Source organism: Larkinella soli, from assembly GCF_003703975.1.
Classification (GTDB): Bacteria; Bacteroidota; Bacteroidia; order Cytophagales; family Spirosomataceae; genus Larkinella; species Larkinella soli.
Genome location: NZ_QTJY01000004.1, coordinates 57672 through 288357, shown reverse-complemented (window position 1 = coordinate 288357; position 230686 = coordinate 57672). Strand labels below are relative to the sequence as shown.

The following is a 230686-nucleotide window of genomic DNA, read 5'->3' as shown; positions in this document are numbered from 1 at the left end:
CAGCCGGAAGCCATCCAGCAGCCGCTTTTCAGCTACCGGCTCGTCGGCCTGGACGACGAATGGTCGGAATTCGGGGCGGCTTCCGAAAAGGAATATACGAGCCTGGCCCCCGGAACCTATCGGTTTCAGGTCCGGGCGCTGTCCGGCGGGCCGGAATCCTCGCTGACGTTTGAAATCCGGCCGCCCTGGTACCGGAGTTCCTGGGCATTTCTGGGGTATTTCCTCTTCGGCTGCGGGGTAGTTGCTCTCAGCTTCTACGTACACCGGCGGCAGGTACATGCCCACCAGGTGCGGGTGCGGGAGCATCTGGAGCGACAGCTTCGGGAAGAGCAGGAACGGCACCGACAGCAGTTGATCCGGATGCAGAAGGAGAAGCTGGAGCAGGACGTGATCAGCAAGTCGGAAGAACTGGCGAATACGACCATGAGCCTGATCCACAAAAGCGACCTGCTCATGAAGCTGAAAGGGGAAGCCGAAAAGCTGAAAACCGAGGTCCAGCAGCGGCAGGGCATCGAACAGGCGACGAGTCACATCAATCATCTAATCAAACTCATCGACGCCAACATCTCCAGCCGGCAGGACTGGAAGGTGTTTGAGAAGAACTTCAATAAGGTCCACGAACAGTTTTTCAAGCAGCTGCTCGAACGTTACGACGGCCTGACGCCCGACGACCTGCGGCTGGCCGCCTACCTTCGCATGAACCTGTCGAGCAAGGAGGTGGCCAAACTGCTGAACATCACGGTACGTGGGGTAGAGCTGAAGCGGTACCGGCTCCGAAAGCGGCTCCACCTGCCTCCGGAGACGAACCTGACGGAGTTCATGATGACTTTCTGAAGCCGCACCGGCCAGAAATAAAAAAGGCTCCCCGATTTGGGGAGCCTTTCCGGTATGCGTCGGTCGGATTAGAACCGGAAGTGAGAGAACGCCTTGTTGGCTTCTGCCATACGGTGCGTATCATCCTTTTTCTTGACGGCTGCGCCTTCACCTTTAGATGCGGCAATGATTTCCGCAGCCAGACGGTCCACCATGGTTTTCTCACCACGTGACCGGGCATACTTGATCAGCCATTTCATGCCTACTGATACTTTACGATCAGGACGCACTTCCGTCGGAACCTGGAAGGTAGCACCACCTACACGGCGGCTTTTTACCTCGACTGAAGGCATGACGTTGTTCAGCGCCTTCTTCCACACTTCCAGACCGTTGTCGCTGGTTTTTTTCTCAACCAGGGCCAGGGCGTCGTAGAAGATGGAGTAGGAAAGGCTCTTCTTGCCTTCATACATGAGGTTATTCACGAATTTCGTTACCAGCGTCTCCTTGAATTTAGGATCGGGTAATACGTATCTCTTTTTAGGTTTTGCTTTTCTCATGATCTTCAGATGGTTAATCTTACTCTAAGCGAAGTTCATCGTCGGCTCCGCTCAGTCGCTAAGAGGTGTGATTATTTTTTACCTCCCTTTCCGCCCTTCGTCGGAGCAGCTACCTGACCCGGTTTCGGACGTTTCGCACCGTATTTCGAACGGGCTTGCTTACGGCCGTTTACCCCGGCGGTGTCGAGCGCACCGCGAACGATGTGGTAACGTACCCCCGGCAGGTCTTTCACCCGGCCACCGCGCACCAGCACGATCGAGTGTTCCTGCAGGTTGTGACCTTCACCCGGGATATAGGCGTTGACTTCCTTGCCGTGCGACAGACGCACACGGGCCACTTTACGCAAAGCCGAGTTCGGCTTTTTCGGGGTCGTCGTGTACACGCGAGTACAGACACCGCGACGCTGCGGGCAAGAGTCCAGTGCCGGTGACTTCGACTTGAAAGTCAGCTTCTCACGGCCCTTGCGTACTAATTGTTGTATCGTAGGCATTGTATAAGAATTGGTATTTCTACGGTCTTCCGGAAAATTCGGAGTGCAAAATTAGCGAAACACGTCCGAAAACCAAAAACTATCCCGAATTATTTTCGATATCCGTCTGTCCGTTACCGGCTTACGCTTCCCCGATCGGACCGCCGAACTGGGTCGGAAACCGGAAGGCTTCCTCGATCTGGTTAATGTCGCCGTAAGCCTCCTCGTATTTGCGGATGTTTTCCCGCAGGGCGGTCAGCAGGCGTTTGGCGTGGTCAGGCGTCAGGATGATCCGCGACTTGACTTTTGCCTTCGAGACCCCGGGCATCAGCCGGATAAAATCGATGATGAACTCGCTGTTGGAGTGGGCGATCATGGCCAGGTTGGCGTAGATGCCCTCAGCGATCTCCTCGGTCAGTTCGATATTGATCTGACCTTCCTGTTCGGGTTGTTGGTTTTCCATATCCTCTGCTTGGCTTTACTTTAAAAAACAGAGGTCAGGCTTTTGACCCGACCTCTGCGTTTTGACTGTTTCTGGAGTCGGCTTAAACCGTCTCCCGTCTTTTCGGCCGTGCGAACTTCTCGCGCGTTTCGACGTAAGACTCGTATTCTTCCTTCGAGGTGACGATGATGTTGTTGTACCGGCGCATCCCCGTCCCGGCCGGGATCAGGTGGCCGACCAGTACGTTCTCCTTCAGCCCTTCCAGATAATCGGCCTTACCGCGGATCGAAGCCTCGCTCAACACCTTGGTCGTTTCCTGGAACGAAGCCGCCGACAGGAAGCTTTCCGTACCCAGAGACGCCTGCGTAATCCCCTGCAGCGTGGGCTGCGAAACGGCCGGCATCGCGTCGCGTACCATAACCAGTTTCATATCCCGGCGCTTGAGGCTCGAGTTTTCGTCGCGCAGACGACGGACGGTGATGATCTGTCCGGCTTTCAGCGTCTCGGAATCGCCCGGATCGGTTACGACCTTCATGTTCATGATCTTGTCGTTTTCCTCCCGGAACGTCCACTTGTCGACGGACTGCATGTCGAGGAAGATGGTATCGCCGGCGTCGATGATCTCGACTTTCTGCATCATCTGGCGAACGATCGCTTCGATGTGCTTGTCGTTGATCTTCACACCCTGCAGACGGTAAACTTCCTGAATCTCGTTCACGAGGTACTCCTGAACGGCCGTCGGCCCTTTGATCGACAGAATATCCGACGGCGTAATGGCGCCATCCGACAGCGGATCGCCGGCCCGGACGAAGTCGTTGTCCTGAACCAGAATGTGTTTCGACAGCGGGACGAGGTATTTCTTCTTCGTGCCGTCTTTCGACTCGATATAGATTTCGCGGTTACCCCGCTTGATCGAACCGTAGGTCACCACACCGTCGATTTCGCTCACAACCGCCGGGTTCGACGGGTTACGAGCCTCGAACAGTTCGGTTACACGCGGCAGACCACCCGTAATGTCGCGGGTTTTACCGACGTTCCGCGGAATCTTGGCGACCGGCTGACCCGCCTGGATTGCCTGACCGGCCTTCACGACCAGACGGGCACCGACCGGCAGGTTGTACGCTTTTTCGTTCGTATCTTCCAGCAGTACGCTGGTTCCCTTGATCACGATGGCCGGGTTCTTGGTTTTGTCGCGGCTTTCGATGATCACCATTTCCTGGAAGCCCGTCTGTTCGTCGAACTCCTCCCGATAGGTGATCCCTTCTTCGATGGCTTCGAAGTCGACCGTACCCGTCAGTTCGGAAAGAATAACGGCGTTGTACGGATCCCAGGCACAGAGCTCGTCGCCCTTCTTCACCGCATCCCCTTCTTTCACCCGCAGGAAGGCACCGTACGGTACGTTGTTGCTGATGAGAATGAGGTTCGGGTTGGCCGGATCGACGATCTTGACCTCACCGGAGCGACCCATGACGACCGTAAGCGGGTTACCTTCGCTATCGGTCGATTCCACGGTACGCATTTCTTCGAACTGGACTACGCCGTCGAACTTGGCGCGGATCGACGCATCGACCGCGATGTTCGAGGCCGTACCACCCACGTGGAAGGTACGAAGGGTCAACTGCGTTCCCGGTTCACCAATCGACTGCGATGCGATGACACCGACAGCTTCTCCGATGTCGACCATCCGACCCGTCGCCAGGTTCCGTCCGTAGCACTTGGCACAGACGCCTTTCTTGGCTTCACAGGTCAGTACCGAACGGATTTCAACCGTTTCGATGCTGGTTTCGTCGATACCGGCTGCGATTTCCTCGTTGATCTCGGAACCGGCGGCCACGATCAGATTTTTCGTCAGCGGGTCATAGATGTCGTGGACGGTCACCCGGCCCAGAATCCGCTCGGACAGCGGTTCAACGATATCCTCGTTGTCTTTCAGGGCGGAGATCTGAATACCGCGGAGGGTACCGCAGTCTTCTTCCGTGACGATCACATCCTGGGCCACGTCGTGCAGACGGCGGGTCAGGTAACCGGCATCGGCCGTTTTCAGAGCCGTATCGGCAAGACCCTTCCGGGCACCGTGCGTCGAAATGAAGTATTCGAGTACGTCCAGACCTTCCTTAAAGTTCGAAAGAATCGGGTTTTCGATGATTTCACCGACCGAGCCCTGCAGGTTTTTCTGCGGTTTGGCCATCAGACCCCGCATCCCGCCCAGCTGACGAATCTGCTCGCGGGAACCCCGGGCACCGGAGTGCATCATCATGAAGATCGAGTTGAAGCCCTGCTGATCGGCTTCCAGCTGCTTCATCAGGGTCTCGGTGATCCGGCTGTTGACGCGGGTCCAGATGTCGATCACCTGGTTGTAGCGTTCGTTTTCCGTGATCAGACCCATCAGGTAGTTGTTCCAGACGCCTTCTACTTCCTGCTTGGCTTCTTCGATCAGTTTTTCTTTCGCTTCCGGAACCTTCACGTCGCTCAGACCGATCGACAGACCGCCTTTGAAGGCCATCTGGAAACCAAGCTCCTTGATATCATCGAGGAACTGAGCGGTTTTGGATACACCGGCGATCTTGAAGATGTAGGCAATGATCTGCTGCAGCTTTTTCTTCGTCAGCAGTTCGTTGATGAACCCTACCTCTTCCGGAACGGACTGGTTGAACAGCACGCGCCCGGCTACGGTTTCGAGAATTTTCGTTTCCAGCTCGCCCCGCTCGTTCCGCACTTTCGTCCGAACCTTGATATTGGCGTGCTTGGAGAGTTTACCTTCGTTGATCGCAATGATCACCTCCTCCGCACCGTAGAAGGTCATGCCTTCACCGATGATCGGATATTCCGGGGTGCTCTTACGGCCTTTGGTTACATAGTACAGACCCAACACCATGTCCTGAGACGGTACCGTAATCGGCGCCCCGTTGGCCGGGTTCAGGATATTGTGCGACGCCAGCATCAGCATGGAGGCTTCCAGGATGGCTTCCTGTCCGAGCGGAACGTGGACGGCCATCTGGTCACCGTCGAAGTCGGCGTTGAAGGCCGTACAGACGAGCGGGTGCAGCTGGATGGCTTTTCCTTCGATCAGCTTCGGCTGGAAAGCCTGGATACCGAGACGGTGAAGCGTCGGAGCACGGTTGAGGAGCACCGGGTGACCCTTCAGTACGTTTTCCAGAATATCCCAGATAATGGGGTCTTTCCGGTCGACGATCTTCTTGGCGGATTTTACCGTCTTGACGATACCCCGCTCGATCAGCTTGCGGATGATGAACGGCTTGAAGAGTTCGGCCGCCATATCTTTCGGCAGACCGCACTCGTGCAGTTTCAGCTCCGGACCAACCACGATGACCGAACGGCCGGAGTAGTCGACCCGCTTCCCGAGAAGGTTCTGGCGGAACCGGCCCTGCTTCCCTTTCAGCATATCCGAAAGGGACTTCAGTGCCCGGTTTCCTTCTGAACGAACGGCGTTCACCTTGCGGGAGTTGTCGAAGAGGGAGTCAACGGCTTCCTGCAGCATCCGTTTCTCATTCCGGAGAATCACTTCCGGCGCCTTGATCTCGATCAGACGCTTCAGACGGTTGTTCCGGATGATGACCCGGCGATACAGGTCGTTCAGGTCGGAGGTAGCGAAGCGGCCCCCGTCCAGAGGGACAAGCGGACGCAGTTCGGGCGGAATTACCGGCACCATGCGGATTACCATCCACTCCGGACGGTTCTCGACGCGGGTGTTGGCATCCCGGAACGCTTCCACGACTTTCAGACGCTTAAGGGCCTCGGCCTTCCGCTGCTGGGAAGAGTCCGTAGCGGCCGCGTGGCGCAGGTTATATGACAGTTCGTCGAGTCTCAGACGGGACAGCAGCAGTTCAAGCGCTTCGGCACCCATCTTGGCAATGAATTTCTGCGGATCGGAATCCGGCAGTATCTGGTTACCGCTCGGCAGTTTGTCGACGATATCCAGGTATTCATCTTCCGTCAGGAAGTCGAGCTCCTGAATGCCGTCTTCGCCCTTGATACCCGGCTGAACGACGACATACCGCTCGTAATAAATAATTTGATCGAGCTTCTTGGTAGAGAGGCCCAGCAGATAACCGATTTTATTGGGTAAGCTCCGGAAGTACCAGATGTGTGCTACCGGTACGACCAGTTCGATGTGGCCCATCCGTTCCCGGCGAACCTTTTTCTCCGTCACTTCTACTCCACAGCGATCACAGATAATGCCCTTGTAGCGGATACGTTTGTACTTACCACAATGACACTCCCAGTCCTTGACCGGGCCGAAGATCCGCTCACAGAACAACCCGCCCATTTCGGGCTTGTATGTCCGGTAGTTGATCGTCTCCGGCTGGGTCACTTCCCCGTACGAACTCTCCAGAATGGACTCGGGCGAGGCCAGACTAATCAGCACCCTGGAAAAGTCGCTGTTGAGCTTCTTATTCTTTTTGAATGACATTGGATGGAGTTTTATTGGGTGAAATTTTTGATCGGCAGCGGGCGGTTCGCAGAAAGGGGATGTCCCTTCTCTCTGCAAACCGCCTGTTACCATTTATTTAATCCATCGTTACTTCAAGAGCCAGACCGCGCAGCTCGTGCACCAATACGTTGAACGACTCCGGAATGTTCGGCTTCGGCAGGTTCTCGCCCTTGACGATTGCCTCGTACGCCTTGGCCCGGCCGACGACGTCATCTGATTTGACGGTCAGGATTTCCTGCAGGATGTGCGAAGCACCGAAGGCTTCGAGCGCCCACACCTCCATCTCGCCGAACCGCTGACCACCGAACTGTGCCTTTCCACCCAGCGGCTGCTGCGTAATGAGCGAGTAGGGACCGATCGAACGGGCGTGCATCTTGTCGTCGACAAGGTGGCCCAGTTTCAGCATGTAGATTACCCCGACGGTAACCGGCTGGTCGAAACGTTCTCCCGACAGACCGTCGTGGAGGTAGGTCCGACCCAGCGACGGCAGACCGGCTGCGTTCAGCTCGGCGATCACCTGGTCCTCGGTTGCTCCGTCGAAGATCGGCGTTGCGTACTTGCGGCCCAGTTTCAGACCGGCCCAGCCCAGTACCGTTTCGTAAATCTGACCGAGGTTCATCCGGGAAGGTACGCCGAGCGGGTTCAGAACGATGTCCACCGGCGTTCCATCTTCGAGGAACGGCATGTCTTCGTCCCGAACGATCCGGGCAACCACTCCTTTGTTACCGTGACGACCGGCCATCTTGTCACCTACCTTCAGCTTGCGCTTCTTGGCCACGTACACTTTCGCCAGTTTCACGATACCGGCCGGCAGTTCGTCACCGACCTCGAGCGTGAAGCGTTCCCGCTTGAAGCGCCCGGTGATTTCGTTCCGGCGGTTGTTATAGTTTTTCACCATCTGCGTCAGCAGCGTGTTCGTATGCGGATCGTCCGTCCAGCCTTCGATCATCAGATCGCCCAGCAGGTTGACTTCTTCCGCTACGGCGTAGCTGCTTTCGTCGCGGTAAGGGTTCTTGTCGGGGAAGAGGTTGTCCGTCATGTTCTTCCGGTTAAACTTCACCCCTTTGCTCATGATGCTGTCGCCGAACTTATGGTTGATGCCCTGGGAGGTTTTGCCTTCCAGCAGCGTCGACATCTTATTGATCATCTTCTCGCGAATACCGATCAGTTCCCGGCTGTAGCGCTTCATGAGCGCCTTGATCTCGTCCTTATGCTTCGAACGCTCGTCCTTGTTCGGACGGGAGAACAGTTTGGTGTCGATCACGACTCCTTTCAGCGACGGCGGTGCTTTCTTGGAAGCATCCTTCACGTCCCCGGCCTTGTCGCCAAAGATGGCGCGCAGCAGTTTCTCTTCCGGCGTCGGATCGCTCTCCCCTTTCGGCGTAATTTTACCGATCAGGATATCGCCTTCCTTCACTTCCGTACCGACGCGAACGATACCGTTCTCATCGAGGTTCTTCACCGTTTCTTCCGAAACGTTCGGAATTTCGGCGGTCAGTTCCTCTTCTCCGCGTTTGGTATCCCGTACTTCGAGTTCGAACTCTTCGATGTGGATCGAGGTGAAGATGTCTTCACGCACTACCCGCTCGGAGATGACGATGGCATCCTCGAAGTTATAACCCTGCCAGGGCATGAAAGCAACCTTCATGTTCCGTCCCAGCGCCAGCTCGCCCCCTTCGGTAGCGTAGCCTTCGCACAGCGGCTCCCCTTTTTTCACCTGCTGACCTTTCAGCACCATCGGCTTGAGGTTGATGCAGGTATCCTGGTTGGTCCGACGGAACTTGATCAGATTGTAGGTTTTCAGGTCATCGTCGAAGCTTACCAGACGCTGATCATCCGCCAGGTTATAGCGAACTACGATCTTGGTCGAGTCGACGAATTCAATGACCCCGTCTTCTTCGGCAATCACCAGCGCCCGCGAGTCGATGGCGACGCGTCCTTCCAGACCCGTACCGACGATCGGTGCCTGCGGCCGCAGCAGCGGAACCGCCTGCCGTTGCATGTTCGAGCCCATCAAAGCCCGGTTGGCATCATCGTGTTCCAGGAACGGAATCATCGAGGCAGCCACCGATACGATCTGGTTCGGAGCAATGTCCATGTAGGAGACGCTCGTCGGCTCCGACATCGGGAAGTCACCTTCAAAACGCGACTTGACCCGGTCGATGCTGAACGTACCGTCGGTCTGAATCTGGGCGTTGGCCTGAGCGATATAATGAGAATCCTCTTCCTCCGCCGTCAGGTACATCACCGGTTTCTCAACAGCCACCTTCCCGTTGTCGATGACACGGTACGGGGTTTCGATAAAGCCCATGCTGTTCACTTTCGCGTACACACAGAGCGACGAAATCAGACCGATATTCGGTCCTTCCGGCGTCTCGATCGTACACAGACGACCGTAGTGCGTATAGTGAACGTCACGAACTTCGAAACCGGCCCGTTCCCGGGAAAGACCGCCTGGCCCGAGGGCCGACATCCGACGCTTGTGCGTTACTTCGGCCAGCGGATTGGTCTGGTCCATGAACTGCGACAGCTGGTTCGTTCCGAAGAACGAGTTGATGACCGACGACAGGGTCCGGGCGTTGATGAGATCAACCGGTTTGAAATCTTCGTTATCGCGTACGTTCATCCGTTCCTTGATGGTCCGGGCCATCCGGGCCAGACCCACGCCGAACTGAGCGTATAACTGCTCACCCACCGTCCGGACGCGCCGGTTGCTCAGGTGGTCAATATCATCGACAACGGCTTTGGAGTTGATCAGACCGATCAGGTACTTCACGATGGAAACAATGTCTTCCGTCGTCAGAACCTTTGTATCGGCCGCCACCTCCAGACCCAGTTTCTTGTTGATCCGGTACCGGCCAACGTCCCCGAGGTCATAGCGTTTGTCGGAAAAGAACAGGCTCTGGATGATCTCGCGGGCCGTCTGCTCATCCGGCGCTTCCGTATTCCGGAGCTGGCGGTAGATCTGCTCGACGGCTTCCTTTTCGGAGTTCGAGCTGTCTTTCTGAAGCGTATTATAAATAATGTTGTAATCGGAGACGTTCATGTCCTCCTTGTGGAGGATGATGGACTTCTGTCCCGAATCCGTAATCGTATCGATATCGCTGGCGGAGATGACGGAATCCCGTTCCATCAACACCTCATTCCGGCTGATCGACACTACTTCACCGGTATCTTCATCTACGAAATCTTCCGTCCAGGTCCGAAGCACCCGGGCCGCCAGCCGGCGACCGACTACTTTCTTCAGGTTGGCCGGTGTAGCCGGAATCTCTTCCGACAAGCCAAACAGGTCAAGAATTTCCTTATCCGAACCAAAGCCGATGGCCCGCAGCAGCGTCGTCACCGGAAATTTCTTCTTCCGGTCGATGTACGCATACATAACGTTGTTCACGTCCGTCGAGAACTCGATCCAGGATCCCTTGAACGGAATGATCCGGGCCGAGTACAGCTTCGTTCCGTTGGTGTGTTTGCTCATCGAGAAAAACACGCCGGGTGAACGGTGGAGCTGTGAAACAATTACCCGTTCGGCTCCGTTTATGACGAAAGAACCTTTCTCCGTCATATACGGGATGTTGCCAAGGAACACTTCCTGCTCGATGGTTTCGAAATCTTCGTTGTCCGGGTCGTTGCAGGAAAGCCGTAATTTGGCTTTCAGAGGAACGGAATAGGTCAGGCCCCGATCGATACACTCGTCCACCGAGTATTTCGGCGGGTCAACTGAATAGTCAATAAACTCCAGCACGAAGTTTTCGCGGGAGTCGGAAATCGGAAAGTTTTCCTGGAAAACTTTAAACAGTCCCTCCTGCGAACGATTATCGGAAGGAGTGTCTAACTGAAAAAAATCTTGGAAAGATTGTATCTGAACATCCAAAAAATCCGGATATTCGATCACCGGTTTGATTTTCGCAAAGCTTATACGCGTGGTTTTGTTCGTAGCCAAGGCTTCGTTGCGTTTAGTTGAGTGATCGAGTGATAATGAGCGTCCTTGTTTACGTAAGTATATAACAGGGCGTAAACGGACAACGTAAAATAGAGGAAAATAGTTTAATTTTCCCTTTTGTATAGCGCAAAACTCCCCAAACAGGAAAAGACCTGACGTTAGCCAGGCCTGTTCCCGGGGGAGATTGTAGTTCCTGAGACAGGATTATTTAACTTCTACTTCTGCGCCGGCTTCTTCCAGTTGCTTTCTCAGCGCTTCCGCTTCATCTTTAGCAACGCCTTCTTTTACAGGCTTCGGTGCACCGTCAACCAGTTCTTTGGCCTCTTTCAGACCCAGACCGGTCAGGTCTTTCACCAGCTTCACAACTGCCAGTTTGCTGGCACCAGCGGCTTTCAGAATCACGTCGAAGGACGTTTTTTCGGGGGCTGCAGCGGCTTCTTCGCCGCCACCGCCACCACCAGCTACCATTACCGGAGCGGCAGCAGCCGGCTCGATGCCGTATTCATCTTTCAGAATAGCAGCCAGTTCGTTAACTTCTTTAACCGTCAGGTTGACAAGCTGCTCTGCGAACGCTTTCAAATCTGCCATTGTCGTATTCTTGATTAGATTGTTACAAAAATGATTTAAAACAGCGCGGGATTTTCCCGCATTTTCTTTCGTCGGAATAGGCATCCGGTTGAAACCGGTCAGGCCGCTTCGCGCTCCGACAGCGTTTTAAGGATACCGGCCAGTTTGTTGCCTCCGCTCTGAAGACCGGAGATAACGTTCTTGGCAGGGGATTGCAGCAGGCCGATGACGTCGCCGATCAGCTCCTGTTTGCTCTTCAGGGTCAGCAGCGTATCCAGCTGGTTGGCACCGATGAACAGGCTGTAATCGACGGAAGCCCCTTTCAGCTGCAGCTTGTCGTTGCCGGCTTCCTTGCGATAATCCTTGATCAGCTTCGCAGGAACTTTACCTGATTCGAGGTGAAACATTACCCCTGAAAAACCTTTCAGTACGGTCCCTTCAAATGAAGAGTAGTCGGTGTCGAGCGATTCGAGCGCTTTTTTGATCAGCGTGTTCTTTACGACCCGATATTCGATGCCTCTCTCGAAGCACATCCGGCGCAGTTTGTTGACCTCAGCAACGCTCATGCCGGACGCATCGGTAATGTAGAAGTAGGGAACTGACTTGAACTTTTCACTCAGTTCCTCAATAATGGCTCCTTTTTCTTCCCGTGTCATATTACAGTCCTGCTACGGTCGTTTTGTCAATTACCACACTCGGACTCATTGTACTTGACAAATGAATCGTCCTCACATACGTCCCTTTGGCCGAGGAGGGTTTCAGACGCAGCAGGGTAGCAATAATCTCCTGAGCGTTTTCGGCCAGCTTATCCGGCTCGAACGATACTTTACCGATGCTGGCGTGGATGATCCCGAACTTGTCGACCTTGAAGTCGATTTTCCCGGCTTTCACTTCACGCACGGCCTTCCCGACTTCCGGCGTTACCGTACCCGATTTCGGGTTCGGCATCAGACCGCGCGGACCCAGAACCCGACCCAGCTTACCGACTTTAGCCATGACGTTCGGCATCGTGATGATGACGTCGATATCCGTCCAGCCCTGTTCGATTTTAGTGATAAAGTCGTCCAGACCTACGTAGTCGGCACCGGCTTCGCGGGCTTCGGCTTCCTTATCCGGGGTGCAGAGTACCAGGACGCGAACGGTCTTACCCGTTCCGTGAGGCAGCGTAGCAACGCCACGAACCATCTGGTCTGCTTTCCGGGGATCGACACCCAGACGAACATCGATATCGACCGAAGCATCAAACTTCGTAAATGAGATAGTCTTTAAAATCTCGGCCGCCTGCGCTAATGAGTACTCTTTCGAAACTTCATATTTCGAAAGGGCATCTTTCTGCTTTTTCGTTAATTTTCCCATGATCTTCTCTGAATTTGGCTACCGTGATTAGTTTTCCCAGGGAGCTTTTCCTGATACCGTGATCCCCATTGAGCGGGCAGTACCAGCAACCATCTTCATCGCAGACTCGACGGTGAAGGCATTCAGGTCCGGCATTTTGGTTTCGGCAATCTGCCGAACTTCATCCCAGGTCACTGAGCCAACTTTGTTTCGGTTCGGCTGAGCCGAACCGCCTTTCAGTTTGGCAGCCTCCATCAACAGAATGGGAGCAGGCGGAGTTTTGATGACAAAGTCAAACGACTTGTCTTTGTAGTACGTAATCAGTACAGGAAGGATCATGCCTACCTTGTCCTGCGTCCGACCATTGAACTGCTTGCAGAATTCCATGATATTCAAACCCTTGGAACCCAGCGCCGGTCCGATCGGAGGAGACGGGTTGGCCTGGCCGCCCTTCACCTGCAATTTCACGTAGCCAGCTACTTCTTTTGCCATTGCTTTTGATTTGTTACGCTAAGCCCTGCAAATGACTCAGTCCGACCAGTGGGAAGCGTGTCGGAATCGTCTCGGGCATAGCCGTTTTAACTTTCCTTTTCTACTTGTGCGTAACTCAACTCGACAGGGGTATTTCTACCGAAGATCTTAACCACGACATTCAGCTTTTTCCGTTCGTCGAAGACTTCTTCGACGGTTCCGATAAAGCCGCTGAACGGGCCATCGACCACTTTCACCGATTCACCTTTCAGGAACGAAACCGTCGGGGTCGCTACTTCCTGGGCCACTTCATCGACTTTGCCCAGAATACGATTGACCTCCGTCTGGCGCAACGGCACCGGAATTTTGGTGGGGCCGTTGGAATTCCCTAAAAAGCCCAGTACGCCGGGCATACTGGTAATCAGGTGCATAACCTCTCCGTTTGACAGATCGGCCGATATTAGAATATAGCCCGGAAAGAAGGTTTTCTCACGAACCCGCTTCTTGCCGTTCCGCATCTCATATACCTTCTCGGAGGGAATCAGAATCTGAGGCACATAATCGCCCAAACCCTGTCTGGCAATCTCATTGTCCAGATACGATTTGACCTTTTTCTCCTGGCCGGAAACGGCCCGGATGACATACCATTTAATTCCGCTTTCCATCGTGAAATAATTTTGATTTACAATTGCTGACGTATGACTGTCTTCGCTACGGTCAGACCTCACACCACCCAACAATCATAAAACGGCATCAGAACGATTGGTAGAACAGATTCAATGCGTTCTCAAACAAGAAATCGATGCCTCCTACCAGCAGCGCAAAGATCAGGGACGCAATCAACACCAGCGTAGAACTGGACTGAAGGTCGCCGAACTTAGGCCATGTTACGTTATGCTGAACCTCCTCCCAGGAGTTTTTCAGAAATGAGGTTACCTTGTCCATTTGTGACGTGATTGGCACGGGTGGAGAGATTCGAACTCCCATCAACGGTTTTGGAGACCGCTATTCTACCCTTGAACTACACCCGTAAAAAACAGTCCGCTGCGGTAAGGTCCCGAAACGGACTGCAAAGTTACTAAATATTCAGAAAAAACAAGTGCATTCCCCGAAAGAAATGCACTTGGTATCACTGAGTTAGATTAGTCGAGGATTTCAGTAACCTGACCGGCGCCAACCGTACGGCCCCCTTCGCGGATAGCGAAACGAAGACCTTTTTCCATGGCGATCTTGTTGATCAGCTGAACTTCGATGGTGATGTTGTCGCCCGGCATAACCATTTCGACGTTGGCCGGCAGCGTGATTTCACCCGTAACGTCCGTCGTACGGAAGTAGAACTGCGGACGGTATTTGTTGAAGAACGGCGTGTGACGGCCCCCTTCTTCTTTCGACAGGACGTACACCTCAGCCTTGAACTTGGCGTGCGGAGTTACCGAACCCGGCTTACAGATTACCATGCCCCGACGAATGTCGGTTTTTTCAATACCACGGAGCAGCAGACCTACGTTGTCACCGGCTTCACCACGGTCCAGAATCTTCCGGAACATTTCAACACCCGTTACAACCGACTTCAGGTTCTCTGCACCCATGCCGAGGATTTCAACCTGCTCACCCGTATTGATGACACCACGCTCGATCCGGCCGGTAGCTACCGTACCACGACCCGTGATCGAGAACACGTCTTCGACCGGCATCAGGAACGGCAGATCCGTCTGACGCGGAGGAAGGGGGATGAAGCTGTCGACGTTCTCCATCAGTTCTTCGATGGTTTTCACCCACTTGGCGTCGCCGTTCAGACCACCCAGGGCAGAACCCTGAATGACCGGGATGTTATCACCGTCGAATTCGTAGAAGCTCAGCAGCTCACGGATTTCCATCTCGACGAGTTCGAGCAGTTCCGGATCGTCTACCATGTCCACTTTATTCATGAAGACCACCAGCTGAGGAACACCTACCTGGCGAGCCAGCAGGATGTGCTCGCGGGTTTGCGGCATCGGACCATCCGTAGCCGCAACGACCAGGATTGCACCGTCCATCTGAGCGGCACCCGTAACCATGTTCTTCACATAGTCAGCGTGGCCCGGGCAGTCGACGTGTGCATAGTGACGGTTTGCCGTCTGATATTCTACGTGTGAGGTATTGATCGTAATACCCCGCTCTCTTTCTTCGGGTGCGTTGTCGATTGACGAGAAATCGCGTTTTTCGGCCAGACCTTTTTCCGACAGCACTTTCGTGATCGCAGCCGTCAGGGTCGTTTTACCATGGTCAACGTGACCAATCGTACCAATATTGACGTGCGGCTTGGAACGGTCAAAATTTTCTTTAGCCATTGTTTGGAAAAGCTTAAAGTGAACTTGTTATTGGTTTTTTTAAAATTTGCCGTTTCAGAGCCGTTGACGGGATTTGAACCCGTGACCTCTTCCTTACCAAGGAAGTGCTCTACCACTGAGCTACAACGGCTTGTTCGTAATCAGCTAACATCGAAGGCCCGGCAACCAAAAAAACAGCTATCGTTTCGATAACTGTCGTTCGGAGTCCCTCTTTGTTGAGCGGGAGACGAGTCTCGAACCCGCGACCTGCAGCTTGGAAGGCTGCCGCTCTACCAACTGAGCTACTCCCGCAGTTTATGTTCAGGAGTGAGGGAGTTCGTGCGTCAATGAGTCGCTGTAAACAACCCCTGAACACCTGAACTCTGACACTCTTAAACGCAATTTTTGGTGGGGAGTGGAGGATTCGAACCTCCGAAGGCGTACGCCAGCAGATTTACAGTCTGATCCATTTGGCCACTCTGGAAACTCCCCTTTTAGCCTACGAGGGATGCTAAAAAGTACTTTTCAGCGTATGCCCTTGTTTATGGAGTTGCAAAATTACATGCTTTTTCCGCTATGTCAACAATTCACAAAAAATTTATTTGGTTCCCTTCAGGCTCCTCCAGCAAAAAACCGCTGCCGGGCTTTACCCGACAGCGGTTTTCGGCAAAAAGAGGATTTATAACCCTATCCCGAAGCTAAGTGCCCGGACGTCAGGGCCCTTCCCTTCTTTGAACATGGGATTCAGATCATACTTCACGAAGAAATTCGTCTTGACGATTCCGAGATGAACCACGGCTCCGTACCGGAAATCATTCAGATAAAAATTCGAGTGTCTGCGATCCTTGTCGCCGTCCAGCTCCTTGATCTTCGAATAGCTGTCGACGCGGTAACCGGCATAGGCACCGACGCCCAGATGGAAAATCTTGCGGCCGCTGCGATTATAGAAACTGACCCGGGGTACGAAAGGAATATTAACCGAACAGACCGTCAGCTTGCTTTTTTTCAATTCACGCCCGGCATCCGCAAACAAGATCCCGTTCGGTCCTTTCTGGGCGATAAGATCATTGTCGAACATGAAGTTGTTCCAGGATACTTCCAGGGAGTAGAAGAGCTTCAGAGATACGTAACGGCCCCGCACGACGGTCGGCAGCTGGCCGATCCCGAGGCTCACATACCGCGATCCCAGCGGCCGAAGGCTATAGGCTTCGGAGGGATAATTCGGCACCTGGCTCTGCTCGATCAGGGTATTGAGTCCGAGTCCGCCGGCTTCCAGACCGAAGTTCCAGTTTTCCCGGTTCCGGTGACGGTCACGATCCCGGTTTCGATTCGACCAGGAGTTGTCCTCATCGTCCGAGCGATCGGTTCGGTCGCCTTCGGATTCCTTGATGGTGACCGTCACCTCACCGTCTTTCCGGGTAACCACCAGAACCGTGTCCTGGAGGTAGCGCTGCACTTTGTTCTGGTCGATCACGATATAGGTTTCTCCGTTCCGGCTCGAATCCAGCTTCATCCCCATATCCCGGATGATTTTGTTGAGGTCGTAACCGGAAAGCTGCCGGATTCCTTCCTTATCGTCCGAATGAATAACCAGGCGGGTCTTGTTGCCGAAAAGAATTACCAGCGAGTCGGCTTTTACACTTTCGGGAGCGGCCCAGGCCAGGCTTCCGAACAGCAGCATCAGGGTAGTAAGCAGATACTTCATCGTCGATGTTATTTGTTGTCTACGTTTTTCTTGAAAGTGTTGTAACGAAGGTTATCGATAGAAGACGAGATCTTGTCCTTTCCTTCGTGAACCTTTTCCGACGCTTTCGCCAGGATCGTTCCGGGATTCACGCCGACTTCCTCCCACTCGACCGGCTCACCGGCTTTCAGATTGTTGAACTGGCGGAGTATACGGCCCAGTCGGATGCGTTTTTTCCGGGGCTGTTCTTCCAAAGAAGCTATTTCATGGACGGCTTCCATTCTTTCTTCCGTTTCAGCAGCGGCCGGTGTCGGCATGGGCAACTGCACGACCAGCGTTTTTTCAGGTTGCTTATCGATGACGGCGGCCACGACGGGCTGATCCGCTACCGGATTTTCGGGGCTGAGCTGCGAAGGCGTCCGGTCGGGAACAACAGCGGCAGCAACGGCTTCCGCTGCCGACGGTACGGCCGGGGCCGGCTGGTCTGTTCCTTTATTTCTAGCTGTTTCGCCTGCGCGCTCCGGCTTTCGATACGCCGGAACCGGTCCATCTTTGGCTTCGGCCTCTGAAAGCCGTGGTGCAGCCGGCGCGGGTTCGGTTATGGCCGGTACCGGTTTTCGGCCGGGCGCCTGCGCCACCGTTTTCTCCTGTGAGCCGGTAACTTCTGTTCCCAGGCCGGACCAGACCCACCAGCCCGCCAGTAGAACGACGGCGATCCCGGCTGCGGCAGCATACCACCACACGAAGGATCTTCTTTCTTTTTCCCGGCCCTGCATCCGGCGCTGGAGTTCGTTCCACGACGCCCGCTCCGGTTTGAGGCTATGGTCCCTGAGTCGGCTGGCGAACAGGTCGTCAACAGGATGTCGTTTCATAGTCTATGAAGTTTTTTTTTACGTCCGTCTGCGCCAGCATCCGTTGCAGGGTGGCCCGCGCCCGGTGCAGCTGAGATTTGGACGTACTTTCCGTTATTCCCAACAATTCGGCGATCTCGGCGTGGTTGTACCCTTCGACGGCATACAGGTTAAATACCGTCCGGTATCCTTCGGGTAATTGTTCCAGAAGCTTCAGCAGATCTTCCGCATGGAGACTCTGATCAGTCAGGGCGGTATCGGCTTCTTCCGGGGCCTCTTCCAGCGCCACTTCCATTCGCCACTGGCGGTTTCGCCGGAGATACATCAGTGACTCGTTGACCATGATCCGCCGTACCCACCCTTCGAAGCTACCCTCGTTTTTATACTGCCCTATTTTTTCAAAAACCCGCATAAAACCATCCATCAGGATCTCTTCGGCTTCGTACCGATTGGATACATAACGCACGCAGACGGCAAGCATTTTCGATGCATACCGCTCGTAGAACGCTTTCTGCGCCCGGGCATCAGCCTCCTGCAGTGCGCTCACCAGCTGCGCTTCCGTTATATACCCAAGTAATCGTCGAATCATGCAGGTTTCACCCTTTTCAAAGACAAGATGCAATCCGCTTCATGGCAGGTTGCACGGTCTTCTGAAATTAGTCAAAAAAAAGCCCGGCTTTGCGGGCCGGGCGGGGAAGTCACTATCATCATTACTTTCCGGGCTCGTAGTCGATGCCCGAAACATAATGGAGCCAGACCACGCGGGAAATCCTGAAATTGATGGGGGTAATTAATATGATGGCCGGGCAGATTACGGCCGCATACGTCCAGCCGCTCGGGTCATTGAAACCGTAAAAGAGCAGAAAGCCGAGCACCAGGGCCAGCCCGCCGGATAAGGCATAGCTGATGTACATGGCTCCCCAGAAGTACCCCGGTTCGATCTCAAACCGCAGCCCGCAGTGCGGGCAGTTTTCGTTCATATAGTCAAACCGGGTAATACTATAAAACGGGTACCTGAATATCTTTCCCTGTCTACATCTGGGACAGCGCCCGTCTAACACGGCTTGAGATTTCGAGACGTTTGTCATATTCTTTTCGGCTGCTCCGATACCACAAATAAGCAATCACCCCAACGAGCAGGTACGGTGTCGCCAGCAGGTATAAAATGCCGGTATTCAACCCGACGGCTACCTGATTCCGACCGTTACTCATCGTACTTTCCACAGACCCCCGGCACATGGCACACTGAGCCAGTGCATCTGCCGTCGTCCATACGGTTAGTATAACAACGGCGAGGAAACTCTTCCAGCTTTTCATGATCGTACGGTTTAATGCTGATAATAGGGAGCAATCATAAAATAAACGATCACCCCGGTAATACTGACATACAGCCAGATGGGATAAGCCCAGCGAACCACCCGGCGGTGCCGGTCATACTGGCCGCTCAGAGCGAAGTAAACGGCCCTCAATACGAACCAAACTACACCGATGGAAAGAGCAATATGGCTGACCAGGAGAAAGTAATACAACGGCCGCACCCAGCCCTGCCCGCCGAACGGCGTCGATTCATTAGAAAGATGATACAACACGTAACTGACCAGAAACACCGCACCGAGCGTAAACGCACTCAGCATGGCCGTCCGGTGAGCAGTGATGTTCTTTTGTCGGATGAAGTAAAGCCCTGCCAGCAGCAGGAGGGCGGTTGCGGAATTGATGACCGCATTCAGATGAGGCAGGTAGGTCGTCCATTCGCCCAGGTCCACTTTCCGGCGGATACCCAGCAGAACGGCGACGGCTACCGGTATGGCGACGGCCAGCGTATTGATCAGCCGATCATATTTTTTGCTTTGTTCTAATTGAAGGGTGTTCATACAAGAGTGGGTTTATGGCTTTGCATACACATCCCGCAAAACCCGGATTTCCAATATCAGTCGATCTACATCGGTTTTATCGGTTCCATTATAAAAGCCGCGGATATGGCCTTCCTTATCTATCAGTACCAACCCTTCGTACAGAGTAAAAGTTTCGCCCTTCCGGCCCGTCACCGGACGTTGTTTGATCCGGTAATACTGCTCTCCCACAAAGCTGGATTTCAGCGTATCCGGCTGGACCAGAAGCCATTTCCCGGCCTGGACTTCAAAGTTTCGGAAAATCGAGGAAGCAACATTGAGGCTGTCGGTATACGATAGAATAACCACATCCGGCATCGGGCCGAAAATGTCCTGAACCCGGTTGAGTTGCCCGGCTACCTTCAGGCAGATCGAATCGCAGTCCGGGCCGAAAAAGGAAGCTACGTAGATTTTTCCGGATAACGACCGGGTCGAAAACGGCCGCCGGTCGGATGAGAGCCCGGAGATGGGGGGCAGGGAATAGAAAACGGTATCCCGGTTTCGGTCCCACCAGCGCGAGTCTTTGGCCGGCCGGGTTTCCACTTCGCCCGTCCGGGGGTTAATCATCGGGAAATACGAAGGAAGCGAAAAGTGATTTTGCCCGAAAAATTTGAGAAACAAAAATATAAAAGCCGGAACCACCAACAAGAGCAGGAGGATTCCGGCTTTCAAAATACGCGTCATATTATCTCAGCATGAAGATGGATCCGCCTTCCATTAACAGGGCGACCAGCAGCCAGACTACAAAGATACAGGGCAAAACGATGGACCAGATCAGGGATTTGACCTCATGCTTCAGGTGCATGAATTCCCCGACGATGTAAAATGCCTTGACGATGGTCATACCGACGAAGATGGCCGTCTTCAGCGGACTTGCGTTCATGATAAAGGCAATCAAAAATTCGAAACCGGTAACGACGGAGAGAATAATAAAGGTTCTCCAGATCGCTTTGGTCTGCGGTTCGGGAATCTCATGATGCTCACTATCGTGGGGATGGGAGGTATGCTCAGCCATAGTAGTATCTCTCAGAGGTGTTAGACCAGATAAAAGAACGTGAAGACGAATACCCAGACCAGGTCGACGAAGTGCCAGTACAGACCAACTTTCTCGACCATTTCATAGTGCCCGCGACGATCATACAGACCGAAGGCCGTGCGGTAGAAGATCAGGACATTCAGAACGACTCCACTGAAAACGTGCGTACCGTGGAAGCCGGTGATGAAGAAGAACAGGTCGGCGAATGCCGGAGGTCCGTATTGGTTCTCGACCAGGTTCGCGCCGAAAACCGTGCGTTCAATCCATTGTCCGTTCACCAGTTCCTTGATCACCGTACCGTTTTCAGTACCATGGATAAAGTGCGACCACTCCCATGCCTGGCTCCCGAGGAAGGTAAGCCCGCCGAGAATGGTCCACAGCATGTATTTTTCGACGGCCCGGCGGTCCATCCGATGCCCGGCTTCGACGGCCAGAACCATGGTTACCGAAGAGAAGATCAGGATAAAGGTCATGATCCCGACGAATACCAGAGGCAATTCCATCCCATGGAGGAAGGGCACCGCTTCATATACCTTTTCCGGGATCGGCCAATACAGGTTTGAAAAATGAAATGCACCGTGAATTGCCGGATCATATGCCGGGTAACTGAACCGGATAAGTCCATAAGTTACCAGCAATGCGGAGAAGGTAAAGGTGTCTGAAATCAGGAAGAACCACATCATGAGCTTTCCGTAGCTCACTTTCATGGGTTCAACGCCCCCCATCCAGGATTTTTTGTCAAACACCGGTGCTTCGGTCGTTGCAGTAGCCGCCATGCTTTACGAAAAGTGAATTAATTAAAGTACAGTAAAAAGCCAAACAAATAAATCCACAGGACGTCAAGGAAATGCCAGTAGGTCATGCAGATCTCGACCTGTGTCAGGTTTTTGGCATGGATCTTCAGTCGAAAAGCTGCCCGTAAGGCAAAAAGCAGCACCATCAGACCGGTGATCAGGTGGAAGGCATGAAGGCCCGTGAACACGTACATGAATGAACCTGAAGGGTTTCCGACAAAGTACACGTTCTGGGCAACCAGATCCCTCCAGCCGACATATTGCATGACCAAAAAGACCAGACCGAACACAAAAGTAATAGAAATTGCTATTCTCAATGCCCCGAAATTATCTTTTTTTGCAGCCAGATAAGCCCAGTGCATCGATACGCTGCTCACCAGAAGTACAGCCGTGCTGTACCAGAAAACCACCGGCATTTCAAACTCCAGCCAGTTGCCCTCCGCTCTCCGGACCAGGTAAGCACTGGTCATGGAAGCAAACAACATAATAATACTGACCACGAACAACCAGAGGATAAACTTCCTCGGGTTCATCGACATGGTCTCCTCGGGTTCTTCGAACACCGGCAGACTTTTAACCACTTCGCTCATTTTATTGTTACACTTTGTCTATGAGAAAGGCGATCTGGACAATCGGCAGATACAAAAATGATCCGAACATTATTTGTAATGCTGCCCGGTCCGTACATCTCCTCATCAGGTAAAACGTCTGAGCCAGGAATAGGATTCCACAAACCATCGCTATCAGTGCCGAATTCATACCGGTCATTCCCAATTCATAGGGCAGCCAGCCAACCGGCAAAAGAAACAGGGTGTAGATCATGATCTGCAAAGCCGTATCGGCATCCTTCCCGCCGGCGGCAGGCAGTAACTTAAACCCGGCTTTCTTATAATCGTTATCCGCTACCCAGGCAATCGCCCAGAAATGCGGGAACTGCCAGAAAAACTGAATAGCAAACAAAATACCGGGCTCCAGACCGAAATGGTTGGTGGCCGCGATCCAGCCGATCATCGGCGGAAATGCGCCGGGCAAAGCTCCCACGAAAACGGCAATCGGCCCGACGCGTTTCAGCGGAGTATAAACGAAGCCGTACAGCAGCAGGGAAAGAACCGAGAGGGCCGCTGCCCGCAGATTGAAAAATACGATGAACAGATAACAGGCTACGATGAACAGCACCAGGGCAAAAACGGCGGCTTCTCCCGGACTGATACGGCCCGTCGGCAGCGGCCGGCTGGCCGTGCGTTTCATCAGCTTGTCGTAATCCTTTTCAATAATCTGATTGATGATATTGGCGGCACCGGTCATCGCCAGCGAGGCCATAAACAGAACTCCCAGCTTTAGCCAGTCGATCCGGTTCGCAGCCAGACTGTAGCCAAACATACCCGACAGGGCGACGAAGGCCGACAGACGAAATTTAAGCAGTTCCAGATATGATTTTCCTTTGAGGAAAACCGCACTCAGTCGAATGGATTCGGTTCTTGTCGATTGCATTCTAAACTTCCGAATAATGCGGCAGCTCCGCTGCCTGCTTTTGTAAAAGTTGGTCGGCGTTCATCAGGAGCAGGATCGTAAACTGCAGCCCGAGCATGCCGATGGCCAACGTAAGATGAATGGGTTGCGCAAAAGCCGGTACACCAAAGTAAGACAGTACAATGCCCGTCCCGATTTCGACAACCACGAACAGGACCAGGTATCCGGTCAGCGCGGACAACAGCCCCCGGCTGGTCACTGTCTTCTTCAGCGTATGGATGACCGCCAGATGCAGCCCTAAAATTACTAGTGAAAAAGAACGGTGAATATAAAACCGGAAGTCCAGACTGTCGATCCACCGGTAACGCTCGCTGTAACCGATTCTCTGAATAACCTCATCGATCGATTCCCGCACCTGTGTACCCAGGAGGACCTGGGCCAGAGAAAGAACCATGGTGAGAATCAGTAAGCGGCTTAGAGCGGTTTTGCTGCGCTGCAGTCGTTCTACCGTGATATGGCCCTGGTAGGACCGGGCCAAAACATATAATAAGGCAAAAACTACCAGAATGGCCAGCAACATATGGAGTGTTACCATATAAGGCGTCAGTTCCGTTGCGACTACCTTGGACCCCAGCCATCCGTTCAGGCCGATCAGAATAAAGGCGGCCACACTGCCCCAGAAAACACGCTTATCTTTCCGAAGGTAAGGAACGGCGGCAATCAGTGTAGCAAAAACCAGCAATCCGGAAAAAGCACCCAACAGACGGTTGACGTACTCGATCCAGGTTTTTACGGCATTGAATTCAATTTCTCCCTTGAGTTTAGCGCCGTAAATCTCCTGATAATTGGGCGGAAGCTGGGAGATGTCGGTAGGCGGCACCCAGTTGCCGAAGCATCTGGGCCAGTCCGGACAGCCCATTCCGGAGCCTGTACTTCGGACAATCCCCCCCGCCAGAATCAGCAGGTAAATCGTAAGGACCGTCAGAAGGGCAAGCTTCCGGAATAAGCGTTCGCGGTTATTAGTGAGGTTGTTTGAACTGGTCATTATAGTTCTGTGCCTCAATCTCTTTCTCCAGAGCGATCAGTGCATTTTCATGCGGCAGGTTCGATTCCGGAGTCTGAGAGTAAGGAACATTCTGCGGAATGAAGTCTTCCGCGGCTCCCGGCTTGCTGTAATCGTACGGCCAGCGGTAGACTGCCGGGATTTCGCCCGGCCAGTTGCCGTGACCCGGATGCAGCGGGGTCGTCCACTCCAGCGTGTTGGAACGCCAGGGGTTCAGCGGTGCCTTCCGGCCACGGAAGATACTGTAGACGAAGTTGTACAGGAACAGGAACTGAGCCCCGAAAGTCAGGATCGCGGCCAGGCTGACGAACGTGTTCAGATCACCGAAGGTCTGGAAGGCGTCATAACTAGTGAATGAATAGTAACGACGCGGAAAACCGGCGATACCAATATAGTGCATCGGGAAGAAGACCAGATAAATCCCGACAAACGTAAACCAGAAGTGGATCTGTCCGAGCGTGTTGTTCATCATCCGTCCGAAGAATTTCGGGAACCAGTGGTAGACACCGGCCAGGAAGCCGAAGGCCGAAGCCGCCCCCATCACAAGGTGGAAGTGAGCCACGACGAAGTACGTATCATGCAGCTGAATATCCAGGGCACTGTTACCCAGGATGATACCCGTCAAACCGCCGGAGATGAAGAACGATACCAGACCGATCGAGAACAGCATCGCCGGAGTAAAGACGATGTTTCCCCGCCAGAGCGTCGTGATGTAGTTGAACGCCTTTACGGCCGACGGTACGGCAATGATCAGCGTCAGGAACATGAAGATCGAGCCCAGGAAGGGGTTCATACCCGTCACGAACATATGGTGCGCCCACACGATAAACGCCAGGAACGCAATCCCGATCATCGACGCAATCATCGCCCGATAACCGAAAATCGGCTTGCGGGAATTGGTCGCGATCACTTCCGAGGTAATACCGAGGGCCGGCAGAAGAACGATATATACTTCCGGATGGCCCAGGAACCAGAACAGGTGCTGGAACAGGATTGGGCTACCTCCTACATTCGGGAGAGCCTCACCGCCGATATAAATTTCGGAAAGGTAAAAGCTGGTTCCCATGCTCCGGTCGAAGATCAGCAGCAGGGCCGCCGAAAGCAGGACCGGGAAGGAGATCAGACCCAGGACCGCCGTCAGGAAGAAAGCCCAGATCGGCAACGGCAGCTTACTGAACGACATCCCCCGCGTACGCAGGTTGATCACCGTCGTAATATAGTTGATACCGCCTAGCAACTGGGAAACGATGAACAGGGCCATACTGATCAGCCACATAGTCATCCCCAGACCGGAACCGGACACCGCCTGCGGCAAGGCGCTCAGAGGGGGATAAATTACCCAGCCGCCGGAAGCCGGACCTGTTTCGATAAACAGGGAAGCGAACATGATCACGCTGGACAGGAAGAAAAACCAGTAAGACAGCATGTTCAGGAATCCGGAGGCCATGTCGCGGGCGCCTACCTGCAGCGGAATCAGGAAGTTGGAGAAGGTTCCGCTGAGACCGGCCGTCAACACGAAGAATACCATGATGGTACCGTGCATCGTGACCAGCGCCAGATAAAACTCTTTATCCAGTTTTCCGGATGAATCGATCCAGTTTCCCAGGATAGGCCGGAGCCATTCCAGTTTCATATCGGGGAAACCTAACTGCAAGCGAAAAATAATGGACAGCGACGCACCGATAATTGCCCAGAAGATTCCCGAAAACATATATTGCTTCGCAATCGTCTTATGGTCCTCCGAGAAAATGTATTTCCTCAGGAAACTCTGCGGCTCATGGTGTTCGTGCTCTTCGACGTGAGCTGACGACGCTGCACTCGTTCCAACGGTTGCCATAGATTATTTTATAAGATTTCTTAGGTTAAAGAATTAACGTAATGATGCGGTCGATGCTCCGCCGGCGGCTTCTTCCGCCGGAGCGGACGTGCTGTCGGCCGGGGCTGAAGTCGCATCAGCCGGTACATATTTCGCCGCTTTCGCTCTCAGATTTTCCGGCACGCGGGCCAGATAGTCCGGGTTATTCGTAAGCCAGGGTTTTTGCTCCGAAACCCATTTCCGGAACGAATCCTCGTCCTCGACTACCAGGTTCATTTTCATGGAGAAGTGGCCCTGACCGCAGACTTCCGTACAGGCAATTTCATAACGGAAGCTTTGGTTGCCGGTCTCGTTGCGCATCTGTTCCGTCGTCTTATCGGGGATGAACCAGAAACGCGTCGGCATACCCGGCACGGCATCCATCTTCACCCGCATGTGGGGAATGAAGACGCTGTGCAGCACATCCTTGGCCCGGATTTTCAGCAGAATCGGTTTGCCGACCGGAATGTGCATTTCCGTAGCCGTAAAGTCATCGAATGACGCTTCATCGGCCAGGTCGATACCGAGACTGTTGTTGGCATCGATCAGCTTATAGTTATAGTTACCCAGCTTATTGTTGTCGACACCGGGGTAACGCAACTCCCAGTTGAACTGCTTTCCGACAATTTCAATCACAAGGGCATCGGTCGGGGCTTCCGACATGATGTCTCTCCAGGCTCTCCAGCCGGTAAATACGAGCAGCGCCATCACGACGGCCGGTATTACCGTCCAGATCAGTTCCAGTTTGTGGTTTTCAGGGTAGTACGTGGCCTTGTGGTCTTTGCGGTACTGATACCGGAATGCAAAGACGAACAGCAGGGCATTCGTGACGAAAAACGCAAGGGTAATGATGGCCATGACCAACCAGAACAGATTATCCGTCCGGCGTCCGTGCGGAGAGGACGCTTCCGGAAGGAAATAATCCGAGGCATGGATGAACGACCAGGCTGCCGCAATCGACCCAAAGATCAGGAAGGCGAGGAAAAGCATACCGTTAATCCGGTTGCTCATTCCGAGCGGCCGCACCTGCTGCTCATCGGATACTCCGCCACTGACGCCTTTTAAAACAGAGGTCAATCGCGTCAGCACCAGAATAGCCAGTATTAAAAATACTAACGACAAAAGTCCTACTACGTAAACCATATCAATCTGAGGTGAATAGTAATTACAAGTACTGGTTTCTAAATATCATGATGAAGTGATTCTTCCAGCATCGGATGATTCCGGGGAATCAGGTTCCCTTTCGTCAGCTGGGTAGAAACCGACCAGATGAAAGCGCACGCAAAAATCAGGATCATTCCGAATTCGATAGGACCGAAACCGCCGTGTTCACCCACAGCAGCGGGCATGATGTTTTCGTAGAAATCGAAATAATGTCCGATGATAATTCCCCAGCAGGCAATCTTCAGGACGATCGGAGTACGCTTGGCATCCCGCGTCATCAGAACCAGAAAGGGGAAAAAGAAGCACATGAAAAGGTTAACGAAGAACGGTGCCTGATAAATTCCGCCGTGGCCGGTAAACCGTTCCCGGTAATAGATGGTTTCCTCCGGCAGGTTAGCGTAATAAATCAGCATGAACTGCGCGAACCAGACGTATGCCCAGAAGATACTAAAGGCGAACATGAATTTACCAAGGTCGTGCAGGTGGCTGGCATTGACCGCTTTCAGATAGCCCTGTTCTTTCAGGGACACGACGACGAGCGTAATGATGGCCAGACCGGTTACGTGCCAGCTGGCCAGGGTATACCAGCCGAACATCGTACTGAACCAGTGGGTATCCATAGACATGACGAAGTCCCAGGCCGAAGTCGATGAAGTCACGGCAAAAATGACGAGGAATGCCGTTCCGAACTTAATGCTTTTCTCATAGTATTCGGTTCCGCCTTCTAAGTCTTCACGCAGGGAAAAGTTCCGCAGCAGTCGCCACAAACCGTACCAGGCCGCAAAGTAGATTACGAGCCGGATCAGGAAGAAGGGCGTGTTCAGAAAGCCCCGTTTCCCGGCAATGATCGGATCGTACTCGGGGCTGTTCTTATCGAAAAGCTCCGCGTGCGTCCAGTGGAACAGGTCATGGCCGGCCACGAAAAAAGTGATCAGCATCAGGATACCGGTTACCGGCAGAAAGGCAGGCAGGGCTTCGGGAACCCGCTTGAAAACGGCCGACCAGCCGGCCTGGGCCAGGTAATTATAGGCCAGCCAGAACATTCCGGTCACGGCTGCGCCGGTGAAATAGACGCTGTTCAGCCAGACATTGGCCCATAACCGGGTCGTCCACTTGTAAGCGTGGTGGCCTTCGGCGCTTTGCGCACCCCCATGAGCCGCTTCCACATGCTCATGGCTGCCGATGCCTTTCGCAGCCAGAAAAGCGCCCAGACCAACCAGAACTACCCCGGCGATAATACCGATGGTCAGCTTCCGTTTGCTTTCGGCCGTGAATTCGTATTGTTCTTCTACAGACGGTATTGAATGTATCGACGCCATTACTTTGTCAACTGATTTTCTGCAATGCTGAAATTATCCCTGCTGCAACTTCTGAACGTAGTGAACGATCTTCCAACGTTCTTCCGGAGTCATCTGTGAACCATGAGGCCACATCCGGCCCTTTCCGTGCGTAATCACGTGAAAAACGTGTCCATCGTTCATCGGCGGAAGGGAGGAATACACAGGGACCCCTTTGTACTGGGCCGCTACCAGACCATCGCCTTTACCGGTTTCGCCGTGGCAGTGCTGACAGTACCGGGCATAATATTCTTTTCCTTCCGTCAGGGTCCTGTCGTTCAGAGGAACGGGGTTCTTCAGTACACGCTCCGAAATAGCAATGCTATCGCCCGGGATGTTGTATACCATCAGGTCCCGAACGGCACTGTCTCCCTTTCCGAAAGAAGTATGGTAGTTCCGGCGGGATACGGTACCTTTTACCGGCTCCCAGAGGTTCGCACCGTACTTGTTATATGGGTTTTTAAATCCGTCCTGCTGTTTATACGGCTCATAACCAACCGGCTCATACATATTCGGTGCAAACTCGGTACCCGGATTATCATGGCCTCGCTTGCAAGCCGTTATGGTCAGTATGGCGGCTGCCATCACCAGAAGGGAGCGGTTCAGTCGCGTGAACTTCATGTATCGTTAGTCGAATTAAAATTGTTTCACATTAACTTCGGCAGCGCCGGACGTCCGCAGGACCGTGGCAATCTCCGTCTCGGACAGTTTGTTTTTGTTCAGGTCGATCGCCATCACAAACTTGTTGTCCGTGCTCCGCAGATCGAACATCAGCGGTTTGACCGTAGGCCCCAGGCCGTTCGATACCAGGAAGGTCCCGACCATTCCAAGCGCCGTAAACAGTACCGTGAATTCAAACATGACCGGAATGTACGCCGGCAGGGAGTAAGGGTCTTTTCCACCGATAATCATCGGCCAGTCATAGCCCATCGTGTAAACCGTCAGCGCAACCATGCACAGGAAGCCGGTCAGACCAAACAGGAAAGCGGCAATACCGATGCGGGTCCGGGGGTGGCCCAGCGCTACGTCCAGACCGTGAATCGGGAACGGGGAATACACTTCATGGATACGTACCCCGGCATTCTTCACTTCTTTGACAGCCTTCAGAACGACGTCGTCGTCGTCATAAATGCCTACCAGAAACTTTGCGTTATCGTTGTGTTGAACAGCCATTCTTGTCGTACAATTTTGAAATCGATCGATCAGGAAAACCGTCTGAATAAAAAACGTTTTGTTTAATCAGCCCGGTTTTGCCCTTCCCGGATTTTATTCAGCGTTTTTGTTGAAAGTGGGGTTAGCCACACGCTCTCCTTTCGCCACTCCGGAAACGGAAGCCGGCAGTTTTTCGGACGAGGAGCGGATGATGGCTTTCACCTCGAACATGTTGATTACCGGAAGGAACTTGGCAAACAGCAGGAAGAGCGTAAAGAACAACCCGAATGAGAAGATATAATCGCTGATATCAAAAATCGTCGGTGAGAACATGGCCCAGCTGGAGGGCAGGTAGTCGCGGTGCAGCGAGGTAACGATAATAACGAAGCGCTCGAACCACATACCGATATTCACAACCACGGAAAGAACGAAGGTCCAGACGATGCTCCTGCGGATTCTGCGTGACCAGAACAGCTGCGGAGAAATTACGTTACAGGTCATCATCGCCCAGTATGCCCACCAGTACGGACCGGTCATCCGGTTCAGGAACGCGTATCCTTCATATTCTACCCCGGAGTACCAGGCAATGAAGAACTCGGTAATATAGGCGACCCCTACGATAGAACCGGTCAGGGTGATGATCTTGTTCATCGACTCGATGTGCTCGAACGTGATGTAATCCTCAAGTTTGAAAACTACCCGCGTAATCAGCATCAGGTTCTGTACCATCGCAAAACCGGAGAAGATGGCACCGGCAACGAAGTAGGGAGGGAAGATCGTCGTGTGCCAGCCCGGAATGACGGAGGTGGCAAAGTCGAAGCTCACGATCGTGTGTACGGAAAGTACGAGGGGCGTGGAGATACCGGCCAGGATAAGGCTGATGTACTCGTACCGTGCCCAGGTCTTTGCACCGCCGTTCCAGCCGAGGGACAGCGTACCGTAGATATACCGTGACACTTTATTGGTGGCCCGGTCGCGGATCGTCGCCAGGTCAGGCACCAGACCCATGTACCAGAATACGAGCGAAACGGTGAAATACGTACTGATGGCAAATACGTCCCAGACTAGCGGAGAGTTGAAGTTTACCCACAACGAACCGAAGGTATTGGGAAGCGGCAGCGCCCAGTAAGCCAGCCACGGACGACCCATGTGCATCAGAATGAAGCTTGCCGCACAGAGAACGGCGAAGATCGTCATGGCTTCAGCCGCCCGGTTGATGGAAGTCCGGTATTTCATTCGGAACAGCAGCAGGATGGCCGAGATCAGCGTACCGGCGTGACCGATACCAACCCACCAAACGAAGTTGGTGATGTCCCAGGCCCAGCCGACGGTTTTGTTCAAACCCCAGACGCCGAGTCCCTCCCACCAGGTCCAGAAGACGCATGCCGTTCCGTAGATCAATACAATAAAGGAAATAGCGAAAGCAATCGTCCACTCGCGGGTCGGTTTTCCTTCGACCTGTCTGCAGATGTCTTCCGTCACGTCGGCGTACGTTTTACCCCCGGTTACCAGGGGGGTTCTCACGGATGATGTAACGTGCATTGGTTGTTAAGGTTGAATGCTATTGGTGAACTGACTTTCTGTACGCAATGCGAAGTGAAACTTACGCTTCTTCCTTCGATTCCTGATTCTTCTCCAGATGCGGCTCCTCGTCCTTGTTCCGGATTTTGGTCAGGTAAGTGATCTGCGGTCTTACGTTGATTTCCTCCAGCACCTGGAAGCCACGTCCCTCCTGCTCTTCCCGGCTGATCTTCGCTACCGTGCTTTCCGGGTCGTTCAGGTCACCGAAAATGATGGCATCGGTGGGGCAGGCCTGAGCACAGGCCGTCTGGATTTCATCCGGATAGGGTCTTCTGCGTTCTTTTTTCGCATTCAGTTTTCCTTCCTGAATCCGCTGTACGCAGAAAGAACACTTCTCGATAACCCCCCGTGAACGAACCGTGACATCCGGGTTGATGACCATCTTGCCCAGGTCGTTGTTGAAGTGGTAGTCGAAATTATCGTTGTTGAAATACTTGAACCAGTTGAAACGACGCACTTTGTACGGACAGTTGTTCGCACAGTAACGGGTCCCGATGCAGCGGTTGTAGGTCATCTGATTAAGACCTTCCGTACTATGGGAAGTCGCGATGACCGGGCAAACCGTTTCACAGGGCGCATTCGAACAATGCTGGCAGAGCATCGGCTGGAAGACGACCTCCGGGTTCTCGGAAGCGACCTCCAGACCCTTGTAATCTTCTTCCGGCGCATCGCTGCTGTAGTAGCGGTCGATCCGGATCCAGTGCATCTCGCGCCGGTTGATCACTTCCTGGCGACCGACCGTCGGAATATTATTTTCGGAGATACAACCCACCACACAGGCGTTACAGCCGATGCACGAGTTCAGGTCGATGACCATCCCCCAGGAGTGATTGGGTTTTCCGTAACCGTTCCAGAGGGTAATATCGGTGGGGCTCACCGGCCCTTCCGCCGTCTGAACTTTAGGCAGGAACCGACCGGCTTTCGAATCTTTCTGGTAAGAGGCCAGACGGGCTTCCTGAATGACCGCACGACGTCCCATAACCGTATGGTGGGTCTGCGTCTGGGCAATTTCCCGGTGACCGCCGGCTTTGGTAAGATTGACCGTCGCTCCGGAAAAGGCAACGGATCCCCCTACGACGGATGCCAGCGGATAAGCATTCTTTCCAACACCATCCGCCGACTTGCCGGCTTTTTCACGGCCGTAACCGATGGCAACCGCGACCACGTTCTCGGCCAGACCAGGCTGCACGACGACCGGAAGTTCGATGGCCGGCTTCCCGCTTACTTCAACGGAAACCAGGGAACCTTGTTCGACGCCCAGGTCTTTCGCCGTTTTATGTGATAGAACGGCATAATTGTCCCAGCAGGCTTTCGTCACCGGATCCGGCACTTCCTGCAGCCACGGGTTGTTGGCCTCGGCGCCCGTACCGATGCTCACTTTTTCATAAAGTGCCAGTTCGATGCCGGTGGCATTGGCCTTGTACCGCTGACCGATCCCGGTGGCGGCTGCGGCTACGTTACCGGCAAAAGCCGCTCCTGTAGCCGTCGGAGCCGTTTTGGGCTCAATGACGCCGTCGTGCAGGGACTGAATCCAGAACTGCTCGAAAGAAGCACCGCTTCCGGCCTGCGGGAAAATATTAGTCCGCCAGTAATTTTTGACGTAAGTTTCAAAGTTCGGGTTCAGCCCGGCCCACTTCAGCAGCGACGACTGCGCCTGACGGGTCTTGAAAATCAGGTTGATCGTGGGCTGGACGAGGCTGAAATAGCCAGTTTTCGGCTCCGCGTCGTTCCAGGACTCTAGATAGTGGGGAGACGGACAGATGAATTTACAGATAGACCCCGTCTCATCGGCCCGATCGCCGAAGGACACGGAAAGAGGCACGCGTGAAAGCGCGTCTCTCAACTCGGCCCCACGCGGGTGGTCATAAACCGGGTTGGCTGCGTAGAAGAAAACGCCCTGTACCTGACCGCCCTTCACTTCATTGATAAAGGCGTTCATGGCTTCGTCGTTCCCCTGGCGGGTATTCAGCGGACGACCCAGGTCGATGGTAGAGCCGTAGCTGCCCAGCAGGTTGTTCAGGGCATTGACGACTACCTGAACGTTGGCGTCGTTGGAGCCGGAGACCACCAGAGCAGCGCCCCGGGCAGCCACCAGGTCGTTGGCGGCCTTATCCAGGTTGGCCACGTTCAGCGACGGAACGCTGATCGCGGTGCCCCCTACCTTGGCCGCTACCTTATTATAGAGGTTGGCCACCACCAGACCCTCCTGAGAGGGCTTGATCGGCGTCCGATAATCGGCGTTGGCACCGGTCATCGTGAAAGGAGCCTCGAACTGGTAGTGCCGGGACATCGTCTTCTTACCGTTGCCGATAGACCCAATTTTCCGGGTCTTCCCGTACTGAACGGAAAATTCGAGCGGAGCCACCCAGGACCCCAGGAAGTCGGCACCGATACTGACAATGGTCCGGGCTTTACTGAAATCATACGACGGGACGACGGCTCTGCCGAAAGAAGCCTGGTTAGCCTTCACGATGCCGTATACCGAGTTGGCATCGTACTGAATATGACGGGCCGTCGGGTATTTCGCGATGAAATCAGCAATAACCGCCTTGGTAGACGGGCTGATAATCGTGGAAGAAACAATCCGGATGGCACCGCCCCGGCCGGCGATCGACTGAAGCTGATTCAGGATCTCGCGGTCGGCCGTTGCCCAGTCGATGTCCGCTTCTCCCCGCTTGGGTCCCTTCAGTTTGTCGATGTCGTACAGAGACAGAACGGAAGCCTGCACCCGGGAAGTAGTACCGCCCAGGGTTAGGGTAGAAGAAGCATTACCTTCAATTTTAATAGGGCGACCTTCCCGGGTTTTGACCAGGACGGGAGCAAAGTCGCCCCCCTCACTATACGTTGATGCGTAGTAGTCGGCAATCGAAGGGAATATGGTTTCCGGCTTATTGATGTAAGGGATGGCGCGATGCACCGGTGCATCGCAGGCCGCCAGTGAAACGGCCGCCATACCAAAACCCAGGACTTTCAGAAAATCCCGGCGGTCGGAGCCGATTCCGTCAACTATACTTTCAGATTCGGTGGTCTTATTCTCGGTACTGGCGTCTGAAAACTCCTTATACGCGTTTTTTACAAAAGATTCGTCGTTGCGTAGTTCTTCCAGCCCCCTCCAATACCGCTTATTTGTACTTTCCATACAGTCCTGATAGTTCGTTCAACTGTTTAATGGGTTCAACGTGATTAATAGTGGCATTTAGAGCATTCCAGACCACCGATATTTGCTACACGCAACGGTTGCTTGCTTTCTTTTCTGTGAAGGGCCACCAGCTTGTCGTAATAAGCATTGTCCTTCGTAGCAACTTCGGTCTTCCGGTGGCAGTCGATACACCAGCCCATCGTCAGTGACGAGCGCTGCTCTACCACTTCCATCTTCTCGATCTGACCATGGCAGGTCTGGCAATTGACCTGACCAACGTTGGTATGCTGCGCGTGGTTGAAGTAAGCCAGATCAGGCAGGTTATGTACACGAACCCATTCGATAGGGCGATCTTCCTCAATGGCTTTATAAATCTTTTGAATTTCCGGAGACTCTTTCTTGATCACCCCGTGGCAGTTCATACAGATATTAGCCGAAGGAATGGTTGCCGACTTCCCTTTATAAACTCCCGTATGGCAATACGCACAGTTGATCTGGTATTGACCGGCGTGAAGCTTGTGCGAGTAGGCGATCGGCTGCTTGGGAGCATATCCCTGTGAAATACCGACACTGTACAGGCCGTCGATGGTCTGTTTGGTAACGATGAAGACGAACAGCCAGAGGACGATCGAGCGGAGTGTGCTGTTACCGGCGGCCGCTTTGAGATTGGCCCCCAGGCGCTGCATGAAAGGAGTTGCCGGTGCGTCGGTGCCAGCCGTCGGGCTTACCGCCTTCGACAGGATGGTCACCAGAACCAGCAGAACGCCCAGAACCAGCAGCATGACGACCAGAAGACCCGCCAGTACGGCCGTGAACAGTCCGGACGGGCTTTCAGCCGTCGCACCACCGCCCTGAGCCGGCCCGTTGGCTACCTGTCCGCCCTGCTGGGTCGGTGCGGCCGCGGGCTTACCGGTTTCTTCTACATAGGCCAGAATGGACCGAATGTCGTCGTCCGACAAATTCGGAAAACTCTGCATGACGATCGGCTGAAACTTGTTATACAGGGCAACCGCATAAGGGTCGCCACTCGAAATAACGGCCTGGGGATTTTTGATCCATTTGATCAGCCAGGCTTCGTCCCGACGTTGCAGAATTCCTTTCAGACCCGGACCGACTACCTGTTCCTCCGTGACGGCGTGACACTGCTGACAATAGCTGGTATACAACTCTTTACCTTTTGCTGCATCACCGCCGGCAGCTCCTCCTGCAGCCGGAGCTGCCGCATCCTGAGCATGGGCCAGAAAGCCGTTAAAAAGAACTGCCAGTACAATTAGCCATGCACGGCTCGATCTTCGCAAGTACTTGTTAATCAATGAGAAACTATGAGAATCAGTATGCATACCTACTAATTATTTTCCATTAACACACAAAAGTAGTACAGGAACGGTTTTAATCAAACACTTGCGGTTTGATATTTTGACAGGCTTTTTTATTTATACTTCTTCTAATTACCTGTTTTTCTACCCGTTTTCTGCCCTTCTCAAAACCGGCTGTTCATCACGAATTGTTTAAAAAATAATGCCATCTGCCGGGCGATTCAGACCCCATGCAGATGGCATTATATATATAGGTATAAAACCGTAAAGGTCGAAAGTGACCCGGAGGTCCCGAGCGGATTCGAACCGCTGTAAAAGGTTTTGCAGACCTCTGCCTAGCCACTCGGCCACAGGACCGTTACTTGGTTTGAGGGTTGAGGAGTTTGAGTTTGGAGAGCCGGCCTTCGTAACCTGACCCCCTCGACTCTCGAACCCCTCAACCCTTAAACTTCTCGGAAACGTGCCGCAAACTTAATATAAAATTCATTGTCGGCGGCACGTCTCCTTAAAAATTTGCCTTATTCGCCTTTCTGGGCGCGGCCTTCCATTTGCTCTTTCAATGCAGCCAGGGCATCCAAGTCGCCGAGGGTAGCGCCACGCTCCGGCTCTTTGCCGGCGGCAGCGGGCTTCGGAGCGGCCTGTTTCTTCTCAGGCTTTCTCTCTTCACCTTTCTCCTGCCACGTTTTGTTGTGCGACAGCATGATGCGCTTCTCTTCTTTCGAGAACTCGAGCACTTTGAAGTCGAGCGTTTCGCCGACTTCTGCCCAGGAACCGTCTTCCTTCTGCAGCTGCTTCAGGGAAGCGAAGCCTTCGATGCCGTACGGCAGTTCGAGCGTAGCCACCTTGTCGTTTTTCGACAGGATCGTGCAGCGATGAACGGAACCCGGCGTGAAAACGCTTTCGAACGTATCCCAGGGGTTTTCTTCCAGTTGCTTATGACCCAGCGCCAGACGACGGTTTTCCACGTCCAGTTCCAGCACGACGACTTCCAGTTCTTCACCTACCTTGATGAAGTCGGACGGATGCTTGATTTTCTTCGTCCACGACAGGTCGGAGACGTGTACCAGACCGTCGATGCCTTCTTCCAGTTCCAGGAACAGACCGAAGTTGGTCAGGTTCCGGACGATGCCTTTGTGACGGGTGCCGACGGCGTATTTCGTCGTCAGTTCGGCCCGCGACCAGGGATCGGCCGTCAGTTGTTTGATACCCAGCGACATCTTGCGGTCGTTGCGGTCGAGCGTCAACACGACGGCTTCCACTTCGTCGCCCACTTTCAGGAAATCCTGAGGATTCCGCAGGTGCTGTGACCACGACATTTCGGAAACGTGGATTAGCCCTTCGACACCCGGCATGATTTCAAGGAACGCACCGTAGTCGGCAACATTGACGATCCGGCCACGAACTTTCGAACCGACCTGAATGTCCTGCGGCAGTGAATCCCAGGGGTGAGCCTGGAGCTGCTTCATGCCGAGGGAGATCCGCTTCTTGTCTTCGTCGAAGTCGAGAACCACGACGTTGACTTTCTGGTCGAGGTGCAGCAGTTCGGACGGATGGCTGATGCGGCCCCACGAGATGTCCGTGATGTGCAGCAGACCATCGACACCACCGAGGTCGATGAACACCCCGAAGTTGGTCATGTTTTTGATCACACCTTCCAGCACCTGACCTTTTTCGAGGTTGTTCAGGATCTGCTGACGCTGTGCTTCGAGATCTTTCTCGATCAGGACTTTGTGAGAAACGACTACGTTATCGTTGGCGTAGTTGATTTTCACCACTTTCACTTCCATCTTTTTGCCGACGAACACGTCGAAGTCACGGATCGGCTTCACGTCGATCTGCGACCCGGGCAGGAAGGCTTCAATGCTATAAATATCGACAATCAGACCCCCTTTGGTCCGGCGCTTCACGAAACCTTCGATAACGAGGTCTTCGTCGAGGGCGCGCTGGATTTTCTGCCAGGCCGTGATGACTTTGGCTTTCTTGCGCGACAGCACCAGCTGACCGTTGGGATCCTCCTGATTTTCTACGTATACTTCTACTTCATCGCCAATTTTCAGATCCGGCAGATCGCGAAACTCCGACGCCGGCACAAGGCCGTCTGATTTAAAACCGATGTTCAGAATAACTTCCCGGTCGGTAATGCCGACGACGGTTCCAGTAACTACTTCTTTTTCGTTTACCTGCGCCAGGGTATTGTCGTACAGCTCAGCCAGGCGGTTTCTTTCTTCCGCTGAATAGCCGCTACCGAAACCCCGGTTGTCTGCCTTGTCCCAATCAAAAGCCGGCAGTGTTTGCGTTTTGCTCATAAAATTTTGGTTGTGGCCCATTGTTACATCAGCCCCCGGGCCTTCCTGGCTGAATTTTAGTTCGTATTTGGAAACAGTCCTCCAAAAAAGGAGGTGCAAAAATAGTAATCTTTTTGAAAAAAAAGTTTGAAATCGATTAAAAATGCGAGAATTACCTGACAATAAAGGCAGAAAGACCGGGCCGAAGCCTGTCCGCTCCGATCCGGCCTTTCCGGTTTTTTTATTCAGAAATGTCAGGGATGATCAGTAGGCCTTTTCACGCTTCGCCAGGAAGGGCATCCAGCTCTCCTCCACCGATCCGGAGAAATCCCGCAGAAACACCAGGAAGGACGGTTTGAAGGGTTTCTGATGGAGCTTCATTCCGGATTCTTCCGGGGTCAGATCGCCTTTTTTGGAATTGCAGCGCTTGCAGGCCGTCACCAGATTGTCCCAGTTCGTCTTTCCGCCCCGCGACTTCGGAAGAACATGGTCGAGCGTCAGATCATCGTGGGTTCCGCAGTACTGGCAGCGATTGCCGTCCCGTTTGAAGATGTTCTGACGGTTCAGCATGACGCCCTTGTAGGGCAGGTGGACATAACGGTGAAGGCGGATAACGGTAGGAGACGGATATTCATCGTCCACGGTGCGTAGAACGTAGGTCTGAGATTCAGCAACGAGTTCCGCTTTGTTCAGGTAGACTAACAAGAACGCTTTCGGTACGGAACAGATGCTCAATGCGCTATAGTCTTGATTAAGCACCAGTACTTTCCTGCCCATAATGCTTGTCTGGCTCCTCTCTTTTTAAGCAAGTTAACTATAATTCATTATAAAAACGATACGTCCCGGCCAAGTTGTTTTATTTTTTTACAAATCTGAAAGCGAACGGCTTCCGGGCTTTTCGGTGCCTTATTGCTCCCGGCTCATTTCCCGCGAAACGTCCCTTTCCTTAATGGTTTCCCGCTTATCGTACAGCTTCTTCCCTTTGGCCAGCGCGATGTCCAGCTTGGCAAAACCGCGGTCGTTGATGAACAGCCGTGTCGGGATGATCGTCAGTCCCTGGTCGGTCAGCTTCGAAACCAGCCGCTTCAGCTCCCGTTTCTGCAGCAGAAGCTTCCGGTCGCGCAGGGGTTCGTGGTTGTTGTAGGTTCCTTCGGTATACTGCGAGATGTGCATCTGCCGGACGTACAATTCGTCGCCCATGAACAGACAATACGCGTCGCCCAGATTGACCTTTCCCTGCCGGACGGATTTTATCTCGGTGCCGGTCAGCATGATCCCGGCCGTGTAGGTTTCCAGAAAAAAGTATTCAAACGAGGCCCGACGGTTTTTGATGTCGACCTGTTTTGCAATTGCCTTGTCCGCCATATTCTGTTTCGACAATGATGAGCCGATACGCCCGGCCCACCGGTAGGTTTGGGCGTAAAATTACCAATTTGTGAACAGAAAACCCCGAAGGGCCCTTCGGGGTTCAGATCGAATCATCAACGGACAAAAAGAGATAAAACTGGAGAAGCCGGCATTTCACCATACCGATCGATCAGGCAGGCTATACGGACGAACCACAGCCTCAGATTCTTCCGCACATACCGGCTTACTCCAGAATAAGGTCACCCTTGTATATCTAAACAATTATTGTGCCGTACTGACAGGAACCATCCGACCGGGACAGGTCGGAAAATAAAAAGCCTTCCCCGAGGGCGGAGAAAGCTTTAACAGGAGCCGAAAAAGCCCTTATTTCTTCGTTTGTTTCTGTGTGTACTCCTTGTTCAGCCCTTCGATGATCTGCCGGGTGGCATCCAGCGAGCCGTCGGCAAAGAGAATTCCTCCGCCTTTGGTATAGCCCAGCACAAAATCGTATTTATTCTGCTTGTTCACCTTGCGGAGATAGTCCTGAATCTGGTTGTACAGTTCTTCGTTCTTTTTCTGCTCCTCCTCGGCCAGTTGCTGAACGACGCGATCCCGATAGGCTACCAGATCCTGCTGTTTTTTCTGCAGGGAGGCTTCCGTCGCCCGGGCCTGTTCCAGCGTCATCGTCTGGGCGCGCTGCTGGAAGAAAGCCACCTCGTTCTGGAGGGAACGGCCTTTGTTATTCAGTTCGTTGTCCAGCTGATATCGTTTACTTTCCAGTACTTTGCGGGTATCCTTGAAATATTCATATTTGGTCAGCAGGGAGTCGACATTGACAAAAACCATCTTGCGGGCAGGCGCAGCCGGGGTGGTAACGGCGGCAACGGGTTCAGGATTTTTCTTCTCAGAAAAGTGCAGGTAGTACAAAACAGCTACGGCAACCGCCAGAACGGCGTTTAAAATCAACGATGCGTTTTTCACAAGAAACAGTTAATTAATGGATTAAAGATTTTACAAAGTTACAATTTACGTTTCAGGTTTTACGAATTTGTTGAGAAAACCTGCCGCATTCCGCTTCCCGCTACTCCGGCAAAACCGCCGACAAGACCCCCGATCAGCAAGGTAACCAGCAACAGTAAAGCCGGGCTTGAGCTCTTGAAAAGCAGCTCGGCCATGCGGGCCGTCAGAAGGCCGTCGGTCCGGAGATGGATCAGCAGTGCATAGAGAAGCCAGACGAGGCCGATGCCGAGAAAGCCGCTCAGAAAGGCCCGTCCGCCGGATGGTTTCCGCCAGAAGCAGACGGTAAAAGCCACCACCGCAATTACCCACCAGGGCAGAAAAAGCTGTGCGATCGCACTGAGAAGCGCAATCATAAGAAACGGAATCATTTTGTCTCGGGCGTCAGTTTGAGGGTGGATTTCAGGCGGGGATGCGAGTCGGCTGCGGATTTCAGGTACAGCAACTCATACAATTCTCCCTTCCGCCAGGTGTCGATCATGTTCATATAGTAGGGACTGCCGGGATTGCCCGACTGCCCGCCGGGATAGACCCCGTAGGCCCGCACCGCCGGGCCGGTCTGGACCACCATCCGCCAGGAGGGTCCGGCCCGTCGACCGGCGGCATTGACGATGTTCGGCCCTCCGCCGATCTGCACGTTCAGCCGGCTGAAGGCGTCCAGGCCCGGAATCAGGTGCCGGATGCCGGTTCCCTTATGGCTTGCCCAGTGCCAGCGCGCTCCCACCGGACCGTACCTAGCGGCCAGCGAATCGACCGCGGCCCTGAAGCTACCGGTCACTATGTCGTCGATGGTTTCCTTCCGGTCGGGCGTCCGGACGTTGTCAAACCAGACGGATGCCGGTTCTTCCGTCAGCAACTGTAAGGTCCGGCTTATGTTGGGATGCCGCAGCGGACGGGAAGGATCGCTCAGTTCGTCCTGCCAGATGGCATCGTCCAGGAAGTCGATCCATTCCCCGAAAATCGTTGCACCGACGGAAGCCGTATCGTTCTGATAGTTCCAGCGCGAAAGCGTGGTCAGCGCCTGCGCCTGTACGGCCGTGAAGCCGTTTCTCCGAACCCGGGGTAGCAAGACCGGCAGAAACCGGGCCGCCCGAAGATTGTAGACGTCGTTCTGAAGCCGGCGTATGCTGTCGACCGTGGCCCGTTGCATGGCCGCCAGTGTCTGGTTGATCCGCATGGCCCGTTCCGGCGATTCGAACTCCCAGTTGAGGTAATAGGGATAACCCGGGTCGGTCGGAGACTGGTTGGCCGAGCTGACGAACCCCCGGGGCGGGTTTTTTACCCGGGGATTCTGGTCGGCCGGAACCCATCCCTGCCAGTCGTGAGCAGGGTTGGTTCCGTCGAGCAAAAACTTACCCTGATCCCGCCATTTCAGCGGAAAGCGACCGTTGGGCGAAATGGCAATATCTTTCCGAGCATTGGCAAAAACGAAATTCTGCGCCGGAGCCGAATAAAAAGCCAGCGCCTTCACATAGTCGTCATACGTGACGGCCCGGTTTAGAATATGGAACGTTTTCAGGGTGTTGTCTACCTCATGAGCTACCCAGCGGGCGGCATACCCGACCGGGATGTTGTTCCGGAAGGGCTTTTCGTCGGGCCGGTAAACTATCGGTCCATGATGCGTATACAGCACCGTATCCACCACGTCCGGCTTTCCCTTCACCCTGATGACCTCTACCCGGCGACGCACCGGTTTCCACTGGTTTCCGTGGAGGTATTCGGTTCTCCGCCCGTCGCGAAACCGGATTTTATAGAAGTCCAGCACGTCGGCGCCGACGTTGGTGACGCCCCAGGCCACGTCCCTGTTAAAGCCGATGATGACCGCCGGTGATCCGGGCAGCGATACACCGTATACGTTCATGGTCGGGCTGACCAGCTGAATCTGGTACCAGATCGACGGCAGCGTCAGATTCAGATGCGGATCGTTCGCCAGGATCGGGTAACCGCCGGCGGTTTTCTGCCCGCCGACCGCCCAGTTGTTACTGCCGACGCCGTGATCGTGGCCCGGCCAGTGCAGGCTCAGCAGGCTGTCGGGGCCGTTCAACGGCGGAGGGAGAGGAATGGTTGCCGGGCTGAAATCCCACTTCGTTCCGGCCGGAATGATCGGGTCTTCACGGAAGGGATAATCGGGAAAGAGGTTGGCCGTCACCGCCGGACCCAGCTTTTGCAGCACGTTCGTCATCAGCAGATCGTCGGCTCCGGCGGCCAGCGTCTGGGTCATCTGCTTCAGAAGCAGCGCCACTTTCAGCGGGGTCCAGGGTTCGGGTGAATAGCCCAATAGCTTATACTCCAGCGGATACGTTGACGGCCTTAACCGGTTGATCCAGGCGTTGATGCCGGCGGTATAGGCCTCCACCACTTCGCGGGAAACCGGGTCGGCCATCATGCCCCGCAGCGTCTGCTCGGCCCCGTAAACCATGCCCAGCCGACGATTATACCGGTCCAGTTCAAGGGCGCGGTCACCGATGAGTTCGGAGATGCGGCCGGCCGCGGCATGGGTCTGAAATTCCATCTGCCACAGACGATCGCGGGCCGTTACATAGCCCTGGGCGAAATAAACGTCATAATCGTTGCGGGCGAAAATATGCGGAACACCGAGTTCGTCGTACCGAACGACGATTTCCTCCCTGGCTCCCGGAATCGACAGTGTCTGCTCCGGTTCCATCCCCGGTTTTTCGGCGTTTTGCCAGAAGCCTTCGAACGGACTCAGCAACCGGCCGAAGGCGGGAACACTGCCCCATTGCCGATTCAAGGCAATGGTGAGTGCGATGGTAACTGCCCCAAACAGAAGGGCTTTCAATCGTCTCATAAAGTTAGGTGGATCGACCGGTTAGTGGCCCAAAAATAGAAATTAATCTTACTTTTATACCAGACCCCGTCCTGCTACCAATGCCCTGCGTTCATGCCGTTCTTCATCTACCTTCTTTGGACAGCCATAATGCCTTATCAGTCAGAGCCGTTTGACCTCCAGGGGCACCGGGGCTGCCGGGGATTGATGCCTGAAAATTCCATCCCGGCTTTTTTGAAAGCGCTCGATTCGGGGGTGACGACCCTGGAACTCGACGTGGTCGTCAGCAAAGACAGACAGGTGGTGGTTTCCCATGATCCGTACATCAGCGCCGTATTCTGCCTGACGCCCGACGGCCAACCGGTCGATAAAAAAATTCAGGCTCAACTGAACCTGTATCGGATGACTTACGAGCAGATCCGGCAATACGATTGCGGGTCGAGGAACCATGCCGCTTACCCGGAGCAGCAGAAACTAAAAACCGTCAAACCATTGCTTCGGGAAGTAATCACCCAAATGGAAGCCTACCGGGTGGAAAAGAACCTGCCGGCTTTTTCCTATAACATCGAGATCAAGAGTGAGCCGGATCAATACGGAATTTCTCAACCCGAACCGGCAGAATTCTCCGAACTCGTTTACCGGGTCGTCAGCGAACAACTTCCTCCCGAACGGGTTATTATGCAGAGTTTCGACTTTAACGTGTTGAAATACTGGAAGGAGCGGATCGATCAGGGTCACTACCGCAAGGTAAGGCTATCGGCTCTGGTGCTCGACCTGAAAAGCGTCGATTCTCATCTGAAACGCCTGGGATTTACACCAGACATCTACAGCCCGTACCATCGGTTACTGGGAAAAGGAACCATACGGCATCTCCATGAAAAAGGGATGAAAGTGATTCCCTGGACGGTGAACGATCCCGGCCGGATGAAACGACTCAGGGACTGGGGCGTTGACGGACTCATTACGGATTATCCCGACCGGGCCAAATACTTGTAAGTACACCAGATTTCGTTAAGTTTGACGTAGAATACGCAATGCTATGACCCTGCTGAACACGACTTTAAAATGGCTGTTAATGCGACGTATGCCCCGCATCGAGGCCGTGATGAAGCGCCCCGGCGAGGTGCAGCAGGGCATCTTTACCCATCTGATCCGGAAAGGCCGGGCCACGGAATGGGGCCGTTCTCACCATTACGATTCCATCCGGTCCGTCCGGGACTATCAGGAACGCGTACCGATTTCGTCTTACGAAGACCTTTATCCCTATATCGAGCGGGTGATGCGGGGAGAACAGAAACTCCTCTGGCCCTCCACCATTCACTGGTTCTCGAAATCGTCCGGCACCACCAACGCCCGCAGTAAATTCATTCCGGTTTCACAGGAAGCGCTGGACGAATGCCACTTTAAGGGCGGAAAGGACCTGATGGCGCTGTTTGTCGCCAACCGGCCGGAAACCAGAGTATTCGAGGGCAAGGGTCTGTCCATCGGCGGCAGCCTGCACGACAATCCGCACAGCAGGCAGGGTTTTGCCGGCGACGTCTCGGCGGTGGTCATGAAAAACCTACCGTCCTGGGCACAGTATATCCGGACCCCGCCCATCGATGTGGCGCTGATGAGCAAATGGGAGGACAAGATCGACCGCATGGCCGAAATTACCGCCCGCGAGAATGTTACCAGTATTCTGGGCGTTCCGACCTGGACGCTGGTTCTGCTGGAAAAAGTGCTGGGAATCACCGGAAAGCGCAATATTCTGGAAGTGTGGCCGAACTTCGAGGTGTTCATCCATGGCGCGGTCGCTTTTCAGCCTTACCGGGATTTATTCTCCCATCAGATTTTTCCGTCCTCCGGCATTTCCTACCTTGAAACCTACAATGCCTCGGAAGGCTTTTTCGCCATTCAGGACGACCTGAGCCGGGTAGGCGAAATGCTGGTAATGCTCGATTACGGTATTTTCTACGAGTTTGTGCCCGTCGAGGAGGCCGACAACCCGCATCCGAAAGCGCTGACTATCGGGGAAGTGGAACTGAATAAGAACTACGCGCTGGTGATCTCCACCAACGCCGGTTTGTGGCGGTATCGGGTGGGCGATACGGTCCGGTTTACCTCGCTCAATCCTTACCGTCTGAAGGTCAGCGGCCGGACGAAGCATTTTATCAATGCCTTCGGCGAGGAGGTCATTGTGGAGAATGCCGAAACCGCCATTACCAAAGCCTGTGAAGTCACCGGCGCCCGGGTCAGCGATTATACCGCCGGGCCGGTTTATATAAACAACGACACCCACGGCCGTCATGAGTGGATCATCGAGTTCTCCAGCGAGCCGGATCACTTCGATACATTCTGCGCCATCCTGGATCAGACGCTGCGGCAGGTAAATTCCGACTACGACGCCAAGCGATACAATGACATGGTGCTGCAACCGCCCCTCGTTCATGCTGTTCCTCGTGGAACATTCTACGAGTGGATGAAAACCCGGGGCAAGCTCGGTGGGCAGCACAAGGTGCCCCGGCTGAGCAATGACCGGCAATACCTGGACGATCTGCTCGACCGAATGGCTACCCACTCCTGAGTTTTCGGCCCGTCGAACGAAGCGTTTCACTCCGTTGTTCTTCCGGTAAACCCTGTCTATTTTTGAAGCCCGAAACCGTTCCGATCCGCGAAACAGACCGGGCAGGAGTAGCCGGCCGGTCTTTGGCCTACTTCCCGGCATCGACACTAAACGTCTCAGCATGAAGTCTTTCAATATTCCGGAATACTACCGTAGCCGCATTATCAGCCCCTTGAAGGAGTTTCGGCGGAAGCGCGATAAACTCAAGCGGGACTTTACGCCCACGGTGCTGGATTTCGGTCCGGTTCGTTTCTTCATTGCCCGGCACTTCGGCTTCTGTTACGGTGTCGAGAACGCTATCGAGATTGCCTACAAGGCCATTGCCGAAAACCCCGGCAAGCGCATCTTCCTGCTCAGTGAAATGATTCATAACCCGGACGTCAACCGGGACCTTCAGGACCGGGGCGTGCAGTTCATCATGGAAACCTCCGGTCGTCAGCTGATTCCCTGGGAACAGATCGGGCCGGACGATGTCGTGGTCATTCCGGCGTTCGGAACCACCCTGGAAACCCAGCGCAAGCTGGCCGGGATCGGCGTCGGTATCGAGCAATACGATACGACCTGCCCATTTGTCGAAAAAGTCTGGAACAAGGCGCACCAGATCGGTCAGAAGAATTATACGGTGGTCGTCCACGGAAAGCCGTCGCACGAAGAAACCCGGGCGACGTTCTCTCACAGCAAGGAATCGGCCCCGACCGTTATCGTTAAAGATATGGCCCAGGCCCGACGGCTGGCTACCTACCTTACCGGCGAGTCCCCGACCGAATGGTTCTATGAAGAATTTAAAGGGCAATTCTCGGAGGGCTTCAGTCCGGAAACCGACCTTCAGCGCATCGGCGTCGTTAACCAGACCACCATGCTGGCTTCCGATACCCAGGGGATTGCCGATTATCTGAAGCAGGTGATGATCCGGCAGTACAACCTGCTGCCCGAGGAGGTGGACAGCCGCTTCGCCAATACCCGCGATACGCTCTGCTACGCGACCAACGACAATCAGGATTCAACCTACGCCCTGCTGGATCATCCGGCCGATTTTGCCCTGGTGGCCGGCGGATACAACAGTTCGAATACCTCGCACCTTGTGGAGCTTTGCGAAGAAAAACTGCCGACCTATTTTATCGAAACCGAGCAGAAAATTCTTTCCCGTGAGCTGATCCGGCATTTTGACCTTCAGACAAAACAGGAGGTGGTGACGGAAAACTTCCTGCCCGGCCGTCAACCCGTGACCATCCTGCTGACCTGCGGGGCCTCCTGCCCGGACGCGGTCGTGGAAGGCATTCTGATGAAAATCGTCTCCTTCTTTGAAAATACCCGAACGGTGGAAGAGGTGATGGACGCCATCGAACAGACCTATGCCTGATACCGGTTACTGTTCCGGAACACGCACCGTCACTTCCGTCGGGGCGCTTTCGTTGTGCAGCCGGTCCACGGACGTGACCACATAGGCATACCGCCGGTCTTTCTCGGCCGTCCGGTCGACGAAACGGGTTGTATGTTCTCCCACGCAGATGGCCAGAATGTGCCTTGGGTCATCCAGGTCGACTTTCCCTTTCCGGTCGAACCGATAAACCACGTAGTAATTCGCCCGATCCCCGTCGGGAGCCGGGGCAGGTTCCTGCCAGAACAGCTCGACACCCTCGGGCGAAGCGGTGGCTTTCAGGTCTTTTGGGGCCAGGGGCGGTTCCGGATCTTTCCAGGGCATGGGCGGGATCAGGGCCGGATACCGGTAGAAATCCGTCAGCAATGAATCCCGAACACCGTTCAGGTTGCTGGTCAGTGATTTGGAGCTGAAGAAAATGCTGCCGTGGATCTGCGGATACTGCCGGTTGTAGCGCAGTTGCGTCGGCATTTCGACGGGGTCACCCCAGGCCTGGTCGCGCGAGGTCGGGCGGCCGATCCGAAAGGCGCCCTGCCCGATGTAGAGGTGTCGGTTGAAGCCGTTTTTGATCCACCAGTCGACCAGGCCACGGTACGGCACTTTCACGAAATCCGTACTAAAATAGACCTGCGGGGCGATATAATCGATCCAGCCTTCCCGAATCCATTTCCGTGTATCGGCGTACAGATCGAAGTAGGACGTCAGACCGCCGGTCGTGGGTGAGCCCTCCGGGTCCTGGCTGCGGTTTTTCCAAACCCCGAACGGACTGACTCCGAACTTCACGTACGGCTTGATGGCCTGAATCGAATCCCGAAGCTGGAGAATCAGCCGGTCGACGTTATCGCGTCGCCAGTTGTCGCGGTTCATGCCGTTATAATAGGTTTTGTAGGTGGCATCGTCGCGTACGACCTGTCCGGCAATTCCGTAGGGATAGAAATAATCGTCGAAGTGAATCCCGTCTACGTCATAGTTCCGGACGATGTTCGTCACGATCCCGGTAATGTAATTCCGGACTTCGGGCAGACCGAGGTTGAAGAGTTTGCGGCCGCCGTAAAGCAGCATCCAGTCCGGACGGCGCGCACTGATATGGTCGGGGGCAACGGAAGCGATCCGGCTGAAGGTGGCCCGGTCGAGGTTGAACCACGCATGAAATTCCATGCCGCGGTCGTGGGTTTCCTTGATCATGAACTCCAGCGGGTCGTAGAAAGGCATCGGCGCCACGCCCTGCCGGCCCGTCAGCCACTCGGACCACGGCTCGGAGCCTTTGGCGTAGAAGGCGTCGGCGGCCGCCCGGATCTGCACGACCACGGCGTTGATCCCGGCCCGCTGGTGCTGGTCCAGAATTTTAACGAATTCGACGCGCTGGCTGTCGGCCGGCATTCCCTTCAGACTGGGCCAGTCGATGTTGTCGACCGTGGCGATCCAGACGGCCCGAAATTCACGTTTAGGCGGCTTCTGGGCGACGGTCCCAAAATTCCCCAGGCACCACGACAAAAGAACGGCCAAAATAGCCCGGCAAAGAAAACGCATTGAAAACGGATGGATCGAGATTAGTATTTCCAAAGATACGGAACAACCGTCTCATCGATCAAACTTTACCGGCCCCGGATTTATTGCATTGGACTAAGGCAACCCCGGGCAGGGTCGGCTTTGTAACCGTTTTCCGTTATGCCGCAGGCAGTATCGGGCCGGAACCGGGAAGATTTTTGATAAAATTTCGGCCTTCCTGACCAAAAAGATTTTTTAATGACAACCAATATCCGAATTTTATTTGGAGGCTGTCTGAAAAACAATGCCCTATAGTGTGCAATACGATTTGGTATAACTATTGTTTCCTGTAATTTTGAACCCAGATTTGGGCCACAAAACCAATCATTATTCTATTTTTTAGTAATTAATCCATATTCTTTTAGAAGATTAATTGATTGTGTCTTAGTTTTGTGCCATCTCCTTATGGTTGGATTAAGTTTATTACTATCATGTCAGGAACCAAACTCGATCAGATCGATCGGAAAGTGTTAGAGATTCTTCAGACAAACGCCAAGATCACCAACGCCCAGTTGTCGAAGGAAATCGGCCTCTCACCCGCCCCAACACTTGAACGCGTAAAGAAATTAGAAACCTCAGGCATCATTCAGAGTTACCATGCGCAACTGAACCGCGAGCGCGTCGGCCTGGGAGTTACCACCTTCGTTCAGGTGACGCTCGTCGGACACAAAAAGCAGGTAACCGAGTCATTCGTCAATGCGGTCCGCGAGATTCCGGAGATTATCGAATGCCATCACATCACGGGTTCCGGTGATTTTCTGCTGAAGGTCATCGCCAGGGATATCTCGTCGTATCAGGTGCTGATGCTGGAAAAAATCAACGAGATCGAGGAGGTAGCCAGCACCCAGACGATGGTGATCCTGTCGACCTTCAAGGAAAGCAAAGTACTTCCGATTCCCTGAAACCGGCCCGGTTAATACCGGTAACAAAAAACGGTTCGTCCTTGCGGCAGAAGCCGGCCAAAACCGGCAGTCTATCGCAACGGCGAACCGTTTTTTGTTACTGCTCAGGCCCGTCTGGCCTTCCGCCGTTCGTCTCTCCGGCTCTTTTTCAACTCCTGGAGCGCGTCTTTGGCCTCTTTATACTGGCTCGATTTTTTATCGGCCTTATCCAGCACTTCCTTGAAATGAATCTGGGCCTCGTCGTAGTTCTTCTCCGCCGTGGCGATCTTCCCCAGACTCAGCACCGACGCCCAGTAATAGCCCGCATCGAACGAGCCCGTTTGTTTGGCGAAATCGATCGATTTCTGATAAAACTGCCTGGCCTGGGGCAGATCCCGGCGGTAATTGTAGTTGATGTAGGCCAGGATATAGGCCGCCGTTCGTCCGCCGACCGCTTCGTAGCCGTCCATCCCCCGTTCGATCTTGCTAAGGATGTTTTTAGAAGCCGTTTCGGCCTCGGTCATGCTGCCCCGGACGAAGGCCGATCGGGCATAATACCGCTCGAAATACGGGTTGTCCGGGTATTGCTGCCACATATACTTCGCCAGGTCATAGGCTTTATCATACTGGTTCTCCATGCTGTATATCTGCAGCAGGAAATACCGGGCCTCCGTGCGGGTATAGAATGCATTGTTGGCGGTTTTCTCCAGTTGCTGAATGCCCAGCGTCTTGTTCCCTTTCGGGAAAAACATCAGGATGGGTTTCAGCGCCGGGTAGTTCTTCGGAATCCACTGGGCGTAGAAGTTATACAGCCCGTCGCCGAACAGAAGTTCGGGGGTGAGGTCGCCGTAGCCTTTGCACTTATCAAAGTATTTGAGCGCGTTCTTCCCGGCCAGCGTAGCCTTGGCCCATTTCTTTCGCTCGGAGTAAAGACGCCCTTTAAAGCCGTAGGCAGCCGCCAGAAAAAAAGCCGGCTCGACTTTGTTATCCTTTTCATCGTAGAGCTTCTCCGCTTTGGTGATGGCGGTATCCAGGTACGCCAGGCATTTGTCGTCGTAGTCGGTCACCTCGGTGTTCGGCACGATTTTCCACCACTCGGCCAGTCCCATCAGGAAGTACGGCATGGGGTGGTCAGGGTAGCGCAGCCGGAGCCATTTGAACTCCTTGTCGGCCTCGTAAAATTTGTAATTATACAAGTTATTGATAGCCTCCGCCGACTCGATCTGGACGCCCGGATGCTTCAGAAGCATGTCGTATTTCTTATCAAATTCGGCCAGCGAATACACCTGCGCCCGCGCTGAAAAAGCGGACAGAAGAACCAGCAGACCAAAGATGGCTTTTTTCATTTTTTCGCGATACTTCGATTACCTCCTATCAACGAAGTTTTTGAAATTCAAGTTTACCTGACGGAAAGTTTTTACCAAGCCGCCGGATGCCGTAACTTTGGTTTTTGTGCACAACCGCCCGTATGCTGACGATCAAAGACAAAACCTTCGTTCCGTTTATCACCCAGGCCACGCTTGAAAACCGCATTACCCAACTGGCCGAACAGATCAATCAGGATTATAAGGATCGGGAACCGCTGCTGGTAGTCGTGCTGAACGGCGCTTTCATTTTTGCGGCCGAGCTGATGAAACAGCTCACCATCGCCTGCCGGGTTACCTTTATACGCGTCAGCTCCTATCATCAGACCGCTTCTACCGGAGTGATTCGGGAAATCCTGGGCCTGCACGAACCGCTGGAGGGCCAGGATCTTATCCTGATCGAAGACATCGTCGATACCGGCCTGACGCTCCAGAGGGTTTGCCGGCAACTCGGCGACCGGCAACCCGCCAGCATCGCCGTCGCTACGTTGCTCTTCAAACCGGATGCGCTGCAAGCCGACCTTTCGCCCGATTACGTCGGATTCTCGATCGAAAACCGGTTTGTCGTAGGCTACGGGCTGGATTATGACGGATTCGGGCGCAATACGAAGGAGGTTTTCGTACTGCAGGAGTAAGCCGGTCTCAGCGGTCCACCTCCCCCATCACCACGTCGATCGAACCGATAATGGCCACCAGATCCGCGATCATCGCGCCTTTCGAGATTTCCCCGATCACCGAGAGGTTGTGATACGAACAGGAACGCGCCCGGCAGCGGAACGGCACGTCGGAACGCCCGTCGGCCCGGAAGAAGAAGCCCAGTTCGCCCTTCGGAATTTCGCCCCGGATGTAAAATTCCTGCGCCTTCGGGCGGATTTTCTTCGGCACGAGGGCCTGCGGATCGAAGTCGCGGGTGCGTTTGAGATCGCCGGTGAGCTGCGTCAGACACTGCTCGGCGATCCGGACGGACTCCCAGCACTCCTGCACCCGCACGTAACTGCGGTCCCAGCAGTCGCCGAGGGTACCCATCTTTCCCTCCCCGATCGGCACGTCGAACTCCAGCTCCGGATACACCGAGTAGTTATCGATCCGGCGCAGGTCGTAGCGCAGGCCGGATCCGCGCAGCATCGGCCCCGTGCAGCCGTAACTGATCGCCACCGGCAGCGGAAGCACGCCCACATTGGCGGTCCGCTGAACGAAAATCTTGTTGTCGATCACCAGTTGCTGAAGCTCCAGCAGCTTAGGTTTCAAATACTTCAAAAATTCCCCGCAGCGTTCCTCGAACCCGACGGGCAGGTCGTAATACAGACCGCCGATCCAGATGTAGTTATAGAGCATCCGGGCTCCGCTCACCCATTCGAGCAGGCGCTGGAGGTGCTCGCGGTCGCGCATCATCCAGAGGAAGGGCGTGTAGGCCCCGATGTCCAGGGCATACGTGCCCAGTGCCACGAAGTGCGACGCCAGCCGGTTCAGTTCGGCCACCAGCACCCGGATGTATTCGACGCGCCGGCCGTCGGGCCGCGTCAGCAGGTCCTGGTCGATGCCCAGCATCCGTTCCACGCCCATGCAGAAAACGTGTTCGTTATTCATGGCGCCCATGTAGTCGAGCCGGTCGACGAACGGGATGGTCTGGTTATACGGCAGCGATTCAGCGTGTTTTTCGAAGCAGCGATGCAGGTAGCCCAGGTGCGGCACCACGTCGACCACCACCTCGCCGTCGGTGACCACCTCGAAGCGCAGCACGCCGTGAGTGGACGGGTGCTGCGGCCCCATGTTCAGGATCATCTCGCCGGGGGCCAGCGTGTCGAGCGTATATTTGTTCGGCTCCGACGCCTGGAAAACGCCGGGCTGGTATTCGTACTGGACAGTCGTAAGTCGCTCGGTCATTTTTTTTTACTATAATTCCCGGTCAAAAGTCAGACTCTGAAACCAAAAGTCAAAGTTCTCTCCGAAACAGAACTATAACCGGCTACAAATCATTACTTTTTAAGGAAAACTTTTGCGCTTGTTTTCGCATTTTCCTACCTTTGCGTTCCTGTTTGAGAAAATACGTACCGAAATGGCTAAGAAAGGCAATAGAATTCAGGTAATTCTGGAGTGTACGGAGCAGAAAGACTCGAATGTACCGGGCATGTCACGGTATATCACGACGAAGAACCGTAAGAATACTCCGAGCCGGATGGAACTGAAAAAGTACAATCCGTTTTTAAAGCGTGTAACCGTTCACAAAGAAATTAAGTAATTAAGCGTCATGGCAAAGAAAGTAGTTGCAACCCTGAAGAAAGAAGGTAGCGGCAAGAACTTCGCGAAGATCATCAAAGCCGTGAAGTCACCGAAAACGGGCGCTTATACCTTCCGTGAAGAAATGGTCCCGCTGGAAGAAGTCCAGGCGGCTCTGAAGAGCTGATCCGTTCTTCCATTCGAAGCATTATACAGAAAGTCCCGGCGAGGGACTTTTTTGTTTTTATATTTGTTTGAGAACTTAAACGCCGAATTCCTCCATACCGGGCGTTTACCATTTTATAGCACACACATGGGTCTGTTTGATTTCTTCTCCAAGGATAAGAAAGAGTCGCTGGATAAAGGGCTGGAAAAGTCGAAGGATAGCTTCTTCTCGAAACTCAGCCGGGCCGTGGTCGGAAAGTCGACGGTCGATGAGGAGGTGCTCGACGAACTGGAAGAAGTGCTGATCTCCTCCGACGTGGGCGTTGAAACCACCGTCAAGATCATCCGCCGGATCGAAGCCCGCGTCGCCCGTGAAAAATACGTCGGCACCGACGAACTCGACCGTATCCTCCGCGAAGAAATTGCCTCCCTCCTGGCCGAAAACAAATCGGTCGATCTCGACGACGATTTCTCCCTGCCGGCCGACAAAAAACCGTATGTGATCATGGTGGTCGGCGTCAACGGCGTGGGCAAAACCACAACCATCGGGAAGCTGGCGGCCCAGTTCCACAAACGCGGCCTCCAGGTCGTGCTGGGGGCCGGCGACACGTTCCGGGCGGCCGCCGTCGACCAGCTAAAGCTCTGGGGCCAGCGCGTGGGCGTACCGGTCATCGACCACGGCATGAACACCGACCCCTCAGCCGTCGCCTTCGACGCCATCAAAAAGGCCGTCGACATGAACGCCGACGTGGTCATCATCGATACCGCCGGACGTTTGCATACGAAGGTGAACCTGATGAACGAGCTGTCGAAGATCAAGCGCGTGATGCAGAAGTTCATGGCGGACGCTCCGCATGAAGTGCTGCTGGTGCTCGACGGATCGACGGGCCAGAACGCCTTCATCCAGGCCACCGAATTCACGAAAGCCACCGACGTGACGGCCCTGGCGATCACCAAGCTCGACGGAACCGCCAAAGGGGGCGTCGTCATCGGCATTTCGGACCAGTTCAAAATACCGGTCAAATACATCGGCGTCGGCGAAAAGATCGAAGATCTGCAAACCTTCAACAAAATGGAGTTCGTCGACTCGTTTTTTAAGAAAGTCTGAACCATGAATAGACGCTCCTCCTGTCGTTCGCGCCGGGCCTGCAACGCTTCGGCCTGGCTGATCCTTTTCGGTCTGCTGCTAGGCACAGGCTATCTGGCGTTCGGGCAGAAGAAAGCCGCTAAAAAGCCGTTTCAGGGCATCTGCGGCACGGTCGTATTCAAATCCGGCAACCTCATGCCCGGCCCCGACCGGCCCCAGGCCAAAGGCAAACCGGTGGTGCGGGAAATCCGGATTTATGAACTGACCCATAAGGACCAGACCGAAGCGGCAGATGACGGCTTTTATTCCGACGTAAAGACCCGGCTGGTCAAAACCGCCACCTCCGGGAAAGACGGTCGGTTCTGCGTGCGGCTGCCGGCCGGAACCTACTCGGTGTTCGTGAAAGAAGATAAGGGGCTTTACGCCAACCTGTTCGACGGTCAGAATAATATCAACCCGGTCACGGTGAAGAAAAACCGCCGGACCAGCCTCCCTTTCGAGATTACCCATCAGGCGGTATTTTAGTCGTCGATGACGACGATCCTGATCTTCCTGATCACCTTTCTGCCCTTCGGCTGGTTCCTCTACAAGGCGCTCCGGTTTACCGCCCGAACGCTCGGCGACGAATCGCCCCTGAAAACCCGGGTTTCCTTCACCATCACGCCCGGGTGGTATTTCAGCCGGATGCAGGTGGGGTTGATTCTGTTCCTCCTGAGCCTCTGCATCGGGCTGCTGTTTGTGATTCCCAACTTCCCGGTGGAAAAGCCGATTCACTCCCTGTATAAACTCCTTCTCTTTCTGATCGACTTTGCCCTGATTGGCCTTGCCGTTTTAGGACTCCGGCTGAAGACCGGCCGGCAGCTGTTCATCACCAATATGATGCCGACCCTCCAGTTTGCGCTCGATGAATATTTCGCCGGGGTGCCCATGACGGTCGAATACCAGAATATTCCGTGGATTCGGACGGAATAGCTTTCTCCTGAATTGTACTTTTCCGAACTTTGCAGAAAACACCGGTGTTGTCTCAGGGCGGTTTACGCTCCGGGCATTTAGCATTCTATTATTTTGAAAACAAAAGGCTTACGTACCAATAAAATCAATATCGTCACGCTGGGCTGCTCTAAAAACCTCGTGGACTCGGAGGTGCTGTATACTCAGCTGCGGGGCAACGGCTACAACGTGACGCACGAATCGAAGAAAGACGACGCCAACATCGTCGTGATCAATACCTGCGGCTTCATCGACAACGCCAAGGAGGAATCGATCAACACCATCCTCCGCTACGTCGACGCTAAGGATGCCGGCGTCGTGGATAAGGTCTATGTGACGGGATGTCTCTCCCATCGTTACAAGGACGAACTGGAGGTCGAAATCCCGACCGTCGATGCATGGTTCGGGACGAACGAACTGCCCCGGCTGCTCAAAACGCTCAAAGCCGACTATAAGCACGAGCTCGTCGGCGAGCGGCTTCTGACCACCCCTGCCCACTACGCCTACCTGAAAATTGCCGAGGGCTGCGACCGGCCCTGCTCCTTCTGCGCCATTCCGCTCATGCGCGGGGGACATGTCTCCCGACCGATGGAGGAACTGGTCAAAGAAGCGCAGTCGCTGGCCCGGCGAGGCACCAAAGAACTTATCCTGATCGCTCAGGACCTCACCTACTACGGCCTGGACCTGTACAAAAAGCGCAATCTGGCCGAGCTGATCGACCAGCTTTCCGGAGTCGCGGGCATCGACTGGATTCGCCTGCAGTATGCCTACCCCTCCGGCTTCCCGACGGATATACTCGACGTCATGCGCGAACGGCCCAACGTCTGCAACTACCTGGATATGCCGCTGCAAACCGGCTCCACCGACCTGCTGAAGCTCATGCGCCGGGGCATCACCCGGGAGAAAACCGAAGCGCTCATCCAGACCATCCGGGAGAAAGTGCCCGGCATCGCCCTCCGCACCACGCTGATCGTCGGCCACCCCGGCGAGACGGAAGCCATGTTCGACGAAACCTACGAGTTTGTGGAACGCATGCGTTTCGACCGGCTGGGTGTGTTCACCTACTCCCATGAGGAAAACACCCATTCATTCTCGATGCCCGACGACCTCCCGTCCGAAGTCAAGCAGGAACGCGCCGACGCCATCATGGAACTTCAGCAGAGCATTTCCTGGGACCTGAATCAGGAGCGGCTGGGCAAAACGTATAAGGTGCTTTTCGACCGGAAAGAAGGCGGTTATTTCATCGGCCGGACCGAGTTCGACTCGCCCGAAGTCGATAATGAAGTACTGGTTCCGGCCGTGCAGTATGCCCGCCTGGGCGACTTTGCCGACGTTCGCATTACGGAAGCCCACGAGTTCGATCTCTACGGCGAACTGATTTGACGAAAAGTGCCTGAAAAAGGCTTTCGGGGTGAATCGCTTGCGGCTCACCCTTTTTCATATATATTTGTTCTGCAAAGTTTGAATAAATATGAACCGAACCTATCTGGGCGAATTCGAGGAGCTGGTGCTGCTGACGGTCGCGCTGCTCGACGGCGGGGCCTACGGCATTACCATTCTCGAGGAACTGGAGAGGCAGACCGGCCGCATCGTGAGTCTGAGCGCCATCCATGCCACGCTCCAGCGGCTGGAGGAAAAAGGATTTCTGCACTCGGAGATGGGCGGAGCCACCGCCGAACGCGGAGGCCGCCGGAAGCGGTTTTTCAACGTCACGCCCGCCGGAAGCCGGGCGCTGGCTGAAATTCATACCACCCGGAATCACCTCTGGAATCTTCTTCCCAAAACCGGACTGGCATGAAGAAGGACCGTGACACCGGGAAGGCCTACCCACCCCGCTGGCCTGAACGCCTGCTGGATTGGTTTTATCCGGGCGACTCCATCGAGGAGATTCAGGGCGACCTGCAGGAGCTGTTTCAAAAGCGCCTGGAAACCGTCGGACCGGTGCAGGCCCGCCGGGAGTATGTGCTGACGGCCCTGTCGTTCCTGAACCCCTTCCGGAAAGCCCGACCCTTTCCGGAGCCTTCGTCGACCTTCTTCAACGGATTGTTCCGGAATCAGATGAAAATGGCCGTCCGGACGGCCTGGCGCAACCGGACGTATACCGCCATCAACGTGTTCGGGCTGGCTCTGGGCATGAGCTGCTGCCTGCTCATCGGTCTCTACCTGCTGGAAGAAACCCGCTACGAACGCTTCTGGCCGGCAGGCGAACGCATCTACCGGGTTAATCAGACGAACCATTTTGAGGAGGAACGGACGGCCGCCCTGGTTTCGGCGCCTGTCGGCCCGGCGCTGGCCCGGACGGTTTCGGGCGTCGAGGCCGTTACCCGTCTATTCAGCCGGGCCGGAAGTATGCTGTTCTCAGGCTCCGCCGGTTCCTCCCGCAAACTGTTTCAGGAGGAACACGTCACGTTTGCAGATTCTTCGTTCTTTCGGGTATTTGCGCTGCCGCTTTTGAAAGGAAGTCCGAACCGGGCGCTGGCCGCGCCGGGGAGCGTCGTTCTGTCGGAATCCGCAGCCCGCCGGTATTTCGGCAGCGGGAATCCAATGGGCCGGACCCTGCGGTTTGAAAACCGGGTCGATCTGACCGTTACGGGCGTTTTCGCCGACCTGCCGCGGGCGTCCGACTTCAACTATGATTTTCTGGTCGATTTTGAAACCCTCTACCGGGTCGAAGATCCCGGGGTTGCCGATTTCATCCGGACCAACTGGCTGTATAACCCGACGCAGACCTTTGCCCGCCTAAGCCCCGGAACCGACCCCGCCCGGATTGAAGCCCGGATGCCGGGCCTGCTGCGGCAGAGCGCCGACGAACGGGTAATGAAACACGTCCGGCTATCGCTCCAGCCGCTCCACGACCTCCATCTGTACTCCGCCGACATGCAGGGTTCCGGCGCTACCGGTAATATCCGCTATGTCCGGCTGCTGGCCATCATCGCCGGCATTACGCTGCTGATCGCCTGTTTCAATTTCATTAATCTGTCCACGGCGTATTCGCTTCGCCGGGCCAGAGAAGTGGGCGTACGGAAGGTGCTTGGGGCCATCCGGCTTCAGCTTGGCGGCCAGTTTCTGGGCGAGGCTCTCTTCCAGTGCGGGGTGGCCTGCCTGCTGGCTCTTTTGATGGCCTTCCTCCTGCTTCCCGGGCTGAACCACCTGGCCGAAAGGGCTTTCGGGACGGAGGATCTGTTCCGCCCCGGCCCGCTGCTGCTCTGGCTGGGTCTTTTCGGGCTGACGGGCCTGCTCTCCGGTGCCTATCCCGCCCTTTTTGCCTCCGGTTTCCGGCCGATTCAGAGTCTGCGGGGCACCGTCCACCGCGGCCGCCAGGGCGGAAGGCGGCTGCGTCAGGGGCTGGTCATTGCGCAGTTCAGCCTGTCGCTGGTGCTGATGACGGTGGCGATCGGCGTTTACCGCCAGCTGGATTATCTGAGAAGCAAACCGCTTGGATTTCAGAAAGAGCAGGTCGTGGTGGTTCCTCTGTTCGGAAGCGGGGGCGGCACCAGCATCTCCCAGGGCGTCGATCAGGCATTCCGGACCCGGATGAACCGCTTCGAACAGGCGGTTTCAGGGTTTAGTCGGATCAAAGGCATTTCGGCCGCGTCCGGAACGCCCGGCAGCGGCTTTGTGCGGTCGCTGGTGGTGCCGGAAGGCCGGACTGAAGCCGACAATATCTTTGCCTCCTGGCTGTCGGTCGATTATGATTTTCTGCCCACGATGAACATTCCGCTGGCGGCCGGGCGCAATTTTTCGAAACAGACCGGCACCGACCATCTTGACGCCTACCTCATCAACGAATCCGCCGTTAAAGCCTTCGGCTATCCGAATGCGGCCGCGGCCGTGGGCCGGCCGATTCAGCGCGGAGGGGAAGGCGGCCAGAAAGGAACGATCATCGGCGTTGTCCGGGATTTTCACTTCGACCCGCTCGACCAGCCCATCGACGCCCTGATCATCGACCTGAGGGTGAACCGGTTTACCGGTTTTGTGGTCCGCATCGCCCCCGAGCGGATGCCGGAGACGCTGGCCTTCCTGAAACGGGAGTGGGAAATGCTGTTTCCGGAGCGGGTTTTCGAATATTCGTTCCTGGACGAAGACCTGAACCGGCAATACCGGGTTCAGGAACAACTGAGCCGCCTGCTGACCTCCTTCTCCGCCCTTGCCCTGCTCATCTCCTGCCTGGGTCTGTTCGGGCTGGCGGCCTACCTGACGTTCAGCCGCACGAAGGAAATCGGTATCCGGAAAGTCATGGGAGCCGGAACGGTGGGGTTGGTTACCCTTCTCTCCCGGGATTTTATCCGGCTGGTGCTGATCGCCAATCTGGTGGCCGGGCCGGTTTCCTGGCTGCTGCTCGACCGCTGGCTGGCGGATTACGCCAACCGCGCTCCGCTGACGGGCTGGGTATTCGCGCTGGCCGGGGCCGGCACCCTCCTGCTCGCCTTCCTGACCGTGGCCTCCCAAACCCTTCGGGCCGCCCTGAGCAATCCGGTGGACAGTCTCCGCGATCTCTGAACAGCGGATGCGGGTGTTTTTTAATAATCCCCGGAAGGGCCGGGAAACCTTATGGGCCTTGTAACCGTTCGTGTATTCGTAACGCTTCCTCCGAACCATGCCAGACGTTTCTGTGTTGACGGACATAAATCACCCCAGTTTCATGGACTGTCAGTACCTTCCGCTATCGGCTACCGGCCAGTTTTCTTCTCTCTTTCTCGACTATATTTCCCAGCAAGATACCCTCCGACCCTTTTATAACCGGTTTCCGACCCTGGAAGCCTTCGCCGAGCAGGCAAAAGAACGGTCGTTCGACGATGAAAAACGGCAGACCCTCGTCCGGGTGCTGGAGCGGCAGTACCGGCACATCCCCGACAAACCGGATTTCTCCGTTCTGACCCAGCCCAACACTTTCACGGTGACGACGGGCCACCAGCTGAACATCTTCACCGGTCCGCTGTACATCCTCTACAAATGGATCACGACCGTCAATCTGGCGAAAAAGCTCAATCTGGCCTATCCCGAATACCGCTTCGTGCCGGTCTACTGGCTGGCCGCCGAAGACCACGACTTTGCCGAAATCAACCATTTCAGCCTGTTCGGGCGGAACTATACCTGGGAAACGGAGCAGCGGGGCGCCGTCGGCCGGATGAATCCGAAGGAACTGGAAGCCGTCTTCCGCGAGATGCCCGAGAAGCTGCCCCTGTTCGAGGAAGCCTACCTGAAACACGATACCCTGGCCGATGCCGTCCGGTGGTACGTCCACGAAATGCTGGGCGAACAGGGTCTGATCTGCATCGATCCCGACGACGCCGACCTGAAGCGGATGTTCATTCCGGTTATGAAGGATGAGCTGATGCACCACACGACGGGCGAAATCATCACGAAGACCTCGGAAGAACTGGAAACGCTGGGCTACCGGACCCAGGTGACTCCCCGGGAAATCAATCTGTTCTATCTGGATCATCAGCTGCGGGAGCGGATCGTCCTCGAAGACGACACCTATCGTGTGCTGCATACCGACCTGCGCTTTACGCAGGAGGAAATTCTGAAACTGCTTGACGAACACCCCGAGCGGTTCAGCCCGAACGTGGTGCTGCGCCCGCTGTATCAGGAAGCCATTCTGCCCAACCTGGCCTATATCGGCGGCCCGTCGGAGGTGCCGTACTGGCTCCAGCTGAAGGGTATTTTCGATCATTACCGACAGCCGTTCCCTTTTCTGTTCGCCCGGAACTTCGCCCTGTATGTGAACCCGGCCAGCACGAAGAAAATGGAAAAGCTGGGCGTGACGCCGGAAGAGCTGTTCTACGACGAGGTGAAGCTCCGTCGGTCGTACATTGAAAAAATTACCGAAAACTCCCTGCATCTTTCCGACGAAAAAGCCTGCCTGGAGCAGTGTTTCGGCGATATTCTGGCTAAAGCCGTCCGGGTCGACAAATCCCTGGAAGGGGCCGTTCTGGCCGAGAAAGCCAAGCTGCTGAATACCCTCGACAACCTGGAAAAGCGGCTGAAAAAAGCCGAGGAACGCAACCACGAAACGGTGGTCAATCAGCTCCTTACCCTGAAAAACAAGCTCTTCCCGAACGGCGGTATTCAGGAGCGCACCGAAAACTTCCTGAATTTTTATCTGAACGATCCCCGGTTCCTCGAAAAACTGCTCGACGCCTTCGAGCCGTTCGAGCAGCGCATGCTGATCCTGAAGGACTGACCGCATGACCAAAGCCGAGTTGCGAACCCACTATTTCGCGAAACGAACCGCCCTGTCGGAAACGGAGTGGTCGACGGCCTGTGATCGGATTAATGCCCGGTTTCTTTCCTGGTTCGAAGGCCATTTCGAGCCGACCCGTACCGATAGACCTCTGGTCATTCATACGTTTCTGCCCATCGTCAAAAACCGCGAGATCGACACCTGGCGCATCGTCCGGGCGTTGTGGAAGCAGTTCCCGCAGGTGCAGACGGCCGCCCCGGTGACCATCATAGCCTCGGGGCAGATGAACCATTACCGCATCGGTCCGGACACTGAATTCAACAACAGCCGCTACGGGATTCCCGAGCCGGTGCCGGACCCGAACCCCCTGCCGCCGACGGCCTTGGATCTGGTGCTGGTGCCGCTCCACTGCTTCGACCGCCGGGGCCACCGGGTCGGTTACGGGGGCGGGTATTACGACCGGTTTCTGGCCCGGTGCCGCCCGGATTGCCGGAAAATCGGCCTGTCGCTTTTCGAGCCGGTCGGGGCCATACAGGACGTGGATGCAGGCGACGTTCCGCTGGACGGCTGCGTGACGCCGGATGCCTTCCATTCACTTCAAATTAATTTATTTTGATTTAATAATTTTTTAATCGACTGCTTTCCAACCTTTGACGGTTCATCGTTGTCTTTCAGTATATTTCTTTCAAAAAGACTCGGCTTATGAAACGTCTTCTTCTCCTCCTGATGGCGGCCCCGCTGGGTGTGTGGGCGCAGCCGGAATCGCTCAAGCCCATCGAACACGAAAGCTGGCCGACCTATGTGCCGGGCCAATACGGACCCCGCCATTCCATTGCGTCGGCCTATTACTACGACGGCATCGAAGTGCGCCGGGTAACCGAACTCGGGAAATACATTCTGGCGTCGCAGGACCCCGATGCGATCGGCGAATACCGCAAGTTTATCCGGGCCCGCCATGCCGGCAGCGGGATGATGGCCGCCGGGGGCGTCCTGACGGTCGTAGGGCTATTTTTAGGGCCGACCCGCAAGTCGGAACCGCGCTCCGTCGTGCCGGGCAATCTGACCTACTACAACGGCCTCTATTACGGCAACGGCCAGGTGTACGGCGGCAACCCGTATGCGAACCGGCCCTCCTCCGATGTGCGGGAAGCCAATCCGGTCAGCTTCGGTCTGATCTTCGGCGGTCTGATGCTGGCGACGGCGGGTTATTTCGTCCAGACGCCGGGACTACACTTCCGGCGGTCGGTTCAGTATTACAACCGGGCGCTCCGCAACCGGGTGTCGATCCGGCTCGAACCGTACCGTGAGGCTACGAATACCGGGGTGGCGCTGGTAGCCAGATTTTGAAAATGAGCCGGTTATCCTGAAAAATATTTGTACTTTTTTATGGACATAACCCCCTGCCTTTGATCTTTTCTACTTAATTTTGCACCCAATTTTTACAATTTCTTTCACGTTAAACTGTTGGTGCAAAATGAAAATTGCAGTAGTAGGTTCAACCGGCCTCGTCGGTGGTGAGATCCTGAAAGTACTGGAAGAGCGTAACTTCCCGGTAACGGAACTGATTCCTGTCGCGTCGGAACGCTCGGTAGGTAAACAGATTACGTTCAAGGGTAAACAGGTTACGGTCGTCGGCTTCGAGGACGCCATCAAGGCCAAACCGGCTATTGCGATCTTCTCGGCCGGTGGCGGTACGTCGCTGAAACTGGCGCCCCTCTTCGCGGAAGCCGGTATTACGGTGATCGACAACTCCTCGGCCTGGCGGATGGACCCGACCAAAAAACTGGTCGTTCCGGAAATCAACGCCAACACGCTGACCAAAGAGGACAAGATCATCGCCAACCCCAACTGCTCGACCATTCAGATGGTGGTGGTGCTGAATCCGCTGCATAAAAAATACGGCGTAAAACGCGTCGTGGTTTCGACCTACCAGTCCGTCACCGGAACCGGGAAAGCCGCCGTCGATCAGCTCTTTGCCGAGCGCTCGGGCGACCATTCGACCGAGAAGGTGTACCCGCACCCCATCGACCTCAACGTGCTGCCCCATATCGACGTTTTCCTCGACAACGGCTACACGAAAGAGGAAATGAAGATGGTCAACGAGACGAAAAAGATTATGGGCGACGACTCCATTCTGGTCACGGCCACGACCGTCCGGATTCCGACCATCGGGGGCCATTCCGAGGCCGTGAACGTGGAATTCGGTCAGGATTTCGACGTAGCCGAAGTGAAGGAAATTCTGGAAGGCGCGGAAGGCGTCGTCGTGCAGGACGATCCGAAAAACTTCGTGTATCCGATGCCGCTGACGGCCCATGGCCGCGACGAGGTGTTCGTCGGACGCATCCGCCGGGACGAAAGCCGGCCTAATGCGCTCAACCTCTGGATCGTAGCCGACAACCTCCGGAAGGGTGCGGCCACCAACGCCGTCCAGATTGCCGAGTACCTGCTCGCAAACAACCTGGCATAAAAAAGAGTTAATACGATAAGTAAGCCCGTTGGCCTTCGTGCTGACGGGCTTTTTTCATTATTGGCTTATTCACACGTTATGAAAGATTATCGGTTTACATTTTCTCTGATCCTGACTGGTCTGGCGATGGGCGTGGAAAGCGTTTGTGCTCAGGAATCGCCGACCTTACCCAACTCCATGATTCAGGCCATCGGCCTGCAACCCGATACCACCCGGCCCGCGGCTCCGACCCGCCCCGACACCATCCAGTTCAATACCGCCGACCGGCCCGATACCGTCCGGACCGTGACGAATCCGGCTCCGGTTGCAACGGCTCCGGCCCTTTCCGATTCCACGCAGCCGGTCAGGTCCGCCCGGCCCACCCGTCAGCCGGCCACGGGTAACGCATCCGCCCGACCGGTTCCGGCCGACGCCGGGCAGGGCATCGGCCGCATCACCGGCCGGCTCGTGGCCCCGCAGGGGGGAAAGAATGCCCCCGTCGAGTTTGCCAGCGTCGGACTGTTCCGCTCGACGGATTCCAGCTCGGTTACGGGTTCGCTGACCGACGAAAAAGGCTTTTTCCAGATCAGCAACCTGGCGCCGGGTGCCTATTATCTGCTTATTCAAAGCCTCGGTTTTTCTAATAAGCGCATTCCGCGAATCGTGGTCAGCCCTGACAAACCGACGGCCGATCTGGGCAATATTTCGATGGCCGAAACCGCCAAACAGCTCCAGGAGGTAACGGTGCAGGGCCAGCGGCAGGCATATGAATACTCGCTCGACCGGAAGATCGTCAACGTCGATCAGCTGCCGATCGCGCAGGGCGGCTCGGCCATCGACATCCTCCAGAACGTGCCCTCCGTTACGGTGGACGTCGACGGGACGCTGAGCCTGCGCGGAAGCAGCAACGTGATCGTGCTGGTCGACGGCAAACCGTCGGGGCTGACCGGCCTGGACCGGCAGGCCATTCTGGAGCAGATTCCGGCCAGTAACATTGAACGCATCGAAATGATCACCAACCCGTCGTCACGCTTTGATGCCGACGGCGCGGCCGGAATCATCAACATCGTTCTGAAGAAAGAACGGGCCGCCGGCTTCAACGGCAGCGTACAGGTCAACGTCGGAACGCGCGATAAATACAACGCGTCGATCAACCTCAATTCCCGGTTTAAAAAGATCAATCTGTTCAGCAGCTACAACTTCCGGGCCGACCGCCGGTTCCAATACCGGATCTCGGACCGCCAGAATCTGTTCGGGGATTCGACCAGCTACCTGGCTCAGCGCAACGACGCCATCCGCCGGCAGGTGAACAACAACCTGCGGTTTGGTTTCGATTATACGCTCTCACCCCGCGACAATATCACGGCTTCCATCCTCTACCGGCCGGAATTTAGCCGCGACACGGAGGTCGAGACCTTCGACACCCAGAACGCCCGCCGGCTTTCGCTCGGAAAGACGTTGCGGACGACGGATGAAAGCGAACCCGAGCGGGGCCTCGACTATGCCTTCGGCTACCGCCGGACCTTCGCCAAAAAGGGCCGGGAACTCTCCTTCGACGCCACCCTGTCCAACAACCGGGGTACCGAACGCCAGGACTTCAACAACACGACCACGCTGCCCGACAGCCTGCTGACGCCCAACTTCCTGATCGGCCGGCAGCGGGCCGAAAACGAGCGTAATAACCGGGTGGCCGTCCTGCAACTGGATTTTGTGGAACCCATGAAGGAGAAAAAACGACTGGAAGCCGGGCTGAAACACACCTACCGCCGGCTGGGAGCCGACTATGTGTTCCAGAATCAGGAAGGGACGGCCTGGACGATCAACCCCAACATCAGCAACAACTTCATCTACGACGAGCGGACGAGCGCGGCTTACGTCAATTTCGGAAATGAATTCAAGAAAATCAGCTATCAGGTCGGGCTGCGGAGCGAATATACGGCCATCGCAACCGATCAGCGCACGACGAACCAGGTTGCTAAACGAGACTATATCTACCTGTTTCCGAGCGCTTTCGTCAACTATAACCTGAGCGATGCGCAGAAGATGCAGATCAACTATTCCCGGCGGATCAACCGGCCGTCGGTGCGTTCGCTGAACCCGTTCGTCGACCTGTCGGACCCGCTGAACATCCGGTTCGGGAACCCGCTGCTGAACCCGGAACTGGTCAACTCGTTCGAACTGAGCCACCTTTGGTACGGCAAAAGCACGTCGCTGACCTCGTCGCTCTTTTACCGCCAGACCAACAACGAGGTGACGACCTACCGGACGCTCCGCCCCGACGGCATCACGGAGCAGACTTCTCTGAACCTGAACCGCTCGCAGAATTACGGTCTGGAGATCGTGCTGAGCCAGGATATTACGAAATGGTGGAAAGCCAATGGGAATTTCTCCTTTTTCCAGCGGACCATTCAGGGCAGCGCCGACGTACCGGGCATCCTGACGCGTACCAACCGAAGCTGGACGGCCCGCGTTACCTCGAACATGAATCCGAAGCGGGGCACCGACATTCAGATCGCGGCCAATTACCGCTCGCCCTTCATCGTCGCGCAGGGCACGATCAAAGGCTTTTTCAATGTCGACGTCGGCGTCAAGCAGGAGGTATTGAAAGGACGCGGCACCGTCAGCCTGCGGGTGAGCGACGTCTTCAATACCCTTCAGTTCCGGAACGAAAGCTTCGGCCCGAACTTCGTCTCGACCAGTCGGAACAAGCGCGAAAGCCGCATCGGTTTCATCGGCTTCAGCTACCGGCTGAGCAGACAGGTCACCCGCGAACGGGATCGGGAGCGCGACCGGGAGGACAACAATTCGGGAGGAGAGGAAGAATTTTAAACACTCACCGGCCGTGCCGTTTCCCGCTATCGAATCGCCACCTCCGTCTCCGCGTCGAAGAAGTGGAGTTTGCCCAGGTCCCAGAACAGGTCGAGCGGCTGATCGGCCGGGATGGGGTAATCGGCGGAAAGCCGGGCGATGAAGCGCTGCGTTTCCAGCGGAAAATAGACCATCGTCTCGCTGCCCATGTTCTCGACGGCTTCGACGGGCACGAGCCGGCGAAAAAACCGCCGTTCGTTCGGCCCGGGGCGCCGGCGGATGTGTTCGGCCCGGATGCCCAGCACGACCGGTTTTCCCTGATAGGCCCGCAGGGTGGCGGCCTGCGGATATTCCGAAAGATCGATGCCCAGCATACCGCCCCGGCTTTCGAACCGGAGCGGGCCGTCAGCACAAATACGGCCGGGCAGAAAATTCATGGGCGGGGAGCCGATGAAGCCGGCTACGAACTGGTTGGCCGGATGGTTATAGAGGTTCAGGGGGGTATCCTGCTGCATGACGTCGCCGTTGCGCAGCACCACGATCCGGTCGCCGAGCGTCATGGCTTCCACCTGGTCGTGGGTGACATAGATCATCGTCGCGTTCAGTTCCCGGTGCAGTTTCTGAAGTTCGATGCGGGTCTGGCCCCGGAGCTTGGCGTCGAGGTTGGAAAGCGGCTCGTCGAACAGAAATACCTGCGGATTCCGGACGATGGCCCGCCCGATGGCGACGCGCTGCCGCTGCCCGCCCGACATGTCTTTCGGCCGGCGGTCGAGCAGGGTTTCGATCTCCAGCATCCGGGCGGCTTTTTCGACCCGCTGCCGGATTTCCTCCTTCGGTAACCCACGGAGCTTCAATCCGAACGCCATGTTCTCAAATACCGTCATGTGCGGATACAGCGCGTAGTTCTGGAACACCATTGCGATGTCGCGCTCGCTGGCCGGCACCTCGTTCACCCGGCGGTCGCCGATGTAGAGATGGCCGCCGGTGATGGATTCCAGCCCGGCGATCATCCGCAGCAGGGTCGATTTGCCGCAGCCCGACGGCCCCACCAGCACGACGAATTCCTTGTCTTTGATGTCGATGTTTACGTCTCTGATCACGAGCGGCCCTTTGTCGTAGGCTTTCGCAAGGTGTTCAAGTCTGACTCCTGCCATAGTGTTTCTGACCACACCCCCGGCCCCTCTCCTTGCCAAGGAGAGGGGCCGGGGGTGTGGTTTAATTACGGTATTTTTCCAGCGCCTTCATAACGCCGGGGTATTTTTCAAGCCGCTGGAAGGCCCAAAGCGCTTCGATCGTCGATTCGGCGCCGGAGTTTCGGTTGACGGCCGTGGCCGAGGTAATGCCGTCGAAACAACGGCCTGTGGCGGGGTCGTACATCTTCGTTCGGGCGGCATTGACCCCCAGAAACCATCCGGCCAGTTGAGCGGCCGTGTCCAGATACCGGGCTTCCTGCGTCTGGTCGTAGGCTTCGAGGGCGGACCAGATCATCGGCCGGACACCGTAGGCGATCTGCGCAAACCGCGACATTTTTTCGGCCCTGATGGTGTCCCCCGGTTTAATCACCGCAAATGACTCCAGAAAACCCTCTTTCAACAGATACGGGTAAAAATGGTCGATCTCCCGCCGGGCCGCTTCCACCCAGGCCGGTTTGTTCAGGGCCTTCCCGGCCCGGAGCAGGGCGTAGGCCTGATCGCTCCCGTAGGCATGCCAGGTCGTTTCAAAGCTCAGGAACGCGCCGTGCGGAAACTGCTGCGCATCGCCCTGCTGCATCGCCAGAATGCCTTCGCCCAGCAATTCGATCAGGCCCACCACCTGCGGATCGGGCGTATGCCGCCGATAGTTCAGGAGCCCGAGCATCATAATGGCGGCCTGGTCGGTCCCGGAGCCGTAGGGCAGCCATTTTGGGACGGACAGCCCCCCGATGAGGGTCATTTCCTTCGGTTTGTGGCCGAAGTCGCGGAGCATGACTTCGGCCAGCCGCCGGTTGGCGGTGTGGATACGACCGGCCAGAGCGGGGTCGGCTTTCTGAAAATATGGATAGGCTTCGGTCAGGTGCCAGAACGCCCGCCAGGACCACCAGTTGGGCTGATTCACGCTGGTCCGGAACGTGCGGTTGATGGTGTGGTCGGGCCATAAGAAGTTGTAGAAATATCCGTTGTCCGACTGGAGCCGAAGAACGAATTCCGTCAGCTTCCGCAGCTGGTCCTGCCGGTCGGCGCGGGTGGTCAGGTCCGGTTCGTGGAGCAGAAAAAGGGCCGCCCTTGACACGTCGTCGACACAGGTGAAGCCTTCGTCGGCGTCCGTGATGAGGTGATACTCCGGCGCATTGCTGTAAATGGCGATGGTCCCGACTTCGGCCCCGTTGGGCAGTCTGAAGGTCCGGTACAGATGCTCCAGATGGGCGGGATTCACCCAGCGGGTGGCCGGCGCCGGTTCCGCAGCGGGCGATTCCCTGTAAGAAAACGCCGGAAACAGCCCCAGAATCAGCAGGAGCCAGATACTCGACGGTCGTCCTGATAAATGCATTCGTTCAGTCTTTTAAGCCCGATGAAGCCATGCTTCGGATAAAATGCCGCTGGAAAAACAGGTACAGCACCACAATCGGGAGGGCCAGCATCACGGCTGCGGCAATCTTGACGCCCAGTTGTGCCTCGGCCCGCCCACCCACCGAAAACAGGGTCACCAGCTGCGGCATGGTCATGGTGGGTTCGTCGCGGATCACGATCAGCGGCCAGAGCGCTTCGTTCCACAAACCCATGAACGTCAGAATCGTGATGGTCAGGACGGTGGGCAGGATATTGGGCAGAAGAATCTGGAAGATGATCCGCAACTCCCCGCAGCCGTCGAGCCGGGCCGCGTCGATCAGCGCCTGCGGTAACCCCATGAATGCCTGCCGGAACAGCAGAATGGACAGTGAATTAAGCACAAACGGCATGATCAGCGCGAAATACGTATCCACCCAGCCCAGCTTCACCATGGAGATGTAGTTGGGAATCAGCGTGATCTGCATAGGCAGCGTCATCGTGAAGATGATCAGGTAAAAGATCAGGTTGCGGCCGCGAAACCGCATCCGGGCCAGCGCGTACCCCGCCATCGCCCCCGATACCAGCACCAGCCCCGTCGTCACGACCGCCACCAGCACGCTGTTCAGAAACGCCCGGCCCAGCGGGATTTTCGAAAACATGTTCACGTAGTTGCTCCACGTCGGCTCCACCGGCAGCAGCGTCAGCGAACTCAGCCCGTTTTCCGAGGACAGCGACGCACTGACCATCCAGATGAACGGATAGAGGAACGAGGCTGCCGCCAGCGTCAGAAGTAAGTATCGGAGCAATCGTCCCACGGTCGTATGCGGTCAATTTTCCTGTTCGATGTACCGGCGCTGGAGCATGACCACCCCCAGGATCAGCAGGGCGAAAAAGAAGCCCAGCGTGGCTGAATAACCCATATGATAGTACTGAAACGCCTGTTGATAAATGTACATGACGGCCGAGAGCGTACTGTTGAGCGGCCCGCCTTCCGTCATGATGTACGGCTCGATAAAAAGCGAAAACCCGCCGATGGTCGACAGCACCACCACCGTGAAAATGGTCGGGTTGATCATCGGCAGCGTAATGTACCGGAACTTCTGCCAGTCAGTGGCGCCTTCGAGATCGGCGGCTTCGTAATACTGCGCCGGTACGGTCTGGAGGCCGACCAGGAACAGAATGACGTACAGGCCGACGTTCTTCCAGGTAGCCATGACGGCGATTGAGTACATGGCGATGTCCGGATCGTCGAGCCAGGCCACCCGGGGCAGGCTGACGGCCGTCAGCAGCCGGTTCAGGAGGCCGAGGTTGTATCCCAGCAACTGCTGCCAGAGAATCGTCACGACTACCCCCGACACGATCACCGGCAGAAAAAAAGCCGCCCGGAAGAACGAGGCTCCCCGCACGGTCCGGTTCAGCAGTTCGGCCAGCGCCAGGGCCACCACGATCTGCAACGGGATATGGACCACCAGAAAGCGCAGCGTGTTGTAGATCGCCTGCCAAAAGAGCCGGTCTTTGAACAGCCGGACGTAGTTATCCAGCCCGATGAATTCCATCGGCGAAATAATGTTCCAGCGATGAAACGTCAGCACGACCGAAAACACGACCGGAAACGCCACGAACACCGCAAAGTGCAGGATATAAGGCGCCACCAGGCCGTAGGGTATCCATTTGTCTTTTCGCATATCAGTTGCCGAGTAACACATCCACCGCCCGGGCGGCATCCCGGACGGCCTCTTCGGGCGTCTTCCGGTCATACAGCACGCAGGCCTGGTATTCCTGCGAGATAATGTCGAACACCTCCACGATCACCTCGCAGTTGTCGACGCCCCGGATGTACTGCGCCTGCCGGGCGAACGGCACCAGTCGCGGGTTCTTCCGCAGGAAGCCGGCAAAATACGGGTCGCTGTTCAGCCCCTGACGACGTGGAAACTGGCCGGTCAGCTCCATCAGCCGGAGGTCGCCCGGCCGGTCGATCAGCGTCCGGACGAACTCCCAGGCGGCCTGCGGGTCCGGGCAGGTGTTGAAAATGACGATATTTTTCGGATCGCCGTACGTATACACCGGCCCCCGGTGATCGTCAGGCACGGGCATGGGGTACGTCTCGTATTCGAAACCGGGGTCTTTGAACTTCTCCAGAAAACCGATGGTCCAGGGGCCGGTAAACTGGGTGGCGATGCGCCGGGCCAGAAACGGGTCGCGCGTGGCTGAGAGCCGCTCGCGGGCGAAATAATCTTTCCGGTACAGTTCCTGCAAAAACCGGAAGACCTCCACCGCATACCGGTTATTGAAAGCCGCCCGGTTGTCGGCGATCAGCGGAGCGCCGTTCGACGCGGCCAGGTAAAGCGGGTAAAAGTTGAAAAGCCGCTGATACCAGATCGGTTTCACTTCCGTGTAGCCCAGCCACTGGTCGGTATAGCCGTCATGGTTCCGGTCGAACCGGAACTGCGCCCCGGCTTTCAGGTATTCCGAGTAGGTATAAGGCGGCTGCGGGGCCCGGCGGGCGGCCAGGGCGCGGGGGTTGCAGAGGGTCATGATCGGGTTCACCTTCCACGGTACCTGATAGATGTGTCCGTCGGTCGAGGTAATTTCGCGGATCATGCTGCTGTCGCAGCGGGTGCGGATAAAGTCCAGGAAGCCCTTTAGCGTGTCGAGCGGCACCAGGACCTTCGCCCGGGCGTACATCTCGACGTTGCCCTGCCACAGGTTGGCGTAGATGTCGGGCGTGGTCTTGCCGACCACCGACGCCAGAATGATTTCCTCGCTCGACTGTCCTTCCGGAATGGGCTGGAACCGCAGCGGTTTGTCGGGTCGCCGGCGCTGCCATTGTTCCGTAAACTCCTTCGCAAAGGCAATCTCCCCGGCGTTGTTCGAACACCAGAACACCAGCGTGCGGTCGGTAGTCCGGCGCTCGCAGGCCGGCACGAGCAGGACAGAAAGCAGGAGCAGGTATCTCATCCGGTTTCAGATTAACAAAAGGGTTGTTCCGCTACCCGGTACGGATTGCGAAATAACCCCTTTCCCGCAAGAATCAAAATCCGCTACTGCTCTTCGACGTTCCCGGCACCCAGTTCCTGAAACAGCGTCTGCCAGTATTGGGTGACGGCCGGGTTGTTCTGTTTGACGGAAGCGTTCGGCTCAAAGGGCAGAATCATGGTAATGTCGGGGCTGCCGATGGTGTATTGCTTCAGCTTTTCGGCATCGGCTTTGGCCCACGTTTCGGCCTGGGCGTTGTCTTTGGGAGGAGTCTTATGAAAGTCCCGGCGACCGGCGCGGTAGACGCTCTCGACCATATCGCTCAGGTAATATATCTTCACGGCCGCTCCGCTCTCATTGGCTCTGGCGATGACGGGCAGGCTGGCCTGAATGTCGGTTTCCTTTCCGGACGCCGAATGGTTGGGCGTGGCCAGTTGCTGGAGAACCCGTTGCCGGATGGCGGCCTTCTCCCGGCCCAGCGACAGGTCGAAGGCGGTCTGGGCGGCTTCCTGGTCGGTGGCGTTGGCGTTGTCGGCCACCTCCAGCTCGGAGCGGGTGGTCAGCGATAACGCGCGGGCCTTGGAGGTATTCTCGTGGATCAGATAGACCTCCAGCTTATCCCCTTTCGTGTGGATGTTCTGCTCGACGATGTCGTTGATGGCCTGCTGGTATTTCTGGGTCACGAAGGTCTTGTTCTCATTGACGCTCCGGGACTTATCCAGGAAAATGAGGGTGTAGGTCGGCTCCGGCTTCCTGGTGGAGGGGTCCGATTCCCTGCCGTTTTCCGACGAGCAGGCGGCAACGGTCAGGAGCAGTAGGCAGCTTTTCAGGATGATTTTCATAAAACAAAGACCGTTGAAATGGCGGCCCGGTTTCTTCCAACCAACGAGACGGCGGGGGAATTTGTTTCGTTGACCCTCATTAGTTTACGGCCAACCTGCGTATCTTGCCCTCCAGGCTCCATCAACCCGATCCTTCCTTTATGAAGAAGACTTTTATCCGCCGGATAACGGTTTGTCTGCTCCTTTCCGTCTGGTTTTCGCCCCTTTTTGCCCAGATTCCGAAAGCTCCCGCCCGCAAGGAGGGCGACGGCCCGCATAACCGCCTGATCATCCGGGGCGTTACGCTCGTCAACAGCACGGGCGCCCCCCCGGTCGGCCCGGTCGACATCGTGGTTGAAAAGAACCGGATCGCCCAGATCCGGCAGGTCGGGTATCCGGGCGTAACGGTGGACCCCAAAAACCGCCCGCAGGCCGGCCCGGGCGATAAGGAACTGAACTGCGAAGGCATGTATCTGATGCCGGGATTCGTCGATATGCACGGCCACATCGGCGGGCAGGCGCAGGGCACTCCGGCGGAATACGTCTTCAAACTCTGGCTGGCCCACGGCATCACTACCATCCGCGACCCCTCCTGCGGCAACGGTCTGGACTGGGTGCTCGAACACCGCGCCAAAAGCGAGCGGAACGAGATCACCGCGCCCCGCATCAAAGCCTATACGGTGTTCGGGCAGGGCGCGAAAGCCCCCATCACCACCGCCGAGCAGGCCCGCGAGTGGGTGCGCGAAAACGCGAAGAAAGGCGCCGACGGTATTAAGTTCTTCGGGGCCGAACCGGAGGTGTTCCGGGCCGCTCTGGATGAAAACCGGAAGCTGGGACTGCGGTCGGCCTGTCACCACGCCCAGCTCGAAGTGGCCCGGATGAACGTGCTGGCCACGGCCAAAGCCGGCCTGACCACCATGGAACACTGGTACGGCCTGCCCGAAGCCCTGTTCGAAGACAAGACGATCCAGAACTACCCGGCCGACTATAATTACAACAACGAACAGAACCGCTTCGAGGAAGCCGGCAAGCTCTGGCAGCAGGCCGCCAAACCCGGCACCGAAACCTGGAACCGGGTGATGGACGAACTGATTGCCATGGATTTCACCATCGACCCGACTTTCAATATCTACGAAGCCAACCGGGAACTGATGCTGACCCGCCGGGCCGAATGGCACGACGAATATACCCTCCCGGCCCTCTGGCGGTTCTATGGCCCGAGCCGGATCAGCCACGGGTCCTACTGGCATAACTGGGGCACCGAACAGGAAGTGACCTGGAAGCGGAATTACCAGCTCTGGATGGCGTTCGTAAACGAATACAAAAACCGGGGCGGCCGGGTCACGACCGGCTCCGACTCCGGTTTCATCTACCAGCTGTACGGCTTTGCCTACATCCGGGAACTGGAACTGCTACGGGAAGCCGGTTTCCATCCGCTCGAAGTGATCCGGGCCGCTACCCTGAAAGGGGCCGAAGCCCTCGGCATGGCGAGTCAGATCGGTTCCGTGGAGATAGGGAAGCTCGCCGACTTCGTCATTGTGGAGGAAAACCCGCTGGCCAACCTGAAAGTCCTCTACGGCACCGGGGCCATTCGCCTGAATGAGAAAAATGAGGTGGTCCGGGCCGGCGGGGTGAAATACACCGTGAAAGACGGTGTCGTCTACGACGCCAAACAACTGCTCGCCGACGTGCGCCGGATTGTGGCCGAAGCCAAGCAGAAAGAAGGCTTCGAGATCACCCAGCCGGGCGTGCCTCCGAAAGCCGGAAAGCTGTCGGGCGGAAAGCAATGAAGGCGGAAGCCTGCCCGCTGCCAGCCCTCTACAGCTTAAAAAGAACTTACGGCTTATTACTGTCGACGACCAGCCGGGCATCCCGGTTCGCCACTTCCCAGGCGGTGAAGAAGACGAGCCGGGCGGATTTTTCGGCCAGCTCGAAGTTGATCTTCTCCACGTCGTCGGTAGGGCGGTGGTAATCGGCGTGAAGGCCGTTGAAGTAGAAGATGATGGGAATTTTGTGCTTGGCGAAATTATAGTGGTCGGAGCGGTAGTAAATCCGTTCGGGATCGGTCGGCTCGTTGTATTTATAATCCAGTTCCAGCATGGTGTGTTTCCGGTTCACGTCTTCGCTGATCTTGTGCAGATCGGACGAGAGTTTGTCGGAGCCGATCACATAAATGTAGTTGTCCGATTTACCCTGGTGCAGGTCATCCACCCGACCCACCATGTCGATGTTCAGGTCGCAGACGGTATTGGCCAGCGGCAGCACCGGGTTCACGTCGGCGTAGTACTCCGACCCCAGCAGTCCCTTTTCTTCGCCCGAAACCGCCAGGAACAGGAGGCTCCGGCGTGGGCCGTTTCCTTCGGCTTTGGCTTTGGCGAACGCCTGGGCGATTTCCAGGACCGATACCGTCCCGGAGCCGTCGTCGTTGGCGCCGTTGTTCACCTGACCGTCAGGGTTGACGCCGATGTGATCGTAATGCGCCGAGATAATCACGACTTCGTCTTTTTTATCGGTTCCTTCCAGAAAACCCAGCACGTTGCTGCTTTCGACGGTTTCGTCTTTGCGTTCGGCTTTCAGAGCGATTTTGCCCTTAAGGCTTCCGGCGGTGGTTTTGCCGGTTTTGGCGATCTTATCGAGGGCGGTCTGCCATTTGGATTCGGTCGTGTTCAGCAGGGATAGCGCCATGTCTTTCGTCACCAGAAAAGTCCCGACCGCCCCGATCTTTTCCGATACCGGTTGCAGATTCAGGCGATTGAAGCGGCCCATCAGCGCACTCCGTTCGGCGATCAGCCGGCGAAATCCTTCGGCGTTCTCGGCAGAAACGATAAAAATCTGGGCGGCTCCTTTGTCTTTGGCTAACGTCACTTTCTTGCGCCAGCTGTCCTCCCCGCCCCATTCGGAGGCTTCGGCGGAGTTGGTAACGGCCGAGTGGCCGTTGGCTTTCTTCGGCTCGCCCTCGAGCATCACGACGGCTTTTCCTTTTACGTTCAGCCCGGCGTAATCATCATAGTTCCCGGTGCTGATGCCGTAGCCCGCAAACACCGTTTCGAAGGGCGCTTCCTGCATGACGCCGAACAGCCCGTTGACGATAAAGTCTTTCGGATACGTGAAGACCTTGCCGCCCGCTTTCACGTAGAAATCTCCCCAGGTTTTCCGGTAGAGTTTAAAATGCTGAAGGTAAGCGGCTTTTCCGTCCGGCACGGGCACGATGGGCTTGAGCCCTTCGGCGCTGAACTGTTCGGAAATATACTCGGCGGCTTTTCGCTGGCCGGGCGTTCCGGTTTCGCGGCCCTGCATATCGTCGGCGGCCAGCACCCGCAGGTGTTTTTCAAGGTCGGCGGCCTGAATGGTCCGGGCGTAATCAGTGGCGGTCTGTCCCGACACGGCCTGAACCCACAGCAGAAAACCCGCACTGAGAATCAATGATTTCATGGGTATGTTGAGAAGAAAACGGTCTGAAAAAAAGGAGGGATAGAACGAATCCTATCCCTGTTCATGCAAATATAAACGGAATCCCGGTTTAATTTAGTACTCGCTCTCAGAAGGTTGAATAACCGTTAAGACCCGGCCGGCGGTCCGGCAGGCGATAGGGGTCCGGCAAGTAGCCGTACGGGTCCAGACAGCCTTTCAGACCGGCCGGGTCGGGACTTAAATACCGGGCATTTTCCGGATGATAGTAGCGGCTGCCGTCGTAATCCAGCCCCGTCTCCCGATCGTGGTAATGCCCCGGCAGCCTGAAAGGGATCAGGTGTTCATTCAGCCGCCGGCCGACGACCCCGTAGGCGGTCAGACCCAGTTCCCAGACCTTGCGGCCGCCGACGTCATACGCCTGCTGCGGGCAGCCCCGGTAATCGGTCAGGATGGAGTAGGCCCGCCCATCGATCAGGCCGGCCATCGGGATGCCGCTGTCCGGCTCGTACACCCAGGTGGTCGGACGGCTCCCCTGAGTCCATTCGTGAAGAAGCCGGTCGCCTTCCCACACGTACCGGACCACCCTTCCACCGCTGCTCTTAACGATCCGGCGGCCCAGCGCATCGTACCGAAAGCCGATTTCTTCCCCATCCGGCCGAATAACGGCCTTCAGGCTATCATTCTCATTCCAGACATACTGCCATTTCGCCTTTTTGTCGCGGTGAAGCCGCCCCACCTGCCGGCCGCGGGCATCGAACGTATACCGGCAGCCGCGGTTTTCGATCATCCAGCCGCCGGGGAGGTAGCGACGGTCCTTCCGGTCTTTGGTACCATACATCTGTCCGACCTCGTCGCGGAAATAATTCAGCACGGTTGAAGCCCCGGACGTCTCGCTTTCCAGCCGGCCGAAGGCGTCATACCCGAACGACGTTACCGTTTTGCCGACTTCGTCGACCACCTGACCCAGGCGGCCTCCCGGCAGCCACTGGTACTGCCGGCGGAATACCCGGCTTTTGCCCCGAAGCAGGGAATGCCGGACAACGCGCCCGAGGGCGTTGCGCTCCTGTCGTCCGATCAGGCCTCCGGGCAGTTTCCGCTCGATTTCCTGCCCGGACAAATCGTAACGAAACTCAGCTTCCCAGTAACCGGCGGTGGTCCTGAACACCTCACCCGCCCGAACCCGCTGGTACCGGATATCGGCTCCCAGCGAAGAAGCTAACCGAAGCCGGTTTCTCCGGTCGTCATATTCATGGCGGATTTCATACTCGCTGCCCTCCGTCGTCAGCGTTTCGCGCAGGATCAGACCATCCGGGCTGCGTTCGAGACGAACTACGCTGTGGACATTGGCGGCTTCAACCAGAAACCCGTCTTCGTTGTACCGGAAATTCTCCCGCATTTGGTCAGCGTACTGAATTTCGGTCACGCGGCCAAGCCGGTCAGCGACGTACGTCGCCGTTTTTCCGTCCGGGAAGCCCACCGGGCCGACCCGCCCGACCGGATCGCGTCCGTACTTGCGGATTACCGCGTCGAATCCCCTTTCTTCCGTCACCTGCCCCAAATCGTTAAGCCGGAACGCCCGGACCTCTTTCCTCGGATTGCGGATACCGGTCAGCCGCCCTTCCGTATCGTAGCGAAAATCAAGGCAGGTTCCGTTCTCGCTCCGTACAGCGGGTTTCCCGGTGGCTTCATACTCTATCCGAATGTCACGTCGGCGGCCCTGAACCCGCGTCATGCGGCCCTCCCCGTCGAAAGTCATGCGGAGGTGAGCCCCATCCGGTTCCAGGATTTCCGTCAGGCGGCCCGAGCGGTCGTAGACATAACGGGTCTGGTTGCCGGCCAGATCCGAGGAAGCCGTCAGCCGGCCGAGCCGGTCGTAAAGCCAATGGTATTCGCGGCCGCCGGGCAGGCTCAGGACCTGAATGTTGTGCTGGCGATCATACCGAAGACCATGCCGGCGACCGCGCCGGTCGGTGACGGCCACCAGACGCCCTTTTTCCCATTCGAAAAATAAGGTTTCGCCCGCAGGGCCGACCCGTTCGGTCAGCCGCCCGTATTCATCAAACTGCCGGCACCATTCGGCCCCGGAAGCCAGGCGGACGGAGCAAAGCCGGTGCGCATCGTCATACCCGAAACGAATGATCTGACCCTCGGGGTCCGTGATCTCCCAGCAGTTGCCCGATTCGTCATAGTCGTAGTTTGTCCGGTTACCGGTTTCGTCGGTTTCGGATGCCGGATTCCCGAAGGTGTCGTAGGTAAATTGCCGGAAGCTTTCGTCCGGATTGATTCGTTTCGTGACCTGCCCGTCGGCGTTGAACCGCCAGGTGATCGTCCGGCCGAGCGAATCGGTTGCCGTCGTGTGGCGGTCGCCGTAGGCCAGCTGGAAATCCGGAGAGCCGCCGGCGCTCCAGAACCGGACGCACCGGAAGCCACCGGCCTTTTCATACTGCCAGTAGCGGTTTAGTCCGTTGTAATCGGAGGAGCGGACCAGCCGGCCCTGCTCGTATTCGTAAAGCCGAAACCGCTCGGGCTGGTTACTGACGCCGGCCAGATTCCCGCCCGCATCGTAGCGGTAGCGCACCAGGGGCAGCGTGCCTCCCGAATCGTTGATTTCCAGGGTGGTCATCCGTCCGGCGGCATCGGACAATACCGTCAGAACACGGCCTGCCGAGTCGATGATCCGCTCCAGAATGCCCTCCCCCGTATAGCTGAACGAAATAGTGAAGCCCAGATGGTTTTCAATCCGGTCGAGCAGCCGGAAACCGTTGCGGACGTGGCGGCTGAAGTAGTAAAGGCAACCCTGGACATCCTGAAGAACATAGGTGTGTCCGTCGTAGCGCAGGGTCAGTTGCTGCGGGCGGGCAAAGTGGACACCGGCCGCTTTCAAATCCGGAAAGCGGGCCTTCCGTCCGTCCGGCAGGAAGACCGTCACGTTGCCCCGTCCGACGAGGAGCCGGTAGTCGTAATGATGACGCCACTGCGTACCGACCGAGCCGGGGCAGTCGTCGGCGAACGCATAGGTCCGCCCCCAGCGGATCGGTATCGGACCGGGCAGTTCGAAATCCGTTTCGTCAAGGGCCGGCCGCCCGGTGACGACATCGACGGTGCCGACCTGACGGCGTTCGGCGGCCTGTCGGGACAGATACGCCCGCAAGGCTTCTCCTTCCGGCTCGGTCCAACGGGACAGAAACCCCGGCCGCTCGGGATTTTCCCCGTTCAGAAGGGCATTCAGAACCCGGTTGGAAGTGGGCAGAATCACCTCCGGCGCACGGATTAGAGGCAACCCGCCGGGAGGGGTCGGTAGGGGGGGCCAGTGACCTGAAAAGTGGGGAAAAAGGATTCCGGGAAAAGAAAAATCCCCGGCGGGTGCGATGCCGAGGTCTGGTAAAGGATAACTAACAAACATACTGCCACGCGGAAGCGAAAACATTTATTTCCACTTTAACTCGATCAGCAAGATTTCACATTATATTTGCTTGTGCAATAACTTATGGAAGAAAATTTCTGATTCCTGTCATCCGTTTTCGGTCGGGAGGGTCTGACCGGTCGAAACAGGAACCCGGCCGTGCAGCAGAGAGACGACCAGAAAACTGATGCCGCTCAGAAAAACATGGACCGCCAGCTGGACGCTGTGCATGAAGGTTGCGGCCACGATGCTTTCGGCGGCCGGAAGGCCATATTGCTGAAGGGCATAGGCGGTAAGGAAATGGTAAGTGCCCAGACCGGCCTGCGTCGGAACGGCGATTCCTCCAAGGGCGCTGATGACCAGCACGGCGAGTGCGGCTTTCAAGGGCAGCAATCGGGTCATCGGAAGGGCGGCAAAGACCGCGTAATTGATCAGTAGATAAAGCCACCAGATCAGGGCCGTCAGCAGCCAGAACGCGCTCGGGTGTTCCAGTTTCAGGATGCTGGTCAGCCCACTGCGTAAACCGGCCTGAAATTTGATAGTATTTTGAACAAACAAATGACGCCCTGAAAATGAGCGGGTTTTCCGGAACCGTTTATAGCCGAACAGAACCAAAGCCAGAGCCGGCAATCCGATCATCGTGATTAAAAATAATGAGCGGTCGTCCGGGCGATGGAGGCCCGCTACATAATCACGAAACCGCCTGGTTTCCAGGCTAAAAAATATTCCGGTAACCATCAGCAGGGCCGCCAGTTCGCAAAGCCGCTCCGTCGCTACCGTTCCGAGGGCTTTCGCAAAGGGCACCCCACCGGCGCGCTGAAGGGTGGTGCAGCGGGTGATTTCTCCCAGACCGGGCAGAATCATACTGGCAAAACTTCCGGCCATCAGCGCGGCTCCCGTTCGCCAGACGGGCGGGCGATGGCCCAGAGGCTCCAGCATGAGCCGCCAGCGAACGGCTCTGAACACATAGGAAAGCAAGATGCAAAGCGCCATCCATCCCATACCGCTCCATTCGGCCCGGCTGAAGGCCAGCCTGATTTCCTGCAGGGAGATTCCCGTCAGGACATACCCGAGCAAACCGGCCGATAAGGCGAGGGAAAACAGGGATCGGAACGGCTTCTTCATAGGAATCTTACGGCAAAAATGAAACCATCCTGTCGCTAACTACCCGCATCATGTCCAAAAAAAGTAAAAAAACTCCTCCGCCGGCCGGAGCCCGATCCGACTCCGGCCCGGCGACGGTGGCTTTGAAGCCGGCCGGTCTTCCGGTTTCGGCGGGTCCGGTGGCTCAGGCGGAGCTGCCGCCGGGCCTCATCCGGTTCGACCGGAAAGTACGGTGGTTTCTGGGCCTGTGTGCCGCGCTGTTTTTCGTGCTGACCTTTCTGAAGATTCATTATTCCTCGATTCCGATGTGGAATCAGATCCTTCCGGACGGCTCCGACCCGAAGCGTGGTCTGGTCTCGGGAACCGCCCGGCCGATCCGCATGGACGAATGGGCGGTCATGGTCCCTTTCATGCTGTCGCAGGCGCAGCGGGACTTTCCGACGCAGAATCCGAGCATCGGCGGTGATCAGGCTCCGCTGGTGGCCAATCTGCCGGTGAAACATCCGGTCGTGGTGTTTCGGCCCGATTACTGGGGTTTTCTGCTGTTCGACGAAGCCCGGGGACTGGCCTGGTGGTGGAACTTCAAATACTTTTTCAGCCTGGCCGCCGTCACGCTGTTCTTTCTGGCCTTTACGCGAAACCGCTTCTGGCTGTCGGTTTTCGGCAGTTTCTGGGTAGTTTTTTCTTCCGGCATGGTCTGGTGGTCGATGTATCCGGTAGTGGTCGTCTCGGTCGGTTCGCTGACGCTGGCCCTGCTGCTCCAGCTCCTGTTCAGCCGCAACCGGAGGCACCTTCTGCTGCCCGGCGTCCTGCTGGCGTATTTTGCGGCTTTCTACGCCCTGCATCTTTACCCGCCCTTCCAGGTGCCGATGGCCTATGTCCTGCTCGCCCTGCTCGCCGGTTTTCTGGTCAAACACCGCCGGTCAAAGGCCCTGACGGCCTTCCTGCCCCTCAAACTGACCGCTCTGGCCCTGGCGGCCGCCGGCATCGCCATCTGCGGCTGGCTTTATTATCAGGAGGCCCGAACCACCTTTGACCTGATGGCGGGCACCGTCTACCCGGGGCGCCGGATGGAAACCGGAGGCACGGGCTTCGTCGCCAACTGGTTTTCAGAGTATTACAGCTGGCTGCTGACGGACCGTCAGATTCCGGCCGGTTGGCTCAACATCTGCGAGCTTTCCCACTCCGTCACCTTCGCGCCCGTTGTCTTTCTGAGCCTGGTGCTGATTTATACGAATACGAAAGCCGTCGACCCGGTGCTGCTGGCCCTATCCGGTATCATTCTGATTCTGCTGGCCTGGATCGAAATCGGTTTCCCCGAATGGCTGGCCAGAGGGACGCTCCTCGGCACCAGCCCAACGCGGAGAACCCAGGTTCTTTTCGGGACGGCCAACGTCTTTCTCACCGTCCTTTACCTCGATTCCATCCAGGACCGTAGCTTCCGCCTGCCGGGGCTGGTTTCCGGTTTCGGCGTCGTGTTCTGCATCGGCCTCCTGGTTTATGCCGCCGGGCTGAACCTCAGCGATTCCGGGGGCTTTTTGAAGCTGCATCAAATTCTGGTACCGACGCTTTTCTTCACGGTTCTGAGCGTACTGCTGCTGCCCTCCATTCAGTGGCCTTATAAAACTGCCCTCTTCTCGTTCGGTATGGTATTTTTTCTCCTGCCCAACCTCCGGGCCAATCCGGTTTCGGTCGGCCTATCCCCGATCACGGATCATGCCCTCTACAAAACCGTTCGGGAAATTCAGGCCGAAGACCCGGCCGCCTGCTGGGTGGTGATGGGAAGCCAGTACATCAGTTACCTGGTCGAAGCCACGGGGGTGAATCTGCTCAGCGGGGTAAAAAATCAGCCGGATTTCCGCGCGATGCGGGTGCTGGACCCGACGGCCGTACGGGACTCGGCCTACAACCGGTATGCCCACACGACCTGGAATACGTACATCGACGGCAGGGACTCCGTGGTCATCGTCAATACTTTTCAGGACGCCTATAGTGTCGGAATCGACCCCTGCTCGTCTAAACTGAAAAGCCTCGGCGTAAAGTATCTGATTTTCGACCGGCAACCCCAGGCGGTCGAGACACGGTGTCTTTCGGAAATCCGGACGCTGGGCAGTCTTCACATTTACCGACGAAACGACTGAGATGATAAACAGCCCGCGTTCCGTACTGGCCATCGTGCCGTGCTATAACGAAGAATCGACCATCGCCCAGGTGGTGTCCGAACTGTACGGGCTCCGGCGTTCCCATCGCCTGCCCATCGACGTTCTGGTAGTCAACGACTGCTCCACCGACCGCTCTCTTTCCGTCATCCGGCGGCTGGGCTGTGATTATCTGGACCTGTCGGTCAATCTCGGAATCGGGGGAGCCATGCAGTGCGGGTATCGGTTTGCCTTCCGGCGGGGGTATTCCATCGTCGTTCAGGTCGACGGCGACGGCCAGCATCCCGCATCCGAGCTGCCCAAGCTCCTTCAGCCGCTGCTGGCTGGTGAGGCCGATGTCGTGATCGGGTCACGGTTTCTGGGCCAGACCGGTTTTCGCTCGACCTACGCCCGGCGGCTCGGTATCCGGTTTTTCAGGTTCCTGAACCGATTGCTGGTCGGCCAGACGGTTCACGACAGCACGTCCGGCTTCCGGGCCTTCAACCGGCAGACGCTCGAAATCGTAAGTCGGTATTACCCCGACGAATACCCTGAGCCGGAAGCCATCGTTCAGTTCGGTATGCATGGCCTCCGGATGAAGGAGGTAGCCGTCGAGATGCGGGAGCGCCAGGGCGGTACCTCCTCCATTTCGTCCCTGAATTCCATTTACTACATGACGAAGGTGACGCTGAGTTCACTGTTTGTTTTCCTGCGTCTGAAACCGGATTGAGATGGACATCATCCCGCTTAAAATTCAGATTATGAGCCTCCTCGGCACGGTATCGTTCATGTACGTGATCGTCCGGCTGATCGCCCGCGGAAAATTGCGGGAGGAATACTCCGTCGTCTGGATTTTCTGTACGGCCGTCCTTCTGGTGTTTTCGGTCTGGCGGCAGGGCCTGCAATACATCGCGGCCCTGCTGGGCGTCTATTATGCCCCATCCCTCCTATTTCTGGTGGCGATCTTCGCCATCATCTGCTTTCTTCTCCACCTGTCCATCGTCATCTCAAGACTACAATCCCAGATCAAGGACCTGGCTCATGAAATCGCCTACTTAAAGTTCCGGTCCGGCCACGAACCGACCGCCGAAACGCCCGAAGCCCGGCCGCCGTTGCCCGGCACGGACCCGGCGGAGACAGAAACCGCCGGGACGCCACCGTCCGTTACATCCTAATCCAGCCTTCCGGAAAAAGCGAGTCCGTATTCCGGGCGAAAAGCGGCCGGCTGAACCACTTTCCCGGCCCGATAACCACTTTCTCTTCATGGCGGCTCAGCCAGGCGGCCCACCAGGCAAAGGTGCTGTTCGGGATAATGAAATGGCGGCAGCAGCTCATCAGAAAAAGGTAATGCCGGAATTTTGATCCGGCATGTCGGTGGTCGACCAGGGTCACCGGAGAGCGTAGGGCCAGATGCGTCCGGCACCAGTCCAGGTCGTCGGAGAACACGAAAAAATGGGGATTTTCCACCTTCTTCAGCAGCAGGGCCTCCGCTTTCCGGTAATAGTCGTTTCCGAACGTGCCGTGAACCGGATTGGTGACGAAGTCGGCCCGCCGGACGTTCAGACAGACCGAGTTTGTCTCCTGAATCTGCGCGAGCAGGAGCCGGGAAGCGCCGGGAAGGGGGTCCGAGAAGCGGAAATCGTCCCGAATGACGGCCCCGATGGCTTCAAAATACCGGGGCGACTGCCAGTAACCGCTGAGATAGAGCGGCCCCCGTTTTCGCAGCAGAGCGGGGTCGAAGTGAAAATGCCGCTCGGCCGTGTACCGATACGGCCCGGGCGACCGGAACCGATTGAGAATCTGCCGCCCCAACGGGGCGCACCGGCCGTATTTCAGTGAAATTTCCGGCGGTATGGCCGGTGTTTCAATGCCGAAGATATCCAGATCGAAATTCCGGTAGACGAAATGTTTGTCCAGCCGCGGCCCCCGGTCGAGCAGATAGTATATATCCAGAGCCAGTTCCGTTTGATTGAGCAGGGCCAGGTGCCGGCCGGCCGCGTACTGAAACATCTGGTTTCCCAGCCCGCCCATCAGTTCGACGATAATCATAAAGCTGCCCTTGCTGGTTCGTGGTGCTTGGTCAGCTCGAAAATCCCGCAGCCGAACCGGCACCCGAAGTTGTTTTTTACCTCCGGCGAACGTAGATCGAGGTGCCGGTGAAAGTTCTCCTGATCGTCAATTAAAGCAAATTCGTCGATCCGGTAGCGCGTCGATAGCAGGGAAACGAGATAGTCGATGCTGAAAATCCGGTGCGCGTTGTAGACGATCTGCTGCGGGCCGACCGGCACCGAGAAATAGAACTTCCCTCCCGGTTTCAGGAGGGCGTGGATATGATCGAGGGCTTTCAGATACCCGTTGGAATCCACGGGGTCCCCGTACCGCCCCAGCCCAAAATGTTCGATGGCGTGAAGGGACGAGATCGAATCGCAGGAAAGGCGCAGGTCGGCGGGCATATTCATCAGATCGACCTGCCGAAACCGGATGTTTGGAAACGACCGGGTGAGCGGCCGGATGTCCAGCACCTCAATTTCCCGGAAAGCCGCCACATGGGCCACAAACCCGTCGATTCGGGAGCCGATGTCGAGGTGCCGTTCCGGTTGGTGGTCAAAAATACGCTGCGCGACGTGCAGATCCTGCTGAAAATAATGCCGGACGAGGTAACCGCTCTCCGCAAACCGGTCGAAGAGAAAAGGGAAAAACCCGCCGATGCGGAACGGCGGGTCAGGATCGGCTCTTAGTTGCCGGCGCAGGGTAAAAAAATTCCGGGTGAAATAAGGAACGGTCCGGACGGCGTTCCAGCCCATTCCGAAGGCGATTCTGGTCAGTCGAACGATCATAGCGTGGTGAGGAAGGTGACTGGTTTAAAGCGTGAAAGCCTGCCTCAGGAAGTTCAGCGTCTGAAAGACCCGCCTTTCAGGAACGGTGTTGATCAGGCCGGTGGCGACGCCCAGGGCGGCTTTCTGATGCAGAGGTGGTCTGATCCCCGATTCTTCCAGAATGACTTTCTTGATCGCCATGTTGGTGTTCCATTTTTCGCGCAGGCCGGTAAAAACCGTGTTGGAAGTATGAACCCGGTAGGCGGTCAGACAGGCGGGAATATTGGCGAATTCCAGCCCGGAGCGCATGTGGCGGAAGAAGCTGTAGTAGTCGTTCAGGTGCGGAAACTTCAGCTCGTAAAAATCGCCGGGGACGACCCCGTTTCGGAACAGGATCGAGGGATGTCCGATGCAGCTTCGGAAATAAAACTCCCGGAAAATGGCCGCGTGATCCGTCGGATACTTCCGTACCCCGACCGTCCGGCCCTGCCCGTCGATGATTTCCAGCCAGCTTCCCACCAGAAAGACGTTGGGATTCCCTTCAAGAAACGCCACCTGCCGGGCCAGGCGGTCGGGGTGGGCCCGGTCGTCGGCATCGAGTTTGGCGACGTATGTCCCCCGGGCCTGCCGGTAGGCTTCGTTGCAGGCTTTCTCCCCGCCGAATCCCAGCGCCGTAGCGTTGACGATCAACCGAACGCGGTCGTCGCGGTCCCGGTATTGCCGGAGAATGGCGGGTGACCTATCTGTCGATCCGTCGTCGATCAGGATAAGTTCAAGGTCCGCGAATGTCTGACTGAGCACACTTCGGATGGCCTCCTCCACGAAGCGTTCCGCATTATGAACCGGCATCACCACCGAAACAGTTGGATGTACAGACATATTTCAAACTCTGATTAGGCATCCGAAATCTTATACTATTGCAGGATTAATCGAAATCCGAACGGGAATCAACGACGGGAACCAAATGAGTTCGGTTATTCTTTGTACTTTTGTAACTATGCTTTAATCCGAAACACAACTTCCGGTTTCCGATCATTTCGACTTCACTTACAGACTAATATACTTCGTTGATAATGAAGCTCAATGTGCGCTATCAGGAGCAGTTTGCCGATCGTCATAACGGCTCCGACGCTTCCCAGATTACCTCCATGCTGAAGACCATCGGGCTCGACTCGGTGGATGAACTGATCGACCAGACGGTTCCGGCGGCCATCCGGCTTCCGAAGCCGCTCGACCTGCCGGCTCCCAAATCGGAATACCAGTTTTTGAACGATTTCAAGAAGCTGGCCCGGCAGAACAAAGTCTTCCGGTCGTACATCGGCATGGGCTATTACGATACGATTACGCCCAACGTCATTCTTCGCAATATTCTCGAAAACCCGGCCTGGTATACCGCCTATACGCCCTATCAGGCCGAGATCGCTCAGGGTCGCCTGGAAGCCCTGCTGAACTTCCAGACCATGGTGATGGACCTGACCGGTATGGAGATCGCCAACGCATCGCTGCTCGACGAGGGCACCGCGGCTGCCGAAGCCATGCACATGCTGTATGCCATGCGCCCGGCCGCCCGAAAAAATGCGGCTACCCTCTTCGTTTCAAAGCACTGCCACCCCCAGACTATCGATGTCATCAAAACCCGTGCCACGCCCCTCGGCATTACCGTTCAGGTGGGTGATCACCGGCAGGTCAACGTGACGGACGAAGGGCTGTTCGGCATGCTGCTCCAGTATCCGGCCACCGACGGCGAGGTGTTCGATTACACCGACCTGATCGCAGCCGCCCACGAACACAACGTGTTCGTCGCCGTGGCCGCCGACCTGCTGAGCCTGACGATGCTGACTCCTCCGGGTGAAATGGGCGCCGACGTAGTGGTCGGTTCTTCCCAGCGTTTCGGCGTTCCCATGGGATACGGCGGACCGCATGCGGCTTTCTTCGCGACGAAAGATGCCTTTAAGCGGCAGATTCCGGGCCGGATCATCGGCGTGTCGGTGGACGCGGAAGGCAACCCGGCCCTGCGCATGGCCCTGCAAACCCGGGAGCAGCACATCCGCCGTGAAAAAGCCACCTCCAATATCTGTACGGCCCAGGTGCTGCTGGCGGTCATGGCGAGCAGTTACGCGGTCTACCACGGTCCGGAGCGGCTGCGGGCGATCGCCGAGCGCGTTCACGGCCTGACCCGCCTGCTGGCGACGGTCCTGCGCTGGAACGGCTACGAAATCCTGACCAATCATTATTTCGATACGATCACGGTTCGGGTCGACGATGTGGAGTCCCTGCGGAAATCGGCGCGGACGGCCGGCGTCAACCTCCGGTATTTTCAGAACGACGAACACGTAGGTATCTCATTCGACGAGACGAAGACGCTCGACGACGTCTCCCAGTTGCTGGACATCTTCGGCGTCAGCGCCGACCTCGACGCGGCCATCGAAACGCTGACCCTCAAATGGCCGGAGCGTCTGATCCGCAAATCGGACTATCTGACGCACCCGGTCTTCAACAAGCATCATACGGAGCATGAGATGCTGCGCTATCTGCGCTCGCTGGAAGAAAAAGATCTTTCCCTCGTTCATTCGATGATTTCGCTGGGCAGCTGCACCATGAAGCTGAACGCCACTGCCGAGATGATTCCGGTGACCTGGTCCGAGTTTGGCGGGCTGCACCCGTTTGCTCCGAAAGAACAGGCGGCCGGCTACCAGAAGATGATCGAAGAACTGAGCGCCTGGCTCTGCGAAATTACCGGCTTCGCGGCCGTTTCGCTCCAGCCCAACTCGGGTGCTCAGGGCGAATACGCCGGTCTGATGGTGATCCGGGCTTACCACGAAAGCCGGGGCGAAAGCCACCGCAACGTCGCCCTGATTCCGTCTTCAGCCCACGGCACCAACCCGGCCAGCGCCGTCATGGCCGGCATGAAGGTCGTGATCGTGCGGTGCGACGAGCGGGGTAACATCGACGTCGATGACCTGAAGGCCAAAGCCGAACAGTACGGCAAAGACCTTTCCTGTCTGATGGTGACGTATCCGTCCACGCACGGCGTCTTCGAGGAAAGCATCAAAACCATTTGTGACGTGATCCATCAGCAGGGCGGTCAGGTCTACATGGACGGAGCCAACATGAACGCACAGGTGGGGCTGACCAGCCCGGCGGCCATCGGGGCCGATGTCTGCCATCTCAACCTGCATAAAACCTTCTGCATTCCGCACGGTGGTGGCGGTCCCGGAATGGGGCCTATCGGCGTGGTCGAACATCTGGCGCCTTTCCTGCCGGGTCATGCGGTGGTGGAGACGGGAGGCCAGAAGGCCATTCATGCGGTATCGGCGGCCCCCTACGGCTCGGCCAGCATCCTGACGATCTCCTATGCCTATATTGCTATGATGGGCAGTGAGGGCCTGACGAATGCCACCAAAACCGCTATTCTGAATGCCAATTACCTGAAAGCCCGGCTGGAAGACCATTATCCGATTCTCTATACCGGAACCAACGGCCGCTGCGCGCACGAGATGATCGTCGACTGCCGCCCGTTCAAAGCGGCCGGGGTCGAGGTGGAAGACATCGCCAAGCGGCTGATGGACTACGGGTTTCACGCGCCGACGATTTCTTTCCCCGTGCCGGGCACGATGATGATCGAGCCGACCGAATCAGAATCCAAAGACGAACTCGACCGGTTCTGCGACGCGCTCATTCAGATCCGGGAAGAAATCCGGGAAGTGGAGGAAGGGAAAGCCGATAAGGCGGCCAACGTGCTGAAAAACGCTCCGCACACCACAGGGGTCGTACTTTCCGACCAGTGGGACCGGCCCTACAGTCGTGAGAAAGCCGCTTTCCCGCTGCCTTACATCCGAGCGCGCAAGTTCTGGCCGAGCGTCAGCCGGATCGACAATGCCTATGGCGACCGGAATCTGGTGTGTTCGTGTGTGCCGGTGGAAGAATACGACGAAGCCGTCCATTCGGAAGCGGACAGCCTGTAAGCAGAAAATAACCAAAACCCCGGCTCTGCCGGGGTTTTTCGTGCTAAGCGGCCGGATCGTCAAACTCAGCCAGGACGGTGGTGCCTCCTTTCGTTTTTTCGCCGATCCTGACTTTCACTTCCGCATCGAGCGGCAGGAAGACGTCGACCCGCGAGCCGAACTTGATGAAGCCCAGTTCATGGCCCTGCTGCACCTCCTGGCCCTCTTTGGCATACCAGACGATGCGCCGGGCCAGCGCCCCCGCAATCTGACGGAGCAAAACCTCGACACCGGTTTTCGTCTGAATCACGACCGAGGTCCGTTCATTTTCCGTGCTGGATTTCGGGTGCCAGGCCACTAAATATTTCCCGGGATAATATTTGACGTAACGCACGATACCACTCACCGGGTGAAAGTTGATGTGGACATTCAGGGGCGACATGAAAATCGACACCTGACGGCGCGGCCCCCTGAAGTATTCCGGCTCGTTGACCTCTTCGATGACGACGACCGTTCCGTCGCAGGGAGAAATCACCTGCCGGTCATTCAGGGAGGTCAGCCGGCGGGGTTTGCGGAAAAACTGGAGAATCAGGAGAAACAGTACCAGGCTGACGGCCAGGACAATGGTAATAGCCGTCTCGTTGCCGGTGAACAGATAAGAGATGGACAGAATGTTGATTGCCAGCAGAATCACCAGTGTCCAGAAAAGAATGGAATATCCTTCCTTGTGGATTGTCATGCAGTCGTAAGGTCAAATGACACAAAAAGACGGGGTGAAAGTACGAAACAATCGGGAATCACCCGAATCGCCTTCATACCTTCACCCTATCAAACCTCGGCAGCCGACCGGAATCCGGGAATGGAGACTCCGTCCGGTAAGACCTTGTCCCGCAAGTCCTGGGCTTAATAGCCGCCCCGGTATTTGTAGGTGCTGGCCACCTTGTCGATGGCGACGATATAAGCCGCCAGCCGCATGGACACCTTGTATTTCTTGGACGTCTCGAACACCCGGTCGAAGGCGTCCTTCATGTTGCGGTCGGACCGGCGGTTGATGCGGTCGAGCGTCCATTTGTAGCCGATCCGGTTCTGCACCCATTCGAAATACGAAACGGTTACCCCGCCGGCGTTGGCCAGAATGTCCGGCACGACCATGATGCCCTTTTCGTTGATGATGTCGTCGGCGCTGGCCGAGGTGGGGCCGTTGGCACCTTCCACGATCATGCGGGCCTGGATGGCATCGGCGTTTTCGGCCGTAATGACGTCTTCCTTGGCCGCCGGAACCAGCACGTCGACCGGTAACGCCAGCAGTTCCTCGTTGGTAATGCGCTCGGCGCCCGTAAAGCCGTCGAGTGTGCCGTTGTGGGCATTGCGGTAGGCCATAGCCGCCGTAATGTCCAGCCCTTTCTCGTTGTAATAGCCGCCGGTAATGTCGCTGATGGCGGTGACCGTGACGCCCCGCTCGTGGAGCAGTTCGGCCGCGAAAGAGCCGACGTTGCCGAAGCCCTGAATGGCGGCCGTAGCGCGGTAGGGGTTCATGCGGAGCTTATCCATCGCCGACAGGGCCGCGATGGTGACGCCCCGGCCGGTGGCCTCGGTCCGGCCCAGGGAACCGCCCAGTACCAGTGGTTTACCCGTCACGACCCCGTTGATGGTCATACCCCGGGATTTGGAATATTCATCCATCAGCCAGGCCATCTCACGGGGGCCGGTGCCCATGTCGGGAGCCGGAATATCGCGGTCGGGGCCGAAGACGTCGAGCATCGCCACGGTATAGGCCCGCATCAGGCGTTCGATTTCGCCGGCCGACATTTCCCGGGGGTTACAGGCAATACCGCCCTTGGCCCCGCCGTAGGGAATATCGACGACGGCACACTTCCAGGTCATCCAGGCAGCCAGGGCCCGCACCTCGTCGATGTTGACACCCGGGTCGAGCCGGATCCCGCCCTTGGAGGGTCCTAAAATAGTCGAGTGAATCACCCGGTGACCTTCGAAAACTTTTATTTCGCCGTTGTCCATCGTAATGGGCAAACCGACGGTAACCTGACGGGCCGGAACTTTCAGAATATGATACATCTCCTCCGTGAGTCCAAGCAGCCGCGCGGCCGCATCGAACCGCGACATCATCGATTCGAGCGGGTTTTCTTTATCTTTTATAGGAGCAGGTTCTATGTAAGCCATAAGAACTAACGTTTTAGTTGACCACCTTGATGAAGTGTCGAAACAAACTTACCAAAAAAGATAACGACACCAATAAAGAACTATTTTTTCACGATTAAATATAATTTTCTGATTCAGAATGATTTACCCCGATCGTTCATTAATACCAAACTTCATTTTAAGCTAAAAGTTGTATAGCCAAATTTTGATTGGTGTTATTGGGTATTTACCGATTCATAATTTTTGAACTTTTTTTTAAACGGCAGGTCAAATCGATTGAAAAAGAATCAATAGAGTTGTAATTTTGTTGTTTAATCGACAGGAAAGTTTTCACCCACTAAACCATCTGGTCAGTGTATGGTTCAGGAAGAAAAAAAAAGGTACTCCGAGGAGGAACTGAAGGAGTTTGAGGTTCTGATCAGTCAGAAGTTGGAAACCTCCCGTAACGAGTTGAATTACATCAAGGAGGCACTTAGCAAACGTAACGACAGCGGGACCGATAACACCTCCGGCACATCGAAACTGCTGGAAGACGGAGCCGACACGAGTGAACGTGAAAACCTGAGCCAGCTGGCTGCCCGGCAGCAGAAATTCATCCAGCAACTGGAAGCGGCTCTTGTGCGGATCAAGAACGGAACCTATGGTGTCTGTATCGATACCGGCAAGCTGATTCCGAAAGAGCGCCTGCGGGCCGTCCCGCATACGCAGCAAACCATCGAAGCGAAGCTCAAGCGGACCAGCTAAGGGCTTCTGCCGGCTTCACCGAGACTGAAATTCCGCTGCCGGCGTCGGTCATGGGAACTTCTTCGCTTCTCCGGGGCTCGTCTCCGAAATAAGTGAAAAATAACCATGACTGACCCGGCATGCTTATTTTCCGGGGTAAAATCAGCAACGATAAACAGGAAAAATTTCCACAATCTCCGGGATTATCATGAGTTCGCAAACCGCTTTCCAATGCTGAAGCGGTTTTTTTGTGTCCCGGAAGAATGACTCTCCATTGATTTTGGCGTCCAATAAGCATATTGTTGCGGTAAACCGGCTCCCTACGAGACTTTTTCCAAACAAAATGGAGCCTTATTTGTACTACTACAGCAGCCACTAATGATATACAGCTATGTTAGAGAAGATAGAAGAAATCAGAGAGAGCCTCTTCAAATATCTGGAAGCGAGAATCGAGTTATTCAAGCTCGAAACCCGTAACCGGGTAGAGGATGGAGTGGTTCAGGGTGTTCACGGAATCGTGCTGGGATTCTTAGCCACCATCACTACCATCTTTTTATTCAGCCTGTTGGCCGCCTATCTGAACGAAGTGCTGGACAGCCGGTATCTGGGTTTCCTGATCGTTGCCGGGTTCTTCCTGGTGCTGACGCTGATCTGGGTGTTCGCCAAGAACTCCATTGAAGGAATGCTTCGGAAAACGGCTTATAATCTGATAAAAAATCGACAGGAGAAGAAGGCAGAGGAAAAAACTGAAGTCGTGCAGGATTTGATGAATCAAACGCGGGAATCGCTCAGCCAGAGCACTTCCATGAACAAATAAACGCTCAGGTAAACCTCTACTGACCAGGCGTCCTCAAAGCTTTAAAATTGGTCAATTCATTTTTTTACTAATTTAGAACGCTCATTTTATGGATCCGAATGTGCCTTTTTCAGATACCTCAGCCCGGCGGGCCGAGTTGATGGAAGCCACCGAGCAGTATAAAAGTTCGATTGAAACCAACGTCCAGGCGCTGAAAGGCGACGCCGTCGAAGTCGGCAAATCCGTGGCGTTGGTGGCCGGTGTCTGCTTCGCCGTGTTCGTAGTCGCCAGCATCCTGCTCCCGAAGTCAAATGACGAGGATGAGGATGACGAAGATTACGATGACGAGGAAGCGGACAACCACCTCTACGAAAACAGCACGAAAGCCCAGGCCAGACGGGCTGCGAAAGCCGCAGAGGAAGCGCCGAAAAAATCAGCGATCGGAGGTGCCATCACCGGGATATTGACGTCCATCGTGACGAATATGGCCCGCCAGCAGGTGACTGATTTTATGTCTCGCTTACGTCAGAATAATGCAGCCCAGCAGCAACCAACAGCGACCAGCCCATACACGCCATCCGCTACTAACAACCCTCTGTGACCGTAAGGAAACAGGGCAGAAATCATTTGTCGTCTTGCTCGATCCGGATAAGGTCGGGCAAGACTCTTTTAAGGATCTCTTAATCCGGAGCGTCGAAAACCGGGTCGACTTCTTTTTTGTCGGCGGCAGCCTCATCACCAATTTCGTCCTGCGGGAGGTGATCGAAACCATTCGGGAGTATACGAACATCCCCACGATTCTGTTTCCCGGAAATAGCCTGCATATCGAACCCACCGCCGATGCCATTCTCCTGCTGTCTCTGATCTCCGGCCGAAATCCGGAGTTTCTGATCGGGCAGCACGTCATTGCCGCCCCCATCCTGAAACAGAGTGGGCTGGAGATTTTACCGACCGGTTATATGCTGATCGACAGCGGGGTTCAGACGACGGTTTCCTACATCAGCAACACTACTCCGATTCCGTACGACAAACCGAGCGTAGCCGCCTGTACGGCCATGGCCGGTGAGATGCTGGGCCTGAAGCTAATTTACATGGATGCCGGCAGCGGAGCCCGCCGGCCTATCTCGCCGGAAATGATCGGGGCCGTGCGGAAGTGTGTCGATACGCCGATCATCGTGGGTGGGGGCATCAACTCCGTCGAAAAGGCACAGGCCGCCCTGCGGGCCGGAGCCGATGTAATCGTGGTGGGCAACGGGATTGAGAAAGACCCGGAATTGTTACCGGAAATCGCATCCGCCGTCCAGGCCCTCAATCAGCCGGCCCTCCGCAGCGCCCAATAAACAGGGCCGCTGCGGAGAGGCTCCCGTTTAGTAAACAGGAGCCTCTCCGCAGCGGCCCTGTTATTTTCTTTTTATACGTTCATCAGCGACTCCCGACGGCGCATCTTCCCGGCCGGGATTCCGAACATCATCTTGAACCGGCGGCAGAAATACGCCGTATCCTTGTAACCTACCTCGGCACCGATCGCGCGGATGCTTTTCTTGGAGGTGCGCAGCAGGCCCACGGCCGCTTCCATCCGCTGGTATTCGATGTAGTCCTGCGGATTGATTCCCGTCAGCATCTTGAAATACTGCCCGACGTAATCTTCCGACACGTTGGCGACGTTGGCCAGCACCTTGTTCGACAGGTCGCCCCCCAGATTATCTTTGATGTAGGCAAAAATGTCGATCAGACGCGGGTCTTTGAAGTAGGTGCTGTTGGTTACCAGCTGCTCGACGAACAGGCGGTTTTTCAGGATGTAGCGAATCACCTCGATCACGATCTCCTCGGTCTTGATCTTGATGATTCGGCCTTTCCCCGGCGTATCGAGCATATCCTCGGCCAGAATCTGGTTGATGGTCTGCGCCAGCGAATCTTCCCGCTTGATGATGAAGGGCGGTACGTCCAGGGAGTTGAAGAAGTTCACCGAATCGAACACCTTCGCTTCGAACGACACGTACCCGAACGAATTCGGCATGTTGGCGATCTTCTGCGGATCGCGGTTGGCTTCGAAGTAGAGCTCACGATGCGTCATGAACTCTTCGTTCGATACGGTCCTGGGCTGGGAGGAGTCTCCGTACGTGACGGTGACGTGCTTTCCGCCCGGGATGAACAGCATATCGCCCACTTCCACCTTTACTTTCTCGTCACCGAAGGAGACTTCCCCGTTGTAGAGAATCGTCAGAGAGTTCTCGACGTCGTAGTAGTTTTTGATGGTTATAGGCTGTAAAATGCGGATATTTCGGGCTTTAATGAATTTTACACCCAGCGATTCGATTATTTTATTATAGTCTTCCATACGGTGAAAGAGATGTATCTACAGGTATTGCTGATGCAAATTTGCACAAAACTAATAAATTGTACAAATCTAATACAACAATGATTCTTGCGAAAAGATAAAAAAAATTGCGCGTCACCTACAAGGCAACGCGCGTCTTTTTTGAAAAAATTGTGTAAAAGGCGAAAAAGTTCTATTTAACCAGCTCTCGGGCTATAACCAGTTTTTGTATTTCCGACGTACCTTCATAAATCTGGGTGATTTTGGCGTCCCGCATCATCCGCTCTACGTGAAATTCTTTCACATAACCGTATCCTCCGTGAATCTGAACGGCTTCCGTCGTCGCCCACATCGCCACATCCGACGCGAACAGTTTGGCCATGGCGGCCGCCTGCACGTAGTCCTTGTGTTCATCTTTCAGCCGGGCCGCCTTGTACACCAGCAGCCGGGCCGCTTCGATCTTCGTCGCCATTTCGGCCAGCTTGAACTGGATGGCCTGATGCTCGAAAATCTTTTTTCCGAATGATTTCCGTTCCTGCGCGTAAGCCAGGGCCAGTTCATAGGCTCCGGCGGCAATGCCGAGTGCCTGGGCGGCAATCCCGATGCGGCCGCCGTTCAGCGTCGACATGGCAAACTTGAACCCGAACCCGTCGTCGCCGATGCGGTTTTCCTTCGGCACTTTGACGTCCGTGAACATCAGCGAGTGGGTGTCCGAAGCCCGGATGCCCAGCTTGTCTTCTTTTTTACCGACCACAAAACCGGGCTGGTCCTTCTCGACGATCAGGCAGTTGATACCGCGGTGCCGCTTTTCGGCGTCAGTCTGGGCCATCACCAAATAAACGGCGGCCGAGCCGCCGTTGGTGATCCAGTTTTTAGTGCCGTTCAGCAGGTAATGGTCGCCCTGGTCGGTGGCGGTGGTGTGCTGCGAGGTGGCGTCCGAACCGGCTTCCGGCTCGGAAAGGCAGAAAGCGCCGATGACCTCACCCGTTGCCAGCCGCGTCAGATAGTTCTGCTTCTGCGCTTCGGTGCCGAACATCTCCAGCCCCCAGCAGACCAGCGAGTTATTGACCGACATGATGACTGAACTGGAAGCGTCCACCCTGGATATTTCCTCCATCGCGATCACATACGACACCGTATCCATGCCGCCCCCGCCATAATCGGGCGAAACCATCATGCCCAGAAAACCCAGTTCGCCCATACGACGGACCTGTTCCGTCGGAAATTTTGCCTGGCTGTCGCGCTCGATGACGCCGGGCAGCAGTTCGTTCTGCGCAAAATCCCGGGCCGCATCCCGCACGGCCATATGTTCTTCCGTTAAATTGAAATTCAAACCGTTCAGTTCAAGGGTGGTCGAAGCCATAGGTTCTGTTGTTGATGAGTGAAATTATAAGCGGTCGGTTTCGATGGCGGTGGCGGCTTTGGCGGCCAGTGTACGAACGCCGGTCAACAGGCCGGCGAAGCGCGGGTCGCGGGTCAGTCCGCGCCGGTAGCGTCCGTAAATCTGCTGCATCACCACTGCGTTTTTGAACAGACCGAATACGTAAAAATACAAAATCCGGGACAAATCACGGCCGCTGCCGGCCCCGTATCTTTCGACTACCTCCCGGCGCGTCAGGTTGCCCGGCAGCCAGCTCAGGTTGAACGACTTCTCGAACGGCCCGTCGCCGGTTTCCGACCAGTAGGAAAGAGCCGTGCCGACATCCATGCGCGGGTCGCCGACCGTACACATCTCCCAGTCGAGCAGCGCTTCGATCTGCGTCAGGTCCGTCCTGTTCAGCACCACGTTGTCATATTTATAGTCGTTGTGCAGCAGCGTCGGCGCCTGTTCGGGCGGCAATTGGGCATCCAGCCACCGGGCGAGTTTGTCCATAACGGGCAGTTCGTCGGTCTGGGCGGCCTGATACCGCCGGTGCCAGCCCTCCACCTGCCGCCGGATGTAACCCTCCGGTTTGCCCAGCTGTACCAGCCCTGATCCGTGGATGTCCAGTGCATGAAGCGCCACCAGCTGATCGACCAGCGCTTCGGACAACCGGCGCATCGTTTCGGCAGGGAGGTTCAATGCCGACGGGCTGCCGGCCCGCAGAATGACGCCGGGCACCCGTTTCATGACGTAAAAAGGTGCACCGATGACCGCATCGTCCTCGCAGAAAACCACCGGTTCCGGCGCAGAACGGTAACCGGCCGAATGCAGCAGCGTCAACACCCGGTATTCACGGCCCATGTCGTGGCCGCCTTTGATGTCTTTGGCCCCGAACGGCGGCCGCCGAAGCACATATTCCACTGACACGGAAGCGTTTGTAAGGGCCGTCAGCAGATACGTCAGGTTGGAATAACCGCCCGGAAACTGGGCGATGGCGGTCAGCCGGCCGAAGCCGGGTACCACCGTCGCCAGATAATTATTCAGGTGAGCCTGGTCGAGTTCTTCGCCGGGTCGGATTCGGGAAGCGGAGTCGGGGTTCATGGCTTCTTTTTTATCTCCAGACCGTATTCCTTCAGAATGCTTCGCGCCAGGGCGGACTTGTGGACCTCGTCGGCCCCGTCGTAAATGCGGGCGCCCCGTTCGTGGCGGTAATACCAGGCCGGCAGCAGGTCGTCGGTGATGCCCATGGCTCCGTAGGTCTGGATCGTGCGGTCCACGACCTTCAGCATCACGTTGGCGACAAAAAATTTGATGGCCGAAATTTCGTTCCGAACTCCTGCTGCTCCATACCGGTCAATGTTGCGGGCCGTCCGCAGCACCATCAGCCGGGCGGCATCGATTTCGGCGCGGCTTTCGGCAATGAATCCCTGAATAAACTGCTTTTCGCCCAGCATCACGCCGGTTTCGATCTCGCGGGAAGCCGCCCGGCGGCACATCAGGTCGAAACAGCGTTCGCTGATGCCGATCCAGCGCATGCAGTGGTGAATCCGGCCCGGCCCCAGCCGCTCCTGCGCCAGCACGAAGCCCATACCCTCCTCCCCGATCCGGTTTGCAACCGGCACCCGCACGTCGGCCAGACGCACCTCCGCGTGACTACCCCAGTGGTCGCCGGGGTCACCCATGATGGACAGGTTCCGAACCCGCTGAAAACCAGGGGTGTCGGTCGGCACCACGATTATGCTCGCCCGCCGGTGGGCCGGGGCCTCCGGGTTGGTCACGGCCATGACGACGGCAAAAGCCGCCCCGTCGGCCGAAGACGTAAACCATTTATGGCCGTCGATCACATAGTCGTCGCCTTCCCGAACGGCCGTGGTTCCGAGCCGGGTGGGGTTCGAACCGGCAAATTCAGGTTCGGTCATGGCAAAACAGGACCGGATACGGCCGTCGCGGAGGGGTTCCAGATACCGGCTTTTGAGCGCATCGGACGCGTGCCGGTGCATCAGTTCCATGTTCCCGATGTCGGGAGCCTGGCAGTTGAACGTATAATGCCCGAACGGGCTCGCGGCCATCACCTCGCTGACCTGCCCGAACTCGCAGAGCGTTAGCCCCGGCCCGCCCTCTCCGGCCCCGAGTTGCAGCCCCCACAGGCCGGCTTTTTTGACCAGATCGCGCTTCTGGTCCAGCAACGCGGCCACCCTGGAAAACCGCCCGGTCAGGTACTCGGCCGTTTCCAGCGGAAACAGTTCGGTTTCGACGAAGGCCCGGATGCGGGGCACCAGGTCGCGGGTTTGGTCGGTGGCGAAGAGGTCTTCCATACGATTATTTAAACACGACGATCAAAGCCGCACCCGTCACCATGATGGCCGCGCCGATCAGCTTCGGCAGGATATTCTTTTCCTTAAAAAACTGATATCCAAACAGAACGCTCAGCAGCGCGGAAGTCTGAAACAGGGCCAGCGCGTAGCCGACCTGTGTTCCGTCGAAGGCCACATTGGTCGAAAACTGCATCAGGCCCACGGAGAGAAACAGAGCCAGGTAGGTGATTTTCTGGGAAAACAGCAACCGGACCTGTTCCTGCCACCGGCCCCGCAGCGCCACCCCGACCCAGACGAGCGAAAGAACGAACCCCAGCACACACCAGAACACGAAGGTCGTAACGGCGGAAGACAGCAGCATGGCCCGTTTGATGAATACCGCTTCGATGGCCGAACAGACCAGAGCCGCCAGCCGCAGCTGGATTTCGGGCCGGCGGAGCAGCTGCCAGGAAAAACCGCCTTCCAACCGGCCGGACCCCAGCACGAAGTAACTGCCGGCCACGATCAGCGCGACGCCGAGCAGCCCGAGCCAGCTCGGCACCTCGTTCAGCAGAACGATCCCGAACACGATGCTGACAACGGACTTGTAGGCGTTGACCGGCCCCAGCACCGAGAGGTCGCCCGTCCGGAGCGCCCGTACCAGAAACACATTGCCCAATACCGCCAGAATACTGACGATCAACGCGTTGTACCAGAAAGCCGGCGAAAGGGCCGTCAGAGAGATGTCCTTCCAGAAAAACAGGCTGAGCAGGCTCAGAAAACCGTAGGTGGCCGAGGTTACGAAGAGCGGTTCGGCCGACCGCTGGGTGAGCTGCTTCTGAAAAACGTTCGAAAGCGGATTGGCCACGATCCGGATGATTACGGCCAGGGTGGTAAGCGTGATGATAAACAGTAACATGGTTACAAGTATAGCGATTGCCGGAACATTTGAAATAGTTTGCCCATCTTTGCGCCAAACCTCCGCCCGAAAACCGATGCGCTTTTGGCTTCTCCTCCTCTGCCTGCCGACGGCTTTTTCCCTCCAGGCCCAGAAACAAATCGTCGTCACGGTCGACGATCTGCCCACGGTTTCCCGATTTTACCGGACACCCGCCGACCGGATGGCCATGACCCGGCGGCTGCTGCATCACTTCCGGGAGTACCAGGTTCCGGCCATCGGCTTCGTAGTTTCGCAGTGGCTTTACCGCGACGGCGCGCCCGACCCGGACCAGGTTGCCATCCTGAAGCAGTGGCTGGAGGCCGGCTATGAACTGGGTAACCACACGTTCGCGCATAAAGACCTCAACCGGATATCGATTCGGGAATACCTCGACGACGTTTCCGGCGGGGAGAAGATCACGCGGGATTTAGTCAGCCGGCAGGGAAAACCGTTCCGGTATTTCCGGCACCCCTTTCTGCGGAAAGGCGACACGCCCGGTAAGAAAGATTCGCTGGAACGCTTTCTGGTGCAGCACCAATACCGCGAAGCGCCCGTCACGGTCGATAACTCCGATTACCTGTTTTCGCTGGCCTTCGACAAAGCCCTGCTGAAAGGGGATACGGCAACGGCCGGAGAAGTCGGGCGGCAGTATCTGGACTATATGACGGCTGTGGTCGGGTATTACGAAGCGCAGACCGACTCGCTGTTCGGGCGGCAGATTCCGCAGACGCTGCTGATTCATGCCAACAGCATCAACGCCCATTATTTCGGTGAGCTGCTGCGCCGGCTGAAAAACCGGGGTTATTCGTTTATCTCTTTAGAAGATGCCCTGAAAGACGAAGCGTACCGCTCGGAAGACCGGTATGTGGGCCGGGGCGGCATTTCCTGGCTGCACCGCTGGGCGCTGACGCGCGGCAAAAAAGGCGCGTTTTTCAAAGGAGAACCCGAAGTGCCGGCGCTGGTGAACCAGCTGGCCGAAGGGCAGTGAAACCGCTTCATCGAACCGAATCCGCAATTCAGCCAACCATCTGATCCTTACAAGCGTGGGCTGGTTGGTTTCCTGTCCGGATTGTGCCAATTTCGGGCCGCCATGCGTACGATCATCCGTTACCTCCGTGACTACCTGAAAGCCGATTTCCGCCCGGACCTGTATGCCGTGACTGCGGTCTTTCTGGCCGCCTGCATCGGTCTGAATTACTACCTCGATTTCGAGGATTCCTACATCGACGCCTACCGGGGCCAAAACATCCGGATTGTCTATTATTTTCTCCTCTATGCCTTCGCCTACTATACCGGTGTGGGCCTCTGGACCCGGTTTCACGGGCAGACGGAGGTCTGGCAATCGCGGGATTTCTGGCTGTATAGCCTGTTCGGGCTGGCGGTGTATGCGGTCTATGCCGGGTTCTACGGATTCAACGACTGGAGTCACCGGCTACTGGACGGCGCGATTTACCGTTTCGCCTTCTACTGCCTGCGCAACCTGCACTCGCTGGTGACGGTGCTGCTGCCGCTGCTGCTGTTTTACTGGTTTGCGGAAAAGGAGAAAAACGGCTTCTATGGGATGCGGCCCAAATGGAAGGGGCTGCGGATCTACTTCATCCTGCTGCTCTGCATGGCTCCGCTGATCACCTATGCCTCTTTCCAGCCCTCCTTTCTGGAAACCTACCCTACCTACCGGGACACCGAAGCCGACGAGTTTTTCAACGTACCGACCTGGGTAACGGCCGTCATTTATGAACTGGCCTACGGCTGGGATTTCGTCCCGACGGAGCTGATGTTCCGGGGCTTTCTGGTGATCGGCATGAGCCGGATTCTGGGCCGCGGGGCCGTTCTGCCGATGGTGGTCACGTATGCGTTCATCCACTTCGGGAAGCCGCCCGGCGAAACGATCAGCTCCATCTTCGGCGGTTACATCCTCGGCGTCATCGCCCTCCGGACGCGCAGCATCTGGGGCGGCATCATCATCCACCTCGGCGTGGCCTGGCTGATGGAACTGGCGGCTTTCATCCAACTGGCTTTCCAATCTTAAATCGTAGTTCCGGCGCTTACTTGATGAAAGACGGCTTTCGACGCAGGAACACGAACCCGCTTTCCTCGCCGATCACCTCGAGGTTGGGGTTATAGCGGTACTGGTCGAGGTTGATGTTGCGGGTCACGAAAAATGTCGGTTTGTCGACGGGGCCGTTGATGAGCCAGTCTTCCCGGTAGCTGTTCGGGTTGGTCTGGGGCTGCTTGCGGAAGTAAAACAGATGGGCGTAGCTTTTGTAGCCGATTGGCTCGATGTAAATGTCCTGCTCCTGCTTGGCTTCGTAGAAGTCGATGACGGCGCCCTGCGTATAGCGCTCGATTTTCGGCACGATCACCGGCAGAACGAACCAGAGCAGCAGCGGAGTCGCCAGAAAGAGAGCCACCGTCCCCAGCACCGGCCGCCGGGACCGGAACCATAGCGCCCAGGCAATCAGCAGCCCGTAGGCCAGTCCGATGACCCACTCCCAGCCGTCCCACTCGACGGGGGCCGTCAGGTTGGCGGCCGCAAACCGGTCTTTAACGTAGGGAATCAACTGGTCGGTATAAAGGCCGATCACCGGCAGGGCGGCAATGGCCAGGGCCAGTACCCCGCCGATGAGGGCAATGCCGACGGTCAGCCAGCGGTTCCATTTCAGTTCTCCGTTCAGGTAAGCGTACAATACCGTGGCCGCCAGAAAGGAAACCGGAAACCAGGCCATCGAGGAATAATGCACGATCTTGGTCTTCACAATGGAGAACAGGATCATCACCACCCAGAACAGAATGACCATCCAGAATCGAAAATCCTCCGCCCGTTCGACTGCTCGTCCGGATTTGTAATCCGAACCGCCGGCAGTCGCTCCTCCCCCTGCCGCGGATTTGTAATCCGCCATTCCGGTTGCGCGTTCGGAGCGGTCACCCGCAACCACCGGCCGAAACCGATGCCGAAAGCCGCGAATGGCAAACAGCGACATTGGAAAGCAACCCAGAAGCACCACCAGAAAGTGATAATAAAACGGTTGCTGATGCCCGGCGTCGGGTGTCGAGAACAGCCGGACCTGATACCGCAGAAATTCTTCGAAGAACCAGAACCCGTTCTTGATCAGCTCCAGCCCGAACCATACCGAGGCCACCGCCAGCGCGCAGAGAAAAAAAAGCGCGCCGTTGCCGAAGCCGAGAATCGGGCGGAACCGCCGGAAACCCCAGTAGATCAGGAACGTCAGGCCCACCAGCAACCCGCCGACCGGCCCTTTCGTCAACACGGCCAGCCCGACGAACAACCCTGACAGGGCCGCTAACCGCGTGGCTGAAGCGCTGCCGTAGGCCGCCACGGCCCGGCTGATGAACCAGACGCCCAGAAAGATGAAGAGATTGAACGTCGGATCGATGATGCCCGACTTGAAATACAAGTGGGGCGTCAGCGAACCGAAATACGCCAGCGCCCAGAGCAGGCCAAACCGCCGGTCGACCAGTTGGCGGCCGATGCCGAACAGTACCACGAGCGTAACGACACCGACCACCGCATTCGGAAACCGGGCGGCATACTCCCCGATCCCGAAGGTTTTCATCGCCAGCACCTGCATCCAGAAAAACAGGGGCGGTTTTTCCCAGAACGGCTGAAAATTGATCTGTACGCGGGTATAGTTGCCCGTTACGATCATCTCCCGCGCTGATTCGGCGAAGTTGATCTCGTCCCAGTCGAACAGGTGAACCCGTCCCAGAAAGGGAAAATAGAACAGCGCCCCGGCCAGAACGATCAGCAGAGGGATAAAACGCGACGGTATTCGAGGCATAACGTTAAAATTGATTCCGCAAAAGTACGGAAACTCCCCGATACGCCCGTCTTCCGCTTAAACGTGGGTCGCGTACTGTTTCGCGGAGAGCGACAGCGCCGGTACGCTGACCTCGATGACGGTGCCTTCGCCCGGCTCGGATTCAATCTGCCAGGTGCCTTTCATCAGCCGCGTCCGCTCCTGCATGTTGCGCAGCCCCTGCGAGGGTGTGCCGGTGCTGCGCAGGTCGAGGGCCGAGTCGGTGCGGCTAACGAAACCGATGCCGTCGTCTTCCACCCGCAGCCGGATGCGTCCGTGCTTTTCGTACACTTCCAGATCGATATGGTCGGCATCGGCATGCTTGACGGCATTGTGAATGGCTTCCTGCGCAATGCGGTACAGGCCCATTTCCATGGCCTTGTCGAGCCGGCGGTTTTTGAGCCCGGAGTGGAACGTGATCAGGGTGGTGGTCTGCTTCTGCTGAAGGTCCACAAGCTGGCGCAGGGCCGATTCCAGCCCGAAGTCGTTCAGGGCGGTCGGCATCAGTTCGTTCGAGACGTTCCGTACTTCCTGAATGGTCCGTAAGATAAGGTCTTTCAGGTCCGTAAACTGACGCAATGCCGTCGGGGTGCGGAAAGCGGTCGGCTGAAGCTGCTCGGCCCCGAGTTTCAGGCCGGTGAGCATCTGGCCGATACCGTCGTGGAGTTCGCGCGAGATCCGGCGACGCTCTTCATCCTGTCCCTGCATGACGGAAGCCAGCCGGATTTTCTGCTCGTTGAGCTGCTGTTCGACCAGTTGGGCACGGGTTGAGCGCAGCGAAGTGCTGGTATCCTGCAACTCCAGGCTGATCTGAACGGCCCGGCGCTCGGAAGCGATTAGCCGTGACATGGTTTTCTCAATAGCCCGGACGGCCGGACGGAAAATAAACAGGGCTTCCAGCACCAGCACGATGAGCGTCAGCGCCATCAGCAGCTGTTCGATGGCCCGCAGCCGTTCCACTTTGGACCGGGCTTCGGCTTCATATTGAGCCACGATCCGATCCATCTGCCGCAGAAATACCTTTTCGTTGGTAATAATCGACTGCAAAGCCGCCCGGGCCTCGGGTGCGCCCGGATAGCCGCCCTGATCCGACCACCGGATCAGGGCATGGGCCGACCGGCTGACGGACCGGAACGGCGGCTCCAGACCGACAAACAATTTTTCCAGCGTTTCACTGTTCTCCACGGTCGCATGTAATTCCGCCAGCCGGCCGGTTTTCAGTTCCTGATGATAATGTTCCCAGCTGCCCAGCACCTGTCGCAGGTCTTCGACGTAAAAGGCCCGCTCCGCCGGCTGACTGACCAGCAGCAGGGCATCCTTGGCGATCTGCTGGCTCTGGAACCGCTGCCGGCCGGCGTGATTCACCAGCCACGAATCGTTCAACTGGTCCTGAATCTGTCGCTGAATCAACCATTGTCCGGCCATGGTCAGCCCGGCCACAAGCGCCAGGGCGATGGAGTACTGACGGGTAAATCTTTGAGCAATCGAACCAGTCATAACAAATCGTATTTAACAGTTAAACTATTGAATTACAAAGCAATGTAGACAAACCCATCTTCAACCCGAACCGGGTAGGTCTCGATGGCGTATTCCTCGCCGTTCAGGTTCTGGCCGGTTTTGAGCGAAAACGTTTTCTTGTGAAACGGGCAGGCCACCTTCGGCTCACCCTGGCAATCGCCGATCAGCCCGCGCGCCAGGATCATCTGGGCCTTGTGCGGACACATGTTCTGACAGGCATACCACTCGCCCGTCGCCTTAAAGTGAAAGACGGCAATCTGCCGCTCCCCAATCTTTACGCACCCCCCGCCGTCGGCCGGAAAAGCCGTCACCGGAGCCGTCCGGTACCACTGCCGGGTATTTTCGATGGATATATTCTGAGACACCATGGTTTCAATTTTTGAGTTGTAGAATTGTTGAATGATTGAATGGGGCGCTGCCATTTTTAGCACTGCGGAGCCCGTTCAATCATTCAATTATTCAATCATTCAACAATTACCATCCCGCCGGGCGCTTCTGTCCGCGTTCCTCGACAAACGCCAGCGTAGGGTCGGGGTCGCTGGTGTTGATGAAATGGCGGTATTCGCTCCGCAGATCATCACTTTCGACGACCGATTTCCATTCGCACTGGTAAGCGTCGACCAGCCGCTGCATCTCCTGCTCGAACTGCTCGTTCAGGCCCAGCACATCGTCGATCACCACGCTCCGCAGATACCCCATGCCGCCTTCCAGCTTGTTCAGCCAGGTGGCGGTGCGGGCCAGCGGCTCGGCGGTTTTGATGTAGAACATCAGAAACCGGTCGATGTAGCGGATACAGGTCTCGCGGTCGATGTCCGACGCCAGCAGCTGCGCGTGCTGCGGTTTGGCTCCGCCGTTGCCGCAGACATATAGGTTCCAGCCCTTTTCGGTAGCGATGATCCCGAAGTCCTTCGACTGAGCTTCGGCGCATTCCCGGACGCAGCCCGACACGGCACTTTTCAGTTTGTGCGGAGCACGAAGGCCCTTGTAGCGGTTTTCGATCTCGATGGCAAAGCCGACCGAATCCTGAACCCCAAACCGGCACCAGGTTGACCCGACGCAGCTTTTCACCGTCCGCAGGGCTTTGCCGTAGGCGTGTCCGCTCTCGAATCCCGCTTCGATGAGTTCTTCCCAGATCATCGGAAGCTGGTCGACGCGCGCCCCGAACAGGTCGATGCGCTGCCCGCCCGTGATTTTGCAGTAGAGATTATATTTCTGCGCGACCTGACCCAGGGCGATCAGCCTGTCGGGCGTGATCTCCCCGCCGGCCACCCGCGGCACGACGGAATAGGTTCCGCCCCGCTGGATGTTCGCCAGATAGCGATCGTTGGTATCCTGAATAACGGAGTGCCGGGCAATCAGATCGTTGTGAACGCTGGCCAGGATGGAAGCCACCGCCGGTTTGCAGACCTCGCAGCCGTGGCCTTTGCCGTAGTGGGCCAGTACTTCGTCGAACGTTTCCTCTTCGTTGATCCGGACCAGGTCATAGAGTTCCTGCCGCGTGTGGTCGAAATGCTCGCAGAGTACCTTCCGGACGATCTTACCCTGCGCTTTCAGGGTTTCGGTCAGCAGGTCGCCGAGCATCGGCACGCAGCCTCCGCAGCCGGTTCCGGCTTTGGTGCATTTTTTAATGGCGGCCACGTCGCCCAGTTCCTTTTCCGTAATGGAGGAGCAGATGTCGCCTTTGGAAATGCCTTCGCAGGAGCAGATCAGGGCCTCGTCCGGCAAGCTCATGACACCGGCACCGGCCGCGGTGCCCTCGCCTTTGCGGGCGGGCAACAGCAGGTCTTCGGGCGTGGGCGGCAGCAGGATGCGGTTTTTGCAGGTCTGCAGCAGCATGTTGTATGCTTCCGCTTCCCCGACCAGAATACCGCCCAGCAGATATTTGCCGTCTTCGCTGATGTTGACCCGCTTATAGATTCCGTTCAGCCGGTCTTCCCAGACCAGCGAGCGGTGTTTCGTCGTTTCGCAGAACGGATCGCCGAAGCTGGCCACGTCGACGCCGATCAGTTTCAGCTTCGTCGACATGTCGAAGCCCGTAAACAGTTTCGTCGGTCCGGCTGCTCGTTCGGATTCTAAATCCGCATGTTTTGCAATCGCCGAGGCCACCACATCGGCCATTTCATACGCCGGAGCAACCAGTCCGTAGATCATCCCGCCGTGCAGGGCACATTCCCCGACGGCATAGATGGCCGGATCGGAGGTCTGCATGGCATCATTGACGACGATGCCGCCCCTCGGGCCGATCGCCAGCCCGATCTTGCGGGCCAGCTCGTCGCGGGGTTTGATCCCGGCCGAGATGATCACCATGTCGGCATCCAGCACCGTATCGTCGGCGAAGCGCAGACCGGCGACGCGGTCGTATCCTTCAAAATGCGTGGTGTTTTTGCTGAGGTGGATGGAGACGCCGATGGCTTCCATCTTGGCTTTGAGTATCCCGGCACCGGCCGAATCGAGCTGCCGGGGCATCAGCCGGGGTGCAAACTCGACCACGTGCGTCTCCAGGCCCATGTCCAGAGCCGCTTTAGCGGCTTCGAGGCCCAGCAGACCGCCCCCGATCACGGCCGCCCGGGTGGCCTGCCGGCCCCAGTTCGTAATGGCTTCGAGGTCTTCGATGGTCCGGTACACGAAAATACCGTCTTTGTGAATACCCGGCACCGACGGCACAAAGGGGGCCGAGCCGGTCGCCATCACCAGCACGTCGTAGGGAACGCAGCGCCCGGAATGCGTGGTAACTGTGCGGGCGTCGCGGTCGATCTGGACGACGCACTCGCCCGTAAAAAGCCGGATGCCGTGGTCGGCATACCAGCCGGCCGGAGCCAGGGTCAGCTCGTCGGCCGGGGTTCCGGAAAAATAGGCACTCAGATGCACCCGGTCGTAAGCCGGTCGGGGCTCCTCGCCAAACACCGTCAGGGAGAACCGACCGCCATCGGTTGCTATCCCCTCTGTCCGGGCCAGTAACTTTTCGCAGAACTTGAAGCCTGCCATCCCGTTACCGACCACCACAATGTTTGTCATTGTCAGATGGATTTAAAGTGGAACACGTTTTATTCTCTATGAAAAATTACATATTTTCTATATATTTTTTAAAATTTGGCATTTTTGCCTTTTTGCCAAAGGTTATTTGTGCAAATGATGCTTAAAGTTATTAAATGTATTGAAAAGTCAAGTTTTCTTTCGTAAAATTGTTGAGTAAAATTACCATGTGGAATTGTTGGCGGACCGTTCTGCGAATATGAAGACACCCAAACTTACCCTGGTCGGGGCCGGCCCCGGCGATCCTGAACTGATCACGCTCAAGGGCGTACGTGCCCTGCAAAGCGCCGACGTCATCCTGTATGATGCGCTGGTTCACAACGACTTATTAAAATCATTCGCCCCCCCGACGGCGGAGTTGGTCTTTGTCGGAAAACGGCGGGGCCGCTGCGAATTTGCGCAGCACGACATCAATCACCTCATCGTCCGGTATGCTCACAGCCACGGCCATGTGGTCCGGCTGAAAGGCGGAGATCCGTTTATCTTCGGGCGCGGGTTTGAGGAAATGGCCTTTGCGCAGGATTGTGGCGTCGAGGTGTCCGTGGTTCCCGGCCTGTCGAGCAGCTATTCGGTGCCGGCGCTGGCCGGAATTCCGCTCACCTGCCGGGGTCTGAGCGAGTCGTTCTGGGTACTGACGGGCACGACCAAAGACCATCGTCTCTCTGATGATATCCGCACCGCCGTCCGGACGAAGGCCACCCTGGTCATCCTGATGGGTATGAAACACTTACCCGAAATTGTGGAGATTCTGGCGTCGGAAGGAAAAACCGATACGCCCGCGGCCGTCATCCAGAACGGAAGCTGGGAAACGGAGGCCGTCGCTGTCGCCACCGTCGGTACGCTCTGTGAGGAAGTGGAACGGAAGGGGCTGAGCAACCCGGCCATTATCATCATCGGTGAGGTGGTCGGACTGCATCCGGCGGCCTTGAACCGGGCGGCTCACTTGGCGGTCGTGCGGTAGGAGCGTATCTTTGCCGTCATGAGCAATGCCATCCGTATCGGAATCATCAATGTGTCGGACCGGGCCAGCGCCGGTATCTACGAGGACATCCCCGGCAAGGCCGTCGTCGGCCTGCTGACCGAATACCTGAGCTGTGACTGGGAACCGGTCTACCGCGTCATCCCCGACGAGCAGGATCAGATCGAAGCCGCCCTGAAGGAACTGGCCGACGCGGAAGGCTGCTGCCTGGTGGTGACGACCGGCGGCACCGGTCCTTCCCCGCGCGACGTGACGCCGGAAGCCACGGAAGCCGTCTGCCGGAAGATGATGCCGGGTTTCGGGGAGCTGATGCGTCAGGAAAGCCTGAAATATGTGCCGACGGCCATCCTGTCGCGGCAGACGGCCGGCATCCGGAACCGGACGCTGATCGTAAATCTGCCCGGCAAACCGACTGCGATCGGGCAATGCCTGTCGGTAATTTTTCCGGCCATCCCCTACTGCATCGACCTGATCGGCGGGCCTTTCCTGACCACGCACGAAAACGTGATGAAGGTCTTCCGGCCAAAAACCACCTGACCGGCTTTTACGACCACTGCGCGCCCGTGCCGCCGAGCTGTCCTTCGATCCACTCCATCCCCCGTTCGAGCAGAGCATGGGCAAACCGGACCCGGTTATCGAAGGCTTCGTTGTCGGTTTCGCCCTCGTTCAGGAAGGCACGCACCAGCCGGGCATTGTCGCCCACCTCCAGGCTGGTCACGATTTCGTCGCTGTCGGTCCGGAAGTCGGCGAAAGCCGGAAGGCTGACGTCGAAGTGCTGGTAGAACAGGTGCCCGCGGGTGGTCCGGACGGCACAGAGAATGCCGCTCGCGCGGCCGGTGGAAGGGCTCAGGCTGCCTTCCAGCCCCCGCTTCAACACGATAGCGGCATCGAATCCGGCCATCAGGGCCAGTTCGGCCATTTTCATCTGATACGTAATGTGAAAAACGGAGGTGACCAGAATCCGGGCGCTGCACGGGTTCAATACCTTTTCCAGCGTTGAGAGGAAAGGCCGCTTCAGGATCATCCGCCGGCGGTCGACCCAGCGGTTGAGCGCCGGAGAAAGGGCTTTCTGGTCGAGTACCCAGCCGAAAGGCTCCGGCGGTGAACTGATCTCGTGGTTGCTCTGAAGCATCGGGCAGCCCAGGTAGAGATAGAGGTCATGGGCATTGAGGGTGAATTTCGGCCCGGGCGTCCGCCCGACGACCGACAGCGCCCCATAGCCGCGCTGCTCGAAGAAGTGAGCCAGCAGGGGCGTAATGAGGTACGAATGCTCCACCCCATCGAACGGCTCGGCCAGCTGCACCAGCGGCCGCTCCACGCAGCTCAGCTGGCGGAAACCGGGCGTAATGGTGTCCATGGCCGCATCATACAGCCCTTTATATTCGTCGTTCGTTTCATGCCGGACCCGCAGAATGCTGGCCGCCATGCCTTTGAACGTCTCGCACGGTTCGTCCGAAAAAAGAAAAGCCCCCAGCTGGTGGGCTTCGCTGGGCCGCAGCGTGTGCCCCCTCAGTAACTTGGTGGCAATCGGAAAAAGGCTGCCCGGCAGATCCGGACATACCTTATTAATAAAATAGCTGGCATGTGAGAAAGCACCCTTCCCAAACACCGACTCCAGGATCATCTCCTCCGCCGTCGGACCCTTCGCCAGCAGGGCACCCAGGAAAGCTCCTTTCTGCAGCGGGTCCGCATCTCCGCTCAACAGCACCTGCCTGCACTCTTCCAGCAACTGGGGCGGCAACGGCTTGCTGCCGTGTTTGCCGATACCTATGAACTGGATGCCCCGGCCTAACGGAGTCGCAGTGGGGTCAGCGACGGAGTGTACCTGAGTCATGATGCGATTGAACTTTGTATTTTAACCTGAAATTACGAAAAGGGACAGATTTTCCGGCAAACACCTTTACTTTTAAACGAACTTTTGAGCATTTACCAAATATTTTTTGATCTACGCTCATTTTTGCAACCTATCTTTTGGAAAATAAATAATTATACCTAATTTTCGCTCAGCATCTAAGTAGCATTACTTAGTAAATCTACTCTATAAAAAATGGGAATCAAATTATCCAAATAGTTCAATTCCACGTGAAATGCCCCGATAAGGGCTATACGAGGCCAAAGACAGGGAATTAAAATATTTACCGGTTATTTATAATTTTTTGAAGTTTTGCGCCCGGTACTCTTCCGGTGATTGGCGGATTGCTGCGAAGAGGACTTTCGGAAAACGGATGGCGGTCCGTCCCGGAAGAAAAAAGAAACCCTGCCAAGTGGCGGCTCGGCAGGGTCAAGACTACTGTTTAAGACGTGTTCCACCTTAAACCTCTTCAAATGTATGAAAAAGCTCATACATTCCAAATTCCTATTGGGTTTTTACGGATTATTTTTGCTTAGCCAATCGGGCTTCGCACAATTTACCCTGTCGGGGCAGCTTCGGACCCGAACCGAACTCCGAAACGGCCAGGGCACCCTTCTCAAAGCCGGCGACCAACCGGCCTTCTTTACCTCCCAGCGCACCCGGCTCTCGGCCGGATACGGCGGCTACCGGGTCAAATTCTTCACGACGCTTCAGGATGTCCGGGTCTGGGGGCAGGATGCCTCCACCATCAACCGCACGACCCATGCGGACCTGAACGGCCTGATGATCCATGAAGCCTGGGCCGAAATCGCCCTGACCGACACTTCCTACAAAGCCGGCGAACTGGCCCTGAAGATCGGCCGCCAGGAACTGGTCTACGACGACGTGCGGCTGCTCGGCAACCTCGACTGGCTCCAGCAGGGCCGCCGGCACGATATGGCGCTCCTGAAATACACTACCCCGACCGGCTGGATCGCGCACCTCGGGCTGGCGTATAACCAGAACCGGGAGCTGAAAACGGGCACGGTGTACAACGGCGTTCCAACCGGGTATACGGCCGGTACCAACGGCATCGGCACGATGTATAAATCGCTTCAATTTCTGTATATCGGCAAAAAAACCGCCTTCGGCAACGGCTCCTTCCTGCTGATCAAAGACGATTTCAACAAATACCGCACGGTGACCGACACGACCGGCAAACCGCCCGTCGTGAACCGGGTCTACGGCAACGGCACCTGGAGCCGCTATACGACCGGCTTCTTCCTGACCGGCACGGCCTTCAAACGGGCTTCCTTTATCGGAAACGCCTATTATCAGTTCGGGAAGGACCGCGACGGTCTGCCGATCAGTGCCTGGATGTTTTCGATTCAGGCGCTGTACAATGCCGGTAAACGCTTCAGCATCGGCCCCGGCTTCGACTATACCTCCGGCAACAATACCACCGGCCCGCTGACCAGAAACCATAAGTTCGACCCCCTGTACGGCACCCCGCATAAACACTGGGGCTACATGGATTACTTCTACGTAGCCGACGGCTTCGGCCGGGCAGGGCTGAAGGACGTTTATCTGCGGACGCGCTACAAAGCCGGAGAAAAAAGCCTGCTGACGTTCGACCTGCACCAGTTCAGCTCGCCCAATGCCATTTATAAAACCGACGGCCGCTCCGCGATGAGCAACCGATTCGGCACCGAACTTGACCTGATCTACAGCCATACCCTGACCAAAAGCATCGGGCTGGAAGGCGGCTACTGCGCCTTTCTGGGCACCGAAACGCTGGCGTCGGCGGCCGTCAAGAACGTGACCAACGCGAAAAAGAACGCAACCTGGGCGTATCTGATGATCAACATCCGCCCCGATTTCCTGAAATAATCTTTCTCCGTTCCGGCCGGCCCGTTACCGACTGCCGGCCCCAACCCATACGACCATGAAAACCGGAAAACTCACGAAACTCGATATCTTCTCCTTCCGGGGCGTTCAGATGCGGACGTTCCACATCACCTGGCTGACGTTTTTCTTCTGCTTCTTCGGCTGGTTCGGCATTGCGCCCCTGATGCCGGTGATCCGGGAAGACCTGGGTCTGACCAAACCGCAGATCGGCAACGCCATCGTAGCCGCCGTCTCCATGACCATCTTCGCCCGGCTCATCATCGGGCGGCTCTGCGACACCGTCGGCCCGCGGCTTTCGTATACGCTCCTGCTCGTCCTGAGCGCCATTCCGGTGCTGGGTATCGGTCTGGCGAACAGCTACGAAACCTTCCTGCTGTTCCGGCTGGGCATCGGCGTCATCGGGGCGTCGTTCGTCATCACCCAGTACCACACCTCGGCCATGTTCGCCGACAACATCAAGGGAACCGCCAACGCGGTAGCCGGCGGCTGGGGGAACCTCGGCGGGGGCATCACCAATATGCTTATGCCGCTGATTCTGGCCGGATTCGTCGGGCTGGGATACACGAAGCCGGAGGCCTGGCGGCTGGCGATGCTCATTCCGGGCGTGATCCTGCTCATCATGGCCTTCGTCTATTACCGCTTTACGAAGGATACCCCGGAAGGCAACTTCGCCGACATCAAATGGCAGAAAGCCGCCGGCCAAGGTGCCCCGGTCAGTTTCTGGGCGGCCTCCGCCGACTGGCGCGTCTGGGCGCTCTTCCTGGCCTACGGCGCCTGCTTCGGCATCGAGATCACGTTCGACGGGGTGGCGGCCCTGTATTTCGTCGACACCTTCAAGGTCGATCTGCCCACGGCCGGGCTGCTGGCCGGCATTTTCGGATTCATGAACATTTTCGCCCGGGCGGTGGGCGGCATCGTGGCCGACCGCGTCGGCAGCCGGTTCGGACTTCGGGGCAAGGGGCTGCTGCTGGCCGGTCTGCTTCTGCTCGAAGGCGTGGGCATCATGCTCTTCTCCCAGACCGGTAACCTCGTGATCGCCGTCGGAGCCATGCTCCTGTTTGCTTTCTTCCTGAAAATGGCGAACGGGGCCACTTATGCCATCGTGCCCTTCGTAAACAAGCGGGGTGTGGGCGTGGTCAGCGGCATCGTCGGGGCGGGTGGCAACGTCGGCGGGGTGCTGGCCGGTCTGCTGTTCAAATCCGAATCCATCACCTACGAGCAGGCCTTCCTGTATATCGGCATGGCCGTAGCCCTTGTGGCCGCGTTCGTCGTGCTGACCCGTTTCGACAAAAAACCGACCCCCGAGCTGGCGGCCGTTCCTGATCTGGTCTAACCATGAGGCTGGAAAGCCTTTTCCTATGACGACTCAACAACCCATTAAATCGACCTGTTCGTACTGCGGTGTCGGCTGCGGCATCCTCGTTCATCAGGACCGCAACGGGCGGCTCCGGGTGGAGGGCGACCCGTCGCACCCCGTCAACCGGGGGCAGCTGTGTTCCAAGGGCATGAATCTGCATTACACGGTCATGGACACCTCCGACCGGCTCCTGTATCCGCAGATGCGCGAAAATCGCAGCATGCCGCTGGAGCGCGTCGGCTGGGATACCGCCCTCGAGCGGGCAGCCGCCGTTTTCAGGTCGCTGATTACCCGGTTCGGGCCGGATTCGGTGGGGTTCTATGCGTCCGGCCAGTGCCTGACCGAAGAATATTACCTCATCAACAAGCTGACGAAGGGCTTTCTCGGCACCAACAACCTTGACACCAACTCCCGGCTGTGCATGAGCTCGGCGGTGGTGGGGTATAAAATGGCGCTGGGCGAGGACAGCGTGCCGTGCAGCTACGAGGACCTCGATTTATCGGATTGTTTACTGATTGCCGGCGCCAACCCCGCCTGGTGCCACCCGATCCTGTTCCGGCGGGTCGAAGCCCGCAAGGCGCAGAATCCGGACTACAAGATCATCGTCGTGGACCCGCGCCGGACGCAGACCGCCGTCATGGCCGACCTGCACTTCCAGATCAAACCGGGTACGGACATCGTGCTGTATCACGCCATCGCCCGGGGCCTGATCGACCGGGGGCTGGTGGACCAGGCATTTATCGATCAGCATACGGAAGGTTTCGAAGCGTTCCGCGACAAAGTGCGGGGCCGCACCATCGCCCAGGCCGCCGTCCACTGCGGAGTCAGCGCGGAAGACATCAAGTGGGCCGTCGAATACATCGGCCGCTCGAAAGGCTTCATGACCATGTGGGCCATGGGCCTGAATCAGAGCGTCATTGGGGTCAACAAGAACCTCGCACTGCTCAATCTGTCGCTCATCACCGGACAGATCGGCAAACCGGGCGCCGGGCCGCTCTCGCTGACCGGTCAGCCGAACGCCATGGGCGGCCGGGAAGTGGGCGGGCTGAGTAACCTGCTGCCCGCTCACCGCGATCTGAACAACCCGGCCCACCGGCAGGAGGTCGCCGAATACTGGGGCGTTCCGGCGCTGGCCCCCAAACCGGGTTACACGGCCACGGAGATGTTCGAAGCCCTGCGCGACGGCCGCATGAAAGCCGTCTGGATCGTCTGCACGAACCCGATGGTCAGCCTGCCGGACTCCCGGCTCGTGGAGGAGGCTCTCAGAAACGCCCGCTTCGTGGTGGTGCAGGATATTTCGGGCCGCTCCGATACGCTGGCCTATGCCGACCTCGTGCTGCCGGCGGCCGGCTGGGGCGAAAAGTCCGGCACGATGACCAATTCCGAACGCCGGATCAGCTACCTCAACGCCTTTACGCAGCCTCCCGGTGAAGCCAGACCGGATGCGGAAATCATCTGGAGCTTTGCCCGCAAAATGGGCTTCGGCGACGCTTTTCCCTACCGGAACGTATCGGAAGTTTACGACGAACACATCGGCCTGACCAAAGGCACCCGCATCGACATCAGCGGGCTGAGCCACACGCGGCTGAAAACCGCCGGTACCATCCAGTGGCCGGTACCCGATGCCGACTCGACCGGCACCCCGCGCCTGTTTGCCGACCACCGGTTTTATACCCCCAGCCAAAAGGCCCGCATCCATACGGTTTCCGACGAAAATCACTCGGAGGAACTGTCAACCGACTTTCCGCTGATCCTGACGACGGGCCGCATCCGCGACCAGTGGCACACGATGACCCGGACCGGCAAGGTCAGCAAACTGAACCGGCACATTCCCAAACCGTTTCTGGAAATTCATCCGAAAGACGCCGAAGAACGCGGGCTGAAGGAGGGCGATCCGGTGATCGTGTCGGGGAAACGGGGCGAGGTGCGCGTCAATGCGAAGATCACGAAGGACATCCGGCGCGGGGTAGTTTTTCTGCCGATGCACTGGGGCAAAATTCTCCGGCAGGATTTCGGGCGCACCAACAACCTGACCCAGCCGCTGATCGACCCGCTGTCGAAGGAGCCGGATTTCAAGTTCTCGGCCGTGCAGGTGCGGAAATACGTAAAGCCGAAGCAGAAGATCGTCGTGATCGGCGCAGGAGCGGCCGCCACCCGGTTTCTGACTACCTACCGGCCCCTGAACGACACCGACGAAATCCACGTCTTCAGCCGGGAAATTTATCCCTTCTATAACCGCGTCATGCTTCCCGACTACATCAGCGGGACGCAGACCTGGGAAAAGCTTCTGAAGATGAGCGCGGAAGAAACCGCTGCGCTCGGCATTCACCTCCACATCGGCGTTTCCGTCGGGCAGATCGACCGGGCGGCCCGGACTATTATCGACGACCGGGGCGAAACGCACTCCTACGACGTGCTGCTGCTGACGATGGGCAGCCGGGCCTTCATGCCCCGCGACTACGTCACCGACCTCACGGGCGTCATGACCATGCGGACCCGCACCGACGCCGATACCCTGCGCAGTCAATTGCAGACCGGCGACCCGGTGGTGATCGTCGGCGGGGGGCTGCTCGGCCTTGAACTGGCGGCTTCCCTGCGGGAGATCGGCATGGGCGTCACGGTGATTCAGCGCGAAAACCGCCTGATGACCCGGCAGTTGGACGACGTTGCCAGCGCCCTGCTGCACGAAGAACTGACCGACCGGGGCGTCGAAATCCTGTATAATGAAAGCATCCGGTATTATGTCGGGGAAAAAGCCGTCGAGGGCGTCCACCTCTCGAACGGTCAGACGGTCGCGGCCAAAGCCGTCGTGTTCGCCATCGGCACCACGCCCAACACCGAACTGGCCCGCTCGGCCGGCCTGCCGGTCAACCGGGGCGTGGTGGTGAACGAATACCTCCAGACCGCCGACCCGGCCATTTTTGCCGCCGGAGAATTGGCCGAACTGAACGGGCAGCTCTGGGGCATCACGGCAGCCGCCGAGGAGCAGGCCGACGTGATCGCCCGGTATCTGAACGGCGATCTGCTGAGTTATTACACCGGTTCGCTGTCGATGAACATTCTGAAGATGGAAGGTCTTCAGCTGTGTTCCATCGGTCTGTCGGAAGCGCCCGCCGGGGCCGCCGGTTACGAGGAAGTGGTTTTTCTGGACAAGGCACACCGGTATTACAAAAAATGCATCATCCACGAAGACCGGCTGGTCGGGGCGATCCTGATGGGCGACAAGGCCGAGTTTCAGGAGTATAAGGAACTGATTCACAGCCGTGCCGAGCTTTCGGAAAAACGGCTGGCCCTGCTGCGGTCGGGCCAGGCACCCGCGCCGGTGCTGGGCCGGCTCGTCTGCTCCTGCAACAACGTCGGAGAAGGCAACCTGACGGAAGCCGTCCGCGCCGGGGCCAACGAACTGGGCAAGCTGTGCCGGACAACGGGCGCCGGAACCGGCTGCGGCAGCTGCCGCCCGGAGGTGAAAGCGATTCTGGAGCGAGTGGGGAAAAAACAGGCGGTCGTGGCTGACCAGGCTTAATTGTCACATGAATACACTAAGGATTCTTACGCAGGGCGGCACGGTTTCGCCCGGGGATCTGCGCCGGATCGTGGTTCTGGCGCGGGAATACGGCGTCGAGACGCTGGAGATCAGCAACCGGCAGGAGATGCTGCTGCCGGTTCCGAAGGCGCTGCTCCGGGAAGACCTGGCCCGGCGCATCGAGGCCATCGGCCGACCGACGGATGCCGCCGACCCGTCGGTGCAGAACGTCGTCTCCTCGCTGCCGGCTACCGATGTGTTTCCCGATACGCCCTGGCTGACGACCGGGGTGTACCTGGACGTGCTGGCGCAGCTGAGCCGCCCGACCCGGCTGAAGATCAACCTCGGCGACCCCGCCCAGTCGCTCGTACCCCTGTTCTCGGGAAACATCAACTTTGTGGCTTCGCCCGAACCTCACTACTGGTATGTCTTTCTGCGGCCTTCGGGGGCAGTCCGGCGGTATGGCTGGCCGGTCCTGATCGAAACCGAGTCGATCGGCGCGTTTGCGGAGGTGGTGGAGCGGCTTTATTTCGAACGTCCGATCACCGACCTGGAAACGTTTTACCGGAACGTCATGTCCGTGTTCCGGGGCCGCACGCGCAAGGCGGAAGCGGAGTGGAACCCGGTGCCGCCCCCGACGCCGGTCTATGAGGGATTCCATCAGACCCGGAGCGGCAGTTACTGGCTGGGGCTGTTTCGCAAGACCTACGCCTTTCCGCTGGCGTTCGTGGAGGCCCTGTGCGAACTGGCCCTGCAAACCCGCGCCGGAAAACTCTACCTGACGCCCTGGAAAACCTTTCTCGTCAAAGACATTCAGGAAAAAGACCTGCCCGGCTGGCGGCAGTTGCTGGGCCGCTTCGGCATCCGGACCCACGTACCCTCCTGGTATCTGAACTGGCAGCTGCCCAACGCCGATCCGGAGGCCGTATCTCTCAAAAACAACCTGCTGCTGCAACTGGAAGAAGCCGACGTCCGGACGGACGAGCTGAGTTTTTCGGTGAAAGTACCCTTCTCGGAAGTGGCCGCATCGGTGGCGATTCAGGTCAACGGCGCGCCGGACCGCTTCGACGTGTATCAGAAAGCCCTGTCGGGCAACCCGAATGCGCCGTTCGTGCTGGTGGCGAAAAGCCGCCCGGCCGACGCCCTGGGTGACGTCATCCGTGACCTGGCGCAGTCCTACTACGAACGACAGCACGCCTTCCTGCCCGAACCGCCGGGGCCCGAACCGGAAACCGGCGCCGAACGGCCGCTGCGGACCGTGCATCAATGCCCCCACTGTCTGACGGTATATGATCCCGAGTATGGCGAACCGCACCGCGGCTTTGAAGCGGGCCGGTCGTTCGGGTCGCTGCCGGAGGAGTACACCTGCGGCCTTTGCGACGCGCCGAAGTCGGAATTTACGGAGCAATACCGGCCGGAACGTTAAAACCGGATGCGCCGGGTGTGCCAGTGGCGCGGGTTCCGTTCCCAGTAACGACTCAGCCCCAGGTACACGGCCACGGAGGAAACCGTGCCGATGATCGAGCCGACGTAGACGTCTTCGACGAAGTGCTGAAACAGATACACCCGCGAATAGGCCACGATGACGGCCATCACCGCAAAAAACCAGCCCCGCCCCTTACGCTCGTCCAGCAGGGCGAGCAGGCAGAAGACGGCAAAGGCGGTGGTGGAATGGCCCGACGGAAAACTGTTGTAGCTGTGGATGTCCAGTCCTTCGATGACCCGGAATTCAAGCGCCGAATGCTCGAAATACCGGATGGGCCGGAGCGCGTCGGGAAATACGAAATGCTTCAGCAACTGGGCAATGCCGGTCGAGAGCAGGAAGGAAACCGCGCCCATGGCCGCATACCGGACCGATCTAAAGGCCAGTATCAGGACGACGATGACGGAAAAGGCCCCGTCGCCGAGGTAGGTGATGTTCCTGAAAAGCAGGTCGGCCGCGGGGGCATGATGCCGGTTGACCCACTGCATCAACTCCTGTTTACTGAACAGCAGCATCAGCACACCGACGACGACCAGCACCGCCGTATAGACCAGAAAGAAAGACCGGTTCAACGCTATCAGACGCATCTTTTCGGGGATCAAGGTGCAATTATAGCAGATCGGGACAGGTAGTGACAAATATTCGGCGTAACTTTAAGGCTGCTTTTACCGAGCCAAATCGTACATGATTGCGATTTCCCCGCAGGAAAGTTCCTCACTATCAAAGGTTGCCGCATCATACCGCCGGACCGGCTGGCTGTTCACACTGGCGTGGGGTGCGTTCATTCTGTTCCGCCGGCTGCTGCGGGAAGGAATGGGGGGCGACGGCCTGACCTACGCGTCCATCGCCCGGAATCTGGCGATCGGCCGGGGAACGTTCTGGGCGCCGTTTTTCTCCGAGTCCTTCTGGCTTCCCTACAACACGACCCATACGTTTTACGAGCATCCGCCCCTGATGTTCCTGCTCCAGTCGTGGTTTTTCCGGCTGTTCGGCGACGGCTACGCCACCGAGCGGATTTACTGCTTCGCCGTGCTGGCGCTGATCCTCTGGCTAATGCTCGTCCTGTGGCGGCAGATGGTCCCGGCCGGTCATCCGCTCCGCGCCTTCGACTGGCTGCCGGTGTTGCTGCTCTTTAGCTTCCGGACCGCCGAGTGGACCTACTCGCAGAATTATCTGGACTGTACGATGAGCCTTTTCTGCCTCCTGACGCTGGTGTTCACGATCCGGGGCTGGCAGCAGCCGCAACGTTACTGGGTAAATCTGCTTCCGGCGGTGCCGTCCCTGCTGGCGGCCGTGCTGACCAAGGGGCCGGTGGCGCTGCACGTGCTGGCGGCTCCGGCACTGTACGGCCTGCTGATGGTCCGGCCTTTTCAAATCGGGCCGGTTTTCCGGCGGACCACCTTTCTGACGGCCGGGTTTCTGCTCGTGTTCCTTCTGATTTTATCCTACGCGCCCGCCCTGCATTTCATGCAGACGTATTACCGGCAGCAGGTGATGGCGGCTCTGGCCAACAAGCGCGAGAATTTTGCGCATTCGACCGGTATGGGCCGCCTGCTGATCATGTGGATTCTGGCCCGGAACGTGACCCCGGCCCTGGCGCTGTTCGGGTTGCTGGGGCTGATCAACCTCCGACGGGCGGCCCGGGCACAGGCAGTTCCGGCGCTGCCCCGGGCGGGGCTGTTTTTTATCGCCATGGCCCTGGCAACGACCCTGCCGATGATGGTGAGCGTAAAGCAGATCGAGTATTATATCGTTCCGGCTCTGCCTTATCTGGCGCTCGGGCTGGCGATCTGGATCGGTCCGCAACTGCTGCGGCTCCTGGCTTCGTGGCCCGGTTTGCAGCGGGCGCTCCCGGTATGGACGACGGTGGGGGCCGCGGCCTGTCTGGCGGTGGTGGTTTATGCCTTCCGGATTGCCGGCACGCCGTATGCGAGTCAGGAGGCCATTTTGTCGGATGTGCATAAGGTCGGGCCAATCGTGCCGCAGCGGGAGCGTCTGGGCGTTTGTCCGGACATGATGCCGGATTATAGGCTGCATACGTATTTCCAGCGGTATTACCGGATTGCCCTGGCGGATCTCAAAGCCCGGCCGGCGTATCTGCTGACGCAGAGCGACTGCGACCAGGGCCTGCGCGGGCAAATCATAGCCGCCGGTTACCGGCCAATGAACGTTCATCTGGAAAATTTCACCTTTTACCATCGCGAAACTCCGCCTAATCGGCTGAGCGATACCCCTTAAATTGTAAAGCAATCTTTTGCGGTTCAGAAATAGATTCGTAACTTTGCGGACTATTTTGGAACGGTGGTGAAGGAGTTACAGAAATACGACATCTCGATTGTTGGTCTGGAAAACCGGGCGTACGAATACGATTTTGAATCGGACGACGCGTTTTTTGCGGCCATGGAGCAGGAATTGATCCAGAGCGGATCCTTCAGGACGCATCTGGTGCTGACCAAATCGGCGACGATGATCCAGCTGGATTTTCACATCCACGGCACCGTCGGTCTGACCTGCGACCGCACTCTGGAGCCTTTCGATGAGTCGATCGACCTCCGGGAGCAGCTGTTTCTGAAATTTTCCGACCACGCCGAAGAATTAACCGACGAGATCGAACTGATTCCCTGGGACACGCACCAGATCAACGTGGCCCGGTATATGTTCGATTTCATTGCCCTGTCGCTCCCGATGAAGAAGCTGCATCCGCGCTTCCGGAACGAGGAAGAGAGCGATACCGAGGAGGAAGGCAAGGTCATTTATCGCTCGGAGCCGGAAGGCACGGACGATGCCGGCGAGCCGCCCGTCGACCCACGCTGGGAAGCGTTGAAAAAACTGAACAATAATTAACATACACGTTGTCATTCGAAAGCCTCAGGGCATCCGGCGGAAAAGCCGGAGAGGTCCGGTACGCAGGAATGGCGGAAAATTCACTGATCAAGAAGACTAAGTTATGGCACATCCCAAACGCAGACACTCAAGCTCCCGCCGTGACAAGCGTAGAACGCATTATAAACTGACGGGCAAGACGCTTTCCGTAGACGCAACGACCGGCGAGGTTCACATCCGCCACAAAGCGCACGTTTTCGAAGGTAATTTGTATTACAAAGGCAAAGTAGTGATCGAAAACTACGCGCCGACGGCCTGATCACGTTACCCTCAACCTGAAGGGTATTTTTGACCGTTCGGAAAAGACTCCTTCAGGCGATTGAGGGCGAAGAGTATTTCACTGGAATCTGAATCGGATGAACGTGAAATACTTTTTTATTGCCCGGCAACTACTATTTTTACACGTTCGTTTACCATTTCAGCGCTCCCAAACCTGATTCAATGAGAATTGCAGTCGACGCGATGGGTGGTGATTTCGCTCCGGAAGCAATCGTGGAAGGAGTTGTGATGGCCGCCCGAGAATTACCGGATGATGTAACCATCGTTTTGGTGGGAAAACAGCCGGTAGTTGAGGAACTTCTTCAGAAATACGCTTATACAGGTACTGGTGTGGAGCTTGTCCATGCCGAAGAAGTCATTGAAATGGGGGAGCACCCGACCAAGGCTCTCTCTCAGAAACCCAATTCCAGCATCGGAGTTGGGTTTAAACTTTTACGCGACAGGCAGGTCGACGCCTTCTGCAGTGCCGGCAATACCGGAGCCATGCACGTCGGTGCCCTGTTCAGCATCAAGGCCATTGAAGGCGTGATGCGCCCCGCCATCGCCGGCTTCGTGCCGCAGCTCGACGGGGGGTTCGCCGTTATGGTCGACATCGGTGCCAATGCCGACTGCAAACCGGAAATGCTCCTGCAGTTCGGCGAAATCGGCTCCATCTATGCTCAGTACACGTTTGGAATCGATAAGCCCCGCGTGGCGCTGATGAACATCGGCTCCGAAGAGCAGAAGGGTTCGCTGGTGGCCCAGGCTGCCTATCAGCTGCTGCAGAACAGCCGTAAAATCAACTTCGTCGGCAATATGGAAGGCGGAGACCTGTTTCGCAACAAGGCCGACGTGATCGTTACCGACGGTTTTACGGGCAACATCCTCTTCAAAATGGGTGAGTCGATTTACGACGTCACCCAGGAGCTGGGGCTGAGCAACGCGTTTATCGACAAAACCAATTACGAATCGGTCGGCGGCAGCCCCATCGTGGGTGTCAACGGCAATGTGATCATTGCCCACGGGATCTCGTCTCCCCTGGCAATCAAAAATATGCTCAGTCTGGCCAGGAAACAGGTAGAATCCAATGCCTATACGAAAATAGCCCAGGCGCTGAGTTGAATTGTACCACCGAATTATGACCACCATCAGAGCAGCGATTACCGGAGTCAACGGGTACGTACCAGAGTATATTCTGACCAATGCCGAGTTGGAGAAGATGGTCGATACCAGCGACGAATGGATTACGAGCCGTACCGGTATCAAAGAAAGGCGCATTCTGAAAGGAGAGGGCCTCGGTACGTCCCATATGGCCGCCCGGGCCGTGGAGGGTCTGCTGTCGAAAACCGGCACGGCACCCTCGGACGTCGATCTGCTGATCTGTGCTACCACGACGCCGGATTACGTTTTTCCGTCGACGGCCAACCTGATCTGCGACATGGTCGGGATTCGGGCCATCGGCAGTTTTGATATTCAGGCGGCCTGTTCAGGCTTCCTGTACGCGCTCACGATCGGTTCGCAGTTTATCGAAACCGGTAAGTATAAGAAAATCGTCGTGGTCGGGGCGGATAAGATGTCGGCCATCGTCGACTACACCGACCGGACCACCTGCGTCCTGTTCGGCGACGGGGCGGGGGCAGTCCTGCTGGAACCCGATCCGGATGGCAACGGCATCCTGGACTCGATCATCCGTTCGGATGGCGTCGGACAGCACCATCTGTTTCAGAAAGCCGGCGGCAGCCGCTACCCGTCCACCCGCGATACGGTCGAGAAACGGTGGCACTACGTCTACCAGGACGGCCCGTCGGTCTTTAAATTCGCCGTCAAGAACATGGCCGACGTATCCGCCGAAGTAATGGAGCGAAACCATCTGAAAAGCGAGGACGTGGCCTGGCTGGTCCCTCATCAGGCCAACAAGCGCATTATCGAGGCCACTGCCAACCGCATGGGCATCGGCATGGAGAAAGTCATGATAAACATCCAGCGGTATGGCAACACCACCGCAGCGACCATACCGCTCTGCCTGTTCGACTACGAAGCGCAACTGCACAAAGGGGATAACCTTATCCTGGCCGCATTCGGCGGAGGGTTCACCTGGGGCGCACTGTACGTGAAATGGGCTTATTAAACGAATGGATGATTTATTTTTCATCCATTGTTCATTGTTAATCATCCTAAAAATCAAATGGCAACGACCGCAGACATTCGGAACGGACTCGTCATCAACTTCAACCACGATTTATTCCAGATCGTTGAATTCCAGCATGTAAAGCCCGGAAAAGGCGCGGCTTTCGTACGGACGAAACTGAGAAGTCTCACGACCGGCAAAGTACTGGACAACACCTTCAACTCGGGCGTCACGATCTACCCGGTTCGGGTGGAGCGCCGGAAATTCCAGTTCCTGTATAAAGATGAAGCCGGATTCAACTTCATGGACAACGAAACCTTCGACCAGATCAACCTCAACGATAAAATCGTCGATGCGGCCGACCTGATGAAAGAAGGCCAGGAAGTCGAAATCCTGATCAACGCCGAAACCGACACGCCCCTTTCCTGCGAACTGCCGCCCTTCGTCGAACTGGAAGTGACCTACGCCGAGCCGGGCATCCGGGGCGATACGGCCAACAGCCCCAAGAAAAAGGTCGAAGTGGAAACCGGAGCCACCATCAACGTTCCCCTTTTCATCGAACAGGGCGACAAAATCCGGGTCGATACCCGCACCTACGATTACGTCGAACGAGTGAAATAAAGAAGCCGCCTGCTCACAGACCAACACCCATACCCATGGATACGAAAGACATTCAGAAATTGATTGATTTCATCGCACAGTCAGGCCTGGATGAAGTCAATATCGAAACCAACGAGCTGAAGCTGAGCGTGAAGCGTTACGGCCAGGCACCGGCGGCCGGCCCGGTCCCTGCAGCCGTTCAGGCCCCGCCCGCGCTGCCTGCCCAGCAGGCGGCTTTGGCCCCCGCTCCGACCCCGGCCGCTCCGGCTGCGGCCAAAGCCGACACCTCCAATTACCTCACCATCAAGTCACCGATGATCGGAACCTTCTACCGCTCGTCGGGTCCGGACTCCGCAGCGTTCGTGGAGATCGGCGACGAAGTGAAGGCGGGCAAGGTGGTCTGCATCATCGAGGCCATGAAACTTTTCAACGAAATCGAGTCGGAAGTAACCGGGCGCATCGTCAAGGTCCTGGTCGAAAACGCCAGCCCGGTCGAATACGATCAGCCGCTGTTCCTCGTAGAACCAATCTAACGCGCCGTGTTTAAAAAAATACTCATTGCCAACCGGGGGGAGATTGCACTTCGAATCATACGGACCTGCCGGGAGATGGGCATCAAGACCGTAGCCGTCTACTCGACGGCCGACCGTGACAGTCTGCACGTGCGGTTTGCCGACGAAGCCGTCTGCATCGGCCCCCCGCCCAGCCGTCAGTCTTACCTGAACATCCCCAGCATCATTTCGGCCGCCGAGGTGACCAGCGCCGACGCCATTCACCCGGGCTACGGCTTCCTGTCCGAAAACGCCGAATTTTCGCAGATCTGCGCCGACTACGGCATCAAGTTCATCGGTGCCACGGCCGAGCAGATCAACGCCATGGGCGACAAGGCCACGGCCAAGGCCACCATGAAAGCCGCCGGCGTACCGGTCATTCCCGGCTCCGAGGGCCTGCTCGAATCCGTCGAGGAAGGCAAGCGCCTGGCGGCCGGCATCGGCTACCCCGTCATCATCAAGGCCACGGCCGGTGGCGGTGGCCGCGGGATGCGGATCATCAAGAGCGAACAGGACTTCGAGAAGGCCTGGTACGACGCCCGGATGGAAGCCGGGGCCGCTTTCGGCAACGACGGACTCTACCTGGAAAAATTCGTCGAAGAACCGCGTCACATCGAAATCCAGATCGTGGGCGACCAGTACGGCAAGGTATGTCACCTGTCGGAACGGGATTGCTCCATCCAGCGACGCCACCAGAAACTGGTTGAGGAAACGCCCTCGCCCATCATCAGCGCCGAACTGCGCGAGCGCATGGGCGATGCCGCCATCAAAGGGGCTTCGGCCATCGGCTACGAAGGCGCCGGCACCATCGAGTTTCTGGTCGACAAACACGGCCAGTTCTACTTCATGGAGATGAACACCCGGATTCAGGTAGAACACCCGATTACGGAAGAAGTGACGGATTTCGACCTGATCAAGGAACAGATCAAGGTGGCCGCGGGCGTGCCCATCTCCGGTAAAAACTATACGCCGAAGGTGTACTCGATGGAATGCCGCATCAACGCCGAAGACCCCGCCAACGGGTTCCGGCCGTCGCCCGGCAAGATCACCAACCTGCATTTTCCCGGCGGGCACGGCGTCCGGATCGACAGCCACGTCTACGACGGCTACACCATCCCGCCGAACTACGACTCGATGATCGCCAAGCTGATCGTGTCGGGCCAGTCGCGCGAAGAGGTGATTACCCGGATGAAACGCGCCCTGCAGGAGTTTGTCATCGAAGGCATCAAGACGACGATTCCGTTCCATATCAGGCTGATGGACGACCCCAAGTTCCGATCCGGTCAGTTCACCACCGCCTTCCTGGACAATTTCGATTTCAAGTCGCTTTAAGGAATTCAGAATAAAAAAACAGCGCCCGAGCCGACCGGTTCGGGCGCTGCCGTTTCTGCACTTACAGATTCCGAATGTCTTCCAGCCATTGCGCCTTCTGCTCCGGGCCGGCTCGGAGGACCGATTCCAGAAAGAGGTGGTGCCGGATCTCGAAGCCGCAGTATTCGAAAATACCACGGTCGGAGGTGAGCCGCAGCGCCTGGTCCATGCCACCGGCCCGGTATTCGGCGTGGGACTTGCCCTGGGTGTTGATAATCACCGCTTTTTTTCCTTTCAGAAGCCCTTCCTGAACGCCCTCCACGTAACGGTACGCGAAACCGTAGGAAAACACCCGGTCGATGTAACCCTTCATGACGGCGGGCAGGCCGGTCCACCAGATCGGGTAGACGAACGTTACCACCTCGGCCCAGGCCAGATACGCCTGTTCGACGGCGATTTCTTCCGGCATCCGGCCCGTGCGGGAGGCCAGCAGGTCGGCGGTGGTCAGCACCGGGTCGAAGCCGAGGGCGTACAGGTCACGGACAACGACCTCGTCCCCATTTTGTTCCAGTTTGCGCACCAGCGTTTCCTTGATGGAATGATTGAAACTGCCGGCGTCGGGGTGTGCATAAATAATGAGATTTTTCATCGGTCTTTTGTGTTTGGATGGGACAAAGGTCCCGCAGACCGACGCCTTAAAATTGTAAGAAAACGAAATGGAGGCTCTCCCAGACGGGCAGCTGATCGAAGCCGACGACCGGCTGGCGATGGTATTCAGCCACTATTACTGCATCGAACGGCCGGCCGATGCTCCGCCCCTGCGCCGGCACCTGATGCCGAATTACGAGATGCTGCTGGTGTTCAATTTCGGGCCGGAGGTGCCGGTGAAGCTGGGCAACCACGAATACCGGATCCGCCGGACGGCCGTACTGGGTCCGCTCCAGAAAACGCTGACCTACGACCTCCCGGGCGGAGCGGAGCTGATCATCGTCAACTTCACGCTCAACGGCTTTTACCGGCTGATGCGGGTGCCGATGCACGAGTTCCGGGCGGACGACCTCCACCACCCCGACCTGCTCCTCGACAAAGCCGGTTTCGGTGACCTGTGGACCCAACTGGCCGAAAGCCCAAACCGCAGCGACCGCCTGAACCGTATCAGCGACTATCTGCAGACGTCCGTCGCCCCGATTGACGAAGCCGCCTGCTCCCTGCTCGACACGATCCCGTATTTTCGGAATCCTTCGCTGGAGCCGGTCAAGGGCGTAGCCGGGACGCACGGACTCACGGCCCGGAGCGTTCAGCAGCGGTTTCAAATTCAACTGGGCTTTACGGCGAAGGAAATGGTCCGCTTTCTTCGGTTCAAGCGGGTGCTGGCGGAACTGGGGAAGCCGGGGCCGGACGCGCCGGTCGACTGGGTGCAGCTGGTGGAACGTTTCGGCTATCACGACCAGCCCCACCTCATCCGGGATTTCCGGTATTACGTGGGATTGACGCCCCGGCGGTTTCTGCGGCAACTGGCCGGGGGCGGGGTCTGCGTCAGCCCATCCGGGCGGTTTTATTGAGCGGAATTACCGTTTTACGGCCTTCAGAATCAGGAACAGCGGGATTCGATTCCGGCGCTCGAACTCTTCCTCGCTCCGAAAAGCCGACCGCTCGGGCTTTCCCTCCTTCAGGACTTCGATGGTGAAACCGGCGGTCATGAAGAGCTGCCAGTAATCTTCGAGCGTCCGGTGATACTTGACGACCTGCCCGCCGAGCCAGTCCTGCAATCGGCTCCCCGAATAAAAATACCGGTCGACCTCCCAATGGCCTTTTTTACCTTCCGGCCGGAAAACACCGAAAGAAGAGGTCAGCAGGGGATGTTCGACGGAGCAGATCAGTTCACCCCCAGCGCGCAGGCTTGAATGAATATTGCGGAGAAGCCCCTCCAGATCGGCGGTGTAGTGAAACACCAGCCGGGCCAGGACGGTGTGATACCTGCCTTCCGGGTAGGTCCATTCGTGGATGTCGGCCCGGATGAAGACGGCTTCGGGCGGCAGGCCCTGGGTCTGAGCCAGCGCAATCATTTTTCGGGATGAATCGATGCCGGTATAGCCGTCGGCACCCCGGCGGAGCACCTCCCCGGCCAGATCGCCGAAACCGCAGCCGAGGTCCAGCACCGGGCCTTCCAGCCGGGCGTTCAGAAGTGCCAGCACAACCGGTTTTTCGATGGTTTCGTTCGGGTTTTCCACCCAGCTCCGATGGTTCATATACCGCTCGAAAACCCCATGCTGGTCATAAAAATCCCGGCCGTTCGGAGCGTCCATAGGCGGCTTTCGTTACTCGATGATGCGGAACAGACGATTCCAGCGGATTTTATTCCAGACGTCGGCCGGAGCCGGATCGACGGACATCCAGACGAACACCGCCTTGCCCAGCACGTGGTCTTCCGGCACGAAGCCCCAGTAGCGCGAGTCTTCGGAGTTGTGCCGGTTATCACCCATCATGAAGTAGTAGTTCTGGCGGAAGGTGTATGACTGGATCGGTTGGCCGCCGATGCGGATTTCGGAGGGCGTCACCTGCACGTTTTCGTTGCCTTCATACCGGCTGATGATCGTGCCGTAGACGGCAATGGTCCGGCGGTTGATCGGGATGGCGGCACCCTCTTTCGGGATGGTGAGCGGCCCGTAGTTGTCCAGATTCCAGGCAAAGGCCGTGCTGCCGTAGATGCCCGGTCCGGCTTGGCCCGCCGGTTCGGTGGTCGGTTCGACGGCTTTCACCCAGTCGAGTTTTTTCAGCGCTTCGACGGCTTCCTGCGTCGCATTGATCTGGTAGCCGACCAGCACGTTGGCCCGGGCGGCTTTGCTGAATTCTTCCACCGGCTGCCAGTTGATGAACGGCCCTTCGGCCGAATTGTAGTCGTTGACGATGCCGTATTTCCGGAAAAACCGCTCATTCAGCACCTCGCCGGTGCGGATGAAATAGCTGGTCTGGGAGCGGACGGGCCGCGGAAACGCCTTTCCGTTGACCAGCACCTGCTCCTGCCGGATCTCGACGCGGTCGCCGGGAATGCCGATGCACCGCTTGATCAGGTAGGTTTTGAGGTCGGTCGGGTAGTCTTCTTCGCCGGGTTTGGGCGGGGGGTAGTTGAACACCACCACATCACCGTTTTTGACGTGCGTGAAGCCGGGCAGGCGGTATTGCGGCAACTGAACCCAGTCGAGAAAAGACGGAATGTCGGTACCCCATATCTTCTGGTGCGTGAGCGGAATCTGTAGGGGCGTTTTGGGTGTCCGGATGCCGTAATGCAGCTTGCTGACAAACAGGAAGTCGCCTACGAGCAGGCTGTTTTCCATGGAAGGCGTCGGGATGGCGAAGGCCTCGACGGTCAGAAACCGGATGAGCGTTGCCGCCACGACGGCAAACACCATCGAGTCGAACCATTCCCGCAGGGGCGATTTTTTCGGGCGGGGCGCTTTGGCAGCCCCCGACTTCTTCCATTTGAACATAAGCAAATCCGGCAAGAGTGAGGTGAACCCGAACCGGCGGGCAGGGCCGCTAACCGGGTCGGAAGCAGGAAGATACGGGCCCACGGCCGGAATGAGGACGAAAATTTACAGGGATGGTTTTTTAGGTGTCTGAGTGGAAGGAAAGGCAGCCTTGAAGTAACCAAAAATAAAACATGATGCATTTTTAGTTAATTTGGACTTTCCTACACTCTGTTCAGTTTTACCGGATGCGCTTAGAATCGATTGAAAAGTATCTGCCTGCTTTTCAGAAATTGAAACAGGGCGGCACAGCCTACGGCAAGGCACCGCACAAACCCGTTCTGCTACTGACCCTGATCGAACTGATCGAAAAGGGTTGGGTGACCGAAAACCGCTTCCCGATTTCGCCGGAACTGGTGGCTACTTTCAGGGAAAATTTTGCCCTTCTGGTGAAAACCGCTCACAAAGACGTTTTTACCCAGCCTTTCTATTACCTGAAGTCAGAAGGCTACTGGTTTCTGAAACCGAAAGACGGTGTTGCCATCGACACCTATATCCGTAGCGTACAAGTCCTCAGCGATCGCCTTGACTACGGTTATTTCGCCGGCGATCTATTTTCATTGCTGACTCAGCCGTCTGCGCGGTTGCAATTGAAAACCGTATTGCTCGACCGGTATTTTCCGGACACGAAAGCCGTTTTTTTAAGCGTCAGGAACAACGGCCGAAGCTACCTGGATGAACTTGAAAAACACCTGCTGAACGAAAAGGACGCATCTTACACTAAACCGGTGCTTCAGGCAGACGACGAGGAAACGCGGTTTATCCGGGGTGGATTATTCAAGAAGTTAGTCCCCAAAGTGTACGACTACACCTGTGCTATTTCGGGAATGAAAGTAATAGCTGCTGATAGTTCTTCTTTAGTTGAAGCCTGCCATATAAAACCTATTAGTGCAAAAGGTGATGACATCGTCACCAACGGCATCGCCCTCTGCCCAACGCTGCACACGGCCTTCGACCGGGGCATGATCGGGATCGACGAACGGCTGCGGGTCGTCGTTTCGCCTTCGCTGGCCGAAAACCCGCAAAGCCCGTACAACCTCCGCCAGTTTCATGGTCGGCCGCTGCGGTTGCCTTTCGGGGAAATGCATTACCCGGCCCGGGAGAACTTCCGGTGGCATCTGGAGATGCGGTTCCGGGCATGAAACCACCCCCGGGCCCCTCCTTGCTAAGGAGGGGGTGGCTCCGCAGGACTGAAAAGGGGCAGCGCACTCTCCCCCTCCTTGCTAAGGAGGGGGCCGGGGGGTGGTTCGATAGGTTTTCAAACACCCTCCGCCCCGCTTCGGTTGTTACTTCAAACGCATCAACACCCCATCCGCAACCGATGAAGGCTTTTTTCCTATTGCCGCTGGCCGGCTTCTGTCTCGGCCTGCTGCCGGTGACGGCGCAAACCCGCAGGCCGGCTTCCGACACACCGGCCAAAGCCGTGACCGTGGCCCAGGGCGAAGTGGCCCGCTGGGCAGGCAACTGCCGGCGCTGCGCACTTGAAAAACGGGCCTGGCCGGCCGTCAACGGCACCTGCTACTACCCGGTCGATATGGAAATGAAGGCGGGCGAATACACCATCTCGCGCCGGACCACGGGCGGCAAACTCGAAACGGCCCGGCTGACTGTCACGGAAAAACCCTGCGTGCAGGAAGACATCAAAAACTTCCCCAAGAAGGAATACGTGAACGTCTCTCCGCAGAATCAGGCCCGGGCGGCCAGCGAAGGCACCGAAGTCAACGCCGTGATCCGTTACAAAGATGAGGTGCGGCCGGCGGTGTTCGACCTGCCCGTCGGGAAGCCGGTGAACCCGCTGCCGAAAGGAGAAGGCAATTTCGGGGCCTGCCGGACCTTCGACGGCCAGCCCCGCGACCGGCATACCGGGCAGGATTATCCCGTCGGCGCGGGCAAGGCGGTGCTGAGTGTCGGCAATGGCCGGGTGGTGCTGGTCGCCGATCATTTTTACAGCGGCAAGGCGGTGTACATCGACCACGGCAACGGCCTCGTCACCGAATATTTTCACCTCCAGAGCATCGCGGTAAAAGACGATCAAACGGTGACGAAAGGGCAGAAGATCGGTGCGGTGGGCGAGACGGGCCGCGTAACGGGGCCGCACCTGCACTTTGGTGTGCGTTGGCACGGCGCCTGCATCAATCCCGGTTTCCTGCTGGTCGACCCCTCGGACCTGCCGCAGGTGCAATGAAGCGGGTTATTTCTGTTCATTCTTTAAGCAGCAAACGATTTTTATGGCAGTAATTGGTGAATTCATCCGCAAAGCGATTGACGTATACGGTTCCATCACCTCCGAACCCGATCCGGTGAAAGCCCAGGCGGACGTTCTGTGGAACCTGTTGAATAAAGCAAAAGGGACTGCCTTCGGCCGGAAATACAACTTCGGCCGGATTCTGGAAAGCGACCATTTCGTCCGGGCGTTCCAGCAGGAGGTACCGACGCACGACTACGATAAGATGTTTAACGACTGGTGGCATTACCTGCTGGAAGGGCACCAGAACGTCACCTGGCCGGGCGGGCAGCGGTATTTCGCCCTTAGCAGCGGCACCACCAGCAACAGCAAATCCATCCCCGTCACGGACGACATGCTCGACTCCATCCGGCGGTCGGGGATGCAGCAGGTGATGAGCCTGAAGAACTTCGACCTCCCGGCGGACTTTTTCACGAAGCAGATCATGATGCTCGGCAGCAGCGTGAGTCTCATCCAGAAAGACGACCATGAAGAGGGCGAGATCAGCGGTATCAGCGCAGCCAACCTTCCCACCTGGTTCCGAAGCTTCTATAAGCCGGGTATCGAAATCGCATCCATCAAAGACTGGGACGAAAAAGTGCGCCGGATTGCGCAGGAAGCTCCCAAATGGGACATCGGCAGCCTGAGCGGCATTCCGTCCTGGGTCGAGATGATGCTCGAAGAAGTCATCCGGTACAACCGCGTGCAGACCATCCACGACCTCTGGCCGAACCTTCAGGTGTACACCACCGGCGGGGTGGCCTTCGAGCCGTACCGTAAAAGCCTCGAAAAACTCTTTGCCCGGCCGCTGATCTACCTCGACACGTACCTGGCGTCGGAAGGGTACATGGCAACCCAGAAACGACCCGGCACCTCGTCGATGGCGCTGATTCTGGACAACGGTATTTTCTTTGAGTTTGTGCCGTTTACGGACGAAAACATGGACGAAGACGGTCGCGTCCGGCCCAGTGCCCGCGTGCTGACGCTGGAAGAAGCCGAAGAAAATACCGATTACGTGCTGCTGATCTCGACGGTTTCGGGCACGTGGCGGTATATGATCGGCGACACGGTGATGATCACGGACAAGCAGCGGTCCGAAATCCGGATTACGGGCCGTACCAAGCATTTCCTGAACGTAGTGGGTGAGCAGTTGTCGGTCCACCAGATGAACAAGGCCATGCAGAAGATGCAGAAGCAGTTCGACCTCGAAATCCGGGAGTTCGTGGTGGCTTCCATCCGCAAGGACGGGCAGCATATCAACCGGTGGTACATCGGTGCCGACAAGGAGGTGGACCACCAGCGGTTTGCGGAGGCCCTCGACGCTGAACTTTGCGAAGCGAACAAGAACTACAAGGTGGCCCGCAGCCGCGCGCTGAAAGCCGTGGAGGCCGAAGTGATTCCGGTCGAGCAGTTTTACCGCTGGAGCGAAGAATTCAAAAAACTGGGCGGGCAGACCAAAATTCCGCGAGTGATGAAGGAAGAAGACTTTCAGGAATTCGAGCAGTATATCAAAGGGCTGTCGGTGTGAAACCACCCCCAACCCCTCCTTACCAAGGAGGGGCTTTGCTTGATCTTGCATGCACACCGGCTGGCAACTCCCTTTAGAAATTGGCCGCCAGAAACGAAGCCCCCCTCCTTACCAAGGAGGGGGCCGGGGGGTGGTTCACTCCATGCCGTAATGCCGCCGGATCATGCGCTCGTACATTTTGACCGGCAGGATGCGCTTCAGCAGGACGGACACTTTTTCGAGCGGCTTCCCGACCCGGTAGAGCCGTTTGACCTCCGGCGCGTTCATGATGGACTCGATCAGGGGGCCGAATACCGCCGGGGAAATGCCTTCACTGACGCTCTGGTCGATCAGTTCGTAGGTGCGGTCGAAGGTGGCTTTGTAAACGCTGTCGGCCGGGATGGACGCCCGCAGGCGGTTTTTGTTGATGTCGGTCTGGGTGCCGCCGGGCTGAATCGTGCAGGCTTTGATGCCGAACGGACTGATTTCCAGCCGCAGGGCTTCGGTCAGTCGTTCGAGGGCGGCCTTGGAGGCACTGTAGGCCCCGCGATACGGCAGCCCGGCTTCGGCGGCAATGGAACTGATGTTGATGATCAGGCCCGACCGCTGACGGTGCATGATCGGCAGCACGGCCTGGATGGTCCGGATGACGCCCGTCACGTTGGTGTCGAACACCTTCTGCACGTCGGAGAGCGAGAGCAGTTCGATGGGGGCGGCAATGCCGAGGCCGGCATTGTTGATCAGCACATCCAGCCTCCCCTCTTTCTGCCGGATGTGTTCGATGCCCTGCTCGATGCTTTCGGCATGGGTTACATCCATCGTGATCATGGTGTAACTCTTCTTCGAAACCTCCGCGTGCCGCGACGTCCCGTACACAATATGACCCCGCTGGACCAGGTAAGAAGCGATGGCTTCGCCCAGACCCGTAGACGCTCCCGTAATCAGGATGACTTTCGACATAGCAGCTATACTAAACCCGTTGGTTTAAAAGGAGAAATTTTGCCCCAAAGCTACTGTTTTATCGTGACCGTCGGGAGCGGAAACCATCGCCGGCTCAGCCTAACGCCTTTTTCTGCTGCTGAAGCTTCTCTTCTTCCAGCTTTTTTACCTGCTCGACAATCTCCTCGGGCGAGACGTACAGCCGGGCGATCTTGTCCTTGTAGGCCTGGGGCAGTTCGGCGTGGTTCAGGATGAAGCGTTTCGTGGCGACGATGTACGGGCCGAGGCCGTGCGAGACGGCGTAAAAGTCGGCGATCCGCTCCACTTTTTTCACGTAGGAAGGATCGAACAGATAGGAAAGTCCAAAACCAACCAGCCCGGTATTGCTGCGGCATTCGTAATCCATGATGTGGCCCAGCTCATGGCCGATCCAGCCGATCATGATATCGTCGGGAAGCTGGTGGATCGGGAGAACCGAGTGGGTGAGCCGGAACATGGCGCTGATGTTGATCCGGTAAACCCGGTTTTTCCGGGGTTTCAGGATCGTCCGGAAAACCGGCTGGGCCTGCATCACCGACGACTTGATCCGGCGTTTGAAACAGAAGTGAATGCAGGTGTCTTTCAGTTCGGGATAGAAGGACAGGGCAATGAGCGCGTTTTTCCGGATCACCGCCGGAATGTGTTTGTTCTTCCCGTATTCTTCCAGATCGGAAGCCGTTTCACTCGTTTCCGTTTTAACTCCGGTTGGCAGCATACCGATAAGCGCGTTTTAGACTGACTTTCTTTGTAACGCTTAACGGGCCGGTTGGTTGTGGTCACCCCGGTAAAAAGGCCATTTATAATTGATTTTTAACCACATCCGGGGCATTCGGGCAGCGGCTCTTCGACGGGCAGCACCTGATACACCTCATACAGCACCCGTATTTCGGCTCTTGGAAACGAAAGCGGGCGAAAGTGCGGGTTGTCGAAGCGCAGCCGAAGGTGGTCGGCGTCGACGGCGTCGAGCCGACCGCAGAGTGGGGCCCCGTTCAACGGCTCGATCAGCACAACATCGGGGCCGGGTTTCCAGTAGTCGGGGAGGAGCGGAATACAGACGACCATCTCGTTCCAGATCAGCGTCGGGGCCATCCGGACCTCGCGCAGCCGGTAGAACCGGTGCGTCGCCACCTCTGTCCAGGTTAGCGGGGGCCGGTATTCCATGTAAATAACGGTGTTGTCCGGTGAAGCCCGGACAATATCGCGTGCATGAGCACACAAGTTTGGGCCGGAATGCTTTTCGGCAGTTCCGGCCCGGGCGTCCTTTGGGGTTCGCATACCAAGGAGGATTAAGTGAAAAAAGGGCAGGTCGCTGCGAACCCCACTCATTGCCCAAAGCGCCGAGAAGAACTAGGTACTTTCAACCTTTCGCCTGCCTGTTCCTGGTTTCAGTTCATCCGACATAAAGCTATGGGAATGGGGTTAACAAAAAGTAAGGTTCGCGGTCTAAAAGTAAGACGCTTGTATATCGAAATCAAGCCCGGCAAGAGCCGGGACGCAAAAAGTGCCGAATGGCAACAAAAAACGTCCGGCGACAAAAGCCGTTTCATTTTTGTTATCTTGCCGGATGCTAACCGGTTATGCAATTAAGGTAAAACCGGGGCCGGAATGGCAACTTTTTAAATGGCTTTGTTATGGCTACCGAAAATAAGCTGACCAACCTCCAGCTCGAATTACTGGAAACCTTTTCCTACCAGCTTCCTGAAGAGCAGATTCGGGAGATCCGGCAATTGCTGACTCAATATTTCCTCGACAAGGCGGATCAGGAGATGGACCGGCTCAGGCAGGAAAACGGCTGGAATGAAAAAACGGTCGAACAGTGGGCGCAGGCCCATGAGCGCACGCCCTACCGGCCGCAGCCATGAGGATTGTTCTGGACACCAACGTTCTGCTGGCGTCCCTCCCGAAATTTTCGCGCTACCGCCCAATCATCGACGCACTCGCAACCGGCAGAGCAGAATGGGTCGTAAGCACGGCCATCCTGCTCGAATATCAGGAGGTACTTACTAATAAAACAAACATACTGGTTGCCACAAACTTTCTGGAGTTTCTGACCAAACTGCCGGGTTTGGTTCGAGTGGGAACTCCTTATTCCTGGCAGATCATTACGAAAGACTGGGACGATAATAAATTTGTGGACGCCGGCCTGATTGCCGGAGCCGATTTCATCGTAACCAACGATGCGCACTTCAACGAAGTGAAAAACAGCCCTTTTCCTTCTATCAGAATAATCAGCGCCGAGGAGTTTCTGGATGTATTGAAACGGGAAGAGCCCTAAGACCGCCATTGTAACTTTCCACTTTGAAAAGAAATCAGCAATCGGTTGCTCGATAACAACAAAAAACGTCCGGCGACAAAAGCCGTTTCATTTTTGTTATCTTGCCGGATGCTAACTGAATTAGTGATGGAAGCGACGTTTGTAGGAGACCCACAGGATGGGCAAAATCCGATTTTCAGGCAGATGCTCCGCCAATTTGCCGGCCGGAAAGTGAAGGTCACCGTTGAAGAAGTGCCGGACGGAGAACGTGTTTCCCTGCAAAGGGAAATGTTTCTAAAATCAGAGAAGACTAATAAAAAATATCCACCGCAGAAGATTTCACCCGACATCGATATCAATGCCCTGATCGATCAGATGTACGGAGAAAATAATCATTGAATGATCTACTTCGATACCGATGTCCTGGTCCATTACCGCATCAATCAGGACGATACCAAACACCAACAGGCAATCGAATTATACCGGCAGGCCACTCACAATGGCCTGTTTCTTATTTCCGTACACTCTCTCAACGAGCTGGCTTTTGTATTTGCCAAGATGCGTTTTTCGCACCGGGAGATCGTTCAAAAAGTAAGTGATCTGTATCCCGCTCAACCGGTTTCACTCACGTTCCAGCATACCCAACGGGCGATCAAACTTGCCGATAAAGTGGGTTTTCATCACATCGGGGATTGTCTTCATACGGCTGTTGCCGAGGCCTATTGTGATGAGCTTTATACCTATAACCGGTCGGACTTTAGCCGAATACAAAAATTTACCTCTCTGAAAATTACCATCCTGTAACCGCAGGCGCGAGACTCCGTCCAGCCAAAAGCCGGATATTACCCGCCCGCCGGCCCCGTCAGCTTTCTTTTACCGGATGAAACACCAGCACGGGCCCCTCCGCCTTCCGCAGGACGGTATCGGCGGGGTTGGTGGTAAAAAGACCGGTCGGGCGATAGTCGGTAACGATGACCAGGTCGGCCGCCTTCGGCTCGAACTGCTCCACGGTGACGAAATGGATGGCCAGCCCAAAGGCGTCGGCCAGATCGCTCGTCTGCCGGGAAGCCTCCGCCTGGGTCGTCGCCTGCTGCATCACATAGTTGATGGACCGGATCTGTTGGGGGGCCGTGCGGACCGCGTCCTCATCGCCGGGAATCAGCAGCACCGGGCAGGGCGCATCGTGGGCCACGGCGGTGGCCTTATCGCCGGCCAGCCGGTCGAAGAACGTATCGGCCTGGTGGCGGCTGATGATCAGCAGATGGGCCGTATGGTCGGCGATGGCCTTCATAATTTCATCTTTCACCTCGCCCGCCCGCCAATCGGTCTGAACGACAAGCCCTTCCGCCGTCAGCTGAGCGGCCAGCTGCTCCAGACGCTGCTGCGAAAGCCGCTCGATGTCCTGGGAGGCCGTTAGGCCTTCGCCGGGGTCGTTCAGAACGGGCAGCGTCGTGTCGGGTACCATGGGTTGGTACACGTGAAGGAGGGTAAGGGTGGCACCAAACTGTCGGGCGAAAAGCCGGGCCCAGTCGAGGGCATAGGGGCTGGTTTCCGTAAAATCGGTGGCGAATACGATGTTTCTCATAACGGCTGAAGGGGTTGTTAGTAGCCAAACCGTCGAATGAACGGAATGTTTAGCCCGGGCCGCCCCGGCGCTTCCGGCAATCCGGCTGCCTGGCGGGTTATTTTCCTGTTTATGAATCCCGTAGCTTTACGGGCTAATCCTATCGATAACTCCCGGACACCCTGACCGACAAACTTCTGAATTCCCTCCATACCGGGGCATTGTCTTTACCGAGTGGATTTTACGCTTCACCGGTCAGGAAGGAATTCCCTACAAACTCAAAGAAGTTTCCGTGCAGCACTGGCAGGGCGGCAAAATCGTCCGTGAGCGGTTTTATTACAAAAGCATTGAAAAACTTTCCTGAAAAGCGGTAGGGCCACCCCGCTTTGCCGGCTTCTGACCGGATAAGAAGTAAAGCCGCCGGGATTCCGTCTTTACGGGACATGAAGAATCTGAAACAGAGACTACAACGGGGCGAAGCGGTCAACGGCTGCTGGCTGAATCTGGGCAGTTCGCTCACGGCCGAGATCGTCGGGCTGGCGGGCTTCGACTGGGTGCTGATCGACCTTGAACACGGTGCCGGGGGCGAGCGCGACGTCCTGGCCCAGCTCCAGGCCCTCGAACACACCCCGACGGCCGCCATCGTCCGGGTCGAAAGTTCGGAGAGCCAGCGTATCCACCGGGTGCTGGACCTGGGTGCCGAAGGCATCATGTGCCCGAAGATTACCCGGCCGGAAGACGCCCGGAAGGTGGTGAACGGTCTGCATTACCCGCCCCACGGTAATCGGGGTGTGGCCAAGATGGTGCGGGCGACGGGCTTCGGGCAGCATTTCAATACGTATTACGAGCAGTCGCGGGATACGATTCTGGGCGTGGTGCAGATCGAAACCGTCGAGGTGCTGAACCATCTGGATGAGGTCGCGGCCATCGACGGCGTCGACGTGCTGTTCATCGGCCCCGCCGATCTGTCGATGGAACTGGGCATTTTCGGGCAGTTCGACCATCCGCAATTCCGGGAAGCCCTCCGGGAAACGGTCAATGCCGCTCAGAAAGCCGGAAAAGCCACCGGCATCCTGTTTTTCAACCCGGATGATTATCAGTTGTACCACGACCTGGGCATCCGAATGCTGGCCTGCGGCTCCGATGCGACCTTCGTGGCCGACGGCGCCCGGCAGCTGGCAAAACGGCTGACCGGTCTGCGCGAAAGCCGGGCGGTTTCCGACTTTTCATCTCAACCGCCCGCGTCCTGAGAGGTTGTCTGGGGAAGCGGTTTGTCATCCCGACGCAGGAAGGATCTTGGGGCTCGACGCTCCAGAGGGCGGGTCATTCAGCCACCAGATCCCTCGTTCCTCGGGATGACAAACCGCCCGGAAGGGCAAAAATCCTTCCCCAAACAACCTCTGAAGGGGCTTTTGCGCTGCTAACCAGGCTTTGCGAATCTAAACCCCCTTTCAGGGGCCGGGCCGCCGATGCGGTTAGGGGTAAAGTCCGAAACCAATTCCTAAACCTTTCTTTCATGAATGACCCTCTCGTAATTCTGGCTGTCGGCATATTGATTGTGGTCGGCGGTATCATCGGGTTGAAGCTGCATCCGTTTCTGGCGCTGTTGGTGGGTGCGTTCGTCGTGGCCCTGATGACGCCGGCTTCGGCCGTCGAGCAGTATGCGCTGGCGAAAGGCACCGCCCCGGCCGCAGCGGCCGCCCTGGCGAAAAAAAGCATCGGCGAGCGCATCGCCACCGAATTCGGCAATACCGCCGGCAAGATCGGCATCCTGATCGCCATGGCCGCCATTATCGGCAAGTGTATGCTCGAAAGCGGGGCCGCCGAGCGGATTGTGCGGTCGATGCTCCGGCTGACCGGCACCGACAAGGCCCCCATCGCGTTTCTGATCAGCAGCTTCTTCATCGGTATCCCGGTCTTTTTCGATACGGTGATCTTCCTGATGATGCCGCTGGCGAAAGTGATGACGATGCGGCTCGGCCGGAATTATCTTCTGCTGGTGCTGTGCATCATGGCCGGAGCCGCCATGGCGAATTCGCTGGTGCCGCCGGCACCCGGGCCGCTGTTTCTGGTTGGAGAAATGCACATTCCCATCGGTCTGATGATGGTGGCCGGCACGATCGTCGGGCTGATCACTATCTCGGCCGGCTATCTGTTTGCGCTCTGGGCCAACCGACGCTGGCCGATTCCGCTCCGGGATTCGGTGGATGCCAAACTGGAAGACATCAAAGCCATTGCCGACCGCGACGACCGGAATCTGCCGTCCCTGGGCGTCTCTCTGCTGCCGATTCTGTTTCCGTTGGTAGTCATCTGCATCGACACCTATCTGGACACCCTGGCGGTGCCGGAGGCTCCGATCACCCGATCGACGTTCGGCAGCGTGGTGGTGGAAGGGGTGCAGTTTTTCGGGGATAAGAACATCGCCGTGCTGACCGGGGGCATCATTGCCCTGCTGCTGGTCGTATCGCAGAAAAAGACTACGAAAGAAGGGCTGACGGCCTTTGTCCAGACGGCCCTGCTGAGCGGAGGAGGCATTATCCTGATCACCTCGGCCGGGGGCGCTTTCGGCGGAATGCTTCAGCAGACGGGCATCAGCGCCCGCATTGCCGCCATGACGCAGGACTACCAGCTGGCTCTCATCCCGATGGCGTTTCTGATCGCGGCCGTGGTCCGGACGGCCCAGGGTTCGGCCACGGTGGCCCTGATTACGGCTTCCGGTATTCTTTCGGGCATGGCTTCCAGCACCAGTCTGGCTTTCAATCCGGTCTATCTGGGCCTGGCGATCGGCTGCGGCTCGAAGCTGGTGCCCTGGATGAACGACGCCGGTTTCTGGATTCTCTGCAAGCTGAGCAACCTGACCGAGCAGGAGGCCCTGAAAACCATCTCCCCCCTGCTCGTGGTCATGGGCCTCACGGGTCTGGTGGTGATCCTGATAGCTGCCCGGCTTTTTCCGCTGGTTTGAACGATCCTGAACAGAATGAAACCCGTATTCCCATGAAACGCCAAACCTTTATCAAAGTCCTGACGACCGGTTCGGTAGGCACGGCCGCCTTCGGTTCCGGTGAAGCCGCCCCGGCGGCCAAACCCAGGAAGGTACTCATGAAAGTCGGCTGCCAGTCGGGCGGCACCAGCAAGGAAAATCTCGAATTCAAGGCCCGGCATGGCGTCTACAACCTCGACGGGGGTGCGCCCAAAACCATCGCGGGCGTCGGCTGGGACCTTCAGGATTCGCTGGCAAAAAAGGAAGCCTGCGAGAAATACGGCATCGCTCTGGACGCCTACCACTTCCCGCTGGCGTCTTCCGGCATTGACCGGGCCGAATACCCGAATATCATGCTCGGCAAAAGCCCCGAGCGCGACCGCGAGATCGAGATTCTTCAGCAGATGATTCAGGTGGCCGGAAAAACCGGGATCAAGGTGCTGAACTACAACACGACCATCCTGCCGGTGTTACGAACGGGCAAAACCGTCGACCCCAAACGCGGCAATGCGTCCTACAGCACCTGGAACTACGAGGAAGCCCTGAAGCGCAATGACCCGAAAACCGTCGCCGGCGACGTGTCCATCGACCAGATGTTCGAGCGGATCACTTACCTGCTGGACCGGCTGCTGCCCGTGGCGAAGGAGTATAAGGTGAAACTCGCCAACCACATCGCCGACCCCCCGACGCCCGTCGGCTACCGCGGCATCACCCGCTGGAACAGCCCGAACGTTTTCGAAGGCATCAAGCGGTTTGCCAAGCTGTACGACAGCGAATATCACGGCTTCAACTTCTGCATCGGCTCCATCGCCGAGGGTCTAAAAGACCCGAAAACCGAGATTTTTCCGATCATCAAGTGGGTGGGCGAGCGCAAACAGATTTTCAATGTTCACCTGCGCAACATCAAAGGCGGCTGGAACAACTTCCAGGAGGTTTATCCCGATAACGGCGATATGAACTTTCTCCATGTCGTCCGGGCGCTTCGCGACGTAGGCTACGACGGCATGGTCATGCCCGACCACGTTCCCTCCCACGCCGACAGCAGTAGCCAGCTTCAGGCTTTTGCTTTCTGTTACGGTTATATCAAGGGCCTCCTGCAAACCGTATCCGATGACGTCTAACCCCACTCCTGCCCATTTCGCCAAAGCCGGTCCCCGCATCCGTGAATTCATCGTCACCCCCATTGCGGTCGTCGACCCGCCCCTGCTCAATGCGGCCGGGCTGCACGCGCCGTACGCCCTCCGCACCATCCTGGAGCTGATCACGGACGACGGTATTTCGGGCATCAGCGAGATTCCGGGCAACCGCAGCACCGATGAGGCTCTGGAAGCCGCCGGGAAGCTGCTGGTCGGGCGGGACGTGTTTCAATTGAGCGAAATCCGGCAGGTGCTGACGCAGAATTTCGGGAAGGAAACGGCCGCCGAACGCGGACTGACGCCCTGGGACCAGCGCAAACTGGTCCACATTTTCAGCGCCGTCGAGGTGGCCTGCCTGGATATTATCGGGAAGGTCGTCGGGCGGCCGGTCGTCGATCTGCTGGGCGGCCGAATGCGCGACCGGGTGCCGTTTGCGGCCTATCTGTTTTACAAATACAAGGGTGCGGGCGGGCCGCTGGCCTTCGGAACCGACCCGGCCGCCACGGGCTGGGCGGCCGCCCGGCAGGCCGAGGCCCTGACTCCGGCCGGCATCGTGGCTCAGGCCGAAGCCATGTGCCGGGAGTTCGGCTTCCAGTCGATCAAGCTGAAGGGGGGCGTTTTCGAACCGCAGCAGGAAGTGGACGCCATGTTTGCCCTGCGCGAAGCCTTCGGCCCCGACGTGCCGCTGCGCATCGACCCCAACGCGATCTGGACGCTGGAAACCGCCCTGAACTACGGAAAACAGCTGGAGCCGATTCTGGAATATCTCGAAGACCCCGTCCGCGGTCAGGAGAACATGGCGACCGTCCGGAAGGCGCTGAAAACCCCGCTGGCAACCAACATGTGTACCACTTCGTTCGAGGACATTCCGAACAGCATTGCGCTCGGGTCGGAAGACATCATCCTGAGCGACCATCACTTCTGGGGCGGTCTGCGGTCGTCGATGACGCTGGCAGGCATCTGCGAGACGTTCGGGCGGGGCCTTTCCATGCATTCCAACAGCCACCTCGGCATCTCGCTGGCGGCCATGGTCCACCTTGGCGCTGCCCTCCCGCAGCTCACTTACGCGCTGGACACGCACTATCCCTGGCAGTCGGACGAGGTGATTACGGCCGGGCGGTTCCGGTTTGAGGAGGGGTCGGTGGCCGTGCCGGAAGGGCCGGGTCTGGGCGTCGAGCTGGACCGCGAGGCCCTGGCCGCCCTGCACCGCAACTACCTCGCCTGCGGGCTGACGAAGCGCGACGACGAGATCGAAATGCAGAAAGTCCAGCCCGGCTGGCGGTTCCAGGCGGTGCGGTGGTAATGGTCTGGCAGGGACGAACGTCGCCGGAATTTTGTTATCTTGCCGATGCCTAAGCGACTGATGCGATGAACACGGGTGTTAATTGGGAAGAGCTTATCAAAGAGGGGATAAAAGGCCTTCCGGAAAGATATTTAAGTGAAGTGGCTGATTTTGTGGTCTTCATTCGCAGGAAAGCTCTAAGCAGAGAGGATTACAATCTGGATGAAATTCGGAAAGAATTAAGCCAGTTGGACACCCGCGAACGGCAGCATCTTGAAGATGAATTTGAAAATTTCGATCAGCAGTTTCCTAAAGAATGAATCAATATGTTGCGGATACAATGGCGGTAGTGTCGTATGTAGGAAAACGTCGTCTGCCGCCTTCCGTCAAGCAAATTTTTCAGATGGCCGACGTGGGACTTTGCAAAATTCTTATCCCAGCCATTGTTATTGTTGAAGTAAGTTACCTCTCCGAAAGAAATCGAATTGACCTTTTACCGACCGAACTGAAGCTGTATATCGACCAGTTCCCTTCCTACACTGTTCAGGACCTGACTGTTGCTATCATTGAAACCGCTTTCCAAATCACCGATATCCCTGAACTTCACGACCGGCTCATTGCCGGCACCTCCTGTTTTCTTTAAGCAAAGTTGATAACCAATGACCCCATTATTCAGGCGTCTTCCTTTGTAGAAACGATCTGGTAGTCCTATTCAGCTTGTTTTCCTCTAAACTCTATTTTCCTAAATCTTTGCCCTTTACCTTTGTAATGAGGCCGAATTGGTCTGTACAGCCGTATTCATGTTCTTCCGCCCTGAGTCCTGACCCACGATGAAAAGAACCTTCCCCCTGCTGCTGGCAGCACTCGCCGTATGGGTCCAAACCGCCGTTGCCCAGAAAACCGGCGAATCGGCAAAATGGCCGGAAACCATGCCCTGGTGGAAGGCCAATAATCTGCGCGTCATTCAGACGAACCTGCCCGCCTACGAAGCGGCTTCCCTCCACCCGGATTCCCTGCTCAAAGACCTTCAGGACTTTTCCGCCAACACGCTGCTGATCAACGCGGGCGGCATCATGGCCTTTTACCCGACCAAACTGGATTTTCAGTATACGAACCCCTACATGAAGCCCGGAATGCTGGGCGACGTGATCCGGAAGTGCCACGAACGCGGCATCCGGGTCATGGTGCGGTTCGACTTCAGCCGGGTGCATGAAAGCATCTTCAAAGCCCATCCCGACTGGTGCTACATCTCCCCGAAGGGCGAGCGGATCATCAATACCGACATGTACGTGGTGTCGATCAACGCGCCCTACGTTCAGGACCGGGCCTTTCAGATCATCGGGGAAGTGATCGACAACTATCCCATCGACGGCATCTTTCTGAATATGCCCGGCTATCAGGTCAACAATCCCTACGAGGGCAAATACCACGGCATCGATCAGAACGAGTACGATAAAAAACGCTTCGCCGAATACAGCGACGGCCTGACCCTGCCGACCGTCGAAAACAAGGCCGACCCGGTTTTTCAGAAATACCTTGCTTTCAAAAAAGCTACCGTCGAAGACTGGTCCAAACGGCTGCACACGCTGGTGAAGTCGAAAAACCCGCAGATCGCCATCTGCACCTACATGGACAAATACGTGGACATCATCCGGCACGAGTCGCAGACCAACAGCCTGCCTTACTGGCCATATGTGTCGTCGGACAACGTCGGCAGCGCCGTGAACTCCTTCCCGGACCACATCATCAGCAACAGCAGCATCCAGCAGATTTCGTTTCAGTCGCGCTATAACGCCGTCGAGCCGGAGGAGGTCGGCATCCGGCTGTACGAAAATATCGCCAACGGGTCGGGGCTGGACATCAGCCTGATGGGCGACCTGCGGGGCTATGAGGACGAACGTAACTTCGACGTGGTCCGGAAAATCTATGCCCTCCATAAGAAGAACGAACCCTATTTCGGGAAATACCGCTCCGTAGCCGACATCGCCGTGATTGCGCCCGGCTCCTGGCCGAGCGGAGAGCCGATGCAGGAATACCGCGGCATTCAGCTGATGCTGAAGGAGGCTCACATTCCGTTCGACCTGATTGAAGACGCCCAGATCGGGGCGCTGGCCGACAAGATTAAAAAATACCGGGTGCTGATTCTGCCCGAGATTACCTACCTCAGCCCGGAAGCCCTGCAGGCGCTGAAGGAAGCGAACCGGCAGGGCACGAACCTGATCGCCACCAACCGGACGATGTTCGACAGCCCGGAAAACCTCCTTGAACTGTTCGGCGCCCGGATCGTGAACAAGGATCACGACGGCGCCGGATTCTACCTCAGCCCCGAAAACAGAGACGTTTTCAAACGCTTCACGAAGCAGAAAATGCTCTTCTGGAAGTTCAACCTTGGCCTCTACGACCTGAAAGCGGCCGATGACGTGTTCCTGCCCATTCTGACCAAAGGCCGCCCCGGCCCACCCGAGATCATCGGCGGCCATGAGCCGTCGGGGTATCAGGCCATGGGCGTCAAACGGCTGGGGAAGAGCGTCAACGTGATTCTGCCGATGAACCTCGGCCGACTCTACTACCTGCATGGCTACGAGCAGCATAAAAACCTGCTGCTGGACGTACTCGACTACGTCTATCCGGAAACCGGCCGGCTGTTAAGCACCAACGCCCCCGAACGGGTAGAGGTCATTCTGCAGGACTATACCCGGAACACCCCCGCCAACGTCGGGCGCACGGCCGGCGACGGCACCATCCTGCACCTCGTCAACCTGACCGGTTTCAGCGGCAACACCTACTTCCCCCCCCCTTCCGGTGGCCGACCTGACGTTCCGGGTCAAATCCGACTTCCGGCCGTCGCGACTCTTTGCCCTGACTTCGGAGAAGCGGATTCCGTTTCGCTGGAAAGACGGTTATGTGGAGTTCGAACTGCCGCGGCTGGAAGCCTACGAAGCCGTGGTGATGGACCGCTGAAATCTTTCATTTAACTTCGGATGAAAAGAGTATAACAACCCAATTTTCACGTTTTTATCCATATTGCTCCTAAGCCCTTTTGACTGTAGATGAAAATACGTTTTACCTGCTCAACGCTTATTACAGGCTTTCCTCCGTGCGGGCGTTCCCGACCACTGCCGGCCTTATTTGTCCTGCTGCTCGCGGCCGCGTCAGCCCTTGCCCAAACCGGGGGTAAATTTAAAGTAACCGGAAAGCTGCTCGACGCTCAGAACGACTCGCCGGTGGTCTACGCCGGCGTCCGGCTGTTCAAACAGACCGACAGCTCTTTCGTGGCCGGCGGTATTACGACCGAAACCGGGGAGTTCACCGTCGAGGCTCCGGGCGGCACCTACTACGCCCTGCTCGAATCCATCGGCTATAAATCCGTCAAAAAATCGAACATCCGGCTGGCGGCCGAAACCGCCCCGCTGAATCTGGGGACCATCAAGCTCTCGGCCTCCAGCAAAACCCTCGACGAGGTGGTGGTGCAGGGCGAAAAAAGCTCGGTGGAGTTTACGCTGGACAAGAAAATATTCAACGTCGGGAAAGACCTCGCCAACGCGGGCGGGACAGCCGCCGACATCCTGAGCAACGTGCCGTCGGTGGCCGTCGACGTGGAGGGCAACGTGAGCCTGCGGGGCAGCAACAGCGTCCGCATCCTGATCGACGGAAAGCCGTCGGGGCTGGTCAGCCTCAAGGGCGGCAGCGGTTTGCAGCAGTTGCAGGCCAGCATGATCGAAAGCGTCGAGGTCATCACCAACCCCTCCGCCCGCTATGAGGCCGAAGGCATGGGCGGGGTCATCAACATCATCCTCAAGAAAGAACGGAAGGAAGGCTTCAACGGCTCCTTCGACATCATCACCGGTAACCCGGCCAACTTCGGGGCGGCCGCCAACGTCAACTACCGCCGGAAGAACCTGAACTTTTTCGTCAACTACACGGCTTCGTACCGCAATACGCCCGGCCGCAGTTCGCTGTACCAGGAGGTATACCGCAACGACTCGACCTTCCTGACCGAACAGACTTTCAACAACAAACTCAAAGGACAAAACAACAACGCCCGGGCCGGGATCGACTATTATTTCAACGATAACAACATCCTGACCGGCTCCTACACCTGGCGCATCAGCAAGGGCAAACGGTTTTCCGACATCCGCTACCGGGATTACCTGAATTCGCTGGACAACTTAAAGACCATCACCTACCGGACGCAGGACGAAACCGAAACCGAGCCGAACTCCGAATACGCCATCAGTTACCGGCGTACTTTTGCCCGCAAAGGCCATGAACTGAACGCCGACGTCCGGTATCTCGACAACTGGGAAAGCTCCGATCAGTATTTCAATCAGAAAACCCTGCTGCCCGACGGGGGCGTGTCGGGCATCCCGCCGGTATTGCAGCGCTCGGTCAACGACGAAACAGAGAAGCAGTTTCTGGTACAGATCGATTACGTGCAGCCCTTTGCGAAAGAAGGGAAGTTCGAAGCCGGTGTCCGCAGCAGCAGCCGCGACATGACCAACGACTACTGGGTGCGGGAGCAAATCGCCGGGGGCGGATGGACGCCGATTCCCGGCCTGACGAACAACTTCGTTTACGAGGAAAACATCAATGCCGCCTACGGGATTATCGGAAACAAATCGCGCCGGTTTTCGTACCAGGCCGGCCTCCGGGCCGAATGGACGGGCGTTACGACGACGCTCAAACAGACCAATCAGGTTAACCCGCGCAAGTACGCCAATCTGTTCCCAAGCGTCCATGCCACCTACGACCTGCCCAACAAACACGCCCTGCAGGTGAGTTACAGCCGGCGGGTACGGCGGCCGCAGTACAACGACCTCAGTCCGTTCATGACGTTCAGCGATAACCGCAACTTCTTCAGCGGCAACCCGGACCTGAACCCGGAATTTACGGACGCCTTCGAGCTGGGGCATATCAAATACCTCGAAAAAGGCTCCATCAGTTCGTCGCTGTATTACCGCTATACGACGGGCAAGATCATCCGCATCCGGCGCGTCGACGAAAACGGTTTCTCCAATACCCGCCCGGAGAACCTGGCGACCGAGAACTCCTACGGCGCTGAATTCACGAGTTCATATTCCCTCTACCGCTGGTGGAAAATGGACGGCAGTTTCAACTTCTTCCGGGCCATCACCAACGGCGACAACCTGGACGACAGCTTCAAGGCCGACACCTATAGCTGGTTTGTCCGGGCCACGAACCGGTTTACGTTCTGGAAAAATACCGACGGACAGCTCCGCGCCAACTACGAAGCGCCCCAGCAAACGCCCCAGGGCCGTCGTAAAGCCCTGGCCACGCTCGACCTGTCGGTCAGCAAGGATATCCTGAAGAACAATGCCACGCTGACGCTCAACGTCCTGGACGTATTCAACTCCCGGCGGTTCCGGACCATCACGGAAGGGCCGAATTTTTATACTTACAGCAACTCCCAGGGCCGGCTCCGCCAGGTGAACCTGACGTTCAATTACCGCCTGCGGCAAGCCAAGAAAAAGACGAAGGACGTCGGCGAAAGTGATTATTGACCCTTGAGAGTAACTATGCTGCCTGCCGTATTCCGTGTTTTCGTTTTTCTGTTACTCGCCCTCCCTGCCCTTGCGCAGGAAAGCCGGGTATTCGACGATCTGAGCCTTCCGAGCACGATTCTGAAGAAGGAGAAGAAGTTTGCCCTGTATCTGCCGGCCGGCTACGAAACCTCCCGGCGAAGCTATCCTGTCCTGTACCTGCTGCACGGGGGTGGCGACACGCAGATCGCCTGGCTTCAGTCGGGTAACCTGCAACAGATTCTCGATAAGGCCATTGCGGAAGGGAAAGCCGCCCCGATGATCGTGGTAATGCCGGATGCGGAGATGACCTTTTACATGAACAACGCAGCCGGAAAGTATCAGTACGAAGACTTTTTCATCAAAGAACTCATCCCGTTCATTGAAAAGAACTACCGCTGCCGGACCGAGAAGAACTACCGGGCGGTGGCCGGCCTGTCGATGGGCGGGTTTGGGTCGCTGCTGTATTCACTGCATCACCCGGACCTGTTCGGGTCCTGCGCGGCCCTGAGCGCGGCCGTCCGAACGGATGACCAGATCCGGGAGATGCCGCTTGCCGACTACCTCCGACGCTATCGCTCGGCCATGGGCGACCTGAAGGAGGGCGACAACCGGATCACGGATTTCTGGAACCAGAACAGCATCCTGAATCTGGTGCAGAAACTCCCCGAAAACCGGAAGAAAGCCGTCCGTTTCTACCTCGACTGCGGGGACGACGACCAACTGCTCTACAAGGGTAACTCGCTGCTTCACAACCTCATGCGCGACCTGAACATCCCGCATGAATACCGCGTCCGCGACGGCGGCCACACCTGGGAGTACTGGCGGACGGGCCTGCCGGCCGCGCTGGAGTTCATCACCCAAAGCTTCCGGTAAGCCGCCCGGTCCTGCCCAGCGTTTCGGATAGGCACCGTTAGAAATCCGTTTTGTTTTCTTTCAGGTCCAACTCTTTGATCCAGAGGTTGCGGTAAAGCACGTCGTGACCTTCGGCCTGGAGTTTGAGGCCGCCGGGGGTATCGGTAATGCCTTTGCCGCCGTTGTTCCCGCCGTCGATGCCCGAGTTAGGGCCACCCCAGACCTGGCTGATCGGCTGGTTCGTATGAACCTTTTTCCCGTTGAAATACATCGTCACCTGGGCCGGTTCGACGCGTTTGCCGTCTTTGAAGCGGGCCGCCCGGAACACGATGTCGTAGGCGTTCCACTTTCCGACGCCGTTATAGGCATAGTAGGGCGAAGGCGTTTCGTTGATGACTGCCCCGAGGCCGTGCGAGGTGGTATCGCCGTCCAGCACCTGAATTTCGTAGCGGTTTTGCAGATACACCCCGCTATTGCCCCCCGGCTTGCTGATCAGAAACTCCACGTGGAGCCGGAAATCACGAAAGGCCTGTTTGGTCACGATGTCGGCGGAACCGTACTTGCCGCCGGCCGCCGTGGGGTCGTTGCTGTTCAGGACAGTGCCTTTGTCGACCGGGTCCGGCACGATGGTCCATTTGATAGGCGGGGTGGCGGCAAAGCGCGGGCCTTCCCAGTAGGTCCATTTTTCGTCCAGCATCTTTCGCGAGCCGTCGAACAGCACCTGGGCATCTTTTGGCGGTTTGGTGCCGACGCCCACCTGGGCCTGCGCCCGAACGCTGGTGTAAATACTCAATAATAAGGCAATCAGGGTAAGAACGGGAAGTCCTTCGAGAGGCTTGCGGGCGGATAAATTCATGAGAAAGCGGTTTAGAAATCGGTTCGTTTCAACGCATTAAAGATACGGGCTGGACTGGTTTATCCTACTATCCGATCGCCGGATCGCCGGACCATAGTTGAACAGGAAGGGAAAGGCGTCTATCTTTGAATCTGCCCCTGATTGGACCGACCGCCCGATGAAAACCGCCGATCTCGACCACCAGCAACTTACTGAATTACCCGAATGGGTTACCCAAACAAACGATTTGACGGTCCTGAGCGCCTTCCGGAACCGGCTGACCAGCCTGCCTGATTCGCTGTGGCAGCTGACGGCCCTTGAATTTCTTAATCTGGGCGATAACCGATTGACCGGCATTCCGGAAGCCATCGGGCAACTGGTTCATCTTCATACGCTGGATCTGGGACATAATGCCCTGACGGCGCTTCCCGAAGCCCTCGGCCAACTGCCTGCTTTGCGGTATTTCCTGTATCTGAGCCATAACCGGCTGACGGCCGTTCCGGATTCACTGGGCTATCTGACCCGGCTGGCCTACCTGAACCTGAGCGACAATCAACTGACCACCTTACCGGAGACGCTGGGCAATCTGGCCGGTCTGCGGGAACTGCGGCTTTATAACAACACCCTGAGCCGTATGCCGGAATCCGTCGGCGATCTGGGCAACCTGCGGGAACTGCATGTTCAGAGCAACCGGTTAACCGCGTTGCCGGAAACCATCGGCCGACTCATCGGCCTGCGAAAGGCCGACTTCTCCAACAACCGGCTGGCCGAACTGCCTGCGTCCCTCGGCAGTTGCAGTCAACTTCGTGAACTCAACCTGCGAAACAACCGGCTGACGACGCTGCCCGAAACCCTGGACCGGCTAACGGCCCTGACTCACCTCGATCTGCGGGGAAACGACCTTAAGGTGTTGCCCGACGGCGTTTTTCACCTTCCCTTTCTGGAAAAGCTCGATCTTCGCTGGAATAAAAATCTAAACCACCCCCACTGGCTTTTGCCTCTGGAGCAACGGGGTTGCCTCGTATACAGGTAGCGAAAATCGGAGAAGGAACGGAAGGCCTGTTGAAACCAAGTGGAAATAGTTCTATTTTGGCAGCTTTAAGTCTAAACCTATACCTGAATGAACCACCTTCAGCCCGCCGATTACGCGGTGTTTCTGCTTTATTTTATCATCGTTTCCGGCTATGGCTACTGGATTTATCGCCGTCGGCGACGGGCGGAAACGAGTACCAAAGATTTCTTCCTGGCGGAAGGGTCGCTGACGTGGTGGGCCATCGGAGCCTCCCTGATTGCCTCCAACATTTCCGCCGAGCATTTTATCGGCATGGCCGGTTCCGGTTTTGCGATGGGGCTGGCCATTTCGTCCTACGAATGGATTGCCGCAGCCACGCTGATCATCGTGGCGGTCTACTTCATCCCGATCTACCTGAAAAACCAAATCTATACCATGCCCCAGTTTCTGGCGCAGCGGTATAACGACACCGTCAGCACGATTCTGGCCATTTTCTGGCTGGTCGTCTACGTGCTCGTCAACCTGACCTCCATTCTCTACCTGGGAGCCATCGCCATTGAGTCGCTGGCCGGTATTTCGTTCACGGCCTGCACCATCGGGCTGGCGGTGTTTGCCATTTTCATTACCCTGGGCGGTATGAAGGTAATCGGCTATACCGATGTGATTCAGGTGGTCGTGCTGATCTGTGGCGGCCTGGTGGTCACCTATCTCGCGCTCGATCTGGTGGCGACCAAGGTGGGCGTCAGCGGGGTCTGGAACGGGCTGCTGTCACTGCGGAAAGAAGCCGACACGCATTTTCACATGTATTTCGAGAAAGGGCACCCGCAGTATAACGTCCTGCCGGGCCTGTCGCTGCTGCTGGGCGGGATGTGGATCAACAACCTCTACTACTGGGGCTGTAACCAGTATATCGTGCAGCGGGCGCTGGGAGCCGACCTGAAAACCGCCCGCAGTGGGATTCTCTTCGCGGCTTTCCTGAAACTGTTCATTCCGCTGATCGTCGTGATTCCGGGCATTTCGGCCTACGTCTTGTACCAGAACGGCACCTTTCAGGACGCCATGACCGGCGCTAACGGCGTCGTCCGGCCCGACAACGCCTACCCGGTGCTGATGAACCTGCTGCCGAGCGGCATGAAGGGGCTGGCGTTCGCGGCCCTGACGGCGGCCGTGGTGGCTTCGCTGGCCGGGAAGTGCAACAGCATCTCCACTATCTTCACCCTCGACATTTATAAGAAGTTCTTCGACAAGGATGCCTCGGAGCGGAAGCTGGTGCGGGTGGGGCGGTATGCGGTCATCGTGTCGTTCATCATCGCCATCCTCATCGCCCCCATGCTGCGGTCGTTCGATCAGGTGTATCAATACATTCAGGAATACACCAACTTCATCACGCCGGGCGTGTTCGCCATCTTCCTGCTGGGCTTTTTCTGGAAACGGACCACTACCCGGGCGGCCCTGACCGTTGCGATCATCAGCATTCCCCTCTCGACGCTGCTGAAATTCTGGCCCGAGGTGCTGGGCGGTTTTGGCATTCAGGCCGCAGAGATTCCCTTCCTGCACCGCACGATGTGGGTGTTCTGCCTCGACGTGGCCCTCATGGTGATCGTCACGCTGACCGACCCGGCCAGCCACCGGAATGAAAAAGGCCTCGACGTCGACCAGCGGATGTTTAGGGTGACGCCCTCCTTCGTGGCCGGTTCCGCCGTCATCGTCGGCATCCTGACGGTTCTATATTTGGTGTTCTGGTGACTTGCGAGTATTATGAAAACGCCCTGAACGGTTTTTTCTGCTGATTACCATGCCGACGGCCTCCGCACAGCCCCTCGAAACCGCTCTGGATGCCGTCATGCGTCGGGCCTTCCCGGCCGACCGGCCCGGCGGGGCGCTGCTGGTCATGATCGGCGGAAAGGAAGTGTTCCGGCGGGGCTATGGGCTGGCGAATCCGGAGACGAAAACGCCGGTGACGCCGGAAACCAACTTCCGCATGGCCTCCGTGTCGAAGCAGTTTACGGCGATGGCTATTCTGCTGCTCGAAAAGCAGGGCAAACTGTCGGTGGAGGACAACCTGCTGCGGTTTTTTCCGGATTTCAATCCCGCCGTGGGCCGCAAAGTAAAACTCCGGCATCTGCTCACGCACAGTTCCGGTATTCGGGACTACGAAACGCTGCAGGCGCCGGAGCGGAAAGACCAGATTTTCGACCGGGAGGTCGTCGAGCTGCTGAAACCGCAGGACGCCACCTATTTCGAGCCTGGAAGCCGGTTTCAGTACAGCAACTCGGGCTTCTGCCTGCTCGAACAGATCGTTGAAAAAGTCTCCGGCCGGCCTTATGCCGAATGGATGGAAGAAGCGGTTTTCACCCCGCTGGGTATGACCGGGACCACCTTCTATGAACCGGGAAAACCGATCCTGAACCGGAGCATAGGCTACGCCCTGGATGAAAAAGGCGGCATTCGGCTTTCCGACCAGAGCATAACGAGCGGCACCAAAGGCGACGGCTGCCTCTATACCTCCCTGACGGATTACCGGAAATGGGCCGACGCGCTGACTACCAACCGGCTGATCGATCGGCAGGAACCGTTTCGCCGGATTCAGCGCCCCATCGAAGGACTAACCGGCAGCGCTTACGGCCTGGGCTGGTTCGTCACCGAAACAAAGGACGGACCGCCGACGTTTTTTCATTCCGGCAGCACCTGCGGCTTCAGCAACTGCGTGGTTCGGATTTCGGAGACGCAGACCCTGATCGTGCTGTTCTCGAATCTGGCCGACTACCACCGGCCGTTCGAAGACATTCTTCAGGGCGTGCGCTCACAAACCCGCGTCCCCGCCGACGTCTGGCCCCTTCACCGCCTGACCCGCTGAGCCGTTTAGATTGCGTTTAATCGAATACGCTGACGATACGAATACTTTTTTCGTTAGCTTTGTTACAGAAAAGGATATGAAAACCAGGACAATAAAACCATATACTAAAAAACCACCAATCGTTGGCAAATCCGGTCTTCTCTCGATACTGGGTAGTATGAAGGGTAAGATCACCGAAAGCCCCGACTGCTGGAACGACGATCTAAAAAAGACCATTGAAGAATGAGGTATTTGCTCGATACCCACATCTTCATCTGGACTTTGACAAATGATTTACGGCTAACCGCCAGTACGCTACAGGTGTTTTCCGATCCGGGCAACGAATTTTATCTGAGCACGGAGAGCATTCGGGAAATAGCCATAAAAAGCCGGAGCGGCAAATTGCAGATACCGGATGACTTTGAAGAAGTAGTAACAAAAATACGATTGAAAGGCGGTATTAAACTGCTGCCAATCCGAGTTAGTCATTTATTAAAATTACATCAGCTGGATTTTCCGGCTCACCACCGCGACCCATTCGACCACATGATTATCTGTCAGGCAATCGTGGAAAAAATGACGGTGATTAGTTCGGACCAGAATTTTCCTTTTTATGTTCAGTGTGGTTTGAAATTATTTCAAAACTGATTCAAAAACATGAGAGAGTTACCCCTGACGGAAAACGAACTGAATCCCCTCGACAGCCTTGAGCAGTGGGAGGATGATCTGCTGGTCCGTTATCCTGAGCCCGAACACAAGGCGAAAGACGAATACCGCAATTACGACAACCCGGCCCGCGACACCGTCCGCGAGTTCTACCGGCTCAATCATACCTACCAGACGTATGATTTCGTCCGGCAGAAAGAAGCCGAGTTTCTGAAATTCGACAAGAAAGAAATGCCGGTATGGGGCGCCATGGAGTTTCTGAACACCCTCGTCGACGATTCCGACCCGGACATCGAACTCGACCAGCTCCAGCACCTGCTCCAGACCGCCGAGGCCATCCGCGCCGACGGCCATCCCGACTGGTTCGTGCTGACGGGCTTCCTGCACGACATGGGCAAGGTCCTCTGTCTGTTCGGTGAGCCGCAGTGGGCCGTCGTGGGCGACACCTTCCCGGTGGGCTGCGCGCATTCCGACCGGATCGTGTACCCGGAGTTCTTCGACGCCAACCCCGATTCGAAAGACGAGCGTTATAACACCAAATACGGGGTTTACGAACCCAACTGCGGGCTGAAAAACGTCCATATGTCGTGGGGCCACGACGAGTATCTGTACCAGATGACCAAAAACCATCTGCCCGAACCGGCGCTGTACATGATCCGGTACCACTCGTTCTACGCCCAGCACCGCGAAAATGCCTACGATCACCTCATGGACGACCACGACCGCGAGATGTTCAAATGGGTGAAGAAATTCAACCCGTACGACCTGTACTCGAAAAGCCCGAAGCCGCCGGTCGTGTCGGAACTGAAGCCGTATTACGAAGACCTGATCGCCAAATACCTGCCGGCCACTATCCGGTTATAACCGGCCCCGTTCTTCCGCTTCCGAAAGCCGGTGTGTTCCCACATCGGCTTTTTTCGTAGTTTTGGACCGACCAAAAGCCGGTTTTTCGATGCTTCTTGCCGCAATTGCCCTTTACCTGCTCTCCAACATCGCCGTCGGGGCCTGGGCGGCCCGGAAAGTGACCACGAGCCAGGATTTCGTGCTGGCCGGGCGGAGTCTGCCGCTGGTGCTGGCCGCTTCGGCGACCTTCGCGACCTGGTTCGGCTCGGAGACCATCATGGGCGCACCGGCCATCTTCGTGGAGGGCGGTCTGCCGGCCATCATCGAGGAGCCGTTCGGCTCGGCGCTGTGCCTGTTTCTGGTCGGCGCGTTTTATGCCCGGCCGCTGTACCGGCTCGGCATCACCACCTTCTGCGATTATTTCCGGATCCGGTTCGGGCGCTCGGCCGAGCTGATCTCCGCCCTCCTGATCATTCCGTCGTATTTCAGCTGGATCGCGGCCCAGTTCGTCGCGATCGGCATCGTGCTGAACGTCGTCACCGGACTGCCCACCTTCTGGTGCATTGCCTCCAGCGCCACCATCGTCATGATCTACACTATGATGGGCGGGATGTGGTCCATCTCCATCACGGACTTTTTCCACAACCTCGTCATCATCGTCGCCCTCATCGTCATTGCCGTACTGCTCTACAACCGCATCGGCGGTTTCGAGGCCATTGCCGCCCGAACCCGGCCCGGTTTCTTCCGGTTTCTGCCCCATCCGACCCTGAAAGACGGCGTCGAGTGGATGGCCGCCTGGATGACCATCGGCCTCGGCTCCATTCCGCAGCAGGACATCTTCCAGCGGGTGATGGCCGCCAAAACCGAGCGGACCACCGTCCGGGCCTCCTATATGGCTTCGTTCATGTACATCACCATCGCCATGCTGCCGCTGTTCATCGGTCTGGCCGGGAATATGCTCTACCCCGGCCTGAACAAGGATAACCAGATGCTGATTCCGAACATGGTATTGCGGGAAGGCAGTATGCCGCTGCAGATTCTGTTTTTCGGGGCGCTGCTGTCGGCCATTCTGAGCGTGTCGAGCGGGGCGATTCTGGCTCCGGCTACGGTCTTCGGTGAAAACATCTACCGCTTTTTCCGGCCCGACATCGACGACCGCACGCTGCTCCGCATCATCCGGCTGGCCATTGCGGTGATCACGCTCATCTGCGTCTGGATGACGGCCACCCGCGACGTCAACATCTTCGAGCTGGTCGGCGAATCGTCGGCTTTCAGCCTGGTTTCGCTGTTCATTCCGCTGACGGCGGGACTCTACTGGCGACGCGCTACCAACCTCGGCTGCCTGCTGGCGATGGTGGGCGGGCTGCTGGTCTGGCTGGTCTGCCTGTGGGCCGAAACCGAGTATCCGCCCATGATCTACGGCCTGCTGGCCAGCACGGCCGGGATGGTCGTCGGTTCGCTCGTTTCCGACCGTTCCCCTTCCTCGCCGGTGGCGGTGGCATCGGAAGGTCCGGGCCGCTGACGTCTCAGAAGAACTTCTGGTCGATTTTGCCGATGTATTCCTGCTGGATCTGCGTCGTCAGCCAGCGCTGTATCTGCCGTCCCACGTTTGGATAGAGATTCAGGGAGGCCAGCTCGCCGACCGGTTTCCAGCTCACGGCCAGAGCGGTCGTTTCGGTGGGGTTGAGCCGGGGAATGCCGCCGATCACCTGCCCCAGAAACACGACGTGCAGCACATCCTCCTTTCCCTCCGGTTCGCCGGTCTGCGGCTGGATTACTTCCCCGACGAAGGCAATGGGTCCGATCTCCACCTCGACGCCCAGTTCCTCCTGCAGCTCACGGATCAGGGTCAGGTCCATCGTTTCACCCGGCTCGGGGTTGCCGCCGGGCAGGGCGAACACGTCGGTATCGCCGTACCGGTACTGCATCAGCAACAGGTGGTTGTTTTCAATCAGGAGAATCGCGGGACGAACTTTCATGCCGTAAAAGAAAATGATTGGGGTGATCGGTAAAATAACACAAAACCGATACTTTTGATAACAAGCAACTAAACCCGGCTATGAAAGCAATCATAACCTTACTGAGTGTCCTTTGTCTGATCGCCTGCGCGGAAGCGGGCACCAGCCCAGCCAAGCCCAAAGACGCGGTTCTGGTCTTCTCCAAAACCAAAGGATTTCGGCATAAATCCATCCCGGTGGGCAAGCTGGCCCTGATGAAGCTGGGGCAGGAGAACGGCTTTGCCGTCGACACGACCGAGGATGCCTCCGCCTTTACGCCCGACAATCTGAAAAACTACAAGGCGGTAGTATTCCTGAGCACCACGGGCGACGTGCTGGACGACACGCAGCAGGCGGCTTTCGAGCAATACATTAAAAAAGGGGGCGGTTTTGTGGGCATTCACGCTGCGGCCGATACCGAATACGAATGGCCGTGGTACAACCAGCTTTGCGGAGCCTACTTTCTGAGTCATCCCAAGCAGCAGAACGTCGAGATTCAGGTGCTCGACAAAAAGCACATTTCGACCAAAATGCTGCCCGACCGCTGGAAACGGTTCGACGAACTATACAATTACAAAAGCATCGTGATGGGCATCAAGGTGCTGATGACGCTCGATGAAAGCACCTACGAAGGCGGCAAAAACGGCGCCAATCACCCCTTTGCCTGGTACCGGGAGTTCGACGGCGGCCGCACGTTCTACACCGGCGGAGGCCATACGGACGAGTCATACAGCGAACCGCTTTTCATGCAGCACGTCCTGGGCGGCATTCTCTACTCGATGGGCAAAAAGAAGGCAAGTATCTGACAATCCTACATAATTAAACAAAAAAGACCGGGCCGAAGACCCGGTCTTTTCGTTTCTATGGATGGTTTGCCCTGATCAGCTGATCGTCACCTTGCGGCCGTTCTCGGCGGCCTGATAGATGGCCTGCATGATTTTGACGTCCTGCATCCCTTCTTCTCCGGTGATGTGCTTCGGCAGTTGTTTTCCGTCGATCAGGTCCTTACAGATGGCGTCCATATGGTTGGCCTGATGGTGTACGATCGGCTTTTCGATGGGGCCTTTGCTGGTCATTCCCTTCAGCGGGCCATACCCGAACGCCGGCCGAAGCTCGAACCAGCCGTTCTCGGCCGATGCATACAACCGCTCGACCCCGGCCGCGTAGCTGGTCGTCGAGGTGGAAGTGATGCCGCTCGGAAACTGAAACTGCCAGTAGAGCGTCTCTTCCACGTCCCTGAACTTCTGCGGGTCGGTTTTCGGGCCGAACTGGGCGGTGACCGAAACCGGCTCCTCGCCCGTCAGCAGCCGGACCCCCTGAATGGCATAGATACCGACGTCCATCAGCGGCCCCCCGCCGGCCATAGCTTTTTTAAGCCGCCACTGGTTCGGGTCGCCGGCTTTAAAACCGTCGCTGGCTTCCAGAAATTTGATGTTCCCGAACACCTTCTCCCGCGCCAGCCGGATCATTTCATTGGTATAGGGTTCGTAATGAAGCCGGTAACCGATGGCAAGCTGACGATTGGCCTTCTTACAGGCATCGATCATCGACTGGCACTCCTTTACCGTAATGGCCATCGGCTTTTCGCAGATCACGTGTTTGCCGGCTTTGGCGGCCCGGATGACATACTCCGCGTGCATCGAGTTCGGCAGGGCGACATACACCAGGTCGATGTCCTTGTTGTCGGCAATCTGGTCGAAGTTCTGGTAATTGTACACGTTCTGTTTCGGGATGTCGTACTTCTTCATCCACTCTTCAGCCTTCGACGGCGTTCCGGTAACGATCCCGGCCAGCCGGACATACTGCGTCTGCTGAAGGCCCGGGGCCAGCTGATTTTTGCTGTAACTGCCCAGCCCGACCAGCGCGATGCCGAGTTTACGGCCCTGATACAGCGGCCGCCCGGTGGGCGAAACCAGGGAGGAAACGCCGGAATAGATTTCCTGCTGGGCCAGCGTTTCCGCATAGGCTCCCATCGGCAGCGACAGGGCCGACGCCCCCAGTCCTGCGGATAGTTTCTCTAAAAAACTACGTCGTGAAGCATTCATATCATTTACAGGTATAGGAAAATAAGTAACTGTCACAAAGCTAATGAAGTGCTTCTGTTTTAAAAGGCCACAGCGTACGATTTAGCGGTAATTTCACTCGGCACGGACCAGAATCCGGATATTGGTGTTCCGGCCTTTGTCGTCGGCGCAGGAAATCTTGACCGGTCCGGCCTGCGGCTGGAAGAAGACGGCCTCGGTCGGTGCGGCTTTTCGGTACAGTCTATCATTCACGTACCAGTATACCTGCCGCACCTCATTCTCGGTCTGACAGCTTAGCTGAAGCTGCTGGGGCCGATGGGGGTTGATAAAATATTCGCTCCCGTCGTTCGGGCTGACGATCTGCGGTCCCTGCCGTGCAAAGACGCGGGTGCAGGCGGGATGATGGGGCGGTATTTCGGCATACGGAATCCGTCGGCTTCGATAAAACGCGATCAGTTCAGGCGCCAGATTGGGGTAAAACCGGCGGACGGCCCCGCTGTCGGGCAAACAGTGGGCGCAGTAGGAAACCGCCCCGGCGGCATCCGTCCAGACGGCTTTCCGGTGGCTGCACCGCCGGTAGGGCGAAATGCCGCCGATGGCGTAATCGACGATCGTGTGTTCACAAAAATCACCCGGAACGTCGCCCGTACCGGCGCAGACCTGCCGCATCGTCAGCCCTTTCGGCGCCCGGAACCAGCCCTTTGGTGAGTTGTAGTCGACGGCATTGAAAATGCTGAACAGCAGGGGTGTAGCGATATTGGCCCCGCTCAGCTCCGGTACGCCCTCCCCGGAAAAGTTGCCGACCCAAACCCCGATCGTGTAATGCCGGTTATACCCGATGCTCCAGGCGTCCCGCCGGCCGTAGGACGTGCCGGTTTTCCAGGCGATCCGGGGCAGATGGTAGCTGTTGTCGAAGTTATTGGGCAGGTCCGGGCGGGTGATTTGGGTCAGCGTATTGGTAATCAGAAAGGCGGCTTCGGGAGAAACCACCCCCCGGCCCCCTCCTTGATAAGGAGGGGGTGGCTCTGCGGTACGTGGAAGTGGCGGAGCACTCCCCCTCCTTGCCAAGGAGGGGGCCGGGGGGTGGTACAGCAGCGGCTGCAGCCGCCCTTCGTTGGCAAAAGCCGCAAAGAGACGGGTCAGTTCTTCGAGCGTCACCCCGCAGCCGCCCAGAATCATCGACAGGCCGAGGACTTTCGACTGCTTCTTCACGGTTTCGAACTCCGCCTTTTTCAGCAGGTCCACCAAAGCCGGGGTGCCGATCTGCTGGAGCACTTTCACCGCCGGAACATTCAGGGAATTGGCCAGCGCGGCTTCGACGGTGACGGGGCCGTTGAACTGGCGGTCATAGTTTTCAGGTTCATAGCCGGAAAAGTTGGTCGGCACGTCGTTCAGGACGGTTTTGGGCGTCAGCAGACCCTTGTCGAAGGCGAGGGCGTAGAGCAGCGGTTTCAGCGTGCTGCCCGGCGAACGAACCGCCCGCACCCCGTCGACCTGTCCGCCGTCGGCGGCATCGTTGAAATCCGCCGAGCCGACGTAGGCCTCCACCTGCATGGTCTGGTTGTTCACCACCAGCACGGCCGCGTTGTGGATGTTCAGGCTCCGGATACGGCCGACATAATTGGCAACCAGCCGCTCCACCTGCGCCTGCCGGCCCGGCCGCAGGGCGGTATGAATGACCGGCTGGTCGGGATACTGGCTTTTCAGCCGAAGGGCCAGGTGCGGAGCCAGTCGGGGCGCCGCCCGCCGGTGGGCGTTCAGCGGTTCGGTAAGGGCGTCGGCGACCTCGGAAGCCGTAAACAGGCCGGCCTGACCAAAGCGTTTCAGCCAGCGGTTTCGCTCCTGTACGATCCGGGCGTTGTTGCTCCCCAGCCGCAGACTCGACGGCCGGTTGGGAATGATGGTCAGCGTTGTCACTTCCGCCAGACTGAGCAGCTGGGGCGGTTTACCGAAAAAGAGCAGCGAGGCCGACTTGATGCCCTCCACGTTCCCGCCGTACGGGATCAGGTTGACATACAACTGAAGGATTTCGTCCTTGGAATAGAATAACTCCAGCTGAACCGCCCGGAACAACTCGATCAGCTTGCTGCCGTAGGTGCGTTCCCGGGGTTCGAGCAGCCGGACCACCTGCATCGTGATCGTCGACGCGCCGGAGGTCCGGCGGCCGGTGGTCAGGTTTCGGAAAGCCGCCCGGGCCATCGCCAGCGGATTGAAGCCGGGATGGAAATAAAAATAACGGTCCTCTTTCCGCAGAATGGTTTTCCGCAGCACCGGCGTGATCTCGTCCAGTTCGGTCACCATGCGCCAGCGGTCCCGGTCGTTCAGGAAAGCGTGCAGGATCGTGCCGTCGGCCGCCGTCAGGATGGTGGAATACCGGGGCTGGACGTGAAAGGGAAAGAGAAGGTTCAGGGTAATGAAGAGGAGGACCAGACCGGCCGGTACGCTGACCCACCGGCGCCGGCCGATCCGTTTGGCGATATGAAGTAATTTTTCCAATATGCAGTCCCTTACCTTTCCCGGACTCTAATTTAAGACGATGAAACTTCAGTTTTTTGGGGCCGCCCGCACCGTGACGGGCAGCAAACACCTGATCACGACCCAGCGCGGTACCCGAATTCTTCTCGACTGCGGCCTTTTTCAGGGTATCAACACGGATGAATTAAACCAGAAATTTCATTTCAAACCGTCGGAAGTCGATTATCTGATCCTCTCCCACGCCCATATCGATCATGCCGGATTGATTCCGCGGCTGGTGCGGAAGGGGTTCACCGGCCCGATCTACTGCACCCCGGCCACCGCCGACCTCTGCCGGATCATGCTCCTCGACAGCGCCTACATCCAGGAAAAGGACCTCAAACGAATCAACGACCGGCGGGAGCGCCAGGGCCGCCCCGTGCTCGAAATGCTGTATGAAGCCGCCGACGTCGAACAGGCCCTCAGCCAGATGAAAACCGTCGATTACGGACAGACCTTCCGGCTCAACCAGGACGAGGTGAGCGTTCTGTTCACCGATACGGCCCACATCCTGGGCAGCGCGGCCGTCAGCCTGACCGTTCAGGAGGACAGCCGCGAGGTACGGCTGTTCTTCAGTGGCGACATCGGCCGTCCGCACGACAAGATACTGAAAATGCCGGAGCCGTTTCCGCAGGCCGACTATATCATCTGCGAATCGACCTACGGCGACAAGCTTCATGAACCCGAACCGGATATGCGGAAGCACCTGCTCCGGATCGTTCACGAAACCTGCGTCGTGCGGCAGGGCAAGCTGATTATCCCGGCTTTCGCCGTCGACCGGACACAGGAGCTGATTTATGCCCTCGATCAGCTGGAAAGCGACGGAAAACTACCGCGCATCGATGTGTTTATCGACAGCCCGCTGGCGGTCAAAGCTACGCAGGTAATGAAGAAACACGACGAATGTTTCAACCCGGAGCTGCGCGCCTACATCGAAAAAGACGGGGATGCCTTCGCTTTCAGTAACCTGCATTACATTTCGGATGTCGAGGATTCCAAAGCCATCAACGAGCGTCAGGAGCCCTGCATTATCATTTCAGCCTCGGGTATGGCCGAAGCCGGGCGTATCAAGCACCACATCAGGAATACTGTCGAAGATGCCCGGAATACGATTTTGCTGGTCGGTTACTGCGGCCCGGAGACGCTGGGCGGGGCGTTGAAGCGGGGCGACCGGGAGGTGAAGATTTTCGGGGAGACGTATACCGTCCGGGCGGAGGTAGAGGTGATGGACTCGTTCAGCGCTCACGGCGACTACGCCGAGATGCTCGATTTTCTGTCGTGCCAGAACCCGGCGCAGGTAAAACAGGTCTATCTGGTGCACGGCGAATACGACCGGCAGGTGGTATTCCGGCACAATCTTCAGTCGGCCGGATTCCGGAATGTCTACATCCCGTCGCTGTATGAATCGGTAGCGCTGTAACGCCCGGCCCTTATGGCCCGGCGGTCAGGGAGTTAAGGAAAACCGAAAATTTTCTTCAGAAAAAAGGGGCGTCATCTTGCATGATTTGCTGAAATGCCACATCTTTGCAGTCCCAATTCACGGGAAGCGAATGCCGAAGTGGTGAAATTGGTAGACACGCACGTTTCAGGGGCGTGTGGGTGTGAGCCCATGCGAGTTCGAGTCTCGCCTTCGGCACGACTAAAAGCCATAACAAACTGATTTCAGTGGGTTATGGCTTTTGCTTTTGTGTCGTATGTCATTTGATTGTGCCCGTTCGGCATTCCGCCGGCTTTTCAGGGCAAAGCCGGCCATACCGCCTTAGTCGTCTTGTGTATACTGCATGACGTCTTCTACCCTGAACTTCACCAGCTCGATGATCTGGGCCTGAGGACGCAGGAGGGGCGGAATGGCCCGAAGTGCACTTTCCTTATTCTCAAAATCGTAAATAAACCACAATTTATGAACCCCGTCTTTGCAACCCCAGTGCGCCTGGGAAATCACGTGCGAACCGGAGGTCAGAAAAACGCTGATCACTTTTTTACATTCTGAAACCTTTTCAGAGTGCGGGATTTCAACCAGATACGTCGGCATGGTTTGAGAGGTTGTCGGTGAACGATCATTGCAGTGCGGCCGGGGTTAGGCCCCGAACCAGCGGGCTTTCCGGCTTGATCCAAAATAGTCCTTATCGGCTACCAGCATTTCTGAGGGTTCGTGATGAATCCCCTGCGGTTTGGGGCCGGAGAAAAAATCAACATCCACCCGCCCTACCTTACCCTCGCCAAATTCGATGTAGCACGAACCGGCCCCCGTATAGGCGAACGGATTTTTATTGCCTTTCAAGGCTGCGATGATGGACGCTGCCGCAATTTTGGCGGCCCCTTCTGCAAAGACCCCGGCTTTTGGCGTACCGACACTGGTTACGTCCCCGATGGCATATACACCAGGATAGCGGGTTTGCAGGTCCGTTCTATCCACCGGAATCCACCCGTCGACTGCCAGCCCGCTTTGCAGGACAACCTCCGGGACCACATGCTTGGGAATACCGAGGAATAAATCATACGGCATCTCCGTGGCATCATCCAGCGTCACCATTTTCCGGGCGGCATCCAGCAAACGCACCTTTCGTTGGGGAACAAACCGGATATTCCGTTCTTCAAAAGCCCTGAGCAATGCTTTCGAGGTATCGGGCGAGGGCGGAATCGGGGAGCCGAAGGGCATGACCAGGCTGATGGTACAGGCGTCCCGCACACCCCGTGTGGTGAGGTAATCATGCACCATCAGAGCCGCTTCGCTGGGTGCCGGAGGGCATTTGAACGGTGCCCCACATACGCCGACGATGACATCGCCTTTCGAAAAGCCGGGAAGCACCTCCCGTAATTTTTCAGCGCCTTCAAAGGAGTAGTATTCATTGCCCCCCTCCAGCAGACCTGGTGTGGCGGCCAGGTCGTAGTCTGCCCCCAGCGCTACCACCAGCACGTCCGCCGTGAAGGAAGCGTTCCGGGTCGTGACCTTTTTGGCGACCGGATCGATCGCCGTGATCGTTTCCTGGAGAAATCGCACCCCCGGTTTAACCAGATGCCGGTACGGAATCCTGACCGCATCGGGCCGCTTCCGGCCGAACATCACATCCAGCTTCGAAAAGCCGAAATAAAACGAATCGTTCTGGTCGATCAGGGTAAGGTCGAGCTGGTCGCCAAGGGCTTCCGAGAGAATCGTGGTGAGTTCCAGGCCACCGAAGCCTGCTCCCAATACCAATACACGTAATTTCATGAGATCAGATCAATTACCCGGCTGCGGCACCATCCGTAGATACGGTTTTACGGTTTTCCAGCCGTTCGGGTACTTCTCTCTGGCTTCCGCATCTGAAACCGCCGGAACGATAATGACATCGTCACCGTCCTCCCAGTTGACCGGCGTCGCCACTTTGTGGGCCGCCGTCAGCTGCATTGAATCCAGGACCCGCAGGATTTCGTTAAAGTTGCGGCCGGTGGTCATCGGATACGTAAGGTGTAACTTGATTTTTTTGTCGGGGCCGACCACAAAAACCGTCCGGACGGTGTGATTGGTGGCCGCTGTCCGGCCTTCCGAGGTACCCGGCTCATCGGCCGGAAGCATGTCGTACAGCTTAGCCACCGCCAGGTCGGAATCTCCGATCATCGGGTAATTGACCGGGTAATTTTGCGTTTCCTCAATATCGACTTTCCACTTCAGGTGGTTCTCGACCGGATCGACGCTGAGCCCGATTACCTTGCAGTTCCGCTTTTCAAACTCGGAGGCCAGGCGGGCCATATACCCCAGTTCGGTGGTACATACCGGCGTAAAGTCTTTAGGGTGAGAGAACAAAATGGCCCAGCCGTCGCCCATCCAGTCATGAAACCGGAGGGTACCCTGGGTCGTTTCCGCCTGAAAATCGGGAGCGATGTCGCCTAATCTGAGACTCATAATGGTTATTGGTTAGAGGTTTTTGAATGAGCAGGCACTGTTTCACTTAGAGCAGCAGGTAGCGTTTCCGACACTGTTCGCATTCGTAATTTTTGGGCTTCACGGACCCCAGTGACAGCCATCGGATCAGCCGTGCACGCATTGATTTTGTGGTCGTCGCTGCCAGATTGCCACCGCAGGCGGAGCACCGGATGCCCAGAATCGTCCGTTTAATGATGATTTTATCCAGATCCAGCAAGCCCATACCGGAACCAAAAGTGGATCGGTTTACCGGCCCTGTCAAAAAAAAGGGACGAATGTAACCAGGAAGGGACGGATGACGGGAACTTGGGGAGGAATCGACGGTTGACGGCATGGCCCCGCCGGCCGGCCCGCATTTCTCTTCCTTGAATGACGGGATTCAATCAGGAATCCTTAATGCCAAGTGCTTTATGAAGATCTTCCCGGTAGGATTTACCAATGGGAATTTTCGAACCCTGTACGGCAATCTCCGTCGGGAAGATATCGTCGATAAGGCTTAGGTTGACGGAATAACTACGGTGGATGCGAAGGAACAGAGCGGGGTCCAGCTGCTCCATAAAATCCTGGATGGTGGAACGCACCATGATTTTCCGATGCGACTTCAGATGCAGGGTCACATAATTGGCGTCGCTTTCCAGAAAGAGCAACTCATTGAAAAATACTTTTCGGAAGACGTATCCCTCCTTCACAAACACAAAACTTCTTGCGGGAGGGGATACTCCCGGTGCCGGTATCCCCTTCATCCGCCTTTCCGTGAAATTACTGAACGCAATTTCGATGGCGGCATACAGCTCCTCTTTGGTAAAAGGCTTGACGATGTATGCATGCGGTTTTACCGTTTTAGCCCGGTCGATGGTTTCGGGATCGCTGTTGGCGGTTAAAAAGATAAACGGTATCGGGTGAACCTGGTTCAGCTTCCGGGCAACGTCGATGCCGTCTTTGCGGCCTGCTAACTGGATGTCGAGCAGGAGTAAATCCGGTTTGTCAAGTTCGAGCAATTCCAGCGCTTCGGTATAGTTGATGGCCGGGCCGCAGGGCGAGTAGCCTAATTCTTCGAGGGTATGCGAAATGGTTCGGGCAATTACCAGTTCATCTTCTACGATCCCTATTTTCAGAACAGCCATGAGTTTTAATCTTCGTTTTTGCGCGTTTCTCGATTCGTAAACGGAATGGTGAAGACCGCCCCGTTCCGGGTGGCATACTGCACACGGCCTCCAATTTGCCGGCTCAGGTCGTTGACCAGTTGCAGACCGAGCGTTGTGGCCCTGACCGGATCAAAATCGGCCGGCAGACCCGGTCCGTTATCGGAATACATCAATTGGAAGGTCCCGTTGGTCAGGGCGCGTATTTCCAGCCTTATTTCACCGCCGGTCCTATCGGCAAAAGCATACTTGAAGGAGTTGGACAGTAATTCGTTCAGAATCAATCCCAGCGGAACGGCCGAATCAATATCCAGAGGCAACTCCGGTACGGTAATCCGGACGGCTACCGTATGTTGTCTTTGAAATACGCTCTGCACCTGTCGGCACAGGTCGCCGACAAACCGTTTCAGATCGATCGTACTGAGGTTTTCAAACTGATACAGATTCTGGTGAATCAGCGCGATGCTTCGCACCCGATTCTGGCCCTCCCGCAAGGCATCCCGGGCCTTTTCATCACTTAATCCCTTGCTTTGCAGCTCCAGCAGGCTCGAAATAACCTGTAGGTTATTCTTGACCCGGTGGTGAATTTCCTTCATTAGTACATCCTTTTCCAGCAGCAGTACCGACTGCTCCGAGAGGGATTGTTTCAACTGGGCCGTCCGCTCGCTGACCGTCTGCTCCAGTTTGCGTTTATCGGCGGCTAACTGTCTGATTCTGAAACGTACGATGAAGTAAACGGTTAGAAGAAACAGCAGGGCGGTTAGCGTAATGAACCACCATTGAATATAAAAAGGCTTTAAAACGGTTACCGGTAAACGTATTTCACGTTTACTCCATCCACCCCGCCCGTTCTGGCCTTTGATACGCAGCGTAAAGGTTCCGTATGGCAGGCCGCTGATACGAATGGAATTTTCGCCGATATAAATCCAGTCTTTATCGACGCCTTCGATTTGATAGGCGTACCGATGCCCTTCCTCATTGGTAAAATCCAGCAATTGAAACTCAAGCGTAAAGAATTTATCGTCGGGCGTCAGCGTAATCCGGGAGGTGGTGAGCAGCTCCGCCGTTTTGTTGACCAGCCGGTTTTGAGAACCGACGAACTGGTTAAAGGCAATGATGCTCAACGGCACCTGAAGCGTGTTGGTGTCGGCCTCGAAGTCGCGGGGATAAAAGGCATTTACCCCGTCGATTCCGCCGAAAAACAGCCGGCCATCCGGGCCTTTGAAGGACGAAGTCCGGTTGAACTCATTGTGCGAAATGCCGTCGACGGTGGTGTACGTGTTCACCTGAAACGTTCTCCGGTGAAAGCGAATCAGGCCGTAATCGGAACTGATCCAGAGATGGTCGAATTCGTCGGGTTCAATCCGGTACAAAACATCGGAAGGAAAGCCCTCCGGGATATTGAATTGCCGGGACAAGCCGGTTTTGGGGTCCCAACGGTAGAGTCCTTCGCCATTGGTCGCCAGCCAGAAAACCCCGTTGGTATCCTGACAGGCATCCAGCAAATTCAGCCCGTTCAGAAAAGCGGACTGCACTTTCACCACCGACCACCTGGAATGGCCGGAAGTCGGGTACCGGCCGGCGACCAGTTTATACAGCCCGTTCTCGGCCACCGCCCAGACGATGCCGGTTCGATCCTTGAAAAAACGGTACACAAATTTAGGCCCGGGCGTATTGGGTGTCGCAATGGAAATGGGGGCAAACTGACCGGTACCGGAGTGAAAGAGGGAAAGACCGGTGGTTCTGCCCAGAAGCAACAGGCTGTCATTCAGCGAAAACATCGACCATATTTCAGAACCCTGCCCGCCCGGCTGTTTGGTGATGGTATTTTTTATTTCGTCATACCGAAACAGATTGTTACCACCGACGTACAACGCCGACCGGTGTTTGACAACCGCATACTTGATCTCCTCATCGGCGACGGCCTGCATGGTTTTGCCCTGCCGGCTGAACGTATGGCTCCATAGGTTGGCGACAACCGGGCCGGATGTTTCCGCATAGATTCCCCGGGCCTGACTATTGGGCTGAATCGTTTGCCGGTTCGAAGAGAAATAGGGTTCAAACCGATTCCTTTCGACGGTCAGCTGAAACACCCCGAGCGAAGTACAAAGCCAGAGGTTGCCCAGATTGTCCGGAAAAAGTTTGTAAATAAACAGATTCTCGAACCCCTTCAGATCTGGTCGGGAAAGCACTGTCAGGAACGAATTTTCATTCCACAGGTATAGCGCATCCGTACTGATGTACAAAACGGAAGCAAGACCATGCGTAGAGGTTACAATCTGGTACCAGTAGCGGCCTTTTACTGCGTCCACGTTATATTTCCGGAGATCGGTAACGGTTTCAGGCCGGCCGTTTCGGGTAACCCTTCCAACCGCAAAATGATCCGCGTCCATTTTGGTATTGTAGGTGATCAGCAGGTGGTTATCCCGGGTAAACCCGATGGGTAACGACCGCAAGACATCCTTTTGAGTGAAGGCAGAAACCGTATCGGCGGTGATCAGGTACTGCGGAGCCTGATTGGTTATTTTCAGTAATGCCTTGCCGTTACCGAAGGTACAGACGGGGCCCGTCACGCGGTGATTCATCACCGTATCCAACGGCGTCCAGCCCTTCATTTCATAGCGAAGGCGAAACCCCTTTCCGGCCGAATATCTCCAGTACCGGAACGGAAAGGACGTTAAAAAACTGACTTCCTCCGTCCCATCATTGGCGATCCAGTAAACATCCTGCTCTTTAAACGGCAGGTTCGGAAAAGCCGCCGTGAGTGTTTTTATTTCGTGCGTCGTGGCATCCATCACATCCACTTTTCCGTTGGTGGTGAGCTGGAACCCCGTGCTGCCGTATTGTATAAACAGGTGATTGGCGTCGTCCTTCGCCAACTGCACCACCTTGTTATCCTGTAGTTTATGCCGTTGCCGGGTAAAAAGCATGCACTGTTTCCCATCATATCGGTTCAGGCCGTTGCGGGTGCCGAACCACAAAAACCCTGCACGATCCTGCACCCCGCAAAACACCTCGTGAGAAGCCAGCCCGTTCTCGATGGAAAGCATCCGCCGGGTAATCCGGTATTCCGGATTGCCGGGGATCGGTTCGCTTTGACCCCGTAAAGCAGGACCGTTCAGGATAAAAGCCAGCGCAATAAAGCCGCGAAACAAGCACAAAAGACCATACCGTCCTCTTTGCTGAACCGGAAAGCTGAGAATAAGGACGAGTTTTTCCTGATGGTTTTTTCTGCTCCGCATTGCAATCAAGATCCGGAATCCCGTAAGCGGAGTTAAATTTAACAGTTTACCCAAGGAAGCAATACGGCGGTCGTCCGCTTTGTTCGAAATCACTCCGGATTAACCCAGTCGTCCGCCTGATCATATTCCAAAATTTTTTAGCTTGTATCGGTTGCACAATTGAAAACATTTCTAACTTTGAAACACAAAGTACTTTCAGACATTTCAATGCTCAATATGCGCGACGAGATCCTGTTAAACATGGACAACCCCCGGCAACTGGAAAAGCTGTACCGGGGCAACCGGCCGACCTTCAGAACGGCCTTCAACGACCTGTATCCCCAGCTGCGAAACAACCCGCTGGCCGAAGGATGGAACGAGCGGCTCAACTTCGGTCAGGAAGACCTGTTCTGGGGCACGCCCCGGGAGCGGGTTTTTGTCGTGGCCGCGTCGCTGCTGGCCGCCTTTCTGGCTAAACTGCCGGAACTGCTCTCTCTGAACAAGGAGTTTTTTTATACGCGAAACGTCGGCTTCATCGTTTTTCCCATTCTGATCGCCTACTTCGGCTGGAAAAATCAGATTCCGAAGAAAACCGTTGCCTGGCTGTCGGTCTTCATCCTGGTCGCCGTCGGGTTTATCAACTCGTTACCCCAGGGCAAACCCGGCGATACGCTGATCCTGTCCTGTATTCATCTGCCTCTATGGCTGTGGTCTCTGCTGGGCTTCACGTTTGGGGGAGGGAATCTGAAAGCCAGGGTGAACTGGCTGGGTTTTCTGCGCTACAACGGTGAGCTGGCCGTCATGACCGCCCTCCTTCTTATCGCCGGCGGCCTCACGACAGGGCTGACCATCGGCCTGTTCGAGCTGATCGGGTGGCACATTCAGGACTTCTATTTCAATAATGTGGTGGTATGCGGGCTGGCCGCCGTCCCCATCGTCGGAACGTTTCTCATTCAGGTCCAGCCGACCCTGGTCAGTAAAGTGTCGCCGGTCATTGCGAATCTGTTCAGCCCGGTGGCGCTGGTGGTGCTGGTGGTCTATCTGGTCGCTACCCTTTTCTCGGGAAAGGACCCGTATCATGACCGCGAATTTCTCCTGCTCTTCAATGCCCTGCTGGTCGGTGTCATGGCCCTGATCTTCTTCTCCCTGGCCGAAAACACTTCCCCGGCCGGCAAAAATTCGGCGCAGATTCTCATCCTTTTCCTGCTGTCGCTGGTGACCTTACTGGTGAACGGGATTGCCCTGTCCGCCGTCCTGTTCAGGATTACGGAATGGGGGCTGACTCCCAACCGGGCCGCGGTGCTGGGCGCCAACGTGCTGATGCTGAGCCACCTGATCTATATGAGCATGCGGCTTCTGAGCGCGCTGACCCGGAAAAGCGACCTCGCGCTGGTAGGCCGGTCGATGGCCTTTTTCCTGCCGGTATACAGCCTCTGGAGCGGAGTGGTCGCCTTTTTATTCCCGCTGTTCTTCGGGTTCCGGTAAGGGCCGAACCGCGTCGGCCCAACGGCAGGAAAGCATCGTGTCCCAAAAGGAATGATTACTGAAATATGATCGATCTGGTCGCCACCCTCGACCGGCTGCATTTCCGGGCAAAACAAAACCGGTGGCTGCGTTATTTTGCCCGCTTTAACCGGGTAGCGCTGGCGGCCGGGTTTTTACCGTCGGGTTTCGTGAAGATCCTGGGGGAGCGGTTTACTTCACTGTCCGTCAACCACCCCATGGGCCATTATCTTGAAGCCCTGTTTCATACCGGCTATTATTATACATTCATCGGCGTCCTGCAGATGATGTCGGCCGTCCTTCTGCTTATTCCCCCTACGGCAACGCTGGGGGCGGTTCTCTACTTCCCGATCATCCTGAATATCTGCCTCCTGTCGCTGTCCGTGCGTTTTGAAGGCTCCCTCCTTTCTTCGCCCCTGATGGTCCTGGCGAATCTCTACCTCCTCTGCTGGGATTACGACAAGCTGAAATACATTCTTCCCTTCCACCAGGCTCCCGTTGCGGAGACCACTTCAAAGCCGCCAGTCCCGGACAAGAAGTTTCCGGTTGCTTTTTTTGCGGGGGTGACCACCACCATCATTCTTCTTGTACTGGTTCTTACCAACGTCTACTCCATAATGCCCCGTAATACCCTGTCGGACTGTAATAGCCAGTGCAGCAATAGTAAGAATCCGGAGGCCTGCCGTCAATTCTGCGATTGTATTCATATCCAGGGCAAACCGCTGGACAAATGCCTGGATGATTATGAAAGAGCCACCGCTTCACCGGCCGGCAGCCCTTCACCCACGGAGGTGCAACGGAGTAACCGGCCGTCGGTTCGCTGAGCGATTTCCTTGGCAGTGGTGCTAATCGGTAAGTACTTTTTCGATAAATTGTTGCACTTTCCGTCTCAGACCGGCGGAAAGGCGGACGCTTTCCGCCGGTAGCCCGGAATGCTCTTTTCTTCAACCCTTAACTTAAATGGTAGGATGATACCTTCAAGACGGAATTTTTTACAATCCCTCGGCGTGAGCATGGCCGGGATAAGCCTGGCTCACGAAACTATCGCTTCCGGTTCAAAACCGCCGAAAGTCGTCAAGCCGGCCGCCGACGAGCAGGTTTTGTTTGTGGGCGACAACATTGCAGTGGCCAACACGGAATACGGGAAAGTCAGGGGGTTTGTGCTTCGGGGCATCCATCAGTTTTTAGGCATCCCCTATGGGGCCGATACCTCGGGTAAGAACCGGTTCATGCCCCCGCAGAAACCGACGCCCTGGTCCGATGTCCGGCCGGCCCTCTGGTGGGGTAATTCGGCCCCACAGATCATGGAGAAGCGGTATGCGAACCCGTATGCCTCTTTCGTCGATCACTGGAATTATGACGACGTTTCGGAAGACTGTCTGAAACTGAACGTCTGGACGCCCGCCCTCGATTCGCAAAAACGCCCGGTCGTGGTCTGGCTGCACGGGGGCGGCTTTACCAACGGAAACGGCATCGAGCAGGACGGCTATCACGGTGAAAACCTGTCCCGGCTGGGCAACATCGTCTTCTGTTCGCTCAATCACCGGCTCGGACCGCTCGGTTACACCCATCTGAAAGCCGCCGGCGGGCATCCGGCTTCCGGGAATGTCGGCAATCTGGACATGGTGGCGGCCCTCGAATGGGTCAGAAACAACATCGCCAACTTCGGCGGTGATCCGAATAACGTGACCATCATCGGGCAATCGGGCGGTGGCGCCAAAGTGACTACGCTCATGAATATGCCCTCGGCGAAAGGGCTGTTCCACAAGGCGGTGGCCTTGAGCGGCAGCTCGCTGAGCGGGGTCAATAAGGAATATGCCGAAAAACTGGGCCTGAAGGTAATGGAGGAAGCGGGCCTGAAACCCGGCGAGATTGAAAAACTGCAGCAAATCCCCTGGCGGGAGTACATCGACATTGCCAACCGGGCGGTCGAGAAGACGGCGGATGAAGCCAAACGGCTCAACCTCACGCGGGGCGGTTATTCACCCGTTGCCGATGGCGCGACGCTGAAGGAAGGCCTATTTTTTACCGATGCAAGCCACTTTTCGGCCGATATTCCCATGATAATCTGCTCCACTTTCCACGAGTTCAGTCCCAGCCGGACGGATGCCGCCCTGGAAAAGATTTCCCTGACTGAGGTAAAGGAGAAGCTCAAACCCCGCTTCGGCGACAAGTCCGGCGAGATTGTAGAGGCTTATGTGAAAAACTTCCCGAAAGCCCGTCCGATCGAAATCTGGGCGTTGATCATGTCCAACCGGAAAAATGCCGTGGCCGCGGCCGACGCAAAGGCCAACCAGCGGAAAGCGCCCGTCTATGTGGCCTGGTTCGGCTGGCAGCCGCCCCTGTTCGACAACCGGATGCGGGCCTTCCACTGTGACGACATTTGCTTCTGGTTCTACAATACCGACCTCATGCTGACCCATACCGGGGGCGGGAAACGGCCCCGGGCCTTGTCGGAAAAGATGGCGAAGTCGTTCCTCAATTTCGTGAAAACCGGCAATCCGAACGGGGGCGGCCTGCCGAACTGGAAACCATATTCTGTTAAGAACGGCGAAACGATGGTGCTGGACGACACTTCGATGCTGGTCAACGACCCCGACCGCGAAGCCCGGAAAGCACTGGTGTAGCCGCTCCCGGCCACCGGCACATCGCAAATTGTTCAGGGCCGGCAACAGCCTGGAAAAGGCTGTTGCCGGCCCTGAACAATTTGGCCCCAGAGACTGTAACACGAGACTCCCGGAAAAGCCGACGGGTTCGGTGCGCCTTACAGCTGTACCTTCTGAATCTGGTACGGCTTGCGGGAAATTATTTTTCTGAGATAAATTCTGGCTTCCCGTTCCGTGGAGAACCGCGCTGCCTGCATCCGGTCCGTCGTCACCCACTCCTGCGCTGCTTTGACTCCCTCCAGGTATAACACACCGCCTTCCCGATCATCCTGACGAATGATCACATAAAAGGTTTTTCTTGCCATATGACCCATTTTGGGTATATACCCCAAATCGGCCCAATCCGGATTTTACGGAAATGTAAAATTTTGAATATAAGAAGTGCCCAGCAACGCAGGAGCGGTATTAGAATTTGACGCCAAGCCAAAAAGCCCGGCCTTGCGGTCGGGCTTGCCGGTTTTCCGGGCGGTTGGTTACCGCTTTCCGGAAGGGCGTTACTTCTTGCTTTCGGCATTTTTTTTCCGGGTAGCCGCGGCTTTCTTCGCCGAAGCCGACCGTTCTTCGGGCGTGCGGGAGGCCGAAGCCTCTCCCCCCTTCTTGCCGCCCCGGTGCGCCGGCTCCCGGTTTTCGGAGCGGCCACGGCCGGACCCGCTTTTTTTACCACCTCCCGACGTTTTGTTGACCGTGGCCCAGGCCCGGCGTTCAGCTTCTTCCTCGGGTAGGCCCCGTTCTTCGTAACTCTCCTCGATGTGTTCGGCCTGGCGCTTCTGCTTGTCCGTATAAGCCGACTTATCTCCTCTTGGCATGGCCTTATGCGTTTATTGGTAAGCGTTTTACAAAAACTTTCCGGCCGTCGGCACCAGAAACGGCCCGGACCGGTATGCTTAAAACGAGAAAGAAAGAAAAGGGTTGCCGGACTTAGCCTGCGGCTCGTCCCGGTGCCGGGGAGCGCCGGTTTCCCGGAGAGCGGAAGGACGGAAATAAGGCGGTCGCAAATAATAAAACGTAACCCTTTGGCAAATTCACGGTTAGCTGAGAAGAACAAAACATTTCGTTTCAGCATGAAAAATCAATCCGCCCAAACGGTTCTGGTCACGGGTGCCACCAGCGGCATCGGCCGGGAACTCGCCAGACTGTTTGCTCAGGACGGCTGCCATTTGGTTATGGTCGCCCGGAATGAAGAAGGCCTGCAACAGGTGGCCCGGGAGTTTGAACAGGAGTTCGGCATCCGGACCACGGTAATCTGCAAAGACCTGACCGACCCCAAAGCCCCCGAAGAAATTTATCAGGAAACCGCCCGGCAGGGCCTGACCGTCGACGTGCTGGTCAATAACGCGGGTGTCGGAGAGTACGGCCTGTTCGCGACCGAGTCCGACCTGCAGAAGGAATTGAGCATCATCCAGCTCAACATCGGCTCGCTGGTCAGCCTGACGAAGCTGTACCTGAAAGACATGGTGCAGCGCAACGAGGGCAGAATTCTCATGCTGGGGTCGATTGCCTCCGTGATGCCCAATCCCCTGATGGCCGTTTATGGGGCGACCAAGGCGTTTGTCTATTCGTTCTCGGAAGCGCTGCGCAATGAACTGAAGGACACCGATGTGACGGTGACGGTGCTGATGCCGCCCGCCACCGATACCGACTTCTTCAACAAGGCCGGCGCCACTCATACCGTAGCCCAGCAGCAGGCCCACTCGATGAGCCCGGCCGAGGTCGCCAAAGCCGGCTATGACGCCCTGATGAGCGGTAAGGACAAGGTGGCGGCCGGAATGAAAACCAAAGTGATGGCGGCTGCCGCCCACCTGTTTCCCGACCCGATGGTGACGCAGAGCGCCCGAAATCTGATGAAGACGCCGGAGGAAGCCGAACAGGAGCGCCGGAGTCAGGCCCGGACCAACGCCCTGACCTTTGGCCTGGCGGCCGTTGCTTTCGCCGGATTATGGCTGGTCTCCCGCAGCGGCAACGGCCGCCGGAACGGCAACGGCGCATTCTCCGACTTCAACGGCCGCCGTTACCGGAGCAAAGCCAAAGCCGCCGGCCGTTCGGCCCGCAACGTGGTTAACTCGGCCGCCGATTCGGTCAAAAGCACCTATCACGACGCGAAAGCCGCCGTTGAGCAGGCCCTGGCCTGATGGTGCTTTTGATTCAGGCCCGGCAGCGGGCCATGTAAACAAATAAAGCGGACCGAAGTCCGCTTTATTTGTTCCGGCACGAAACCAGCGCCGTTCCGGGTTTGGCTTTCATCTCTTCGACATAGCGCTCCATGTCCGCTTTGTTGCAGAATTCTTTCGTCAGCCGTCCGCCCGTCCCGGCATCGGTGGTATAGACTTCGCAGGCATAACAGGTGGATTTGACTTCCGAGGGATCGCAGGCGCTCAGCAGAGCCAGACCCAGCAGGGGCAGAAGACGTTTCATAGGCGTGTGGTTGTTTCGAAGCAAAAGTAGTTCCCGCTACGGGCCGTCTCAACCCAAGCCCCCGCTAACTGCCCGATTCACCGGCTGATTTGTCGGTACCGCCGAATGAACTGTCGGTTTTGGTTCTTTTCCGAGAACTAAAAAATAAAAGGCGACCCATGGCCCATGGGTCGCCTTTTGTTCTCTCACCGGCCGCCTACAGGTTATCGGCGCGGTAGGGATACTTTTCAAAAATCAGGTTGACGGCCTGTCTGATCCGGTTCTCATCCCGGTCGAAACCGTTGGCATTGGTGAGGCCGGATGCCAATCCCCGCCAGACGACCTGCCCGGTTTTAGTATCGACCAGGTTCAGGATGATCGAACCGGCCTTGACGTCGAAGGTCGTCACGTCTTCCGGCTCGCGCACCTCCCCGACGCCGAAATAAGTGGTTCCGTAGCCCGTAAAGCCTTTGATGGTCGTCGGTTTCTCGAAAACCCGGAAGTTGACCAGCAGGTCGGGCGATTGCCGGGTCAGCTTGTAGCCCCGGCCGTCGAGCGCAAAGCCGACCGCGTCCCGAATCCGCTTCTTCAGCGTCAGGTCGTTTAGAAAGTAAAAGCCGGGGTCGAGCCGGTTGTCCACCTGCGAAGCCCAGGTGTAGGTTTTGTACTTGCTGAAATCGACGTTCAGCTTCCGGTCGGCATCGACCGTTACGTTCTGGGCCTGAACCAGGCCGGCCGTCAGCAGCAGGGCTGCGGCAAGAATCATCGTTTTCATAGGCGTTGAGATTTAAGGAATTACTACGTCGCAAACTTGAATACCGACCTTTAAAATCGGCTTAGAACCCACTTAGAATTTTCTTAACGACGGCTTTTTTCCAGCCGGTCTTTCACATAAAGTTCTTCAACGATAACCATCGGAACCGCAGGGAGCGGGGAAGCGAAGAGTACGCCCGGAAGCCCGAGCAGCATGCCCATGAGCCCCTGTCCGAACAGGGCGGCCGGGGCGACCCTCCAACTGAAAGACACTGGGGCCTCCATAGAAAGGCGCTATCTAAACCCAAATCCCGGCCCGCTCAGGATTTTCTTAAGGAAGCGTTAGCTTTTCATTAATACCGGATCGAAGGCCGGAATCTTGAACTATTTCAACCGTTTTTCTTAACCTACTTCATCGTCCCGGGCCGGGAAGCGACGGTAGTTTTGCATCCGAAACGGCGGGACAAACCCGACCGAACCGATTTAAAACCACGCACATCTGTATGAAAACATTGACCGTCACGGAGGAACATCCTCCTTTTCCGCTGCGCTGGATCGTAGCGACCGACAACCAGACCGCACCCCTGCTCGTCCGCATCATGCTGGCCTTCATCCTGTTTCCGCACGGCGCCCAAAAGGCGTTCGGCTGGTTTGGCGGCTACGGCTTCGAAGGTACCATGGGCTTTTTTACGGACACGGTCCATCTGCCTTATCTGCTGGGGCTGGGCATCATCGCCATCGAACTGCTGTCGCCCTTCTTCCTGCTGCTGGGGTTGGGAACGCGGGTCGTATCGGTCCTGGTCGGACTGCTGTTCATCGGCATTATCCTGACCTCCCACCTGGAACACGGCTTTTTCATGAACTGGGACGGCGACAAACCGGGTGAAGGCTTCGAATACCATCTGCTGGTGCTGACATCGGCCGCGTCGCTGCTGATTTCCGGAGCCGGTCGTTTCTCCCTCGATCAGCGGCTGGCGAAGTAAGAAACCGGGGCCTACGGCTGCGTTAAACGTATATTATTGCCGTCAGATTTTTTTTCGTGATTTTTTAATACCTGTTTCTGCCTTTCTCCTGAACATTGCCCCCTCCGGCCGGTTCATACTATGTTACCCTTCCATAGAAAGGGTAAAATTATAAACCTTAAAGTGAAATAGAATATGGCAGATTACACAGGACACACCACGGGAGAAACGATCTCGACCAGCCAGTCGGACCGGATGATGACGGCGATTTTCAACGACCGCAACAGCGCCGAACAGGCTTACAATTCTCTGGTTCAGCATGGTTTTTCCGACAAGGATATCAACCTGGTCATGTCGAACGACACGCGGGACCGAAACTTTGCCGACCGGCACGAGGCCGGGGAGGACACGGATCTGGGTAACAAAGCCATGGAAAAAGCCGGCGTCGGTTCAGCCATCGGAGGTACGGTCGGTGCCATCGCTTCGGCCATTGCCGCCATCGGCACCAGTTTAGTAATTCCGGGTCTCGGCTTGGTCGTGGCAGGTCCGGTCGCAGCGGCCCTGGCGGGTGCCGGTGCCGGCGGTCTGACGGGTGGTTTGATTGGGGCGCTGGTCGGTTCCGGTATTCCCAAAGAGCACGCCGAGGCTTATGAACGAGGCATCAAAGAGGGCGGCATTGTGATTGGTGTCCATGCCCGCAGCGCAGAAGATATCCGCTTTCTGGAGCATCAGGGCTTCCACTAAGCGATATTGATCCGAAAAGAAGCCATCCGGCCCGGAGCGACTAAGGTCGGCCGGGCCGGATGGCTTCTTTTTTCAAACCGAAACGGTTTTGACGTGTGCCGGCTTCCGTTTGATTTTTGTACCTTTACGGCATGGAGAGAACCGAACGGCTGGAAGACTTCTATCAGCATAAACTGAACTGGATGCCCGACAACCTGAAAAAGGAGATCGGGCATTTCAATGTATTCAGGATCGATGATTTTGTGGGGTGTAACGCCCGGCCGATTCCCTATAGCCGCAAGGATTTCTTTAAAATCAGCTTTCTCGTCGGCCGAAACCGGATGCACTATGCCGACAAGGTTGTCGAGATCGACCGGCAGGGTCTGCTGTTTGCCAATCCCCACATCCCTTACGCCTGGGAACCGCTTCAGGAGGAGCAGACCGGCTATTTCTGCATCTTCACGTCCGCCTTTTTCGATCAGTTCGGTGCCCTGAAGGACTACCCGGTCTTTCAGCCCGGCGGCACCCCGGTTTTTCTGCTGACCGACGTCCAGGCCGGGCACGTCGGGCGCCTGTTTGAACGGATGCTGGAGGAGATCGACTCGGAGTTTGCCTACAAGTATGATGTGCTGAGGACGCTGGTGTTCGAACTGGTGCATACCGCCCTGAAGCTGCAACCGGCGGCCACCTCCCTGTACCATGCCGCCAATGCGGCTACGCGGATTTCCTCTCTGTTTATGGAATTGCTGGAGCGGCAGTTTCCGATCGAGTCGCCCCGCCGGCAGGTGGTGTTCCGCGCCCCGACCGATTTTGCTTCCCAACTGGCGGTCCACGTCAACCACCTCAACCGGGCGTTGAAGGAAACGACCGGCAAAACCACCTCGCAGATCATTGCCGAACGGGTGACGCAGGAGGCCCGGACGCTGCTGCGGCATACCGACTGGAACGTCAGTGAGATTGCCTGGTGCCTGGGATTCGAGGAGGCCGCGCATTTCATCAATTTTTTCAAAAAGAACGTCCAGCTAACGCCCCGCTCCTACCGCAATCTGGAGGCTGTTTGAATTTTGCAATTATCGGTTTGATTTCTGCACCTGTCGCTCACGACCGGCCCTCTACTTTTGTCCCATTAATCAATCTGACTATGGAAAACAAAAAAGTATGGCTGGTCACCGGTGCCTCGAAAGGGCTGGGACTGACCCTCGTTACCAAACTGCTGGCGGCCGGGTACCGGGTAGCCGCCACCTCCCGAAACCGGGAAGCCCTGATCCGTGAAACCGGCGGGCCGACGTCCGGCTTTCTGCCGCTTCAGGTCGATCTGGTTGATGAAGGCAGCGTTCGGGACGCCGTAGCGGAAACCCTCCGGCATTTCGGCACGATCGACGTCGTGGTCAACAACGCGGGCTACGGGCAGGTCGGCACGCTGGAGGAAATGTCGGACGAGGAGATTCGGAAAAACTTCGACGTCAACGTCTTCGGGCTGGTCAATGTCATCCGGCACGTGATGCCGCACCTGCGTACCCGGCGGTCCGGCCACCTCTTCAACATCGCTTCCATCGGCGGCTATTTCGCCGGTTTTCCGGGCTGGGGCAGCTATTGCGCCACCAAGTTTGCCGTGGTCGGCCTGACCGAATCACTGGCGGCCGAAGCCGGGCCGTTCGGCGTCCGGGCCACGGTGGTTTATCCCGGTTATTTCCGAACCCAATTTCTGGAGGAAGGCTCATTGACCGTTTCGGCTCGCCAGATGGCCGAATACGAAGAGGTCCGGGCCATTCAGCACCAGCACCAGACCGCCATCAACGGCAACCAGCCGGGAGACCCCGAAAAAGCCGCCGAGGTGCTGATTCAGGTGGCCGAAGCGCCCCAGCCGCCGGTCCATCTGTTTCTGGGCCAGGATGCCTATGATATGGTGGAGGTGAAAGACACCGCCCTCCACCGTGATCTGGAAGCCTGGCGGAAAGCCGCCACTGCAACGGCCTTCCCGCAGGAAAATCCGGTCGCTTCCTAAGCGCCGAGGGCCTTAAATGAGAAACCCGACTTGTTTCAAGTCGGGTTTTTTCGGTAATAATATGATCTCCCTTCTGATTGGAAACACTATATTTGCATAACCAAAAACCAGCTTGGGCGGATTTAAGTTTTTTGATAAATATAGGCTATGCAAACGACCTTTCACATGAAGGCGCGGGAAATGAACGACCGTTTGATCAACTCCATCCGAAAACAGTTCCAGGATGATGAGGAGTTAACAATCATCGTTCAATCCGAAAATAAAACCGGAAATCCTGAAAATGACGAGGTCAGGAGATTTTTAGAGCATAAAAAGAAATTCTCTTCAATTCGGTTACCAAAGGGACCTGATTTTAATTCTCTGGTAGGTGATCTAAATCTGTAAAATGTGGAGTATTTCGATTCAGATGTCTTATTTAACTGCGTTGCGGAACAGGAAATCTTAAAACACAGACAGGCGACTGACCTTATTCAGGAAGCGTTGAAAAGCAGAAGATTCGTTGTTTCAACCTTAGTAATTACGGAGGTAGGGTATGGGCTTGCCCGGTTTCATGTGCCAAATAAACGAATTAGACAGGAGCTTGATTTTTACCAAAGTCTCCATGTCGTTCCAGTGATTCCCTCTCAGCTTTCAAGAGCTCTGGAACTTGCCGAAAAGTAGGTTTTAAACACATCAACGATTGCATTCATACAGCCATTGCCGAAAGTCTGGACTGTGAAGTTCTACACACTTATAATCGGTCGGACTTTAAAAGAATCAAGAAGTATACGAGACTTCATGTCAATATCTTATAAACAGCGGGCGCCCCTTGTGAGGGGCACCCGCTGTTTATATAGTATCAACTTTTCAGACACTACTTCGCCAGATAAGCCTCTACGTCTTTCTGGGTGATGGCCAGTTTTTTGGGGTATTTGCTCAGCCAGGCGCGGAATTCGTCCTTGATCTTGTTCGACCAGTCGCCGTGGATTTCGCCGGAGGGGTATTTGGCCTGCTGGAGGAGCACCCGCTCGAATTCGTCGCGCAGGGCGGTCATTTCCGAAGCCGACACCAGCCCTTCGACCAGATGCGACGGAATAAAAACCACCCCATACTCATTGGCAAACACCACATCCCCCGGGAACACCGTTACCTCCCCGACGCGGATGGGGGCGTTGATGGACGTCGGCGTCATGTCCTTGATGTAAGACGGGTCGTGGCCCTTCACCCAGGCGTTGAAGCCTTTGGTATCTTTCAGTTCCTGCATATCCCGAACCGAGCCGTAAAAGATAACGCCCTTGCCGGTTTTGCCGTAAATGGCGTTGCCGAGACTGGAGCCGATCAGCGTGCCGTCCTTGATCTTGCCGAAGCCGTCGGCCACGTAGATATCTCCTTTGGTCAGGATGTCGATCGGCCAGATGTTGATGCCGCCTTTCTGGGAGCGGCCTTCGGCTTTTCCCTGCGCCCGCACGAGGCTGTCGAGGTCAGGGCGGGTCGGCATGAACTGCGCCGTCACGACGCGGCCGGTCATGGTTTCACCGGGTTTGAGAATGATCCAGTTCTTTTCGACCTGGTTGCGGTAACCCCGGTTGCTGAGATAACCCCAGATCTGCTCCAGCGTGCAGTTCTGCAGCCGCTCCAACACCAGGTCCGGTACTTTGGGCCGGCCGTCGGACAGGCGCTCGCCTTTCCAGTTGGACGTCAGGGCGGTTACGTATTCCGGCGTGGAGCCGATCCGCTGGGCCTGTGCCGACAGCCCCCCCACCAGGGAGACGGTCAGGGCAAGTAACGTTCTCTTAATCATCATTTTTATAGGGTTGTAGGAATCATTCCAAAAGTAAACAGGAAAAGCGAAATACCGCCAACGGTATCCCAAAAACCACTACAGCAGCCGGGCTTTGTTTTCCTGAATGAACAGATCGAAGCCGCGGGGCTTTTCGCCGGTAATTTTCTCGATCCAGTCGGTAATGACGGGTTCTTTCTGAAAACGGGGCAGAAAGTGCAGCAGGATCATGACCAGAATAAAGGCCGGAGCGATGCCCTCCCGCCGTTTCCGGAGAAAGAACTTCAGCAGGTTGGGCGATTCATACCGGATCGTCGTGCCCAGCCCGCGGCTCAGGCGGTCGGCCATTTCCGGAAAGCCGAGTTTTTCATAACAGGTCAGATCGTAAGCCCGGTTCGCATGGGCTGCGGGGTTCCGAATGACCTGGGCCGCTACCTTTCCGATGTCCTCCACATCGACCAATGTGAACTTGGCCGACCCGGCGGGGAGAAATATCAGCCGGTTCTGCACCAGATCGTTGCGGAGGGTGGTCGTGAAGTTCTGCATGAAGTAGGCCGGCCGCAGAAAGGTATACGGAATTTTACTTGCAACGATCAGCTTCTCGATCTTGTGGTGCGGGATAACCGAACTGCTCTCCACTCCCTGCACCGACAAGAAAACGATGTGCTTCACCCCGGCCCGAACGGCCTGATCGATCAGGGGCCGGAAGTATTTGTTCACATCGGAAAGCTGCGGGGGCCGCAATAAAAAAAGCAGGTCGCTCCCTTCGAGCGCCTGCCAATAGGTTCTTTTATCGGTAAAGTCGAACGGAACGGGAGTGACGCGGTAGCCGGCCAGGGCGGTTTTGTCCTTTTCCACATTCCGCACACCCGCCAGAACGCGGTAGGAATGCGGAAGCGGCTCCAGCGCCCGGATGACTTCCAGCCCGACGTTGCCTGTTGCTCCGGTGATGAGTACACCGGCCATGTCAGCGGGTAAATTCGGCGCGATCGGCGCCCTCCGCCAGCAGGCCGGCCGCCGGTCGGTCCAGATACAGCGTGCAGCTGGGATGTTCCCGCAGGATACCGGCCGGGAAATCGGGACCGATGGGCAGTTCAAGACAGTTCTTCACCGCCTGCGCCTTGCGTTCGTCAGGAACGGAGCAGACGATATGTCTCGACTTCAGAATCTGTTGGATGGACATACTGACGGCCTGCGTTGGAACGGCTTCCAGCGTTTCGAACCACCCCTCGCCCAGCTGCTGCCGGCGACAGGCTTCGTCGAGTGTCACCACCAGATAAGGCTTTCTGGTTTCAAAATCGGCCGGCGGGTCGTTGAAGGCCAGGTGTCCGTTCTCACCGATGCCGACCAGTGCCACGTCCACCGTTTCAGCCCCGATCAGTGCGCCCAGCCGGGCGGTTTCCTCCTCGGGCGGAGCCTCGCCGTTGATCAGGAAGGCGGCTTTCAGCGCAGGCACGCGGGTCAGGAAGCGTTCCTTCAGGTATTTACGGAAGCTGGCAGGATGGGTTTCCGGCAGGCCGATGTATTCGTCGAGGTGGAACATCGTCACCTTCGACCAGTCGATGCCTTCCTCACCGACCAACTGGTTCAGGGTTTCGAACTGGCTGGTGCCGGTGGCCAGAATAATGGTAGCGGTGCCTTTTTCGGCGAGGGCCTCACGGATGAGCTGCCCGGCGGCCCGGCCGGCCGCCACGCCCAGTTCTTTGCTGGTTTCGGAAATGATGACGTTCATTCGGGTTCGGTCGGATCGGCTCCGAGGGGCCAGTAGACACCGGTTGCTGCCTGAAACCGGTAAAGAAGACGGCCTCAGGCAGCAACCGGTGCTTCACAAAGATATATTTTGTCGGGATAAAACCGCCCGGATCGGCGTAGAACCGCCCCACCGGTTTCAGGAGCCGGTCAGCTGGGCCTGGCCGCCGGAGTTTCGCTTCAGGATCAGGGCACAGAGCAGGGAGATGACCAGCCCGATGGGAAACACTTCCGCGTAGGTGAACAGGACGACCAGCACCGGGTTCTTATACATTTCGCCGAAATTGGCCATTTCGGCGGCTTTCGATTCCAGTTCGGCCGGGCCGGCCCCGCTCTCCCTGAGTTCTCTCATCACGTGGGCCGTGTATTTGTCCATGAAGTCGGGGATGAACAGGTAAAATTCGATCAGCCAGATCAGGACGTAGATCGTCGAGGTGATCAGCGTGACGAATAGCCCGATCTTAAAGGCCTGTCCAAACGAAATGACGCCCGAATTGTAGCGGTCGCGGTAGTTTTTGATCGCCACAAAAATGAACGAAAACGCCAGGATCATGGCTCCGTAGCCGAGAACGGCGTTGTCTTCAAAATTTTCGTTTTTGTAACACATCAGCGTGGTCACCACCATAAACGTAGCCAGGATGGCCCCTGAAATCAGCCCGAAAACCAATACATTTCTTTTCATAAGAATTTGCTCAGTTGTTTTTTTACGGTGGTAAAATTGACGTTCGGCCGTCGTTCAGGACTCATTCTTTCGGGTGATTTTGGTCTTCTGAGCGGTTTTTCACCCGTTTGGATGACCCAGTTGGATGACCTGATCGGGTGAGCGGTTTACGGAATCAGCCGCAGCCGTTTGGCCCGGTCGATGGCCTGGGTCCGGCTCCGGACGTCCAGTTTGCTGAACAGATTGGAAGAATGCGTCTTGACGGTATTGACGGAAACGAACAGCCGCTCCCCGATTTCGTGGTTGCTCAGGCCCTCGGCCATCCCCAGCAGTACGTCCAGCTCCCTCCGGCTCAGGCCCAGCCGCCGGAACTCGGTTTCGTTGAAGACAAATTCGTTCGGCTCGCCGACATACACCTCTTTCTCCACGACGACGGTCTGCACCCTGGGTCGGGCGAGCTGAAGGGCGAGCCAGATGCCGAGTCCTGTGAAAAGCACCGCAATGGCGCCGATGTAAATCTCGAAGGCGTGATTAACGATCACCAGCCGCAGTTCGAGCCACTTCAGCACGAACAGCAGCACGGCCAGCGCCACGCCGTACAGCAGCGTCTCACGGTTTCCGGCAATGAATCGAAAGGGTTTGAAAAAGGCCATCGGATGGGAATCGGTTTGCCTCCGGGAACGCATAAAGATAACAGGCAGTAGTTTATCCCGGCCGGTTTCTTTTAATCCTTGTATAATTATCCTATTTTTTAGCACAATTTTTCCCGACCGACTTTTTCTCCCACTATTCCTTCCCGTATGGACCCTTTTCACATTAAAAAAGCCCCGATCGTGTACGATGCGGTCGTTGTCGGTTCCGGAGCCGGGGGCGGTATGGCCGCCTATATGCTGACCAAAGCCGGCGCCAAAGTGCTGCTGCTGGAAGCCGGCGGCTATTTCGACCCGGCCGACCCTAAATACATCACCCAGCTCAAATGGCCGTATGAATCGCCCCGGCGCGGAGCCAGTACCACCCGGCCCGGCGGGGATTTCGACGCGGCCTGGGGCGGCTGGGACATCGAAGGCGAACCGTACTCGGCCAAATCCGGGACGGAGTTTTTCTGGTTCCGGTCGCGGATGCTCGGCGGCCGCACCAACCACTGGGGCCGCATTTCGATGCGGTTCGGGCCGGACGACTTCCGGCGCGGCTCGCTGACCGGCGTCGGCGACGACTGGCCCATCACCTACGACGATCTGAAACCCTATTACGACCGGGTGGATCGGCTGATCGGCGTATTCGGGTCAGTGGAGAACCTGCCCAATGAGCCGGACGGTATCTTTCTGCCGCCCCCGAAACCCCGTCTGCACGAACTGATGCTGAAGAAAGCCGGAAAGAGCATCGGTATCCCGGTGATACCGTCGCGGCTTTCCATCCTGACCAAAGCCATCAATAACGAGCGCGGAGCCTGTTTCTACTGCCGCCAGTGTAACCGGGGCTGTCAGGCTTACGCCGACTTTTCGTCTTCCTCCGTCCTCTGTATCCCGGCACTCAAAACCGGCAACCTGACGCTGAAAAACAACGCCATGGTGCGGGAAGTCCTGACTGACCCCCGGACAGGGCTGGCCACGGGCGTTTCCTACGTCGATACCATCACTTTACAGGAAGTATCGGTACAGGCGAAAACCGTCGTGCTCGCACCCAGCACCTGCGAGACCGCCCGGCTGTTGCTCAACTCTAAGTCGGCCCGCTTCCCCAACGGTCTGGCCAACTCCAGCGGGGTGGTCGGCAAGTACCTGAACGACTCCACGGGCGCTTCCCGCTCGGGCTTCGTGCCGTCGCTGATGGACCGCAAACGCTACAACGAGGACGGGGTCGGCGGGATGCACGTCTTTACGCCCTGGTGGCTCGACAACTCCAAACTCGACTTCCCACGCGGCTACCACATCGAGTACGGGGGCGGCATGGGTATGCCCGGCTATGGCTTCGGCTCCGGTATCGAGAACCTGAACGGCAAGGTGCCGGGCCGCGACGGCAAGATGAAACCGGCGGGCGGCTATGGAGCCGCTTTGAAAGACGACGTCCGGCGGTTCTACGGCGCCTACATCAGCATGTCGGGGCGGGGCGAGCCGGTGCCGCTGGAAAGCAACTACTGCGAGATCGACCCCAACACGGTCGATAAATACGGGATTCCGACGCTGCGGTTCCATTACAAATGGTCCGACGCCGAGATCAAGCAGGCCAAGCACATGCAGGATACCTTCGAAGAGATCATTCATGCGCTGGGCGGGATGCCGATGGGCAACAAACCCGGTCCGGAGACCAATTACGGTCTGGCCGCGCCCGGTCGGATCATCCATGAGGTCGGCACGGTGCGGATGGGCAGCGACCCGTCGAAATCGGCGCTGAACTCCTTCCAGCAGGCCCACGACGTCAAGAACCTGTTTGTGGTCGATGCGGCTCCGTTCGTGTCGCAGGGCGATAAAAACGTGACCTGGACCATTCTGGCCTCGTCCATGCGCACATCCGAATATTTGATCGACCAGGTAAAACGGAAAAACATATAAGCCCATGAAACGTAGAGATACCCTCAAAGCCCTGTCGCTCACGTCGCTGGGCATGGCCGTCGGACCCGTTGAGGCCGCCGTTCCTGAACCCCCCGAACCGAAACCGGCCGTCAAGCTGCTGCCGGGACGGCAGAAATTCGAAGCCGAACGCGACACCCAGCTTATGGGCCAGAAGTTTCTGACCCCGGCCGAGCTGCAGACCGTCACGATCCTGAGCGACATCATCATCCCGGCCGATTCCCATTCGGGCAGCGCGTCGCAGGCCGGCGTTTCGGCCTTCATCGACTTCATGATGGTCGACCAGCCGCGGATGCAGACACCCATGCGCGGTGGCCTGCGCTGGCTCAACAACAAATGCGTAAGCCGCTACGGCAAGCCGTTCGCCCAACTGACCAAAGAACAGCAGATCGAACTGGTGGAACTGATCGCCTATCCCGGTAAGGCCACCCCCGACATGAAACAGGGGGAGACCTTTTTCACCAATATGCGCAATCTGGTCATGACCGGGTTTTATACGAGTAAAATAGGCATCGCCGACATCGGCTATGTCGGCAATACGCCCAACGAGTGGAAAGGCGTCCCGGATGACGTGCTGAAGCAGTATGGGCTGAGTTATGAATAACCGGCTTTTCGGGTTGCTGGGCGGCCTCCTCCTGCTGGGGATGGCCGCCCGGCCGCCTTTTTTCCTTAACGACGAAGATCCCTTCGACACCCCGCACACCGTCAGTCAGACGCCCATTACCGTTCCGCAGTCGCCGGAGCAATCGCTTCGGTCGTTCCGTCTGCCCAAAGGATACCGCCTGGAGTTGGTCGCCGGCGAACCCATGATTTCGGAACCCTCGGCCATCGCCTGGGACGGCCACGGCCGGATGTATGTAGCCCAGCTGGAAACCTATATGCAGACCGTCGACGCCCAGGGCCAGGATGAACCCCGCAGCCGGATCATGCGGCTCGAAGACACCGACGACGATGGAAAGATGGATAAGAGTACCGTCTTCATCGACCATCTTCTGTCGCCCCGCATGGTGCTCTGCGTCGGCAGGGAGGTCTACGTTAACGAAACCAATTCCTATAACATATACGCCTACCGGGACACCGACGGCGACGGCCGCGCCGACCACAAACGGGTGGTGTATCAAAATCCGAAGAAAGCCTACGGCAACGTCGAACACCAGCGCAGCGGCCTCGACTGGAATCTCGACAACTGGATTTACGTCACCACCGACCCGGTTCGCTTCCGATACCGGCAGGGCAAACTCCTCGTCGATACGCTCGTGAGCGGCTCCAACGGGCAGTGGGGCCTGACGCACGACGACTATGGGCGGCTTTATTTTAGCCGGGCGGCTTCGGGCACGGCGGCTACCGGTTTTCAGATCAACCCGGTATACGGCCAGTTGGAACTGCCGGGGGCCACGGATGCCGAGTTCGGCAAAGTCTGGCCCCGCATCAAAACGCCGGACGTGAACGGCGGCCCCCGCACCCTGCGCCCGGACAGTACGATGTTCGGCTTTACATCCGTATCCGGGCAGTCGGTGTTCCGGGGCGACCGCCTGCCGAAAAGCCTCTATGGCGACTATCTGGCCTGCGAGCCGGTGGGCCGGTTCATCCGGCGGGCCAATCTCACCGAGACCGACGGGCGGATTACCCTCTCCAACGTCTACCGGGAGGACGAGTTCATCAGCTCGACGGATATGAATTTCCGGCCCGTCAACACCTACACCGGCCCGGACGGCTGCCTGTATATCGTCGATATGTACCGGGGCATCATCCAGGAATCCACCTGGGCGCAGCCGGGCAGCTTTCTGTATGACCAGATCATGACGAAGGGGCTGCACCGGAACGTCAAACGCGGCCGCATCTACCGGCTCGTCTACGAAGGAATGGCCCGCGGCCCCAAACCGCACCTGCCGGAGGACGCGGTCAGCGATCTGGTGGCCTACCTCGATCATCCGAACGGCTGGTGGCGGGATAATGCCCAGAAAGAACTGATCGTCCGGGGAGACCGGTCGGTCGTTCCGGCCCTGCGGAAGAAGGCGCTGGGCCAGGACTCCGCTCAGGCGACGCTTTTGGGCCGGCTCCATGCCTTATGGACGCTGGAAGGGCTGGATGCGCTGGATAAACCGACCCTGCTGACGGCGCTCGGCGACCCGGAGGTACCCATCCGCAAGGCTGCCGTCCGGCTCAGCGAGCCGTTTTTGAAAAAGGGAGATGCCGGGGTGCTGGCGGCTTTGCAGCGGATCGGCAACGATGCCGGGCGCGATGTACTCGGCCAGCTGCTGCTGTCGCTGAGCTTATCGAAATCAGCGGAAGCCGGGGTTCTCAGCCGGAAAATTCTGGACCAGCACCCGGATGACGAACTGCTCACGGGCATCCGGACGAGCCTGCAGAAAACCGAGGAAGCCCGCCGGTATGGCTACAAACTCATGGCCCTGGCCGAGCCGACCCGCCGATCGATGCTGGAAGGGGCCTCCATTTTTAATTCGCTCTGTGCGTCCTGCCACGGGCCTGAGGGGCAGGGTCTTCCGACGAAGGTGGCCCCTCCCCTCATCAGCAAGTTCAAGCTGATCGAGAATAAGAACGAAGTTATCAAGATCATGCTGCACGGGCTGAAAGGCCCGGTCGACGGGCATACCTACGCCGACCAGATGCCGCCGATGGGCACCAACACCGACGAGTGGATCGCGGCCGTGCTGAACTACCTCCGACTCGACCTGTGTATGCGCAGTTTCCCGCAGATGAGCGAGGGCTACATCAACTGGGTCACGGTGACTCCCGAGCAGGTGAAAAAAGTGCGGGAAGAAACCGCCGGCCGGACCGTGGCCTGGACCTGGGACGAGCTGAAACCCGGACGGTTGCCGTCTACGGCCGGGCGGAAGTGAAGACCGGCCCCTCATCCCGCTGAGGATCAAAAAGTTTTCCTGTTCGCTGCCGGACAACCGGCTGTCCGAAATCGTACAGGATTCGGGTTCCGATCCGGTCTGGACGGTTCAAATGACGTTTTTTGGGTTTGGCAAGGGATTTGGGGCAATTCAGGAACACGGCCCGACCCAACCAACTCGCTCTATGTTCAATAACTACCTGAAAATCGCCTTCCGGAATCTCTGGAAAAACAAGGCGTTTACCTTCATCAACATCTCCGGTCTGGCGCTCGGCCTCACGACCTTTCTGTTTATCCTGGAATTCATCAGCTTCGAGTACGGCGTCAACCGGTTTCACAAAAATCTGCCGACACTCTACCGGATGCTGGCGCAGAACCGCGAAGGCGCTACGTTCGAGTTTCTGCCGCCGGGCGTCGGGCCGCTCACCCGGCAGCAGTTCGGGGAGGTAGCCCGCTATTGCCGTACCGCCGACGTCATCGTGGGGATCGTCTCCAGCGGGGACCCGGTTCGTGGAAAATCCTTCCGGGAGAATGCCATTACGATGGCCGACGGCAGCTTCTTCGAGATGTTTTCCTTCCCGGTGGTTTCCGGCTCGGCGAACTCGCTCAACCAGCCTTTTACCGTCGCCATTTCGGAATCCGTCGCCCGAAAATACTTCGGCGGCAAGCCCGCGCTCGGCCTCTCGCTGACCCTGACCAACCAGTTCGGACGCAAGCCGTATACGGTCACGGCCGTGTACCGCGACATGCCGGCCAATTCCGACTTCCGGTACGACATGCTTTTCTCGCTGAAGACACTGGAGAACCCGGCCAACCTGAACGGCAACGCCGACTGGGCAAAACTCGACAATCTGGAATCCGGCTTCACCCAGACCTACCTGCAACTCCGCGAGGGCGCCGACTACCTGGCGTTCGAGCAGAAACTGAATGCCTTCAAGAACAAACTCCGGCCCGAAACCGCCGGCGAGCCGCTCCGGCTTCAGCCGCTTAAAAATGTTCATCTGGCCTCCTCGCTGGGCGATACCTTTACGACGACGGGTAAACTCAGCTTTGTCTATCTGCTGGGCGGTATCGGCCTGCTCATTCTCGCCATTGCCTGGTTCAATTATATCAACCTTTCGACGGCCGGCTCGCTGAAACGTGCCCGGGAAGTGGGCGTCCGGAAAGCGGTGGGCGCCGGCCGTGAGCAGCTGATTGCGCAGTTCCTGGGCGAATCCGTCCTGCTCAACCTGTTCGGTCTGGGGCTGGCCCTGTTGCTGGTGACCTCCCTGCAGGACGCCTTCAACCAGTTTACGGGCAAACCGCTCTCGCTGGGAGGTCTGTTCCAGGGAGGCCTGTGGGCCGTCGGGGTGGCGGGGCTGGTGGTAAGTTCGCTGGCGTCGGGCATGTATGTGGCCTTCGTACTCTCCTCGTTCCGGCCGACGCAGACGCTGAAAGGGGTGTTTGCCCGCTCGAGCCGGGGCGTTTTCCTTCGGCAGTCGTTAGTGGTGGTACAGTTCAGTATTTCGGTGGCGCTGATTGCCTCCACGGCCGTGCTGTACCGACAGTTGCAGTATATGCAAAACAAGGACCTGGGCGTAAAAACCGACCAGCTGCTGGTAATTCAGGCTCCCGAAGTGAGCATCGACGAGACGTTTCAGACCCGTAAAACCGCCTTCCTTCAGGAGTTCGAGCAGCTGGCTTTCGTACAGGAGTTCTGCAAAACGACCAGCGTACCGAGCCGCTGGTATAATTTCAAAGCGTCGGGCATCACCCGCCCGGTGCCGAAACCGGGTGAGGAGCGAAAAAGCTATGCCATTGCCGGGGTCGACCACCGCTTCGTGCCGACCTATGGCCTGAAACTGGCCGCCGGCTCAAACATCACCGAAGCCATGGGCAACAAACCCTGGGACCAGGTTACGCAGGTGATGCTCAACGAGACGGCCGTCCGCCAGCTGGGCTTCGAGTCGACGCAGCAGGCCGTCGGGAAGCGGATCCGCTGGGGCCGGGATTATGAGGTGGTCGGGGTACTGAAGGACTACCACCACCAGTCGGTCCGGCAGGCCATCGATCCGATTATTTTCTACCCGCAGACCAACAACGCATCCTATTATACCGTCCGGCTGACCGGCGACCGTATGCCGGAGAAGGTAGCCCAGCTGGAACAGCTATACAAGCGACAGTTTCCGGGGAATCCGTTCGATTTCTTTTTCGTCGACGACAATTACAACCGGCTGTATCAATCGGAGCGGCAATCGGGGACGCTGTTCGCGCTGGCGTCCGGGCTGGCCATTCTGATCGCGTGTATGGGCCTGTTCGGGCTGGCGGCTTTTATGGCCGAGCAACGTACGAAGGAAATCGGCGTGCGGAAGGTATTGGGGGCCTCCATCACCAGCATCGCCGTGCTGCTCTCCGGCGACTTTTTGAAACTGGTGGCCGTTGCCATCGTCATTGCCTCTCCCCTTGCCTGGTGGCTCATGAATCAATGGCTACAGGATTTCGCCTATAAAGTGGACCTCGACTGGTGGGTGTTTGCCCTGGCCGGTCTGGCGGCTACGCTCATTGCGCTGGCAACCGTCTCGTTCCAGTCGATCCGGGCCGCTTTGGCAAATCCGGTGAAGAGTCTGCGGAGTGAATGAGGGGTAAAACAAAAAAACTCCGCAGATCATTCTGCGGAGTTTCCTGTACATCTATCCAACTCTTAAATCCGGTGGGGGTGTCCGTTGTAGGTAGGTACCCGGTCGCGTTGCAGCACCGACGACAGTTCCGGTTCGGTGGTCCGGCGGAACGTCAGCTGGATGTTGCGCGTTCGGGCGGTTTCGCGAAAGTTCCGAATGGCATCCAGAACGTCGCGGTCGATGTAGGATGACTGCGTGCCGTCGATCTCGACCAGTGAGTTATCAGGAACGCTCCGCAGCTGCTCCACGATACCGGCTTTGTTCAGGAATGAGACGTGTTCGCCCAGACGAATGCGCACGTGTCGGCCCTCGCTTTCGTCGACGGTTTCGACCTGATGCCCCTTGCGGTAATTTTCGCGCAGGACGAAGAACAGCCCCACGGCCATCCCGATGGCAATACCGGTCAGGAGGTCGGTGAGCAGGATGGCGATCACCGTCGTAATGAACGAGAAGAACTTCGGTTTTCCGAGCTGATACATCTGCCGGAACGTCGCGATCGGTGCCAGCTTATACCCCGTTACCAGCAGAATCGAAGCCAGAGCCGCCCAGGGGATCAGGTTCAGCACCCGGGGGATCGCGACGACGCAGACCAGCAATAAGGACCCGTGAACGAGGGCCGCCAGTTTGGTGCGGGCTCCGGCGTTGATACTGACCGAACTCCGAACAATGATGGACGTCAGCGGCAAACCGCCGACCAGCCCGCTCACGATGTTACCGATTCCCTGCGCCTTCAGCTCCCGGTTGGTCGGGGTCTTACGCTTCAGCGGGTCGAGGTCATCCGTCGCTTCTACGGCCAGCAGGGCTTCCAGGCTGGCAACCAGTGCGATGGATACGGCCGAAATATACACCTGCGGGTTGTTCCACTGAGAAAAGTCGGGCAGGGTCAGCAGCTGAAGAAACTCCGGCGCACTTGTCGCAACGGGCAACTGGACGAGGTGGTCACCGCTCAGCGTCCAGGCCGGCACGAGCGTTTTGTACAGTTCGTTGAAGAGAATGCCCAGTACCACCACGATCAGGGCCGCCGGAAGGTTCCGCAAAACCGGATGTTGTTTGATTCGCGGCTTTTCCCACAGCAGCAGGATGCCCAGCGAAACCAGCGCAATCAGGATGGCGCCCACGTTGAACTGCCCGAAAGCCAGCACGAACTGGTCGATGATGTCGATGCCCTGATTAGGCAGCAGGATGTACGATTCGGCCGCGTCGGCATCGTATCCTACCAGATGCGGTATCTGCTTGATGATGAGAATGATACCGATACCGCCCAGCATACCTTTAATGACTGATGTCGGAAAAAAGTTGCTGACGATCCCGGCCCGGGCAAAACCCAGCCCAATCTGGAGCACCCCGGCCAGACAGGTCGCCAGCAATACCGCCGGGAACGAACCGAGGGCCTCGACGGCGCCCAGCACGACCACGATCAGACCAGCCTCCGGCCCCGAAATACTCACCGCCGACCGGCTGATCGCCCCCACCACCAGCCCCCCGACGATGCCGGAGAGAATACCGGCAAACAGGGGCGCTCCCGATGCCAGAGCAATGCCCAGACACAGTGGTACGGCCACCAGAAATGAAATCACGCCCCCTTTTATATCGCCCTGCATTGTTCTGAAATCGAATGCCTGCTTTTTCACCGTTTGGTTCATCCGTGCTTCCCTCCTGTTTATTGATGTGAATAAAAACTCAATGCCGACCCGCTTCGGGCGGGTCGGCGTTTGGCTGGTTCTGTCGAATTATTGATTACTTACCAGGGCGGCCGACGCGGTTTGACGCTGGGCCGTCTGGCCGGTTCGGCACTGATCCAGGGCGGACCGCATCTGAACCAGTTCCTGATCCATCTGCTGCCGGGCGATCCGGAGCGATTCGAGTTCGCGCTCCCGCTCGCGCAGCGCGGTCTGGTAGGTCTGTTTGCCGGTATATTCCTTTTTAAAGTCGGCATAATAGTTAAGGCCAATGGCCGCGAAGATCAGCCCCCAGACCGTCACCCAGTTGACGAGGCCGGAAGGTTTGAAACGGTTATTCTCTGCTCGGTTCATCATACCCCTTCGCTTTAAAAATGGTGTCCTTGTGAGTTACAAAATTAGCGCCGGGGTCCATTCGGCTCATTAGAGGGCTGTTAGAAGTCGATAAGAGATCAATTAAAAGCCGATTAGAATTCGATTAGAGACGTTTAGGGAGCTGAAGCGTGATTTCGGTGCCCTGATTGACCTCCGATTCGACCCCAATCTTTCCGTTATGAAGTTGTATGATGCTCTGAGTCAGGGGCAAACCGATGCCGTGACCCTTGACGTGCCGCGCGTTCTCGGCCCGGAAAAACGGAACGTAGATGTAGGGCATATCGGTCGGACTGATGCCGATGCCCCGGTCGCGGAACCGGATCGTCACCCACTGCTCGTCGGCATCGAGCGACACCTCCACCTTTTTGTCGGAGGAGAACTTGCAGGCGTTTTCCATCAGGTTCAGAAAGGCCGTGGTCAGCAGCGATTCGTCGCCGGTCATGCTCAGGTCGGGCGGGTCGGCGTCGGCGTCGCTGCCGATGTGAAAGCCGACGTGGAAGTCGGGCTGCCGGGTCCGGAGCAGCCGGGCGGCCTGGGACACCACCTCGTCGACCGACAGCTCCCGGAAGGTCTTGCCGGTCTGATCGATACTCACCTGGGCGAGCTGGAGCAGGCCGTTGGCCAGTTTGTTGAGGTGGTGCATGGTTTCGAGCAGCGCCCGCCATTTGGCCTCGTGTTCCTCCACCGTGCGGGACTTGATCAGGGTGGTTTCGATCTGGCCCGTAATGACCGTCAGCGGGGTACGCAGTTCGTGCGAGGCATTGGCCACGAAGTTGCGCTGGATGTCGAAAGCCGCCTGCACCCGGTCGAGCATCCGGTTGAAGGTGTCGGCCAGCCGTGCCATTTCATCGCCGTCGCTGCCCGCCCGCACCCGCTGGTCGAGTTTTGAAACCGTGATGGCGTCGACCTGACGGACCACGTCCGTGATGGGTTGCAGCGACCGTCCGGCGTAGAACCAGCCCGTCAGCCCCACCAGCGTCAGCGTCACCAGCAGGCCGACGGCGATCACCGTCCGAAGCTGGTAGAGTTCGGTCAGGCCGAATTCGTCGTAGGCCGAGGCTACGATCACCCACTGCCGGCCGTCGTAATTGTAGGCGATTCCGATCACCTGCCGGTCGTTTCGCTGCATCCAGACCTCCCGCTCCTTCCGGATGCGGTCGAGCAGTTCGGGCGTTTCGGGCACCACATCGGGCCGGTCGTCGCTGGAATAGACGATGCGGTTCCGGCGATCGTAGACGGTAATCTGTTCTTCGGGCAGGGCCGAGAGGTTGTTGCGGTCGATGAGCTTGAGAAGTCGTTCATTCACCTCCGACACTTCCACCAGCAGGCGGGTGGTGGTAATGGCCTTGTCGCCCAGGCGTTTGTAGAAGTCGCTGCGCCGGTTGTAGGAGGAGGTGACATAGATCACCATCGAAAACAGGATGAGATTCGCGGCTACGACGATGAGAAAGTTGATCGACAGGCGGGTACGGATGTTCATGCGTCAGGTTTCGTCTTCCTTCATAATGTAGCCGATCCCGCTGAGCGTATGGATGAGTTTGGGCGAAAAGTCCTTGTCGATCTTTTTGCGCAGGTAATTCACGTAGACATCGACGACGTTTGTGCCCGTATCGAACGACACGTCCCAGACGTTTTCGGCAATCTCGGCGCGGGTCATGGCCTTGTTCGGATTCTTCATAAAATACTCCAGCAGAGCCAGTTCGCGGGCGGTCAGCGTCAGCTTTCGGTTGCCGCGCCGGACCTCCTTGCTCTTGACGTTCAGCTCCAGGTCGGCCATTTTCAGTACCACCGACTCGATCGGCCCCACGGCCCGGCGCCGGTTGATGGCTCTTAGCCGCGCCATCAGTTCCCGAAACTCGAACGGCTTCACCAGATAGTCGTCGGCCCCGACGTCGAAACCCGTCAGCTTGTGTTCGGTGCTGCCGAGGGCCGTCAGCATCAGTATGGCGACGTCCCGGTACCGCTCCCGGATGATCTGGCAGAACTCGTAGCCGTTGATAATGGGCAGGTTAATATCCAGAATTACCGACGTATAGGATTTCTCGGCCATCATTTTCTGGCCGATGATGGCGTCGGCGGCCGTATCGGCCACGATGCCGTAATCTTCCAGACCACTCTTGATGAAGGAAGCCACCTCCTCCTCATCGTCGACAATCAAAACACGCATGGGATGATAAATAGGCAGGAAATATAGGGAATAACATCCGTAGGTGGTGAGATGTTAGGGCCGGGCTTCTCAGAAATAGGGTGGAATGACCGGCCCGTCGAGCGGAAATGCCTGGTAAAGCCGGCGGATTTCCCCGTGTAGAAAGGATTTGGAGGGGCAGCGGGGCCGGTCGAAGCGCAGCACGACGGCGAAGGGCGTCACGCAGATGGTGCGGCCGCAGATGATCTGGCCGTCGGTGGTTTCGATCAGCAGCAGGCCGGAGGCCATGTCGCGGTCGATGAGATCGATGGGAAAACCGACGACGACGGCATCCTTGGGCAGGACGGGGGTCATGTCGAAGTTGGTCAGCCGGAAGCAGCGGGCGTGAGCGATCTGAAAGCCGGTCAGCGGGCGCAGCGAAGTGGGCAGATGCCGTAAGGGGTTGTTCGGCTGTGCCGAATCGTTTGGGTGTGAAGAACCGGGCTGCTCAACGGCAGCCGCGGTCCTCTTCTTCCTGGTACGCATGTGTTGGAAGAATTGATTGAAAAATAGGCCGGTCACCGCGTACCAGTTATCCAGCAAAACCATGTTCGCACGGAATAAGAGAGTGGGGACTTTCACCCTTTTGCCGGCCAGGCCTTTTTCCACCTCTTGAATAAAGCATGCGAATGATTGATTTTACTTGAAAACACGGACAACTGAATACGCGGCCCAAACATAATTTGCTTGTGCAATAAAAACAAGGATTGAGTGGCAGGAAATTTTTAGAGATGAAATCACGATTAATAAATTTATGGAATGAACTAAAGCATAAACATCTGTAATACAATATTTTATATGTTCACTTTAAACAATCTTTCTTCTACTCCAACGCCATCAGAAACAATATTGAAATAACCACTCGAAAACGTTTTATCAACCTCGGAATGGATCGCATTGCGACCTTTTAATTCCAGTAACAGCGGACACCAGTCTATAGATGATGGATAGCTATAGGCACCTGATCCATCTCAGTTGTATGCTTTAAAGCACGCTATTCCCTCCAGAATGGCTGATCTTCAGCAAACATTAAGTCTAGCACAAAACGATTTGTAATATTAGGTGAGTCACCCAAATCGAGATTGTCTCAATAAAAAGAATATTAATTAGCAGTTGGAGAAGACTGGTGCAAAAAAGAGAGAATAGCAAAGGATTTAAATTACCCAAATGAAACTGTAATGCTCATTATAATCTATATTATCTATGATAAAAGCCTTTACGCATCCAATAATATTGTATTTACAAGCAACATTCCAATCAGATATCTCTCATAAAATGGCAGTAGATATAGTATAAAAATGGATTTAGGTTAAAAATTAAACCTATTTCTATGAACTACTGGAGGGTAAACCATAAACAGACATTTAAAAGCGAAATTGAGGGAGAATATATTTGGTCTCCTAAAAACCGGCAAAACGGATCAAGAAATCTTTTTTACGAAAACCTAACCAAAGTAAGAATCGGAGACAAAGTTTTTTCATATGCAGGTCAAGCAATAAAGGCAATAGGAGTTGCCACCCAAACATTTGAAATAGCGAAAAGGCCTCCTGAGTTTGGAAATATTGGAAACCAATGGGATGATGAGGGGTGGCTTGTAAGAATAAATTGGATTTTGTTAAATAAGCCAATAAAGCCTAAACAATATATTAACGGGATTAGCCCTCTCCTTCCAAAAAAATATTCTCCAATACAAGTTAATGGTAATGGAAACCAAGCATGCTATTTAGCCGAAATTAGTGATGACTTAGCGAGTTTACTTCTACGATTAATCTCAATAAATAATTTGGGACTTCTGCAAGAAGTAGACTTCGCTACGAGGGTTGTTGAGGACGTTATTGAGGTTGAACAAATTATTAATGCACAAATACGTCAAACAGAGAAAGATCAATTAATTAAAGCACGAGTTGGACAAGGAATCTTCCGTTCTCGTGTGTTAGAAATCGAAAAATGCTGTCGATTAACAGAGATAAGTAATGAAACTTTCTTGATTGCCAGCCATATTAAGCCTTGGAAGGAATCTAATAGCTCAGAGAAATTAGATAAGTATAACGGGTTAATGCTTACTCCACATGTTGATAAATTATTTGATAAAATGCTTATAAGCTTTACAAACCAGGGTGACATTCTTGTAGCAGAGGAATGGGTCACAGATTTAATGAAAAAATGCGGGTTGGACCCGAAGAAGAATGTTGGGCCGTTTTATCCTGAACAGCAAGTATACTTAGAATTTCATAGGGATAGATTTTACGAGAGACAAAGACTTCTCCACCCGGATTCTAATTAAAATTAGAGATCACATGCTAACGGAAGCCCATTCAGACTCTTCCCCCAACTACCCCGCCCTTAAAGTCACTCCCAAATCCGGCAATGAGCCCTTTGAACGGAATGGACAATTGTTAGATGCCACCTTGCTGGATTTCTGGCGGTGGTCGGTTTCCGATCTGGTGAGCAACGCTACCCGTGGAATTCTGGCCGAGTTTATTGTGGCAAAGGCTCTAAATGTGGCAAATGGCGTCCGGACGGAATGGGATGCCTATGACCTCAAAACACCCTCAGGTATCAAAGTAGAAGTCAAGTCGGCGGCTTACTTGCAAACCTGGGCGCACCAGAAACTTTCTGCCATCCAATTTGGAATTGGGCCAACAAAAGGCTGGGACGCCGAGACCAACCTGTATAGCCCCCTTACTGTCCGGCAAGCCGACGTTTATGTCTTTTGCCTGCTTTTTCATCAGGATAAAACGACCGTTAATCCGCTGAATATCGACCAGTGGGCGTTTTATGTTTTACCGACAAAGGTTCTCAATGAGAGATGTCCCACGCAAAAAATGATCTCGTTAAATAGCCTCTTGCGGCTAAATCCCGTAAAAGCCGATTTTGAAGAACTGGCTGCGGTTGTAGAACAAGTGAAGAAACCTTTACAATAATTCACATTGCTCCTTCCTCTACTTTCCCCGCCGTTGCTCTACTAATTTTTGAGGGATGACCGGCTTCGGATTGCTTTGCTTCCGAAACCGGTCCGCAGAGGATTGACCCGGTTTCGGCTGGCTCATGAAAACCGTCGTATGCCGTCTCTTCGCTCTGTTTCTCCTGTGTACGCTCCGGCTCGACGCACAACCGGTGGCGCCAACCGGCTCGGTCCGGGGCGTGGTGGTTGATTCGGTGTCGGGGCGGCCGCTGCCGTTCATTACCATCGCGCTGATTCGCCGGGGAAAAGCCGTCGACGGCACCCTGACCGACAGCCTGGGCCGGTTTTCTCTCCAGAAGCTGCCTTTCGATACGTATACGCTCACCTTCAGCGCCGTGGGATTTCGGACCACGCAAATCCCGGCCTGGGTCCTCGATGCCCGGCAACCGGATGTTGAAACCGATACGGTCGGCCTGGTCCAGGAGGCCCGCACCCTGCAGGCGGTGACGGTCCGGGCACAGCGGCCCCTGATCGAGCAGCGCGCGGACGGCATCACGTTCAACGTTGAAAGCCTGCCGTCGATGGCCGGCAGCGACGCGTCGGACGTTCTGCGTAAGGTGCCGCTGCTGGCGGTGGATGCCAGCGGGGGCCTTTCCCTGCGCGGGAGCGCCAACATCCGGGTCTTTATCGACGGCAAACCCTCCGACCTTTATGCCTCCTCGGTGGCCGACGCACTCAAAGCCATCCCGGGCGAAAGCATCGTCCGGGTCGAAGTCATCACGCATCCGTCGGCCCGCTACGACGCCGAGGGAACCGACGGCGTCGTGAACATTATTACCCGGCGCAGCCGGGCCAACACCACCAACGGCAATGTGAGCGGTATGCTGGGCAACCGCAGCCACCAGCTCATGGGCGACCTGCAAACGAAATACGACCAGTGGCTGATCAAACTCGACGGCATTTATCAGACTTACTGGAACCGCAACGGCAGTGTGCTGGAGCGAACCTCGGCTGGGTCGGCGGTGCGGCAGCGCAACGAATCCCGGCAAACGGGGCGGTACGGCTTCGGCGGCACGTCGATTCTTTACAGCATCGATTCGCTGAATACGCTGACGGCCGTATACCGGTTTCGGCATCTGCTGAACCGAACAACGCTACAGTCAGAGAATTTCCAGACGGATGGAGCGGGAGGCCTCCGACCGGCTTTTGATCGGCAGGTCGTTCAGCCGTCCGAGCGGACCGGCCACCAGGTTTCGGGCGGCTACACCGGCTTTTCCCGCGACAAACAGCGGGAGTTCTCGCTGCTCGGAACCTACTCGCATTCACCCGCCCTGAGCCGGTATGCGCTGGAACAGACCGAACCGGTTTTCTATCAGGAAACCTTTGAAAGCCGGTCCGTCAACCGGGACTGGATCGTGCAGGCCGACTATGCACGAACGCTCCGGGATAACCGGAAATGGGAAACCGGCGGCAAGATTACGCAGAAGGCCATCGACAGCGAAAGCCGGTTCGAGGTGCCGGCACCCGGCCCGACCGGTTTTCAGCCTGATCCGGTCCGGTCGAACGTGTTTTCATACCGAAGCCGGATCTATGCGCTGTATCTGAATTATAATTTCCGGCTCGGACGCTGGCAGTTCATCACCGGCACCCGCTACGAACTGACCGCCCTGCAGGCCACGTTCAAACAGGAAGCCCTGCGGATACCGTCGTACCGGAATCTGGCGCCGAACCTGCTGATCAGCCGCAGCCTGAACCTGAAAAGTACGCTGAAGGTCGGGTATACCGTCAGGCTGGTGCGGCCTTTTTACGGCTATCTGGACCCGACCGTCAACAACAGCGATTCGCTCAACGTGCAATTCGGAAATCCGCGGCTGCTGCCCGAGGTCACCCGCCGGTATCAGGTGAGTTACTCCCAAAACGGCACCCGGCTTTTCACTGAAGTGGCTTTGTTTCTGAATCAGAATCGCAACAGCATTCAGGCCGTCCGAACCCCGCGGCCCGACGGCGTTTTTGAAAGTACCTGGCAGAACGTCGGGCAGAACCGGCGGCTGGGCGCATCGGTCACCCTGACCTGGAAACCCACCGCCGGGATCAATCTCAACGGCACGGTAACTACCCAGTACGTTCGGTTCGAAAGCCCGGCGATGGGCCTCTCCAACCGGGGCTGGATGCGGCAGCTGGTGCTCAACTACAGCCACAAACTGCCCAAAGGCTTCAGCGTCGACTTCTACGGCTTTTTCGATTCGGACAACCTCTTCCTGCAGGGCCGGCGCACCGGCTGGAAATATTACAGCCTGACCGTCAGCCGCAAAACCGCCGGCGACCGGTTCACGATGAGCCTGCGTCTGGACACCATTCTGACGCCCTTTACCTACCTGACCGAAGCGACCACCGCCGGTGCCTTCCGCCAGCAACTCACCTACCGGTATCAGAATCAGAACATCCGGCTGACGCTTTCGTATAAACTCGGCAAAAAAGAAATCAAAAGCCCCCGGATGCGGCAGACCGAAAGCCCGGAATAAGCCCTTCGAAGCCGCCCGCATCAATCGCTCCGCAGGCTTCGAACCGGGTCGGCAAGGGCGGCTTTGATGCTTTCATAGCTGACCGTGAGTAAGGCCGGGAGAAAGACCAGCAGGCCCGCTCCGGCAAACATCCACCATTGCAGTTCAACCCGGTAAGCGAAGTTTTCCAGCCACCGGTGCAGGAGATAAGTCGCCACCGGCGCGGCCAGAAAACCGGCCGGCACCACCAGCTTCAGCAGGTCGCCGGACAGCAGGAGGGCAATCCCTTCGGTCGTAGCCCCCAGCACCTTACGGATACCGATTTCTTTTGTCCGCCGGGCGGTCAGGTAGGCAATCAGGCCATATAATCCCAGACAGGCGATCAGCAGTGACAGGACCGAAAAGGCCAGCAGGAGGGTAGAGAAGCGTTCTTCGGCGCGGTACTGCTCCTCCAGTTGCCGGTCGGCGAAACTGAAGTCGAACAACACGACCGGGAAATGCTTCTTCCACGCGTTTTCAATTAATGCCAGCGCCGGACCCATCTGGCGGGGATGAATCCGGATCGTAATTCTTGAAAAATAACCGTCCCGGGCGAATACCGCCAGCGGCTGGATGGCGTGCCGGAGCGTGCTGAAATGAAAATCCCGCACGACGCCGATCACCGTTCCCGGCCGTCCGTCCAGCGCGAACGGTTTGCCGAGGGCGGCTTCCGCATTTTTCCAGCCTGCTTTCCGGACCGCCGTCTCGTTCAGAATCACCGGCCGGACCGAATCGCCGGCCGCGCGGGGCGACAGGTTCCGGCCCGCGATCAGCGTCAGACCGTAGACATTCAGAAAATCGGAGTCCACCTCCAGCCGGGCCGCCGGTAGTTCGACGGGTTGGCCCGCATCGTCGACGGTTGCGGCCGGCGCGGTATCCAACCCGCTGGTGATGAACGCGTTGGAGGTAGCCACACCGGCGATCAGCGGGCTGCTCCGCAACTCATTCCGGAACGCTTCATAGCCCTGAACCACCCCGGCATTGCCGTTATGCCGAACCATCAGCAGGGCGTCCCTGTCATAGCCGAGGTCTTTGTGTTTGATGTACCGCATCTGGGCGTAAATGACTACGATGCAGGTAATCAGGACCAGCGTTACGAAAAACTGCGCAACGATCAGCGTCTGCCGCAACCGGACGTTGCCCGTACCGGGTCGAAAACCGCCCTTCAGCGTGCCGGCCGGCCGGAAGGAGGATAAAGCGAAAGCCGGATACAGCCCCGAAAGCAGGCCCACCAGGACCGTGACGCCGATCAGAAAAAGCAGGAGGGGCGGCTGCGACAACAGCGACAGGTCTTTGCCGGTAATCCGGTAAAAGTAAGGCTGAAGGAGCGTCGAAGCGGTTATAGCCGGAATTAGCGCGAGGAGGGCTACCCCTGCCGACTCACCCAGAAATTGGGCGATCAACTGGGTTTTCTGCGCGCCGACGGCTTTCCGGATGCCTACCTCCCGGGCGCGACCCACCGCCCGCGCCGTAGCCAGATTCATGTAATTGATACCGGCGAGCAGCAGGATCAGCAGCCCGACGGTCGAAAACAGGAACACCTGCGTGGCCGACCCGTTGGCGGTGAGTTCGTTTTCCAGATGTGAGTGAAGGTGGATATCGGCAAGCGGTTGCAGACGGTACGAGAAAGCCGGCCGCCCGTCGTTCAGCCGCTCGCCGGGAAGTTTGCCCGTAAACCGGGCCATCTTCCCGGCCAGGGCCGGGCGGTCGGTGGTTTCCTTCAGCAGCAGATAGGTGTAATACCGTGGATCGGTCCAGCCTTCGGCCGTCAGAACACCGGGCCGGGCTTTCTCGACGGTCCGGAAGGAGCCGAGCATCGAAAACGAAAAATGGGCGTTTTTGGGCGGGTCGGGCACAAGGCCGGTGACCCGGTAATTCGCTCCGGCGCCCGTGCTGTCATACAGATAGATCAGCAGCGATTGCCCGATGGGGTCCGAGTCTCCGAAATAGTTGCGGGCCGTCGATTCGGTCAGGACCACCGAGTAAGGCTCGGAGAGAGCGGTGGCGGTATTGCCCCGGCTGAGCCGGTAACTGAACACTTCGAAAAACGACGGATCGGTCAGAAGAATACCGGCCTGCAGAGTCTGCCGGTTCCCGACCTGCACGATTTCCTCCTTCCGCTCCAGCCGGACGACGGTTTCGATCTCGGCAAAACCCTGACGAAGCGCTCTGGCCAGTGGGGCAACCGTCCGCGCCGATTCGGTCAGCCCGGTTTCGGAGCGTTTGGCGGTCGTCAGACGAACGATGCGGTCGAAATTCGGGAAAATGCGGTCGTAGCTCAGTTCGTCCTGAACCCAGAGCGCAATGAAGGCAAAGCCGATCAGGCCGGCCGAAAGCCCGATCAGGTTAACGAGCGATTCGGCTTTTTCTCTGACGATTCGGCGTAGAAGGAGAGTAAGGTAACTTTTAAGCATGGTCAGGTAAGGGTCGCGGAAGAAATTAAAGGGAAATTATCCGCTAAAAGACAAGGGCGGCACGGTTTCGCTGCATACCGGAACCGACCTTTAAATAAAAGGCCGGCACTTCACATAAAAAATCTTGGTTTCTTACCGGGCATTTTTAAAGTTTATAAGACAAAGATTAGCTCTGCGCTGCCTTCGGGATAAATGCGGTTTTACCGCTTCGGTTTTCCGGTTTATTGCCTGTGTAATCCACTGTCTTTCTGTCTTATGGCTGGCCTTGGTACTTTCCGCAGCCGCCGGTTCTTCTACTACCTGGTCATCTTCTCTGTATTGGGAATTTTCCTGGTGGGTTATTTCTATTATTACCTCCCGACGAACCGACAGCGAATGCATAAAAACGGCTTTCTTATTCTGAAAACCATCACGGAAAACCTGAACGAAAAAGCCGACAGTAAGCTCAACTTATATAAAAACATTTACCGCAACAGTCAGGATCTGCCGACGGTCAGGAAAATTCTTCTGGAAAGCAGTTCGGACACGTCCGGCTTCAGGGACGTATCGACCCGAAAATCAGGAGCGAAGGCCGCCGGCACGGGGATCTTTTCCGGCAGCCCGGACGGTAAAACCGAGATCAATGGCGACACTATCGAATATAAGGTTGGCGCCAAATCGAAGAGCGGCCGGATTTATATTTTTACTGAATCCATCGCCGATTTCGTGGAGCCTATTCTCGTTACCCAGAAGTCCGAAATCTTTAAAGGCTTTGCTATTCTCCGCGCCGTAAAAAAAGACAAAAAAGACACCAGTTCGATGCGTCACCTGGTTTATCAGGACGACGGTCTGGGGATTCGGAGTGATGTTCAGCTGGATAGTCTTTTACCGCAAAAAGGCCAGAACTTCCTGCCGGGAATCCGGGAAGTAACCGCTGGTGAATCAAAGGAAAAAATTTTTATTTACCCTTTTGAAATGGTAGGAAAGTCCTACTTCCTGTGCGGGTTTGCCGACCCCGAAAAATACCATCTGACGCTTACCAAAGTTCCCTTCTATTTCGTTTATCCGCTGGCGATTTTTTTCCTGCTGCTGCTGGTTTTTATTCCCGTTCTGAAGTTTTACATCATGGATTCGGGCGAGCAACTGACGGTGGGAGACATCTTCTTTCTGGGCTTATCGGTTTTCGTCGGTTTCTCGGTTTTTACGCTGGTCGTCATTCAGTTTCTGCTGTGGAAAGGCGACGAAATCCGCGGGCGGAACAACCTGATAAAGCTTTCCGAAAGGATAGGAAGCGAATTTAATTACGAACTCGAACTCATGTACGGCCGGATGCTCGCTCTGGACAACTGTCGAAGGGAGGATGCGCCCCTGCTGTCGCGGCCCGGAATCAATACCGTCAATTACTCCCAGAGGGTTCGGAGCTATTCGGGAAACCCGAAGGAAGATCCCTATTATTCCTACGACCGCATCAGCTGGCTGGACTCGGCCGGCAATCAGATCATCAAGGCTGAAATGCACGGCACCCCGGTTTTCGCCAACATCCGGTCCCGCACTTACTTCCGGGCCATTCGACAGGACAGTGCCTTCCGGCTACCCCGTAAGACCGGCGGAACCATGGAATTTGGCCTGGAACCGCTGTACAGCTGGACCAACGGTGACTTCAACGTGACGATTAGTGCCCGATCGGTCTATCGGCCGGAGAAGGAGGTGGTGGCGCTGGCCAGCAAGATGTATTCGGTGGTTCAGACGGTGCTTCCGGTCGGCTACGGCTTCTGCCTGATCGACAAAACCGGCCGGGTGCTGCTGCATTCGGACGGCAACCGCAACCTCCGCGAAAACCTGTTCGAGAAAGCCGGGCCGCCGGATGCGCTGCGGGCCGCGGTCATCTCCCGGCAGGAAGCCACCGTCAACGACGTGGAGCTGTACGGAAAATGGCGGATGATGCACATCAGACCGGTCCTGAATCTGCCGTATTACCTGGTGACCTTCTACGATAAAGGCTTCAACATCGCCGTCAATATGCGGATTCTGGTGTTTGCCCTCCTGTTCTGCGCCTTCTCCGGCTTTATCTGGCTGCTGCTCTGGCTGGCGTTGGGCTGGATCAACCTCCGGAACAACCCGCTCCTGTTCAGCCCGATGGACGGCATGGCGTGGATCACCCCGAAACCGAAGGAAACCGCCTTCTATGAACAGGGAGCCGCCGTGCTGGGCCTGTATGTGCTGCTGTTTCTCTCCTTCTCCTGGCTTTATCGGTTCGACAGAGTCAGCAATTTTTCCATCTTCCTGCTGACCCTGCTCACCCCGGTCAACGTCATTTTCCTGCTGTTCACGATCCGGTCGATGCTGGCGTTCCAGTCGATCCCCGAAAATACTGCCCGCGCCGGCCGAATCCGGTTGAACGTCCGGATGCTGATCGGCTTCTACGTGGGCCTGACCGCCGTCGTCGGGCTGTCTGCCGATTCGGCCGGCTATCAGGTCGATGCCTTTTTCCCATTATTTCAGGGGCTGATTCTGGGCGGGATGCTTTATTTCCTCTGGTCGGGAACCGGCGGCCGCCTGAATACCGCCTGGTATCCCCATCGTTATCATGAAGGCTATTGCCTGCTGCTGACGTTGAGCATTGTCTGTCTTTCAGTGATTCCAAGTATCTTTTTCACCTGGTATGCACACAACCAGGAGTTGATCCAGACCGTGAAGAAGGTCCAGCTGAAGATGGCGGAAGACCTCCGGCAGCGCAGCAACCTGATGGTCCGGAAGCTGCAACCCGACGGCCAGCCCGTTCCCAGTTACAGTAATTTGCACAAGCGAATCACTTTGCAGGGGGTGTACCACTTTTTCGATGACACCATCTGTCTGAAGAATGAACCGAATTATCGAGGAGATGAGGAGATTCGCAACGAAAAATTCTATTCCGAATTTGCTGAAGCCGTCTCCAACCAGTTCTACGACCCACTGATTTATCCGGCGCTGGAGTCCGGCGCGGCCGACAGCAGCTGGCGCTGGAGGGTAGACCGGGGGAAGATCGAATTCTGGTATAATTTTCCACTGCATCTGCCGGCTGCCCCGCCCAACGACGCCGGTTTTCTGCATATGGTGTCGTGTATTCCGGAGCGATTCGTCTTCTTCAAGGACATCCGGATCGTGGTCCTTCTGCTGATTGTCAGTATTCTGGCGGCCGCGTTGTTCTACTGGCTCCGGGCGCTGTCGGCCAATCTGTTTCTGATTTCCTTCAGCAAGGTTTCCAAAACGCAGACGGCGCCGGATTCCGGCCCGCTATCGACTTTTACTTCCCTTTCTTCCTTCGACTGCCCCCCGGCGGCCGCCTGCCTGTACCCCTGGGGGGCCGACCCGGTTTCCCCGGCGGAAGTCGATGCGGCTCTGCTGACGGCCTATGAGGAGACGATGCTGGAGCGGGTGGAAAAGATCCGCCCCATGGCTGACCAGATCTGGCAGCAGTGTTCGGAAAAGGAGCGGTTTCTCCTGTTCGATCTGGCCGTCGACGGACTGATCAATTATAAGAACTGGATCGAGATCTACCACCTCCTGGCCCGGGGCATCCTGACCATCAACCAGTTGAAAGTAACGTTTTTCAGCCCGGTTTTCCGGGCCTACCTGATCACCAAGGACGGCGACGCGGAAGTGAAGCAGCTGCACCGCAAATTCCACCAGAACTCGACCTGGCAATCCATGAAGGGACCGCTGTCTCTGCTACTGACCGGCGTCGCCGTTCTGGTGTTCTTCACGCAGGAAGAAATGTATCAGAAGCTGCTGGCCCTGACGACCGGGTTGCCGGGCCTGATCACTTTCCTGACCCGATTTGTGAGTCTGGGGAATGGACAGGCGGGGGAGGGGAAGTGAACGAGTCAATGATTAGGCGTTAAAAAGCAAAAAGGCCACAATGTTGTGGCCTTTTTCTTCGTAGCGGGAGCTGGACTCGAACCAGCGACCTTTGGGTTATGAGCCCAACGAGCTACCAACTGCTCCATCCCGCGATGTTTGGACTGCAAAGGTACACAGCTTTTCAGAAAAAACAATTATCTTTGTGAAAAATTTCACCCCTCCCGCCAAAAATTGTGGCTCGGAGGGGAGTTTTTTTCTGTAGCCTCTGGTTATCAATTGCATGGATATCTCAACGGAAACCTTCAGCCCGGATCACAAAGCCGGTTACGTCAGCATCATCGGCAAACCTAATGTCGGCAAGTCGACGCTGATGAACCAGCTGGTCGGTGAACGGCTGTCGATCATTACCTCGAAGGCCCAGACTACCCGCCACCGCATCATGGGCATCCTGAACGGCGTTCACAACGGGCAGGAGTTTCAGCTGGTCTATTCCGACACGCCGGGCATCATCAAGCCACAGTACAAACTGCATGAATCGATGATGAGCTTCGTGCGCGGATCGCTGGAGGATGCCGACGTGGTGCTGTTCGTGACGGATATTTTCGAGAAGCACGACGAAGACGACGTGCTGGTACGGCTGCAGAAAACCGAGGTACCCATTCTGCTGCTGATCAACAAGATCGACCTGGCGACGCCCGAACAGATCGAGGAGAAAACGCAGTACTGGCAGGAGAACTTCAAAGCCGCCGAAATCATCCCTATCTCGGCGCTGAACGCGCAGAACATCGACCGCATTTTTGAGGCCGTCGTCAGCCATCTGCCGGTGCATCCGCCGTATTTTCCGAAAGATGAACTCACCGACCGCCCGGAACGCTTCTTTGCGTCGGAAATTATTCGGGAGAAAATCTTTCTGAACTATAAGAAAGAGGTCCCCTACAGCAGCGAAGTGGTCGTTACCGGCTTTAAGGAACGGGACGACATGATCGTCATCCAGGCCGAAATCCTGGTCGAGCGGGCCACGCAGCGGGCTATCCTGCTGGGTGAAGGCGGCAAAATGATCAAGAAAACGGGCATTATGGCCCGCGAAGAACTGGAACGCTTCTTCGGTAAAAAGGTGTTCCTTGAACAATACGTAAAAGTAGAACCCGACTGGCGGAACAAGGAGCGTTCCCTCCGCCAGTTTGGGTATGATGAGTAACAATGGCAAATATTGTAGCAATCGTAGGGCGCCCGAACGTCGGGAAATCAACGCTGTTCAACAAACTGGTCGAGCAGCGGAAAGCCATCATGGATAACCAGCCGGGCGTCACCCGCGACCGGCATTATGGATATGCCGAATGGACGGACAAATACTTTACCGTGATCGACACGGGCGGGTATGTGGTCGGATCGGACGATGTTTTTGAGGAATCGATCCGCGAACAGGTCGAAATCGCCATCGATGAGGCTTCGGTGGTGTTGTTCATGGTCGACGCCATGGCCGGTCTGACGGATCTCGACAAGGATTTCGCGAATGTGCTGCGCCGGTCGAAAAAGCCGGTGTATGTCATCGCCAACAAGGCCGAAACCTCTATGCGGGCCCATACGTCGGCCGAATTCTACGCCCTGGGCCTGGGCGATCCGTTTCCGATCTCCTCGCTGACGGGCACCGGGACCGGCGACCTGCTCGACGAGGTGGTGAAACACTTCCCGTCACCGGGCGTCGAAGACCCTAACGCCGGTATTCCCCGGATCGCGATTCTGGGCCGCCCGAATGTCGGTAAATCATCGTTCCTGAACGTTTTGATCGGGCAGGAGCGGAGCATCGTCACCGACATCGCCGGCACGACCCGCGACGCCATCGATACGCGTTACAAAGCCTTCGGCAAGGATTTCATTCTGACCGATACGGCCGGGATTCGCCGGAAGTCGCGGGTGAAGGACAACATCGAATTCTACTCCGTGATGCGCTCGCTGAAGGCCCTGGAGGAGTCGGACGTGGTGATCGTGATGCTGGATGCGACGCGCGGCATGGAGTCGCAGGATATGAACATCATCGGCCAGGCCGTCAAGGCGAAGAAGGGCGTGGTGCTGATGATCAACAAATGGGACGCCGTCGAGAAGGATTCCAAAACCGCCGACCAATGGGCGAAGGACATCCGCCAGCGCATGGCTCCCATCGACTATCTACCCATCATTTTTGCCTCGGTGGTCGAGAAACAGCGGATTTTCCAGGTGATGGAGAAAGCCATGGAAGTGTTTGAGAATAAGACCAAAAAGATCGCGACTTCGAAGCTGAACGAAGCCATGCTGCCGGAAATCGAATCGTATCCGCCCCCGGCCACGAAAGGGAAGCACATCAAGATCAAGTACATGCTTCAGGTTCCGACGCCTTCGCCGACGTTCGTGTTTTTCTGTAACCTGCCGCAGTACATCAAGGAGCCGTACGAACGGTATCTGGAGAACAAACTCCGGGAGCATTTCAGCTTCGACGGCGTTCCTCTCACCTTGTTTTTCCGGCAAAAATGATCAGCTCGGCAACGACGACATCAACCCCCCGGATACGGTACTGGATCGGAGCGCTGCTGGTTTTTCTGGCAGCGTTTTGTTTTGCTATGAAGGGGGTTCTGATCAAGCTGGCTTACCAGTATCCGGTCGACTCGATCTCGCTGCTGACGCTGCGGATGGTATTTGCGTTGCCGTTTTATGTCGGCATTGCCCTGAACCTAAATCGGAAGCTCCCCCCGGTGAGCCTGTCGATGCGTAACTGGGTGATTCTGGCCCTGCTGGGGATTACCGGCTATTACATCGCCAGCTTCCTGAACTTCGTCGGCCTGGTCTACGTAACCGCCAGCCTGGAGCGGATTCTGCTGTTTGTATATCCGACCTTCGTGCTGCTGCTGGGCGTGCTGTTCTACCGCCGGAAGGTGAGCCGCCTTCAGCTTCTGGCACTGCTGCTGACCTATTCCGGCATTGCGGTCGCCTTTGCCCCGAACATTCACTCCGGTCAGCAGAATAATGTGTTTCTGGGGGCATTCTGGGTGGTTCTGAGCGGTCTGGTCTATGCCGTGTATCTGGTCGGCAGCGATTCGATGATCGCGAAGGTGGGTTCGAAGCGGTATACCTGTTACGCCATGATGGCGGCTACGGCCGTAACCGTCCTGCACTGCGCCGTCGTCAACGGGCTCGCTCTCTTTCATTTCCCGGCGCAGGTGTATTTGCTGGCGCTCATCATGGCCGTTTTCGTGACGGTTATCCCGACGTTCATGATTGCCGAGGGGATCAGGCGCGTCGGTTCGGGCAACACCTCGATCATCGCCAGCATCGGCCCTATTTTCACCATCGTGCTGGCCACCACGTTTCTCCACGAGACCATTTCCGTCTCTCAATTCGTAGGGACGCTCTTCGTTCTTTTAGGTGTTTTTTTGATCGGCTGGAAAGGGAAAAAATAATTGCGGCCAGTGGGTTTCCAGGTAAGTAACGACCGGCCGGTCGGCCTCCGCCCAGTCCAGCGTTTGTAACTCCTGCTGCTGCAGCCAGCGCAGTTCGGCGTGTTCGGTAAGCCGGATGGTTTGGACCTCTTCGGAACGGCAGAGGTAAGGCAGCAGCCGGATGTGCCGCAGCCCGTCGGTATGATCGACAGGCGGCAGGGCCGGACCTACCCTTACCCGGATGCTCAGTTCCTCCTTCAGCTCTCTGATAAGGGCTTCCTGCTCACTCTCAGGGCTTTGCACTTTTCCGCCCGGAAATTCCCATTTGAGCGGCAGCGGCATCCGCTCACTTCTTCGGGTCGCAAGCACCCGGTTTTCATTTAGCAATATTCCGCAAACTACTGGTATCAATTGAAGAATGTGATTTTGCCGGATACGATCCGGTCGAATTAAGGCGTTTTCATGTCAAAATAGGATACATGCACCTCCTTTAAATAAATTTGACTTATTTTCAGGTATTTATATAGTTGACAATGTGCATAAAATACTTAATTTTAGTTACATTAAACGCCTAAATCGCACTCAGAGTCATGACAAAGGAAACGGTATTAGACGATGAAAAAAAGATCGAGCGCGCTGCTTACGTCCTGAAAGCCGTCGCTCATCCCCTCCGCATTAAAATCATTCAGATGTTGAATGAAAACAAGGAGTTAAATGTCTCGACCATCTACAAGAACCTGAACGCAGAGCAATCGCTGATTTCTCATCACCTCATCAACATGCGTGACAAAGGCATTCTGGAAATCCGTAGAAGCGGCAAAAACATCTTCTACTTTCTGGTAGACGGATCGATTGCCGAAATTATCGAATGTATTTATCGCAGTAAAATACTGGCCTGACAAAAAAGGGAAGCGTTTCGGCTTCCCTTTTTTGTTTCCCGTCAGCTAAAGAGTTCTCCATCCCGATAGACCGGTACGATGCCCAGATGCCGGTAGGCTTTTTCCGTAGCCTCACGGCCGCGGGAAGTCCGCTTCAGATAGCCTTCCTGAATCAGGAACGGCTCGTATACCTCCTCAATCGTCTCCGCTTCGTCTCCGCAGGCCGTGGCAATGGTCGAAATCCCGACCGGGCCGCCCTTGAACTTGTCGACGATGGTCATCAGAATCCGGTTGTCCATTTCATCCAGACCGTTCTGATCGACGTCGAGCGCCTTCAGGGCCATTTCGGCAATGTCAACGGTGATGATCCCGCTGCCTTTCACCTGGGCGAAGTCGCGCGTCCGGCGGAGCAGGTTGTTGGCGATCCGCGGAGTACCGCGGCTCCGGCGGGCCAGCTCATAGGCGCCTTCCTCTTCGATCGGCGTTCCCAGGATGGCCGCCGACCGCTTGACGATAGTCGTCAGCAGGGCAGCATCGTAGTATTCCAGCCGGGAGTTGATCCCGAAGCGGGCCCGCAGGGGGGAGGTCAGCAGACCGGCCCGCGTGGTTGCGCCGATGAGCGTGAACGGATTGAGCTTGATCTGCACCGTCCGGGCGTTCGGGCCTGAATCGAGCATGATGTCGATCTTGTAGTCTTCCATCGCCGAGTAGAGGTACTCTTCCACCACCGGATTGAGCCGGTGAATTTCGTCGATGAACAGAACGTCGTTCTCCTGAAGGTTGGTGAGCAGGCCGGCCAGATCGCTCGGTTTGTCGAGGACCGGCCCGGACGTCATCTTGATGTTGGCGTTCAGCTCGTTGGCGATGATGTGCGACAGCGTGGTCTTACCCAGACCCGGAGGGCCGTGGAGCAGCACGTGATCCAGCGCTTCTCCGCGCTGAAGGGCCGCCTGAACGAAAACCTTGAGGTTTTCCAGCACTTTGGCCTGCCCCGTAAAGTCGTCGAACGATAGCGGACGCAGGGCGCGTTCGATCTCACGTTCGGTCGCCGACAGGCCGTCGGCCGTGCCTTTCAAAAAATCTTTCCGCATGTGTTTTGTTGAATGGGGGAGGGTGCCCGTAAACCCGAAAACCAGCTTGATTTTCAGCCTTTTTACAGGCACCTGATTCATTCAAATATACGCAATTTCGTGCAGATTTCCGCTATCTGACCAGCAGAATTGAACCGCGTTTTACAACTTTCGGACGGTCCGGATAATACACGCTTTTGAAGCTTACGGTATAGGCATAGACCATGGAAGGATAGGCTTCTCCGCGGTAGATGCCGTCCCATTTCTGGTCCGGATTCGTCGAGACGAAGATGACCTCGCCCCAGCGATTGAAGACCTTCAGTTCGAAGTCGGTGATGTACGCCGTGAAAACATCCAGCTGATCGTTATTCCCGTCTCCGTTGGGGCTGAAGGCATCCGGAATGATCACCCTCGGTTCACACTTGTCCACCACGGTGGCCGTATCGATCAGTACACACCCGTTCTCACCCGTGACCCGGACCACATACCTCCCGACCTCGATCACCGTAATACTGGGCGTCGAATCGCCGGAATGGGGCCAGAAATAGGTCAGCTGCGAATTGCCGGATGCCCGGATGACGGCTTTTCCGTTATCGGCCACGCAGAGCGGCACATCCTTCGTCACGCTGACGTTGGGCAGCGGCCTGAACGTCAGCCGGACGTCCTCGGTTACGGAACAGGCCCCAATCGTGGCGACCACGGAATACGTGCCTGAACCGGCCGGCCGGATGGAAGCGGTCGTATCACCCGTCGACCAGCGGTAGCTGGTTCCCGGCGAACCGGTTACCAGAAGCCGGAAATCCGGTGAGGGACACAAGGTCGTATCCGGGCCCAGGTTGGCAATGGGCGGAAGCCGCACGAAAACCACCTTCCGGTCGGAAGCGACGCAACCGCCCTGCGATACCGAGTAGGTCAGCACCAGCGGCTGCGTTCCGGCAGCCAGACTGTCGGCCGGTAGAAAACGCCCGGTGCTGTCGACACCCCGCCCGCTCCAGAAGCCTCCCGTGGGCGATGCGCCGTTGAGATTGAACGGCTGGCCGTTGGAGCACACTTCCAGCGGGGGGCCGGCTTCTACGGCCGGTTTCGGATTGAACGTAACCACCACTTCATCGGAACCGACGCAGCCGGTCCGGGTATTCCGGACGGTCAGACGGTAGGTGCCCGGATTGTTCACGGTAATCGAAGGAGAGGTCTGCCCGCTGCTCCACTGGTAAACGTCGCCCTGAGTCTGCACCAGAGACGCCAGCAAAGCCGTATCGCCCAGACATTTACCGCGATCCGGACCGAGCGCGACGAAACCGGTCGTGTCGATCGGGACCCGGATGTTGTTGAGGGTATCGATACAGCCGCCCTCGTCCCGGGCTTCGAGGCTATACACCCCGCCGTCAATGCCGGTCAGGCCGGAGCCGGTGCCGACTGTCTGCCCGTTCGCGTCTTTCCAGACATACTGCGTCGGTCGGCCCTTGACGATGGTAATTTTGATCGAACCGCTCTGCGGGATTCGGCAGAGGGCGGTCTGGGGGTCGGCTTTTACCTCAATGCTGTTGTTGGACTGGAGTTTCAGCGTCGTATCGACCGTACAGGCGTTGTCGCTGATGATCCGAACCGTATACTCGCCGTCCCGGATGTTCCGCAAAATGGCCGACGAATCGCCGATGGGTTGCCCTCCGGCGCTCCACTCGAACCGCCGGACCGTGCCCGACCCGACACTAAGCCGGATGCTGCCGTCGGTCGTCGTACAGCCGGACGGCGGGGTCATGAAGGCGGTGATGGCAGGCTTCGGCAGGCTCTCGACCCGGATGGTATCGCTGTTTTCGCAACCGGTGGCATCCCGAACTACCACGTAATAGGAACCGCCTTTGGTGACGCTGGTCGTCCGTTCGGTCGAACCGGTGCTCCAGCGGAAGCTGGTCCAGCCGTTGCCGTTGGCCGTCAGGGTCAGTGAGCCGTTCAGACAGAGCGTCGTGTCGGGGCCGAGGGAGAAGTTCGGCGGACGACGCAGAATCACTTCGACGGTATCGGACTGGAAACAGCCGCCGTTGGCCGCAATCACGATGAACCGTCCGGGCGTGATACCGTTGTAACCCGGCCGGCCCGGTGTCGTGACGGTAAGCGTCCGTTCGTTGTACCCTCTCAGCACCCGGCCGTTGCGAATCCAGATGTACGTTCCGGCCTCGACCTTGGCGTCCAGCGTATGCGTGTTCTTACAACTGTCTACATCCGGCCCTAAGTTGATGGGGTCAGGGGTTCGGACGATGGTTACCGGCTGGGTGATGGTCGTGTCTTTACAGACACTTCCGTCGGAACGCTTGGTAACGATACGCAGGCTGACGTTGTAAACGCCCGGCTCGCGGAACGTATGCGTCGTGTCGGTATTCTGGGTGGTCAGCGGGGCGCTGCCGTCTCCCCAGGTCCAGGTATACGAGTCTTTTAAAGGCGGACACCTCGGCGTTGCCGTGAACCTGGTCGGTGAGCCGGCGCAGGTATCGGCATAGGAGAAACCCGGCGAACTCGACGGCTCGTTGAAGTTGGCGACCATGTTCGGCAGACCCAGCTGGCTGGTTGGGCCGTTCAGGTCAAGACCATTGGGATCGAAGGTAGCCGGGGCCAGCAGCTCGTCGTTGGGGTTATCGATCACTCCAAGGCTCTTGCTGTCTTTGATGGCGACGTAGATTTTACCGTCGGAGCCGATCTGTAAAGCGCCGTATTGTCGGCTTTTCGTACTGTCGAGAACGGATTTGGACGCTTCGATGGCCGCCGGGTCCGGATTACTGAGGTCGTAGACGACGATCTGCGAGGCCGTCGCCGTGTCGCCCTGGAGCGACACGTAGACCTTTTTGCCGTCGGGCGAAAACTCGACGCCGTAGGCTTTGGGCGGGGCCGGACCGAGGTTGATGGTCGGTCCGGCCGTCAGAACGCCGGTCGAATCGTTGAACGTATAGGTTTCGAGGTAGTTGGTCGGCGGGCCGGGCACGATCACCGCCAGCGGCCGGTTGCCGTTGCCGGTCGTATCGGCCGGACCGATTTTCATGTAGCCTTCCCCCTTGGTTATCGTGTCGTGCGGCATCCCCAGGTTGTATTCGGTCGGGCCTTCGACCCCGCCTTTGGTGACGTGGTAAATCTTGAAGGTGTTATTGCCGTATTCGTGCGAAATCATCCAGTAGGTCGTGTCCCGGTCGTTCCGGACCGAGGCCAGCCGTTCGGTCGTCAGCGAATCGACGAGCGTATTTTTCTCGACGATGGCGCCTTTCCCCTGGTTATACCGCATATCGACCACGCTCATCGTCAGCACCTTCTTGCCGCGAATTTCCGAGGTCGTGTAGACCCGGTACAGGTATTCGCATCCCCGGCAGGTCGGCTGCGGAACGATCAGCGCCGACTGGGTGGAGGTCTGGCTTCCCTGAAGCTGCGCCGTATCGGCCGGGTTGAGCGGCTTCATGGGATTGCCGTCCTTGTCGTAGATGGTAATCCCGCCGGTATAGAACAGTAGCTGTCCTTTGGTATTGGAAATCGACGAGGAACCTTCGACGGTATTCAGCTTGCCGTCGTCGAGCGGGGTAGGGCTGCCGCCGGAGAAGTCGATCCCGGCATTGTTCCCGAAATACCACTTGGCACCCTGCTGCTGCGGACGTTCTCCGCAGATTTTGACGTTGATCCGGTCCTCGACGGAACAGGCGGTGGCCTTGTCGGCCTGGGTGCCGAACCAGACCTCTACCGAGTAACAGCCCGAGCTGTCGACTTCCAGCGTGGCCGTCGTATCGCCTTTGGGATACCAGAGGTAGCTGACGCCGGCCGGCGCTCCGTTGGGGTAGGGGTTCAGGGTGATTTTCTGGCCTCCGCAGAGCATGGTATCCGTACGCCAGTTCTGGAAAGAAGGGGGCGGAGTTCCGATGGTGACGGTGTTGGTGGAGCTTACCGTAGTGCCGTCCTGAAGCGTCCGGGTCAGCGTGACGGTGTAGGTGCCCGGGTTGTTATACACATACCGGGGGCCGGCGGCCGTCGAGGTATCGTTCGGGTTGGCGGTATCGCCGAAATCCCACAGCCGCGACCGGACCGGGGAGCTTGTCTTTAATGTGTCCTGAAACGTTACGGGTGGGTTGTCTTTACATGAAGGATCAGGTGTACAGAGCTTTCCGCTAACTTTGATGCCCGATGCAGCAGGAGTCTGCTGCGCCCTGGCAACGCCGATGAGCAGCCCCCAACACAGAAGCATCCATCCCAGCCTTCGTACCAATCCTGTATAGGTTGCCATTCGCTGCTAATAAAACCGGTTAAGTGCTCCCGCCTATTTTTTATGCTTACATAACAGATACGGCGGGTATTACGTTATTGTAAACGAATTCCCGGCTGTAAAATTTTATGTGTTACCAATTCGCACCTATCACCAACAGCCGTTATCTTTATCTTACCGGCGGTTCATTTTTCGCTTCACAAAATCCTTTCCGTTTCGGTGCGTTATACGGTATGAAAGTTGGCAGGTTGTTTGCTCGAAAGATACAGGATATGTTAAAAAGTTACACTCTGATTCTCCTTGGTTGTCTGGCTATTGGGACCGCCCGGGCGCAGGACCCGCAGTTCTCTCAGTTCTATGCGGCTCCCCTGTACCTGAACCCGGCCTTTGCCGGATCGGCGCTGGCACCGAGGATTACGGTCAACTACCGCAACCAGTGGCCTTCCGTCACGAACTACGTGACGTCCATGGTGAGCATCGACCATTTCTTCGAACGCTATAACAGCGGTGTCGGCCTGACGCTGCAGAATGATGACCAGGGCCAGGGACGCATCCGCTCCACGGACATCGGCCTGCACTATGCCTATCAGTTCCGGGTGGCCGAACAAACGTTCGTCCGGCTTGGGGTGCAGGGCTCCTACGTGAACCGCACCATCAACTGGTTCGGCCTGACGTTCGGGGATCAGTACAACAACGGCGGCTTTACGGGGAATCCCACCACGGACCCCGTGGTTACGAACGGCTCTCCAAAATTGTCTTACGTGGATTTTTCGACGGGCGGTCTGGTGTATTCGGACTGGTACTGGGTCGGGGTGTCGGCCCATCACCTGAGCCAGCCGAACCAGGGGGTCTTCGTCATCAGCGACGACAGCCGTCTGCCCCTCAAAGGCAGCCTGCACGCCGGTCTGCGGATTCCGTTTGCCGGTTTTACGGGCCTGGGCGACGAGTGGGAGCGGGAAAAAACCATCTCCCCAGCCGTCAATTACCGGTTTCAGGGCAAATATGATCAGCTGGATGTGGGTTGCTATCTAACGTATTCTCCGGCCGTATTCGGGCTGTGGTACCGCGGTCTGCCGCTCAAACGGTATGCGCCCACCATTACCAACCGCGAATCGCTGGTGGTACTGGCGGGCTTTCGCCAGGATAACTTCTCGATCGGTTACAGCTATGACGCCACGATTTCGTCGCTCGGCCCGGGCAGCGGGGGCGCCCACGAGATTTCCATTTCCTACACGTTCGACAACTTTCCTCCGGGCAAGCCGAAAACCAAACGAAGGGACAAACAGCTCTCCTGTCCGAAGTTCTAAGGTTTCAACCCAGGTCCTTCACGACCAGTTGGACGGTATACCGGCTTTTCTGCTCCAGCAGCAGCTTTTTATTGACCAGAACGCGGTCGATGGTTACCTGATCGTAATAGCGAATGGTAATCAGCTCCAGATCCTCATTATAACTCAGTTTGAAATCTTCCTGAAGCCGGGGCAGCAGGCGACCGAGCCGTTCGGGCTGATTGTCCACCACGACCGTAAAGCTGATGGCCGTGTTCTGCATCAGATTGGTTTTCACGCCGTAGGTAGCGAAGAGGCCGAAAATCCGGCTCAGGTTATCTTCCGCAATGAACGAGAAATCTTTCGGATGCAGTGAGATAAGAATCTGATTGATCTTGAAGATAAAGGACGGAACGGGCAGATGGCGCTCGAACTGCCCGATGGTGGTTCCCGGTTCCCCGGGTTTCAGAAACGACCGTACGTATAACGGAATTCCCTTGTTCTGAAGCGGTTTGATGGTTTTCGGATGAATGACCGTCGCACCGTAGTAGGCCAGTTCGATGGCGTCCTGGTAGGTGAGTTTTTCGATTTTGACGGTTTCGTCGAACCATTTGGGGTCGGCATTCAGCACGCCTGGAACGTCCTTCCAGATCGTAACGCCGTCGGCATCGAGGCAATAGGCGAAAATGGCGGCCGTATAGTCGGACCCCTCGCGGCCGAGCGTCGTCGTATACCCTTCGCGCGTACTGCCGATAAATCCCTGTGTCACAATGACATTTGTTTGCAGCAGTTCGGCCAGCGTGTCGGTAATGTACTCGCAGGTCTGATCCCAGTCGACTTTAGCCTCCCGGTAGCCGTCATCGGTACGGATCAGCCGGCGGGCGTCCACGAGGTACGAGTCCAGACCGGCCATGTTGAGATAGGCATTGACGATCTGGGTGGACAGGAGTTCGCCGTAGGACACGAGGTGATCGTATACTTTGTCGGGATTATAGCCGGGTTCCTGGGCGAGGTAGTCTTCAATAGCCTTGAATGACTCATAAACGGCCTCGTAAGCGCCTTTCCCCGTCGACCCGAGTTCCTGCATGATCTGTTCGTGATAAGCGCGTATCCGGTCCCAGACGGCCTTCACGTCCGGTGTCTTCTGATAATAGGACCATACCAGATCTTCCAGCGCATTCGTGGTTTTGCCCATGGCGGAAACGACCACCAGCAAATGGTCCGAACGCTCTTCCTTAATGATTCGGGCGATATTACGTACACCGGCCGCATCCTTTACGGACGCACCGCCAAACTTGAAAACCTGCATTGTGATTGGGGAGCAAGGGTAACGGAAACGGGTCGAACCGCCCGTTTCCGGCCCTATTTAAACAATAATCCCCCGTTCGGCAAACATCAGTTCGCGAACGGCCCGGGCGATGCCCTCCGAATCGAATCCGCATTCGCGGTGAAGTTCGATCTGTTCACCATGTTCGACGATGGCGTCGGGGATGCCCAGGCGTTTGACGCGGGCGATGTAACCGTGGTCGGTCATGAATTCCAGAACGGCGCTGCCGAAGCCGCCCATCAGACAGCCGTCTTCGACCGTCAGCACCTTGTCGAACCGGCTGAAAATCTCATGCAGCATGGCTTCGTCGAGGGGTTTGACGAACCGCATATCGTAATGTGCCGGAGTAATTCCTTCATTTTTCAGCAGTTCGCAGGCGGTGACGGCATAATTTCCGATGGGTCCGACGGTCAGGATGGCGACTTCCTGGCCGTCGCATATTTTCCGGCCCCTGCCGATCTCGACCTTTTCCAGCGGAGTCCGCCAGTTCGGCATAACCCCTTCCCCGCGCGGATACCGGATCGTAAAGGCCCGGCCTCCCTGCTGCACTTCGTCCGACTGGGCGGTATACATCAGGTTTCTCAGTTCCTGTTCGTTCATCGGCGCCGATACGATCATGTTCGGAACGCACCGCATATACGCCAGGTCGTAGGCGCCGTGGTGAGTGGGGCCGTCGGCGCCGGCAAAACCGGCGCGGTCCAGACAGAAAATGACCGGCAGTTCCTGGATGCAGACGTCGTGAATGACCTGGTCGTAGGCCCGCTGCATGAAGGTCGAGTAAATATTGCAGAATACCACCTGCCCCTGGGTCGCCATCCCGGCCGAGAACGTCACGGCGTGCTGCTCGGCGATCCCGACGTCGAAGGCCCGTTCGGGCATGGCTTTCATCATGATGTTCATCGACGAGCCGGAAGGCATGGCGGGTGTCACCCCGACGATCCTGTCGTTCTTTTCGGCCAGCTCGACCAGCGTATGCCCGAAAACGTCCTGGTATTTGGGCGGCTGGGGTTTATCGTAGACTTTCTTTTTTATCTCGCCCGTCACCTTGTCGAACAGCCCCGGCGCGTGCCATTTGGTCTGGTCCTTTTCAGCGGGGCTGTAGCCTTTCCCCTTGACGGTCAGGCAGTGCAGCAGTTTCGGGCCGGGGATGTCCTTCAGATCGTTCATGACGCTCACCAGATGGTCGATGTCATGGCCGTCGATGGGGCCGAAATACCGCAGGTGCAGCGATTCGAACAGGTTGCTTTGATGAAGCAGCGTCGATTTGAGGCCCGACTCGATTTTGGAAACGATCTCCTGCGCGCTTTTGCCGAATTTGCTCATCTTGCCCAGCAGATTCCAGACCTCGTCCTTCATCTTGTTGTACGTCGGCGAGGTGGTAATGTCGGTCAGGTATTCACGCAGGGCCCCCACGTTGGGGTCGATGGACATGCAGTTGTCGTTCAGGACGATGAGCAGGTCCGCATCCGTCGAGCCGGCATGATTCATGCCTTCGAAGGCCAGACCGGCGGTCATGGCACCGTCGCCGATCACGGCAAGATGGTGGCGCTTCGGGTAATTCTGAAGCTGTGACGCCACCGCCATCCCCAGTGCCGCCGAGATGGAGGTCGAGGAATGGCCGACGCCGAAAGAATCATAAGGACTTTCCTTCCGTTTCGGGAAACCGGAAAGTCCCCCGTAAAAGCGGTTGGTATAGAAGCTGTCCCGCCGGCCGGTCAGGATTTTATGTCCGTAAGCCTGATGCCCGACGTCCCACACGAGCTGGTCGTCCGGCGTATTGAAAACATAATGGAGGGCAACCGTCAGTTCAACGACTCCCAGGCTGGCGCCAAAATGCCCTCCATAGACCGAAACATTATCGATGATAAACTGACGCAGTTCGGCACAGACTTGCGGGAGTTCGGTTCGGTCCAGGTTACGGAGGTCGTCCGGAGCGTTAATCTTAGCGAGCAGCTTGCCGGGAGTGATCAACATAGCAGGTTGGATGGTAATTTATGTCTTCCATTAACAAACCGTAGTAACAAACTGTTTTCCAGCGTTAAGTCATGGAAGCTTGACCGGGCGAAAGTACAAAAATTTTACAAATCAACGCTACTTACCCGTTTAAAAAGCGAATGGCACAGATGCGGTAAAAATCGTATGGATTGAAGGCGGAAAAGAGTATTTCAGCAGCAAAAGCGCTGGTTTGATTATGCCGCGCGCCAGAATAAAAACCCTGAAGGTTCCCTGTTAGATGTTTCCGTATTTTCGAAAAATACAATTTGAGGCTTTAGTTTCTCTGGCTGGCTCTGAACAGTTTCTGCTTCTCTTCCCGGGTCAGGCTTTCGTAGCCGGAACGGGAGATCTTATCAAGAATGGCATCGATTTCATCCTGATCGGGCATGGCGACCGATGAGGAAGACGCGGGAGCCGAATAAGAGCCGGCGCTCATGCTGGCATTGCTCCGCTGCCGATAAGATACCTTAACCGGCGGTTTCTTCCGGAACAGGCCCTGCCAGCCGTCCATGACCCAGTAAATGGGCTGTCCGAGGTCCGTACCGCTTTGAAGCAGCTTCACAAACACAAAACCGACCAGCGCTCCGCCGAGGTGAGCCAGATTACCGCCGGCATTTGGACCGATGGACTGCGCCAGCGACAGGACGATGTAAAAGAAGGCGATGTATTTGATCCGGACAGGGCCGAAGAACAGCAGATGAAACGTGTAGTTGGGGAGCAGGGTGGAGGCACCGACCGCCACCGAGAAGGCGGCCGCCGAAGCGCCCATCATGCCGGAGTCGGCCACCTGGTCGTGAAAGTAGGGCAGGAGGTTGAAAATAGCCATATAGGCCAGCCCTCCGGCCAGACCGCCCAGCATATACAGGGCCACCAGCCGCCGGTTGCCGAGGTATTCATCGATCAGCCGGCCGAACCAGTACAGAAACAGCATGTTGAAGAGGATGTGAAATACGTCCTCGTGCGTAAAGAAATACGTGATCATCGTCCAGGGACGGGCAATGAACGTACCCAGGGAGGCCGGAAGCCGCAGTTGCTCGACGATCAGGTGATACACACCCGACGTCTGACCCAGTGTCAGGACGACCTTCAGGATCAGCAACAGCAGAAAGACAATCGTATTAATCAGAATCAACTGAACCAACGTATTGTTTGGCTTGTTGAATTCGCTCCGGAAGTCGTCGAACAGTCCACTCATCACTCAATAAAAATTTTTGCGTTGTGTACCCCAATACTTAACCAGCAAAAAGGCAAACAGCATACCACCGATGTGCGCAAAGTGGGCCACGTTGTCGGCCTGCGCCCGATAGATGCCCGAGTACAACTCGTACGCGCCGTAAAACGCCACCAGATATTTCGCCTTAATCGGAATCGGCGGAAATAGTAGGAAAAGTTCGGTATTTGGGAATAATAATCCAAATGCCATCAATATTCCGAAAATCGCCCCCGAAGCCCCGACCATCGGTACTCCGATCTGCTGCTGGTAATAACTATTGACAAGCCGTAAGGACCCTCTTATATACGACGGATCGCCCGGATTGTCTTCAAATTCACTTAAAAAGCCGTCGGCCTGAGCCAGCAAGCCGTGGTCCGACAGAAAAACTTCCAGCGCCTGGGGTGTAGGGTTCGCCTGAAAGGCTGCCACTGATTCACGTAACTGGCTGGCTTCAAAATAGTTTATCCCCGAAAATAATAATCCGGCACCAATGCCGGTAACGAAGTAAAATATCGTAAACCGCTTACTTCCCCAGACCCGCTCCAGCATGGGAGCAAAGACGATCAGCCCCAGCATATTGCTGAATATGTGACCAAATCCCGCATGCAAAAACATGTGAGTTATGAGCTGGTGCGGAGCAAATGCCGGGGACAGAAACGAGTAAAGCCCGAATGTCCTGATCAGGTCGATTCCGGATGACTCCACAAAAAATAATCCAACATTGATGAGCAGGATCGTCCTGACAACGGGCGTAAGCATAAAGTTGTAACGTTTTCGCTATAAATAACTGCTTCAGGCCCGAAATAGTCCTGCTAATTTATCCAACGTCAATAGCGTCGTGATCGGTTCGCCGTTCGGAGAATAAGCCGAATTAGACGACGAAAATAACTGTTCGACCAGCGCCCGTAATTCCTGCTCGGCCAGTTTCGCCTGATTCCGGGCCGCCGACCGCCGGGCCAGCGAACGGGCCAGCGATTCGGCGCGGTCGAGTTTCAGCCGGCCGGTATCCTCCCGAAGCTGCGCCAGCAAATTGGCAAACAGATCTTCTTCGTTTTCGCCCACGGCCAGGGCGGGCACGCCCCGGATCATGAAGGCATTCTGGCCGATCTCATCATACATGAAGCCCAGGCCGGTCAGTTCATCGCGGAGTTCGAGGGCAAGGTGGTAATCCACCGGCATGACCGTCACGGTTTTCGGGAACAGCAACTGCTGGGAAACGCCGTTTCGCCGGGTCAGGGCCGTCCGGTACTGATCATACAGAATCCGCTCCCAGGCACCGCGCTGATCGATCACCATCAGTCCGGAGCGGACCTGGGTCAGCAGATACCGATTGTGAATCTGAAGGATGGATCCGATCTCTTCAGGTGCAACCGGTGGATCGGTCAGTTTGTTTGCCCGGCTTCCGAGGGTAACCGATTCCAGGTCGGCGGACGGTTCGGACGAAGCCGGGTTGCCGAATAAATCGGCCGGTGCGGGGGCGGTTTCGTTTTCAGGCAGGCCCTCGAACAGCGCCTGCCAGTTGGTGGCCGGTTTCCGGCGCTCAAAGCCGGCACCGAAACCGGCGGGTTCGGGTGTCCAGGCGGGTGCCGCAGGGCGGGCTTCCGTGTCCGGCTTTTCGCTCCTTCCGGCCTCGGGCGCCGGGCGCCGGGGGAGCGACGTCAGCGGCAGAAAGTTGACGTCCGCATCGAAATCCAGCGAAGGCGTCAGGTTATACACCCCGACGGCCTTCCGGACGGCGGCCATCACAATGGCATACACCGACCGCTCATCGTCGAACTTGATTTCGGTTTTGGTCGGGTGAATGTTGATGTCGATATGCGACGGGTCGATGTCGATAAAAAGAACGTAGAACGGATGACTGCCTTCCGGGATCGTCCCTTCGTAGGCACCCACGACCGCATGATGCAGGTAGTTATGCCTGATAAACCGGTTATTGACGAAAAAGAACTGCTCTCCGCGCGTTTTACGGGCAAATTCCGGCTTGCCGATATAGCCGCGGACCTTCACGTAGGGCGTTTCTTCCTCACAGGAAGCCAGCTGCTCGCGGTATTGCTTCCCGAACAGATCGACGATCCGGCGGCTCAGCTTGCCGGCCTGGACGTTATAGACCTCCGAGTCGTTGTGGTAGAGCGAGAAGGCAACTTCCGGATGCGCCAGCGCCACCCGCTGAAACTCGTCCAGAATATGCCGCATCTCCACCGAATTGCTCTTCAGGAAGTTTCGCCGGGCGGGAACGTTGAAGAACAGGTTCTTCACCAGGATGTTGGTGCCGGGCAGGCAGGAAACCGCTTCCTGGGTTTTGCGCTCCGAGCCTTCCATCCGGACGAGCGTGCCGAGTTCGTCGGCGGCCCGGCGGGTCCGCATCTCGACCTGAGCGACGGCCGCAATGGAAGCCAGCGCTTCGCCCCGGAAACCCATCGTCCGGATTCGGAAAAGATCGTCCGACGAACGGATTTTCGAGGTAGCATGACGCTCGAAACTCATCCGGGCATCGGTTTCCGACATACCGACACCGTCGTCAATAATCTGGATTAATGTTTTTCCGGCTTCCCGTATAATTATTTGTACGGTTTTTGCACTGGCATCCACCGAATTCTCCAGTAATTCCTTTACTACTGATGCCGGCCGTTGCACCACTTCTCCTGCCGCAATCTGATTGGCAATCGAGTCCGGTAACAGTTGAATAACATTTAACATTTTGTATTAATCTAATAATTCAAAAACGTACAGGAGAACAAATTACTACATTCCGGTGAGATAAGAAAAATCGGAGAAGCACCAATGATTATTTTTTTAATCTTTTTTTTCAAATTGTTGTTATAGAAATAATTCAAGACTAATTTTGACAATAGGTAGAATTTATGCCTGAAAACCTTTACTGGAAATCTGGTTGCACCACGCTTCTTTGCCAGCCGGTATAAGTTCTTCCCCAGTTGTCGTTACCCAATTACGGAGATGAAGAAGGTCAATTTGTACATGATTCTGCAATGGGTGTTTTTCTTCCCCATTATTCTGCCGCTGTGCATGATTTTTGGCGCTGTTCAGGGAGCCGTTCAGATGGCGGAACGGGTCATCAATCAGTTCTGGTCGGATGTTTCACCGACCGTAAAGTAGAGGCTTAGTGGATGAAATCGAGATTTTTATCCCGGTATTCTTCCGTATCGAGCGACAAAAATTCTTCCCAGAAGGGATTGTTGGGAACGCCTGCCTTACAGACCAGCGGTTCTTTTTTAACGGGGTGCACGAAGTACAGCCGTCGGGCATGCAGGTTGATGCTGCTGTCCTGGTTCGGCCGTGGAAAACCGTATTTAACGTCGCCCCGGATCGGACAGCCCATACTGGCGAGCTGGACACGGATCTGGTGCGGCCGGCCCGTGATCGGGTTTACCTCCAGCAGGTAGTGATCGTTGATTCTTCCCAACAGGCGGTAGCTCAGCTCGGCCTTTAGTGAACCGGGCACTTCATCCTCATACGCTTTGACGGTATTGCTGTTCTCGTCTTTCAACAGGAAGTGCGTCAGTTTTCCTTTTTCCTCTTTCGGTCTCCGGCCCACCACGGCCCAGTAGGTTTTCTGCA

The 230686-nt window shown here is 56.7% G+C and carries 202 protein-coding genes and 7 tRNA genes (2 of these 209 only partly in view); 95 read left to right on the top strand and 114 right to left on the bottom strand.

Annotated elements, in window-relative coordinates:
- Positions 1-834: the end of a triple tyrosine motif-containing protein gene (locus tag DX909_RS12955; RefSeq protein WP_128545599.1), read on the top strand. 1935 nt of this gene lie to the left of the window's left edge; the window shows 834 of its 2769 coding nt (coding positions 1936-2769); its start codon lies off the left edge, out of view; the stop codon is at positions 832-834.
- Positions 835-902: 68 nt separating this feature from the next.
- On the opposite strand, the gene rpsG is transcribed toward DX909_RS12955, so the two are convergent.
- The 43 genes from rpsG to DX909_RS12740 form a co-directional block, all read right to left on the bottom strand.
- Complete coding sequence (rpsG, locus tag DX909_RS12950; RefSeq protein ID WP_128545598.1) at positions 903-1370, bottom strand: 30S ribosomal protein S7; 468 nt, start codon at positions 1368-1370, stop codon at positions 903-905.
- A gap of 71 nt (positions 1371-1441) precedes the next feature.
- Positions 1442-1861, bottom strand: a complete 420-nt coding sequence (rpsL, locus tag DX909_RS12945) for a 30S ribosomal protein S12 (RefSeq protein ID WP_128545597.1) — start codon at positions 1859-1861, stop codon at positions 1442-1444.
- Between the two features lie 121 nt (positions 1862-1982).
- Positions 1983-2303 carry a DUF3467 domain-containing protein gene (locus tag DX909_RS12940; RefSeq protein ID WP_128545596.1) on the bottom strand — a complete coding sequence of 107 codons (321 nt, stop codon included), beginning with the start codon at positions 2301-2303 and terminating at the stop codon, positions 1983-1985.
- Between the two features lie 82 nt (positions 2304-2385).
- Positions 2386-6714, bottom strand: coding sequence for a DNA-directed RNA polymerase subunit beta' (gene rpoC / locus DX909_RS12935; RefSeq protein ID WP_128545595.1), 4329 nt, complete (start codon positions 6712-6714; stop codon positions 2386-2388).
- 97 nt (positions 6715-6811) lie between these two features.
- Positions 6812-10675, bottom strand: a complete 3864-nt coding sequence (gene rpoB / locus DX909_RS12930; protein WP_128545594.1) for a DNA-directed RNA polymerase subunit beta — start codon at positions 10673-10675, stop codon at positions 6812-6814.
- A 204-nt stretch (positions 10676-10879) separates the two neighbouring features.
- On the bottom strand, positions 10880-11263 hold the full coding sequence (rplL, locus tag DX909_RS12925; RefSeq protein WP_128545745.1) for a 50S ribosomal protein L7/L12: 384 nt from the start codon (positions 11261-11263) through the stop codon (positions 10880-10882).
- A 98-nt stretch (positions 11264-11361) separates the two neighbouring features.
- Positions 11362-11898 (bottom strand): 50S ribosomal protein L10, encoded by a 537-nt coding sequence (gene rplJ / locus DX909_RS12920; RefSeq protein ID WP_128545593.1) that lies wholly within the window; start codon positions 11896-11898, stop codon positions 11362-11364.
- Between the two features lies 1 nt (position 11899).
- On the bottom strand, positions 11900-12598 hold the full coding sequence (gene rplA, locus DX909_RS12915) for a 50S ribosomal protein L1 (RefSeq protein ID WP_128545592.1): 699 nt from the start codon (positions 12596-12598) through the stop codon (positions 11900-11902).
- Between the two features lie 27 nt (positions 12599-12625).
- The gene (gene rplK / locus DX909_RS12910) at positions 12626-13069 is read right to left on the bottom strand and encodes a 50S ribosomal protein L11 (RefSeq protein WP_128545591.1); all 444 of its coding nucleotides are present in this window, start codon (positions 13067-13069) and stop codon (positions 12626-12628) included.
- Positions 13070-13155: 86 nt separating this feature from the next.
- Entirely contained in the window at positions 13156-13713 is a 558-nt protein-coding gene (gene nusG, locus DX909_RS12905) for a transcription termination/antitermination protein NusG (RefSeq protein ID WP_128545590.1), read from the bottom strand.
- Positions 13714-13801: 88 nt separating this feature from the next.
- A complete protein-coding gene (secE, locus tag DX909_RS12900; protein WP_128545589.1) occupies positions 13802-13993 on the bottom strand; it encodes a preprotein translocase subunit SecE in 192 nt (63 codons plus the stop codon).
- 12 nt (positions 13994-14005) lie between these two features.
- Positions 14006-14079: transfer RNA gene (locus DX909_RS12895), tRNA-Trp, on the bottom strand.
- Positions 14080-14190: 111 nt separating this feature from the next.
- Positions 14191-15378, bottom strand: a complete 1188-nt coding sequence (gene tuf, locus DX909_RS12890) for an elongation factor Tu (RefSeq protein ID WP_128545588.1) — start codon at positions 15376-15378, stop codon at positions 14191-14193.
- 58 nt (positions 15379-15436) lie between these two features.
- Positions 15437-15508 (bottom strand) — tRNA-Thr (locus DX909_RS12885).
- Between the two features lie 88 nt (positions 15509-15596).
- Positions 15597-15669: transfer RNA gene (locus tag DX909_RS12880), tRNA-Gly, on the bottom strand.
- A 94-nt stretch (positions 15670-15763) separates the two neighbouring features.
- A tRNA-Tyr gene (locus DX909_RS12875) sits at positions 15764-15849 on the bottom strand.
- 187 nt (positions 15850-16036) lie between these two features.
- Positions 16037-17062: an outer membrane beta-barrel protein gene (locus DX909_RS12870; protein WP_229311034.1), complete on the bottom strand. Its 1026-nt coding sequence runs from the start codon at positions 17060-17062 to the stop codon at positions 16037-16039.
- Between the two features lie 8 nt (positions 17063-17070).
- Positions 17071-17913 carry a hypothetical protein gene (locus DX909_RS12865; protein ID WP_128545587.1) on the bottom strand — a complete coding sequence of 281 codons (843 nt, stop codon included), beginning with the start codon at positions 17911-17913 and terminating at the stop codon, positions 17071-17073.
- Complete coding sequence (locus tag DX909_RS12860; protein WP_128545586.1) at positions 17894-18481, bottom strand: RNA polymerase sigma factor; 588 nt, start codon at positions 18479-18481, stop codon at positions 17894-17896. Before DX909_RS12860 ends, DX909_RS12865 begins: the two co-directional genes overlap by 20 nt.
- Positions 18482-18602: 121 nt before the next feature.
- Positions 18603-18872 (bottom strand): DUF983 domain-containing protein, encoded by a 270-nt coding sequence (locus DX909_RS12855; RefSeq protein WP_229311033.1) that lies wholly within the window; start codon positions 18870-18872, stop codon positions 18603-18605.
- A gap of 52 nt (positions 18873-18924) precedes the next feature.
- Positions 18925-19209 carry a CAMCR motif-containing small membrane protein gene (locus DX909_RS30165; RefSeq protein WP_128545584.1) on the bottom strand — a complete coding sequence of 95 codons (285 nt, stop codon included), beginning with the start codon at positions 19207-19209 and terminating at the stop codon, positions 18925-18927.
- A gap of 11 nt (positions 19210-19220) precedes the next feature.
- Complete coding sequence (locus DX909_RS12845; RefSeq protein WP_128545583.1) at positions 19221-19763, bottom strand: DUF420 domain-containing protein; 543 nt, start codon at positions 19761-19763, stop codon at positions 19221-19223.
- A 12-nt stretch (positions 19764-19775) separates the two neighbouring features.
- Positions 19776-20348 (bottom strand): SCO family protein, encoded by a 573-nt coding sequence (locus DX909_RS12840; protein WP_128545582.1) that lies wholly within the window; start codon positions 20346-20348, stop codon positions 19776-19778.
- Positions 20349-20466: 118 nt separating this feature from the next.
- On the bottom strand, positions 20467-20796 hold the full coding sequence (locus DX909_RS12835; RefSeq protein WP_128545581.1) for a cytochrome C oxidase subunit IV family protein: 330 nt from the start codon (positions 20794-20796) through the stop codon (positions 20467-20469).
- A gap of 20 nt (positions 20797-20816) precedes the next feature.
- Complete coding sequence (locus DX909_RS12830; protein ID WP_128545580.1) at positions 20817-21593, bottom strand: cytochrome c oxidase subunit 3; 777 nt, start codon at positions 21591-21593, stop codon at positions 20817-20819.
- A 17-nt stretch (positions 21594-21610) separates the two neighbouring features.
- A complete protein-coding gene (locus DX909_RS12825) occupies positions 21611-22201 on the bottom strand; it encodes a cytochrome c oxidase subunit 3 (protein ID WP_128545579.1) in 591 nt (196 codons plus the stop codon).
- Between the two features lie 7 nt (positions 22202-22208).
- Positions 22209-23102: a heme o synthase gene (gene cyoE / locus DX909_RS12820; RefSeq protein WP_128545578.1), complete on the bottom strand. Its 894-nt coding sequence runs from the start codon at positions 23100-23102 to the stop codon at positions 22209-22211.
- Between the two features lies 1 nt (position 23103).
- A complete protein-coding gene (locus DX909_RS12815; RefSeq protein ID WP_128545577.1) occupies positions 23104-24126 on the bottom strand; it encodes a COX15/CtaA family protein in 1023 nt (340 codons plus the stop codon).
- Entirely contained in the window at positions 24101-25981 is a 1881-nt protein-coding gene (locus DX909_RS12810) for a cytochrome c oxidase subunit I (RefSeq protein WP_128545576.1), read from the bottom strand. The genes DX909_RS12815 and DX909_RS12810 overlap by 26 nt, the downstream gene beginning before the upstream one ends.
- A gap of 33 nt (positions 25982-26014) precedes the next feature.
- Complete coding sequence (locus tag DX909_RS12805) at positions 26015-27142, bottom strand: cytochrome c oxidase subunit II (RefSeq protein WP_128545575.1); 1128 nt, start codon at positions 27140-27142, stop codon at positions 26015-26017.
- A 38-nt stretch (positions 27143-27180) separates the two neighbouring features.
- On the bottom strand, positions 27181-28482 hold the full coding sequence (locus DX909_RS12800) for a quinol:cytochrome C oxidoreductase (RefSeq protein ID WP_128545574.1): 1302 nt from the start codon (positions 28480-28482) through the stop codon (positions 27181-27183).
- Positions 28483-28515: 33 nt separating this feature from the next.
- On the bottom strand, positions 28516-29121 hold the full coding sequence (locus tag DX909_RS12795; protein ID WP_128545573.1) for a c-type cytochrome: 606 nt from the start codon (positions 29119-29121) through the stop codon (positions 28516-28518).
- Between the two features lie 15 nt (positions 29122-29136).
- The gene (locus DX909_RS12790; RefSeq protein ID WP_128545572.1) at positions 29137-29673 is read right to left on the bottom strand and encodes a DUF3341 domain-containing protein; all 537 of its coding nucleotides are present in this window, start codon (positions 29671-29673) and stop codon (positions 29137-29139) included.
- Between the two features lie 93 nt (positions 29674-29766).
- The gene (gene nrfD / locus DX909_RS12785; RefSeq protein WP_128545571.1) at positions 29767-31194 is read right to left on the bottom strand and encodes an NrfD/PsrC family molybdoenzyme membrane anchor subunit; all 1428 of its coding nucleotides are present in this window, start codon (positions 31192-31194) and stop codon (positions 29767-29769) included.
- A 61-nt stretch (positions 31195-31255) separates the two neighbouring features.
- Entirely contained in the window at positions 31256-34372 is a 3117-nt protein-coding gene (locus DX909_RS12780; RefSeq protein WP_128545570.1) for a TAT-variant-translocated molybdopterin oxidoreductase, read from the bottom strand.
- Between the two features lie 44 nt (positions 34373-34416).
- Entirely contained in the window at positions 34417-35712 is a 1296-nt protein-coding gene (locus DX909_RS12775; RefSeq protein WP_128545569.1) for a c-type cytochrome, read from the bottom strand.
- A 262-nt stretch (positions 35713-35974) separates the two neighbouring features.
- Positions 35975-36045: transfer RNA gene (locus DX909_RS12770), tRNA-Cys, on the bottom strand.
- 161 nt (positions 36046-36206) lie between these two features.
- The gene (gene rpsA / locus DX909_RS12765) at positions 36207-37994 is read right to left on the bottom strand and encodes a 30S ribosomal protein S1 (protein ID WP_128545568.1); all 1788 of its coding nucleotides are present in this window, start codon (positions 37992-37994) and stop codon (positions 36207-36209) included.
- A 243-nt stretch (positions 37995-38237) separates the two neighbouring features.
- Positions 38238-38750, bottom strand: coding sequence for an HNH endonuclease (locus tag DX909_RS12760; protein WP_128545567.1), 513 nt, complete (start codon positions 38748-38750; stop codon positions 38238-38240).
- 129 nt (positions 38751-38879) lie between these two features.
- Positions 38880-39338, bottom strand: coding sequence for an SsrA-binding protein SmpB (gene smpB, locus DX909_RS12755; RefSeq protein ID WP_128545566.1), 459 nt, complete (start codon positions 39336-39338; stop codon positions 38880-38882).
- 366 nt (positions 39339-39704) lie between these two features.
- Entirely contained in the window at positions 39705-40301 is a 597-nt protein-coding gene (locus DX909_RS12750; RefSeq protein WP_128545565.1) for an OmpH/Skp family outer membrane protein, read from the bottom strand.
- Positions 40302-40360: 59 nt separating this feature from the next.
- Positions 40361-40708 carry a hypothetical protein gene (locus DX909_RS12745; protein ID WP_128545564.1) on the bottom strand — a complete coding sequence of 116 codons (348 nt, stop codon included), beginning with the start codon at positions 40706-40708 and terminating at the stop codon, positions 40361-40363.
- The gene (locus DX909_RS12740) at positions 40705-43146 is read right to left on the bottom strand and encodes a penicillin acylase family protein (RefSeq protein WP_128545563.1); all 2442 of its coding nucleotides are present in this window, start codon (positions 43144-43146) and stop codon (positions 40705-40707) included. Before DX909_RS12740 ends, DX909_RS12745 begins: the two co-directional genes overlap by 4 nt.
- A 129-nt stretch (positions 43147-43275) precedes the next feature.
- Between DX909_RS12740 and DX909_RS12735 the strand changes: the two genes are divergently transcribed.
- The 3 genes from DX909_RS12735 (at position 43276) to DX909_RS12725 (ending at position 47090) form a co-directional block, all read left to right on the top strand.
- Positions 43276-44121 carry a glycerophosphodiester phosphodiesterase family protein gene (locus tag DX909_RS12735; RefSeq protein ID WP_229311032.1) on the top strand — a complete coding sequence of 282 codons (846 nt, stop codon included), beginning with the start codon at positions 43276-43278 and terminating at the stop codon, positions 44119-44121.
- Positions 44122-44164: 43 nt separating this feature from the next.
- Positions 44165-45691 carry a GH3 auxin-responsive promoter family protein gene (locus DX909_RS12730; RefSeq protein ID WP_128545561.1) on the top strand — a complete coding sequence of 509 codons (1527 nt, stop codon included), beginning with the start codon at positions 44165-44167 and terminating at the stop codon, positions 45689-45691.
- A gap of 160 nt (positions 45692-45851) precedes the next feature.
- Entirely contained in the window at positions 45852-47090 is a 1239-nt protein-coding gene (locus DX909_RS12725) for a 4-hydroxy-3-methylbut-2-enyl diphosphate reductase (RefSeq protein ID WP_128545560.1), read from the top strand.
- A 6-nt stretch (positions 47091-47096) separates the two neighbouring features.
- Here the strand turns inward: DX909_RS12725 and DX909_RS12720 are convergent, their stop codons facing one another.
- Positions 47097-48638 carry a glycoside hydrolase family 10-like protein gene (locus DX909_RS12720; protein ID WP_128545559.1) on the bottom strand — a complete coding sequence of 514 codons (1542 nt, stop codon included), beginning with the start codon at positions 48636-48638 and terminating at the stop codon, positions 47097-47099.
- Positions 48639-49087: 449 nt separating this feature from the next.
- On the opposite strand from DX909_RS12720, the gene DX909_RS12715 reads away from it, so the two are divergent.
- The gene (locus tag DX909_RS12715) at positions 49088-49558 is read left to right on the top strand and encodes an Lrp/AsnC family transcriptional regulator (protein WP_128545558.1); all 471 of its coding nucleotides are present in this window, start codon (positions 49088-49090) and stop codon (positions 49556-49558) included.
- Between the two features lie 104 nt (positions 49559-49662).
- Here the strand turns inward: DX909_RS12715 and DX909_RS12710 are convergent, their stop codons facing one another.
- On the bottom strand, positions 49663-50883 hold the full coding sequence (locus DX909_RS12710; RefSeq protein WP_128545557.1) for a tetratricopeptide repeat protein: 1221 nt from the start codon (positions 50881-50883) through the stop codon (positions 49663-49665).
- A gap of 122 nt (positions 50884-51005) precedes the next feature.
- Here DX909_RS12710 and hpt point away from each other — a divergent pair, with 122 nt between their 5' ends.
- Positions 51006-51536, top strand: coding sequence for a hypoxanthine phosphoribosyltransferase (gene hpt, locus DX909_RS12705; RefSeq protein ID WP_128545556.1), 531 nt, complete (start codon positions 51006-51008; stop codon positions 51534-51536).
- A 7-nt stretch (positions 51537-51543) separates the two neighbouring features.
- Here hpt and DX909_RS12700 read toward each other — a convergent pair whose 3' ends face one another.
- Positions 51544-52785 carry an NADH-quinone oxidoreductase subunit D gene (locus DX909_RS12700; RefSeq protein WP_128545555.1) on the bottom strand — a complete coding sequence of 414 codons (1242 nt, stop codon included), beginning with the start codon at positions 52783-52785 and terminating at the stop codon, positions 51544-51546.
- A 172-nt stretch (positions 52786-52957) separates the two neighbouring features.
- Here DX909_RS12700 and rpmG point away from each other — a divergent pair, with 172 nt between their 5' ends.
- The 13 genes from rpmG to DX909_RS12635 all read left to right on the top strand — a co-directional run bounded on the left by rpmG (position 52958) and on the right by DX909_RS12635 (position 66822).
- Positions 52958-53140: a 50S ribosomal protein L33 gene (rpmG, locus tag DX909_RS12695; RefSeq protein ID WP_128545554.1), complete on the top strand. Its 183-nt coding sequence runs from the start codon at positions 52958-52960 to the stop codon at positions 53138-53140.
- 9 nt (positions 53141-53149) lie between these two features.
- Entirely contained in the window at positions 53150-53305 is a 156-nt protein-coding gene (locus DX909_RS12690) for a DUF4295 domain-containing protein (RefSeq protein ID WP_128545553.1), read from the top strand.
- Between the two features lie 126 nt (positions 53306-53431).
- Positions 53432-54391 (top strand): signal recognition particle-docking protein FtsY, encoded by a 960-nt coding sequence (gene ftsY, locus DX909_RS12685; protein WP_128545552.1) that lies wholly within the window; start codon positions 53432-53434, stop codon positions 54389-54391.
- Positions 54392-54394: 3 nt separating this feature from the next.
- Positions 54395-54895, top strand: coding sequence for a carboxypeptidase-like regulatory domain-containing protein (locus DX909_RS12680; protein WP_229311031.1), 501 nt, complete (start codon positions 54395-54397; stop codon positions 54893-54895).
- Between the two features lie 6 nt (positions 54896-54901).
- Positions 54902-55342: a hypothetical protein gene (locus tag DX909_RS12675; protein WP_128545551.1), complete on the top strand. Its 441-nt coding sequence runs from the start codon at positions 54902-54904 to the stop codon at positions 55340-55342.
- 93 nt (positions 55343-55435) lie between these two features.
- On the top strand, positions 55436-56743 hold the full coding sequence (rimO, locus tag DX909_RS12670; protein WP_128545550.1) for a 30S ribosomal protein S12 methylthiotransferase RimO: 1308 nt from the start codon (positions 55436-55438) through the stop codon (positions 56741-56743).
- Positions 56744-56831: 88 nt separating this feature from the next.
- A complete protein-coding gene (locus DX909_RS12665) occupies positions 56832-57158 on the top strand; it encodes a PadR family transcriptional regulator (protein WP_128545549.1) in 327 nt (108 codons plus the stop codon).
- Entirely contained in the window at positions 57155-59860 is a 2706-nt protein-coding gene (locus tag DX909_RS12660; RefSeq protein WP_128545548.1) for an ABC transporter permease, read from the top strand. The genes DX909_RS12665 and DX909_RS12660 overlap by 4 nt, the downstream gene beginning before the upstream one ends.
- A gap of 142 nt (positions 59861-60002) precedes the next feature.
- A complete protein-coding gene (gene bshC, locus DX909_RS12655; protein ID WP_128545547.1) occupies positions 60003-61547 on the top strand; it encodes a bacillithiol biosynthesis cysteine-adding enzyme BshC in 1545 nt (514 codons plus the stop codon).
- A 4-nt stretch (positions 61548-61551) separates the two neighbouring features.
- A complete protein-coding gene (locus DX909_RS12650; protein WP_128545546.1) occupies positions 61552-62163 on the top strand; it encodes a 5-formyltetrahydrofolate cyclo-ligase in 612 nt (203 codons plus the stop codon).
- Between the two features lie 86 nt (positions 62164-62249).
- Positions 62250-62894, top strand: coding sequence for a hypothetical protein (locus tag DX909_RS12645; protein ID WP_128545545.1), 645 nt, complete (start codon positions 62250-62252; stop codon positions 62892-62894).
- A gap of 127 nt (positions 62895-63021) precedes the next feature.
- Complete coding sequence (locus DX909_RS12640) at positions 63022-64014, top strand: aspartate-semialdehyde dehydrogenase (RefSeq protein ID WP_128545544.1); 993 nt, start codon at positions 63022-63024, stop codon at positions 64012-64014.
- Positions 64015-64092: 78 nt separating this feature from the next.
- Complete coding sequence (locus DX909_RS12635) at positions 64093-66822, top strand: TonB-dependent receptor (RefSeq protein WP_229311030.1); 2730 nt, start codon at positions 64093-64095, stop codon at positions 66820-66822.
- Between the two features lie 26 nt (positions 66823-66848).
- On the opposite strand, the gene DX909_RS12630 is transcribed toward DX909_RS12635, so the two are convergent.
- The 6 genes from DX909_RS12630 to DX909_RS12605 form a co-directional block, all read right to left on the bottom strand.
- Positions 66849-67955, bottom strand: a complete 1107-nt coding sequence (locus tag DX909_RS12630) for an ABC transporter ATP-binding protein (protein WP_128545543.1) — start codon at positions 67953-67955, stop codon at positions 66849-66851.
- Between the two features lie 61 nt (positions 67956-68016).
- Entirely contained in the window at positions 68017-69327 is a 1311-nt protein-coding gene (locus DX909_RS12625; protein WP_128545542.1) for a hypothetical protein, read from the bottom strand.
- A 4-nt stretch (positions 69328-69331) separates the two neighbouring features.
- Positions 69332-70141 carry a carbohydrate ABC transporter permease gene (locus DX909_RS12620; RefSeq protein WP_128545541.1) on the bottom strand — a complete coding sequence of 270 codons (810 nt, stop codon included), beginning with the start codon at positions 70139-70141 and terminating at the stop codon, positions 69332-69334.
- Between the two features lie 12 nt (positions 70142-70153).
- Positions 70154-71011, bottom strand: coding sequence for a carbohydrate ABC transporter permease (locus DX909_RS12615; RefSeq protein WP_229311029.1), 858 nt, complete (start codon positions 71009-71011; stop codon positions 70154-70156).
- Position 71012: 1 nt separating this feature from the next.
- Positions 71013-72284: an extracellular solute-binding protein gene (locus tag DX909_RS12610; protein ID WP_128545539.1), complete on the bottom strand. Its 1272-nt coding sequence runs from the start codon at positions 72282-72284 to the stop codon at positions 71013-71015.
- A gap of 83 nt (positions 72285-72367) precedes the next feature.
- Positions 72368-73144 (bottom strand): hypothetical protein, encoded by a 777-nt coding sequence (locus DX909_RS12605; protein ID WP_128545538.1) that lies wholly within the window; start codon positions 73142-73144, stop codon positions 72368-72370.
- Positions 73145-73284: 140 nt separating this feature from the next.
- Between DX909_RS12605 and DX909_RS12600 the strand changes: the two genes are divergently transcribed.
- Entirely contained in the window at positions 73285-74913 is a 1629-nt protein-coding gene (locus DX909_RS12600) for an amidohydrolase family protein (RefSeq protein ID WP_128545537.1), read from the top strand.
- 46 nt (positions 74914-74959) lie between these two features.
- Here the strand turns inward: DX909_RS12600 and DX909_RS12595 are convergent, their stop codons facing one another.
- From DX909_RS12595 to DX909_RS12585, 3 genes are all read right to left on the bottom strand, one after another.
- Positions 74960-76555, bottom strand: a complete 1596-nt coding sequence (locus tag DX909_RS12595; RefSeq protein WP_128545536.1) for a M28 family peptidase — start codon at positions 76553-76555, stop codon at positions 74960-74962.
- A gap of 106 nt (positions 76556-76661) precedes the next feature.
- Positions 76662-79814, bottom strand: coding sequence for a DUF6531 domain-containing protein (locus DX909_RS12590; RefSeq protein ID WP_164851273.1), 3153 nt, complete (start codon positions 79812-79814; stop codon positions 76662-76664).
- Positions 79815-80045: 231 nt separating this feature from the next.
- Positions 80046-81062 carry a lysylphosphatidylglycerol synthase transmembrane domain-containing protein gene (locus DX909_RS12585; RefSeq protein ID WP_128545534.1) on the bottom strand — a complete coding sequence of 339 codons (1017 nt, stop codon included), beginning with the start codon at positions 81060-81062 and terminating at the stop codon, positions 80046-80048.
- Between the two features lie 50 nt (positions 81063-81112).
- Between DX909_RS12585 and DX909_RS12580 the strand changes: the two genes are divergently transcribed.
- From DX909_RS12580 to DX909_RS12570, 3 genes are read left to right on the top strand one after another with little or no spacing between them, the layout of a single operon-like run.
- Entirely contained in the window at positions 81113-83182 is a 2070-nt protein-coding gene (locus DX909_RS12580) for a DUF7657 domain-containing protein (protein ID WP_128545533.1), read from the top strand.
- Between the two features lies 1 nt (position 83183).
- Complete coding sequence (locus DX909_RS12575) at positions 83184-83909, top strand: glycosyltransferase family 2 protein (protein WP_128545532.1); 726 nt, start codon at positions 83184-83186, stop codon at positions 83907-83909.
- 1 nt (position 83910) lies between these two features.
- Positions 83911-84354 (top strand): DUF2304 domain-containing protein, encoded by a 444-nt coding sequence (locus tag DX909_RS12570; RefSeq protein WP_128545531.1) that lies wholly within the window; start codon positions 83911-83913, stop codon positions 84352-84354.
- On the opposite strand, the gene DX909_RS12565 is transcribed toward DX909_RS12570, so the two are convergent.
- The 3 genes from DX909_RS12565 to DX909_RS12555 are packed head-to-tail and all read right to left on the bottom strand — an operon-like array spanning position 84344 to position 86874.
- Positions 84344-85228, bottom strand: coding sequence for an alpha-1,2-fucosyltransferase (locus tag DX909_RS12565; RefSeq protein ID WP_128545530.1), 885 nt, complete (start codon positions 85226-85228; stop codon positions 84344-84346). The genes DX909_RS12570 and DX909_RS12565 overlap by 11 nt on opposite strands.
- Complete coding sequence (locus DX909_RS12560; RefSeq protein ID WP_128545529.1) at positions 85225-86016, bottom strand: DUF268 domain-containing protein; 792 nt, start codon at positions 86014-86016, stop codon at positions 85225-85227. The genes DX909_RS12565 and DX909_RS12560 overlap by 4 nt, the downstream gene beginning before the upstream one ends.
- A 24-nt stretch (positions 86017-86040) precedes the next feature.
- Positions 86041-86874 carry a glycosyltransferase family 2 protein gene (locus DX909_RS12555; protein ID WP_128545528.1) on the bottom strand — a complete coding sequence of 278 codons (834 nt, stop codon included), beginning with the start codon at positions 86872-86874 and terminating at the stop codon, positions 86041-86043.
- Between the two features lie 194 nt (positions 86875-87068).
- On the opposite strand from DX909_RS12555, the gene gcvP reads away from it, so the two are divergent.
- On the top strand, positions 87069-89960 hold the full coding sequence (gcvP, locus tag DX909_RS12550) for an aminomethyl-transferring glycine dehydrogenase (RefSeq protein ID WP_128545527.1): 2892 nt from the start codon (positions 87069-87071) through the stop codon (positions 89958-89960).
- Positions 89961-90003: 43 nt separating this feature from the next.
- Here gcvP and DX909_RS12545 read toward each other — a convergent pair whose 3' ends face one another.
- Both DX909_RS12545 and DX909_RS12540 read right to left on the bottom strand, forming a co-directional pair.
- Complete coding sequence (locus DX909_RS12545; RefSeq protein WP_128545526.1) at positions 90004-90678, bottom strand: phosphatidylserine decarboxylase family protein; 675 nt, start codon at positions 90676-90678, stop codon at positions 90004-90006.
- A 164-nt stretch (positions 90679-90842) separates the two neighbouring features.
- A complete protein-coding gene (locus DX909_RS12540) occupies positions 90843-92117 on the bottom strand; it encodes a Glu/Leu/Phe/Val family dehydrogenase (protein ID WP_206512997.1) in 1275 nt (424 codons plus the stop codon).
- Positions 92118-92453: 336 nt separating this feature from the next.
- Here DX909_RS12540 and DX909_RS12535 point away from each other — a divergent pair, with 336 nt between their 5' ends.
- From DX909_RS12535 to DX909_RS12520, 4 genes are all read left to right on the top strand, one after another.
- Positions 92454-92840, top strand: a complete 387-nt coding sequence (locus DX909_RS12535; protein ID WP_128545525.1) for a TraR/DksA family transcriptional regulator — start codon at positions 92454-92456, stop codon at positions 92838-92840.
- Positions 92841-93210: 370 nt separating this feature from the next.
- Positions 93211-93636 carry a phage holin family protein gene (locus tag DX909_RS12530; protein ID WP_128545524.1) on the top strand — a complete coding sequence of 142 codons (426 nt, stop codon included), beginning with the start codon at positions 93211-93213 and terminating at the stop codon, positions 93634-93636.
- An 88-nt stretch (positions 93637-93724) separates the two neighbouring features.
- Positions 93725-94216 carry a hypothetical protein gene (locus DX909_RS12525; protein ID WP_128545523.1) on the top strand — a complete coding sequence of 164 codons (492 nt, stop codon included), beginning with the start codon at positions 93725-93727 and terminating at the stop codon, positions 94214-94216.
- Complete coding sequence (locus DX909_RS12520; protein WP_128545522.1) at positions 94149-94955, top strand: phosphoglycerol geranylgeranyltransferase; 807 nt, start codon at positions 94149-94151, stop codon at positions 94953-94955. Before DX909_RS12525 ends, DX909_RS12520 begins: the two co-directional genes overlap by 68 nt.
- Positions 94956-95026: 71 nt before the next feature.
- Here DX909_RS12520 and DX909_RS12515 read toward each other — a convergent pair whose 3' ends face one another.
- From DX909_RS12515 to DX909_RS12495, 5 genes are all read right to left on the bottom strand, one after another.
- The gene (locus DX909_RS12515) at positions 95027-95953 is read right to left on the bottom strand and encodes an AraC family transcriptional regulator (protein WP_128545521.1); all 927 of its coding nucleotides are present in this window, start codon (positions 95951-95953) and stop codon (positions 95027-95029) included.
- Positions 95954-96125: 172 nt separating this feature from the next.
- Complete coding sequence (locus DX909_RS12510; RefSeq protein WP_206513003.1) at positions 96126-97265, bottom strand: acyl-CoA dehydrogenase; 1140 nt, start codon at positions 97263-97265, stop codon at positions 96126-96128.
- Between the two features lie 54 nt (positions 97266-97319).
- Positions 97320-98396 carry a phosphotransferase family protein gene (locus DX909_RS12505; RefSeq protein ID WP_128545519.1) on the bottom strand — a complete coding sequence of 359 codons (1077 nt, stop codon included), beginning with the start codon at positions 98394-98396 and terminating at the stop codon, positions 97320-97322.
- Positions 98393-99610, bottom strand: coding sequence for an acyl-CoA dehydrogenase family protein (locus tag DX909_RS12500; RefSeq protein ID WP_128545518.1), 1218 nt, complete (start codon positions 99608-99610; stop codon positions 98393-98395). The genes DX909_RS12505 and DX909_RS12500 overlap by 4 nt, the downstream gene beginning before the upstream one ends.
- 4 nt (positions 99611-99614) lie before the next feature.
- The gene (locus DX909_RS12495; RefSeq protein ID WP_128545517.1) at positions 99615-100508 is read right to left on the bottom strand and encodes a DMT family transporter; all 894 of its coding nucleotides are present in this window, start codon (positions 100506-100508) and stop codon (positions 99615-99617) included.
- 76 nt (positions 100509-100584) lie between these two features.
- Between DX909_RS12495 and DX909_RS12490 the strand changes: the two genes are divergently transcribed.
- On the top strand, positions 100585-101517 hold the full coding sequence (locus DX909_RS12490; RefSeq protein ID WP_128545516.1) for a polysaccharide deacetylase family protein: 933 nt from the start codon (positions 100585-100587) through the stop codon (positions 101515-101517).
- Positions 101518-101619: 102 nt separating this feature from the next.
- On the top strand, positions 101620-102558 hold the full coding sequence (locus DX909_RS12485; RefSeq protein ID WP_128545515.1) for a CPBP family intramembrane glutamic endopeptidase: 939 nt from the start codon (positions 101620-101622) through the stop codon (positions 102556-102558).
- 16 nt (positions 102559-102574) lie between these two features.
- Here the strand turns inward: DX909_RS12485 and DX909_RS12480 are convergent, their stop codons facing one another.
- The 4 genes from DX909_RS12480 to nirB form a co-directional block, all read right to left on the bottom strand.
- On the bottom strand, positions 102575-104329 hold the full coding sequence (locus DX909_RS12480; RefSeq protein ID WP_128545514.1) for an ArnT family glycosyltransferase: 1755 nt from the start codon (positions 104327-104329) through the stop codon (positions 102575-102577).
- Positions 104330-104386: 57 nt separating this feature from the next.
- A complete protein-coding gene (locus tag DX909_RS12475; protein ID WP_128545513.1) occupies positions 104387-105844 on the bottom strand; it encodes an ATP-binding protein in 1458 nt (485 codons plus the stop codon).
- A gap of 32 nt (positions 105845-105876) precedes the next feature.
- Complete coding sequence (gene nirD, locus DX909_RS12470) at positions 105877-106233, bottom strand: nitrite reductase small subunit NirD (RefSeq protein ID WP_128545512.1); 357 nt, start codon at positions 106231-106233, stop codon at positions 105877-105879.
- 106 nt (positions 106234-106339) lie between these two features.
- The gene (gene nirB / locus DX909_RS12465; RefSeq protein WP_128545511.1) at positions 106340-108880 is read right to left on the bottom strand and encodes a nitrite reductase large subunit NirB; all 2541 of its coding nucleotides are present in this window, start codon (positions 108878-108880) and stop codon (positions 106340-106342) included.
- Positions 108881-109097: 217 nt separating this feature from the next.
- Between nirB and cobA the strand changes: the two genes are divergently transcribed.
- Together cobA and mog are read left to right on the top strand one after the other, a co-directional pair.
- Positions 109098-109859 carry a uroporphyrinogen-III C-methyltransferase gene (cobA, locus tag DX909_RS12460; RefSeq protein WP_128545510.1) on the top strand — a complete coding sequence of 254 codons (762 nt, stop codon included), beginning with the start codon at positions 109098-109100 and terminating at the stop codon, positions 109857-109859.
- Between the two features lie 18 nt (positions 109860-109877).
- Complete coding sequence (mog, locus tag DX909_RS12455) at positions 109878-110414, top strand: molybdopterin adenylyltransferase (RefSeq protein WP_128545509.1); 537 nt, start codon at positions 109878-109880, stop codon at positions 110412-110414.
- Positions 110415-110421: 7 nt separating this feature from the next.
- Here the strand turns inward: mog and DX909_RS12450 are convergent, their stop codons facing one another.
- On the bottom strand, positions 110422-111711 hold the full coding sequence (locus DX909_RS12450; RefSeq protein WP_128545508.1) for an anthranilate phosphoribosyltransferase: 1290 nt from the start codon (positions 111709-111711) through the stop codon (positions 110422-110424).
- A gap of 495 nt (positions 111712-112206) precedes the next feature.
- On the opposite strand from DX909_RS12450, the gene DX909_RS12445 reads away from it, so the two are divergent.
- Genes DX909_RS12445 through DX909_RS12430 form a run of 4 tightly spaced genes read left to right on the top strand, consistent with a single transcriptional unit; the run spans position 112207 to position 119922 of the window.
- Positions 112207-113598, top strand: coding sequence for an alginate export family protein (locus DX909_RS12445; RefSeq protein ID WP_128545507.1), 1392 nt, complete (start codon positions 112207-112209; stop codon positions 113596-113598).
- A 55-nt stretch (positions 113599-113653) separates the two neighbouring features.
- Positions 113654-114949, top strand: a complete 1296-nt coding sequence (locus DX909_RS12440) for an MFS transporter (RefSeq protein WP_128545506.1) — start codon at positions 113654-113656, stop codon at positions 114947-114949.
- Between the two features lie 25 nt (positions 114950-114974).
- Positions 114975-118496, top strand: a complete 3522-nt coding sequence (locus DX909_RS12435; protein ID WP_128545505.1) for a nitrate reductase — start codon at positions 114975-114977, stop codon at positions 118494-118496.
- Between the two features lie 7 nt (positions 118497-118503).
- Positions 118504-119922, top strand: a complete 1419-nt coding sequence (locus DX909_RS12430; RefSeq protein WP_128545504.1) for a rubredoxin — start codon at positions 118504-118506, stop codon at positions 119920-119922.
- On the opposite strand, the gene DX909_RS12425 is transcribed toward DX909_RS12430, so the two are convergent.
- A complete protein-coding gene (locus DX909_RS12425; protein ID WP_128545503.1) occupies positions 119919-120566 on the bottom strand; it encodes a phosphatase PAP2 family protein in 648 nt (215 codons plus the stop codon). The genes DX909_RS12430 and DX909_RS12425 overlap by 4 nt on opposite strands.
- 97 nt (positions 120567-120663) lie before the next feature.
- On the opposite strand from DX909_RS12425, the gene DX909_RS12420 reads away from it, so the two are divergent.
- From DX909_RS12420 to accC, 8 genes are all read left to right on the top strand, one after another.
- Positions 120664-122217, top strand: coding sequence for an ArnT family glycosyltransferase (locus tag DX909_RS12420; RefSeq protein WP_128545502.1), 1554 nt, complete (start codon positions 120664-120666; stop codon positions 122215-122217).
- A 66-nt stretch (positions 122218-122283) separates the two neighbouring features.
- Complete coding sequence (locus DX909_RS12415) at positions 122284-122823, top strand: YceD family protein (protein WP_128545740.1); 540 nt, start codon at positions 122284-122286, stop codon at positions 122821-122823.
- A 103-nt stretch (positions 122824-122926) separates the two neighbouring features.
- Positions 122927-123121 carry a 50S ribosomal protein L32 gene (rpmF, locus tag DX909_RS12410; RefSeq protein ID WP_128545501.1) on the top strand — a complete coding sequence of 65 codons (195 nt, stop codon included), beginning with the start codon at positions 122927-122929 and terminating at the stop codon, positions 123119-123121.
- A 182-nt stretch (positions 123122-123303) separates the two neighbouring features.
- A complete protein-coding gene (plsX, locus tag DX909_RS12405) occupies positions 123304-124242 on the top strand; it encodes a phosphate acyltransferase PlsX (protein WP_128545500.1) in 939 nt (312 codons plus the stop codon).
- 16 nt (positions 124243-124258) lie between these two features.
- Positions 124259-125248: a beta-ketoacyl-ACP synthase III gene (locus DX909_RS12400; RefSeq protein WP_128545499.1), complete on the top strand. Its 990-nt coding sequence runs from the start codon at positions 124259-124261 to the stop codon at positions 125246-125248.
- Between the two features lie 57 nt (positions 125249-125305).
- Positions 125306-125869 carry an elongation factor P gene (gene efp, locus DX909_RS12395; RefSeq protein ID WP_128545498.1) on the top strand — a complete coding sequence of 188 codons (564 nt, stop codon included), beginning with the start codon at positions 125306-125308 and terminating at the stop codon, positions 125867-125869.
- Positions 125870-125904: 35 nt separating this feature from the next.
- Complete coding sequence (gene accB, locus DX909_RS12390) at positions 125905-126381, top strand: acetyl-CoA carboxylase biotin carboxyl carrier protein (RefSeq protein ID WP_128545497.1); 477 nt, start codon at positions 125905-125907, stop codon at positions 126379-126381.
- 6 nt (positions 126382-126387) lie between these two features.
- Positions 126388-127731, top strand: coding sequence for an acetyl-CoA carboxylase biotin carboxylase subunit (gene accC, locus DX909_RS12385; RefSeq protein ID WP_128545496.1), 1344 nt, complete (start codon positions 126388-126390; stop codon positions 127729-127731).
- A 61-nt stretch (positions 127732-127792) separates the two neighbouring features.
- On the opposite strand, the gene DX909_RS12380 is transcribed toward accC, so the two are convergent.
- Positions 127793-128359, bottom strand: a complete 567-nt coding sequence (locus DX909_RS12380; RefSeq protein ID WP_128545495.1) for an NAD(P)H-dependent oxidoreductase — start codon at positions 128357-128359, stop codon at positions 127793-127795.
- 67 nt (positions 128360-128426) lie between these two features.
- Here DX909_RS12380 and DX909_RS12375 point away from each other — a divergent pair, with 67 nt between their 5' ends.
- Entirely contained in the window at positions 128427-129272 is an 846-nt protein-coding gene (locus DX909_RS12375) for an AraC family transcriptional regulator (protein WP_128545494.1), read from the top strand.
- A gap of 6 nt (positions 129273-129278) precedes the next feature.
- Here DX909_RS12375 and DX909_RS12370 read toward each other — a convergent pair whose 3' ends face one another.
- Both DX909_RS12370 and lepB read right to left on the bottom strand, forming a co-directional pair.
- Entirely contained in the window at positions 129279-130016 is a 738-nt protein-coding gene (locus DX909_RS12370) for a class I SAM-dependent DNA methyltransferase (protein ID WP_128545493.1), read from the bottom strand.
- A gap of 12 nt (positions 130017-130028) precedes the next feature.
- The gene (gene lepB / locus DX909_RS12365; protein ID WP_128545492.1) at positions 130029-131198 is read right to left on the bottom strand and encodes a signal peptidase I; all 1170 of its coding nucleotides are present in this window, start codon (positions 131196-131198) and stop codon (positions 130029-130031) included.
- A 227-nt stretch (positions 131199-131425) separates the two neighbouring features.
- Between lepB and DX909_RS12360 the strand changes: the two genes are divergently transcribed.
- The 3 genes from DX909_RS12360 (at position 131426) to DX909_RS12350 (ending at position 134989) form a co-directional block, all read left to right on the top strand.
- Entirely contained in the window at positions 131426-132379 is a 954-nt protein-coding gene (locus tag DX909_RS12360; RefSeq protein ID WP_128545491.1) for an HNH endonuclease, read from the top strand.
- Between the two features lie 179 nt (positions 132380-132558).
- Complete coding sequence (locus tag DX909_RS12355) at positions 132559-133422, top strand: M23 family metallopeptidase (protein WP_128545490.1); 864 nt, start codon at positions 132559-132561, stop codon at positions 133420-133422.
- Positions 133423-133465: 43 nt separating this feature from the next.
- On the top strand, positions 133466-134989 hold the full coding sequence (locus DX909_RS12350) for a GH3 family acyl-acid amido synthetase (protein ID WP_128545489.1): 1524 nt from the start codon (positions 133466-133468) through the stop codon (positions 134987-134989).
- A gap of 135 nt (positions 134990-135124) precedes the next feature.
- On the opposite strand, the gene DX909_RS12345 is transcribed toward DX909_RS12350, so the two are convergent.
- The 3 genes from DX909_RS12345 to DX909_RS12335 all read right to left on the bottom strand — a co-directional run bounded on the left by DX909_RS12345 (position 135125) and on the right by DX909_RS12335 (position 137221).
- On the bottom strand, positions 135125-135928 hold the full coding sequence (locus tag DX909_RS12345; protein ID WP_128545488.1) for an SDR family oxidoreductase: 804 nt from the start codon (positions 135926-135928) through the stop codon (positions 135125-135127).
- A 94-nt stretch (positions 135929-136022) separates the two neighbouring features.
- A complete protein-coding gene (locus DX909_RS12340; RefSeq protein ID WP_128545487.1) occupies positions 136023-136661 on the bottom strand; it encodes a hypothetical protein in 639 nt (212 codons plus the stop codon).
- A gap of 95 nt (positions 136662-136756) precedes the next feature.
- The gene (locus DX909_RS12335; RefSeq protein WP_206512996.1) at positions 136757-137221 is read right to left on the bottom strand and encodes a S24/S26 family peptidase; all 465 of its coding nucleotides are present in this window, start codon (positions 137219-137221) and stop codon (positions 136757-136759) included.
- A gap of 15 nt (positions 137222-137236) precedes the next feature.
- Here DX909_RS12335 and DX909_RS29775 point away from each other — a divergent pair, with 15 nt between their 5' ends.
- Genes DX909_RS29775 through DX909_RS12315 form a run of 5 tightly spaced genes read left to right on the top strand, consistent with a single transcriptional unit; the run spans position 137237 to position 139004 of the window.
- The gene (locus DX909_RS29775; RefSeq protein WP_206512995.1) at positions 137237-137533 is read left to right on the top strand and encodes a hypothetical protein; all 297 of its coding nucleotides are present in this window, start codon (positions 137237-137239) and stop codon (positions 137531-137533) included.
- A gap of 44 nt (positions 137534-137577) precedes the next feature.
- Positions 137578-137808: a DUF8507 family protein gene (locus DX909_RS12330; protein WP_128545485.1), complete on the top strand. Its 231-nt coding sequence runs from the start codon at positions 137578-137580 to the stop codon at positions 137806-137808.
- A complete protein-coding gene (locus DX909_RS12325) occupies positions 137805-138221 on the top strand; it encodes a putative toxin-antitoxin system toxin component, PIN family (protein ID WP_128545484.1) in 417 nt (138 codons plus the stop codon). Before DX909_RS12330 ends, DX909_RS12325 begins: the two co-directional genes overlap by 4 nt.
- Before the next feature lie 45 nt (positions 138222-138266).
- The gene (locus DX909_RS12320; protein ID WP_128545483.1) at positions 138267-138599 is read left to right on the top strand and encodes a hypothetical protein; all 333 of its coding nucleotides are present in this window, start codon (positions 138267-138269) and stop codon (positions 138597-138599) included.
- On the top strand, positions 138600-139004 hold the full coding sequence (locus tag DX909_RS12315) for a type II toxin-antitoxin system VapC family toxin (protein ID WP_128545482.1): 405 nt from the start codon (positions 138600-138602) through the stop codon (positions 139002-139004).
- Between the two features lie 58 nt (positions 139005-139062).
- Here DX909_RS12315 and DX909_RS12310 read toward each other — a convergent pair whose 3' ends face one another.
- Both DX909_RS12310 and DX909_RS12305 read right to left on the bottom strand, forming a co-directional pair.
- Positions 139063-139785, bottom strand: coding sequence for a universal stress protein (locus DX909_RS12310; protein ID WP_128545481.1), 723 nt, complete (start codon positions 139783-139785; stop codon positions 139063-139065).
- A 220-nt stretch (positions 139786-140005) separates the two neighbouring features.
- Entirely contained in the window at positions 140006-140209 is a 204-nt protein-coding gene (locus DX909_RS12305; protein ID WP_128545480.1) for a hypothetical protein, read from the bottom strand.
- Here DX909_RS12305 and DX909_RS12300 point away from each other — a divergent pair.
- From DX909_RS12300 to DX909_RS12260, 9 genes are all read left to right on the top strand, one after another.
- The gene (locus tag DX909_RS12300) at positions 140208-141014 is read left to right on the top strand and encodes an HpcH/HpaI aldolase family protein (RefSeq protein WP_128545479.1); all 807 of its coding nucleotides are present in this window, start codon (positions 140208-140210) and stop codon (positions 141012-141014) included. The two genes, DX909_RS12305 and DX909_RS12300, sit on opposite strands and share 2 nt — an antisense overlap.
- Positions 141015-141280: 266 nt before the next feature.
- Positions 141281-142726, top strand: a complete 1446-nt coding sequence (locus DX909_RS12295; protein WP_128545478.1) for a GntP family permease — start codon at positions 141281-141283, stop codon at positions 142724-142726.
- Between the two features lie 32 nt (positions 142727-142758).
- Entirely contained in the window at positions 142759-143865 is a 1107-nt protein-coding gene (locus tag DX909_RS12290) for a mannonate dehydratase (RefSeq protein WP_128545477.1), read from the top strand.
- Complete coding sequence (locus DX909_RS12285; RefSeq protein WP_128545476.1) at positions 143855-145183, top strand: glucarate dehydratase family protein; 1329 nt, start codon at positions 143855-143857, stop codon at positions 145181-145183. Before DX909_RS12290 ends, DX909_RS12285 begins: the two co-directional genes overlap by 11 nt.
- Before the next feature lie 65 nt (positions 145184-145248).
- Positions 145249-145482, top strand: coding sequence for a hypothetical protein (locus DX909_RS12280; RefSeq protein ID WP_128545475.1), 234 nt, complete (start codon positions 145249-145251; stop codon positions 145480-145482).
- The gene (locus tag DX909_RS12275) at positions 145479-145805 is read left to right on the top strand and encodes a hypothetical protein (RefSeq protein ID WP_128545474.1); all 327 of its coding nucleotides are present in this window, start codon (positions 145479-145481) and stop codon (positions 145803-145805) included. The genes DX909_RS12280 and DX909_RS12275 overlap by 4 nt, the downstream gene beginning before the upstream one ends.
- 187 nt (positions 145806-145992) lie before the next feature.
- Entirely contained in the window at positions 145993-148137 is a 2145-nt protein-coding gene (locus tag DX909_RS12270; protein ID WP_229311027.1) for an alpha-amylase family protein, read from the top strand.
- 75 nt (positions 148138-148212) lie between these two features.
- Complete coding sequence (locus DX909_RS12265; protein WP_128545473.1) at positions 148213-150684, top strand: TonB-dependent receptor domain-containing protein; 2472 nt, start codon at positions 148213-148215, stop codon at positions 150682-150684.
- Positions 150685-150699: 15 nt separating this feature from the next.
- Positions 150700-151578 (top strand): alpha/beta hydrolase, encoded by an 879-nt coding sequence (locus DX909_RS12260; protein ID WP_128545472.1) that lies wholly within the window; start codon positions 150700-150702, stop codon positions 151576-151578.
- A 37-nt stretch (positions 151579-151615) separates the two neighbouring features.
- Here DX909_RS12260 and DX909_RS12255 read toward each other — a convergent pair whose 3' ends face one another.
- Positions 151616-152413: a 3-keto-disaccharide hydrolase gene (locus DX909_RS12255; RefSeq protein WP_128545471.1), complete on the bottom strand. Its 798-nt coding sequence runs from the start codon at positions 152411-152413 to the stop codon at positions 151616-151618.
- A 157-nt stretch (positions 152414-152570) separates the two neighbouring features.
- Between DX909_RS12255 and DX909_RS12250 the strand changes: the two genes are divergently transcribed.
- The 6 genes from DX909_RS12250 (at position 152571) to DX909_RS12225 (ending at position 159271) form a co-directional block, all read left to right on the top strand.
- Positions 152571-153425 (top strand): leucine-rich repeat domain-containing protein, encoded by an 855-nt coding sequence (locus DX909_RS12250; RefSeq protein ID WP_128545470.1) that lies wholly within the window; start codon positions 152571-152573, stop codon positions 153423-153425.
- An 87-nt stretch (positions 153426-153512) separates the two neighbouring features.
- Positions 153513-155150 carry a sodium/sugar symporter gene (locus tag DX909_RS12245; protein WP_128545469.1) on the top strand — a complete coding sequence of 546 codons (1638 nt, stop codon included), beginning with the start codon at positions 153513-153515 and terminating at the stop codon, positions 155148-155150.
- A gap of 49 nt (positions 155151-155199) precedes the next feature.
- The gene (locus DX909_RS12240; RefSeq protein WP_128545468.1) at positions 155200-156261 is read left to right on the top strand and encodes a serine hydrolase domain-containing protein; all 1062 of its coding nucleotides are present in this window, start codon (positions 155200-155202) and stop codon (positions 156259-156261) included.
- 222 nt (positions 156262-156483) lie between these two features.
- A complete protein-coding gene (locus DX909_RS12235) occupies positions 156484-156888 on the top strand; it encodes a type II toxin-antitoxin system VapC family toxin (protein WP_128545467.1) in 405 nt (134 codons plus the stop codon).
- A gap of 9 nt (positions 156889-156897) precedes the next feature.
- Entirely contained in the window at positions 156898-157770 is an 873-nt protein-coding gene (locus DX909_RS12230) for an inositol oxygenase family protein (protein ID WP_128545466.1), read from the top strand.
- A gap of 88 nt (positions 157771-157858) precedes the next feature.
- Complete coding sequence (locus tag DX909_RS12225) at positions 157859-159271, top strand: high affinity choline transporter 1 (RefSeq protein ID WP_128545465.1); 1413 nt, start codon at positions 157859-157861, stop codon at positions 159269-159271.
- Positions 159272-159275: 4 nt separating this feature from the next.
- Here the strand turns inward: DX909_RS12225 and DX909_RS12220 are convergent, their stop codons facing one another.
- Positions 159276-159728 carry an NUDIX domain-containing protein gene (locus DX909_RS12220; RefSeq protein ID WP_128545464.1) on the bottom strand — a complete coding sequence of 151 codons (453 nt, stop codon included), beginning with the start codon at positions 159726-159728 and terminating at the stop codon, positions 159276-159278.
- Positions 159729-159808: 80 nt separating this feature from the next.
- Between DX909_RS12220 and DX909_RS12215 the strand changes: the two genes are divergently transcribed.
- Positions 159809-160552: a ThuA domain-containing protein gene (locus DX909_RS12215; protein ID WP_128545463.1), complete on the top strand. Its 744-nt coding sequence runs from the start codon at positions 159809-159811 to the stop codon at positions 160550-160552.
- A gap of 75 nt (positions 160553-160627) precedes the next feature.
- Here DX909_RS12215 and DX909_RS12210 read toward each other — a convergent pair whose 3' ends face one another.
- Positions 160628-161791 (bottom strand): Gfo/Idh/MocA family protein, encoded by a 1164-nt coding sequence (locus DX909_RS12210; protein WP_128545462.1) that lies wholly within the window; start codon positions 161789-161791, stop codon positions 160628-160630.
- Positions 161792-161884: 93 nt separating this feature from the next.
- Entirely contained in the window at positions 161885-164269 is a 2385-nt protein-coding gene (gene pbpC / locus DX909_RS12205; protein ID WP_128545461.1) for a penicillin-binding protein 1C, read from the bottom strand.
- A 37-nt stretch (positions 164270-164306) separates the two neighbouring features.
- On the opposite strand from pbpC, the gene DX909_RS12200 reads away from it, so the two are divergent.
- Both DX909_RS12200 and DX909_RS12195 read left to right on the top strand, forming a co-directional pair.
- On the top strand, positions 164307-165704 hold the full coding sequence (locus tag DX909_RS12200) for an MBL fold metallo-hydrolase RNA specificity domain-containing protein (protein WP_128545460.1): 1398 nt from the start codon (positions 164307-164309) through the stop codon (positions 165702-165704).
- Between the two features lie 132 nt (positions 165705-165836).
- Positions 165837-165920: transfer RNA gene (locus DX909_RS12195), tRNA-Leu, on the top strand.
- 123 nt (positions 165921-166043) lie between these two features.
- Here DX909_RS12195 and DX909_RS12190 read toward each other — a convergent pair.
- From DX909_RS12190 to DX909_RS12170, 5 genes are all read right to left on the bottom strand, one after another.
- Positions 166044-166316 carry a hypothetical protein gene (locus DX909_RS12190; protein ID WP_128545459.1) on the bottom strand — a complete coding sequence of 91 codons (273 nt, stop codon included), beginning with the start codon at positions 166314-166316 and terminating at the stop codon, positions 166044-166046.
- 45 nt (positions 166317-166361) lie between these two features.
- Positions 166362-167495, bottom strand: a complete 1134-nt coding sequence (locus DX909_RS12185; RefSeq protein WP_128545458.1) for an NAD(P)/FAD-dependent oxidoreductase — start codon at positions 167493-167495, stop codon at positions 166362-166364.
- A 9-nt stretch (positions 167496-167504) separates the two neighbouring features.
- Positions 167505-168167 carry a peroxiredoxin gene (locus DX909_RS12180; protein WP_128545457.1) on the bottom strand — a complete coding sequence of 221 codons (663 nt, stop codon included), beginning with the start codon at positions 168165-168167 and terminating at the stop codon, positions 167505-167507.
- A gap of 404 nt (positions 168168-168571) precedes the next feature.
- Entirely contained in the window at positions 168572-169312 is a 741-nt protein-coding gene (locus DX909_RS12175) for a LytR/AlgR family response regulator transcription factor (RefSeq protein WP_128545456.1), read from the bottom strand.
- Positions 169313-169317: 5 nt separating this feature from the next.
- Entirely contained in the window at positions 169318-172380 is a 3063-nt protein-coding gene (locus DX909_RS12170; RefSeq protein WP_164851272.1) for a histidine kinase dimerization/phosphoacceptor domain -containing protein, read from the bottom strand.
- A 408-nt stretch (positions 172381-172788) separates the two neighbouring features.
- Between DX909_RS12170 and DX909_RS12165 the strand changes: the two genes are divergently transcribed.
- The 3 genes from DX909_RS12165 to DX909_RS12155 all read left to right on the top strand — a co-directional run bounded on the left by DX909_RS12165 (position 172789) and on the right by DX909_RS12155 (position 176681).
- On the top strand, positions 172789-174036 hold the full coding sequence (locus tag DX909_RS12165) for a hypothetical protein (RefSeq protein ID WP_128545739.1): 1248 nt from the start codon (positions 172789-172791) through the stop codon (positions 174034-174036).
- Between the two features lie 65 nt (positions 174037-174101).
- Entirely contained in the window at positions 174102-174878 is a 777-nt protein-coding gene (locus DX909_RS12160; RefSeq protein WP_128545454.1) for a DoxX family protein, read from the top strand.
- Between the two features lie 144 nt (positions 174879-175022).
- Positions 175023-176681: a carboxylesterase/lipase family protein gene (locus DX909_RS12155; protein WP_128545453.1), complete on the top strand. Its 1659-nt coding sequence runs from the start codon at positions 175023-175025 to the stop codon at positions 176679-176681.
- Between the two features lie 137 nt (positions 176682-176818).
- Here the strand turns inward: DX909_RS12155 and DX909_RS12150 are convergent, their stop codons facing one another.
- Both DX909_RS12150 and DX909_RS12145 read right to left on the bottom strand, forming a co-directional pair.
- The gene (locus DX909_RS12150) at positions 176819-177025 is read right to left on the bottom strand and encodes a hypothetical protein (protein WP_128545452.1); all 207 of its coding nucleotides are present in this window, start codon (positions 177023-177025) and stop codon (positions 176819-176821) included.
- 189 nt (positions 177026-177214) lie between these two features.
- Complete coding sequence (locus DX909_RS12145; protein ID WP_128545451.1) at positions 177215-177526, bottom strand: plasmid stabilization protein; 312 nt, start codon at positions 177524-177526, stop codon at positions 177215-177217.
- A 255-nt stretch (positions 177527-177781) separates the two neighbouring features.
- On the opposite strand from DX909_RS12145, the gene DX909_RS12140 reads away from it, so the two are divergent.
- Positions 177782-178849: an SDR family NAD(P)-dependent oxidoreductase gene (locus DX909_RS12140; RefSeq protein WP_128545450.1), complete on the top strand. Its 1068-nt coding sequence runs from the start codon at positions 177782-177784 to the stop codon at positions 178847-178849.
- A gap of 64 nt (positions 178850-178913) precedes the next feature.
- On the opposite strand, the gene DX909_RS12135 is transcribed toward DX909_RS12140, so the two are convergent.
- From DX909_RS12135 to DX909_RS12125, 3 genes are all read right to left on the bottom strand, one after another.
- Positions 178914-179132, bottom strand: a complete 219-nt coding sequence (locus tag DX909_RS12135) for a hypothetical protein (RefSeq protein WP_128545449.1) — start codon at positions 179130-179132, stop codon at positions 178914-178916.
- A 196-nt stretch (positions 179133-179328) separates the two neighbouring features.
- Entirely contained in the window at positions 179329-179886 is a 558-nt protein-coding gene (locus tag DX909_RS12130) for a DUF4136 domain-containing protein (protein WP_128545448.1), read from the bottom strand.
- An 83-nt stretch (positions 179887-179969) separates the two neighbouring features.
- Positions 179970-180137 (bottom strand): hypothetical protein, encoded by a 168-nt coding sequence (locus DX909_RS12125; RefSeq protein WP_229311026.1) that lies wholly within the window; start codon positions 180135-180137, stop codon positions 179970-179972.
- Between the two features lie 230 nt (positions 180138-180367).
- Here DX909_RS12125 and DX909_RS12120 point away from each other — a divergent pair, with 230 nt between their 5' ends.
- The 6 genes from DX909_RS12120 (at position 180368) to DX909_RS30090 (ending at position 184214) form a co-directional block, all read left to right on the top strand.
- The gene (locus tag DX909_RS12120) at positions 180368-180847 is read left to right on the top strand and encodes a DoxX family protein (RefSeq protein WP_128545447.1); all 480 of its coding nucleotides are present in this window, start codon (positions 180368-180370) and stop codon (positions 180845-180847) included.
- Between the two features lie 174 nt (positions 180848-181021).
- Positions 181022-181570 carry a hypothetical protein gene (locus DX909_RS12115; protein WP_164851271.1) on the top strand — a complete coding sequence of 183 codons (549 nt, stop codon included), beginning with the start codon at positions 181022-181024 and terminating at the stop codon, positions 181568-181570.
- Between the two features lie 131 nt (positions 181571-181701).
- On the top strand, positions 181702-182610 hold the full coding sequence (locus DX909_RS12110; protein ID WP_128545446.1) for a helix-turn-helix domain-containing protein: 909 nt from the start codon (positions 181702-181704) through the stop codon (positions 182608-182610).
- 80 nt (positions 182611-182690) lie between these two features.
- Positions 182691-183554, top strand: a complete 864-nt coding sequence (locus DX909_RS12105) for an oxidoreductase (protein WP_128545445.1) — start codon at positions 182691-182693, stop codon at positions 183552-183554.
- Positions 183555-183701: 147 nt separating this feature from the next.
- Positions 183702-183938: a hypothetical protein gene (locus DX909_RS12100; protein WP_128545444.1), complete on the top strand. Its 237-nt coding sequence runs from the start codon at positions 183702-183704 to the stop codon at positions 183936-183938.
- A gap of 3 nt (positions 183939-183941) precedes the next feature.
- Positions 183942-184214, top strand: a complete 273-nt coding sequence (locus DX909_RS30090; protein WP_128545443.1) for a PIN domain-containing protein — start codon at positions 183942-183944, stop codon at positions 184212-184214.
- Positions 184215-184407: 193 nt separating this feature from the next.
- On the opposite strand, the gene DX909_RS12090 is transcribed toward DX909_RS30090, so the two are convergent.
- The 5 genes from DX909_RS12090 to DX909_RS12070 form a co-directional block, all read right to left on the bottom strand.
- Positions 184408-185334, bottom strand: a complete 927-nt coding sequence (locus DX909_RS12090) for an RraA family protein (RefSeq protein ID WP_128545737.1) — start codon at positions 185332-185334, stop codon at positions 184408-184410.
- A gap of 78 nt (positions 185335-185412) precedes the next feature.
- Positions 185413-186279: an NmrA family NAD(P)-binding protein gene (locus DX909_RS12085; protein ID WP_128545442.1), complete on the bottom strand. Its 867-nt coding sequence runs from the start codon at positions 186277-186279 to the stop codon at positions 185413-185415.
- Position 186280: 1 nt separating this feature from the next.
- A complete protein-coding gene (locus DX909_RS12080; protein ID WP_128545441.1) occupies positions 186281-187045 on the bottom strand; it encodes a glucosamine-6-phosphate deaminase in 765 nt (254 codons plus the stop codon).
- 156 nt (positions 187046-187201) lie between these two features.
- Entirely contained in the window at positions 187202-187744 is a 543-nt protein-coding gene (locus DX909_RS12075; protein ID WP_128545440.1) for a DUF4199 domain-containing protein, read from the bottom strand.
- 146 nt (positions 187745-187890) lie between these two features.
- On the bottom strand, positions 187891-188376 hold the full coding sequence (locus tag DX909_RS12070; RefSeq protein WP_128545439.1) for a helix-turn-helix transcriptional regulator: 486 nt from the start codon (positions 188374-188376) through the stop codon (positions 187891-187893).
- A gap of 147 nt (positions 188377-188523) precedes the next feature.
- On the opposite strand from DX909_RS12070, the gene DX909_RS12065 reads away from it, so the two are divergent.
- From DX909_RS12065 to DX909_RS12050, 4 genes are all read left to right on the top strand, one after another.
- Positions 188524-190269 carry a GMC oxidoreductase gene (locus DX909_RS12065; RefSeq protein ID WP_128545438.1) on the top strand — a complete coding sequence of 582 codons (1746 nt, stop codon included), beginning with the start codon at positions 188524-188526 and terminating at the stop codon, positions 190267-190269.
- A gap of 4 nt (positions 190270-190273) precedes the next feature.
- Positions 190274-190891, top strand: coding sequence for a gluconate 2-dehydrogenase subunit 3 family protein (locus tag DX909_RS12060; RefSeq protein WP_128545437.1), 618 nt, complete (start codon positions 190274-190276; stop codon positions 190889-190891).
- A complete protein-coding gene (locus tag DX909_RS12055) occupies positions 190884-193148 on the top strand; it encodes a DUF7133 domain-containing protein (protein ID WP_128545436.1) in 2265 nt (754 codons plus the stop codon). The genes DX909_RS12060 and DX909_RS12055 overlap by 8 nt, the downstream gene beginning before the upstream one ends.
- A gap of 184 nt (positions 193149-193332) precedes the next feature.
- A complete protein-coding gene (locus DX909_RS12050; protein WP_128545435.1) occupies positions 193333-195765 on the top strand; it encodes an ABC transporter permease in 2433 nt (810 codons plus the stop codon).
- Between the two features lie 62 nt (positions 195766-195827).
- On the opposite strand, the gene DX909_RS12045 is transcribed toward DX909_RS12050, so the two are convergent.
- From DX909_RS12045 to DX909_RS12025, 5 genes are all read right to left on the bottom strand, one after another.
- Positions 195828-197435, bottom strand: a complete 1608-nt coding sequence (locus DX909_RS12045) for a SulP family inorganic anion transporter (RefSeq protein WP_310589843.1) — start codon at positions 197433-197435, stop codon at positions 195828-195830.
- Positions 197436-197534: 99 nt separating this feature from the next.
- Positions 197535-197840, bottom strand: a complete 306-nt coding sequence (locus DX909_RS12040) for a hypothetical protein (protein ID WP_128545433.1) — start codon at positions 197838-197840, stop codon at positions 197535-197537.
- Positions 197841-197961: 121 nt separating this feature from the next.
- Entirely contained in the window at positions 197962-199338 is a 1377-nt protein-coding gene (locus tag DX909_RS12035; protein WP_128545432.1) for a HAMP domain-containing sensor histidine kinase, read from the bottom strand.
- Between the two features lie 3 nt (positions 199339-199341).
- Entirely contained in the window at positions 199342-200025 is a 684-nt protein-coding gene (locus DX909_RS12030; RefSeq protein ID WP_128545431.1) for a response regulator transcription factor, read from the bottom strand.
- 69 nt (positions 200026-200094) lie between these two features.
- Positions 200095-200529, bottom strand: a complete 435-nt coding sequence (locus DX909_RS12025) for a hypothetical protein (protein ID WP_128545430.1) — start codon at positions 200527-200529, stop codon at positions 200095-200097.
- Positions 200530-201373: 844 nt separating this feature from the next.
- On the opposite strand from DX909_RS12025, the gene DX909_RS12020 reads away from it, so the two are divergent.
- The 3 genes from DX909_RS12020 (at position 201374) to DX909_RS12010 (ending at position 205470) form a co-directional block, all read left to right on the top strand.
- Positions 201374-202327: an HNH endonuclease gene (locus DX909_RS12020; protein ID WP_128545429.1), complete on the top strand. Its 954-nt coding sequence runs from the start codon at positions 201374-201376 to the stop codon at positions 202325-202327.
- A 13-nt stretch (positions 202328-202340) separates the two neighbouring features.
- Positions 202341-202967, top strand: a complete 627-nt coding sequence (locus tag DX909_RS12015; RefSeq protein ID WP_128545428.1) for a hypothetical protein — start codon at positions 202341-202343, stop codon at positions 202965-202967.
- Positions 202968-203091: 124 nt separating this feature from the next.
- Positions 203092-205470 carry a TonB-dependent receptor gene (locus tag DX909_RS12010; protein ID WP_128545427.1) on the top strand — a complete coding sequence of 793 codons (2379 nt, stop codon included), beginning with the start codon at positions 203092-203094 and terminating at the stop codon, positions 205468-205470.
- Between the two features lie 20 nt (positions 205471-205490).
- On the opposite strand, the gene DX909_RS12005 is transcribed toward DX909_RS12010, so the two are convergent.
- On the bottom strand, positions 205491-207902 hold the full coding sequence (locus DX909_RS12005; RefSeq protein WP_128545426.1) for an ABC transporter permease: 2412 nt from the start codon (positions 207900-207902) through the stop codon (positions 205491-205493).
- Between the two features lie 255 nt (positions 207903-208157).
- On the opposite strand from DX909_RS12005, the gene DX909_RS12000 reads away from it, so the two are divergent.
- Entirely contained in the window at positions 208158-211739 is a 3582-nt protein-coding gene (locus DX909_RS12000) for a PDC sensor domain-containing protein (protein ID WP_128545425.1), read from the top strand.
- A gap of 61 nt (positions 211740-211800) precedes the next feature.
- Here the strand turns inward: DX909_RS12000 and DX909_RS11995 are convergent.
- A tRNA-Met gene (locus DX909_RS11995) sits at positions 211801-211873 on the bottom strand.
- Between the two features lie 128 nt (positions 211874-212001).
- On the opposite strand from DX909_RS11995, the gene era reads away from it, so the two are divergent.
- Genes era through DX909_RS11980 form a run of 3 tightly spaced genes read left to right on the top strand, consistent with a single transcriptional unit; the run spans position 212002 to position 215152 of the window.
- Positions 212002-212919, top strand: a complete 918-nt coding sequence (era, locus tag DX909_RS11990) for a GTPase Era (RefSeq protein ID WP_128545424.1) — start codon at positions 212002-212004, stop codon at positions 212917-212919.
- A 2-nt stretch (positions 212920-212921) separates the two neighbouring features.
- Positions 212922-214229, top strand: coding sequence for a ribosome biogenesis GTPase Der (der, locus tag DX909_RS11985; RefSeq protein ID WP_128545423.1), 1308 nt, complete (start codon positions 212922-212924; stop codon positions 214227-214229).
- Positions 214226-215152 carry a DMT family transporter gene (locus DX909_RS11980; RefSeq protein WP_128545422.1) on the top strand — a complete coding sequence of 309 codons (927 nt, stop codon included), beginning with the start codon at positions 214226-214228 and terminating at the stop codon, positions 215150-215152. Before der ends, DX909_RS11980 begins: the two co-directional genes overlap by 4 nt.
- Here the strand turns inward: DX909_RS11980 and DX909_RS11975 are convergent.
- Positions 215114-215542, bottom strand: coding sequence for a (deoxy)nucleoside triphosphate pyrophosphohydrolase (locus tag DX909_RS11975; protein WP_262707511.1), 429 nt, complete (start codon positions 215540-215542; stop codon positions 215114-215116). The two genes, DX909_RS11980 and DX909_RS11975, sit on opposite strands and share 39 nt — an antisense overlap.
- Positions 215543-215721: 179 nt before the next feature.
- Between DX909_RS11975 and DX909_RS11970 the strand changes: the two genes are divergently transcribed.
- Positions 215722-216030, top strand: a complete 309-nt coding sequence (locus tag DX909_RS11970) for an ArsR/SmtB family transcription factor (protein WP_128545420.1) — start codon at positions 215722-215724, stop codon at positions 216028-216030.
- A 41-nt stretch (positions 216031-216071) separates the two neighbouring features.
- On the opposite strand, the gene ruvB is transcribed toward DX909_RS11970, so the two are convergent.
- Together ruvB and DX909_RS11960 are read right to left on the bottom strand one after the other, a co-directional pair.
- Entirely contained in the window at positions 216072-217100 is a 1029-nt protein-coding gene (gene ruvB, locus DX909_RS11965; RefSeq protein WP_128545419.1) for a Holliday junction branch migration DNA helicase RuvB, read from the bottom strand.
- A gap of 112 nt (positions 217101-217212) precedes the next feature.
- The gene (locus tag DX909_RS11960; protein ID WP_128545418.1) at positions 217213-221331 is read right to left on the bottom strand and encodes a PKD domain-containing protein; all 4119 of its coding nucleotides are present in this window, start codon (positions 221329-221331) and stop codon (positions 217213-217215) included.
- Between the two features lie 251 nt (positions 221332-221582).
- Between DX909_RS11960 and DX909_RS11955 the strand changes: the two genes are divergently transcribed.
- Positions 221583-222617: a PorP/SprF family type IX secretion system membrane protein gene (locus DX909_RS11955; protein WP_128545417.1), complete on the top strand. Its 1035-nt coding sequence runs from the start codon at positions 221583-221585 to the stop codon at positions 222615-222617.
- Between the two features lie 4 nt (positions 222618-222621).
- On the opposite strand, the gene DX909_RS11950 is transcribed toward DX909_RS11955, so the two are convergent.
- The 5 genes from DX909_RS11950 to mutL form a co-directional block, all read right to left on the bottom strand.
- Positions 222622-223884, bottom strand: a complete 1263-nt coding sequence (locus tag DX909_RS11950) for an aspartate kinase (RefSeq protein WP_128545416.1) — start codon at positions 223882-223884, stop codon at positions 222622-222624.
- Positions 223885-223941: 57 nt separating this feature from the next.
- Positions 223942-225876, bottom strand: a complete 1935-nt coding sequence (gene dxs, locus DX909_RS11945; RefSeq protein WP_128545415.1) for a 1-deoxy-D-xylulose-5-phosphate synthase — start codon at positions 225874-225876, stop codon at positions 223942-223944.
- Between the two features lie 295 nt (positions 225877-226171).
- Entirely contained in the window at positions 226172-227092 is a 921-nt protein-coding gene (locus tag DX909_RS11940) for a rhomboid family intramembrane serine protease (RefSeq protein ID WP_128545414.1), read from the bottom strand.
- Positions 227093-227095: 3 nt separating this feature from the next.
- Positions 227096-227869, bottom strand: a complete 774-nt coding sequence (locus tag DX909_RS11935) for a rhomboid family intramembrane serine protease (protein WP_128545413.1) — start codon at positions 227867-227869, stop codon at positions 227096-227098.
- 33 nt (positions 227870-227902) lie between these two features.
- Entirely contained in the window at positions 227903-229807 is a 1905-nt protein-coding gene (gene mutL / locus DX909_RS11930; RefSeq protein ID WP_128545412.1) for a DNA mismatch repair endonuclease MutL, read from the bottom strand.
- 258 nt (positions 229808-230065) lie between these two features.
- Here mutL and DX909_RS29540 point away from each other — a divergent pair, with 258 nt between their 5' ends.
- Positions 230066-230224, top strand: coding sequence for a hypothetical protein (locus DX909_RS29540; protein WP_164851269.1), 159 nt, complete (start codon positions 230066-230068; stop codon positions 230222-230224).
- A 4-nt stretch (positions 230225-230228) separates the two neighbouring features.
- On the opposite strand, the gene DX909_RS11925 is transcribed toward DX909_RS29540, so the two are convergent.
- A protein-coding gene (locus DX909_RS11925; RefSeq protein WP_128545411.1) for an RluA family pseudouridine synthase crosses the window boundary here: on the bottom strand, positions 230229-230686 show its 3' portion. Its footprint extends 268 nt past the window's final position; only the last 458 of its 726 coding nucleotides appear in the window; its start codon lies off the right edge, out of view — the gene reads right to left on this strand; it ends in the stop codon at positions 230229-230231.

Coding starts and splice junctions, on each gene's coding strand:
- rpsG (WP_128545598.1), bottom strand. CDS start 1,370: ATGAGAAAAGCAAAACCTAAAAAGAGATACGTATTACCCGATCCTAAA.
- rpsL (WP_128545597.1), bottom strand. CDS start 1,861: ATGCCTACGATACAACAATTAGTACGCAAGGGCCGTGAGAAGCTGACT.
- DX909_RS12940 (WP_128545596.1), bottom strand. CDS start 2,303: ATGGAAAACCAACAACCCGAACAGGAAGGTCAGATCAATATCGAACTG.
- rpoC (WP_128545595.1), bottom strand. CDS start 6,714: ATGTCATTCAAAAAGAATAAGAAGCTCAACAGCGACTTTTCCAGGGTG.
- rplL (WP_128545745.1), bottom strand. CDS start 11,263: ATGGCAGATTTGAAAGCGTTCGCAGAGCAGCTTGTCAACCTGACGGTT.
- rplJ (WP_128545593.1), bottom strand. CDS start 11,898: ATGACACGGGAAGAAAAAGGAGCCATTATTGAGGAACTGAGTGAAAAG.
- rplA (WP_128545592.1), bottom strand. CDS start 12,598: ATGGGAAAATTAACGAAAAAGCAGAAAGATGCCCTTTCGAAATATGAA.
- rplK (WP_128545591.1), bottom strand. CDS start 13,069: ATGGCAAAAGAAGTAGCTGGCTACGTGAAATTGCAGGTGAAGGGCGGC.
- nusG (WP_128545590.1), bottom strand. CDS start 13,713: ATGGAAAGCGGAATTAAATGGTATGTCATCCGGGCCGTTTCCGGCCAG.
- secE (WP_128545589.1), bottom strand. CDS start 13,993: ATGGACAAGGTAACCTCATTTCTGAAAAACTCCTGGGAGGAGGTTCAG.
- tuf (WP_128545588.1), bottom strand. CDS start 15,378: ATGGCTAAAGAAAATTTTGACCGTTCCAAGCCGCACGTCAATATTGGT.
- DX909_RS12870 (WP_229311034.1), bottom strand. CDS start 17,062: ATGAAGTATCTGCTTACTACCCTGATGCTGCTGTTCGGAAGCCTGGCC.
- DX909_RS12865 (WP_128545587.1), bottom strand. CDS start 17,913: ATGAAACGACATCCTGTTGACGACCTGTTCGCCAGCCGACTCAGGGAC.
- DX909_RS12860 (WP_128545586.1), bottom strand. CDS start 18,481: ATGATTCGACGATTACTTGGGTATATAACGGAAGCGCAGCTGGTGAGC.
- DX909_RS12855 (WP_229311033.1), bottom strand. CDS start 18,872: ATGAACGAAAACTGCCCGCACTGCGGGCTGCGGTTTGAGATCGAACCG.
- DX909_RS30165 (WP_128545584.1), bottom strand. CDS start 19,209: ATGAAAAGCTGGAAGAGTTTCCTCGCCGTTGTTATACTAACCGTATGG.
- DX909_RS12845 (WP_128545583.1), bottom strand. CDS start 19,763: ATGAACACCCTTCAATTAGAACAAAGCAAAAAATATGATCGGCTGATC.
- DX909_RS12840 (WP_128545582.1), bottom strand. CDS start 20,348: ATGATTAACCCCCGGACGGGCGAAGTGGAAACCCGGCCGGCCAAAGAC.
- DX909_RS12835 (WP_128545581.1), bottom strand. CDS start 20,796: ATGGCTGAGCATACCTCCCATCCCCACGATAGTGAGCATCATGAGATT.
- DX909_RS12830 (WP_128545580.1), bottom strand. CDS start 21,593: ATGGCGGCTACTGCAACGACCGAAGCACCGGTGTTTGACAAAAAATCC.
- DX909_RS12825 (WP_128545579.1), bottom strand. CDS start 22,201: ATGAGCGAAGTGGTTAAAAGTCTGCCGGTGTTCGAAGAACCCGAGGAG.
- cyoE (WP_128545578.1), bottom strand. CDS start 23,102: ATGCAATCGACAAGAACCGAATCCATTCGACTGAGTGCGGTTTTCCTC.
- DX909_RS12815 (WP_128545577.1), bottom strand. CDS start 24,126: ATGACCAGTTCAAACAACCTCACTAATAACCGCGAACGCTTATTCCGG.
- DX909_RS12810 (WP_128545576.1), bottom strand. CDS start 25,981: ATGGCAACCGTTGGAACGAGTGCAGCGTCGTCAGCTCACGTCGAAGAG.
- DX909_RS12805 (WP_128545575.1), bottom strand. CDS start 27,142: ATGGTTTACGTAGTAGGACTTTTGTCGTTAGTATTTTTAATACTGGCT.
- DX909_RS12800 (WP_128545574.1), bottom strand. CDS start 28,482: ATGGCGTCGATACATTCAATACCGTCTGTAGAAGAACAATACGAATTC.
- DX909_RS12795 (WP_128545573.1), bottom strand. CDS start 29,121: ATGAAGTTCACGCGACTGAACCGCTCCCTTCTGGTGATGGCAGCCGCC.
- DX909_RS12790 (WP_128545572.1), bottom strand. CDS start 29,673: ATGGCTGTTCAACACAACGATAACGCAAAGTTTCTGGTAGGCATTTAT.
- nrfD (WP_128545571.1), bottom strand. CDS start 31,194: ATGCACGTTACATCATCCGTGAGAACCCCCCTGGTAACCGGGGGTAAA.
- DX909_RS12780 (WP_128545570.1), bottom strand. CDS start 34,372: ATGGAAAGTACAAATAAGCGGTATTGGAGGGGGCTGGAAGAACTACGC.
- DX909_RS12775 (WP_128545569.1), bottom strand. CDS start 35,712: ATGCATACTGATTCTCATAGTTTCTCATTGATTAACAAGTACTTGCGA.
- rpsA (WP_128545568.1), bottom strand. CDS start 37,994: ATGAGCAAAACGCAAACACTGCCGGCTTTTGATTGGGACAAGGCAGAC.
- DX909_RS12760 (WP_128545567.1), bottom strand. CDS start 38,750: ATGGGCAGGAAAGTACTGGTGCTTAATCAAGACTATAGCGCATTGAGC.
- smpB (WP_128545566.1), bottom strand. CDS start 39,338: ATGGCGGACAAGGCAATTGCAAAACAGGTCGACATCAAAAACCGTCGG.
- DX909_RS12745 (WP_128545564.1), bottom strand. CDS start 40,708: ATGATTCCGTTTCTTATGATTGCGCTTCTCAGTGCGATCGCACAGCTT.
- DX909_RS12740 (WP_128545563.1), bottom strand. CDS start 43,146: ATGAGACGATTGAAAGCCCTTCTGTTTGGGGCAGTTACCATCGCACTC.
- DX909_RS12735 (WP_229311032.1), top strand. CDS start 43,276: ATGCCTTATCAGTCAGAGCCGTTTGACCTCCAGGGGCACCGGGGCTGC.
- DX909_RS12730 (WP_128545561.1), top strand. CDS start 44,165: ATGACCCTGCTGAACACGACTTTAAAATGGCTGTTAATGCGACGTATG.
- DX909_RS12725 (WP_128545560.1), top strand. CDS start 45,852: ATGAAGTCTTTCAATATTCCGGAATACTACCGTAGCCGCATTATCAGC.
- DX909_RS12720 (WP_128545559.1), bottom strand. CDS start 48,638: ATGCGTTTTCTTTGCCGGGCTATTTTGGCCGTTCTTTTGTCGTGGTGC.
- DX909_RS12715 (WP_128545558.1), top strand. CDS start 49,088: ATGTCAGGAACCAAACTCGATCAGATCGATCGGAAAGTGTTAGAGATT.
- DX909_RS12710 (WP_128545557.1), bottom strand. CDS start 50,883: ATGAAAAAAGCCATCTTTGGTCTGCTGGTTCTTCTGTCCGCTTTTTCA.
- hpt (WP_128545556.1), top strand. CDS start 51,006: ATGCTGACGATCAAAGACAAAACCTTCGTTCCGTTTATCACCCAGGCC.
- DX909_RS12700 (WP_128545555.1), bottom strand. CDS start 52,785: ATGACCGAGCGACTTACGACTGTCCAGTACGAATACCAGCCCGGCGTT.
- rpmG (WP_128545554.1), top strand. CDS start 52,958: ATGGCTAAGAAAGGCAATAGAATTCAGGTAATTCTGGAGTGTACGGAG.
- DX909_RS12690 (WP_128545553.1), top strand. CDS start 53,150: ATGGCAAAGAAAGTAGTTGCAACCCTGAAGAAAGAAGGTAGCGGCAAG.
- ftsY (WP_128545552.1), top strand. CDS start 53,432: ATGGGTCTGTTTGATTTCTTCTCCAAGGATAAGAAAGAGTCGCTGGAT.
- DX909_RS12680 (WP_229311031.1), top strand. CDS start 54,395: ATGAATAGACGCTCCTCCTGTCGTTCGCGCCGGGCCTGCAACGCTTCG.
- DX909_RS12675 (WP_128545551.1), top strand. CDS start 54,902: ATGACGACGATCCTGATCTTCCTGATCACCTTTCTGCCCTTCGGCTGG.
- DX909_RS12665 (WP_128545549.1), top strand. CDS start 56,832: ATGAACCGAACCTATCTGGGCGAATTCGAGGAGCTGGTGCTGCTGACG.
- DX909_RS12660 (WP_128545548.1), top strand. CDS start 57,155: ATGAAGAAGGACCGTGACACCGGGAAGGCCTACCCACCCCGCTGGCCT.
- bshC (WP_128545547.1), top strand. CDS start 60,003: ATGGACTGTCAGTACCTTCCGCTATCGGCTACCGGCCAGTTTTCTTCT.
- DX909_RS12650 (WP_128545546.1), top strand. CDS start 61,552: ATGACCAAAGCCGAGTTGCGAACCCACTATTTCGCGAAACGAACCGCC.
- DX909_RS12645 (WP_128545545.1), top strand. CDS start 62,250: ATGAAACGTCTTCTTCTCCTCCTGATGGCGGCCCCGCTGGGTGTGTGG.
- DX909_RS12640 (WP_128545544.1), top strand. CDS start 63,022: ATGAAAATTGCAGTAGTAGGTTCAACCGGCCTCGTCGGTGGTGAGATC.
- DX909_RS12635 (WP_229311030.1), top strand. CDS start 64,093: ATGAAAGATTATCGGTTTACATTTTCTCTGATCCTGACTGGTCTGGCG.
- DX909_RS12630 (WP_128545543.1), bottom strand. CDS start 67,955: ATGGCAGGAGTCAGACTTGAACACCTTGCGAAAGCCTACGACAAAGGG.
- DX909_RS12625 (WP_128545542.1), bottom strand. CDS start 69,327: ATGCATTTATCAGGACGACCGTCGAGTATCTGGCTCCTGCTGATTCTG.
- DX909_RS12615 (WP_229311029.1), bottom strand. CDS start 71,011: ATGCGAAAAGACAAATGGATACCCTACGGCCTGGTGGCGCCTTATATC.
- DX909_RS12610 (WP_128545539.1), bottom strand. CDS start 72,284: ATGAGATACCTGCTCCTGCTTTCTGTCCTGCTCGTGCCGGCCTGCGAG.
- DX909_RS12605 (WP_128545538.1), bottom strand. CDS start 73,144: ATGAAAATCATCCTGAAAAGCTGCCTACTGCTCCTGACCGTTGCCGCC.
- DX909_RS12600 (WP_128545537.1), top strand. CDS start 73,285: ATGAAGAAGACTTTTATCCGCCGGATAACGGTTTGTCTGCTCCTTTCC.
- DX909_RS12595 (WP_128545536.1), bottom strand. CDS start 76,555: ATGAAATCATTGATTCTCAGTGCGGGTTTTCTGCTGTGGGTTCAGGCC.
- DX909_RS12585 (WP_128545534.1), bottom strand. CDS start 81,062: ATGAAGAAGCCGTTCCGATCCCTGTTTTCCCTCGCCTTATCGGCCGGT.
- DX909_RS12580 (WP_128545533.1), top strand. CDS start 81,113: ATGTCCAAAAAAAGTAAAAAAACTCCTCCGCCGGCCGGAGCCCGATCC.
- DX909_RS12575 (WP_128545532.1), top strand. CDS start 83,184: ATGATAAACAGCCCGCGTTCCGTACTGGCCATCGTGCCGTGCTATAAC.
- DX909_RS12570 (WP_128545531.1), top strand. CDS start 83,911: ATGGACATCATCCCGCTTAAAATTCAGATTATGAGCCTCCTCGGCACG.
- DX909_RS12565 (WP_128545530.1), bottom strand. CDS start 85,228: ATGATTATCGTCGAACTGATGGGCGGGCTGGGAAACCAGATGTTTCAG.
- DX909_RS12560 (WP_128545529.1), bottom strand. CDS start 86,016: ATGATCGTTCGACTGACCAGAATCGCCTTCGGAATGGGCTGGAACGCC.
- DX909_RS12555 (WP_128545528.1), bottom strand. CDS start 86,874: ATGTCTGTACATCCAACTGTTTCGGTGGTGATGCCGGTTCATAATGCG.
- gcvP (WP_128545527.1), top strand. CDS start 87,069: ATGAAGCTCAATGTGCGCTATCAGGAGCAGTTTGCCGATCGTCATAAC.
- DX909_RS12545 (WP_128545526.1), bottom strand. CDS start 90,678: ATGACAATCCACAAGGAAGGATATTCCATTCTTTTCTGGACACTGGTG.
- DX909_RS12540 (WP_206512997.1), bottom strand. CDS start 92,117: ATGGCTTACATAGAACCTGCTCCTATAAAAGATAAAGAAAACCCGCTC.
- DX909_RS12535 (WP_128545525.1), top strand. CDS start 92,454: ATGGTTCAGGAAGAAAAAAAAAGGTACTCCGAGGAGGAACTGAAGGAG.
- DX909_RS12530 (WP_128545524.1), top strand. CDS start 93,211: ATGTTAGAGAAGATAGAAGAAATCAGAGAGAGCCTCTTCAAATATCTG.
- DX909_RS12525 (WP_128545523.1), top strand. CDS start 93,725: ATGGATCCGAATGTGCCTTTTTCAGATACCTCAGCCCGGCGGGCCGAG.
- DX909_RS12520 (WP_128545522.1), top strand. CDS start 94,149: ATGCAGCCCAGCAGCAACCAACAGCGACCAGCCCATACACGCCATCCG.
- DX909_RS12515 (WP_128545521.1), bottom strand. CDS start 95,953: ATGGAAGACTATAATAAAATAATCGAATCGCTGGGTGTAAAATTCATT.
- DX909_RS12505 (WP_128545519.1), bottom strand. CDS start 98,396: ATGAACCCCGACTCCGCTTCCCGAATCCGACCCGGCGAAGAACTCGAC.
- DX909_RS12500 (WP_128545518.1), bottom strand. CDS start 99,610: ATGGAAGACCTCTTCGCCACCGACCAAACCCGCGACCTGGTGCCCCGC.
- DX909_RS12495 (WP_128545517.1), bottom strand. CDS start 100,508: ATGTTACTGTTTATCATCACGCTTACCACCCTGGCCGTAATCATCCGG.
- DX909_RS12490 (WP_128545516.1), top strand. CDS start 100,585: ATGCGCTTTTGGCTTCTCCTCCTCTGCCTGCCGACGGCTTTTTCCCTC.
- DX909_RS12485 (WP_128545515.1), top strand. CDS start 101,620: ATGCGTACGATCATCCGTTACCTCCGTGACTACCTGAAAGCCGATTTC.
- DX909_RS12480 (WP_128545514.1), bottom strand. CDS start 104,329: ATGCCTCGAATACCGTCGCGTTTTATCCCTCTGCTGATCGTTCTGGCC.
- DX909_RS12475 (WP_128545513.1), bottom strand. CDS start 105,844: ATGACTGGTTCGATTGCTCAAAGATTTACCCGTCAGTACTCCATCGCC.
- nirD (WP_128545512.1), bottom strand. CDS start 106,233: ATGGTGTCTCAGAATATATCCATCGAAAATACCCGGCAGTGGTACCGG.
- nirB (WP_128545511.1), bottom strand. CDS start 108,880: ATGACAAACATTGTGGTGGTCGGTAACGGGATGGCAGGCTTCAAGTTC.
- cobA (WP_128545510.1), top strand. CDS start 109,098: ATGAAGACACCCAAACTTACCCTGGTCGGGGCCGGCCCCGGCGATCCT.
- mog (WP_128545509.1), top strand. CDS start 109,878: ATGAGCAATGCCATCCGTATCGGAATCATCAATGTGTCGGACCGGGCC.
- DX909_RS12450 (WP_128545508.1), bottom strand. CDS start 111,711: ATGACTCAGGTACACTCCGTCGCTGACCCCACTGCGACTCCGTTAGGC.
- DX909_RS12445 (WP_128545507.1), top strand. CDS start 112,207: ATGAAAAAGCTCATACATTCCAAATTCCTATTGGGTTTTTACGGATTA.
- DX909_RS12440 (WP_128545506.1), top strand. CDS start 113,654: ATGAAAACCGGAAAACTCACGAAACTCGATATCTTCTCCTTCCGGGGC.
- DX909_RS12435 (WP_128545505.1), top strand. CDS start 114,975: ATGACGACTCAACAACCCATTAAATCGACCTGTTCGTACTGCGGTGTC.
- DX909_RS12430 (WP_128545504.1), top strand. CDS start 118,504: ATGAATACACTAAGGATTCTTACGCAGGGCGGCACGGTTTCGCCCGGG.
- DX909_RS12425 (WP_128545503.1), bottom strand. CDS start 120,566: ATGCGTCTGATAGCGTTGAACCGGTCTTTCTTTCTGGTCTATACGGCG.
- DX909_RS12420 (WP_128545502.1), top strand. CDS start 120,664: ATGATTGCGATTTCCCCGCAGGAAAGTTCCTCACTATCAAAGGTTGCC.
- rpmF (WP_128545501.1), top strand. CDS start 122,927: ATGGCACATCCCAAACGCAGACACTCAAGCTCCCGCCGTGACAAGCGT.
- plsX (WP_128545500.1), top strand. CDS start 123,304: ATGAGAATTGCAGTCGACGCGATGGGTGGTGATTTCGCTCCGGAAGCA.
- DX909_RS12400 (WP_128545499.1), top strand. CDS start 124,259: ATGACCACCATCAGAGCAGCGATTACCGGAGTCAACGGGTACGTACCA.
- efp (WP_128545498.1), top strand. CDS start 125,306: ATGGCAACGACCGCAGACATTCGGAACGGACTCGTCATCAACTTCAAC.
- accB (WP_128545497.1), top strand. CDS start 125,905: ATGGATACGAAAGACATTCAGAAATTGATTGATTTCATCGCACAGTCA.
- DX909_RS12380 (WP_128545495.1), bottom strand. CDS start 128,359: ATGAAAAATCTCATTATTTATGCACACCCCGACGCCGGCAGTTTCAAT.
- DX909_RS12375 (WP_128545494.1), top strand. CDS start 128,427: ATGGAGGCTCTCCCAGACGGGCAGCTGATCGAAGCCGACGACCGGCTG.
- DX909_RS12370 (WP_128545493.1), bottom strand. CDS start 130,016: ATGGACGCTCCGAACGGCCGGGATTTTTATGACCAGCATGGGGTTTTC.
- lepB (WP_128545492.1), bottom strand. CDS start 131,198: ATGTTCAAATGGAAGAAGTCGGGGGCTGCCAAAGCGCCCCGCCCGAAA.
- DX909_RS12360 (WP_128545491.1), top strand. CDS start 131,426: ATGCGCTTAGAATCGATTGAAAAGTATCTGCCTGCTTTTCAGAAATTG.
- DX909_RS12355 (WP_128545490.1), top strand. CDS start 132,559: ATGAAGGCTTTTTTCCTATTGCCGCTGGCCGGCTTCTGTCTCGGCCTG.
- DX909_RS12350 (WP_128545489.1), top strand. CDS start 133,466: ATGGCAGTAATTGGTGAATTCATCCGCAAAGCGATTGACGTATACGGT.
- DX909_RS12345 (WP_128545488.1), bottom strand. CDS start 135,928: ATGTCGAAAGTCATCCTGATTACGGGAGCGTCTACGGGTCTGGGCGAA.
- DX909_RS12340 (WP_128545487.1), bottom strand. CDS start 136,661: ATGCTGCCAACCGGAGTTAAAACGGAAACGAGTGAAACGGCTTCCGAT.
- DX909_RS12335 (WP_206512996.1), bottom strand. CDS start 137,221: ATGCGAACCCCAAAGGACGCCCGGGCCGGAACTGCCGAAAAGCATTCC.
- DX909_RS12330 (WP_128545485.1), top strand. CDS start 137,578: ATGGCTACCGAAAATAAGCTGACCAACCTCCAGCTCGAATTACTGGAA.
- DX909_RS12325 (WP_128545484.1), top strand. CDS start 137,805: ATGAGGATTGTTCTGGACACCAACGTTCTGCTGGCGTCCCTCCCGAAA.
- DX909_RS12315 (WP_128545482.1), top strand. CDS start 138,600: ATGATCTACTTCGATACCGATGTCCTGGTCCATTACCGCATCAATCAG.
- DX909_RS12310 (WP_128545481.1), bottom strand. CDS start 139,785: ATGAGAAACATCGTATTCGCCACCGATTTTACGGAAACCAGCCCCTAT.
- DX909_RS12300 (WP_128545479.1), top strand. CDS start 140,208: ATGAAGAATCTGAAACAGAGACTACAACGGGGCGAAGCGGTCAACGGC.
- DX909_RS12305 (WP_128545480.1), bottom strand. CDS start 140,209: ATGTCCCGTAAAGACGGAATCCCGGCGGCTTTACTTCTTATCCGGTCA.
- DX909_RS12295 (WP_128545478.1), top strand. CDS start 141,281: ATGAATGACCCTCTCGTAATTCTGGCTGTCGGCATATTGATTGTGGTC.
- DX909_RS12290 (WP_128545477.1), top strand. CDS start 142,759: ATGAAACGCCAAACCTTTATCAAAGTCCTGACGACCGGTTCGGTAGGC.
- DX909_RS12285 (WP_128545476.1), top strand. CDS start 143,855: ATGACGTCTAACCCCACTCCTGCCCATTTCGCCAAAGCCGGTCCCCGC.
- DX909_RS12280 (WP_128545475.1), top strand. CDS start 145,249: ATGAACACGGGTGTTAATTGGGAAGAGCTTATCAAAGAGGGGATAAAA.
- DX909_RS12275 (WP_128545474.1), top strand. CDS start 145,479: ATGAATCAATATGTTGCGGATACAATGGCGGTAGTGTCGTATGTAGGA.
- DX909_RS12270 (WP_229311027.1), top strand. CDS start 145,993: ATGAAAAGAACCTTCCCCCTGCTGCTGGCAGCACTCGCCGTATGGGTC.
- DX909_RS12265 (WP_128545473.1), top strand. CDS start 148,213: ATGAAAATACGTTTTACCTGCTCAACGCTTATTACAGGCTTTCCTCCG.
- DX909_RS12260 (WP_128545472.1), top strand. CDS start 150,700: ATGCTGCCTGCCGTATTCCGTGTTTTCGTTTTTCTGTTACTCGCCCTC.
- DX909_RS12255 (WP_128545471.1), bottom strand. CDS start 152,413: ATGAATTTATCCGCCCGCAAGCCTCTCGAAGGACTTCCCGTTCTTACC.
- DX909_RS12250 (WP_128545470.1), top strand. CDS start 152,571: ATGAAAACCGCCGATCTCGACCACCAGCAACTTACTGAATTACCCGAA.
- DX909_RS12245 (WP_128545469.1), top strand. CDS start 153,513: ATGAACCACCTTCAGCCCGCCGATTACGCGGTGTTTCTGCTTTATTTT.
- DX909_RS12240 (WP_128545468.1), top strand. CDS start 155,200: ATGCCGACGGCCTCCGCACAGCCCCTCGAAACCGCTCTGGATGCCGTC.
- DX909_RS12235 (WP_128545467.1), top strand. CDS start 156,484: ATGAGGTATTTGCTCGATACCCACATCTTCATCTGGACTTTGACAAAT.
- DX909_RS12230 (WP_128545466.1), top strand. CDS start 156,898: ATGAGAGAGTTACCCCTGACGGAAAACGAACTGAATCCCCTCGACAGC.
- DX909_RS12225 (WP_128545465.1), top strand. CDS start 157,859: ATGCTTCTTGCCGCAATTGCCCTTTACCTGCTCTCCAACATCGCCGTC.
- DX909_RS12220 (WP_128545464.1), bottom strand. CDS start 159,728: ATGAAAGTTCGTCCCGCGATTCTCCTGATTGAAAACAACCACCTGTTG.
- DX909_RS12215 (WP_128545463.1), top strand. CDS start 159,809: ATGAAAGCAATCATAACCTTACTGAGTGTCCTTTGTCTGATCGCCTGC.
- DX909_RS12210 (WP_128545462.1), bottom strand. CDS start 161,791: ATGAATGCTTCACGACGTAGTTTTTTAGAGAAACTATCCGCAGGACTG.
- DX909_RS12200 (WP_128545460.1), top strand. CDS start 164,307: ATGAAACTTCAGTTTTTTGGGGCCGCCCGCACCGTGACGGGCAGCAAA.
- DX909_RS12190 (WP_128545459.1), bottom strand. CDS start 166,316: ATGCCGACGTATCTGGTTGAAATCCCGCACTCTGAAAAGGTTTCAGAA.
- DX909_RS12185 (WP_128545458.1), bottom strand. CDS start 167,495: ATGAAATTACGTGTATTGGTATTGGGAGCAGGCTTCGGTGGCCTGGAA.
- DX909_RS12180 (WP_128545457.1), bottom strand. CDS start 168,167: ATGAGTCTCAGATTAGGCGACATCGCTCCCGATTTTCAGGCGGAAACG.
- DX909_RS12175 (WP_128545456.1), bottom strand. CDS start 169,312: ATGGCTGTTCTGAAAATAGGGATCGTAGAAGATGAACTGGTAATTGCC.
- DX909_RS12170 (WP_164851272.1), bottom strand. CDS start 172,380: ATGCTTTCCATCGAGAACGGGCTGGCTTCTCACGAGGTGTTTTGCGGG.
- DX909_RS12165 (WP_128545739.1), top strand. CDS start 172,789: ATGCGCGACGAGATCCTGTTAAACATGGACAACCCCCGGCAACTGGAA.
- DX909_RS12160 (WP_128545454.1), top strand. CDS start 174,102: ATGATCGATCTGGTCGCCACCCTCGACCGGCTGCATTTCCGGGCAAAA.
- DX909_RS12155 (WP_128545453.1), top strand. CDS start 175,023: ATGATACCTTCAAGACGGAATTTTTTACAATCCCTCGGCGTGAGCATG.
- DX909_RS12150 (WP_128545452.1), bottom strand. CDS start 177,025: ATGGCAAGAAAAACCTTTTATGTGATCATTCGTCAGGATGATCGGGAA.
- DX909_RS12145 (WP_128545451.1), bottom strand. CDS start 177,526: ATGCCAAGAGGAGATAAGTCGGCTTATACGGACAAGCAGAAGCGCCAG.
- DX909_RS12140 (WP_128545450.1), top strand. CDS start 177,782: ATGAAAAATCAATCCGCCCAAACGGTTCTGGTCACGGGTGCCACCAGC.
- DX909_RS12135 (WP_128545449.1), bottom strand. CDS start 179,132: ATGAAACGTCTTCTGCCCCTGCTGGGTCTGGCTCTGCTGAGCGCCTGC.
- DX909_RS12130 (WP_128545448.1), bottom strand. CDS start 179,886: ATGAAAACGATGATTCTTGCCGCAGCCCTGCTGCTGACGGCCGGCCTG.
- DX909_RS12120 (WP_128545447.1), top strand. CDS start 180,368: ATGAAAACATTGACCGTCACGGAGGAACATCCTCCTTTTCCGCTGCGC.
- DX909_RS12115 (WP_164851271.1), top strand. CDS start 181,022: ATGGCAGATTACACAGGACACACCACGGGAGAAACGATCTCGACCAGC.
- DX909_RS12110 (WP_128545446.1), top strand. CDS start 181,702: ATGGAGAGAACCGAACGGCTGGAAGACTTCTATCAGCATAAACTGAAC.
- DX909_RS12105 (WP_128545445.1), top strand. CDS start 182,691: ATGGAAAACAAAAAAGTATGGCTGGTCACCGGTGCCTCGAAAGGGCTG.
- DX909_RS12100 (WP_128545444.1), top strand. CDS start 183,702: ATGCAAACGACCTTTCACATGAAGGCGCGGGAAATGAACGACCGTTTG.
- DX909_RS12090 (WP_128545737.1), bottom strand. CDS start 185,334: ATGATTAAGAGAACGTTACTTGCCCTGACCGTCTCCCTGGTGGGGGGG.
- DX909_RS12085 (WP_128545442.1), bottom strand. CDS start 186,279: ATGGCCGGTGTACTCATCACCGGAGCAACAGGCAACGTCGGGCTGGAA.
- DX909_RS12080 (WP_128545441.1), bottom strand. CDS start 187,045: ATGAACGTCATCATTTCCGAAACCAGCAAAGAACTGGGCGTGGCGGCC.
- DX909_RS12075 (WP_128545440.1), bottom strand. CDS start 187,744: ATGAAAAGAAATGTATTGGTTTTCGGGCTGATTTCAGGGGCCATCCTG.
- DX909_RS12070 (WP_128545439.1), bottom strand. CDS start 188,376: ATGGCCTTTTTCAAACCCTTTCGATTCATTGCCGGAAACCGTGAGACG.
- DX909_RS12065 (WP_128545438.1), top strand. CDS start 188,524: ATGGACCCTTTTCACATTAAAAAAGCCCCGATCGTGTACGATGCGGTC.
- DX909_RS12060 (WP_128545437.1), top strand. CDS start 190,274: ATGAAACGTAGAGATACCCTCAAAGCCCTGTCGCTCACGTCGCTGGGC.
- DX909_RS12055 (WP_128545436.1), top strand. CDS start 190,884: ATGAATAACCGGCTTTTCGGGTTGCTGGGCGGCCTCCTCCTGCTGGGG.
- DX909_RS12050 (WP_128545435.1), top strand. CDS start 193,333: ATGTTCAATAACTACCTGAAAATCGCCTTCCGGAATCTCTGGAAAAAC.
- DX909_RS12040 (WP_128545433.1), bottom strand. CDS start 197,840: ATGATGAACCGAGCAGAGAATAACCGTTTCAAACCTTCCGGCCTCGTC.
- DX909_RS12035 (WP_128545432.1), bottom strand. CDS start 199,338: ATGAACATCCGTACCCGCCTGTCGATCAACTTTCTCATCGTCGTAGCC.
- DX909_RS12030 (WP_128545431.1), bottom strand. CDS start 200,025: ATGCGTGTTTTGATTGTCGACGATGAGGAGGAGGTGGCTTCCTTCATC.
- DX909_RS12025 (WP_128545430.1), bottom strand. CDS start 200,529: ATGCGTACCAGGAAGAAGAGGACCGCGGCTGCCGTTGAGCAGCCCGGT.
- DX909_RS12020 (WP_128545429.1), top strand. CDS start 201,374: ATGAACTACTGGAGGGTAAACCATAAACAGACATTTAAAAGCGAAATT.
- DX909_RS12015 (WP_128545428.1), top strand. CDS start 202,341: ATGCTAACGGAAGCCCATTCAGACTCTTCCCCCAACTACCCCGCCCTT.
- DX909_RS12010 (WP_128545427.1), top strand. CDS start 203,092: ATGAAAACCGTCGTATGCCGTCTCTTCGCTCTGTTTCTCCTGTGTACG.
- DX909_RS12005 (WP_128545426.1), bottom strand. CDS start 207,902: ATGCTTAAAAGTTACCTTACTCTCCTTCTACGCCGAATCGTCAGAGAA.
- DX909_RS12000 (WP_128545425.1), top strand. CDS start 208,158: ATGGCTGGCCTTGGTACTTTCCGCAGCCGCCGGTTCTTCTACTACCTG.
- era (WP_128545424.1), top strand. CDS start 212,002: ATGGATATCTCAACGGAAACCTTCAGCCCGGATCACAAAGCCGGTTAC.
- der (WP_128545423.1), top strand. CDS start 212,922: ATGGCAAATATTGTAGCAATCGTAGGGCGCCCGAACGTCGGGAAATCA.
- DX909_RS11980 (WP_128545422.1), top strand. CDS start 214,226: ATGATCAGCTCGGCAACGACGACATCAACCCCCCGGATACGGTACTGG.
- DX909_RS11970 (WP_128545420.1), top strand. CDS start 215,722: ATGACAAAGGAAACGGTATTAGACGATGAAAAAAAGATCGAGCGCGCT.
- ruvB (WP_128545419.1), bottom strand. CDS start 217,100: ATGCGGAAAGATTTTTTGAAAGGCACGGCCGACGGCCTGTCGGCGACC.
- DX909_RS11960 (WP_128545418.1), bottom strand. CDS start 221,331: ATGGCAACCTATACAGGATTGGTACGAAGGCTGGGATGGATGCTTCTG.
- DX909_RS11955 (WP_128545417.1), top strand. CDS start 221,583: ATGTTAAAAAGTTACACTCTGATTCTCCTTGGTTGTCTGGCTATTGGG.
- DX909_RS11950 (WP_128545416.1), bottom strand. CDS start 223,884: ATGCAGGTTTTCAAGTTTGGCGGTGCGTCCGTAAAGGATGCGGCCGGT.
- dxs (WP_128545415.1), bottom strand. CDS start 225,876: ATGTTGATCACTCCCGGCAAGCTGCTCGCTAAGATTAACGCTCCGGAC.
- DX909_RS11940 (WP_128545414.1), bottom strand. CDS start 227,092: ATGAGTGGACTGTTCGACGACTTCCGGAGCGAATTCAACAAGCCAAAC.
- DX909_RS11935 (WP_128545413.1), bottom strand. CDS start 227,869: ATGCTTACGCCCGTTGTCAGGACGATCCTGCTCATCAATGTTGGATTA.
- mutL (WP_128545412.1), bottom strand. CDS start 229,807: ATGTTAAATGTTATTCAACTGTTACCGGACTCGATTGCCAATCAGATT.
- DX909_RS29540 (WP_164851269.1), top strand. CDS start 230,066: ATGAAGAAGGTCAATTTGTACATGATTCTGCAATGGGTGTTTTTCTTC.